Here is a 179,162-nt window from a genome sequence, read left to right on the forward strand (position 1 = left end):
AGCAAAATTGAATCAGCAGGTTTTGCTCCGCTTATGACCGATACTCCCGTCGAAAAACTGACTGAACCTGAAGCCGCTTCAGAACTGGAACGGCTGGCGCGTGAAATTGCGCATCATGATGAGCTCTATCATGCCAATGACCGGCCAGAGATTTCGGATGCCGAGTATGATGCGCTGAAGCGGCGTAACGATGCGATTGAAGCGCGCTTCCCGCATCTGGTGCGGACAGACAGCCCGTCCTTGCGTGTTGGCACAGCACCTGTTTCCAAATTTGCGCAGGTTGTTCATGCACGCCCTATGCTTTCGCTCGGCAATGCGTTTTCAGACGATGACGTCCGCGATTTCGTGGGCAGTGTCTATCGCTTCCTGGGGCAGTTACCGGATAATTCCATCGCATTTACCGCTGAACCGAAGATCGACGGGCTTTCCATGTCGATCCGTTACGAGAATGGAATTCTGGTCAGCGGTGCGACGCGCGGTGACGGCACGACCGGTGAGAATGTGACGGCGAATATCCGCACTATTGCCGAAATTCCGAACAGGCTTCCGGCGGGTGCGCCTTCCATCGTGGAAGTGCGCGGCGAGGTCTATATGGCCAAGAGCGATTTCCTCGCGCTCAACGAACAGATGGCCGCTGAAGGCAAGCAGACTTATGTGAACCCGCGCAACACGGCAGCGGGTTCGCTCCGCCAGCTCGACGCCAAGGTGACGGCGAGCCGCAAGCTGAAATTCTTTGCCTATGCCTGGGGTGAGATGTCGGACATGCCTGCCGATACGCAGATGGGCATGGTCGAGATTTTCCGCGAATGGGGTTTCCCGGTTAATCCGCTGACGAAGCGGCTTCACGGTGCAGATGAATTGCTTGCGCATTACCGTGCTATTGGCCTTGAGCGCGCCGAACTCGATTATGACATTGATGGCGTCGTCTATAAGGTTGATCGGCTCGATCTGCAGACGCGGCTCGGTTTCCGCTCGCGCAGCCCGCGATGGGCAATTGCGCACAAGTTTCCGGCAGAACAGGCTACGACGATCTTGCGCGGTATCGACATTCAGGTCGGGCGCACTGGCGCGTTGACGCCGGTGGCGCGACTGGAGCCGATCACTGTCGGCGGCGTGGTCGTGACCAATGCGACGCTGCACAATGAGGATTATATCAAGGGTATCGGCCTCAAGGGAGAGCGTATTCGCGCGGATGAGCATGACATTCGCGTTGGCGATACGGTTATCGTGCAGCGCGCAGGCGATGTGATCCCGCAGATTGTCGATGTCGTATTGGAGAAACGCCCGGCCGATGCCGTGCCGTTCTATTTCCCGCATGAATGCCCGGTCTGTGGCAGCCATGCCGTGCGCGAAGAGGGCGAGGCGGTCTATCGCTGCACCGGCGGTCTGACCTGTGCTGCGCAGGCGGTTGAGCGCATTCGTCATTTCGTATCGCGCAATGCATTCGATATCGAAGGTCTTGGCGAAAAGCAGGTCGAGTTTTTCTTCCATGCCGAAGATGACAGCCTGAAGATCAAATCGCCTGCCGATATCTTCACGCTGCAAAAGCGACAGGCGGATTCGCCTCTCAAGAAACTGGAGAACATTGAAGGTTTCGGCGCGACTTCCGTGAAGAAGCTTTACGATGCGATCAATGATCGGCGTGAAATTGCCCTGCATCGCTTTCTGTTCGGCCTTGGTATCCGTCATGTTGGTGAGGTGAATGCCAAGCGCTTTGCGCGCGCGTATCTGTCTTATACCGCCTTTGAAAAAGCGGCTCTGGAAGCGGTTCCGCCAAAAGAAGGCGACCGCACCGACAAGGGTAACGACGCCTGGCAGGAATTGATTGCGGTTGAGGGCATCGGTTCCATCGTTGCTGAAGCTGTCGTGGATTTTTATGCGGAGCCGCATAACGTGCAAGTGCTGGCCGCTCTTCTGGCCGAAGTGACGCCGCTTGATGAGGAAGCGCGTGTTGCTACCGGTTCGCCGGTCGAAGGCAAGACAGTGGTATTTACCGGCAGTCTGGAACGTATGTCGCGCGATGAGGCAAAGGCCATGGCTGAGCGCTATGGGGCAAAGACTGCTGGATCGGTTTCTAAAAAGACCGATCTTGTGGTGGCCGGACCGGGCGCTGGTTCCAAACTCGCCAAGGCATCCGAGTTGGGCATCGAAGTCATCGATGAAGACGCCTGGTTCACACTGGTCGGAGAAGACTAATGGCCCCGTTCAGCGGTTTTGGTGAAAAAGCGATCCCGTTTCTGAAAGCTCTGGATTTTCATCAGAATCGCGAATGGTTCGTCGAGAACAAGGATCTTTTCGAGCAGCAGCTGAAGGAACCTCTTGGAGATCTTGTCGAGGAATTGACGGGTCGTTTTGAAAAAGCCGGTCTGCCGTTCAAGGGTGATCGGGTGAAATCACAGTTCCGCATCAAACGCGATACGCGATTTTCCAAGGACAAGGCCCCCTATAACCGCCATCTGTCTGCGCTGCTGTCGCAATCGGGTACAAAGTGGGACGAGAGCGGTTGCTTCTATGTCTGCATCGGCCTGCCGGGTGTCCGCGACTGCTACGCCTGTGTGGCTTGGTGGGGGCCAAGAAAAGAACTGCTTCTGGCTATACGCACGGCCATTGCCGAGAAGCCGGAAGAATTCCGCACCATGGTCGCGAAACTCAAGAAAAACGGTTTGAAAATCAGCGATTACGACCGGCTGAAACGCACGCCACGTGGTTTCGAGGCCGTCACTGATGATGATTTGCTGGAAGCAATTCGCAATCGGCATTTCTCGGTGCGGATAGAAATCGACCCTGAAACGATTACCCGCACCGATCTGGCAGATCGTCTTGTCGACTTCACCGAACGGGCCCGCCCGCTTGTGGACTGGATGCACAAAATCGAAAAGACAGTTCCGCAACAATCATGATCGTTCATGAATGCATCTGCCGGATTTATGAGTGATGCGCAAATGCGGCATTCCTGTTTAATAGTATGATTTTTTGGGAAATCTTATTCCAACAGGCCCCAGAATTTCCTAACTACTCTTCATTCGGAGGAGTGAATATTCGTGGATCAGACTTTTCGGCCCGTAAGGGCTTCAGCGCGCGCCGATATTATTGACGGTGTCCGACGCGGACTTCCGCTTGTCGTTGCCGGCGCGCCCTTTGGCCTGCTGTTCGGTGCGCTTGCTGTCGATAACGGATTGTCGCTCGCCGAAGCGGTGTTCATGAGTTCCATCATCTATGCAGGTGCCAGCCAGATGGTCGGGCTCGATCTTTTCGGCCAGAATATCGCGCCGTGGATGATTGTCATGTCGATCTTCGCCGTCAATTTCCGGCACGTGCTTTATTCGGCGAGCACAGGTCGGCGTATCCGTCACTTCAAGCCATGGCAGAAGGCACTGGCCTTTTTCGTACTGGTAGACATCCAGTATGCGGAAGTTGAACAACGAGCGGAAGCCGGTAAGCCGGTCACCTTCGTCTGGTATATGGCCATCGGCCTCACATTCTATCTGACCTGGGTTGTCGAAGCGCTAATCGGTGGGCTGTTCGGCAATCTGATTACAAACCCCTATGCCTTCGGCATCGACTTTCTGCTGCCGATCTATTTTCTCGGCATGGTGATGAGTTTCCGTCATCGACAGAACTGGCAGCCGGTCGTCATCGTCAGTGCGATTTCAGCCGTGGCGGCCTACAAGTTCGTGGGATCTCCGTGGCATGTTTCGCTGGGCGCACTTGGCGGGATTGTTCTTGCGGCGATTATTGCCAGGCCACGCGAAGGGGAGGCGTAAATGTCCATCACAATCTGGATCATTCTTGCGGGCGCGCTCTGCACTTATCTCACCCGTATTGGTGGGCATCTGGTCCTGTCACGCTTCAGTCGTGTGCATTACCGGGTGGAAGCGGCGCTCAACGCCGTGCCTGCAGCCGTTCTGACGGCCATCGTGGCCGCGCCTGCTTCGGATCATGGCTGGCGGGAACTGCTCGTGCTCGCGGTTTGCATCGTGCTTTCGTTGCGGCTCAGCATGATGACCATGTTCTTTGCGGGCGTAGCGCTTTTGATCGCGCTACGCCATTTCACGGTGTGAATGCATTATCAAAGCGGCGCGGTTGCCGCTTCAAGCCATTTGCGTTCAGTGTCCTTGAGGTGGCCTGACAGCTTCTCGCGCACGCTGGCATGGTAGCTGTTCAGCCAGTCGATTTCTTCCTGCGTGAAAAGCGACTTGTCGATCAGGCGCCGGTCGATAGGGCAGAACGTCAGTGTCTCGAAGCCCATCATCGGAATGTCGCCGCCTTCCGGCACTTCCGGTTCAGTGACGATGATGAGATTTTCGATGCGGATGCCGAATGAACCTGGCTTGTAATAGCCCGGTTCATTGGAAAGGATCATGCCCGGCAGTAGTTCCTGTGCGCCCTTTTTCGAAATGCTCTGTGGGCCTTCGTGCACTGACAGGTAGGAGCCGACGCCGTGGCCGGTTCCATGCGCATAGTCGAAACCGTGCTTCCATAGTGCGATACGCGCCAGAACATCGATATCCTGCCCGCGCGTTCCCTTTGGGAAACGGGCCGTCGTGATCGCGATCACACCTTTCAGCACGAGCGTGAATGCCTTGATTGTCTCCGGTGTTACCTTGCCGATGGGGACGGTGCGGGTGATGTCGGTGGTGCCATCACGATATTGCGCGCCGGAATCGACCAGATAAAGCTCGCCATCTTCAAGCGTTCTGTTGGTGTCGGTATTGACGCGATAATGGATGATCGCGCCATTTGGCCCCGCACCAGATATTGTGTCGAAGGATATGTCTTCCAGCGGCATTTGGAAGTCGCGCCCGGCATCGGCACGCGATTCTTCCAGCTTCTGCGCTGCGCTGATTTCATCGATTGTGCCGGGCTTCTGGGCGTCGATCCACGAGAGAAAATTGACCATTGCCACGCCGTCGCGCTCATGGGCAGCGCGTGAGCCGTCAAGTTCGGCTTTGTTCTTGATTGCGCGTGGAATACGGGCAGGGTCTTTGCCTTCGATCACACTGCCGCCTGCGCTGGTGACAACGAGGCGGAGCTGCTCAGCCGCAAGGGTCGGGTCGAGAAGAATAGCTTCTGCCTTGGCCGCGAGAGCACTGAGGTGCCCTTCCAGATCGCTCGGCGCCGAGAGCTTGGCGAGCTGGGTCAGATAGGCGTGCGGTTCGATGGCGAGCTTGCGTTCATCAATGAAAAGCTCCGGTTCGCCCTTTGCAGGGATAATGGCAAAGCTCAGCGGCAGTGGTGTGTTGGACACGTCTTTGCCGCGGATATTGAACACCCATGCAACTGATGACGGATCGGTCAGGACAGTTGCGCTGGCGCCGCTTGCGGCAACTGCGGCCTGCATTTCCTTGATCTTGTCTTCCGCTTCATGGCCGGAGAAGCGGGCAGGCTGGATGGTGACTTCCGCCGTCGGTACTTCAGGCTGATCGCCCCATATGGCATCGATGAGATTGATTTCGACGGGAACCAGTTGCCCGCCCTGAGCCTCCAGTGCTTCACGTAAACTGCGGGCTTCGGAAATGGTATGGAGCCAAGGATCGAAGCCGATATGCAGGCCCTTGCCGTTTTCCGCTAGCCAGGAAGCCGGTGGATTTGTGACAAGGCTTTCATAGGAGAAGACCTTCGGATCGGTCTGAGCGCGGACCTGCAGTTCATAACGTCCATCGACAAAAATATAGGCGCTATTCTTGAGGATGAGCGCGGCACCAGCCGAACCGGTGAAGCCGGTCAGCCAGGCGAGGCGCTGCGCATGGGGCGGAACATATTCGCCCTGGTGTTCATCCGCGCGAGGAACCAGAAAGCCGTCAAGGCCAAGTTCAGCCATTTTCGCGCGCAGCTTCGCGACGCGTGGGCCACCATTGGCCGGATTTGTGGTGACGTCGAAACTCTGAAAAGCCATAGATTTAACTCGCTCAAAACAGGAATACGCCGTGGTTCAAACGGCCTGTTATTTCAGATGAATTGCTACCCAGCCTTCGCGATGCAGCGTCTTTTGGTGGGTGAGTCCCTGTGCCTGATAGGCAGCGAGCACTGCATCGTGTTGACTGTCAAGTATTCCAGAAAGAACGATGGAACCGCCGGATGCCATATGTTCCTTGAGGGAAGGTGCCAGCTCGATAAGCGGATTGGCAAGAATATTGGCGACGATGAGGTCGAATGGCGAATAGGAACGGAAGATCGGGTGGCCGAAGCCTTCCGCCGTTGCCGTAACGATGTGCTCTGCCACGCCGTTCTTGGCGGCATTTTCAGCGGCGACCGTAACGGCGATAGGGTCGATGTCGGTAGCCAGTACCGGAATGGGAGCCAGCTTGGCGATGGCGATGGCAAGAACAGCGCTGCCGGTGCCAAGGTCGAGCGCATTGGTCGGATGTTCGCTGTTGACGGTTTCCTCGATCAGTTCAAGACATCCTGCGGTCGTTCCATGGTGACCAGTGCCGAAGGCAAGACCAGCATCGATTTCGATAGGGATGTCGCCTGCTTCGATCTTGTCGCGGTCGTGCGAGCCATGGACAAAGAAATGTCCGGCTCTGACAGGCTTCAGACCTTCCAGCGAATGTGTGACCCAGTCGATGTCGGGCAGTTCTTCGACGGCGAAAATGTCCGCACCGACCAACGCATCGATCCGCTTGGCGACATCTTCGGCATCGTCCTCGACATAGACCGACACCTCGAAAATCTGCCGGTCTTCATCGATTTCGGTGATAGCGATGGGGAAGCCGTCTTCCTCGAAAGCCTGTTCGAGAACGTTGTAGACGCGCTCGGCTTCCGCCTTATCCGCCGAAAAGAAAAGTCGTGACTGGGCCATGAAGTAATAAAGCTCTCTATCTTTGAGAGTCTGTTCCAAAAGCCGCCCTGTATGGCTGCAATTTGCAATTTTTCTGCGTTCCGGTACTCGAAAATCACCATTTTCGCACATACATGCCGCTTTTTGATTCAGGCTCTGACGCATTTCCGATGGAAATGCTTCGTAGATTCTATTTAGCTCTTTGCAGCGCCTTTGGCCAGATTCTTCAACTTTTCCAGAGCCGTATCCGGGTTTTCCTGATAGGCGATGGTGCTGCGGAAACGACCGCCCTTGTCGAGCAGAAATACCGATGCCGTATGATCCATCGTATATTCGCCATCTTCGCCCGGAACCTTCTTGGCGTAGACGTGGTAGGATTTGACCATATCAGCAATATTCTGTGGTGTACCGGTGATGCCAATGATGCGGTCGGAAACGTTGCCGACATAGGTCTTCATGACTTCCTGCGTGTCGCGTTCCGGATCAACGGTGATGAAATAAGCCTTGATGTCACTGGCTTCCGGCCCAAGCTGCTTCAGCCAGCCATCAAGCTCATAGAGCGTGGTGGGGCAGACGTCCGGGCAATGGGTGAAGCCGAAAAAGATTGCTGCTGGCGCAGCGCGCAAGTCGTTCTCGGTGAAAGGCGTGCCATCCATGGTCACAAGGTTAAGCGGACCGCCGAAGGGTTCTTTAGCCGCTTCCTTGTCTCGGAAAAGATTGAGACCCGCAGCGCCGACGATAACGACGATGAAGGCGATGATGAAGATGGGCAGGAATTTTTTCATGTCCAGTCAGCCTTGAATTTCCGAACGCGCCTTGATGCACTGATCAACAATCTATCTTTTCTTTATGCGTTGCAGAACCGTCGATATAGCCGCATCCTGCATCATGAAGAGCATGGCGGTAATGTACGGCCATTTGCTCAATTTTCAATAATTTCTGAAACTTTTGACTATTTGTCGCGCGGTGGAAATGGCTCTTCGCACAGTTTGGCTCCTGTCTCATTCGCGTGACCAAAGTTGAACAGCTTCTTCGTTCTTTCTTTTTGCAAGGTTGATCGAACTGATATATTTCGGTCATAAAATTGCAATTTCTTGTGAGAGCAATTTTGGAAGTCGATTACGTAATCGCTTGGGTTGACGGGCAGGATCCCGCGCATATGGCTGCCAGAAAAAGGTTCGCGCCAAATTCTGATCGTACGCATTTCGAAGCCGTTACAAACGAACGTTATCTCCGTCATCAAATTCGCCCCGTTCATCAAGCGCATTTTCATCATCACCGATCATTAAAAGCCCCGTTTCCTCGATGCATTCAAGCATGAGGACAAATGTGATGCTTCTTTTATCCAGATCGTGTCCCATGATGACATTTTTAGAGGTCTGCCCGCTGCCCGTCCTTCGTTCAACGCCCGTGCTATCGAAGGCGCGATGTGGCGGATACCGGGTTTGTCGGAACATTTCATCTACTCCAACGACGATTTCTTTGTGAATGCTCCGCTGACAATTTCCGATCTTTATGAGAACGAACGTCCTGTTCTCCATGGTGATTGGGTGCGGCCTGAAAATACCCGCTGGAAGTACAAGCTGCGCCGATTGCTCGGCAAGATATCGCGGTACGAATATACGTTTCCGAAGTTCCGCATGGCGCAATGGAAAGGCGCCGTTGCGGCTGGCATGAAGGATCGCTTCATGTCGATCCACCATCACCCGCACCCGCTGCGGCGCAGCACGTTGGCGACTTTCTTAGCCGAGAAACCCGGCGTTCTGAATAAGCAGGTAAGTTTCCGGTATCGCGATATCGAACAGTTCAATACGGTTGCTCTCTCCAATCATCTGGAGATTTTGCGGCACAAAGCTTCTGTTTGTCCGGCGAGAGAACTGGCTTATCTGGATTTTGTCCAGGAAAAACATTGGGCGGAAGAACTGCAAGCAATCGAGGCCGGTTCAGCGCCCTTCGGCTGCGTGCAGGGTTTTGAGCGTTTCGATCCCGCATTTCGAGCCCAAATTCACCGGACCCTCATTGCGAAGTTTGACGATGTTCTGCCGAATGTTATCAAGGATTATCTTTCCGGCGAGCAAGATAGTTCGCAGGAAGCGGCTTAAGCAGTTCGTTCCAGAGCTGACTGCGCTGCAGGGAAGCTTGAGGTGAATTTGCAATGATGTCGTCAGATGATCTCCGTTTCCAGAACAGCGAACCCCGCATTCATTCGACAGCTCAGCTGAAATCCGTCAAGCTGGGACGGTATGCCGATATTGGCGAGCGTGTGATTCTTCGTGAAGTCACGGTCGGCGATTTCACTTATTTCGAGCGGAACGGCGAGGGAATCTATGCCGAGGTCGGCAAGTTTTGTTCCATTGCTGCGAATGTTCGCATCAATGCTCTCGAACACCCGATGGAGCGGCTCACGACTCATAAAGTCAGTTATCGACCGAATGAGTATTTTCGTTATCTGGGCGTTGATGGCGAGTTTCGGGCAAGGCGTCAGGCGCAGCGCGTGATCATCGGCAACGATGTATGGATCGGCCACGGCGCGGTCATCACACCGGGCGTTCAGATTGGCCACGGTGCCGTGATTGGCGCGAATGCGGTCGTGACGAAGAATGTGCCACCCTATCATGTGGTCGGTGGTGTTCCCGCTCGTTTCATCAGCAAACGCTTCGATAATGCTGTCATAGACCGACTGCTCGAACTCGAATGGTGGAACTGGTCGGTGGAAAAGCTCTATGAAGCGGTTCCAGACATCCAGACGCTCGAAATCGAAGCGTTTCTGGAAAAGTGGAGCGGCTGAATTCCGGCTCTTGCAAAGCCGCAATTGTTCACCCACCTTGGCATCACAACAGTTCTGGAGGCTGGAAGATATGGTCGGACTGAAGCGTTTTGCCGGGTTGTTGCTTGCTCCCATGTTGGTCGTTGCGGCTTCGGCCGCTCCGGCTGAAGAAGTTGGCAAGGTTGGCGTCGACTGGCTTGGAAACGATATCGTCATCGATGCCGTACAGGATCCGAAAGTGCAGGGCGTAACCTGTCATCTGGCGTCGTTTTCGCGCGGCATGATCGACCGGCTGCAGAAAGGCAACTGGTTTGAGGACCCGTCCAATGCGTCCATCTCTTGCGAGCAGACAGGGCCGATCACTATCGCAGATATCGATCTCGGTAAGGGCGGGGAACGGGTGTTCTCCGAGCGTACAAGCTTGATCTGGAAGAAGCTTGTCATCACGCGCATATACGACAAGACAAACAATACGCTGCTTTATCTCGCCCATGCGACACAGGTTCAGGACGGTTCAGCGAAAACGTCGCTTTCAACCGTGCCGCTTTACAAGGGTGATGTTACGTGGACGAAGGGCAAGCCGGAATAATCCGGCTGCCCTGTTTCTCCGTTGGAGATGTGAATTTAGATCGGCTGGACGAAACTATCGAGAACGCGCTTCTGTCCGGCCTTGTCGAAATCGATGGTCAGCTTGTTGCCGTCGATAAGCGAAATCGTTCCGTTGCCGAACTTGATATGGAACACGCGGTCGCCCGCCTTGAAGGCCGATGGCTTATCGGCCACTGACTTGGCCACGAGTTCACCGTCAATCGTGCGTCCCTTCACGGAGCCGCGCCCGGCACCGAAGCCGGAATCGGTCTCGCCATAGCCGATGCGTTCCACTTTGCTGCCCGAACGAGAACCCCAGTTGTTGCGAGTGGCATCGGAACGGTTCTGCTGTGCACGCTGCCAGCCGGGTGTGGAATAGGAGTTCTGGAACGGATCGGCCTTGTCGAAGCGGGATTGTCCATAGCCACCGCCATAACCGCCGTAATTGCCTTCCAGTTCGGCCACTTCCACATGCGCTTCCGGCAGTTCTTCCAGAAAACGAGAAGGAATGGTCGATTGCCACATGCCGTGGATGCGCCGGTTGGAAACGAACCAGATATGCAGGTTTTTCTTGGCGCGGGTCACGCCGACATAGGCGAGGCGGCGCTCTTCCTCAAGGCCGGAACGCCCGCCTTCATCAAGCGCGCGCTGGTGCGGAAACAAGCCTTCTTCCCAGCCAGGAAGAAAGACGGTTTCAAATTCCAGACCTTTGGCCGAATGCAGCGTCATGATGTTGACGGCATCCAGATCCTCGTTCTGTTCGGCGTCCATGACGAGTGCGACATGCTCAAGGAATCCACGCAGGCTCTCATATTCCTCCATGGAACGGATCAGTTCCTTGAGGTTTTCAAGCCGGCCCGGTGCTTCTGCCGATTTGTCGTTCTGCCACATGGCCGTATAGCCGGATTCATCCAGAATGGTTTCGGCCAGCTCCGTATGCGGCGTGTTGTCGATCAGGGACTGCCAGCGCAGGAAGTTTTCGACCACTTCGCGCAGTGCGGAGCGTGGCTTCGGCTTCAATTCCTCGGTTTCAATGAGATCGCAGGCCGCCGAGAACATGGAAATATCGCGTGCGCGGGCATAATCGTGGATTTGGCGGATTGCGGCTTCGCCCAGACCACGCTTAGGCGTGTTGATGATGCGCTCCAGCGCCAGATCGTCGGCCGGTTGCGCGACAACGCGCAGATAAGCCATCGCATCACGGATTTCGAGCCGCTCGTAGAAGCGCGGGCCGCCGATGACGCGGTAGTTGAGACCGAGTGTGACAAAACGGTCTTCGAATTCACGCATCTGGAAAGACGCGCGGACGAGGATCGCCATGTTGTTGAGGAGATGCCCCTGACGCTGGGCCTGCTCAATGGCTTCGCCGACAGCACGGGCTTCCTCTTCCGAGTCCCAGGCCGCATGAACTTTGACCCGTGGATCGTCCGGATTGGGTGCTTCGGTAAACAGCGTTTTACCAAGGCGACCCTCGTTATGTGCGATCAGGTGGGCGGCTGCACCGAGGATATGGGCAGTGGAGCGGTAGTTGCGCTCCAGCTTGATGACGACTGCGCCGGGAAAGTCCTTTTCGAAGCGAAGAATATTGTCCACTTCCGCTCCGCGCCAGCCGTAAATCGACTGATCGTCGTCGCCGACGCAACACAGATTGACTTTATCTCCACTCACGCCGAATTCGCTGCGCTCATCGGTCCTGCGGGAGGCTTCGGATGCCTTGGCGGGCTGTACCGGCGAGCCTCCGGCCTGCGTTGGCGCTGTCGTTCGTGATTTTGGTCGTTGCGCCAGCAGACGCAGCCACAAATATTGTGCCGTATTGGTATCCTGATATTCGTCCACCAGAATGTAGCGGAACTTCGCGTGATATTCGCGCAGGATATCCGGATGATTGCGGAAGATACGGATCGGATGCAGCAGAAGATCGCCGAAATCGCAGGCGTTCAATGTGCGCAGGCGCTCCTGATAGGCCTGATAAAGCTCGCGTCCACGACCATTACCGAATGAGCGCGCATCGCCTTCAGGAATATCGGATGGCCCGAATCCCTTGTTCTTCCAGCCGTCAATCATGTTGGCGAAGGTGCGGGCAGGCCAGCGCTTGTCATCGAGGCCTTCAGCCTGAATGAGTTGCTTGATGAGGCGGATCACATCATCAGTGTCGAGGATGGTGAAATCCGATGTCAGATTTGCAAGTTCCGCATGGCGGCGCAAAAGCTTAACACCGATCGAGTGAAACGTGCCGAGCCACGGCATGCCTTCGACTGCGCCGCCGACCAGATGACCGATACGCTCCTTCATTTCGCGCGCGGCCTTGTTCGTGAAAGTCACGGCGAGAATCTGGCTTGGATAGGCAAGGCCGGTGGTCAGAATATGTGCGATACGCGTCGTCAGAACGCGCGTTTTTCCCGTGCCCGCACCGGCAAGCACCAGAACAGGACCCTCTGTCGTCAGGACAGCCTGACGCTGTTCGGGGTTCAGTCCTTTCAGGTAATCGGGTTCGCCACGCTGCTGGTTGCGTGCTGCCATGGCACGTGCGGCAATGCCACCGGGAGCAGGCGTGCGGCCTGCCGGAGCGTTGTCATCGCCGAAAAACGGCATATCGTCGGGAAAGTCAGACATTTGACCCGAATGTAATGATTCGTGGCTGAAAGACCAGCGAAAGGGTTAAAATATTCGACTACTCTAATTGAGTGACGCGACGATCCGTAAAGTTCAGGCGGTGCGAGGCCAGTGCTTCAACCAGTCCACGCAGTTCCGGTTCACGCTGCAGAAGATCATCGAGCTCCGTCATCTGGTTCATTGCGATCAGCCGCAGAATATCGTCCCGGATGGTCCCATCGGCGCGCCGCGGCAGATGCGCAACCGGCTGGATCAGTTCAACCTTTTGGCCTTTGAGCCTTGCGCGCAGACTTTTCTCATCGGCGTTCAGTGTTTCCACGAAAGCGTAGATGCCGACGCCCTTGGCTGGCAGTGAATAGAGCGCGAGAGCCACATCTGACACACGCGGATCGGATTTGAGTGCGGCCTGAATTGCTGGCCCTTCATTGTCGATGCGATCACCAGTGCCTTCACCATCCGACCAGCTGAAAATGCCGCGGGTGATGAAGTTGTAGACTTTCTTGCCTGTCGCCAGCCAGATGCGCGACGGCAGAGAACGGCGCGCCAGAATGCGCTTTTCGGTCGGCGTCATCAGGTCTTTTGCGAAAGCACGCTTTTGCTTGATGAGATGGCGGAAGTCCTCATAGGCCATCAGGCGATAGAGCGCGCCGCGACGACGATGAACGCTTGCAAGCTGGAAATCGATGACTGCGGCTTCACCTTCGGGCGTCATCAGCCAGTTCTGCGGTTTGGCGAGATCGTTGTGGGTGACACCCAGACGGCGCATATCGCGCAGGATGCGGTGCGCGGTGCGATACCATTTCGGATCGGAAGGCCGCGCAAGATGCAGCGGTGTGCCTTCCGTCCAGGATCGATACAGCCCGTCCTTGTCGACGGCGAGGAGCTGTGGGACACCTTCAATACCGCGTACCGTCTTGAGGCCGCGGATTTCGCGCCGGGCCAATATCCATGCCAGCGGCTTCGACCACCAGGGAGCAGCGCTTACAACGCGACGGATGATACGGGTATCGGGATCGCCTATGAAATAGCCGGCATGGGTTTCCGAGAACACGTCGCGCTTGAATACGGCGGTTTCGACAAATTCCGGTATTTGATCGCCTTTCAGAGGCACATCTATATTGGGATTCTGAACCATAGGGCTCCACTAGTGGATTGCATCCGATCAATCAAGTTTGATGGCGGACAACCCTTATTGCAATCACGTGATCGAAGGCGCACAAGGAACGCACAGATTTCGTGCGGCTCATCGGGGAAATGCAGAAAATGGCACAGGGCGACGACAGCAAGCAGGCGATTGCGCAGATCATCCGGCAGGAACAGGCGCTTATTTTTCCGTCATTTGGCGAGAATGAAGCATTCGCGCTTGGTCATCGTATTCGCGATATCGCCGTGAAGGAAAAGCTCGGCATTGCCACCGAAATTTCCCTGTGGGACCGGCAATTGTTTTATGCGACGACTGCCGGAAGCACAGTGGATAATCAGGAATGGTTGCGCCGCAAGTTCAATGTCGTGCGCCGCTTTCATGCTTCGACCTATCGTCTTGTTCTGGAACAGAATCGCTACGATCGCATGTTTGCTCTCCATAAAGCATTGAATGTCGAAGATTACGCGCTGGCGGGCGGCGGATTTCCGATCCGCGTTGCAGGGGCAGGCGTAATCGGCGCAGTAATCGTATCGGGGCTGCCGCAGCGCGAGGACCACAATCTGGTGATCCGCGCCGTTGCCGAGCATCTTGGACAAGACCCGGTCGCATTGGCGTTGCCTGCCGTTTGACTATGAATTTCGGAGAATGAACGATGTCGCTTGAAAATGTTGTCGCGCTTGCACGCAATGAGGACGGTATTGCCGCAGCAGTGGGTATTCTCAAGCAGCGTTTTGGTGAGCGGGCACAGGCAGGTCAGGCTATCCGCGAACAACACGGTCACACGACGACCTATGTACCGACACAGGCGCCGGACATCGTCATCTTTGCCCAGACCGCACAGGAGGTACAGGATGTAGTCCGCATCTGTGCTGAACATCGCGTTCCGGTTATCGCCTTCGGTGCCGGTTCTTCGCTCGAAGGGCAGGTCAATGCACCTGCAGGTGGTGTATCACTCGATCTCACGCGCATGAACAGGGTGATTGCCGTGCATGCGGAAGATCTGGATTGCGTGGTGGAACCGGGCATTACGCGCCGGGAATTGAATGAATATCTGCGCGATACCGGACTGTTCTTTCCGATCGATCCGGGAGCAAATGCCACGCTGGGCGGTATGGCTTCCACCCGTGCGTCTGGTACGAATGCGGTGCGTTATGGGACTATGCGCGAGAACGTGCTGGCTCTGAAAGTCGTGATGCCGGATGGACGGCTGATCGAGACCTCCAAACGCGTGAAGAAGACGGCTGCGGGCTACGATCTAACAAGGCTGCTTGTCGGAGCCGAGGGAACACTTGGCATCATTACCGAACTGACATTGAAACTGCAGGGGATTCCGCAGGCAATTTCCGGCGGTATCTGTCCTTTCCCGGATGTGGATTCGGCTTGCCGCACGGTGATTGAAACCATCCAGATGGGTATCCCCGTTGCACGTATCGAGCTTGTGAATACGCTTCAGATGCAGGCGTTGATCCTCCACTCCAAACTGCCTTATGAGGCGCAGCCCTATCTGTTTGTCGAGTTCCACGGCACGGAAAGCGGCGTTGCCGAACAGGCGGAATTGTTTGGAGAAATTGCTGCAGGCAATGGTGGGGGCAATTTCCAGTGGACCCACAATGCCGAGGAACGCGACCGGCTATGGCGGGCGCGTCACGACGCCTATCTTGCATCTTTTTTGCTGAGGCCCGGTTGCAAGGGTGTTTCCACCGATGTCTGCGTACCGATTTCGCGTCTGGCCGATTGCATTGGCGAGACGGAAAAAGACCTTGCCGAAACAGGCCTGATAGCACCAATTGTCGGGCATGTGGGGGATGGTAATTTTCACCTTCTCCTGCTTCTCGATACGGATGATACGAGCGAAATGGAGCGTGCCGAAGCTTTCATGGATCGGCTGGCCAAGCGTGCCATTGCCATGGAGGGAACCTGTACCGGCGAGCATGGCATCGGGCAGGGCAAGATGAAGTATCTGGCCATGGAGCTGGGTGAAGCCACGGATTACATGCGGGCCATCAAGAAAGCGCTCGATCCAGACAACATCATGAATCCGGGCAAAATACTGATTTCATGATTCAATTCAGCTGTTTGGGTGGGTTTGCCAAGAGTTTGATTCAGGCAGGCGTGCATATCGATGTGGCTGTGATGCAATTTGCCTTGTTGTCGCCGGATCGATGCCGTTATGTTGCGCAGATAAAGACAGCGTGATTCACTCTTTGTTTCGCGCTAACTTGCAATCTGTTTGACCGGAGCTGGTTCTTGGGCCGCATATTCGTCATCGTCGGCGGGCTTCTCGTGCTGCTGTTGACGGCAGCACTTGTCGTGCCGCCTTTTGTTGACTGGAGCGGCTATCGTGCCGATTTCGAGCGCGAGGCCAGCCGTGTTTTGGGGCGCCCTGTCAAGGTTGCTGGTGACGTCAGCGCACGGCTTTTGCCATTTCCTTCTGTCGCTTTCTCCGATGTGCGTGTTGGATCCGATGCGGCTCATCCAGTGATGACCGTCGATACGTTTTCGATGGATGCCGAACTGATGCCGTTTCTGCGCGGCCAACTTCTGATTTTCGATATGCGCGTGGATCGCCCGCGAGCCACGATTTCCCTGGACAAAAGCGGTAAGGTCGATTGGGCAATCCGCCCGTCGACGCCGCTCGATCCGACGAAAATCAAGCTGGAAAGGCTTTCCGTCAGTAACGGAACAATTATCCTTCGCGAAGAGGCAAGCGGTCGCAGTCATACAGCTACAGGACTCAATGCCGTGATCTCCGCAAACAGTCTTGCAGGTCCGTGGCAGGCAAACGGAAGTCTCGTTCTTCAGGGCGAAAAGCTGGCGATCGACCTTACAAGCGGCGAGGCGAAGCCGGACGGTTCGCTGCGCGTACGCGCTCGCATTTCGCCGGAGGCAATCCCGGCTACTTTCGAGACCGATGGCGATGTGACCGTGACCGAAGGTCGGCTCGACTACGCCGGTGATTTTTCGCTTCGGTCTTCCGATCTGGTCGTCAAGACGACTAAGGATCAGAAAACGCCGACGGAAACGCCTTTTTTCAGTGGTGTACGCGTAACCGGTAAATTCAAGGCGGATCGCAGTCGCTTCGATGCCAGCGAATTCCGGATGGAGCAGGGCCCTGCCGACAATCCTTATGTGGTGAATGGCAAGGCATTTATTGATTATGGCGACAAGCCGCGTTTTGAAGTTAGCGCTGACGGACAACAGCTTTTCTGGGGGCCGAATGAAGCCGGCAGCGAAGAACAATCCGGTTCTGCAATGCCGGTTGCGGATCGTATTGCGATAGCGCGCCGCGTTCTCGAACAATTTCCTATTCCGACCATACCCGGCAATGTGGATTTGCGCCTGCCTGCCGTCATTGCAGGTGGTACAACGATACGCTCAGTCACAGTGAGCGCGGAACCTGACGGAAAGAACTGGAATATTCGTCAGTTCGCTGCCGATCTTCCGGGGCGAACCAAGGTGGAAGCCAAGGGCACGCTCTCGGTTGGCAAGGATTTCGGCTTCAAGGGTGATATGCTTGTTGCGTCGCGTCAGCCGTCCGGTCTCGCAAGCTGGCTGAACGAGACCGTTGACGATTCTGTGCGCAAACTCGAAGGCGCGGGTTTTTCAGGACAGGTCGATCTTCGCGACGGAATGCAGCGGATCAATAATCTCGAAATTGCGTTGGGGAAAACCACACTCAAAGGTTCGTTCGTTCGCGAAGTAAAGGGTCTGGCACAGCCTGCAATTACGCTCGCCCTCAATGGTGGAACGGTGGAAAGCGAAGCGCTGCAAGCTTTTACAGCCTTTTTTTCCAGTGGTGACGGGCTGGATTTTCTCGATGGCCAATCGCTGAACCTGGCATTCAAGGCAGGGCCTGTCCGCTATCAGGACATGGAAGCGGGCAATGTCGATATGGCGCTCCGGCTGCATGACGGGCGCTTCGATTTCGACCGGTTGCTGGTTGGCGATGTAGCAGGCACGACGTTGACCGCAACAGGCACCTATGAACCGTTCTCCAATATGCCTTCCGGCTCGCTCGATGCGACGATCCTGTCTGGAGATCTTTCGCGGTTCCTCTCGCTGATGGCCAATCGCTATCCCCAGCTACCGCTATTTCATGCGCTTTCGTTGCGCGCGGCGAATTTCCCTGGGCTGTTCGAGGATAGCGAAATTAATGTCATCGCCAATGCGGTGGCGCCGTCCGTGCCTGTGGCGAACAAGACGCCTGCTAAAGGCGCGGCATCCAAGGGTAAAAGCGCGCGGCCTGCTGAGGCAAACACCAAAAGCGCTCCCGGTGTCGGTGAGTTTTCGTTCAGTGTTACCGGAAAAACAGGCGGCATGAAGCTGGACCTGTCGGGCACGGCGAGCGGTGGCGAGGGTGAGAGCGAGCCGTTGCAGATGCAATTGAACGGCACTGCTTCATCGGATCAAGGTGAAGTGGTACTTGCATTGATCGGTATGCCCGCCTTGCCCTTGGGGTTGGCTGGTGAACTTACCGCCGACCTGAGCATGCAGGGCGCGCCGAGTGCAGGTATGCGGACGTTACTCAAACTGACGGCGCCTGACGGGACGGCCACAACTGATGGTGTGATTTCGCTGGTCGGAGGGGATATCGCTGCCAGCGGCAAGGCCCAGCTGAGTTCCGCCGATCTGCCACCATTCATCGCAACGGTCGGTTTTGCGCTGCCCGGATTTGGTGAAGGTCTTTCAGCAGACCTTACCAGCGATTTTCAGTTCGCAAAGGGTATCTTGCGGTTTCCCAATCTGACAGGAAAGCTGGATGGAGAAGATGTTTCCGCGCGGCTGGAGGCCAATTTTGCCGATAGCGGCCTGCCGCAGTTGAAGGGTGAGGCAAAGCTCGCGACGCTCGAGGTTGATAGTCTTGCTGCTATCATGCTTGGGCAGGATGCATTTGAGCCGGCAAAGCCCACCACGAAGACAATCTGGCCGCGTGGTGCATTCGCGGTCCGTCCGTCCCTGCCGCTATTGCTGGATATGAAGCTCAACGTGGCGCAAGCTCATATGGAAGGGTTCGGGACCGTTACGGAGTTTTCAACCCGGCTTCTGAAGACCATGGATAGTCTTCAGTTGAACGAATTGACCGGCAACTGGGCAGGTGGATATCTGGTTGGAAACGTTTCTCTGAGCAATAGCGACAAGAATGCACTCCTCTCGACAGAGCTCAAATGGAGTGGCGCAAACCTCAAGGATTTTTACCAGCTAGAGAACGGTTCTGCACCGCTGGGCGGTGTGGTGAAAGCTGCCGTCAATCTGAATGGTAGCGGCGAGAGCGTTGCGGCGCTGGTCGGATCGCTGGCGGGAGCGGCAAGTTTTGACGTGGAGAATTTCACCGTCGACGGTCTGGATGGGGCGGCATTGCCTGCAATGATAGCGGCGGCCGATGCAACGGGCGATCAGTTCTCCGCTTCAGACAAGCTTGCTTCCAAGCAATTTGTCGGCATTGCCGACAAGGCAACCGGGCAGGGCACATTTGCGCCAGGCAACGCGCGGTTTGACTTTACGATCAGCGGCGGTGTCGCGCGTATGGCTGCGGCAAATCTGAGCGATGGAAATGCGGCTCTTCTCAGCGATCTGCAATTCGACCTGTCGACACTGGGAATTGGCGGAAACGGTACTTTGACGTTCCAGAACGGGGATGGCGCCGATACAGGTATTTCTCCGCAGGTGGCCTTTTCTCTCCGCGGAAGTTATAGCGCGCCGGAGGTGTCATTCGACAAGCAGCCGCTCGTTCAGTTTCTGACCCAGCGTGCGCTTGAACGCGAACAGGAACGTGTTGAATCCATGCAGGCGAGTTTGATGGAGAAACAGCGCCTCCGTCGTCAGCTTGGGCTGTTCGAAGCAGAAGAAGTGGAACGTGATCGTTCGCAGCGTGAGGACGAGGCGAGACGTCGTGCCGAAGCCAGTGCGCGCGAAGCGGCCCGGAATGCTGCCGAGGAAGCCCAACGGCTTGAGGCAGAGAAGCCGCAAGGCGGGCCGGCGGGTGGATCGAAAGATCCTCTGGCATCGCCGGAAGGTGGTCAATCCCTCAACGAATTCCTGAAAAGTCTGGAAACGACGCCTGTGGTGCCTGTACCTCAGCCTTGAGTTATTCTGGATTTGAGCCAATCCAGAACATGAAGTCTAAGTGCGGAAGACAGATTGATTGATCTGTCACGCTTGCTGTCGATTTCGGCGATCAAAGCTGCCACGGAAAGCTTCCGCTCGGCAGCAATCTCCTCAATCAGTTCGAAAAACGGGTCTTCAAGCGTGTAGCTGGTCGCGTGTCCGCGAATACTGACAGAATGTTTGCGCAACCGCCCGGACAAGTTCACTTTGTCTCGTCCGACTTATCGTTCTTTTCCAGACGGTTCTGATCCAGAAAACGTTCCGCTTTTGTCGTCTCCGTGCGAACGAAAGCTTTTTCGGTCTTCGTACGACCGAATTGAATGCGGTTCTGATCAGCCTGCTTTTCTTTTTCAGCGCGGGCTTTCTGCTTCTTGAACTGTCTGAGATTGACGATATCGCTCATGGAACCACGTGGAAATGTTGAAGATTCCTGAAAAATTACCGCGTTTCGGCCCGGTCTCGCAAGCTCGTAATAGGCTGGCTCTACTTCTGTGGGTCTTTGGGGTTGGTGAACCACCAGACGGCCAAGGACGCTAGAATCAGAAGTATAAGCCCAACTGTCATCTGCAGAAGAGGAAAGTTGGGCTCGTCCTTTGCTACGAAGAAAGCCGCGACAATGCCGCTTACCCACAATACTGCCTGAGCAATTGCACGAATCATCGAACTCAATCCTGAACTGGTTGCCGTCAGAACAGAGTATAAAGCGCCTGTTTGCTTTTCACCATTGATCACGATCAACCGTGAAACGGAACTGTCCAATCAAACAAACGGACGAAACCAACCGGAGTTCTGGCCCATTATTCACATGAGGATGGTGTGTGCGGAATTACTTTTTCCGAAAAGCATCCAGTGAAACAACATCGGCAGAAGGTTTGGCTTCCTTGTCGGTGCCATCATCTGCATTGTTGTCTTTGGCCGTAGCGGCTTCTTTTTCGGCTGCAGTCTTGCGCGACTTCGATTTGGGCTTTTCTGCCTTCTCGACCGGTGCTTCCGTGGGGAGGATTTCGATAGGGGCTACATTGCCGCCTTCGTCATTGTCGCTTTCAGGCTGTGCGATCGCGACATCGAATTCGAGTTCGAAATTGACCGAAGGGTCGTAGAAACCACGGACGGCAGAAAAAGGTACAGTCAGCTTTTCAGGAATATCACCGAAAGACAGGCCAACTTCGAACAGTTGATCCGTAACGAGCATGTCCCAGAACTGATGCTGTAAAACGATTGTCATCTGTTCGGGATATTTTTCCTTCAGGCGCGAGGAAATTCGCACACCGGGCGCTCCAGTCAGGAACGTGATGAAGAAATGATGGTTGCCTGGCAAGCCAGCCTTGGCCACTTCCGCAAGAACCTTGCGAATGACGCCGCGTAGGGCTTCCTGAGCGAGAATATCGTAACGGATTAGGTCCTGTACCATGGTTTGCTTATCCCACGGATTCGGAGGTCGATGTCAAGTTCGTTCTCGCCGGAACGGATGATATATGATCTGAAAAAGCAATAGGGCGACGCCTGTGGCGGAAAGATGTGCAATTTTTGAACGCAATAGGGTGCGCTTGCCTCTATCGACTTCCGAAGGCCATCAGGAACGTGCGTACTCCGTTGATCGCGCTCTTTTCGATGATTGCATCGTCCACACCCTGACCGGTTAGCATATGGTAGTGCGTGTCGGCATTGATGAGTGCCATGAAATGGCGTGCGGCAAGGTCCGGATCGTCGACGCGCAGATGACCATCCATGGCGAGGCGCGCCAGACGGGCTGCTATGGCCGGAATGGCTTGTGCCGGGCCTTTGGTGCTGCAAATATTGGCTGCAAGCGGCAGGTTGGTCTCATTGGCCTGCATTACCTTGCGCAGAAACGCACCGGACGAATCGTATATGCAATTCCGGCTCATGCGGATCGAGAAAGCCACCAGATCGCGCTCCAGATTTTCGCCAGTCTGGGGGAAAGTGGCCAGAACTGCGAACAGGCTCGCGTTCATACGTGCAAGCGCATCCTCGACGACGGCAGCAAGCAAAGCTTCCTTATCGCGATAGTGGTTATAGATGGTTTGACGTGACACGCCCGCTTCGTTGGCAATGAGGTCTATGCTCGCGCCTTGAAATCCGTCGCGATTGAAAACACGCGCAGCAGAGCACAAAATGAAGTCGCGCTTCATGCACTGTCCGGGCTTTATCACCGCGGAATTCAGGCCCTTTTCGGATGCAGCACGCTTCTCGGGCAGGGCGGCCATGTCGATAATGTCAGTAGGCTTCATAACTCCAACATAAGATAGCTTGACGTTTTGGACAATGGTGTCTAATTTGACATCAGTGTCAAATCTGTTTTGACCATGCGTATAGAATGCCTTTCGCTACAGAGTTTTCAAGTGTCGGCCGTAATGGAAAACAGGTCGATATCGTCAAGATGGAACGAAAACCGGTAGCGAATACAAATATTTATCTGTCCTGTACCGGTTTTGCGAGCCCGACGGCGCCATCCTCCCAAGCAAAACCGGAGATCCGAAATCGGTGCGGGAACCTCACGAAACATTGATGAAAGCGCGTCCCCCATGGCTTCCAGTCTTGTGCGCAATGCCATTGTTCTTGGCCTTCTTTCCGCCATTGGCCCATTTGCGATCGATATGTATCTGCCAGCCCTGCCCACCATTGCCGCCGATTTGCACGCGGAAACTGGTGCGGTGCAGATGAGCCTTCTGGCCTTTTTCATTGCTCTCGCGGTTGCGCAGCTTTTCTGCGGGCCGCTGTCCGATATGGTCGGGCGTAAACTTCCGCTCTATGGCGGTCTGGTCTTGTTCGGTATCGGCAGCATTGGCTCCGCCGTCGCGACCGATATAGATGTGCTCGTGCTTTTCCGCTTCGTTCAGGGGCTGGGTGCAGCAGCTGGTATGGTGATCCCGCGCGCCGTCGTGCGAGACCTTCACACAGGTATCGAGGCAGCGCGTCTGATGTCGCTTCTGATGCTGGTTTTCTCCATTTCGCCGATTCTGGCGCCGCTGACCGGTTCCGTCATCATCAACTTCTTTGGCTGGCGTGGTGTTTTCTGGGCGGTTCTGGTCGCTGCCGTTATTGGTATCATTCTGGTGGCCACTGCACAGAAAGAGACGCGGACGGTAGAGGCCCGGCTTGAAAGCAATCTGGGCAGCGCCTTGCGCGGCTACGGTCGTCTGCTTAAGGATCGCTATTTCCTCGGACTGGTCTTTGTTGGCGGCTTTGGCATCGCGTCCTTTTTCGTCTATCTCGCCAACTCGTCCTTCGTGCTTATCGACCATTACGGCCTGACGCCGACGCAATATGCCATCGCGTTTTCGGCCAATGCAGTATCGTTCTTTGGCGTTTCGCAGTTGAACGGCTGGTTGGGGGCACGCTTCGGGCTTCGCCGTGTCATGCGATTCGCCGTTTCCGGATTTGCAGCGGCAATGCTCGCCATGTTCGCCGCCGCACTCATGGGGCATCAGTCGCTCTGGTTGATCGCAGGCTTCCTGTTCGTTGGCTATGGTTTCCTTGGCCTTGTCATCCCGACAACGGCGGTGCTGGCTCTGGAAGACCACGGCGAGATTGCAGGAACTGCTTCTGCGCTGATGGGTACGCTGCATTTCGTGATTGGTGGCGTTGCCATTGGTGTGACAGGCTCGTTCTTTGACGGGACGGCTGTGCCGATGGTCGGCGGAATTGCCGGTTGTGCGCTCACGGCCTTCGTGCTGACGCAGATCGTTCTTTCGCGCAAGGCAAGTGAACTTGATACGGAAGCCGCCGCTGCATAAGTAATGTGAAAGGGAAAGTGGAGGCTTCTGTTGCCAGGTGCCTCCGAACCCCGCCTTAAGGGGCTAACCCTAAGGACTTTAGAGTGGGTTTCCCGCACCGCCATTAGGCAGCGAGAGCATAACCCTGAGCTTTGTTGTCATTTGCAACTACTCAATTGACCCGATAACGGTGGTATCATGCCGAGTAAAAGAGCGATCTTTACACCCTTGTCGATCCTGTTTCGCCCCCGCCACAATACAAACCGATAGGCAGATTTGTACTCTGGTGGAGGCGCCGGGTACCGCCCCCGGGTCCAATGGGTTTATTACACCGTCCGTTTATCACCATAGTCAGCTTGCGCCGACACGCCGTATATAAGCGCGGTTGATCATGATTGGAAGAGGGTGCGTAGTTTTTAACGGGTTTTGCCAATAGGCTCCCGACAACCAGCCCTTGTGTTCATTTTTCATTGACAGCCTGCATTTGCTGGTCAATCCTCGCAACATATCGGGGTCGGCAAGTAAATTCTTATATAGCCGGATTCCGTGGCTGAAACGGGGTGCTGATACCCCATTCGAAGGAGAGTGGATATATGAGTGAATATCTCGCGGATGTCCGTCGCTACGATGCCGGTGCCGATGAAGCTGTAGTCGACAAGATCGTCAAGCATCTGGGTATTGCGCTGCGCAATCGCGATTCCTCGCTCGTTTCGGCAACGGACCCGGAAGAATTGAAGCGCGTCCGCACCAATTGGGTTGCCAAGAAACTCGGCGTTGATGATGAAGCCAAGGGTGACGAAGTCGTCGCGCATGTTGCGGAAGTCATGAAGGGTGATCGCAACAAGAATCGCGTTACCTTCTATTATCTGGTCGCCAAGCAGCTCGGAAAACTCGGCGGCCTTTGATCCACAGCGATCTGGTGAATCCGAAGCCCCGGTGCCTTACACCGGGGTTTTCTTTATAGTGGCTTAAACGAATCGGATTCTGGATCATCCCCCATGCGCACCTATCTCGATCTTCTTCAACATGTGCTGGATAACGGCATCGACCGTGGTGACCGCACGGGTACAGGTACGCGATCGGTTTTCGGATATCAGATGCGCTTCAATCTCGAAGAGGGGTTTCCGGTTCTCACGACCAAGAAGCTGCATCTTCGCTCGATCATCCATGAGCTGCTCTGGTTTCTGAAAGGTGATACGAACATCGCCTATCTGAAGGAGAATGGTGTCTCGATCTGGGATGAATGGGCAGACGAGAATGGCGACTTGGGCCCGGTTTATGGTTATCAGTGGCGCTCATGGCCAGCGCCGGATGGCCGCCATATCGATCAGATTGCGAATCTTCTCAAGATGCTGCATGGAAATCCCAATTCGCGGCGCCTGATTGTATCGGCATGGAACCCGGCGCTGGTCGATGAAATGGCTTTGCCGCCATGCCACTGTCTTTTCCAGTTCTATGTCGCCGATGGAAAACTCTCCTGCCAACTCTATCAACGCTCTGCGGACATATTCCTGGGCGTGCCGTTCAATATCGCTTCCTATGCATTGTTGACGATGATGATCGCGCAGGTTGCCGGTCTGAAACCGGGAGAGTTCATCCATACGCTCGGGGATGCGCATATTTATGCCAATCATTTCGATCAGGCGCGCCTGCAGCTTACCCGGACACCAAAGAAATTGCCGACAATGTGGATTAATCCGGACGTGAAGGACCTCTTTGCCTTCCGTTTCGAAGACTTCCAGCTTGAGGGCTATGAGGCCGATCCGACGATCAAAGCGCCGATTGCTGTCTGAGGCATTCCATGTCCGTACAAGAACCGATTGTTTCGATCATTGTTGCTGCCGCCGAAAACGGCGTCATTGGGCGCGACAATGATATGCCGTGGCGGCTCTCAACCGATCTCAAACGCTTCAAGGCCCTGACGCTCGGCAAGCCGGTTATCATGGGGCGGCGGACATGGGAATCTATTGGGCGCCCCTTGCCGGGACGGCCCAATATTGTCGTGACGAGGGACAACGGATTTCAGGCTGAAGGTGCAAGTGCTACCGGTTCTCTCGAAGAGGCAATTGCGCTCGGACAAAAACTGGCCGCTGACCTGGGTGTCGGAGAGGTTTGCGTCATAGGCGGCGGGGAAATTTATGCGCAAACTTTGCCTCTCGCGGACCGTATTCACCTGACCCGCGTGCTGGCCGAGATCGATGGAGATACGCATTTTCCAGAAATCGATCTCCAAATCTGGCGCGTCGTTTCGCAGGAGGATGTGCCCGCTGGTGACAAGGATAGTCACCCAACGCGCTATTTTGTGTACGAAAAACGTGCTGTGTAAAGCATAGTTCACGAATTTTGTCGTCTTCGCGTTGAAAGCGGACCTCCCGATGCCTATAAAACGGAAACATTAGTTGATGACGGGAGTGGGCAGCTCGCTTTCCCGTCGCCTGGACGAGAGGTGAGGATGCCCTGGAGTAATCAGAATGGTGGCGGCGGCCCATGGGGTGGCGGCGGCGATAATAACAATAACAACAATAATGGCGGTCCTTGGGGACAAGGGCCAAAGGCCCCACGTGGCGGCGGCCAGAACACACCACCTGATCTCGAAGATATTCTGCGCAAAGGACAAGATCGTCTGAAGCAGGTCTTCCCCGGTGGTGGTGGCAACGGCGGCAGCAATCGCGGCGTTCTTTTCCTTATTGGCGCGGCAGTTGTCGGCTTCTGGCTCTTCCAGTCCGTCTATACCGTGCAGCCGGACGAACTTGCCGTCGAATTGCGCTTCGGCAAGCCGAAGGAAGAAGTGTCCGAACCGGGACTGCATTTCCATTGGTGGCCGATTGAAACCTATGAAAAGGCGCAGATCGTCGAAAAGCAGATCAATATCGGTGGGCAGGGCAACCGAAGTGCGACGCAGGGCCTGATGCTGACGGGCGACCAGAACATCGTCAACGTTCAGTTCTCGGTTTTGTATCGCGTTTCCGATCCGCAGGCCTATCTGTTTAACGTCGATAATCCGGATGCGATGGTGCAGCAGGTTTCTGAAAGCGCGATCCGTGAAATCGTTGGCCGTCGACCGGCTCAGGACGTTTTCCGCGACAACCGTTCGGCAATCGCATCCAGTGTTCGCGATATTGTTCAGCAGACGCTCGATACCTACAAAACGGGTATCCAGATCAATGCCGTTTCCATCGAAGATGCAGCACCGCCGCGTGAAGTGGCTGATGCCTTCGATGAAGTGCAGCGTGCCGAACAGGATGAAGACCGTTTCGTGGAAGAATCGAACCAGTATTCGAACCAGAAGCTCGGTCAGGCTCGTGGTGAAGCAGCCCAGCTTCGCGAAGAAGCAGCCGCTTACAAGAACCGTGTCGTTCAGGACGCGGAAGGTGAGGCGCAGCGTTTCAGCTCCGTTCTGGGTGAATACCAGAAGGCGCCGGAAGTGACGCGTAACCGTCTGTTCCTCGAAACCATGGAACAGGTGCTGAAGAGCACCAAGAAAGTCATTGTCGAACCTGGAAAGGATGTCGTGCCTTATCTGCCGCTGAACGAACTCATGCGCCAGCAGCCACGCCCAGGCGTGAATGCGACCACGACGACCCCGAGCGGAGGTAACCAGTAATGGCTCAGAACAGGCTCCCAATCATTGGCGGCATTATCGCCGTCATCGCTTTCCTGATCTACTCCGCCACGTTCATCGTATCCGAGCGTCAGCAGGCTATCGTGCTTCGCTTCGGTCAGATCGTTGATGTGAAGACTGAACCGGGCATCTACTTCAAACTACCTTTTGGCTTCCTTGATGCAGATACTGTGCAGTTGATCGATGATCGCCTGCTGCGCTTCGATCTGGACGATATCCGCGTTCAGGTTTCGGGCGGCAAGTTCTATGACGTCGACGCGTTCCTCGTTTATCGCATTACCGATGCGCGCAAGTTCCGTGAAACCGTTTCGGGCAGCACGCTGCTTGCCGAGCAGCGTCTTCGTACTCGTCTTGATGCTGCATTGCGTAGCGTTTACGGCCAGCGCGGATTTGAAGCGGCACTTTCGGAAGAGCGTGGCGACATGATGCGCGAAGTGCGTGACCAGCTTCGTCCCGATGCGACGTCGCTTGGCTTGACCATCGCCGATGTGCGTATCCGTCGTACCGATCTGACGGCTGAAGTCTCACAGCAGACCTATGACCGCATGAAGGCAGAGCGTCTTGCAGAAGCAGAGCGTCTGCGTGCCCGTGGCCGTGAAGCTGCCCAGCGCATCCGTGCTGTCGCGGATCGTCAGGTCGTCGAAACGATTGCTGAAGCACGCAAGGAATCGGAAATCCTTCGTGGTGAAGGCGATGCGCAGCGCAGCGAGATCTTCGCAGGCTCTGCAGGCAAGGATCCTGGTTTCTTCGCCTTCTACCGCTCGATGTCTGCTTATCGTGAAGCCCTTGAGACCCCGGATACAACGCTGGTTCTCTCGCCGGACTCGGAGTTCTTCAAGTTCTTCCGCGATGCTGGCGGCAAGCTGGCAACGCCTGCCCAGTAACAACCGGGTCAAACGCTCATGAGCGATTTTCTAGCCGCCGTAGGTCTTCTCTTCGTTCTCGAAGGGCTGCTCTACGGCGGCTTTCCTTCCTTGGCGAAGAAGCTTGCTCGTGAAGCGAGTGAGACGCCGGAGAACATGTTGCGCATTGCCGGGATTGCAGCGCTCGCAATCGGCGTCGGCATTGTTTGGCTTGTCAGGGGATAAGCCGCTTTCCTTCTGTTATTTATTGTCTGTAGTCTATGCGGGGCCGTAAACAGGCCGTATTTTGCAGCGATCAAGCCTTAGTACATCTATCGCTAATCAAACGACTGCAAGCAGACAGGAACGGAGCAGGGCTTCATGGTAATTGCACCAAAGGCGGGATTTGCTCGCACCCTTTTCGCAACCGTGGCATTGGGGGCGATGACCGTCGCTGGCACTCTTTCGGTAGGAACACCTCCGGCAATCGCGGCTCAGGGGCCGGCTTCTGTTGCCGATCTGGCCGAAGGGCTGCTAGATGCAGTGGTGAACATCTCGACCTCACAGACCGTCAAGGAAGATGGCGAAGGTGACGGTGCGGTTCCGATGCCGCAGGTGCCGGAAGGCTCTCCGTTCCAGGAATATTTCAAGGACTTCTTCGGTGACAAGGGCGGCGCGCAGGGCGATGAATCACGCAAGGTCCAGTCGCTGGGTTCCGGCTTCGTCATCGATGCCGAAAAGGGCTTCATCGTAACGAACAATCACGTTATCGCCGATGCGGATGAGATCGAAGTCAATTTCAATGATGGGTCCAAGCTGAAAGCGGAACTGGTCGGAAAGGACATCAAGACCGATCTGGCGATCCTCAAGGTGGATCCGTCCAAGCACAAGCTGAAGGCCGTCGAGTTCGGTAATTCGGAAAAGGCGCGTATCGGCGACTGGGTCCTCGCAATTGGCAACCCGTTCGGTCTCGGTGGAACGGTGACTGCGGGCATTATTTCGGCCCGCAAGCGAGATATCAATTCCGGTCCCTATGATGACTTCATCCAGACTGATGCGGCCATCAACCGTGGCAATTCCGGTGGGCCGCTGTTCGATATGGATGGCAAGGTGATCGGTATCAACACTGCAATCATCTCGCCCTCGGGCGGCTCTATCGGTATCGGCTTTGCCATCCCTGCGGAAATGGCTGTGGGTGTTATCGACCAGCTCAAGGAGTTCGGTGAAGTTCGCCGTGGCTGGCTTGGTGTGCGTATCCAGCCTGTTACCGAGGATATCGCTCAGAGCCTTGGACTGAAGGAAGCCAAGGGCGCGCTGATTGCCGGGTTGATCGAAAATTCCGGCGTCGACAACAAGGCCATTGAAGCCGGAGATGTCGTGATCCGCTACGAAGGCAAGCCGGTCGATACCGCCCGCGATCTGCCGCGACTGGTTGCAGAAACCCCGGTTGGCAAGGAAGTCGAGATTGTCGTCGTTCGTCAGGGTGAGGAAAAGACGGTGAAGGTCAAGCTCGGACGTCTGGTCGAGGATGACAAGAGCACCGAAGCTGCGACGGAAGATCAGGCTCCGCTACCCGAGGGCGAGGGCGGTGATGAAGGTGTGGAAACGCCGGATACGTCAAAAAAAGAACAGAAGAGTGACGCTACCCCGAGCGTTCTTGGAATGAAGCTCAGCGAGCTGAATGACGATGTTCGCGGAGAATTTGGCATTGCCGAAGATGTAGAAGGTGTTGCTGTTCTTTACGTCTCTCCTGGTTCAGCTGCTGGAGAGAAGCGTATCGAAACCGGCGATGTTATCGTCGATATCGGGCAGGTGAACGTGAAGACGCCAGAAGACGTGAAGAAGCGCATTGATGCGCTGCGCCGCGAAGGACGCAAGAATGCACTTATGATGCTGGCTTCTCGTTCGGGGGAACTGCGTTTCGTGACTGTCCGGATCAATTGATCCTCAATTGAATGTACTGCTGAAGCGGCATTGCAGGGAAATCTGCAATGCCGTTTTGTTTTGCGGTTTGAATCACTTGGCGCCAGAACCGTAGAAAGAGATTCGAGCACTCCCTTATTTGTCGTTCGAAATGGCAGAGCCTTCTGTTTCATTCGCCTCCGGTATGCTATGGACCGGCGCCATTCGGAGTAGGGTGAGTTGGAAACAGTCGATATTGTGGTCATAGGCGCTGGCGCGGCAGGCATGATGTGTGCCATCGAGGCGGCCAAACGCGGGCGTTCCGTGCTGGTCGTGGATCACGCAAAGGCAGCCGGTGAGAAAATCCGCATATCGGGCGGTGGTCGCTGCAATTTCACCAATCTTCATGCAAGTCCGAAAAATTATCTCTCGCAGAACCCGCATTTTTGTATCTCTGCTATGAGCCGCTACACGCAGCGCGACTTCATTGCGCTCGTGGAACGTCATCGGATCGCCTATCACGAGAAGACACTCGGGCAGCTCTTCTGTGATGGCTCGGCGTTGCAGATAATTGAAATGTTGCTGGGGGAAATGAAGCGCCATGGTGCGCGACTAAAGCTTGGTTGCAGTGTCAGTTCGGTCGAAAAATCCGCACATGGTTTTACGCTTCAGCTAACGGATGGACCTGTTAGCTGTCGATCACTTGTCGTGGCCTGTGGCGGGAAATCTATCCCGAAGATGGGAGCTACAAGCTTCGGCTACGATATCGCGACACAATTTGGATTGCGGATTGTCGAAACACGACCGGCACTGGTGCCATTGACGTTTGAACCCAACACACTCGAGCGGCTGAAACCGCTGGCCGGTGTTGCCGTCGATGCCGTTGTCTCCTGCGGCAAAACGAAATTTGTCGAAGCGATGCTTTTTACACATCGCGGTATCAGTGGCCCTTCGATCCTGCAGATTTCTTCCTACTGGCGTGAAGGAGATGAAATCCGCATTGCGATGCTACCGGAGACGGACATTTTCGAAGCCCTGCGTGAGCAGCGCAAACAGAACGGCAAGCAGGCATTGCAGACCGCACTGGCGCTTTATCTTCCGAGGAAACTTGCGCAAACCATAGCCGAGGAAATTGGTGCGACCGGTCATCTGGCGGATATGTCGGACAAGATGTTTCTCCGTGTCGAGGCCGCGATAAACGACTGGCGCATCAAGCCCGCCGGTTCGGAAGGCTATCGTACGGCGGAGGTTACGCTTGGAGGGGTCGATACGCGCGATCTCGACTCCAAGACCATGGAAGCCAAATCCGTTTCCGGCCTGTTTTTCATCGGCGAAGTCGTCGATGTTACCGGCTGGCTCGGCGGCTATAATTTCCAGTGGGCATGGTCTTCGGGCTGGGTAGCCGGTCAGGCTGCTTGAATGCGGTAGACCGAATGAAGCTTCAAATGCGGAGTTTCATCCGGCACGCGGGGATGGTCGAAATCGCTCGACGGATCGCGGATCATGCCGATGCGGCGCATGACGGCTGTAGACCGCTCATTATTATGGACGGCGAAGGAAACCACTTCGGTGAGGCCAAGGGTGCCGAAAGCATATTCGATCAGCGCTTTGCCCGCTTCGGTCACATAGCCTTTGCCCCAAAAAGGCGTGGCCAGCCGCCAGCCGATTTCAACGGTGCCATCCGGTAAATAAGGTTCAAGGTCAGTGCGGGCGAGACCGGCGAAACCGATGCACTGACCTTCTTCTTTTTCTTCCAGCGCATAGAAACCGAGACCCGTTTCAGAAATCATCTTCCGGAGGTGGTCGAACAGTTCATCCGATTGCGAGCGATTTCTGCGAAAGGGAAAGAAACGCATGACTTCTTCATCGGAATTGATGACATGGAACAGGTCGCGGTCGCGATCTTCCCAGTTCCGGATGATGAGGCGTGGCGTTTCTAGCATGATCATTGAACGAAGTCCGTCTTTCGATAGCCCTGAATATAGAGGAGAGCGGTCAGGTCGCCATGGTCAACCCGCATTCTGGCCTGCGCAGCTACGGTCGGCTTTGCGTGGAGTGCGACGCCGGTGCCTGCAAGCTGGATCATGCCGAGATCGTTCGCTCCATCACCCACCGCAATTGCGTCATCCGGTGTGAGGCCAAGACGATCGGCAATTTCCACGAGTTTCTCGACCTTGGCTTCCCGGCCCAGAATTGGTTCTGTGACAAGGCCGGTCAGATGCAAGCCATCGTCGATCAGCCTGTTCGCACGTTCTTCGTTGAAGCCGATCATTTCGGCGATACGCTGGGTGAATGAGGTGAAGCCACCAGACACAAGCGCCGTGTAAGCGCCATGTTTACGCATGGTGCGCACGAGTTCCGGCCCGCCGGGCATCAGTGTAATGCGGGTTGAAATGACCTTGTCGATTACGTTGAGCGGCAGACCTTTCAACAAGGCGACCCGCTCGCGCAAGGCTGGTTCGAAAGCGATCTCGCCGTTCATGGCGCGCGCGGTGATTGCAGCCACATGCTCGCGCAGCCCGGCTTCCTCTGCCAGTTCATCGATGCACTCTTGCTGGATCATCGTGGAATCCATGTCGGCAATCAGAATTTTCTTGCGTCGGTGCTCCTGTTCCTGCACCACCACGTCGACCGGCGCGCCCTCAAGCGAATGGCGCAGCAGGGTTTCGGCTTCTTCGCTGCTGATCCCCGATGGAAGCGCAATGTCGCAGGCAATGTTGTCGGCCAGCCAATAGAGTCCAGTTGCATTCACTGCCGCTGAGGCTTTAATCCCAAGCGCTGATGCAAGCGAGGCCTTGGCCGGATTGGCAATCAAAGTGGCGACGAGAGAAACCTGTTGGGACATGGAGAGCAATTCCGACGATGAATGAGGGTGCGATCACGAATGCAATCCTGATAGCTGGCCCGACGGCCAGCGGCAAGTCGGCACTTGCCATTCGCATGGCTCATGAGACCGGCGGTTTCATCGTGAACACTGATTCCATGCAGGTTTACGATGTTCTTGACCTTCTGACTGCGCGGCCGAACAAAGCGGATCTCGCTGCGGCAGAACATCATCTCTATGGACATGTCGCGCCATCGACGTCCTATTCGACCGGACGATGGCTGGATGATGTAGCTGCCCTGCTAACGCAACCTGCCATGAAGCACAGGACCCCGATCTTTGTTGGCGGGACGGGGCTTTATTTCAGAGCGCTTCTCGGTGGACTGTCGCAGATGCCAGAGGTGCCGGGTGATGTTCGCGCCTATTGGCGAGGACGTATGGAGACGGACGGTCCGGAACTTCTTCACCGGCTTCTGAGCGAACGTGACCCGGATATGGCCGCAACCCTTCGACCCTTCGACGGCCAGCGCATCGTTCGGGCGATGGAGGTTTTTGAGGGCACCGGAAAGTCGCTTCTTGCGTGGCAACAGACGAAAGGGCAGGCACTGGTAGACGATGATAGCGCCCGCAAGATCGTCTTGCTGCCGGACCGGACATGGCTTTCAGAACGTATTGACCGGCGGTTTGCCCTGATGTGGGACAATGGTGCGATTGACGAAGTGAAGGCATTGCTGGTGCTTGATCTCGACCCGGCATTGCCGGCAATGAAGGCCATCGGTGTGCGTGAAATCACGGCATTTTTGCAAGGCTCGATGTCGCGGGAAGAAGCCATTGAACGTTCGGTTATCGCCACCCGGCAATATGCAAAGCGTCAGTCGACCTGGTTTCGAAATCAGCTTGATGATCGCTGGTGCACGCACGCAAATTCCGATGATGCCTTCGCTCAATTAACGACAACGAAATAACTCGCTGGCACTCTCTGAAACAGGAGAGGTGGGCGCGGGCTATGCGGTTTCATAAATCGGAACGGGCATTTTTTATTCTGATTGTTTTGATGTTCGGTATCGGGCTGTTGCTTTATCAAGCTCGTGTCGACATCGGACAATTGCAGACATTGCCTCTTGATGCAAACGCCTATGAGCTGGTTTCGAGACTCGACCAACTGAACCACGTCACAATCTGGGTGCTGATTGCGACAATCGCTTGCGGGTTGTTCCTGATCTATCCCCAAATTCGCACCGATGCGCTGGACCACGGCAAACTGCAGGTCATCACGCAGGATCTTTCCGAACGGTCGCAGACCCTCGAACATGCCGCGCTGACGGACAGCCTGACCGGTATGCAGAACCGGCGCTATTTCGACGAGGCGCTAAAGGAATATCTGGTCCAGTTCGACCGTATACAGCGGCCTGTCGGACTGATGATTATCGATCTCGATCACTTTAAGGCCGTGAACGATACCTACGGACATGACATTGGCGATGTCGTGCTGCAGGAGGTGGCGCGGTGTCTCAAGGACTATACACGGTATCATGATGTTGTCGCCCGGCTTGGTGGCGAGGAGTTCGCAGTCCTTGCGCCGAACATGAACGCGGAATTGATGATCAAGCTTGCTAATCGTATTCGCAAGGCCATATCGACGCTCGAAATCGATCTTGGCGATGAAAAGCTTGGCGTTACCGTCAGTATCGGTCTTGCGATATGGGATCGGCGCGAGACCTCGAAAGATCTCTATCGTCGCGCTGACAAGATGCTCTATGCCGCGAAGAATATGGGCCGTAACCGCGTCTGCGCCTAGCTTCAGGCTGATAGGATTTTCGGATTCGCTACACTATCTAGCGCTCGCGATCCTTGCGAAAGCTGCGCACCAGTTCGCCCATCTTCTCAATACTCTGTTTTGTGTCGAGACTGAGTGATGTTTGTGGCCTCGGCGAAGAAGATGAGCGATGGTAAGCTTCGTCGGTAGGCGCTTGATCACGGCGACTGGTGGAGACTGGGCTGCCCCACAGATTATCCTCGTCTCCGAGTTGGTCCACCGGTTCCGTCTGTGAACTGTTCTCAAAAGCACGTAATTTTTCAACGATACGGTCGAGGGATATCTTTTCGTCGTTGCGCCAGCTGGAAAGAGCGCTCTCGCTTCTGCTGCGTCCGGGAAGCTGATGAGGTGGGATGGTTTCGAATGTGAGACGCATCGGTGTTGAGAAGGCTTCGCCGAAGGCTATCGCTTCGCGGTTGGCGATGGATGACAGGAAGCCTGCCATGCTCTGTGCGCCGCCGCGAATGGCACCTTTGATGATTTCCTGATCACGTTCATTACCGAGCCGCATCGCAAAAATCGAATTGCACTGTGAGAGGATCGTTGGATCAAGCTCGCCGGGGCGCTGGCTTATAACTCCGAGATAGGAACCGTATTTTCGACCTTCTTTGGCAATTCGGGATATTGCCTGCCTTGTCGGCCAGAACCCGGCGTCGCGGTCGGTTGGAATATAGCGGTGGGCTTCCTCGCAGATTACCAGTGTCTGTAGGCTGCCCTCACTTGAAAGGGCGATATCGAATGCCAGTCTGCACAAGACGGAAGCAACAGCGTTGACAACCTCGGATGGTAAGCCTGCAAGCTGGAATGTGCAGATGGGTTTTCCGTTCAGCGGGATGCGAAAAATCCGGCCAATGGCCTGTCGCATTGTTTCCGAGCCGCCAGTTACAGCGAACATGAAACGGAAGCGGGGATCGGCAGAGATCGATTCAAGCCGAGCTTTGAGGCTGCGCAGATAGGGACGTTCCGCCTTGCTGTCGAGGAGACCCATACGCTCATCGATGAGGGCTATCAGGTCAAGCAGACGGTAGGCGATGGGAGTGTCGGCGCTGACGCTCTGGCGGTCGGCAAGCTGCCGTCGCAATGTTTTCGCGGCTGACAGTTCTGTGCCCTGCATTTTTTCGCGGGCTAGCTGAACCAGATCACGCAATATATCGAGTTCCATCGGGTCCGGCGCGCGCCCGCGAAAGATCACATCTGCAAATTCATCCAGCCGCAGCATCCAGAATGGCAGTTCGATATTCGTCTGATCGACCGCCACGGCCAGATCGGGAAATGCGCTCGCGAACTCATTGTGTGGATCAAGAATGAGCACACGCAGATTGGGCTTTTCGGCGACGATCCGGCGTAGCAGCAGGATGACTGCGCTCGATTTGCCGACGCCCGTTGTGCCGACGATAGCGAAATGTCGGGAGATAAGATCATCGACCGATATGTAAGTCGGAACGGTTGCGTCCTGCGTGAGTGTACCGATTGAAACGCTGCTGTGACCTGTTTGCGCATAAATGGCGGCAAGGTCGGTGGCGCGGATACGGTGAGCAATAGCGCCGGGATGGGGAAACTGCGAAATACCGCCGTTGAAAGTGGTCTGCCCGGTCGGTTGCACGCGAACTTCACCCAGAAACTCGACATGGACATGGAGCGTGTTGTCACCGCCGCGTATCCAGACATCACCGGGAACAAGCACGTTGCGGATGAGTCCCACGACGCGATTGTCGCCTGCCTGAATGGATATAAGCTGGCCTACGGCCCAATAATCGTCAGATGCTGCCGAAGAGGGGCCTGATAGCGCTGAGACGATGGCACTCTCGCCATCGCATTGGATGACATAGCCTTCCGTGCGATTGCGCTGCACATATTCGCTCTGTTCGCGCGCGTTGGAACTGTCCCCGATTTCGCTCATGCTGCCCACTCCGCCCCAACTTTCAACAGGAGGTTTCGCGTCAGGATAAGAATCTTCCGTTGAAATAAAGTTATCGTTTGGGGCGGGTGAGCCTAAGAAAATATCGCGGGCGATGTATTTATGCGTTGACGACGCCAAATCCGGCTATTAGTGTCCGCCACCATGAACACGATTATTATTCTTGTGGTACGGGCGCGCATGGGCAGGATGGTGTAACCATCCGGCGAAAGCTCCCATGTGCGAAAGACAGGCTCCCTCGGGGGCCTTTTTTATTATCCAAATCAGAAATGAAATGCAGACGACGGGAAGAGAACAATGACTGCAGGTAAACGTGAGGCGGACGCAAACGCCGCAGAAACGCAGGAAGCAAGCAATCCACGCGAAATGACCGGCGCAGAAATGGTCATTCAGGCTTTGATCGATCAGGGTGTGGAGAGCATCTTCGGTTATCCCGGCGGCGCTGTGCTTCCGATCTATGACGAACTGTTCCAGCAGGACAAGGTTCAGCACGTTCTGGTCCGACACGAGCAGGGCGCAGGACACGCTGCGGAAGGCTATGCGCGTTCGACCGGCAAAGTCGGTGTGATGCTTGTTACCTCCGGTCCGGGTGCGACCAATGCAGTTACGCCGCTGCAGGATGCCCTGATGGATTCCATTCCGCTGGTTTGCATTTCCGGTCAGGTTCCGACAACGCTGATCGGCTCCGATGCGTTTCAGGAATGCGATACGATTGGTATCACGCGCCCCTGCACCAAGCACAACTGGCTGGTGAAGGACGTCAACGATCTGGCGCGCATCCTGCACGAAGCCTTTCATGTCGCTTCCACCGGTCGTCCCGGTCCCGTTGTGGTCGACATTCCGAAGGATATCCAGTTCGCCAAGGGTATTTACACGCCACCGGAAACCGCGCCGCGCACCAGCTACCGTCCGGTTCTCGACGGCAAGGCGCAGGCAATTTCGGACGCCGTTCGTCTGCTCGTCAATGCAAAGAAGCCCGTCATCTATTCTGGCGGCGGTGTGATTAATTCCGGCCCGGCAGCTTCCCGTCTGCTGCGCGAGCTGGTTGAGATCAGCAATTTCCCGATCACATCCACGCTGATGGGGCTGGGCGCCTATCCGGCCTCCCGCAAGAACTGGCTCGGCATGCTCGGTATGCATGGCACTTACGAAGCCAACATGACCATGCATGACTGCGATGTCATGCTGTGCGTCGGTGCCCGTTTCGATGACCGTATTACCGGACGTCTGAACGCATTTTCTCCGAACTCGAAGAAAATTCATATCGATATCGACCCATCCTCCATCAACAAAAGCGTTCGCGTTGATGTTCCGATCATCGGCGATGTTGCGCATGTTCTGGAAGATATTGTTCGGCAGTTCCGTGCCTCTGACAAGAAGCCGGAAAAGCAGGCAATCGGTGCCTGGTGGGAACAGATCGATCGCTGGCGTGCCCGCAATTCGCTCGCCTATGCGCCGAACAAGGACGTCATCATGCCGCAGTATGCAATTCAGCGGCTTTATGAACTGACCAAGGATCGGAAGACTTACATCACCACGGAAGTTGGTCAGCACCAGATGTGGGCTGCGCAATTCTATGGCTTCGAGGAACCGAACCGCTGGCTGACCTCTGGTGGCCTCGGCACCATGGGTTACGGACTGCCGGCAGCGCTCGGAGTACAGATCGCACACCCTGATGCACTGGTTATCGATATCGCGGGCGATGCCTCGATCCAGATGTGCATTCAGGAAATGTCGGCTGCCATCCAGCACAATGCGCCAATCAAGATATTCATCCTGAATAACCAGTATATGGGCATGGTGCGCCAGTGGCAGCAGCTCCTGCATGGCAATCGCCTGTCGCACTCATATACCGAGGCGATGCCGGATTTCGTGAAGCTGGCTGAAGCCTATGGCGCACATGGTATCCGTTGTGACAAGCCGGGCAACCTCGATGCCGCCATTCAGGAAATGATCGACATCGACAAGCCGGTTATTTTCGATTGCCGCGTGGCAAATCTCGCCAACTGCTTCCCAATGATCCCATCGGGTAAGGCGCATAACGAAATGTTGTTGCCGGATGAAGCAACGGATGAAGCTGTCGCCAACGCCATCGATGCCAAGGGCCGCGCGCTCGTCTGATCCGGAGGAAAGAAATCATGAATGCACAGAACCTAGCTTCCGGATCGGCCTATTTCATTGCAGCCGAAACGCAAACGCCGGAAACGCATACGCTTGCGGTACTCGTCGACAATGAGCCGGGTGTCCTTGCCCGTGTGATCGGTCTTTTCTCCGGACGTGGCTACAATATTGAAAGCCTGACGGTTTCGGAAACCGAGCATGAAAAGCACCTGTCGCGCATTACGATCGTGACGCGCGGCACGCCGCACGTGCTTGACCAGATCCGCCACCAGCTGGCCCGGATTGTTCCGGTTCACCGCGTCGTAGATCTCAGCCATCGCGCCTCTGAGCTGGGCCACGACCGTCCGGTTGAACGTGAACTGGCACTGGTGAAGGTTGCCGGCAAAGGTGAGGCGAGGGCGGAAACGCTTCGTCTTGCCGACGCGTTCAAGGCCAAGGTGGTTGATGCGACGACGGATCACTTCATCCTGGAGATCACCGGGAAGACTGCCAAGATTGATCAGTTCATCTCGATCATGAAGCCACTCGGACTGGTTGAGACCTGCCGTACGGGTGTTGCAGCTATGAACCGTGGCCCGGAAGGCATGTAAAAGCTTTCAACTGAAATCGATACAATATGTTTGAAAACCGGCACAATGTTTCGATTGTGCCGGTTTTTTATTGAGCTAATTTGTCCCCATAAATTGGGGCCGTCCTATGTCTGTTGAAATTTTTCTGGCGCTTCTTGTCTTCGCCTTCGTGTCGTCCGTTACGCCGGGGCCAAATAATCTCATGCTTCTGGCATCAGGCGTAAATTTTGGTTTCCGTCGAACGATCCCACATATGCTGGGAATCGGTGTGGGCTTCTTCGTGTTGCTGCTTGCGATCGGCTTCGGGCTCGGCGCTTTGATCGAAACGGTGCCGTCATTCTATGCCGCGCTGAAATTCGCTGGTGGCGCCTATATGCTTTACCTTGCCTGGAAGATTGCTATGTCGCGTTCCATCGGAGAGGCAAAGCATCGAGATAAAGCTGAGCCAATGACTTTCTTGCAGGCAGCGGCATTCCAATGGGTCAATCCGAAAGCCTGGGTAATGGCGATCACGGGAATTGCCACCTATGCCAATCACGACAACTATTATGTCGCCGTGCTCCTGGTCAGCTCCGCCTTCGCGATTGTGAATTTGCCGAGCGTTTCGGTCTGGGCAGGGTTTGGCACATTGCTGCGCAACTGGCTTTCCGATCCTGTTCGATTGAAATGGTTCAACCTTATCATGGCCCTGCTGCTCGTTCTGAGCCTATGGCCGATGCTGAAATAGAGAATGAAGAGGCGAATGATGAACCAGCTTCCAACTTATGATGATGTTATTTCGGCCGCAAAGCAGATCGAAGGATACGCGCACCATACGCCGGTGTTCACGTCGTCAACTATCGACCGCGAAACCGGCGCTCAGTTCTTTTTCAAATGCGAGAACTTCCAGCGCATCGGTGCCTTCAAATTTCGTGGTGCTTTCAATGCTCTGTCGCGGTTTACGGATGAGCAAAAAGCGCGAGGTGTGTTGGCTTTTTCGTCCGGTAATCACGCGCAGGCGATCGCGCTTGCGGCAAAACTGCTCGGTATTGGCGCGACCATCATCATGCCTGAGGATGCGCCGCGCGCGAAACTTGATGCAACGCGAGGCTATGGCGCGAAGGTTGTTACCTATAACCGCTATGAAGAAGACCGCGATGTGCTTTCGAAGCGCCTGGCCGAAGAGGGTGGGCTGACCCTCATTCCGCCATTCAATCATCCTGATATAATTGCGGGGCAGGGAACTGCGGCAAAGGAATTGATTGAGGAAACCGGTCCCCTTGATGCCCTGTTTGTCTGTCTTGGCGGTGGTGGCCTGTTGGCCGGTTCAGCGCTAGCGGCAAAAGCCTTGTCGCCGGAATGCGACGTCTACGGTGTCGAGCCGATGGCCGGAAATGATGGCCAGCAGTCGCTCCGCTCCGGCAAGATTGTGCACATCGACGTGCCGAAGACCTTGGCGGACGGCGCCCAGACGCAAGCTCTTGGCGACATGACCTTTGCCATAATCCGCGAAACTGTTCGTGATATTCTGGCCGTTAGCGACGATGAACTGGTTGACGGCATGAAATTCTTCGCCAGCCGGATGAAAATGGTGGTCGAACCGACAGGCTGTCTCGCTTTTGCTGGCGCACGACAGATGGCGTCGAAGCTGCAAGGTAAGCGTGTAGGGGTGATCGTCAGTGGTGGCAATGTCGATCTCGACAGACTTGCAGCACTGGTGAGCAAAACCGTTTGATCACGGTTTGATCTTGTTTTCGGGCGGCGAATCCTGTCTGAAAGGATCATGCAGTTTTCACCGGAACAGGATCAGGCGCTGAAGGCCGTCGGGCAGTGGCTCAAAGACGGCCGCAGCCCTATTTTCAGGTTGTTCGGCTATGCGGGTACGGGCAAGACGACGCTCGCCCGCTATTTTGCCGAGCATGTGGATGGCGATGTGCAGTTTGCGGCCTTTACCGGCAAGGCGGCACAGGTGCTGCGCTCGAAAGGCGCTAGCAACGCACGCACGCTTCATTCGCTGATCTATCGCCCACGTGGCGAAGAAGCGATTGAGGACGAAACGACTGGCAAGACTTCCATCGCGCCGACCTTCTCGCTTAACCGGCAGAGCCCTGTCGCCAAAGCCGCGATGATCGTCGTGGACGAATGTTCCATGGTCGATGAGGCGCTGGGGCGGGATTTGATGAGTTTCGGCACGCCCATCCTCGTTCTTGGCGATCCGGGGCAGTTGCCGCCGATTTCCGGCGGCGGCTTTTTCACGGAACACGAACCGGATTATCTTCTGACCGAGATTCATCGTCAGGCGCAGGACAATCCTATCATCCGTATGGCGCTTGATGTGCGGGAAGGGCGTGAACTTCCTTATGGTGACCATGGCGCTGCAAAGGTTATCGGAAAAGGCGACGTCAATCAGGAGATGGTGTTAGCCGCCGATCAGGTGCTCGTCGGTACCAACCGGACGCGCCGCCGCTATAACCAGCGCCTTCGGGAGCTAAAAGGCTTTACTGCTGATTACCCGCAGGCTGGCGACAAACTGGTTTGCCTACGCAACGATCCTGCCAAGGGACTTCTCAACGGATCGCTCTGGAAGGTGATGACATCGTCCAAGGAAACGGTGAAGCCCGGTATCAATCTGCTGGTTACACCTGAGGATGATGATCGCGGTGTGGCGAAGATCAAGCTGCTGAAGGCGCAGTTCGAAGACCCCGACAGTGAAATTCCGTGGCAGACCAAAAAACGCTACGACGATTTCGATTACGGTTATGCTTTAACTGTGCACAAGGCACAGGGCTCCCAATGGGATGAAGTCGTACTCTTCGATGAAAGTTTTGCGTTTCGCGATACGCGTGAGCGGTGGCTTTATACGGCGATCACGCGGGCTGCCGAACGTTTGACCATTGTAAAATAATTATTCGTCTGTCGGTCGGGCGCTCAGCCATTCCCAGGCCTCGTTTTCTTCGTCTGCTTCGAAAGCGCGAAGCTCTATGGACAGGAAAGGCTGCATGAGAGTTATGCTGGCTTGTATCCACAAGGGGCCACCGACGATTGCATAATGTCGGAGCTTTTTCAGGGATTTGGAGCGCATGGACAACATGCTTTCCGAGAAAGCGGCCGTCCAGTCGAAACCTTCATATCCGGTGAGACGGATCAGGAGGTCAATTTCTTCATGCGTTTCGTAAGCTGCGTCGAGAAGCCCGTAGAGGTTCTCCAATGACGCATCGTCGAGATGTCCTTCAATTGCAAAAGCAAAAACGTCTTCCCGGTTTGTTGGAATGCGGCGAATGACGGGTATGTCCTCATTTCGCATCATAGACCTCCATCATTGATCAGATTTAAACGTCGAAGCGGGGGCAAAGGTTGCGGACAGTCTCCAAATTGATGCGAACTGGAAAAACTATGCAAACCCAGTTTGTTGCAGGCAGATTTCATGGTTGGGGATTGCGGCTGCGGTGCGACGGCAAAGCACTCACATTTTTTCGTGGCAGGCGTTATAAAGCGGAATATCTATCCGGGAGTCGCCAATGCCTGCGAAATTATCGGTCAATCTCAACGCTGTTGCGATGCTGCGAAATCGGCGTGATTTGCCTTGGCCAAGCGTTACCGGTCTGGGCCGCGCTGCGCTTGCAGCAGGCGCTGCGGGATTGACAGTGCATCCGCGTCCCGATCAGCGTCACATCCGGTTTTCCGATCTGGGTGATATACGCGCTTTGATCGATGACGAGTTTCCGCAGGCGGAGTTCAATATCGAAGGTTTTCCAAGCGAAGCATTTCTCGATCTGGTGGAGAAACATCAGCCTGAGCAGGTGACGCTCGTTCCTGATGATCCAACACAGGCGACTTCGGATCATGGATGGGATTTCGTGTCGAAATCTGACTTTCTGGCTCCTATCGTGGCCCGTTTGAAAGCAGGCGGAATGCGGGTGTCATTGTTCGCCGACCCCGATCCGCTTGGATACGAACGCGCAGCTGCTATCGGTGTGGACCGTGTGGAGCTCTATACCGGCCCTTATGGTGCGACCTATGATGACCCGGCAGCCGCAATACGTGAACTGGATCGACTGGAGAAGGCTGCAAATGCCGCTACGGCGCTAGGCCTCGATATCAATGCGGGGCATGATCTTACAGTAGACAACCTGCCGGCGCTGGTAAAACGTATCCCTCAGTTGAGTGAAGTTTCCATTGGACATGGATTGACCGCCGATGCACTCATGTATGGAATGCCGGTAACTGTAAGCCGTTATATAGCGGCATTGGCATAAGATGTTAGTCAATGCGCTTGGTGCATGGCTCGGGTTGAAGCTTTGCAAAAAGCGCATTTGCATTCGGGTGAGACAAGCTTTAGGCGTCCGCCACTATTCAGATGCGTTGGGGGGACGCAGGATCGTATGAGGGAAGCATTGAAGCAGTTTTCCGACGTCTGCTTTCTGCGCCGAGGCAGTTCTATTGCGGTTGCATTCGGACGAATTGCTACGTTCAATCGATACCACGCTTATGAATAAAGCTGATTTGGGCAACGGTGCGGCGGCGATGCGGCAATTCGCAACTTTTTGCGAATACACTCATTATCTGAAATCGATCTCCAGTAACTCCAGCCAGAATCTTTTCAGGAAGTTGCGAGGTGCCTGCATATGAGCGGCGAGCTAAATGGCAATGACACGCCCACACAGGCCGCTATGCCTGCCGTTGGTGTTCCTGAAAGCGTCGCTTTTGCTGAAGATGCCGAACAGCACAATGAGAGCATGAAAACGCTGGTGCTTGGGGCGCTGGGCGTTGTCTACGGTGACATCGGCACCAGCCCCATCTATGCTTTTCGTGAAGCCCTTCATGCGGCGGCGAGCGATGGCATTCTCGCCCGCAGTGACATTCTGGGCGTTGTTTCTCTGATCTTCTGGGCCCTGACGCTGGTTGTGACCATCAAGTATGTGCTGTTTGTTCTGCGTGCTGATAACAACGGTGAAGGTGGCATTCTTTCGCTGATGGCTCTTGTCAGAGGTGCGTTGAAAGGCCGGCCTGACCTTATCTTGGGGGTAGGCATCTGCGGTGCGGCGCTGTTCTTCGGCGACGCGGTCATCACGCCCGCAATCTCCGTTCTATCGGCGATGGAAGGCCTTGAGATTGTCGCTCCTGATCTTACTCCGTTCGTCGTTCCCATAACTGTCGTCATTCTTGTGACGCTGTTTTCGGTGCAGAAACTCGGCACTGGCAAGGTGGCCATCGTCTTCGGGCCGATTATGGCATTGTGGTTTTTGGCGCTGGGTGCGTCGGGTCTCTGGCATATTTTCGATGATCCTACGGTGATGGTGGCGCTGAATCCCTATTATGCTGTACGCTTTCTGATGATCAGCCCGGGCATTGCCTTTATCACGGTTGGTGCCGTGTTCCTCGCAATGACCGGTGCCGAGGCTCTTTACGCCGATCTCGGTCATTTTGGACGCAAGCCAATCGTTCGCGCATGGCTTTGGATCGTGTTCCCATGCCTTCTGCTCAACTATTTTGGACAGGCAGCCTTCATCCTTTCACATGGCGAAGCCGCTGCATTGCCATTCTTCCAGATGATGCCGAGCTTCGCGCTGTTGCCCATGGTCCTGCTGGCAACTGCAGCGACTGTTATCGCTAGCCAGGCAGTTATTACGGGCGCTTATTCGGTGGCACGTCAGGCCGTTCAGCTCAACATTCTGCCGCGCCTTGAAATCCAGCACACCTCGGAAAAGCTGCACGGCCAGATTTATATTCCGCGCGTCAACCTGCTTCTGGGGCTGGCGGTGGTTATTCTGGTGCTCGGGTTCGAGAAGTCCAGCAATCTGGCCGCTGCATATGGCATTGCAGTTACCGGCAACATGCTGGTCACGACGGTCCTTCTCTATATCGTGATGACACGCATCTGGAATTGGCGCGTGAGCCGCGCCCTGCCGATTATTGTTGGCTTCCTGATCATCGATATTATGTTCTTCGGTGCAAATATCATCAAAGTCCATGAGGGTGGTTGGGCTTCGATTGGTATTGCCGCGATACTTGTTCTCATCATGTGGACCTGGGTGCGCGGAACGCGGCATCTCTTTAACAAGACCCGCAAGGCCGAAGTTCCACTGGATTTGATCGTCCAACAAATGACCAAACGTCCGCCGACCATCGTGCCGGGCACGGCTGTGTTTCTGACAGGCGACCCTAAAAGCGCTCCCACTGCGCTCATGCACAGCTTGAAGCACTATAAGGTTTTGCACGAGAATAACGTCATACTGACGGTTGTGACGGCATCGAAGCCATGGGTTTCAAGTGCCGACCGCGCGCGTGTATCCCAATATAACGAGCGCTTCATGCAGGTGACGCTTACCTTCGGCTATATGCAGCAACCGAATATTCCACGAGCGCTTGGTATCTGTCGAAAGCTTGGCTGGAAATTCGATATCATGACGACGTCGTTCTTCCTGTCGCGCCGCTCGCTCAAGGCATCGGCCCATTCTGGCTTGCCGCTATGGCAGGACAAGCTGTTTATCCTGCTTGCCCGAACGGCATCGGACGCGACCGAATATTTCCAGATTCCCACCGGTCGTGTGGTGGAAATTGGAACGCAGGTGAATCTGTAACTCATCTGAATTGATAGTTTTAAAGAGCGCTTTTCCGGTTTCGGGGAGGCGCTTTTTTGCATTTGTTGTCAATGAAAATTAATCCCGCTTTAAGCGACCGTAATTTTTGAAAACATGCTTGACCGCTGAAGAAACAGTAATTATGAATTGGGAACCGTACCGTACGGTACAAGGTGGAGGAAAAGACCCGTGACTGATACCAGCGACGAAATGCAGGCTCAAAAGCAGCAGGCTCTTTCGCCGCGTCAGAACGATGTTCTGGAGCAGGCGTTGCGCCTTCTAGTGGAAGGCGGGGACCGCGCTTTGACGACGGCAAGTATTGCTCGTGCCGCCAACTGCTCGAAAGAAAGCCTCTACAAATGGTTTGGCGATCGCGACGGTCTGTTGACGGCGATGGTTCGCTGGCAGGCATCGAAAGTTCGCGTCGTGCCGCTGACCCGTGAAAAGCTGGATGCGGAATCTCTTTTCTCGAGCCTGGAACATTTCGCGCGCGACTGGCTGCTGGTGCTGTCGGGAAAAACCTCCATTGCCCTGAACCGGCTGGCGGTCAGCCATGCGGCGTCCGGCAAGTCCACATTAGGTGATATCGTTCTGGCCAACGGCCCTGTGGCCATGGCCAAGCGCCTCAAGCCCATTCTCCATATGGGGCAGGAGGCACGTTTGCTGGCCTTCGACGATATCGATGAGGCATTTCGCACGTTTTTCGGGCTTGTCGTCCGGGACATGCAAATACGGTTGCTGCTTGGCGACCATCTGGAACTGACTGACGACGTGGTCATCCGGGACGCCCGGCGCGCCACCAAGCAGTTTTTCGCCCTCTATGGGGCCTAATCACATCGGTGGACGCAAGGAAGCCGAAGAACAATCTGAACGAAGGGAATAAGGAAATGCGCGTTTACTACGATCGGGATGCAGACGTTAACCTGATCAAGTCGAAGAAGGTGGTTATCGTCGGTTATGGCAGCCAGGGCCGCGCCCATGCGCTGAACCTCAAAGACTCCGGTGCCGCTAACGTGCGTGTGGCCCTTCGTGAAGGCTCTGCGACCGCGAAGAAGGCACAGGCTGACGGCTTCGAGGTGATGAATGTTGCTGACGCCGCCAAGTGGGCCGATCTCATGATGATGGCAACGCCTGACGAATTACAGGCTGACATCTACAAGGAACACATTCACGACAATCTCCGTGATGGCGCGGCAATCGCTTTCGCTCATGGTCTCAACGTGCATTTTGGCCTCATCGAGCCGAAGAAGTCGGTTGACGTCGTCATGATCGCACCGAAGGGTCCAGGCCATACGGTGCGCGGCGAATACCAGAAGGGCGGCGGCGTTCCTTGCCTCATCGCCATTCATCAGGATGCCTCGGGCAATGCTCATGATCTGGCTCTCTCCTACGCTTCGGGCGTTGGCGGCGGTCGTTCAGGCGTCATCGAAACCACCTTCAAGGAAGAGTGCGAAACCGATCTGTTCGGCGAGCAGGCTGTTCTTTGCGGCGGCGTGGTTGAACTGATCCGCACCGGTTTTGAAGTTCTGGTCGAAGCTGGCTATGCGCCGGAAATGGCTTACTTCGAGTGCTTGCACGAAATGAAGCTGATCGTGGACCTGATCTACGAAGGCGGTATCGCCAACATGAACTACTCGATCTCGAACACTGCAGAGTGGGGCGAATACGTCACTGGTCCGCGCATCATCACTGCTGAAACCAAGGAAGAAATGAAGCGCGTTCTGAAGGACATTCAGACTGGCAAGTTCACTTCCGATTGGATGCAGGAATATCGCGCAGGTGCTGCTCGCTTCAAGGGCATCCGTCGCAACAACGATAGCCACCAGATCGAAGAAGTCGGCGAAAAGCTCCGCGGCATGATGCCATGGATCGCAGCGAACAAGCTTGTCGACAAGGCTCGCAACTAAAATCGGCGGGGTTCAGGTTCTGGCTGTCTGCAAATGACATGGGCGCCAGAACCAGAATGCCATCTGGTTTTCGGCCTCGATGAAGTTCGAAAAGAGGGGGCGCTTCTTGCGCCCCCTTCGTAGTTGGCACTCTATGGCCGGGTTGATCGTCAGCGCATGGCGAACGAAAAGAACCCAAATTCTGTGCCAGATTTTTCGTTTCGTGCACTTTGAGGCCCAAAACAATTCCGAATATCTTTATTCCATAGAAGCATGGGAAAAGCTGTTCTCGCTTGCCGAAAAGTGCGCTAGAGCTTCACAACCAATAGCCAAGTTTTGAGGAGACTTAGCTATTACAAGTTCCGTAAAATGTACGGATAGTCTAATTGAGGAGATTTCCCGTGTTGGACTGGGAAAATGTATTTGCAACGCGCTCGAAACGTATGCGCGCATCGGAAATCCGCGAACTGCTGAAGCTTCTGGAACGCCCAGATATTATTTCGTTTGCGGGCGGAATTCCTGATCCGGCTCTTTTCCCGCACGAAGAATTCCAGGCAGCCTATAAGGACATTCTTACGGGTCCAGAAGCCAACGCAGCGCTGCAATATTCCGTTTCGGAAGGCTACAAGCCGCTGCGCACCTGGTTGGTCGGAGAACTTGCCAAGATTGGCATTCCCTGCACGGAAGACAATGTGTTCATCACATCGGGTTCGCAGCAGGCTCTCGATTATCTGGGCAAGCTGTTTTTGTCGCCCGCCGACACAGCACTGGTGACCGCACCGACCTATCTTGGCGCGCTGCAGGCTTTCAACGCTTACGAGCCCAATTACGATATGCTGGCGATCAACGGCAATCGCACGCCGGAATCCTATGCAGAGGCTGCCAAGAAAGCCGGCGGTCAGGTCAAGTTCGCTTATCTGTCTGCCGATTTCAGTAACCCGACAGGGGAAACCGTCGATCTTGCCGGTCGTGAGAAACTGCTCGCACAGGCTGATGAGCTCGACATTCCGGTGATCGAAGATGCGGCCTATCAGTATCTTCGCTACAATGGCGATGCGATTTCGCCAATTCTGGCGTTGGACATTGCCCGCAACAGCGGTGACATCGAGAAAACCCGCACCATCTATTGCGGTTCGTTCTCCAAGACGCTGGCTCCGGGTTTGCGTGTCGGCTATGTGGTTGCGTCGAAGCCAGTCATTCGTAAGCTTGTTCTCATGAAGCAGGCTGCGGACCTTCATTCGTCCACGATCAACCAGATCGCTATTCAGCGTGTTGCGAGCAGCGGCTTTGGTACTCAGGTCGCGAAGCTGCACAAGGTTTATAAGCACCGTCGCGACAAGATGCTCGAAGCGCTGGCGAAATATATGCCTGAAACCACAAGCTGGACGAAGCCTGAAGGCGGTATGTTCATCTGGGTCACGCTGCCGGAAGGTATGGATGGCGCAGCGCTACTTGCTGCATCCATTGATAGCGAGAAAGTGGCGTTTGTTCCGGGGCGAGCATTTTTTGCCGATGGCAGCGGTACCAACACGCTGCGCCTCAGCTATTCATGCGCCAACGATGAGATGATCGATGAAGGCATCAAGCGCCTTGGCCGTTTGATACGTGCTCATACGAAATCCGCTGCCGCCTAGGTTGGTGGAAATAAAAAGCCGGGTTCAGACCCGGCTTTTTTCTTACTGGAATGGCGAATTGCAGCCTGTTCTGGGACCCGCCAACGGCTGGAATGTATTGTCGGATGTCCGATAGCTGCGATAGCGGTTTGAACACCACTGGATATGATTGCTGCTAGGTCGCGCGCCCGCAGTCGGTGGCTGCATCGTGCGTCGATATTGCAAAGCATCGCCGTTCTTGTAGTTCAATACGCCATGTTCGGTGATATAAGTCCCACTTTCCCGGCAAAGCGTTGAACCGTAGCAGTTGCGAGCGCTCGGATCTGTGCGATTGGCACCTGCCTGACCGCCGATAATCAACGGTCCGCTCGGTTTCAGGGACGGAAGATATTGGCTGTTACGCAGTTCGACGGCTGAACCCGCACTTGCAATGCCTGCAACGAATAGTCCTGTCAGTATCGTCAGGCGCACAATTTTTCGCATCGTTTCAGCTCGCTTTAATCAACGTTCTCCCGATATATGGGTATACTTTATATCCAAGTCACCGCTTCGACAGAAATTTAATGGTTTCGGAAATCATCCTCTTGCCAATCGCCCAGCAAGCAGAGAGATTGCGAAGACATGTTTACCATAGCTACTTTCAATGTCGAAAATCTGATGCGCCGGTTTGATTTTTCCGGCTTTCGCAATGAATTGCACCAGGATCGCACCCTGCAATTGTTCGAAATCAACGATGAGGCGCAGTATCGCCTTCTTGAGCAGGCGCGTGCTGTGGCGCACGCAGACGACACACGCCAGATGACGGCTCTGGCGATTGCCGAAACGCGGGCCGATATCCTCTGCCTGCAAGAGGTGGATAATCTGGCAGCGTTGAATGCGTTTGAATATGGCTATCTTTTCAAGATGATAGGACATGGCTTCCGGCATAAGTATCTTATAGATGGCAATGACAGCCGTGGCATTGATGTGGCCGTCATGATGCGCGATACGACTCGGGACGGGCAGCCCATCGAAGTCGACGAAGTCACCAGCTATGCCTATGTAACCTATAATGATTTTGGCCTCTACGAGCCCGTACTTGGGGAACTTGGGCTGGAACCCCATGACCGAATCTTCAAGCGGGATTGCCTGAATGTGGATATCCGCATTGCCGGGAAGCCCATATCGCTCTTCGTTACGCATCTGAAATCGATGACGGGCGCGCGCAACGGATTTGACGGACGGACGGCATCTCTGCCGGTGCGACGCGCAGAGGCGCGCGCCATGCGCCGTATCATCGAGGATAAGTTCGGACCATCCAATGTTGCAGATCGCCGCTGGCTGATTTGTGGTGATTTCAATGATTATCGTGAGCGGATCATTATCGGGGGCGATGAATGGAACGGCTATCAGTTCACGCCAATGGTTGAAGAAGAAAGTGCGTTGGACGTGCTCTTAGCCGATGGGTTTGCGGTCAATCTGGTTGAACGTCGTCCCGTTATGGACCGCTGGACGCTTTACCATACGCGCGGGCCGCAGGAGCGTCATCTTTGCCAGCTTGATTACATCATGGCATCGCCTTCATTTGCGAAGAAGAATGAGAAGGCGGTTCCGAATATCATTCGGCGTGGCCAGCCTTGGCGCACGATTTTTCCACCTGATCAGCAGATCGAGCGTTATCCTAGAACAGGTTGGGATCGCCCGAAAGCAAGCGATCATTGTCCGGTTGCAGTGACATTGAACATGGTTTGAGCGATGAAGCAGGTTCGGGAAAATACTGTCCACATTATTGACAGTGCCGATGTCCGGGTGCTGCCCGGTCCTTTATCATATACGGTGGATAACCACGAAGCGATTGCTTCGAACTGGACACGTGAGCGGGCGGCCAACCCCACTTTGTTCGATGGCGAATTCTATCTGGCACCACACGCAGAACTGATTGGCGGCGTGTTTCAGGCTGGCTTCAAGCGCACCAGTTTTGCAACGCTGATGCACTGGCGGCATGACGTATCGCAGGAACGTCCGTGGCACATTTTCGGTGTCGGTGTGATTGTCTCGAGCGAAGGACATTTGATCGCCGGGCGTATGAGCACACAAAATGCCGGGGCGGGAAGGGTCTATTTTCCGGCAGGCTCGGTGGATGATAATGACATTGTCGATGGAGCTGTCGATTATGACGCCAATCGGCAACGGGAGGTTCGCGAGGAAACGGGTCTTGATCTTCTTGACGCGCGTGCGGAGCGACAGATCAATCTTGTGACAGGAAACCGTAGCATCGCGCTTTTCCGCCGTTATTATTTCGATGCGCCGTCAACCGATCTGGTATCACGGATTGAACGATATCTTTCTGCGGAGGAAGAACCGGAACTATCAGAGATCATACCAGTGAAGGCAGCTCGAACGATGGGAGACGCAACACCGTCCTATGTGCGAGCATTTGCCGACTGGCATTTCAACAATCTCTAAAGCTTGGCCAGACTTGCAGATGACAGCGGCGCGAAATTGGCTATGCTCGCAGACAATGCGAAGCATGAGACATTGGAGTGAAACCGACCTCACAGTCGGTTTTGTGTGTAGGTCGAGGGGAGAATAAGGGATGAATGACGCCGCCGTTTCCGGCAGATTCTATGAGGTTTTCGACGTTTTCGCCGACAAGGCTCTGGCTGGAAATCCGCTGGCTGTCGTCCATGATAGCGAAGGTTTGACCGATGCGCGTATGCAGGCCATCGCACGCGAGTTCAATCTTTCGGAAACGGTTTTCATTTTTCCCCCGAACAATCCCGCACATGAAGCGGCAGTGCGTATCTTCACGCCTGATTATGAGCTTCCCTTTGCCGGGCACCCGACAGTGGGGGCTGCCGTGTCGCTGGCTCGCCGTCGTAAAACGGGTGATGAGACCGACAGGCTCGTGGCTCTGGAAGAGAAGGTCGGTATTGTTCGCTGCGGCGTGATATTGGGAGAGAATAGCGCCTTCGCCGAGTTCGATCTGCCCCGCCTGCCAGAGCGAGTTGATGTCAAGGTCGAGAAAGAAGAGGCTGCTGCTGCGATCGGTCTCGGTACACATGAGATCGGATTTGAGAACCATGTGCCTGGCGTCTGGAGCGCGGGTACACCTTATCTGCTCGTGCCGGTTCACAATCTGATTGCCGCAGCAAAAGTGTCCATTGACCCGGTCTATGTGAACGAAAGCCTCCCACACGTCGATGGCCGACCTTTGCCGATTTACGTCTATTGCCGCGAAACGATTTTGTTCGACAGCAATTTCCATGCGCGCATGTTTGTAACGGGGGCGAATGTCTATGAAGATCCGGCTACGGGCTCGGCTGCAGCCGCCTTTGCAGGCATGATTCAGACGAACGACAAACCTGTTGACGGCAGTTCGCAGTGGTGGATCGAGCAGGGAATGGAGATGGGGCGACCTTCGCGGATCCGTCTCGAACTGGACGTTGCCAAGCAGCAGCTCACAGGAGCGAGGATTGGAGGCACGGCGGTCAAGATCGCGGAAGGGCGTTTGTTCGTCTGATAAATTAACTCTGCTTGTGTTTTGATTGCAGTCAAAGCTGTAGGCCCGCCCTATGTTAGTTTGTTGGCAGATAAACAAACAGCGGAGGCGTGCCATGATGATCAGGGAAATGTCGGAATACGATATCCGGGACATGATACAGCATACCCATCTCGGGCGGCTGGCTTATGTTCTCGACGATCGTCCGTTTATCGTACCGCTTAGTTTCCGGTTCAGTGGCGGCTCGCTCTATTCTTTTACCACCGATGGGCAGAAGACCGAGGCCCTGCGCAAGAATGATGCAGTTTGTATTCTTTTCGATCATATCGAATCCCGGACAAACTGGCGCACCGTTGTGCTGAACGGTCATTATCGGGAAATCGATCGTGATGACGAAAAAAATGCGATCGTCGCGCTTATGGCTTCGGAACCGACCTGGTGGGAACCGGCATACATAAAGACGGTCGCGAAGGACGGACACGAACGCAAACTTGAACCGATCTTCTTCCGTATCGATATCGAAAGCGCGACGGGTCACCAGACTGGCTGAAAAGGAAGAAGGCCCGATAGTTTCGGGCCCTTTCGATGTGGCTTTATTTTACCACTAGAACCGGTGTGTTGCTGCGTGTCAGGACTTCGTAGGTTTGACTGCCAAGAAGCATACCTTTCAGTCCGCGACGACCATGGGAAGCCATGACGATAAGATCGTTGCGCAGTTCTTTAGAAGTTTCGATGATTGATGTCGCCGGATGTGGCGCAACCACATGCAGCGTGTGAACTTCGACTTCCGTTTCAGCCGCCAGTTCGCGCGCACGAGCGAGGGATTTATCGGCATACTCGTTCCATTCTTGTTCGAAGCGCTCGATGAAGGCAGGGCTATCAGTCCAGCCGCCAGGAAGCCCCGAAACGGAATAGGGAGCGGTGACAGTCAGCACCGTCGCCTTCGCGCCGACTGTTCGTGCCAGTTTAAATGCGTGGACGAGCCCGCGCTCTGCAAATTCTGACCCATCGGTGGTTACGAGAATATTCTTGTACATGCTGCCCTCGCTGTTGCTTTTCCATCTTTAAGCTACAGCATCGGGCCAAAAATCGGGATCGATTTTTTGGAAAGCACGATGCGTAATTTCAGTAAATTAGAGTGACCTTTGTGCGTCCAAATGGACGTACGGCGCTCTGATGCGTTAAAGAACCATTTCAAACCCTTGCCTGACGAGTTGTTTAGACGGAACGATTTCATGCCCCTCGACTGCGACGCATTTCATGCCAGCTGGATAGCGACAGTTCTCAATCTCGATTGGCCGTCACGCAGTTCGTCCCGTATCGAGGACGATGCTGAACGCATAAAGCGTCAGAAAGAAGAGCTGCTCAGACTTTTCGATGAAGCATCCGAGCATGGTATCAATGCTGTCATCTTTCAGGTTTCGCCGACTGCCGATGCATTTTATCAGTCATCCTATTTGCCGTGGTCGTCCTATCTGACTGGAACTCTCGGTAAAGATCCCGGCTTTGATCCGCTGAAATTTGCAATTCAGGAAGCGCATAAGCGCGGCATAGAACTGCATGCATGGCTTAATCCCTACCGTGTTTCGATGGATACGAAGCCGTCTACCCGCAAGGAATTGCGGAATTCGTCAAACGAGTCGCCAGTCAGTGTTTTCAAGTTCCACCCCGACTGGGTCGGTGTTTCAGCCGACCGTTATGTCCTTGATCCTGGCATTCCGGCTGTCCGTGAATGGGTGACGAATGTGACGGCAGAGGTCGTCCAGAAATACGATGTCGATGGGATTCAGTTCGATGATTATTTCTACTACGAAACCGCATCGTCGAAACTCGACGACGACAAATCATATGCACGGTTTGGCACACGCTTTTCGAGCAAATACGAATGGCGACGTTACAATACCCATACATTGGTGCGGGAGATTTCAGACAAGATAAAAGCCATCAAACCAAATGTCCGTTTCGGCATCAGCCCGAGTGGCGTTTGGCGCAACGCTGCGGACGATCCCCGCGGTTCTGCAACCCGCGCCGGGAAAACGAACTATGACGGAGATTTTGCCGACACCCGGCGTTGGGTGAAAGAAGGCATGATCGACTATATCGCGCCGCAGATTTACTGGTCCTTTGGCCGCAAGGATGTGTCTTACGGGACGATTGCGAAATGGTGGGCCGATACCGTTCGCGGCACGAAGACCGATCTTTATGTTGGTTTGGCACTCTATCGGGCCGGTTCTGGAACCACACTTGAACCCAGTTGGCAGGCGGGCGAGGGCGTGACCGAAATCAAGCGCCAGCTAGAATTCAATGAATCTTTGCCAGAGGTGAAAGGGAGCATTCTCTTTCGTCAGGGTTTCCTCTCCGACCCGAAGCTGAAAGGTGTGTCGAACTATCTGAAAAAGACGTGGGGCAAGTGCAGGCCCCGGAAAAACTAACGGCAAAAAACGACGACGATTTGCGGAATTGTTGTTTGTTTGATTGAAATCAAAGAGCTTCGTTTGAGCGGGTGCTAACCAACAATCGTTGCCGGTTTCCACCAGAGTCGGTGACCCGGGGTGCCGAGGCCCTACTCGAATGGCACCCCGGCTAAATCAATCTGTCGAGCGCATGAGCGCGATCTTTCTGTAACGTCGTCTATCGACAGCCAGCGGGTGCTGTCGGCGTTACTCCCCTCTGTTTCATAAAATCAGCACCCGCGTCTCTAGCAACATTGTTCTGTATTTTAGCAGTTCTTGATCCTAATCAAGGCGGGCAACCTTTATTCCGATTAGAGCAGGTCTAACCGGGAGTTTGCGATTCTGGATCGCTTCCCCCAATTCACCGGTTGCTAAATGAAAAGGTAGTTCCATATCATTCCCGAGAAGGTTCTGGCAGATGCCGGAGGCGGGGCGGTGGGGACAATCAAAACCCTTGCAGGCGGCGACTGCTTGCCGGTGCTTCGTTTGAAGACGGCGTTGTGACGACGATGGCAATGAGGGTGTTTCATTATGGCTTTCAACCGTAAGCAATGGATATTGGCTGGAGCGATTATCGTCCTTGCCGCAGGCGGGTACTATGCTTGGAAAACGCTGAATGGCGATGGGTTGCCGGACGGTATTGCCAAGGGCAATGGACGCATCGAGGCGGTTGAAATCGATATTTCGACGAAGAGCCCGGGACGCATTCGCGAAATCCTCGCAGATGAAGGGGATTTCGTTCAGGTAAATGATATTCTTGCACGTATGGATACAGATCAGCTGGAAAGCCAGCGCAAGCAAGCTGAGGCGCAATTGCGCCGTGCTGAGATCGGTATCGAGACAGCGCGCAGTCTTGTCACGCAGCGCGAAGCCGAACACACGGCTGCAGAAGCGACGGTGGCACAGCGCGAAGCGCAACTGGATGCCGCCCAGCGCCGTCTGGCCCGCTCCCAGCAATTGACGCAATCGCGCACGGTTTCCCAGCAAGTCCTGGACGATGACCGTGCAACTGCGCAGGGTGCGGAGGCGGCTGTCGGTGCAGCCAAGGCGCAACTTGCGGCCACTGAGGCCGCCATTGGGGCTGCCAAGGCACAGGTCGTGGATGCCGAAGCATCGGTTGAAGCCGCCAAGGCGGCAATCGCGAGCATTGAGGCCGATATCAACGACGCCACTTTGAGAGCACCGAAGCCGGGACGTGTTCAATACCGCGTTGCCCAACCGGGTGAAGTGCTTTCCGCAGGTGGGAGGGTACTCAATCTTGTAGACGTCAGCGACGTTTACATGACTTTCTTCCTGCCGACGGGGCAAGCCGGGCGGGTGGCCATGGGGGCCGACGCCCGGATTGTTCTCGATGCCGCGCCGCAATATGTCATTCCTGCAAAGATCAGCTTTGTGGCCGATGTGGCCCAATTTACGCCGAAGACCGTAGAAACGGAGGAAGAGCGCCAGAAGCTGATGTTCCGTGTGAAGGCTAAAATCCCGCAAGAACTGCTTCAAAAATATATCCAGCAGGTGAAAACCGGATTGCCGGGCATGGCTTATGTCAAGCTCGATCCTAATGCTGAGTGGCCGAAGAATCTTGCGGAAACTGTGAAATGAACGATGTTCCTGTTAAAGCTGGCGCCAATGACGACAGCTTTGTCGTCCGGGCGCAAGGCGTAGGGCTGTCCTATGGGAAGACGCGTGCTCTGCGCGACGTCAACGTTGATATTCCCGTCGGCTGCATGGTCGGTCTGATCGGACCTGACGGGGTCGGGAAATCAAGCCTGTTATCGTTGGTCGCCGGAGCGCGAACGATGCAACAGGGACGCATCGAGGTTCTCGGCGGTGATATTTCGGACAAGCGTCATCTCCAGTCTGCCTACCCCCGTATCGCCTATATGCCGCAGGGGCTTGGGAAGAACCTCTATCCCACGCTTTCGGTGTTCGAGAATATCGACTTTTTCGGACGGCTGTTCGGGCATAATCGAAAAGAGCGCGAGCGTCGTATTGCCGATCTTCTGGCGCGCACGGGTATGTCGGCTTTCGCGGATCGTCCGGCTGGCAAACTATCGGGCGGCATGAAGCAGAAGACCAGCCTCTGCTGCTCCCTCATCCATGATCCCGATCTACTCATACTCGATGAGCCGACGACCGGTGTCGACCCTCTATCCCGACGCCAGTTCTGGGAGCTGATTGACGATATCCGCAAGGATCGTCCCGGAATGAGCGTCATTGTCGCGACCGCCTATATGGAAGAAGCCGAGCGTTTCGACTGGCTGGTCGCGATGAATGATGGACAGATTCTGGCGACAGGTACACCGCGGGAATTGCTGCAGCGCACCAACACTCCAAATCTCGATGCGGCCTTCATTGCGCTCCTGCCGGAGGAATTGCGGAAAGGCCATCAGGACATAGAAATTCCGCACCGCGACTTCGGTGCGGATGCTGAAATCGCGATTGAGGCAGCACACGTCACCGTTCGTTTTGGCAGCTTCACTGCGGTGAATAATGTAAGTTTTCGAATTCCGCGCGGTGAAATCTTTGGTTTTCTGGGTTCCAACGGTTGCGGCAAGACCACGACCATGAAGGTTCTGACCGGGCTGTTGCCTGCCAGCGACGGAACGGCGCGACTGTTCGGACGAGAGGTCGATCCCAAAGATATCGATATACGCCGCCATGTCGGATATATGTCGCAAGCGTTTTCGCTTTATTCGGAGTTGACTGTTCGTCAGAATTTGGAACTCCACGCCAAATTGTTTGATATGGCGCCGGATCTGACCGAACGCCGTATCAAGGAATTGACCGAACGCTTTGATCTCATTGAGGTTATGGATTCCTTACCCGATGGCTTGCCGCTCGGTATCCGCCAGCGCCTGTCACTGGCTGTGGCCTTGATCCACTCACCTGATATTCTCATTCTCGATGAGCCTACATCGGGTGTGGATCCGGTCGCTCGTGATGCTTTCTGGCAAATCCTCGCCGATCTATCGCGCAAGGATAATGTGACGATTTTCGTCTCTACCCATTTCATGAACGAAGCGGAGCTTTGCGACCGGATTTCGCTGATGCATGCGGGCAAGGTGCTGATCAGCGATACGCCGAAGGCGATTACCAAGAGTCGCAATGCTGAAACTCTGGAGGAAGCCTTCGTCGCATATCTGCAGGACGCTATTGGCGAGACAGAACAGCCAGCGCCATTGCCGGTAGCCAATTCAGATCAAATGGGAGAGGTAGGCGAAACACACCCAAAGAAGGCTCCAGGCTGGTTGCCAGACCTGCGGCGAATGCTGGCATACACACGACGTGAGGCTTTGGAACTGAAGCGTGATCCGATCCGCGCAACGCTGGCTATTCTAGGTAGCGTTATCCTGATGTTCGTTATTGGCTACGGTATTAATCTGGATGTCGAGGATCTGAAGTTTGCCGTGCTTGATCGTGACGATACGACGATCAGCCGCGATTACACGCAGCAGATTGCAGGCTCGCGATATTTTTCTGAACAGGTTCCCATAACCGATTATGACGATCTGGACCGGCGAATGCGCGATGGAAAGATCAGTCTGGCTATCGAGATACCGCCGAATTTCGGCGCAAATGTCATGCGCGGCCGCCCGGTGGAAGTTGCTGCCTGGATTGACGGAGCGATGCCCACTCGTGCCGAGACGATCAAAGGCTATGTTCAAGGCATGCACGCCAACTGGCTAACGCAAAAAGCCCGCGAGCTCTATGGCAACGCGGCGAATGTTGGCAGTTTCAATCTGGAGATACGCTATCGTTATAACCCGGACGTACAAAGCCTCGTAGCTATGGTGCCGGCAGTGATTCCGCTACTGCTTCTCATGATCCCTTCGATGCTGGCAGTGTTGAGCGTGGTTCGGGAAAAGGAACTGGGGTCGATCATCAATTTTTACGTGACGCCGGTGACGAAATTCGAGTTTTTGTTCGGCAAGCAGTTGCCCTATATCGGGCTGGCATTTTTGAATTTCCTGATGCTGACAGCGTTTGCGGTGTTTATTTTCCGGGTGCCGTTCACAGGGAGTTTTCCGACTTATGCGCTGGCGGCGCTGCTCTATGTCACAATTGCGACCGGCATGGGGTTGGTGCTGTCCACCTTCATGAACAGCCAGATTGCAGCGATCTTCGGAACGGCACTTCTGACACTCATTCCGGCTGTGCAATATTCCGGTATCATTGACCCCGTATCGTCGCTGCAAGGTGCGGGCGCGTTCATCGGTAAAATCTATCCCGCGACTTATTTTGTGACCATTTCTCGCGGGGTTTTCTCCAAGGCACTGGGTTTTGCCGATCTGGCAGGTTCGTTTTTGCCGTTGTTGATCGCGGTGCCGGTTCTCATGGCGCTCGCTATCGTTCTTCTCAAGAAACAGGCAAGCTAAGATGCGGATATCTAACATATTCCAGCTTGGCGTGAAGGAACTGCGTGGTTTGGCTCGCGATCCGATGCTGCTGATCCTGATTGTCTATGCCTTTACGCTTGCGATCTATACGGCATCGAAGGCAATGCCCGAAAACCTCAACAATGCGGCGATAGCGATTGTCGACGAAGATCAGTCGCCGGTTTCGAGCCGGATCACGACGGCATTTTATCCGCCATATTTCGTGCCTCCGAAGCTGATTTCATCCTATGAAATGGATGCCCGGATGGATGAGGGGCTTGATACTTTCGCTCTGAATATACCGCCGAATTTCCAGCGTGATCTTCTGGCGGGTCGTTCGCCGACAATTCAGCTCAATGTCGATGCAACCCGAATGAGCCAGGCCTTTACCGGTGGCGGCTATGTGCAGTCGATTGTGTCGAGTGAGGTGGGCGAGTTTCTAAATCGCTATCGCGGTGGCGCACAAACGCCGGTTGAACTCAATCTCAGAGCGAGATTCAATCAGGATTTGAACAAGGGCTGGTTCGGCGCGATCAACAATGTGATTTCATCGGTTACGATGTTATCGATCATCCTGACGGGCGCGGCGCTCATTCGGGAACGCGAACATGGAACCATAGAACATCTATTGGTTATGCCCGTGACGCCGGTTGAAATCATGGTCAGCAAGATTTGGTCCATGGGGCTGGTCGTGCTGGTTGCCTCGGCATTTGCATTGGTTTTCGTGGTGCAGGGGCTGCTTGCCGTTCCGATCTATGGGTCGGTATCGCTGTTTCTCGTTGGTGCGGCGCTCCAGCTTTTTGCGACGACCAGCCTTGGCATCTTTCTGGCAACTGCGGCTGGTTCGATGCCGCAGTTCGGAATGCTGCTCATGCTGGTGCTTCTGCCTTTGCAGGTGCTTTCGGGAGGGACAACACCTCGCGAAAGCATGCCTGAAATTATCCAGACAATCATGCTGGCAGCACCGAATACGCATTTCGTCATATTGGCGCAATCGATCCTGTTTCGCGGAGCAGGGCTCGGTGTCGTCTGGCCGCAATTTCTGGCGCTGATCGTCATCGGCTCTGTGCTGTTCTATTTCGCGCTCCAGCGTTTCCGTGCGTTCCTGCGATAGAAAATTCTTTGAAATCGGGAGGTTGAATCCATTCCTTGCGAATGTGATTCAGTTTTCTGTGCCGGATTGTGCTTCAGCGGAGTTGCGAATCCTTAACCATGTTGCTATCGCAATTCTCAGGAAACGGTTCCGCTGTTCAGGCGGATGAAAAGGGAACACGGTGAAGCCATTCTGGTTGATGCCGGGACTGCCCCCGCAACTGTAACCGGAGAGCTATCCTCCACAGCCGTGTGAGCGGTAAAAGCCACTGAAAGCATTAGGTGCGATCGGGAAGGCGGAGGGGAAGCGAAGACCCGGAAGTCAGGAGACCTGCCGTATCCGGTCACCCATGCATGGATACGGGGTGTGTCCAGGCGCGGCTGTCCGTGGCGGTGACATTGTTGAAATGTTGCCGTCGGGAAGAAGGGCCTTCAGTGCCACGATCACTTCAACCTGCGGTGCGAGGAAAAGCCGGTATCGTTCTTCGGTTCGGCGGGTTGAGGGAAAAATGCATCTTTTGAAATCATCTGTTTTATTGGTATCGGCCAGCGTTCTTGCGCTGCCGTCCACGACGCTTGCTCAAAGTCTGCCGAATGGTGCTGACAGTGTCGTCCTCGATACAATCGTGGTTACGCCATTGCGCCGCGCGTCTTCGCTGCAGCGCTCGACCTCATCTGTAACGGTTATCGATTCAGCGGATATCGAACGGTCGGCTGCTCCCGATCTCCAATCGTTGCTGAAGTCCTATAGCGGTATCTCCATAAAGACGAACGGCGGGCAGGGCTCGTCGTCGGACATTTACATGCGTGGCATGTCTTCCAAGCAGACGGTTGTTCTCATCAATGGTGCGCGCACGGCGTCGGCGACAACCGGAGCAACTGCGCTTGCGAACATTCCTCTGAGTTCCATCGACCGTGTTGAAATTGCCAAGGGCTCTCATTCTGCGCAATACGGTGCCGATGCCATGGGCGGGGTGATCAATATCATCACCAAGCAAGGCGGAGCCTGCGGTGAGCGCTCGTGGTGCGGCAGTCTTTCTACCGGTGTCAGCCATCCATGGGGTGGATATGCTTCCGGGACCATACAGGGAAGAAGCAATGACGGTGTCGACTATGCCTTTGGTGCGGCCATAACCGGCACGCAAGGATATGACTTCACCACACCGGATGCCTATGGCCATGAACCAGACCGCGATGGATTCTTGCAGGGCTCGTTCAACTTTGCCCTGTCGAAGGATTTCGACTGGGGTAAAATCTATGCAGACGGTCTCCTAAGCCGAGGGCGCAATCAGTATGATGCCAAGGCACCGTCACCAAACCAGGCTGATAGTACCGCATTTACGGGCAAGATCGGAACACGCATCGATCATACGGCGGATTGGTCATCCACGCTGGAATTCAGCACCGGTATCGACAACAGCCGTAACTTCCGGAAAGACGTGAGCGGTTCGGACCGGTTTGAAACCAAGCGTTATGGCGTTTTTGCCTCGACCGAGAAGAGTTTCGACACCGGCACGGTCAACCACACCGTGACCGCTGGTGTGGAAGCCTATCGCGAGGAGATCAACACCACCGTTGCTTATGATGAAACCAGCCGCGATCTGGCTGCAGTATTTGGTCAGTATTCGCTGGAGTATGAGGCGCTGCGCTTCGATGGCGGGCTGCGTTATGACCATAATGGGCAGTTCGGCGATGTCGTGACCTACAATCTCGGTACGAGTTATGAAGTTCTGCCGGACCTTGTTTTGCGATCATCCTATGCCACGGGTTTTCGGGCGCCGACTTTCAACGAGCTTTATTATCCGGGCTTCGCCAATCCTGATTTGCAGCCGGAAAAGTCCCGATCATATGAAATCGGCTTGAACTGGCAGGCCACGGCTTCGACAAGCCTTGATATGGCTTTCTACCAGACATGGTTGCGCGAGGCGATTATGAGCACTGCGCCAACCTATCTGCCGTACAATGTCGCAAGTGCAAGGGTTACAGGCTTCGAAGCTACGCTGGCGCATCGTTTTGATGATCGCTGGGGCGTCAAAGGTTCTATCGACCTGAAGCAGCCAATCGATGACGATACGGATAAGGATCTTCCTTATCGCGAACGTTTCAAGGCTGCGGCTGAGGTCAATTTCACGCCGATTGAAAAGCTCGATCTGACTGCAAGAGTGATCTATGGCGGTTCGCGCTACGCTGATGCTGCGAACAGCAAGAAACTCGGAGACTATGTGACTGCTGATTTCGTGGCACTTTATTCCATCGACAAGCAATCGCAGTTGAAGTTCTCGGTCGAGAATATCTTTGACAAGGACTATCAGACCAGCTCTGGCTATATTGCGCCGGGGCGCACCATCAATGTCGGATTGACCCGGAATTTCTGAGGCTGAACAGAGAATGAAAAGGGCGTCCGCAAATTGGATAACCAGCTTCTGCCTCGCGGCGGGGCTGGCCCTATTCGTTCGAAATTCAGCGAACGCGGGGGACATTCCCCATCACGTCGTTTCCATCAACGTATGCACCGATCAGCTGGCATTGTTGCTGGCCAATGAGGGCCAGTTGCGATCGGTTTCTTACTTGTCGCAGGACCCGGAACTATCCGTCATGGCTGTGAAAGCCTGGGAGCTTCCGGTCAACCATGCGCAGGCAGAAGAAGTCTTTCTGATGAAACCTGATCTCGTGCTGGCGGGCACATTCTCGTCGAGAGCAACGGTTGGGCTGTTGCGCAGACTGGGTATCCGTGTGGAAGAGTTCGCTCCTGCCCGCACGTTCGGCGATATAGAAGATCATCTGCGTCGCATGGGTGAGGTGCTCGGAAGACAAACGGAAGCCGGCCGGGAAATCGACAAAATGAAAACTGCTCTGGCGGCAATCCAACCTCCGACCCGTCGCAAGACAGTCGCGCTTTATTATGCCAACAGTTACACATCCGGTCGGGGAACGCTGGTCGATGAGGCTGTGCGTCTTGCCGGACTTGATAATCTGGCCGACAAGGCAGGCGTCAGCGGTTCTGCTCCGCTGCCGCTGGAAAAACTGGTGCTTGAGAAGCCGGATATTCTGGTGCGCAGTTCAAGAGATCGTGCGCCTGCGCTGGCTTTCGAGAATTTCGAACATCCGGCGTTGCGAGTGCTTGAAAAACAGGCGAGGGCGGTGACGATAGCGGATAATCTGACGGTTTGCGGTGGGCCATTCAGCGTCGAAGCTGTGGCAGAACTTGCGGAGGCGGCGCGTGACTGAACGGAACCGCTTCTATCTTCTGCTCGTCGGACTGGCCATGCTTGTGGCTTTGCTTTTCATCGTTTCGTTGCTGACGGGGCCTGCTGCGATCAGTATGACCGACAGCCTCAGGGCGCTTTTCGGCGATGACAGCGAGATGATCGTACTGGTCATGCGCGAAATCCGCTTGCCTCGGGCACTGCTTGCGCTCCTTATCGGGGCTTCGCTTGGATTATCAGGCGCTGCCTTGCAGGGTTACCTGCGCAATCCGCTTGCGGAACCCGGCCTGCTGGGTGTGAGTGCATCCGCGTCATTCGGCGCTGTTATTGCTATTTATAGCGGTCTCTCGCTTCTGTTTCCGCTGGCTTTGCCGCTCCTCGCGCTTGCAGGTTCCTTTGTATCGGTGTTTCTCGTCAAGCTTCTGGCGGGGCGCAATGCTGGCGCGCTCGCCATCATTCTGGCCGGTGTCGCGGTGACCAGTCTCGCCGGTGCATTGACGGCGCTGGCGCTCAACCTGTCACCTAACCCCTTTGCTGCAATGGAGATCGTCTTCTGGATGCTCGGTTCACTGGCCGACAGATCGATGACGCATGTGGCTCTCGCCGCACCATTCATCCTTGTTGGCTGGGCGATGCTTCTGGCACTCGGGCGATCACTCGACAGTCTGACACTGGGGGCTGATGCTGCGGCAACGATGGGCGTCAATCTGGCTCGTGTGCAGCTTTTTGCCGTGCTGGGCACAGCGGCCTGCGTGGGTGCTTCCACCGCTGTTGCCGGTGCAATCGGTTTTGTGGGGTTGGTGGTTCCTCATCTTCTGCGACCGCTTGTCGGTGCACGTCCGTCACGATTGCTGGTTGCCAGCGGTTTCGGCGGGGCTGCCCTATTGTTGGCTGCTGATGTGTTGGTGCGCATCGTCATGCCGGGACGTGAACTGAAACTGGGCGTCCTGACGGCAATCATTGGCGCACCATTCTTTCTGTGGCTTGTGTTCAAGTATCGGAGGCAACTCGTATGACATCGCTTTCGATAACGAATCTTTCCGTTACGCTTGGCGGGAAGGCAGTACTCAGCGACGCAAGTTTCGATATGCATGGTGGTGAATTCATCGGACTGATCGGACCTAACGGTGCTGGCAAGACGACATTGTTGCGCGCCATTTTGGGACTTGTGAGGTCCAGCGGGGAAATTTCGCTCGACACAGGCGATGTGCGCCACATGAGCGCTTCGACAAAAGCACAGAACCTCGCTTATCTGCCGCAGGAGCGTGATGTCGCGTGGCCGGTATCCGTGGAGATGCTTGTTTCTTTGGGACGCTCCGCCTTGAAGCCGGTTTTTGCGAGCATGAGCGCACAGGATAAAATGCTCATCGAGACCGCAATGCAGCGTATGGATGTTACCCGATTTCGGGAAAGGTCGGCGATCGAGCTTTCCGGCGGAGAACGGGCACGCGCGCTGATTGCGCGCGTTCTGGCGCAGGATACGCCCGTAATACTCGCCGATGAGCCGGTGGCTGGGCTCGACCCTTCTCATCAGCTTGGATTGATGGAAAGTTTTGCCGAACTTGCAAAAGAGGGGAGGACGGTTGTCGCCTCATTGCATGAGTTGAGCCTTGCGGCACAGCATTGCACACGCCTTATTCTGCTCGACAAGGGACATATCGTTGCGGATGGGGAACCAACGAAAGTTCTCACGCCGCAACTGCTGCACGACGTCTATGGTATTCGAGCGAAAATCATGACGGTGGATGGCGAGTTCATCGTCCATCCGACCTCACGTATTGGCTAGACATTTTTCCACCTATGCTCGCGGGAAGAAGCGTAGATGGTTTCTACAGCCTTCTGGACCTCGTAACCCTCGCGGAAGTCGGCGTGATTGGTCTTCTGCCCCGCAATGGCCAACAGGAAGTCGCGGACTTCGATCGTCTTGAGATCGTTGAAGCCGATCTGGTGGCCGCCCGCCACGCAAAATGCGCCATAGGGTTCGTGTTCGGGGCCAGCAAAGATCTTGCGGAAGCCTTGTTGTCCTTTTTTGTCGGAAAAGAGAAACAGGTCGAGCTCATTGAAGCGTTCCTGCGAAAAGAACAGGGAGCCTTTCGATCCAGAAATTTCGAAGTCGTGCTGCATCTTGCGACCGCAGGCGATCCAGCTCGCTTCGATTGTGCCCGTCGCCCCGCTTTCAAAACGGACAAAAGCGCGGCAGATATCGTCTACTTTCACGGGTTTCATCTGCGAAAGGTTGAAACTATCTGGACGCTCGTTGATGATGGTGACGGCGTCTCCCATGACCGTCGTTATCGGCCCAACGAGATAGCGTGCGGCGGCAATGATGTGACTGCCAATATCGGCTAACGCTCCTCCACCGCCTGCCGGATCGAGACGCCAGGTCCATGGAATGCGCGCATCGGCCATGAAGTCTTCCGCATGAATACCGCGAAAGTTGCGAATTTCGCCCAGTTCACCGCTGTCGATGATTTCCTTGGCCAGTTTTATCATCGGGTTTTTCAGATAGTTGAACCCAACGGCTGTCTGAATACCTTTCCGTTCTGCGGCGAGCGTCATTTCGAGGCATTCGGCAGCGGTGGGCGCAAGCGGCTTTTCGCAATAGACATGTTTGCCCGCTTCAATGGCGGCGAGCGCCATCTCCTTGTGAAACCGGTTTGGCGTCGTGATGTCGATGAGATTGATATTCCGGTTGGTGATCAATTCCCGCCAATCTCTAGTGGCATTTGCAAATCCCAGTTGTTTTGCGGCTTTTGACGCCGTTTCAGAATTCACATCGGCCAATGTGTGAAGCTGCACATCGATAGGTAGGTCGAAAACGCGATTGACGTTAGCGAGCGCAAGGGCGTGCGTCTTGCCCATGAAGCCGGACCCGATCAAACCCGCCACCACAACCTCAGCTCTATCAGCCATTGTCATTCCTCCAGAAACGATGGTCGAAGCGTTTGGCGCTGCGCAACTCCTTTGGGAAATAAGCATATTGTCGGCAGCTTATGCGATTGACATGAGCTATCAGAAATGGAATTATAATTCTACGAGAATTTGTTATGAATGTTTCATTCTATTGAAAAGATCCACGATCTGCATGTATTCACGGGTAAAACGCTTGGAGGAGCGCCGGAATACAGCAGGCGGAAGGTAAAGCGTTAACGCAAACCGGCGGGGAGTGCCGGACAAGGGAGGAGTGAACATGCAATCTCTATTGAAATCGGCAGTGGCCGGGGTGGCGTTGCTGGCTGCGTCTTTCGCAGCCCACGCGGCCGATATTAATATCGTTGTCGTCAGTCACGGTCAGGCATCGGATCCGTTCTGGTCTGTCGTCAAGAACGGCGTCGCCGAAGCGGCAAAGGATACGGGCGCGAAGGTCGATTATCGTGCACCGGAAACCTTTGACATGGTGCAGATGGCCCAGCTTATCGATGCGGCGATCAATCAGAAGCCGCAGGGTATTGTGGTTTCCATTCCAGATGCGGATGCGCTTGGACCATCGATCCAGCGTGCTGTAGCAGCCGGTATTCCCGTCATTTCCATGAATTCCGGTTCCGATGCCTCGAAGAAGCTCGGCGCTCTGCTGCATGTCGGTCAGGATGAGTTCGATGCCGGCAAGGTAGCAGGCGAAGCATTGAAGAATGCTGGCGGCAAAAAGGGCATTTGCGTCAACCAGGAAGTGGGTAACGTCTCGCTCGATCAGCGCTGCGCAGGCTTCAAGGAGGGCTTTGGTGATGTAACGGTTCTGCCGACATCGACCGATCCTGCTGAAAACGAAGCCAAGGTTCGCGCTGCTCTGGCATCTGATGCTGCCGTCGACACAATCCTGACGCTCAATGCGACACTGGCAGGTGAACCGGCCGTGAAAGCCGCCGCCGAAAGCGGTCGCAGCGGAATCCACGTTGCGACGTTCGACATGTCGGCTGGCTTCCTGGAAGCTGTTGAAAAGGGACAGGCGGACTTCGCCATCGACCAGCAGCAGTTCCTGCAAGGCTACCTTCCGGTCTCGTTCCTCGCGCTTAATGCGAAGTACGGTTTGATGCCGGGCGGCAATGTTCCATCGGGCCCGAACCTGATCACCAAAGACAAGGCCAAGCAGGTCGTGGAACTTTCGGCCAAGGGCATCCGGTAAGCATCGTTTCGACCATCTGATATCGAACCCGCCCATGAAAATGGGCGGGAACGGGTCTCTGTGCCCAGAATGCATCAGGAGAAGATCATGAGTGAGCCACTTCCCCATGAAAAGGCCAACACAGCGGCGCTATCGAAGGATGAGCGGCTTCAGTCGGCGAGCCCAATGCAACGGCTCCTGAGCCGACCGGAATTAGGAGCGGTATCCGGCCTAATCCTAATTACGGTCTTTTTCGTTTCAGTTGCCAATCCGGCGATGTTTACTGCTGCCGGCATCATGAACTTCATGGCTCCTGCTTCGCAGCTCGGCATTCTGGCAGTCGCCGCAGCGCTTCTTATGATCGGTGGTGAATTCGACCTGTCTATCGGCTCGATGGTAGCTTTTGCAGGCCTGATCTTTGCCGCTGCTCTGGTCGTCTGGCAGGTGCCGCTCGGTGTCGCCATCATCGTCACGCTGCTGTTCGCCGCTTTCGTGGGGATGGTGAATGCGCAGATTGTTATCCGGACTGGATTGCCATCATTTATTGTGACGCTCGCATTCCTGTTCATTTTGCGTGGTCTGTCGCTGGTCGGGCTGAAATGGGCAACAGGTGGCGCCACGCAGCTGCGTGGCGTGAAGGAAGCTGTAGCGGGCAGTTATCTGGCAGGGCTGTTTTCCGGCGATGCTTTTCAGGGACTTTTCGCCTGGATGGCTGAAAACGATCTGATTGACAAATTTCCCAATGGTGAGCCTTCGGTAAAAGGCGTGCCGGTCGAGGTTCTGTGGTTCATCGCCATCGCACTTATTGCAACCTATGTGCTGGTACGCACACGCTTTGGCAACTGGATTTTCGCGGCCGGCGGTGATGCTCTGGCTGCACGCAATTCCGGTGTTCCTGTCCGTCGCGTCAAGACAACGCTATTCATGTGCACGGCAATGGCTGCGGCATTGGTGGCTATTCTTACCGTTCTGGATGCCGGTTCAACTGATGCGCGCCGTGGTTTCCAGAAGGAGTTCGAGGCGATTATCGCTGCGGTCATTGGTGGCTGTCTGCTGACCGGCGGTTATGGTTCTGCAATTGGTGCGTTCTTCGGCGCGATCATCTTCGGCATGGTTCTGATCGGGCTGACCTATACCCAGATCGATCAGGACTGGTATCTGGTCTTCCTGGGAGGAATGCTTCTGATCGCGGTGCTCTTCAACAATTTCATTCGCAAGCGTGCGACCGGCGAGCGCTGAGAGGGAGATTTGCCATGACGACACCCATCATCGAAGTTCGCAATCTCGTTAAACATTTCGGCCCCGTCATAGCGTTGAACGGTGTCTCGCTGAGTGTCGAGCCGGGGCAGGTCCATTGCCTGCTTGGCGACAATGGTGCCGGTAAATCAACCCTGATCAAGACGCTTTCTGGCGTGCACAAGCCGACCAGCGGCGACTTTCTGGTCGAAGGAAAGCCCGTCACCTTCAACAGTCCGCGCGATGCGCTCGATCATGGGATTGCGACAGTTTATCAGGATCTTGCGATGATCCCGCTAATGTCGGTGATGCGGAATTTCTTTCTGGGACGGGAACCGACCAAGGGCATCGGCCCGATACGCTGGTTCGATACGCAGCAGGCGGAAGAAGTTACGCGTGAGGAGATGCGCAAGATCGGGATCGATGTCCGTGATCCGCAGCAGGCTGTCGGAACGCTTTCTGGCGGTGAACGGCAGTGTGTGGCGATTGCCCGCGCCGTCTATTTCGGCGCGAAAGTGCTGATTCTCGATGAACCCACCTCCGCGCTGGGGGTCCGGCAAACGGCGATGGTTCTCAAATACATCAATCTGGTGCGCTCACGCGGGCTGGGTGTGATCTTCATTACGCACAATGTCCGTCATGCTCATGCGGTCGGTGACAAATTCACAGTTCTTAATCGCGGGATAACGCTTGGAACGCGAACGAAGAACGATGTGGACATGGACGAATTGCAAAGCCTCATGGCAGGTGGGCAGGAACTCGCCGACCTGACTGCTGAACTGGGCGGTCGGGTTTGACCGGGATTTTCGGAGCGTAGAATGAACGGACAATTCAACGGCAAAGTTGCAGTCATTACCGGAAGCACGCAAGGGCTTGGCGCAGCAACTGCGAAACTGTTTGCAGAGAGAGGTGCCAAAGGTCTCGTTATATGCGGGCGTTCGGTTGAAAAAGGGCGAACGCAAGTCGATCAGTTGGCAAATCTCGGAGCCAAAGCGGTCTTCGTGCAGGCTGATCTTGAGAAGGTGGAAGACTGCCGCAAGATCGTTTCGGAAGCCGACCGTGTTTTTGGAAGGCTTGACGTTCTCGTAAACGCTGCCGGTTTGACGGATCGGGGCACCATTCTGGATACGAGCCCGGAACTGTTCGACCGCTTGTTTGCGGTGAATACACGAGCGCCATTCTTCCTCATTCAAGAAGCGATAGAGCTGTTCCGGCGCGACAAGATCGAGGGAACGATTGTCAATATTTCTTCGATGTCGTCCATGGGCGGCCAGCCTTTCATTGCAGCCTATTGCGCTTCCAAGGGGGCGCTGGACACACTGACCCGCAACGTAGCCTATTCGGTTTTGCGCAATCGTATTCGCATCAATAGCCTGAATATTGGCTGGATGGCATCAGACGGCGAAGACCGTATCCAACGCGAGTTTCACAATGCGCCGGAGAGCTGGCTGGATGAAGCGGCCAAGAGCCAGCCTTTCGGAAGGCTGATTGAACCAGTCGAAGTTGCCCGCGCGATAGCATTTCTGGCTTCGGAAGAATCCGGCTTGATGACTGGCGCTATCGTGAATTTCGATCAATCCATTTGGGGCGCTTACGGTTCATCTCCGCATCCCGATCAGCCGCTTTGAGCGTTTGATAGTATCTGTGTGTTTGAATGAACGGGATAGTAACCGGTTCAATAGCTGAAATGGCGCGGAAGGTATTTCGTTGAAATTACCAATGATTTTTGTGTTGCCTTGTTCGAGTATTGCTTGAGAAAGCCTAAAAATATTGTGAGGAACTTTTACGATCCTGCTTGCGCTTGCAATTTCAGGTAGTTAGAGCATCTGTCTGCCTGACCGATTCAGGCTGTGTGTTTTAAGCAGTTGTTTCAGCCGTATTTACGCGATGTCGAAACCTCCCTTTCGTCAGCGAATTCGTTCTGGCAATGGCTTGCACAGACACCGTTTTAATTTGCGCTGAAAGGACCAGCATCGTGGAGCAGGCAAAGAACGGAACCCGTAAGGGTGGGCGCAAGGCGCTGTGGGCGGCCGTTGCGGTAATCGCTATCGCTGCCGCCGGTTTGACCGGATACAAAATCACACTTGAGAAGACGATCACGTCGCAGCTTGAAAAGCGTGGCGGCAAAGCATCTTCCGTCGAAGCCGACTTTCTCGGACGTATTCATCTGCGCGACGTGACGTTGCCGTTGAAGGATGGCTCCAACGTTCGTATCGCTTCGGTTGACGGTCGCCCCAAGTTTCTGTTCCTGACCGGCATGTTGAATGCGTCGGGCATTGATACGGAGATCGGAAACTACAAGATTTCCATTCCAAGCGTGGCAATCGAAGACGCTAATTTCGATACAGCCATGCTGAAGGATACTTTCGGCAATAGTGGTCTGACGCTGCCGGAACGCGTTGGTCGTTTCTCGGCAAAGCGCCTGACTGCGCAGGAAATCAAGGTAGTCCAGACAGTCGCGAATAACGAACAGAACATCGTCTATAAAGACGTTGCGCTGGAAGATATCAACCTCGGTAAGGTTGCTCGTTATACGGCGGGCGGCACGATTTTCGACTTCACGATCCAAGTGCCGGGTGAAGACGGTGAAAAAGTCACGGACAAGATGACAGGCACCATGGGTGCCGCAGAGGGCAAAGACATTGATGGTGTCTTCCTCGCCCGCCTGTATACCGAAAAGGCAGGCGCGGACGATAAGGAAGCAAAGCCGGTCTATGGCCCGTTTTCGGCGAAGAACATCGTCATGAAGACGAAGGATGCGAACTTCAGCTACGATGAGATTCGCAGCAACGGTTTCACGGCTCGTATGCCCGCCGTACCGTTCACCGAAACCTTGGAGAAGCTCCAGTCTCTCGAAAATGCGGACGAACTTTCACAGGAAGAGACGCGCGAGCTTATTCTTCAGTTGAGTTCCCTGTTCGACACGATCGGTAAGGGCGATGTCGAAATGCTCGGCATGAAGATCGAGCCAACTGATGCATCGAAAGGCAAGGGCGGTATCGAACGCGTCGCAGTTGCTTTCGACAATCAGAAGATGGATGCGACCATCAAAGGCTTGGCCTTCTCCGAAGGTCAGGACTACATGAAGATGGAGGAAGCTTCCTTGAAGGGCTTCTCCTGGGCGACTTCAGTCGAAGCCTTGAAGAAGTTTGCGGCGCTGAATGAGGACGAAGTTGAAAACTTCCCTTTCACGACCATGCTTCCGGAATTCGGCACGCTTCGGGTAGTGGGGATCGACGCCGATCTGCCATACGAAAAGTCTGAAGATGTGGACGCAGGCGAGGAAAATGCGGATGAGGGAGAGCAGGCTGCAACCGAAGAATCGTCGGTTCCTTCGCCGCCTGAACGCATTCAGTTTGCCATGAAGAGCTATGAAGTCGCTCTCAACAAGCCTTACAACGGTATTCCGACCGATGTGCGCGTCGCTTACGAAGACATGTCGATCAAAGTGCCGACACAGGCTGATGACGAGTTCTACCAGCAGCTTCGGAAGCTTGGTTATGATAGTCTCACCATGTCTTCAAACTTCGAAGCAAGCTGGGATGAGGCAAACCAGGATCTGATCATCAAGGACATTTCGATCAGCGGTAAGGATATGGGTTCCGTATCCATGTCTGGTTTGATGGGCGGCCTGACGAAGGAATTCTTCTCTGGCGATAAGGTGATGATGCAGGTCGCTCTGCTCGGGCTCAAGGCCAAGCAGGTAAACCTGAAGGTTGAGGAAAAAGGCATTATCGCCAACGCGATCAAAATTTATGCCGAAGAAAAAGATATGTCGGAAGACGAAGTACGCGGCACGATGTCTCTGATGGCTGCAGCCGCTCTGCAAGAGCTGGCAGCGGAGCAGCCACAGTTGCAGGATGTTGCGACGGCGTTTTCGACGTTCTTGGCTAAGCCGAATATTTTCGAGCTGACCGTCAAGTCGAAAGCCGAAAAAGGCATTGGCGCTCTCGAAATGGTAGCTGCATCGCAGGATCCGACCTTGCTGCTCGACAAGGTCGATATCGAAGCCAAGGCGGAATGATCGACTATTCCGCGGATCTGAGTGAAACGCCAGCCTTTGGCCGGCGTTTCTGTAATCAGAGCTTCACCAAAACATTACACAAGGGTCATGCCCTTGATATATAAGGGTCCTAGTAAGCCTCGGAAATAACGAGGCCAACATGACCAGAAAAAATGTCCTGCTTATCGTCGTTGATCAATGGCGAGCAGATTTTATCCCCCACCTGATGCGGGCGGAGGGTCGCGACCCCTTCCTCAAAACTCCCAATCTTGATCGCCTTTGCCGGGAAGGCTTGACCTTCCGCAACCACGTCACAACCTGTGTGCCATGTGGACCAGCAAGGACAAGCTTGCTTACTGGCCTTTACCTGATGAACCATCGGGCAGTGCAGAACACTGTTCCGCTTGATCAGCGCCATTTGAACCTCGGCAAAGCCCTCCGCGCCATCGGCTATGATCCTGCGCTCATTGGTTACACGACGACAACACCTGATCCGCGCTCGACGTCCCCCAGAGATCCGCGTTTTACGGTTCTTGGCGATATCATGGACGGGTTTCGCTCAGTGGGCGCATTCGAACCCAATATGGACGGATATTTCGGCTGGGTGGCGCAGAATGGTTTTGAACTGCCGGAGAACCGTGAAGACATCTGGCTGCCAGAAGGTGAGCACTCCGTTCCCGGTGCTACCGACAAGCCATCGCGTATCCCGAAGGAATTCTCGGATTCTACATTCTTCACCGAACGCGCGCTGACATATCTGAAGGGCAGGGACGGCAAGCCCTTCTTCCTGCATCTCGGTTACTACCGCCCGCACCCGCCATTCGTCGCCTCCGCGCCTTATCATGCGATGTACAAGGCCGAAGATATGCCTGCGCCGGTTCGCGCGGAAAGTCCGGATGCCGAAGCGGCGCAGCATCCGCTTATGAAGCACTATATAGATCATATCAGGCGTGGTTCGTTTTTCCATGGGGCGGAAGGCTCCGGCGCAACGCTGGACGAAGGCGAGATTCGCCAGATGCGCGCCACCTATTGCGGCCTGATTACGGAAATCGACGATTGTCTGGGGCGGGTCTTCGCTTACCTTGATGAAACTGGTCAGTGGGACGACACACTAATCATCTTCACCAGCGACCATGGTGAGCAACTCGGCGATCATCATCTGCTCGGCAAGATCGGCTACAACGACGAAAGTTTCCGTATTCCTTTGGTTATAAAGGATGCGGGGGAGAACCGGCACGCTGGCCAGATCGAAGATGGGTTTTCCGAAAGCATCGATGTCATGCCCACCATCCTCGAATGGCTCGGCGGGGAAACGCCGCGCGCTTGCGACGGCCGTTCGCTGCTGCCGTTTCTGGGTGAGGGAAAACCCGCCGACTGGCGCACAGAATTGCATTACGAATTCGACTTCCGCGACGTCTTCTACGATCAGCCGCAGAATTCGGTGCAGCTCTCCCAGGATGATTGCAGCCTCTGTGTGATCGAGGACGAAAACTACAAGTACGTGCATTTTGCGGCCCTGCCGCCGCTGTTCTTCGATTTGAAGGCGGACCCGCACGAATTCAACAATCTGGCTCAAGACCCCGCTTATGCGGCCCTTGTTCGCGACTACGCCCAGAAGGCTTTGTCGTGGCGGCTGTCTCATGCCGACCGGACACTGACCCATTACAGATCCGGCCCGCAAGGGCTGACAACGCGCAACCATTGATCTCAGGAGCAACCAAATGATCAATCTGACCCGACGCGGGATGCTTGGCCTTTCAGCCGGTGCCGCCGGTTCGCTCGTCCTGCCGCGATTTGCAATCGCACAGGCTGACAATCGCCCATCTATCACCATTGCTGTGCAGAAGGTGGCAAACAGCAACACGCTCGACGTTCTTCGCGAACAGTCGAATGTCGGCGAACGCGTTTTCTTTTCCAGTATCTGGGAGGCGTTGATCGACCGCGACTGGCTGGGCGGTCTTTCGGCTGTGCCTGGTCTTGCGACCGAATGGACCCGCATCAATGACAAGACGGTCGAGCTAAAGCTCCGTCAGGGGGTGAAGTTCCACAATGGCGATGAGATGACCGCCGAAGACGTTGCCTTCACTTTTGGCAAGGAGCGCATGTTTGGCGACACGCAACCAGCCGAAGGCAAGACGATTTACGTCACGGAGAAAAATCCGCTCGGTCGTGAAAGCAAGGAATTGCCGCTTGAAGTGCCAGCGACGGCCCGTCGTTCCTGGCCAGCCTTGCTGGGTGTCGAAATTGTCGACAAATACACGGTGCGCTTCAAGAACGGTACGCCAGACGTCACCATGGAAGGCCGTATCTCCCGTTACGGCAGCCAGATTATGAGTCGTCGTGGCTGGGAAGAGTCGCCTAGCTATCTCGACTGGGCGCGCAAGCCGGTTACCACCGGGCCCTACAAGGTTGTCGAGTTCAAGCCGGACAACATGTTGGTGCTCGAAGCTCACGACGAATATTGGGGTGGACGCCCACCGCTGAAGCAGATCCGTTTCATCGAGGTGCCGGAAGTTGCCTCCCGCATCAATGGTCTGCTCTCGGGCGAATATCAGTTTGCCTGCGATATTCCACCGGATCAGATCGAAGGTATCGAAAAGAATGACGCTTTCGAGGTTCAGGGCGGTACGATCCTCAACCACCGTCTAACTGTATTCGACAAGTTCCATCCGCAACTGGAAAATCCGTTGGTGCGTCGCGCATTTACCCATGCGATTGATCGTCAGGCGATCGTGGATTCGTTGTGGGCCGGTCGTACGGTCGTTCCGGCTGGTCTCCAGTGGGACTACTATGGCGATATGTTCGTTCAGGGCTGGAATATTCCGGAATATAACCCGGATCTCGCCAAGCAGCTTCTGAAAGAGGCCGGTTACAAGGGCGATGCCATCCCTTACCGCCTGCTCAACAACTACTACACCAACCAGACCCCAACCGCGCAAATCCTTGTGGAAATGTGGAATCAGGTGGGGCTGAACGTCGAAATTCAGATGCAGGAAAACTGGCAGCAGGTTCTGGAGAAGAGCCCTGGGCGTGCCGTGCGCGACTGGTCCAACTCCGCACCGTTCAACGATCCGGTTTCGTCTATCGTCAGCCAGCATGGTCCGAATGGTCAGCAGCAACAGGTTGGTGAATGGACGAATGAGGAGGCGAACAAGCTTTCCGTCATTATGGAAACGAGCACGGATCACGCCAAGCGCAAGGAAGCATTCAAGCGGATGCTGGAAATCTGCGAACGTGAAGATCCAGCCTACACCGTCCTTCACCAGAACGCGACTTTCACCGCCAAGCCGAAGTCATTGAAGTGGAAGGCGGCGCCCGCTTTCGCGATGGACTTCCGCAAAAACAACTGGGCTTGATCCATTTGTAGAGGCGAGCCCGGTTCAATCGGGCTCGCTTTTCCTTTGGGGTTTCAAACCCCGCGACTGTGAATGAACCAGAAGGATTGCATGATGCCGCTGGTCGAAATTTCCAATCTCAAAGTGGCCTTTGATGGCGTGCCGGTTCTGCATGGTATCGACCTTTCGATTGAGCGAGGCGAAGCTGTCGGATTAGTCGGGGAGTCCGGCTGCGGCAAGTCTGTCACCTGGCTGGCAGCGCTCGGTCTCTTGCCGAAAAAGGCGTCGATCTCCGGTAGTGTTCTCCTTGAAGGAACAGAATTGCTGACCGCATCGCGCAGCATGCTCGAAGGTGTTCGGGGTGGCCGTATTGCGATGATCTTTCAGGATCCGTCGAGTTCCCTAAATCCGGTTATTCGGGTCGGGCGCCAGATTGAGGAGGCCGTGCGGCTTCATCGCAATTTGAGAGGACCTGCAGCCCGATCAGAAGTTTTGCGATTGATGGAACTGGTGGGAATACCCGATGCGCGTCGCCGCATCGATAATTATCCGCACGAATTTTCCGGTGGCCAGAACCAGCGTTTGATGATTGCCATGGCGCTGGCGGGCAATCCTGATATCCTTATCGCGGATGAGCCCACGACAGCACTTGATGCTACGATTCAGGCTCAAATTCTTGATCTATTGGCTGCATTGCGTGCGGAAACCGGCATGGCTGTGGTCTTTATCAGCCATGATCTTGGTGCAGTGTCGCAAATTTGCGAACGTGTTTCCGTCATGTATGCCGGGCGTATCGTTGAACAGGCCCGGACCGAAGCACTCTTTGCTGCTCCGCGCCATCCTTATACACACGGCCTGTTCGATTCCATTCCGAACCTTGATGGCGGGCGCAATCGTCTGATCCCCATTGAGGGCACAGTTCCTGAGCCGGGCAAGCTTCCGCAAGGTTGCGCATTTTCGCCACGCTGCTTGAGCGCGAATGATCTCTGCGCGCGAAGCCTCCCCAGACTCGGTGTTCCGCAGGACGATGCCGGTGAGGGGCGCATGGTCTCGTGCTTTCATCCCTATCCGGCGACCTCGCATTTGCTGCCATCCATGAGTGGCCATGTTTCAGTCCCGGCGAGCACAAGGGCAATAGCACAATGACAGCTGCTCTCATCGAAGCTCGCGACCTTGTCAAAACCTACACGTCGCGCAAAGGTCCGTTCGCAAAACCGGTCGCGGTGCACGCGGTCGACGGGCTTTCCATATCGGTCGCTCCGGCAACAACACTGGGCATTGTTGGCGAGTCCGGTTCGGGTAAATCCACGACCGGGCGGCTGCTTCTCGGTCTGGAAGATCCCAGCGAGGGAGAGGTGACGTTTGAAGGTTCAGCCCTACCTCGCCAGAAAACGGCAAGCTGGCGCGCTTTGCGGGCGCGTATGCAGCTTGTCTATCAGGACCCTCTGGCAGCTCTCGACCGACGGTTGCCGATTGGCCGTCAGATTACCGAGCCACTGGAGATTCACGGAATTGGAACCGCTGCTGAGCAGAAAGCGCGTGTTGCAGAGCTGATGCGAGCGGTCGGCCTTCGTCCCGATCAGGCTTCGCGCTATCCGCATGAGCTTTCAGGCGGGCAGCGCCAGCGTGTCGTCATTGCACGCGCCATCGCATGCAAGCCGCAACTCATTGTTTGCGACGAACCTGTATCGGCGCTGGATGTTTCCATTCAGGCGCAGGTTGTGAATCTTTTGCGCGATTTGCAGGAACGCGAAGGCATCGCCATGGTTTTCATCAGCCATGATCTGAAGGTGGTACGCAATATTTCGGATCGTGTTGCGGTCATGTATCTGGGCCGGATCGTCGAAGAGGCGTCCTCGGACGAGATTTTTGCCAAACCGCTTCACCCCTACACGCAGGCGCTGGTGTCCAGTGTCCCTGTCGCTGGAACTCCTCTCAGTGATCGCATCATCCTGCAGGGAGAGCCGCCGAACCCTGCCGCGCGACCTAATGGCTGTGCGTTTCACCCCCGCTGCCGTTTCGCGGCTCCGCGCTGCAGCAGCGAGACACCTGAACTTCTCGACATGCCAGCGGGACGCAAAGTGGCCTGTCATTTTGCAGGAAGCCTGCAGACGGACAATATTGATGCTTAGATTTCTGATGGTTCGCGGGGTTCGCGCATTTGTGACCATTCTTCTTGTGGTGACATTCGCTTTCGTCGTTTTGCGTATGTCCGGTGATCCGGCCCAGATCATCATGGGACCGGACGCGCCACCGGAAGCGATAGCTGCCTTCCGGAAGAACTGGGGGCTCGATGATCCGCTCTGGCAGCAATATTTGCGCTATTTCGGCGCTATTGCGCGCGGCGATCTTGGGATATCGATGCGCGATGGCCAATCTGCAATCGCACTGGTGACCGAGCGCATTCCCGCGACGCTTCAACTTACGATACCGGCATTGTTGATCAAACTTGGGCTTGGCATTCCGGCCGGAATTTATGCTGCGTTGCATCGCAACAGCTTCATTGACCGGGCTGTCATGGCTACTGCCGTCATCGGCTTCACTTTACCGAGTTTTGTACTTGGCTTGTTGCTCGTGCTGGTGTTCTCGGTTTCGTTGGGCTGGTTGCCCTCGGGCGGGCAGGACAGCTGGATGCATGCCATTCTACCCATAATCACCATGGGGCTCGGCGGCGCGGCCATTCTGGCGCGGTTCTCCCGCAGCGCAATGATCGAGATTCTGGGGCAGCCCTATATTCGCACGGCGAGTGCCAAAGGTGTGTCCTGGCGAAATGTTGTCTGGCGTCATGCACTGCCTAACGCGGCCATTCCGATTGTCACTATCGTCGGATTTATGGTCGGATCGCTGATTGCAGGTGCGGTGGTGGTTGAATCGCTCTTTTCCTGGCCAGGCGTGGGCAGATTGCTCGTGGTTTCGGTAGCCAATCGCGATCTTGCTATCGTGCAATGCATATTGCTTCTCGTGGCCGCGACGATGGTGATCTCCAATTTCATTGTTGATCTTCTCTATGGTTATCTCGATCCGCGTCTGCGTCAGGCGCAGGGCAAGGCGTGAGGCTGAACCGATGACGGATATGACCGCCAATACTGCCACTGTTTCCACGCAACCGAAAAAGAGCCGTAAAAGCATTCCGCTGATGGTTATCATCGGCTTTATCTGGATCGCCGCAATGATCCTGATTGCGCTGACTGCGGACTGGATAAAACCCTACAACATCACAGCCTTTGACCTGAAAAACCGCCTCGCACTGCCGGGGAACGCACAGCATTGGCTGGGTACCGATGAGCTGGGACGTGACGTGCTTTCACGCCTTATCGAATCCATTCGCATTTCGCTGCTCATCGCGTTTGGTGCGACGATCATTTCAGCGGTGTTCGGGACGACACTCGGTTTTCTCGCAGCTTATTTTCGAGGCGCGGTGGAGCAGGTTGTGGTCATGCTGGCTGATTTTCAGGCGGCGTTGCCATTCCTGATTTTGTCTCTTGCCGTACTGGCGTTCTTCGGAAGCTCGCTTCTGTTGCTGACCTGCCTGATGGGCTTCTACGGCTGGGAGCGTTATGCCCGTATCGCGCGTGGGCTGGCTGTCTCAGCGAATGCACAAGGTTATGCAGCAGCGGTTACCCAGCTCGGCGCTACGCCGTCGCGGGTGTATCTCAAACACATCCTCCCGAACATTGCTTCAACGCTAATCGTCTCGATGACGCTGACATTCCCGGAGATTATTCTCCTTGAAAGCAGCCTCTCGTTTCTGGGCCTCGGTGTGCAGCCGCCGATGACCAGCCTTGGTAATATGGTTGGTTATGGTCGCGAATATCTCACTCGCGCACCGTGGATCATGCTCGCGCCGTCATTTGTGATCATGTTCACGACGCTGTCGATCAGCTTTGTGGGTGATTGGCTACGCGACAAGCTGGATCCGACCACGAGATAAGACCGGTCAACTTCCAACACTTGGACCTTGCGATTCTGAAAGCGAGTTGTTTAGTGTGAGGCGACAGAATTTTTATAGGAACTCACGTCTTATGTTGAAGAACATCAATCCATTGCTGACCGGCTCGTTGCTCGAGGTTCTTGCCGATATGGGGCACGGAGACGATCTCGTGATTGTTGATGCCAATTATCCGGCGCAGTCCTCTGGTGTCCACGTGCTGGACTTTCCGGGGATCACTGCAACGGATATGGCCGAGGCTGTGTTGTCGCTGTTGCCTTTGGATGATTTTGTCGACAAGCCAGCCGCTGTCATGCAGGCGCCCAATGAAACGCCGGCGATTTTCAAGGAATTTGAATCAGTCATAGAAAAGGCTGAGGGTCGAAAGATTTCCGTCGATCCAGTTGAAAGATTTGCTTTTTATCACCGCGCTCGCGATGCTTTTGCGATCATTCGTACCGGTGAGAAGCGGCTTTATGGCAATATCATTTTCAAGAAGGGCGTCATCCGCTCTTGAACGGTGAAATTGACATCGCGTATGAAAAACCCGGGCATTGAGCCCGGGTTTTTTTATTTCAGCTTTATTCCTGTGGCTTTTCTGCCTGATCCTTCATCGGGCCTTTGTGCTCACCACCTTTGTGGTTGCCCATGTGATGTGAACCTTTGTGGTGAGAGCCTCTGGCTTGGTGATGCATCTTCGCGGCGCGCATTTCGCTGCGATCGATTTTGCCATCCTCATTTCGATCCAGTGCAGCGAATTCCTTCTTACGCTGGTTCTCCACTTCCGCAAGCGTAACCTTGCCGTCGCCATTGACGTCGAGGCGACGCTCCATGCGGTCAGCTGCCCGGCTCACGATGCGCTTGAGTGCCAGTGCTTCGATTTCGGCGCGAGAAAGTACGCCGTCGCCATCGGTATCGGCGGCCTTGAGGTCATCCATGCGTGAGAATTTCTCAAGATCGACGGGGCCGCGCTTGCCCTTCATGTCCTTGTTTGAGGCAACGGTCGTCTCTGCTGCCGGTTTATCAGTATTTGCACTGCTATTTTCTTGTGCCAGTGCGGGTACAGCAAGCAAAGATGTTGCAATTACAGCGATAAATGCGGTCTTCGATTTCATGGCTATTTGGCTCCATTACTCTTTACAGGGGCGCCGCTAAAAGGCGTGCGAGTAATGTCTGTCTTTTTAGATGAACCGCATATGAATATGCCAATTAATTATCGGTAATGTATTGGGGAGTGTATGAGCGAACCAGAGCTGAAGCATTCTCCAAAGCGAAAAATTATCCGCAGGCACTGAGACACATATTCGTTCGGGCAAGAAGAATTTTTCTGATCCATCAGGATCAGTTATCAGCGGAAGCGTTTGTTTTCAGAAGAAAAAGTGGTGGGTGATGTAGGGATCGAACCTACGACCCGCTGATTAAGAGTCAGCTGCTCTACCAACTGAGCTAATCACCCACTCGCTTTGCCGAGGCAGCGGCCCCGGTGAAGTGAGCGGTTCTATAACGGCCTCTTTTCCACCTGTCCAGCCTCCAACTGCAAAATTTCTGAAAAAAATAACAGCTTGCGTAAAAAGCCCGGAAATGCGGGCCTTCCGAAAATCCATATCTGCGCGTTACCGGTGTCTTTTTCAGGGTGTGTGCATTCTGGTTGTGTTTTCTGGTCGCTCTTTTGAGAATCAAAAATGAGAGATTCTTGATTTGATTCATTTTTTCACGTTTTCGGCGTTGTAAGCGGAACCCTGCGGCTCCATATTCGCCGATGCTGGACTAATACGTGCGGCGGGGAGGTTTCGTTCGGGGAGTAGAGTCACGCTGCAAATGTCGCAGCCATGTCATCAATTATTGATGCTTGTCTGAGAAACTACGGCATATAAAAGACTTGATCGGTTGGTAGTGGTTCTGACGTCACGGACACCGGCGCCGCCCCTAAAATTTGTCAGAGCAAGGCGCTTTATGCACCGGGTTGCCCTTGCCGAAGAAAACAGAAACGGCTCATATCGTTTCAAAATCCGGTTCGCGACATTTGAGGACGGAATGGAAAGTATAATAGGCGATCTCGGACAGTTTATTTCCGATCATCGGGCATGGGCTGGGCCTATCGTGGGCGTTATCGCCTTCGGCGAATCTCTCGCCATTATAGGAATGTTCATTCCAGCTACGCCGATCATGATCGCTATTGGCGGCCTCGTGGGTGCCGGAATCATCGAACCCATTCCCGTTATAATCGGTGCGATTATCGGCGCAGTGATTGGCGATATCATCTCCTATTTCCTGGGCTGGTGGCTGGGCCGCAATATTATTCATAAGTGGCCGCTCAACAAACACCGCAGCGGTGTGGCGCGTGCGCGCCTTCTCTTCCGTCGCTATGGTTTTTCTGCAGTGTTCCTTGGTCGTTTCTTCGGCCCTGTGCGCTGTACCGTGCCGATGGTTGCCGGTATGATGTCTATGGATCAGACGCGCTTCCAAACAGCCAATGTCCTCTCCGCGCTTGTATGGGCTCCGCTGATGTTCCTTCCGGGCTGGCTGGCAGGTCGTGGAGCAGGCGTTTTCGCCAGAATGGATGGCGATCACATGTTCTGGTTCGTGATCGGAATCACTATCGTCACCATCATTGCGACGGTTATCGGTGTGCGCTTTTTCAAAGCTCGTCCACGTCGGGAGCGTAAGCGCCGCGTTCAGGTCTCTCCCGCCGAATAATCGACCTCTTGTGCTACAGGCTTCGGTCTGCATAATAACAGACCATATGTTCCATGTGGCAACCGGTGTGGCTGAGGATTTAGGCCTCGCGACACCTCATATAAGGTTCATCGCGCTTTATGCCCGACGACAGTTCTGACGATTCGTCTTCTCGAAGTCCGAATTCCCCGGAGGGGTATTCGGGCTTCCAGCGCATTGAACAATTCCCGATAGCCTTCGCCCGGAAGAGACTGGACTGCACAAATGCAGCCCGGTCACAAAGCTGTTGCGACGAATTTCTCAACTTCCATTTCTGCTGATCTTTAAAGGAGCCGACATATCATGGACTGGTCCATGGACTGGATTGCCGACCCCAATGCCTGGATAGGTTTGGTGACATTGGTGGTGCTCGAGATCGTTCTCGGTATCGACAATCTCGTCTTTATTGCCATTCTGGCCGACAAACTGCCCCCGCACCAACGTAATCGCGCGCGACTTATCGGCCTTACTCTGGCTCTTTTGATGCGTTTGGTGCTGCTGGCGTCGATTTCCTGGATCGTCACCCTCCGTGAGCCATTGGTTTCGCTGATGGGGATGTCGTTCTCGGGCCGAGACATCATCATGCTAATTGGTGGTCTGTTTCTCCTCGCCAAGGGCACGATGGAGCTACATGAGCGGCTGGAGGGTGATCATGGGCCTAAGAGTTCCAAGGTCGTGCATGCTGTGTTCTGGCAGGTGATCGTTCAGATTGTCGTGCTTGATGCCGTGTTCTCGCTGGATAGTGTCATCACGGCTGTGGGCATGGTTCAGCATCTGCCGGTCATGATGATTGCTGTCATTATCGCCATCGGCGTAATGATGCTTGCTTCCAAGCCGCTGATGGATTTTGTCAACAAACACCCCACCGTTGTCATCCTGTGTCTTGGCTTCCTGATGATGATCGGTTTCAGTCTGGTCGTGGAAGGTTTCGGCTTCCATATTCCAAAGGGATATCTTTATGCGGCGATCGGCTTCTCGGTGTTGATCGAAGCGGCCAACCAGATGTCGCGACACAATCGCGAAAAGCTGGTCACGACCAACGATCTGCGAGAGCGCACTGCGGGTGCCGTCCTGCGTCTACTCGGTGGCAGTCGCGGCGAAAACCCGCTTTCCGACACGGTTGACGTGATTGCTCAGCAGACAGCGGCCAGTGATGTCTTCCTGCCGGAAGAAAAGGAGATGATCCGCGGCGTTCTTGATCTGGCTGATCGACCTGTGCGTTCTATCATGTCGCCGCGCAACGAGATCGAGTGGCTTGACCTCGATGAAGACGAAGCGGAACTTGATGCGGCCATTCGTGAGCTGTCACATTCTCGCGTCATCGTTGCGCGCCGTCAGGTGGACGAGTTCATCGGCGTGGCGTTGGTCCGGGACCTTTTGCTCGATATTGGTGACAAGAAGCCTGTCGACTGGGACAAGATCGTAAAACAGCCGCTTGTGGTGCATGAAAATGCAAACGTGCTGCGCGTTATGGAGCAGTTGCGTAATTCACCTGTCCAGATCGCAGTCGTCGTCGATGAGCATGGCTCTTTCGAAGGTGTCGTGACGCCGACCGACGTTCTGGAAGCCATTGCTGGTGAGTTCCCGGATGAAGACGAAGAGGCGGCTGTCGCGCAGTCGGACGGGCAGGGTGGTTATCTTGTAGACGGCTTTACCGATATTCGCCGGTTAAGCGGCCTTCTGGAACGCGACCTTCTGGATGACGGTGACCGTTATACTACCCTTGCCGGCTATGTTCTCTGGCATCTCGGACACCTGCCTTTGGGTGGAGAAAGTTTCGTTGCCGATGGCCTGGAGTTCAAGATCGAGTCGATGAATGGTCGTCATATCGGCAAGGTACGCATTGTCCCCTCATCCGACTATGAGGTTTAACAGGAATGAATTTGCGGGTTGTTTGGTCTGGCTCGCAAATTATTTCACGCAGTTAACTCCGATAAAATAAGTAGGTTATTGACAAAAACCGAGAAGCCTTCAAAATTAACCTATCGTTCATTGTTGCGGCGAAAACGCGATGATATTTGAGCGTAAGGCAATGAGGAGGCCAGGCATGAAGCGAACCGTTCAACAGCTCGCTACGAAAATGAAGAATACGGTTTTGCGTGTTCCGGCCCTTCTGGAGCGGCCTTGGAGCGAGATGAAGTTGAATGCGGAAGAGATTGCAGCCCGCCGCCGTAGTCGGCTGGAGCGTGGCGAGCATAATTTTCTCTGGTGCTGGCAGCATCGCGGTTTCTGGTAAGTCCAGAGTCTAAGAAAGTTTTGAAGGCAGGAGAGGGAGGTCTCCTGCCTTTTTGCATTTCATTTTATGGTTTCGCTCCTGATGAGAATTATTTTCTCATGCCAGCATGTGGTTTGGGCGCAGGTTCCATGAATGACTCTGAAAGTAGTTTATATATTTAAATCAATGATTTAGATTGATTTTGTCTCTTCTCTCGTTAGATTTGTTTTCTGAAAACAATCCAGTTTAGAGCGCTTTTTGCAAACAGCGTGGTGGGGATGGGTCTAATGAGAAAAATTATTCTATATGCGGCGGTAGCCCTCGGTCTCGGCTCTGCGCCGGTTCAGGCACAGGAGCCGAAGGAAATACTCAATGTTTCCTATGACATTGCGCGGGAACTCTACGAACAGGTCAATAAAGCCTTCATCGCTGACTGGAAGACCAAGACCGGCGAGGATCTAACCGTCAATCAATCCCATGCTGGCTCCTCCAAGCAGGCGCGTTCGATTCTGGAAGGGCTTGAGGCGGATGTGGTGACCTTCAATCAGGTGACCGACGTTCAGGTCCTCCATGACAAGGGTAATCTGATTCCGGCGGACTGGCAGAAGCGGCTTCCGAACAACTCCTCGCCTTACTATTCGCTCCCTGCATTCCTCGTTCGTGAGGGCAATCCGAAGAACATCAAGAATTGGGACGATCTGGCGCGTGACGACGTGAAGGTGATCTTCCCGAACCCGAAGACTTCAGGCAATGCGCGCTATACCTATCTTGCTGCGACGGCCTATGCGAACGAGGCGTTCAAGGGTGATCAGGCGAAGGTACACGAGTTCATCGGGAAGATTTTCAAGAATGTTCCCGTCTTCGATACAGGCGGACGTGGAGCAACGACGACTTTTGCCGAACGTGGCATTGGCGATGTGCTGGTGACGTTTGAAGCTGAAACACGCGGGACTGAGAAAGTTCTCGGACCGGACAAGTATGATGTCGTTGTCCCAGAAGTCAGCCTGCTGGCGGAGTTTCCCGTTACGGTCGTCGACAAGGTGGTAGACAAGCGTGGATCGCGCAAGATAGCGGAAGCCTATCTGAACTATCTCTATTCGCCGGAAGGTCAGGAAATTCTGGCTCAGAACTTCAACCGTGTGCACGACAAGGATGTCATTGCAAAGCACAAGGACATCTATCCTGATGTGCGTCTCGTGACGGTTGAAGATGCTTTCGGTGGCTGGGAGAAGGTGCAGAAGGAACATTTCGCCGAAGGCGGAGTGCTCGATCAGCTCTTCACTGGCAAGTAAACAGAGCCAACTGGCGATCCCTAACGGGATCGCCTTGCTTTTTGGAAAAATCCAGTGGCGCTTCTAAGCATGAAACGTAATTCTGTGCTGCCGGGGTTTGGACTGACCCTCGGCTGCACTTTGCTTTATCTGGCTGTTATCGTGGCCTTGCCACTGCTGGCCATGATTCTGAAAACGGCAAGTCTTGGCTGGAGTGACTTCTGGAGAATTGTGACTTCAGATCGGGCGCTAGCGACCTATAAGATCACCTTGAGCGCAGCCGCAGTGGCCACCGTTTTTAACGGCTTGTTCGGTCTTCTGCTGGCTTGGGTACTGACGCGATATGAATTTCCCGGCAAACGTCTGATCGATGCCGCCGTCGATCTTCCTTTCGCGCTGCCGACTGCCATAGCCGGTCTGGCATTGGTGACGCTATTTGCCCAAAATGGCTGGTTCGGACGGTTCCTTGAACCGATCGGGATAAAGGTTGCTTATGCGCCGCTCGGCATCATGATCGCGATGTTTTTCACCAGCATCCCGTTCGTTATCCGCACGGTTCAGCCGGTGCTTGAAGATATGAGTGCTGATGTGGAAGAAGCTGCCCGCAGCCTTGGGGCCAGCTCCTGGCAGACATTCTCACACATTATCTGGCCGACCATCTTTCCAGCTTTCCTTGCAGGCTCGTCGCTGTCCTTTGCCCGCAGCCTAGGTGAGTTTGGTTCGATTGTCTTCATCTCTGGCAATCTCCCCTTTGAAACCGAAGTGACGTCGTTGCTCGTTTTCATCCGACTCGACGAGTATGACTATCCCGCAGCCGCTGCACTTGCATTCGTGATGCTCGTTACGGCTTTCGTGATGCTTCTTGTGACCAATCTCATTCAAGCAAGGCAGCTTCGTTATGCAGAACGCTAGCGCAAGCCTGCAGGCACGAAATTCCGGATCGGTGCGCAATCTGTTGATCTGGCTGGCGGCTGGCTTGTCGGTGGTCTGCATTGGAGCGCCTCTGGCCATTATCTTCTCCTACGCATTCAGCAAGGGCGCCGATGTCTTCTTCGGTGAAATATTGAAGCCTGATACGTTGCATGCGGTCTGGCTGACCATTCTCACAGCAATCGTCGTGGTGCCGATCAACATGGCCTTCGGTGTCTGTGTCGCATGGCTTGTGACCAAGTTCCGTTTTCCAGGACGGCGGTTGCTGATCACTTTCGTTGAGATACCGTTTTCGGTCTCGCCCATCGTGGCCGGTGTGACCTACCTCTTCCTGTATGGATCGCAAGGTTTGCTGGGGCCATTGCTGGAAACTTATGACATCAAGGTGATGTTTACGGTTCCGGCGATCTTCCTTGTCAGTCTCTTCGTCACTTCACCTTTCGTGGCGCGTGAACTGATTCCGCTGATGGAAGTGCAGGGGAGCGATGAAGAAGAAGCGGCTCTGACGCTTGGCGCCAATGCCTGGCAAACCTTCTTCTATGTCACCTTGCCCAATATCAAATGGGCTTTGCTCTATGGTGCGGTGCTTTGCAATGCGCGCGTGATGGGAGAGTTTGGGGCAACGTCGGTCGTTTCGGGTGCAATCCGAGGCAAGACCAATACGCTGCCGCTTCAGGTGGAACTACTGTTCAATGACTATAATGTCGCTGGTGCATTCGCTGCGGCTTCGACGCTCGCTTTGATCGCTCTTCTGACACTTGTCTTGAAGGTTCTGCTTGAACGCAGGCAAGGTGCTTAAATACAAAAGAGCTGGAGCGGTTCCATTTTGACTGGAACCGCTCTCACGGTCACGCTGCTTGGGAAAGCGTGTTGGCTACCGGTTCTCTGTGAAGAGAGGATGCAAGGATAATCCCTTCCGGCCAGCGACTGAAACCACTTGCTACGTTGATATGGCCGGCCTGGCCGAGATCGACAAATCCCGATCCCCAAACGTGCGAAAGGGCTTCAACTTTGGCAAAGCTCATATATTCATCGTTGCGGCTTGCCACGACGATGGAAGGGAAGCCCAGCTCATGGCGCGGCAGCGGGGCAAAGCTCTGGAAACGGCTATCCTTGCGGGCCATAGTTTCCGCGTCGGCAGGTGCAACGAGAAGGGCGCCCGCCACATGTGCTGCTGACGGTCGGCTGGCCAGATGTGCGACCAGTGCGCAGCCGAGACTATGGGCGACCAGAACGGCGCCCGGATTTTCGGCGAGTTTGGCTTCGAGTGCGTGCATCCAGTCGGATAGCACCGGATAGTGCCAGTCGTCCTGTTCGACGAGCAATGCTGACGGATCGTCATGCAACCATTGGCGCTGCCAGTGGCCTGCTTCCGATCCCTTGTAGCCGGGGATGATCAATGTCGCAGGCATGCGTTTTTCCTCTTGGATAAAGCCTTGGGAGGGCGTTCAATTTCGCAATTTGTTCTGCTTGCGAAACTGGTTCCAAGATAGGCGGCCATGACCGCCATTTTAAGGAAAACAAATTCAAATTATGGCGGGTTTTGTGAAAAATATGCTCCGTCGTTGTCTGCTTCTATTTTCTCTGTTTATCGTTCCAGCGCAGGAGAAACTGGGATTTCTCGAAGACCAGCACGACCACAAGCGACATCGCGAACGGGATAAGCAGGTAGAGCAGACGGAAGACGATCAGCGCAGCCAGAACGTCGGCCTGATTCATATCCGGCAAGCCAGTCAGGAAAACGAGTTCCAGAACACCAAGGCCGCCCGGAGCGTGCGATATCAGAGCTGCAGAGAATGAGACCAGGAAGATGCCAAGAATAATGAGGAAACCGGGATTGCCGGCCTCTGGCAAGGCAAAATAAATGATACCAGCGGCACCGATCAGCTCCAGCGGTGCGACGATGAGCTGCTGCACTACAACCGACAGCCGCGGATATTCCAGACGGAAACTGCCGATCTGAAGCGGACGCAGGCGCAGCCAGCTACCGAAGACATAAAGCAGTACGAATGCCAGCATCAAAAGCGCAATGACGATGGAGACGGTTGGTGTCAGTTCCTCGTTGAAGCGCATGAGAATATGCGGCTCCAGCAGGAGAACGACGCTGGAAGTAATGACAACACCAAGAATGAATGTGAATGAACAGAAAGCGATGAGGACGGCGATCTCGCTGCCGGGCATGCCTTGAGAGGAATAGGCCCTGTAGCGCACCACGGCACCGGAGACGACTGAAGCGCCAATATTGTGCGACAGCGCGTAGGTGGTGAAGGAGCAAAGCGCGATAAACAGCCAGGAAATCTTGCGTCTGAGGTGCAGCAGCGCGATGCGATCATAACCAGCAAGCGAACTGTAGGCCAGAAGTGCTGAAGCCGCCGCGAGCGCCCAATGATGGGCGCGGATGGCGTAAAGACTGTCCAGAACATCATCGAGCGAAATGCTGCGAAGTTCGCGATAGAGAAGCCAAGCCGAAATACCGACTGCGCAAATGCCCACGACCGGCCAGATGTAATCCTTTGCTTTCATCAACCGGTCACCATGCCTTCATGCTTCATATCATCCCCTTTTTTGCCCATGATATCGGTCGACCCATCTCCCGATATTATCCCTAATGCGTCGGCCTGAAATTCGCTTTCCTCTGAAACGGTTTCGGTATTTTTCCTCTTGATCTCAGTTCCGATTGCCTTTGCCATGGCTGCTGCGATTTCTTTTTCTCCCAGAATGACGAAATCTGCGCCAAGATCATGCAAATATTGTGCTTCTGCCTTTGAACAGGCCCGCACGACGATGCTGATTTCCGGATTGGCGGCTCTGGCCAATGCCGTCACCCGCCCAGCCTCGAAAGCGTTGGGTATTGCAATAACCAGGTTTCGAGCCGTTACCGGATTGGCCGCCTTCAGTATATCTGAATCCGAGGCGTTCCCTGTAATAACCTGGATGCCTTTATCCTTGAGCGAGGCGCTGACTTTCGACGAATCCTCAATGACGAGAAAAGGCGTCTCTGCCTGCAATCCTGCTGCGATCCTTTCGCCGATCTGGCCGTAACCAACGATAATCGTGTGTGCGGTCAGCAAAGTCTGCGGCAATGGCTCGGGCTCAGAAATATTGAGTTCGGCACTGGTGTTATCACCGGCTGACGTTTCGCCTTTGCTTCGCTTTTCGATCCATGGTCGCATCCGTTCCGCGACAATGAACATGACCGGGTTGAGGAAAATCGAGAGGATTGCGCCTGCGAGAATGAGGTCGCGTCCGGCTGGCGGGAGGAGATTTAGGCTGACGCCCAATCCCGCAAGAATGAAGGAGAACTCACCAATCTGCGCAAGGCTCGCCGAAATGGTGAGCGCTGTGCTGACAGGGCGACGGAAGGCGCGCACGATGAAGAATGCTGCGACCGATTTACCGATCAGAATGATGGCGAGCGTTCCGAGCAGGGGCAGCGGATCGCGAAGAAGACTCATCGGGTCGAACAACATGCCGACAGAGATGAAGAACAGCACCGCGAAAGCGTCGCGCAAGGGGAGGGACTCCTCCGCGGCTCGATGGCTGAGTTCGGATTCGCTCATCACCATGCCGGCGAAGAATGCGCCCAATGCGAAGGAAACGCCAAACAGATGGGCTGCGCCGAAAGCGACGCCCAGCGCAATCGCGAGCACACCAAGACGAAACAGTTCGCGAGAGCCGGTCTGAGCCACGACGTTCAGAAGCCACGGTATGACCTTACGCCCGACTATGAGCATCAGGGCGACAAACAGAACAACCTTGGCAATGGTGAGAAGGATGATGCCGCCAATGCCGAGGCCAAGCCATGAAACGATAGGATCACTCGCTGCTGAGCCTTCTGCACGGCCGGTTACACTGGCGACTGCCGGAAGCAACACCAGTGCCATGACCATGGCAAGGTCTTCGACGATCAGCCAGCCTACTGCGATGCGTCCACGTTCGGTGTCGATCAGGCGGCGCTCTTGCATGGCGCGCAACAGGACGACGGTACTGGCGGTCGAAAGTGCGAGGCCAAAAACCAGACCTGCCTGTACATCCCAACCAAGGGCGAGCCCAAGGCCCGTGCCGAGGGCTGCGGCTGCTGCAATCTGCGCGAGCGCGCCGGGTACTGCTATGGCTTTGACGGAAAGAAGATCTTTGAGGGAAAAGTGCAGGCCGACGCCGAACATCAGCAGGATGACGCCAATTTCGGCTAGCTGCAGAATCAGATCCTGATCAGCGACGAATCCGGGCGTGTGCGGGCCAGCAATGACACCGGCCAGAAGATAGCCGACGAGGGGGGAGATTTTCAGGCGGGTGGCTATCGCACCGAAGATGAAGGCCAGGCATAACCCGATGACGATTGTCGCTATCAAAGGCGTGTCATGGGGCATCAGGTGCCTTCCCCCTCTGGTTTTTCAATTATGTAAGTGGGAGCCGGGCAAAGCTTGAGCCTTGCCCGGCAAGCGGGTTATTTCTGCGCTGCGGCGCTGTCTTCAATTGCCTGATGGGCTTCCTTGCGGTGCTGCCACCAGTTGCCGAGCAGAAGCAGGATCGGAGCGGCGATGAAGATCGACGACGATGTAGCGATAAAGATACCGAACAGCATCGGCACGGCAAAATTATGAACCGCGCTACCGCCCCAGATTGCCATCGGGAGCATACACAGGAACGTCGTCATCGATGTGTAAACACAGCGGACGAGCACCTGATTGATACTCATATCGACAATCTCGCGTAGCGGCTTTGATTTATAAAGACGCATGTTTTCACGCATGCGGTCATAAACCACGACCTTATCGTTTACCGAGTAACCGATAGCGGTCAGAAGCGCTGCAATGGCTGTCAGGTTAAAATCGAGCTGGAACAGCGCGAAGAAGCCGACCATCTTCGTGGTGTCGAGGATAAGCGTGATGATTGCGCCCATCGCAAAGAACCACTCGAAGCGCCACCAGAGATAGATGAGCATGCCGAGTGCCGACAGGATGACGGCGATGAAGCCTGAACGGGCCAGTTCACCGGAGACTTTCGGGCCAACGACTTCTGTCCGCTCGATTTTCACACCAGGATCAAGCTCGGTCACGGCTTCGCGCATCTTGTTGACAGCAACGGTCTGCGCTTCCTCGCCACCTTCCTGACGCTGGACGCGGATCAGGACATCATTCGGGCTACCGGCTGACTGAAGCGCTACTTCGCCAAGACCCAGTGCGCCTAGCTTGGCGCGAAGTTGCGCCAGATCGGCTGGCTGTGACGTGACGATTTCCGCCTGAATGCCGCCCTTGAAGTCAATGCCGTAATTCAGTCCCGGTTTGAAGAACAGACCAATGGACAGAATAGACAGCACAATCGAGACGCCAATGCCGATGAAGCGCGCATTCATGAAGCTGATATTCGTCTTTTCGGGGACGAATTTCAGGAACGGCTCGATGACGAGCACCTTCAGCTTACGCTTGCGAACGTACCACGCCATGACCATGCGTACCAACGTCACATCAGTGAACATGGAGATCGCGATACCGAGCATCATGGTGATCGCAAAGCCGCGAACCGGGCCTGTGCCGAAGGTGAACAACAGCAAGGTCGAGATCAGGGATGTAACATTCGCATCCACAATGGTGGAGAAGGCGCTATGGAAGCCCTTGTCCAGCGCGGCCATGGCCCCGAGGCCGCGTCGCGTTTCTTCGCGGATACGTTCATTGATGAGAATATTGGCGTCAACCGCGATACCAATACCGAGAATGATACCGGCGATACCGGGCAATGTCAGCGTTGCGCCAATGAGGCTCAAGGCAGAGAAGGTGAGCAAGGTGTGGAGCAACAGCGCCACGTTGGCAATCGTGCCCCAGACGCCATAAAGGAGCTGGATGAAGACCGCGACGAGTACGAAGCCCACGATACCTGTAATCAGACCCATCTTGATGGCATCGCCGCCAAGATCGGGACCGACTGTGCGTTCTTCGATAACGGTCAGCGGAGCGGGCAGGGCGCCAGCGCGCAGGAGTGCCGAAAGAACAACTGTGTCCTGAACCGTAAAGCTGCCGGAAATCTGGCCCGAGCCGCCGGTGATCGGTTCACGGATGACCGGGGCGCTTAGCACCTTGCCATCGAGCACGATTGCGAACGGACGATTGACGTTTTTCGTCGTAATGTCCGCGAACTGGCGTGCACCGAGGCTATCGAAACGGAAAGACACGATCGGCTCGTTGGTGCGCTGGTCGAAACCTGCACGCGCATCGGTGAGACGCTCGCCGGAAAGGGCGATCTGATCCTCGATCGGATACTTGATGTTCGGATCCTTGGAATCCGGCATGATGGTCACGCCCGGAGGCGGCGCGTCGTTCGGATTGGCATCGGCGACCATATGGAAGCTCATTTTCGCCGTGCTTCCGAGAAGCTGGCGAAGCTGCGCCGGGTCTTGAAGACCGGGAAGCTGAACGACGATACGGTCCGAGCCTACGCGCTGGATGGACGGTTCTGCAACGCCGACCTGGTCGACGCGCTGACGGATGATTTCAAGGCTCTGCTGAAGAGCGGCATCAAGACGATAGTTGAAACCTGCCTCGGTGAGGGTCAGGCGTACCTGATTGTCGTTCGAGGCAACATCTATGTCGTTGATCGCCGTGCCGAAACCGCTGGTATTGACCTGCGAAATCAAGGTGCGAAGTGCAGTTTCCGCCTTGGAACGCTGGTCCGCATCAGGGATGGTCACAACGACCGCATCGCCGACAGCACGGATCGACTGCGGCTGGATGCGTTCGGCACGCAGCTTGCTGCGGGCATCGTCAAGCAGAGAGCGCAAACGGTCTTTCTTCAGGCTCGCTGCATCGACTTCGAGCACGAGATACGAGCCGCCGCGCAAGTCGAGGCCGAGTGTAACCTGACGCTTTGGGAACCAGGACGGCATCGCCTCAAGTTGCTTTTGGGTGAAAAAGTTGGGCAAGGCAATGATAACGCCGATCGCAACGATCAGGCTATAAAGCACAACCACCCATTTGGAAGTACGCATGGATTAAGGTTCCGGTTGGTACGCCCCAATTGCCACTCATCAAGCAGCGGTGCGGGCATCGTTTGTAATGGTGTCAGGATTGGTTAAAGCCAATCTTCGAGGATGGCATATTATGCGCTTTTAGGAGGCGCACGGGCAGAGCCAAAATATCTCTGCAAAACTGCGAGGCGCTGGGAATTCAGCGCCGCTTTGGCTGCTGCCGACTTTGGAAGAGCAAAAGCCACTGCCGCCACGGGCAGCGCTGCTCCGGTGCCATCAAGGTAAACAGCTTTGATCTTGGCTGCGATCGCTTCGATCAAGATCGCCCGCATGGGCTGCGGCGAGGGGGTGGATTGCTGGCGAACAGGGGTTGTCGGAGTGCCTTCGACCTGTCTTGCCACGATGCCGCCGGAGTGACCACGGGCAACATCTTCGTCCGGCGTTGAAAAATCCACGGCAAACAGAAAAGCCGTAAACGACAGAACGCACGTAACGAACAGCATGAAACCATGCCGCTTGTGCTGTTCCGTGTTTTTCATGCCCTTCATCAAATCGCCAAGACTTTCTTTAGAGTCTATCCGTGGAGTTGAGCCAGCTTTTCACACTCATTGCGAATCCTCATTAATCATTTGTGTTCGCACGAACAAGGAAATACTGGCATCAAGGCTCGTCTTATACGTTATGGGTCCGCTTCCTGCGCACCGTGAAATCTTGTAGACGGCCTACGCCTTGCATCCGTTTTAGGGCGCTTTATGTTGAAACCATGTCTTGTTTAACGGCAGAATTGAATTGGCATATTCATCGACGTTTCGTGTTCTTGCATTTTCTCTTCTGATCGGCGTTCTGTCGCCGGGTGGCATTGCGCCTGCCTTTGCGCAGGATAACAAGCCCTCGACTCCGCCGGCGGCACAAACCGCGCCCGCTGCCGCTCCGCAAAACGACTCAGCCCAGCAAGCGCCCGCTGCCACCGATCAGCAACAGGCACCAGCGCCTGTTTCCAGCGTTGTTCAGCAACAAAAGCCTGTCATCAACGATCTGAAGCAACAGACGAAACGGATCAGTGATCAGCTTCCCAAGGCCACTTCGAATGATGAAACGCTGGCCAATCTCAAGCTCCAGCTGGACTCTCTTTCAAAGAAGCTTCTGGATGCTGGCGTTTCATTCCGTCCGCGTCTGACTGAAATCAATACGCGGCTGGAACAGCTTGGCCCCGCACCCTCTGGCGATCAGCCGCCAGAACCGGCAATCGTCAGCGAAGAACGCGCGCGACTGACCGCCGAAAAGGCCGAGATCAATGCCATTGTCGGTGAGACGGAGGACACATCGCTTTCCGTCAATCAGATGTCCGCAAAGATCGGCGACATGCGCCGAGACCTTTTTGCACGCACACTTTCACAACGCGTGAATCTCGATACGACGCTGGGTACAGAGGTTGCTTCGGCTGCCAGTAACCAGATGGTTTCACTCTGGCGCATCGTTCAGTCGTGGTGGCGTTTTGTAAGTACGTTCAAGCTCAAGTCATTTCTCGCTGCCGCGTTTTTTGCGTTTGCGGCGGCGCTGGTCATCCAGCTGGGTGCAAGGCGCGTCCTCGGAACGCTCTATCAACGCGATCCAACGATCGAATCGCCCTCCTATCTAAGTCGCCTCTCAGTGGCTTTCTGGTCTACAGTTATACCGTCCGCAGCCGTGGGCGTTTTTCTGGCGACGACTTACTTTTTAATGAACTATTTCAACGTTTTGAGAACAGATATTGCCGCTCTGATTCAGTCGCTTTTTCTCGTTCTTGGGCTCGTTTTCTTCATTCATAGACTGGCGTCTGCCTGTATCAGCTCGGATATGCCGCAGTGGCGACTGGTTCCGGTCGCACCACGTCCAGGACGCGTGCTGGGGTTTCTGATAACTGCCACGGCGCTGACAAGCGGGCTTGATTCTTTCTTCGGAAAGGTCAACCAGATTTTGTCATCGCCTCTGTCGCTGACGATGGCGAAAAGCCTGCTTGCCACGGTGATGGTCGGCGTTCTGATTCTGGCGATTGCGTTTCTGAAACCGGTTGAGCGCGAAAAGGATGGCGCTGTCCGCTCATGGCCGCGCGCATTCAGAACATTCCTGATCATATTGGGGCTTTTACCCATTCTGACCGCGCTGTTTGGCTATATCGGCATGGCGCGCTTCATATCGCAGCAGATCGTGGTGACGGGCGCATTTCTGGTTACGATGTATATGGGCTTCCTGACTGGGCGTGCAATTTCCGAAGAGCAGGCTTTCGCATCCAGCCAGATTGGCAAGGCAATGCGAGAGCGTTTTCATTTCGACGACGCAACCCTTGATCAGCTTGGCCTTGTGGCGGGCATATTGATCAATCTCGTCGTTGCCTTGATCGGCATTCCGCTCGTTTTGATGCAGCTCGGCTTCCAGTGGGCCGAACTTAAAAGCACCTTCTATCAGTTGATGACCGGCTTCCAGATCGGCAATATTTCGATCTCGCTCATGGGACTATTGACCGGCGTGCTGCTGTTCGTGATCGGCTATCTTCTGACGCGCTGGTTCCAGAACTGGCTCGACAACAGCGTTATGGCGCGCGGGCGGGTCGATTCTGGTGTACGTAATTCAATCCGCACAGTCATAGGCTATGTTGGCCTTTGTCTTGCCGCTCTGGTCGGTGTATCGGCAGCCGGGTTCAATATGTCGAACCTGGCCCTTATCGCCGGTGGTTTGTCTCTCGGTATCGGTTTTGGTCTCCAGAATATCGTCCAGAATTTTGTTTCTGGTCTCATTCTGCTCGCCGAACGTCCGTTCAAGGTCGGCGACTGGGTAGAAGCCGGCACGGTCAGCGGTATCGTCAAGAAGATCAGCGTGCGCGCGACGGAAGTGGAAACTTTCCAGAAGCAATCGATCATCGTGCCGAATTCGACGCTTATCAACGGTAACGTCGGCAACTGGACGCATCGCAACAAGCTCGGGCGCATCGATATCAATGTGCAGGCCTCTTATACGGAGGAGCCACGCCGGGTCCACGCGCTGCTTCTCGAAATTGTTCGTGGCCATCCGTCGATCTTGAAGAACCCTGAGCCGTTTGTTTCGTTTCAGAACATGAACGATTCACTGATGATTTTTGATATCTACGCTTATGTGGCCGATATCACAGCGACGGGTGGTATCAAGAATGAGTTGCGATTCCAGATTGTCGAGCGCTTCCATGAGGAAGGATTACATCTGTCGTCTACTAGGACTGATCTGGTGCTCAGTGTGCCTGAAATCGAAAAACTTTCCGATTTGATGCAGAAGGAGAAAGAGCCGTCATCATCAGCCAAGAAGAAAAAGGCCGTGGCAGAGAAGCCGGAAGTCGACGAGGATGCCGACGACCGGGCTTGATGAACGTTTCGTTCAGTTGCAGTTCAGTTTTGTCCGCCTATAAAGGGGATGACAGGGGCAATAGGGCTCTTGCGACATCGGACATATCGCGGCGGGAGCGATGGAAAGGTCGGGACGGTATGAACAGAAATCAGGCCAACAGCTTGGGGAAGCTTGTTCTTGGTGCAGCAATCGGTTTTGCAGTTTCAACTGGCAGCGCCTATGCCGCGCAGATTTCCAATAATGATAGCGGCCCTCAGACGATTGTCGTTACGGAAGGCGCTTCCAAGCGCGAAATGATTGTCGCGCCCGGTGAAACTGTTGAATTTTGCGCCTCGGGCTGCTTCGTAACGTTCCCGAACGGGGACCGCGAAGCGTTGACCGGCGATGAAACGATCACGATCAGTGGTGGCAAGGCCACGTTGAAATAGTTTTCCCATTGCGGAATGTGAAAAGCCGAGGTGTTGCCTCGGCTTTTTTGTATGGAAAGTGTCTCGGTCAGCTGCGAGGCTTGAGGTTTTCCGGATCGTAGAGAGGCTTGTAACCTATCGAAAGCACTTCAACCGGATAAGTCTCACCGAAATATTCCACATTCAACTTGCGACCTTCCTGACAATAGGCCCATGGCAGGTAAGCAAGCGCGATGTTTTTGCCAATGGCTGGACCATAGGCGACTGAGGTCGTGAAAGACCGGCGGCCAAGTTCGTCGATGAGTGTTTCTCCGGTATCCAAATCCTGTACTGGCATGATGCCGACAGGATACCTGGCCACACCTTTCGAATCGACATTGTCGGTTATGGCCAGCGTGCAGAGCATGGCAGGCTGATGCTCGCGGGCGCGATATTCCACATGCTTTGCCTTGCCGCGGAAATCCGCCTCCTTGACCTTCGGGCGAGCAAGATCGGCTTCGAGAAGGTTATACTCGGTCAGCAGATCGGCATTCTGCAGGCGTAAGCTCTTTTCCATGCGACGCGTGTTGGCATAGGTCTCGACGCCTACCGCAATCACGCCGGTGGAGCGAAGCGCATCCCAGACGGCAAGGCCGTCTTCGTAACGCATATGCAATTCCCAACCCTGTTCACCGACATAGGAAATGCGGAACGCGGTAACATCCTTGCCCGCAATCCGGATTGGCTTGATGGCAGCGAAGGGGAAGTTTTCCGCATCCAGACCTTCAGGGCTCTCAACGACCTTCTTCAGGTTCTCGCGCGCATTCGGACCCCAGATGCCGATGGTGACGTATTTTTCCGTCACATCGGTGATCGTAACGTCAAAGCCCTTATCTTCGGCCACGCGGCGCATATAGTGGAAGTCGCGAGGCCCGGCATCGGCGCCATTGATCATACGGATGCGGTCTGCCATGCGGATTGCCGTGAAGTCGGCCCGCACCATGCCTTCGTCGTCGAGGAAGTGGGTATAGATGCCCTTGCCGATATTGGTGTCGCCGCCGATTTTAGCTGCACAGAGCCACTCCATCAGCTCGACATGGTCGGGGCCTTCAATGTCGTACATGGCGAAGTGCGAGAGATTGATGATACCGCAATTTTCGGTCAGTTCGAGGTGTTCGGCATTGGAGACGCGCCAGAAGTGGCGGTTATCCCATTCGTTTTCGCGCACCGGTACGCGATCACCATATTTTTCGAGAAGGTGTTCATTGGCGGCATAGCCGTGCGCGCGTTCCCAGCCGCCAAGCTCCATGAAATGGCCACCGAGTTCGACTTCGCGTTCATAGAATGGCGAGCGGCGGATATTGCGGCCCTTGGAGAAGGGTTCACGCGGATGAACCGCCGGATTGTACACCTTCATCGCCGTTTCCGTGCAGCGATCCCAGATGAACTGCTCGGTCATCTGATGCGGGTAGAAACGGGAATAGTCGACGGCGTGATGATCAATGGACGTGCGACCGTCGGTCATCCAGTCGGCAATGAGCTTACCCATGCCGGGACCGTCCTTGACCCAGATGGCAACTGCATACCATAGGCCGCGCACCTTCTGGCTTTCGCCCATGGATGGGCCGCCATCAGTCGTGACCTGCAGGAAGCCGTTGAAGGAGTGGCTTTCATTATAGCCAAGCTCGCCCAGAATGGGCGTCAGCTCAATGGCGCGCTCGAGCGGTTCGAGAATCTGGTCCATCTCAAGATCGCGTTGTGATGGCGAGAGACGTGCTTCATGCTTTTCCAGAAGGTCACGCGGATGGCACAAGCGCGGGTTCTTTTCTTCGTAATAACCCCATTCGATCTGGCCGCCTTCGGCAGTTTTCGGATCGCCGGTGTCGCGCATATAGGCGGAGTTACCCTGATCGCGCATGAGCGGCCAGCCGATTTCCTTGCCGGTGCCTTCAAACTCGTTATAGGGACCGAAGAATGTCAGCGGATGGTCAATTGGCATGACTGGCAGGTCTTCACCAACCATTTCGGCAATCAGACGTCCCCAAAGGCCAGCGCAGATGATGACATACTCAGCTTCGATGGTGCCGCGATGCGTGACGACACCCTTGATGCGTCCGTTTTCGACGATTAGCGACTGGGCCGGTGTGTTGGCGAAGCTTTGTAGCTTGCCTGCAGCTTCAGCCTGATCAATCAGCTTGCCGGCGACGGTCTGCGAGCGCGGAATGACCAGACCGGCATCGGGGTCCCACAGGCCGCCTTGAACAAGGCTTTCCTCGATGAGCGGGAATTTTTCCTTGATCTCTGACGGTTCCATCAGGCGAGCACGAGTGCCGAAAGCTTTACCCGATGCGACCTTGCGCTTGATTTCGTCCATGCGGGCATCGTCACCGACGCGCGCTACCTCGATGCCACCGACACGGGCGTAATGCCCCATCTTTTCATAGAAATCGATGGAGTAGAGCGTTGTCCAGCACGACAGGAAGTCATGGCTGGTCGCATAGCAGAAGTCCGATGCATGGGCAGTAGAGCCGATGTCGGTCGGGATACCCGATTTGTCGATGCCGACGATATCGTCCCAGCCGCGCTCGATCAGATGGTGTGCCACCGAGGCGCCGACGATACCGCCAAGCCCGACGATCACAACTTTTGCCTTCTTAGGAAACTCTGCCATTTTATGCGTCCCTAGAGCATTTCCAGCAAAAGTGCGTAGCGGTTTTGCGTCGGATAATGCGTGAAAAAGATGGATAGAGCGGTTCCAACGACTCCGTATTACCTGAAACCGCTCTCGTTGGTATTTGACAAAACCATAGTCGTTGCCCGGTCGCGACATTTGCCTTTATACGACATATTCGCAGCGTCAGACGACTGCATCGCAGCTTCTGGAAATCCCGGAAGGTTGAGCATCGGCTGTCCTGTTCGCGACATATCCAACAATCCTGCATCCACAGATGGTTCGATCTGTAGAACTGATTCCGGAAAAGCCTGTATGGTTTTGATTTTATTCTGAAAGCTGACAGTAGTGGAGCTGCTCCATTCAAGATGCAGCTCTATCTTTCTTTAGTGTCGTGCTTAAGCGGCGATGAGCATTTTGCGCTCTGCCCGTTCCTGTTGTGGCGAGCGTCCGTATAATTCCCGATAGCATTTGGAGAAATGCGACGCCGAAACAAAGCCACAGGCGACTGCGACCTCGACCACAGGCATGGACGACTGCAACAATAGATGCCGTGCGCGATCGAGTCGAATTTCCAGATAATAACGTGCCGGAGACCGGCCCATCTCCTGTCGGAAAAGACGCTCCACCTGACGCCGCGAAAGACCAATCGTGTGGGCTACATTGATCAATGCCTGCGGCTCTGAAAGATTGGCTTCCATCATCTCGATGATGGTCAATACCTTGGAGTTCTGAATGCCGAGACGGGCCCGCAGCGGTAGGCGCTGGCGGTCCTGTGGGCTGCGGACACGGTCGGTCAGTGCCTGTTCACAGATCTTGTTGACCAGATTGGCGTCGAAATCATCTCCAATCAGCTTCAGCATCATATCGAGAGAGGCGGTTCCGCCCGCGCAGGTGTAAAGGTTGCCATCGACCTCGAACAGATCGGCATAGACCTCGGCCTTGGGAAAGGCTTCCGAGAAACCAGGGAGATTTTCCCAGTGAATGGCACAGCGTTTGCCAGATAGAAGCCCGGCCGCGGCCAGTATATGGGCGCCGGTGCAAAGTCCACCGACTGCCACGCCGCGATTATATTCCTCACGCAGCCATGCAAAGACCGACTTGTTTCTGAATTCTTCCACGTAGACGCCGGAGCAGACGAATACCATCGAGGGGCGCTGCTCGCGCTGCAGGAAACGTCGCTCGTCTTCCAACGATGCATTGACGGCGCATTCCACACCGTTGGATGCGGTCACCGGTTTTCCATCAACCGATGTCAGTCGCCATCTATAGGCGTCATAACCCAGCATCCGATTTGCAATGCGCAATGGCTCAATGGCCGTTGCGAATGCAATCATCGAAAAGTTTGGAACCAGGAAAAAGACAATAGACCGCTTAACCGATGAAGCTTGGATCATGCCCGATCGTTCCCATTTTCGAAAGGCTCTGGCTGCGGTTCCCGACGCAGTTGAAGCCTTGTGTCTCCGTCACGACTCCGGGTCTTTTGGGCCCGGTTTTCTCCGGTCGCTTTCAGACCGGCAACCTTGCTGCGTTGGCCCGGTTTCACAGGGGGAGGGCGATGGCGCAAACAAGATAGTGTTCTATTGAGACACAGAACGGGTAGGTTGCAAAGTGCGGCTAAATGCCTGCCGCGAAAAGGTATTTTAATGTCGGGAAATTGAGGGCGGATCGCATGATCGCCCTCAATTGGCTTTACTGTCCACGCTTGAACTCTGCTGTGTTTTTGGCGATGCCCGGCAGACGATCATCCACGTTTGGCCAGCCGATATCGTGCAGTATGTGTTCAGGTAGCGATTCCAGCACACGACGGCTGCGCTTCACCCGACGTTCGTACGACCAGGCTTCGATCCGTTTTTGCACTTCGGAGTAAAATGCCAGAAACCATGACTGTGCGTTCGCAACGGATGACGTTGATGTAAAGCGCAAGACTGATGCCCGGCCGTTGGGAGCGGATTGGCATTGAACGGTCATTTTCTCTCTCCTCATTCAGGAAGTTCGGTTGATACGCTCGCTGCAGCTCTGCTTGTTCGTGTCCTCAATGTGCATTCTGCTTGACGTTCAATCAAACGAAATATAGAAAGGCTTAAGATCAGAAAATTTGAACAAAGAGCGGAAAAACGGAGTCCGTCATGACAGCGCCCGTTCAACATCCCCTTCCGATGCTCGATATCGATGTGCTGCGCACATTTGTGGCAATTGCCGATACGGGAAGTTTCTCCTCTGCTGCGAACGCGGTGTTCCGCACGCCCTCTGCCGTTTCGATGCAGATCAAGAAGTTAGAGGAGCAGATTGGTGTTGCAGTTTTCGATCGGGACGCACGCTCGGTTACGCTGACCAGCGATGGCGAGATTCTGCTCGGATATGCGCGTCGTCTTCTGGCTCTCAATCGAGAGGCAGTCTCGAAATTTGTTGCGCCCACAGTGACCGGAGTGGTTCGGCTTGGGTCACCGGATGATATCGGCGAATGCGTATTGCCGCTTGTCTTGAAGCGTTTTGCCGAAAGCCATCCGGGCGTAACAGTGGATGTCGTGATCGACCAGAGTAGCAATCTGCGCAAGCGGCTCGATGAGCGGCGGCTCGATGTTACGCTGATCAACATGTCCCATACGATACTAAACAAAGGCGATGTGGAAGTTCTGCTGGATGAGGAACTCGTCTGGGCGGGTGCCAAGTGTGGTACGGCTTATCGTCGGGAGCCTCTGCCTCTTTCGATTTGGGAAGAAGGATGTGCCTGGCGCGGCAATGCGCTTGAGGCGCTTGAGACTAGCGGCCGTCCTTACCGCATTGCCTATATGAGCTCGCATTCGACAGGACAGCGGGCTGCGATCATGGCTGATCTTGCCATTGCACCATTTGGTAAAACGCTATTGAGCGATGGAATTGTCGCTCTGGGGCCGGAACATGGTTTGCCCGCTCTGGGACGTTATCAGCTGGGTATAATTGTGAAGCCGGAAGCCGGGCCGCACATTCAGGTCGTTGCTGACCATCTGCGGAATGTTTTCGAAGGTTATCGCCGTTCCGGCCGGTTTGAGACTTTTCGTTCCAGCTGATGACAGATCACAGTTTATTGGGATGGGAACTAATGCATTCTCTTGCCAGCGAAAAACGCTGCGCTAGATTTCTTTTGTGACAGCCGAGTGAATCGGCTTCACCGCCAGATGCCGGGCAGGGGCTTCGTATGTGGCGGGAGGCATAACTGGTTTGAATAGACTTGGAACTCTATGCCCTACCCCTGAAGGGGGAGGATTGCACATCCCATTGGAGAGACTGTCATGAAGCTGACCCGACTTGTCCCAGTTGCTATCGTTCTCTGCGCATTCACGCTTGCGTCCTGTGCAAATACTGTTCGCGGCGTTGGCCGCGACGTAAAAGGCACAGCTCATGCGGTTCAGGAAACAGTAGAATAAGAGAATAAATGGCCCGGGTTTCCCGGGCCTTTCCTTTATGGGACCAGAAAATAGCTGACGATTATGTGCTTGTCTGGTCGGGTTTTATATTCGATCTCGGTGGTAGAGATACCGTCATGAGGTATTGTGATGTTCGCATTTTGCAACAAAGCAGCAATGCGTTCATTCGGTTCAGCTCCACCGAACCACATAACGAGTACAGGTGATGTCAGAAGAGCTCTGGCATCAGGCGTTTCGGGATGAACCACGCGCAACGACGAATCAAATAGTCTGAAATTGCCCGGTATCTGTGCATTGTCCGTCAGGATCGTCTTGAACGGGCCTTTCGCCTGCACTTCCTCGTAGAAATGACGATAATCGAGCTGACCGTAAGGCGGAGAGCTTGAGCCATAGGTCAGGTAATAGCTTAGCACCGGTGGGACGATAAGAGCTACGACAGCGCTCACGACAGCGAAGTCGATCAAGGCCCGGTTTCCGGTCCTGTAACGAGCAAAAAGGCTCGCCATCAGTGCCGGAGTGAGGAACAGAACGGGCTGCAGCCAGCGATCTTTCACGTTGTTTGCGCCGGTGGCGATAACGCCAACGAGAACAATAACCAGTCCGACTAGGATCAAGAGCCGCAGGAATTTCTCGCCGGTGGTCAGCGGAACGGAGGGGGCGGTTTTCTTCTGCCAGTGAATGAGTGCGATGATACCCGCGATTGCCAGGGCAAGGATCGAGAACAGAAAGGCTGCTTCAATCAAGCTTTCAACGCCCATCAGCCGGTCGAAGAAGACATTGCCGGAAGCGCCGATTTCAAACTTACTCGCGCGCGCCATGACGCTGGATTTGTGTGCGAACATCCAGAGCGCAGTTGGTCCGAAGCAGATGGCGAATGCCAGAATCGTAACGAAACTCAGCTTGGAGAGCAGTATCCGGCGGTATTCGGGAATGAGAAGTCCTGTCATGATCAGCATGATCAGGAAGAATGAGGCATTGAATTTGCCGAGGATAGCTGCAGCCATCGCGATGCCTAATACGGCGGCAGAGACGACACTGCGCCTGCGCATATGCCAGGCAAAGGCCAGGAAGGCCCAGCCACAACCGGCGGTGCCTGCAACTGAATGGGTCAGGGCACGTTGTGATTCCCAGCCGATTTGCGGGATGAGAAACAGACCAAGCATACCGGCTGACGCGACGATTCGCGAAAAACCGAGCAGTCTCATAGCGCCGTAAACGCTTAGGAACAGGCTTGCAAGAATGCTGAATTTCACGATCTGGAGTGTGAGCATCGATGTGCCCAGCACCGATGCAACCAGATTGGTAATCCAGGTATAGAGAGGGGGTTGTGATCCGCCATACCCCCAGTCCAGGTAACCGATATTGGCCAGCTGCTCGGCGTCATCAAGGCCTGCGCCGTTGGAAACAACGGTGACAAGAATGGTTTGGAACGCGAAATAGCACAGCACAAAAATTACAGCCAAAGGCAGGCCGACAAGTTTCTTATCGGCAGTGGAAACAGCGGTGGCTGGTCGTTGTGCAGTCAAATTCATTGCCCTGAATAAAAATCACCTGTGTAGCAGGCTTCATTGGAAGCGCTCTGCATTTCACAGGATTATGTCCGGATTTCAATCGAACAGCTCTAAATGTTTTGTAACAAAGGCGTGTAATTGTGCATTCCCTTGTGATCAAGGGCAACGGGCCAGTTTCAGGCAACTATTTGTAGGCTGAAATGGCAAAAACCGCGCTGCCAGAGGTGCACGGTTTTGCCAATTACGCATGGCATCTCCGCCGAACAATACACTGGCGGGATATACTGAGCTCCGGTACGCAGTACCAGATCCGGAGCGTTGAGCCGGGTGAACCCGTCTCGTGCTCCTTTCTAGCCCAACATCGTTACCGTACGGTTATCAGAGACTTAAGCAAATCTAAACAATGCGATTTTTTTGCGTGGGCAATTGTTTACTTTGCTCCTGATTTGGAGCGCAGGTAATTGATGATGCCTGAGAAGTCTTCCGCGCCATGGCCTTCACCATCAAAAAGACTGTAAAGTTCCTGTGCATGTGCACCGAGCGGTGTTTCAGCGCCAGCGCTTTGCGCGGCTTCCTGCGAGAGCTTGAGGTCTTTCAGCATCAAAGCTGCCGCAAAACCGGGTTTATAGTCGCGGTTTGCAGGTGATGTTGGAACCGGTCCCGGAACCGGACAGTAGGTTGTCAGTGACCAGCATTGCCCCGATGATGTTGACGCCACATCGAAGAGCGCTTGGTGGGACAGGCCCAGTTTCTCAGCCAGAACAAAGGCCTCGCTGACACCGATCATCGATATGCCGAGGATCATGTTGTTGCAGATTTTCGCCGCTTGTCCTGCGCCGTCACCGCCGCAATGCACGATCTTTCCAGCCATTGGCTGCAGGATCGGCTCTCCGCGTGTGAATGCGTCGTCGCTGCCGCCAGCCATGAAAGTCAATGTCCCTGCGGAAGCGCCACCGGTGCCACCGGAAACAGGCGCATCAATGGAAAGATGTCCGTGGCTTGCGGCCAGCTCATGTGCCTTGCGTGCTGAATCTACATCGATTGTCGAGCAGTCGATGAAAAGTGAGTCTTTTCGAGCATTTGGTGCAATGTCCTTATAGACGGAGAGAACGTGCTTTCCGGCGGGCAGCATGGTGATCACCACGTCAACGTCGGCAACCGCATCCTGCGCGCTCGAGGCTATCGAGAGACCATTGGCCTTTGCCTCATCGAGATGTTGCGGCAGGAGGTCGAAGCCGCGAACGGTGTGACCGGCTTTCACGAGGTTGGCGGCCATCGGGCCACCCATATTGCCAAGGCCGATAAATGCTATTGTGGCCATAAAAAATTCCTCCCTTGGCGGTTACTAATTCAGAACTAGCGTCCGATCATCTGGCGTGCGATGATCACACGCATGATCTCGTTCGTACCTTCGAGGATCTGGTGTACGCGCAGATCGCGGACAAGCTTTTCGATCCCGTATTCATGCAGATAGCCGTAGCCGCCGAAGAGCTGCAGCGCTTCGTTCGCCACATTGAAACCCGTGTCAGTGACAAAGCGCTTGGCCATTGCCGACCATTTGCCCGCATCGTGGGTTTTGCGATCAAGCTTGCTGGCAGCGGAGTAAAGAAGAAGGCGTGACGCGGAGAGTTCCGTCTCCATGTCCGCCAGGCGGAATTGCAACGCTTGAAAACGGTCAATTGTCTGACCGAAGGCTTTGCGCTGGCTGCAATATTCCAGTGACTTGTTGAGCGCCGATTGTGCACCGCCGAGCGAACAGGCAGCAATATTGAGCCGACCGCCGTCAAGCCCGGCCATCGCTATGCGAAAACCCGTTCCTTCTTCACCGAGAAGGTTTTCAGCCGGGACGCGACAATTGTCGAAAATGACGGTTCTTGTCGGTTGCGCGTTCCAGCCCATCTTGAATTCATTTGCGCCAAACGAAAGGCCGGGTGCATCTTTTGGCACAACGATGGTGGAAATCCCCTTGGGGCCGTCCTCGCCGGTACGCACCATCGTCACATAGACATCCGTGGCGCCTGCACCGGAAATGAACTGCTTGGAACCATTGAGGATATAATGATCGCCATCGCGTGTAGCGCGTGTTCTGAGCGCCGCCGCATCCGAACCCGATCCGGGCTCGGTCAGGCAGTAGCTGGCAAGCCATTCCATTGACGTGAGCTTTGGCAGAAAGCGCAGGCGCTGTTCGTCATTGCCGAAAGTGTCGATCATCCATGCGGCCATGTTGTGGATGGAGACGAAAGCCGAGAATGAAGGGCATGCAGTTGCCAGTGCTTCAAAAATGAGCACTGCGTCGAGCCGCTTTAGCGCCGAGCCGTCCACATCTTCACGCACATAAATGCCGCCCATGCCGAGCGGTCCGGTCTCTTGCAATACGTCGACGGGGAAATGCTTGTCGCGGTCCCATTGCAATGCATGCGGGGCAACGCGATCACTGGCGAAGGCTCGCGCCATATCCTGAATGGCAAGCTGATCTTCGTTCAGTTCGTACTGGTTCTGGTCGGCAGCATCCATGGTTTCCTCCCTGTAGCACCGCACCTTTTCACCGGACTAGATCATAACCGTGTGAGACTGCCAACGCTCCATTGGAATAATGTTGCTCACATTTGTAATAAACTGATGCGCATTTTTGCATAGACGCTCGCCGATTGAGGTCCCGTTGCCTGAAAGTTCAGTTTAAGCTACGCAGCAGTCCATGGCACGCGCAATCATGTTTCAGGGAACGGGTTCGGACGTCGGCAAAAGTGTTCTTGTTGCCGGATTATGCCGGGTTGCGCGCAATCGCGGCCTGAATGTTCGGCCGTTTAAGCCGCAAAACATGTCCAACAATGCGGCGGTCAGCGACGACGGAGGCGAAATTGGTCGGGCGCAGTGGTTGCAGGCGCTGGCTTGCGGTGTGCCGTCGTCTGTCCATATGAATCCGGTACTCCTCAAACCGCAGACTGACATGGGTAGTCAGGTTGTCGTGCAGGGACAAGTGCGAGGCGAGGCGCGCGGGCGCTATTATCAGGAATTGAAGCCACAACTTATGGCGGCTGTCATGGAATCTTTCGCCAAGGTCAGCGAAGGCGCGGACCTTGTGTTGGTGGAAGGGGCAGGGTCACCAGCTGAAATCAATCTCCGGGCCGGTGATATCGCCAATATGGGGTTTGCCACACAGGCCGATGTCCCGGTTGTTCTGGTCGGTGACATAGACAGAGGTGGCGTGATTGCGTCTCTCGTCGGCACGCACACTATTCTGTCCGAACAGGACCGCGCCATGGTTCGCGGATTTCTGATCAACAAGTTCCGGGGCGATATTTCGCTTTTTGATGACGGGCTGGCTGCCATTACCCGGTTTACCGGCTGGCGCTCTTTCGGCGTGGTTCCGTGGCTGAAAGCAGTATCGCGATTGCCAGCCGAAGATTCGGTCGTTCTTGAGCGTGCGGTACGTGGAGACAAGAAGTCGCTTGTGGTTGCTGTGCCGATGTTGCCGCGCATCGCCAACTTCGATGATCTTGATCCGCTAAAGGCTGAACCGGATGTAGAAGTGGTCATGGTGCCGCCTGGTTCGAGCATTCCCGGCGATGCGGGCCTTGTCGTTCTGCCGGGGACAAAGTCCACGATAGCCGATATGCAGGCGGTTCGGGACAATGGCTGGGATCGCCAATTATCTGCCCACGTGAAACGAGGCGGTCATGTGCTTGGTATCTGCGGCGGGTTCCAGATGCTTGGTCGCCACATCAGCGACCCTGCTGGTATCGAGGGGCATGTACGCGACATTGACGGTCTTGGGCTGCTCGATATCGAAACGGTGATGGAACCTGAAAAAGTGGTCCGCAATGTGCAGGCGACCGCGCTTCTCCATAATGTGCCGCTGGAAGGTTATGAAATCCATATCGGACGAACGACCGGACCGGATATGGGGCGGCCTTTCGCCCGAATTGGCGAGCATGACGATGGAGCCATATCGCCAGACGGGCACATAATGGGAACTTACCTCCACGGTATTTTCAATGCAGACGAATTTCGCCGGAGATTTCTGGAGGATCTTGGTGTGCGTAGCAGTTCAGTAAACTATCGCGCCGGCGTTGAGGCTGCATTGGATGAGCTGGCCGAAGGGCTGGACGCATGTCTCGATATCGATGCACTGTTTAATTTGAAATGAGGTCGTCAATCATCGGTCGCAATTGACGACGATGGGGCGAAAGCCTAGTGTCGAAACCATGCAACAGGTTTTTTGCCGGGACGAATCCCGGCAATACCAAAAAGGGAATGCGACGGACGGACCCAATCCGGGCGTCTTTATCGCAGCCGACCCCGCGACTGTAGAGCGGAGAGGGATGAGGCAAGCCGGGCAACCGGTAACCACTGGAGGCTGTAAAGCTTCTGGGAAGGTAGTTTCAATCCCCGCGACCCGTGAGCCAGGAGACCTGCCTGTTGCGTGAGGGCATTGAGCCCGAACCCCATGGGAGGTTTTTCCCTGCTGCCTGCACGGAGGTTGTCATGGCTGCACGTACTCAAAATTCTGTTTCCAGCACACTCGCAATGCCGCTCGCTGCCCGTCTGGGCACGGCTGTGGTTTCACTGCTTCTCGGTGCGTTCCTGATCTACGGCGTAGGGCTTGCCCATTCTGATACGTTGCACGATTCAGCGCACGATACGCGCCATTCCTATGGTTTTCCCTGCCACTGAGCAGTTTAACATCTTTCGGAATTGAAGCTGAGCAAAGCTCGATGGTGGACGGCTATCGGCGCGAAATTGCTATTGAGGGACAGAAATGTTGATCCGTTATTTGTTGGCGACGCTTGCTGCGGGGCTTCTAGCCGGGCTGCTGGTTACTCCCGCCATGTATTTGAAGACAGTGCCTTTGATCCTGCAGGCCGAAACCTATGAAGATGCTGGCGGTGGCCATAGTCACGGCGAGGCGGAAGCCACACCGCATGATCATGGCGCCGCTGCCGAAAGTGACGAGGAAGAAGGGGCTGAACTACCATTTGGGCGGTTGGGCAATACGATCCTTGCCAATCTCGTAGCAGGTGCAGGTTTTGCCTTGCTGCTTGGTGGCGTGGCCTTGCTTCTCGGACGCCGCATTACGGTGCAGAATGGGATTTATTGGGGCGTCGCGGGTTTTTTTGCAGTCGCGTTTCTGCCCGCATTGGGATTGTCACCGGAATTGCCGGCAATGCCTGCGGCTGCTCTGGCTGAACGCCAGCTCTGGTGGCTTGCTACCGTGGTGCTGAGCGGTTCAGGCCTCTATCTCATCGTGTTGCGCCAGGAAATCTGGGCAAAGGCCCTCGGTCTGGTGCTGATCGTGGTGCCGCATCTTTATGGTGCTCCGCATCCCGAAGACATCTCGTCACCGATTCCATCACTGCTTGCTTCGCAATATGCAGTCGCATCGCTGGCGACGAACCTGTTCATGTGGGCCGTGATCGGCCTCGCACTTGGCTGGTTCATCCAGCACTACGCATCGTCCGAGATTGAGGGCTGATGAAAATGGCTTCGCCGGGAAAATCGGTTCTGGTTCTTGGCGGAGCCCGTTCGGGTAAGTCGTCCTATGCCGAGAAAATGGTTGAATCCTCGGGACTTCAGCCACTCTATCTGGCAACAGGGCGTGCCTTCGACAAGGAAATGGAAAACCGCATTGCCATTCATCGCGACCGACGTGGTTCGGAATGGCAGACGGTGGAGGAGCCACTCGATCTCGTCGGTGCACTGACATTGAATGCCGCTGCGGATCGGTTCGTGCTGGTCGATTGTTTGACCCTGTGGCTGACCAATCTGATGATGGCCGAGCGCGATATAGCGACAGAGACGGCAAGTCTTGTCGCCATGCTGCCGAATCTTGCCGGGCCTGTGGTTTTTGTTTCGAACGAAGTTGGACTTGGGATCGTGCCTGAAAATCGCATGGCACGGGAATTTCGCGATCATGCAGGCTTTCTGCATCAGGCAGTGGCCGCGATTGCGGATGAAGTTTATTTCATGGCGGCAGGGTTGCCGCTCAGGATGAAGGGATAAATCGATGCAGGGACAGAAAATTCCCGCAACAGTCATCACGGGTTTTCTCGGATCGGGCAAAACGACGATGATCCGCAACCTGTTGGAAAACGCCAATGGAAAACGCATTGCGTTGATCATCAATGAGTTCGGCGACCTCGGTGTCGATGGCGGTATTCTGAAAGGTTGCGGTATCGAAGCATGCCGTGAAGAAGATGTGATCGAGCTCAACAATGGTTGCATTTGTTGCACCGTTGCCGATGATTTCATCCCGACCATGACCAAGCTTCTGGACCGCGCTGATCGCCCCGATCATATCGTGATCGAGACGTCCGGTCTGGCATTGCCGCAGCCGTTGGTCGCGGCTTTCAACTGGCCAGAAATCAAGACGCAGGTAACAGTCGACGGTGTAGTAACCGTGATCGACGCCGCAGCGGTGGCCGAGGGGCGTTTTGCCGATGACCACGACAAGGTGGATGCGCAGCGCGCAGCGGACGAATCTCTTGACCATGAAAGCCCCTTGGAGGAACTTTTTGAGGATCAGATTCATGCAGCCGATCTGATTGTTCTCAACAAAGCTGACCTGATCGACGCCTCAAGGCTGGATAGTGTGAAAGCCGATGTGGCCGAGCGTTCGCCTCGCCGCGTGAATATGGTTCCTGCGAGCTTTGGCAAGCTTGGAGCTGACGTTCTGCTCGGCCTCGGCGTCGGCACGGAAGACGACATCGCCAACCGCAAATCCCACCATGAAATCCATCATGCAGATGGACATGAGCACGATCATGACGAGTTCGAGAGCTTCGTGGTCGAAGCGGGCTCCGTGGCCGATCCCAAGCTATTCACGGAAAAGCTGAAAGCGGTCATTGCGAAACACGATATTCTTCGTCTGAAGGGCTTTGTCGATGTGCCGGGCAAGCCGATGCGTCTGGTCGTGCAGGCGGTTGGTCCGCGTATTGAGCATTATTTCGACCGTCCATGGGGCAAGGATGAAGCGCGCTCCACGCGACTGGTCGTGATCGGGCTGCATGATATCGATGAAGCAGCCATCGCCAAGGCCGTGAAAGACGCTGTCTGACCGATGCATCTTCTTCTTGCCCAGAAAGGAACAATCAGCGACGGCAATGAAGCCGTCGATCTCGGCCAAACGCCGGGAGAGATATTGTTCCTTTCCGCCGCCGATACCGAACTGGCCAGTCTGGCGCAGGCGCACAGGCTTACGCCGGATTTGCCAAGTTTGCGGCTGGCCAATTTCCTCAGTCTCACCCATCCCATGTCGGTGGACGCATATGTTGAACGCACGGCCCGATGTGCCAGCCTTATCGTGGTGCGCATCATCGGCGGTGAGACTTATTGGCCTTACGGGCTGGAAGCGCTGCATGCTTGCGCACTCAATCACGGTATCAAGATTGCCGTATTGCCGGGAGACGACAAGCCGGATCATGGGCTGGACCGGTTTTCAACGATCTCTGCGCACGAGCGAAATGAACTCTGGCAGTATCTGATCGAGGGCGGGGCTGTGAATGCCGGCGCATTCCTTCACTACTGCGCTGCGCTGATTGCGGGTTCCGAGAAGCCTGAAAGTGCTGCACCTCTGCTCAAGGCTGGTCTGTGGTGGCCGGGAGAGCATGTCTCCTCGCTGGATAGTATTCGCACGCACTGGAGCGATGCAAAAGCACCTCTCGCTGGCATTATTTTCTATCGGGCGCTGGTGCAAAGCGGACAGACGCAGCCTGTCGATGCACTGATTGCTGCTTTGCAGGCAAAAGGCCTCAATCCGCTTCCGATATTCGTTTCGAGCCTCAAGGATCGATTGTCTGCGGCAGTCGTCGACGGTCTGTTTGAGGATTGTCCGCCGGATATCGTTTTGAATGCCACGGGGTTTGCAATTTCTTCGCCGGGCGCCGAGCGCAAGCCGACTGTCCTCGACAAGCGCGGCAATATGGTGTTGCAGGTGATTTTCTCCGGCACACCGAAGGCAGTTTGGGAAACGTCACAGCAGGGCTTATTGGCGCGCGATCTGGCGATGAATGTCGCTTTGCCCGAAGTGGACGGGCGTGTACTTTCGCGTGCCGTGTCCTTCAAGTCGGCAAAACAGTTTGATTCGGCAGTGGAAGCGAATATCGTGACGCACGAGCCGCATGAAAACCGCGTGGGTTTTGTGGCGCAGCTCGCTGCAAACTGGGCGCGGTTGAAGCGGAAATCGCCCGATGAAAGACGTGTTGCGCTTATCCTTGCGAATTATCCGAACCGCGACGGGCGGCTCGGAAACGGGGTAGGGCTCGATACGCCAGCCGGAACGGTTGAAGTACTGCACGCTATGGCGAAGGGCGGCTATCCCGTCGCTGACCTGCCCGTGGACGGTGATGCATTGATGCGTGCGTTGACGGCAGGCCCGACCAATGCTGCACGTGACGGACGTGAGATTCGCGAAACGATTTCACTGAATCAATACAAGGCTTTCTTCAAAAGACTTCCCATTGCGATTCAGAAAGAAATCGAAGAGCGTTGGGGGGCGCCGGAAGATGACCCTTATTTTGCACAGGAGCTTGTCGCTTTCGCATTGCCGTTGATGCGGCTGGGCGAAACTTTTGTCGGTATCCAGCCCGCACGGGGCTACAATATCGACCCGAAAGAGACTTATCACTCGCCTGATCTGGTGCCGCCGCACGGCTATATTGCCTTCTACGCTTTTCTGCGCGAGGTCGCCGGCATCGATGCCATTGTGCATATGGGCAAACATGGAAATCTGGAATGGCTGCCAGGGAAGGCGCTTGCGCTGTCCGAAAACTGCTACCCCGAGGCCGTGTTCGGTCCTACACCGCATATCTATCCTTTCATCGTGAATGATCCGGGCGAAGGCACGCAGGCCAAGCGTCGCGCCAGCGCGGTTATTATCGACCACCTGACGCCGCCGCTGACGCGCGCTGAAAGTTATGGGCCGCTGAAAGACCTTGAAGCGCTGGTGGACGAATATTACGAGGCCTCCGGTGTCGATCCGCGCCGCCTGCTCAGACTGAAAGGACAGATACTCGATCTCGTGCGCGACATCGGGCTTGATCGCGATGCGGGCATTCACGACCATGACGATGAGGACATGGCGTTGCAAAAGCTCGACGCCTATCTCTGTGATCTCAAGGAAATGCAGATACGCGACGGTCTGCATATTTTCGGGCTGGCGCCTGAAGGCAGGTTGCTAACCGATCTTCTGGTTGCACTGGCGCGTGTGCCGCGTGGCGTGCCGGTTTCGCTCGGTGGTGCGTCGGGCGATCAAAGTCTCCAGCGTGCAATCGCTGCGGATTGCGGGCTTGGCGAAACATACGATCCGCTGGACTGCAATATGGCAGAGGCGTGGACAGGTGCCAAACCGGAACTCCTGCTGGCTGCGAGCCCTGCAACATGGCGCATTACGGGCGATACGGTGGAGCGTATCGAACTGCTGGCAGCCAGCTTTGTTGCAGGCGCGATAGAGTGCCCCGCAGACTGGCCGCAGACGCAGGCGGTTCTCCAATCCATCGAGGGGCATCTGCGCCCCATGGTGGTTTCCTGTGGGCCTTCGGAAATAGATGGATTTCTTGCCGCACTTGGCGGGCGGTTTGTGGCGCCGGGACCATCCGGCGCGCCGACACGCGGCCGTCCCGATGTGCTGCCAACCGGTCGCAATTTCTTCTCTACTGATAGTCGCGCCGTTCCCACTCCGGCAGCATGGGAACTGGGACGCAAATCGGCGGAGCTCCTGATTACCCGTTATACGCAGGATCACGGTGAATGGCCGACATCGTTCGGCCTGACCGCTTGGGGCACGTCGAATATGCGCACCGGCGGTGATGACATTGCGCAGGCTCTGGCGCTGATCGGTGTCAAGCCGGTCTGGGATATGGCGTCACGCCGGGTAACCGGATACGAAATTGTTCCGATTGCAAAGCTTGGCCGTCCACGTGTCGATGTGACATTGCGCATTTCCGGCTTTTTCCGCGACGCGTTTCCAGAACAGATTGCATTGTTCGACAAGGCCGTGCGTGCAGTAGGCGCTCTTGATGAGGATGCCGAAGACAATCCAATCGCAGCACGCATGCGGATTGAGCAAGCGCGCCTCGTTGCAGAAGGGGCAGACGAAAAGACTGCGGAGCGGCGTGCGGGCTATCGTGTCTTCGGGGCCAAACCCGGCGCTTATGGAGCAGGCCTGCAGGCCTTGATCGACGAGAACGGCTGGGCGGGACGCAACGATCTGGCGGAAGCCTGGCTTGTCTGGGGCGGTTACGCCTATGGCGCAGGCGAGGAAGGGCAGGCTGAGCGCGGCCTTCTCGAAGAACAGCTGCGTTCGGTTCGGGCTGTTGTGCAAAATCAGGACAATCGTGAGCACGACCTTCTCGATAGCGACGATTACTACCAGTTCGAAGGTGGGATGGCTGCGACCGTTGAAAGTTTGAGTGGCGCAATGCCCGCAGTTTATCATAACGACCATTCCCGCCCGGAAAAGCCGGTGATCCGTGCGCTGGAAGAAGAACTTTCGCGCGTCGTACGCGGTCGCGCAGCCAACCCCAAATGGATCGCAGGCGTCATGCGCCACGGCTATAAGGGGGCGGCAGAGATTGCGGCAACTGTCGACTATCTGTTCGCCTTCGCGGCGACCACCGGCAAGGTTGGGAACCATCATTTCGAGGCGGTCTATCAGGCTTATATCGCCGACAAGTCGGTGCATGATTTCATGGCCGAGAAAAACCCGGCAGCACTTGCCGAGACGGCAGCGAAACTCAACGATGCTATCTTGCGCGGCTTCTGGGCGCCTCGCTCCAACTCTGCGCGGTTCGAGCTGGAAACATTGAGTTCAAATCTTCAAAAATTGAATCCGGAAAGGGCGGTAAATGGCTGAGAAATCGGAAAAACTTCTTTCGATGACGGAAGAGGAACTGAATGCACGCCATGCGGACAAGATGCGCAAGAAGAAAGCTGCCCGCGACAAGATTCAGGCGACAAAGACTGAAGAAAAAGGGCTGGTGATCGTCCATACCGGTAAAGGCAAGGGCAAGTCGACGGCCGGTTTTGGGATGGTTTTCCGTGCGCTGGGTCACGGAATGAAAATCGGCGTCGTGCAGTTCGTCAAAGGCTCGTGGGACACGGGTGAGCGCTGGGTGCTCGAAAAGTTCCCCGAACAGGTGACTATTTCAGCGCTAGGCGAAGGCTTTACCTGGGAGACTCAGGACCGGACGCGAGATATCGCCATGGCGCGTGGGGCATGGGAACAAGCCAAAGCCATGATATTGGATGAAAGTTACGATATGGTGCTCTGTGATGAGCTGAATATTGTGCTTCGCTACGATTATCTGCCGGTCGAGGAAGTGATCGAGGTTCTCGAAGCCAAGCCGGAGATGAAGCATGTCATCATTACCGGTCGCAATGCCAAGGATGAGCTGATTGAAGCGGCCGACCTCGTGACGGAGATGGAAATGATAAAGCATCCGTTCCGCTCTGGTGTGAAGGCACAGAAGGGTATTGAGTTTTGATGATTGCTAGCTGGCAATTCTGGGCACTGATGTCGGCGGTGTTTGCCGCATTGACCGCCATCTTCGCCAAGGTTGGTATTCAGGGCATCAATTCTGATTTCGCCACGCTCGTGCGCACACTGGTCATCATTGGCGCGTTGTGCCTGTTCCTGACCGTTACCGGCCAATGGCATAAACCCGGCGAGATTTCCGGAAAGTCGTGGCTGTTTCTGGTGCTTTCAGGTCTGGCGACCGGTGCTTCGTGGCTTGCCTATTTCCGGGCCTTGCAGATCGGGGATGCATCGCGCGTCGCGCCGATTGATAAATTGTCGGTTGTGCTGGTGGCACTGTTCGGTGCGGCATTCCTTGGCGAGCGCATGTCCACCCTCAACTGGTTCGGCATTCTGCTTATCGGCTGCGGTGTAGTGCTGGTAGCGCTTCGGATTTAAAAGCCAACCCACTGGCGCAGCGGATTGGTTCCGTCCATCAAAAGGCGAACTGCCAGCGCCAGGCTGACAACGATCAAAAGCGGTTTGATAATGCGTGAGCCGACCTTCATGGCGAGGCTTGCGCCAATCTGTGCGCCGATAAACTGGGCGACGCCCATACAGATACCGATCTTCCAGTTGATGACGCCGACAGCGGCAAAGGTTGCAAAGCCGCCGACATTGGACGCACAGTTGAGAAGCTTCGTGTGTGCGGTGGCTTTCAGCACACCGAAACCGGCCAGCGCCACGAAAGCGAGCATGAAGAACGAGCCGGTCCCGGGACCGAAAAGGCCATCATAAAAACCGATCAGCGGAACGAGTGTTACGCCGAAAAGAAACGGGCCGATACGTCGCGCACGATCAACATCGCCAAGGCTCGGCTTGATGGCAAAGTACAGTGCAATCGCGATGAGGAGGATTGGCAGCGCTGCACGCATGATGTCGACCGGCAGAACCGTTGCGAGCAAAGCGCCGAACACTGACCCGATGAGCGATGCAAGTGCTTCAGGCCACTGTTCCTTGATGTTTACATGCCCTTTGCGCGCATAGGCGATGGTTGCCGATGACGAGCCGAACAAGCCTTGCAGCTTGTTCGTGCCAAGTGCTTCAACGGGTGGAATTCCGGCCAGTAGCAAGGCGGGGATTGTAATCATTCCGCCACCACCGGCGATGGAATCGATGATCCCGGCGATGAATGCCGCAGCCGTCAGGAGCAGGGTAAGCGTATCGAAAAATTCAAGCATCGGGGAAGCCCAAGGGAGAGGTGGGCGCAACATAGAGCAGCTGCTTTCCTAACGCTAGTCGGACAAGGATAATCTCCGAAGAAAGCCAGTGCGTTGAGCGAGATTGTTTTCCGGTGCATCCGGCGCTATTCATTATATTCAGGCTGAAAGTTTTGAGGGGTTCCATGAGCGAGAGCATCTTTGAGCGGATTACCGCTTTTCTCAGCAAGAAGAGCGCCGTGCAGCGCGTGGCCGATGATCCGGCGCTCGCTTCTGAACTGCTTTTGCTGTTGCATGTGGTGTTTGCCGATGGCGACCAGCATCCTGCTGAAATAGCGGCGTTCAAGGAAATTGCCGAAAGGAATTTCGGCATTCCGCCGGAAGAGCTTCCGGAAGTGGCCGAGTATCTTAAGGATTTCGCCTACGAGACGACGACCAAGCAAGCAGCTAACATGCTGGCCGAGATGGCACCGGATCGCCGTTTGGCGCTGCTTAGTGACCTCGTAAAGATTGCCTGTTCCGATCACCGGCTTGACCGTTCCGAGGCAACGATGATCCAGCGCATTGCCGATACACTCGGCGTCAAGCCGGAAGAGCTGCACAAAGCACGCCAGTCGTCTCCCTGTGGGTTCTAGAAACTACAGCACAGTCCTCGGCATGGGCGGTTCGTCCGGCGTGACATTCGACGAGCTTTTGGCTTTGGCCGATCAGGTGTTGTCACAAGGCTGCTGTTCGCGGCCTGACGCTATCGCAACTTTGAGTACCAAGTGTGGCGAGCTCGCATGGAACGAGCTTGCAGCGCACTATGAATGTGCGCTTTGTTTCTTCGATGCCGAGCGGCTGGAAAAGGAAACTCCGCGTCTCGAAAACCCATCGGAGACTGTTCTGGAGGCAGTTGGATGTCGTGGTGTCGCTGAAGCGGCTGCGCTTGCTGCCACCGGTCCGAATGGCTTTCTTGTGGTCGAAAAAACCGTATCAGGCCGGGCAACTGCCGCATTGGCTGTCGCCCGGTCCCGACTTCGGATTATGCGGTAACAGTCTTACGTCGCTGAATAATGTAGGCCACGAGCGTAGCGATCGAAAGCAGAGTTGCGGTCGCTGTGATGACGGCAACATAAGCACTCTCAAAAGCCGCCGATGCCAGCGCCGTCAGAGTTTGTGCATCTGCTGGCGGTAGGGATTGAGCTGCCAGAAGCGCTTCGTCCAGACTATCGCGCACGATTGCGGGGATACCTGCGCCTTCAGGGATCACAAGGCTTGCCGTGTAGAATACGGACAGAATGCTTCCGAAAACCGTGACACCGAGAGCGTTGCCGAGTTCAAAGGAAACTTCTTCAACGGAAGCTGCCATGCCTGCCTTTTCAACCGGTGCATTGGTCATGATCGCCGACGATGCACCTGTCATGGCAGCTCCCACGCCGAAGCCGAGAATCGCAAGCCCGACCAGATAGAACGAGGCCGAAGTCTTGTAAGTCAGAATGTAGACAATAACGCCAAGTGCTGTGATCCCCAGCGACGACCACAGAAGCTTGCCGGTACCAAGGCGCGGCAGCATGATGCCAGCGAGCGGCCCTGCAACGAAAGCGGCCAGAGGAATAGGCAAGATTGATAATCCGGCATGCAAGGGTGACATGCCTTCGATCAGCTGCATGCGCTGGCTGAAGACGAGTTCCATCCCCGTCATTGAACCGGAAGCCACCAGAGCTGCGAAAACACCCATCGAAAACAGCTTGTTGTTGAACAGAGAGAAGTCGATCAGCGGTGCTTCGCTTGCGAGCTGCCTGCGCACGAAGATGAATGATGCGACCAACCCGATTGCCAGCGCGGCTGCAAATACGGTCATGGATGCATCGCGCTTTGCGAGTTCCTTCACGGCATAGGTGAGTGCAATCAATCCAACCATAATCTGGATCGAACCGATCAAATCCCATTTGCGCCTGGAGCCGAGCGGACGATTTTCAAGTGTGAAGACGGAGAGTGACAGCGCAACCAGTACGACGGGTACGTTGATAAGGAAGACCGATCCCCACCAGAAATATTCCAGCAGAACGCCGCCTGCCACAGGGCCGATGGCGGCACCGCCTGATGCAATAGCCGCCCAGATGCCGATTGCAAGCGAGCGCTCCTTGTCATCGGTGAACGTCAACCGAATGATGGAGAGCGTTGCGGGCATCATCATGGCTGCGCCGCAAGCGAGAAATGCGCGAGCGGCAATAAGGAATTCCGGGTTTGGCGAGTAGGCCGCGCAGAATGAGGCAAGCCCGAAGACTGCGAGTCCAGACATGAACATGCGCTTGTGGCCGACCTTGTCGCCAAGCGTGCCTAGGCCGGGCAGGAGTCCTGCAACGACGAGCGGATAGATGTTCATGATCCAGAGCTTTTCGGAAGCGCTGGCCGCGAGATCGTGGGTGAGGCGGGGTAGCGCCGTATAAAGCACCGTCATGTCCACGACGATCAGAAACAATGCGCTGGAAACAATGGTCAGAACCAGCCAGCGATTTTTCGGCAACATTGGATAGCACCTTTTCAATACGCTTGTATTCAAACTTGCGAGGAGGGCTCACTTAATATAAATCCGTCTGTATGGAAAGTGAAAATTTGCACAGAATAGGCAGGCCGCGCTCAATCGACCGTGACCATGTGCTCGATATGGCTGAAAAGCTCGTCGCCGAAGGTGGGCTGGCGGCCCTCACCATGGATGCCGTCGCACAGGCTTCTGGTGTGACCAAAGGGGGCGTTCAGTATTGCTTCGGCAATAAGGACGGGCTTTTGAAAGCGATGATCGGGCGGTGGGGCGATCGTTTCGACGCACAGGTCGACAAGAAAAAGCAAGGCCGCATGGACGCGCTTTCTCATATCGCCGCCCATATTCGCGTGACCCGCGAAAGCGATGCCGAAGACGACTCGCGCTTTGCGGCCATGATGACCAGTCTCATTCCCAACACCGAACATCTGGATGAAACCCGTCTCTGGTATCGCAAGCAATGGGATGGGCTTGACGTCTCCACACCGGAAGGGCGCAGGACTCGGCTGGCCTTCATAGCCAATGAAGGTGCATTCCTGTTGCGCAGCTTCAATTTCTTCGAACTGACGGATGAGGAATGGCAGTCGATCTTCAACGATATCGAAGAGCTTTTGCCGGAAACGGATTGACTTTCGACATCACGGAAAGTCATGTCCGCAGTTCAGGAAGGGGAAATCGTGACTGTTCATTTCATTGGAGCCGGCCCCGGCGCGGCGGACCTTATCACCGTGCGCGGTCTGCGCCTCATCGAGCAATGTCCTGTCTGCGTCTATGCGGGCTCGCTGGTGCCGAAGGAGGTTGTTGCCGGAGCACCGAAGGATGTGCGTCTGGTCGACAGTTCATCGCTAACGCTGGACGAGATTATCGCTGAGATGGAAGCAGCACATGTGCAAGGCCTCGACGTTGCGCGAGTGCATTCGGGCGACCCGTCGATTTATGGCGCTATGGCCGAACAGATGCGTCGGCTGGACAGTCTAGGCATTCCATATGATGTGACGCCGGGGGTGCCAGCTTTTGCAGCCGCTGCCGCTGCCATGAAGCAGGAACTGACCATTCCCGAGGTCAATCAGACAATCATCCTGACCCGTACCTCGATGAAATCGTCTGCTATGCCTGAAGGCGAAGACCTTACCACACTCGGGCGGTCGGGTGCGACGCTGGTGATCCATCTTTCCATCCGGAACCTCAACAAAATCGAGGCCGAGCTGACACCTCTTTACGGTGCCGATTGCCCGGTGGTTATCGCCTATCGCGTTGGATGGCCTGATGAACAAATTCTACGCGGTACGCTGTCAGACATAGCGGAGAAGGTAGCTGCATTCGGGTTGAAACGTACGGCAATGATTTTTGTCGGGCGCGGACTGGACCCTAAAAGCTTTCGCGATTCAGCGCTTTACCATGAAGCACACAGCCACGCGGCGCGTTCAAAAACCTAGTGCTTTGCGGGCGAATATGATTGCATCTTCTGGTGAAGTGACAACGTTTCTGGCCGCAACCGGTGGACGGGAAATCATCATGACCGGAAGTCCCAGTGCACGGGCAGCCTCGATTTTTGCATAGGAAATGGTGCCGCCCGAGTTGCGGCTGACGATCAGCCCGATCCTGCGGCCTTCCAGAAAACGCTTCTCCGCAGCGTAATCGCCGGGTCTCGCCAGAACGATTTCGCAATCCTGTGGTAGTGCCACATCCGGTGGATCGATCATGCGGATGACGAAATGAACATCAGCGCGCTCCGCGAAAGGCGCGATGTGCTGGCGACCGAGCGCCAGAAATACACGCTCACCGGATGGGATAGCATTTACTGCTTCGGCTTCATCGGAAATATTGATCCAGCGGTCGCCCGGCTTTTCCTCCCAGGCGGGGCGCTCCAGCCTCACCAATGGTATACCGCGCTTGCCTGCCGCCTGAACCGTATTTTGCGAGATGCGTGCTGCATAGGGATGGGTCGCATCAATGATGAGGTCTATCCGTTCTTCGTCGAGATAGGCAGCAAGACCATCAACACCTCCGAAGCCACCGCTTCGAACCGTTCCGGTCAGTTTGGCTGGATTGCTGGTACGCCCGGCAAGCGAGGTAATGGCATTGACGGGCAGCCCTGCGAAGGCCGTTGCAAGTGTCGCAGCCTCGGTCGTTCCGCCGAGAATGAGTATCTTGGGGTCAGACGCGCGCAAGGATATTCCCACTGCGATCAGTTACGATAATCTCGACCGCGACCGGCGCGCCGCGAAGGGTTTCGAGCGCGGTTTCCTTCGCCTTGAGCGCAATTGGCGTGGCCATGTCGAGGCCGATTGATTGAGTCAGTTCAAGCACTTCCAGCGCAGTGTTCGCAAAGAGAATCTGATCCTTCATGCTTTCCGGCGCGCCAGCCTTTTCGGCGATGGTCCAAAGGAAACTCTTGTCCACTTGCGACCGTGAAGAATGGAGGTCGAGCGCACCCTGCGCAAGCTTCGTCAGCTTGGCGAAACCGCCTGCGATCGTAAGTTTGTCGATAGGATGCTCGCGCAGATATTTGAGCACACCGCCAGCGAAGTCGCCCATGTCGAGAATGGCAAAATCGGGCAGATCATAGAGCGCCTGCGCAGCATCCTCGGACGTCGAACCTGTCGCGCCGAGGACATGTTTCTGCCCGGCTGCGCGTGCGACGTCGATGCCGCGATGGATCGAATGTATCCAGGCTGAACAGGAAAACGGGTGGACCACACCAGTGGTGCCGAGAATGGAAATACCGCCGATAATACCGAGACGCGGGTTCCATGTCTTTTTGGCAATCTCTTCGCCGCCGGGCACCGATATCGTAATGACGATATCCGCGGGCAGGCCGTATTCGGCGCAAATCTGCTCGCAGATTTCGGTCATCATACGACGCGGGACCGGATTGATGGCGGCTTCACCCGGAGGAATCTGCAAGCCGAGCCGCGTAACTGTGCCAACGCCTTCACCTGCACGAAAGACGACGCCGGTTCCGGGTGGGGCCGGGAATACGGTCGAGATGATCGTGGCACCATGGGTCACGTCGGGATCGTCGCCGGCATCCTTGATGATGCCTGCCATCGCATAGCCATCGCCCAGCCCTTCATAGGCGAGCTGGAAATAGGGTACTTCCCCCTTGGGCAGAATTATACCGACGGGATCAGGAAATTCACCGGTAATAAGCGCCGTCAATGCGGCCTTGGTGGCAGCGGTTGCGCAGGCGCCCGTGGTCCAGCCGCGGCGGAGCTCGGCTTTTTCCTGACTTTTATTCGTTGGAGCGGTTTCGTCATTCATGGACGCCTTATAATGTATCTGATAGCTGTGCCGCCAGATAGAATAGTGGTTGATGAAAATGAACAAGGCTGAAGAAACGGCTGCATGTGTCATTGCGAGGAGCAAAGTGACCTTGCCTGCGATGGAACCCGGCCATGTCTGGCTCGTTGGGGCCGGGCCGGGCGATCCCGGTCTTTTGACGCTTCACGCTGTCAACGCCTTACAGCAGGCAGATGTCATCGTTTACGACGCGCTGGTGGATGATGCCTGCCTGTCTCTCAAGAATGCGGATGCCGCTCTGGAATATGCAGGCAAGCGCGGCGGCAAGCCTTCGCCAAAACAGCGTGATATATCCCTGCGGCTTGTTGAACTTGCAAAATCGGGAAAGAAGGTGCTGCGCCTGAAAGGCGGTGATCCGTTCGTATTCGGACGGGGAGCAGAAGAGGCGCTGACCTTGGTGGAGCATGGCGTTCCGTTTCGCATCGTTCCCGGAGTGACTGCCGGAATTGGCGGCCTCGCCTATGCGGGTATTGCCGCTACCCATCGCGATATCAATCAATCGGTGACCTTTCTGACCGGTCACGATGCCAGCGGCTCGATGCCTGACGGGATCAACTGGACTGGGATCGCCAAGTCTGCGCCGGTTATCGTCATGTATATGGCGATGAAACATATAGACCTTATCGCCAGGCGGCTGATCGAGGCTGGGCGTTCGCCGGATGAGCCTGTCGCCTTCGTGTGCAATGCAAGCCTCCCCAAGCAGACCGTGCTTGAAACGACATTGGCGCGGGCTGCAAAAGATGTTGAAGCGGCGGGGCTGAACCCGCCTGCCATTGTGGTCGTAGGTGAAGTGGTTCGTCTGCGCGCCGGGCTGGATTGGATGGGTGCGTTGAACGGTAAAATCCTGTCCAGCGATCCGCTTGCCAGACGAAATCAAAATGAGGGAGTGAGAAGCGCATGAAGGGGTTCATGATAGCAGCGCCGGCTTCCGGGTCTGGCAAGACAACGGTAACGCTGGGTTTGCTGCGCGCCCTGAAACGGCGGGGAGAAGCGCTTGCGCCGGTCAAGGCCGGTCCCGACTATATCGACCCCGCCTACCACAAGGCTGCAAGCGGGGTGGATTGCTTCAATCTGGACCCTTGGGCGATGCGCCCTGAACTTATCAGTGCACTGTCCTCCCGCATGACGGAAAGTGGTGCCAAGCTATTGGTTGCCGAGGGCATGATGGGGCTCTTTGACGGAGCGATGGACGGCAAGGGTTCATCTGCCGCTCTTGCCCGGCTTCTCGATCTGCCGGTGGTGCTGGTGGTGGATTGTGCCCGGCAATCACATTCCATTGCCGCTCTTGTCTGGGGTTTCAGCCAGTTTCGCAAGGATGTGCTGATTGCGGGAATCATCCTCAATCGCGTTGGTAGCTCCCGGCATGAGGCTATGTTGCGTGGCGCATTGGAGCCGCTCCGTATTCCGGTTCTTGGTGCATTGCCCCGCGATACTGCTCTTTCCTTACCGGAAAGGCACCTGGGGCTGGTGCAGGCGGGCGAGCACTCCGATCTTGAGAGCTTTCTCGAACACGCTGCAGATGCGATGGAAACGCATATCGATCTGGACGCGCTGCAGACGATCTGGTCGCGACCGAAGCGCTTCGATGCGATGGCCAATGTCCCGCGCCTGAAGCCGCTGGGCAACCACATTGCCGTTGCCCGCGATGACGCATTTGCCTTTGCCTATGCGCATTTGTTTGAAGGCTGGCGCAGGCGAGGGGTGGAGATTTCATTCTTCTCACCGCTCGGCGATGAGTCTCCGAGACAGGATGCCGATGCAATCTATCTGCCGGGCGGCTATCCTGAATTGCATGCAGGGCGTTTGGCGCAGGCAGGACGTTTTCAGGCGGGCATACGCGAAGCTGCAGCCCGTGGGGTAACAGTTTACGGCGAATGTGGCGGCTACATGGTTCTCGGCGAAAGCTTGCGGGATGCAGAGGGTGTCACACACCCGATGCTGGATCTTCTGCCGCTCGAAACGAGCTTTGCAAAAAGAAAGCTGCATCTCGGCTACCGCATGCTGGAACCGCTTGCAGGTGCGCCTTGGACCGAGACATTGAAGGCGCATGAGTTTCACTATGCCAGTATCGTGCGTGAAGGAAAGGCTGATCGTCTTTTCCGTGTGCGTGATGCTGTCGGCGACGATGTTGGCGAGGCAGGCCTGAGAGTCGGCTCCGTTTCAGGCTCGTTCATGCATGTCATCGATTTTTGCGGAGAGAAAGCTTGAGTGCAGAAATCGAGCATGGCGGCGCGCTCGACAAGGCCGTCGCGCGTTTTGGTGGCAGGCCGCAAGACTGGCTCGACCTTTCGACGGGCATCAATCCAGAGCATTTTCCGCTTCCCGAACTGACACCTGAAATCTGGAACCGTCTGCCTGATGAAGGATTGTTACAGGAAACGTTGCGACTGGCCCGCAGCTATTATCGGCTGAACGAGAAAGCACCGATCGTTGCAGCGCCGGGCACGCAGGCTTTGATCCAGCTCGTTCCAACGCTGATCGCGCCGTCGACGGTAGCCATCCTCGGGCCGACCTATCAGGAACACGCTGCCTCGTTCGCCGCTTCCGGCTGGAAGGTTGTGCAATGTGTGACGCTTGATGAAATTCCGAGTGAGGCAACAGCGGCAGTCATCGTTAATCCGAACAATCCAGACGGTCGCGTGATTTCGAAAGAGGCTCTCCTGCAACTTGCACAGAAACTCGGTGCTCGCGGGGGCTTTCTGGTTGTTGATGAGGCGTTCACCGACGCGCATGAGGCCGTCAGCATTGCGGCAAATGCAGAAGATGCACCGATGATCGTGCTGAAATCCTTCGGCAAGTTTTTCGGGCTTGCTGGCGTTCGTCTGGGCTTTGCAATTACAGGCGGTCGTTTTGTTGAAGCGTTGGAGCGGCGGCTTGGACCATGGGCGGTTTCTGGCCCAGCACTGGCAATCGCCAATCATGCTTTCAGCGATGCCGGAACGCTTGCGGATTATCGCACACGTATTGATCTGCGGCGGGCGGAATTGTCGGCTGTTCTGGACAAAAGCGGTCTGAGGGAAATTGGCGGCACGGCGTTGTTTTCTCTCGTCGAACACGTGGGTGCAATCGGGATTTACACCAGATTGTGCGAGAGACATATTCTGATCCGGAAGTTCGATTACGCCCCGCGCTGGTTGCGCATTGGTTTGCCTTTGGATGATGTGGCGCTTGCGCGGTTCGAAAAGGCGTTGAAATTTTGATTCAGTTTTTCTGGTCAAGCTCATGGAAATAAAGCTGATTATTCTTTCGCTGGCGCTTCTTCTGGATCGCTTTGTCGGCGACCCGCCGCAGCTATGGCAGAAGGTGCCGCACCCCGTCGTCCTGTTCGGGAAAGCAATTTCGTGGGGCGAAAAGCGCTGGAACAATCGCAATCTCTCTGCCTCGGTGCTTCGCCGAAACGGCATGTGGCTGACGGTCGGGCTGGTGATGGCCTGTGTGGTTCTGGGGCTCATCCTTGAACTCTCGTTACCCTTCGCCGGGACTGCCGGTGCAGTTGCCGAAATCCTGATCGTGACGGTGCTGCTTGCACAGAAAAGCCTTGCCGATCATGTGCAGGCGGTCGCACTGGCATTGCGTGAGGAAGGGATCGAAGGCGGTCGTCGGGCTGTGTCGATGATCGTCGGGCGCAATCCCGAACATCTCGATGAAGGCGGTGTCAGTCGTGCAGCGATAGAAAGCCTCGCGGAAAACGCTTCAGATGGTATCGTTGCACCTGCGTTCTGGTTTCTGGTCGGTGGGCTACCCGGTTTGTTCGCCTACAAGCTGATCAATACCGCTGATTCCATGATCGGCCATCTGAATGATCGCTATCGTGACTTTGGTCGTTTTGCCGCAAAGCTGGACGATGTCGCTAATTATATCCCAGCCAGACTGACCGGACTGCTCGCCTCCCTTGCCACCGCGATCACGAAAGACAGGCTTTCAGGGAAAGAAGCGTTTTCCGCCATGCGCCGTGATGCACGTCTGCATCGCTCGCCCAATGCTGGCTGGCCGGAATCGGCTTTTGCAGGCGGGCTGGGGCTGGCGCTTGCCGGTCCGCGCCAATATGGGGCGGAGAAAGTCGAAGGGCCGATGCTGAATGCATCCGGCAAGCGCGACGCCAACGCTGATGATATCGATGCCGCGCTTCATCTTTTCTGGTCGACGATGAGCCTGATGACCGGACTGGTGATTGCTGCGAGCCTGATTGGGCTACTTGTCGGCTAGCACGAACCGCTTGCCATCGAACCGCTGCAGGCGGTTCGGGTTGTCGGTTCGGACACCATTGCCATCGAACTTGATCGAGCCGAGAACGGTTTCAAAGGAATTATTGCGGAGTGTGTCGATAATCGGCAGCTTCTGCTCGTCGGCACGCTTGATCACATCCGCAGGGATTTCCGCACTGGCATAACCAATGATTGCATAGGCGTCTGCAAGTTTCCCGGCCTGACGCAATGCATCGATTGCTGGCTTTGCCGTCGAGAGTTCCTGCGGACGGAGCGGGGCAATCATCAACGTGCCTTGACTTAAGGGCTGTGTGCCGGGTGCTGCGTCAAGAAGGCTGCCGCCAGCAATCGTCAGGGAATAGTTGAGCGCGGCAGCGCTTGCGCCTATAGCGGCGATATCGTCGCGCTCACCGCCGACATAAACATGGGTAGCGCCTGCGCGCCGCAACCGGGCGACCAGAGCATTCTGGTTATCGAGACCCGGTCGGTAGGTGTCTGTGAAAACCGGCTGTAGTTGCTGCTCTTTAAGGCTGGCTAAAACGCGTGCAGCTCGTTCACGTCCTTCGATGGTGCCATCATCGATGATTGCAAAAGATTGCGCGCGCCAAAGGCTGCCAAGGAAGCTCCCGGTTGCCTGCGTTTCCTTGTCTAGACCGGTTGCGAGACGGAATACCGCCATCGGCGCGGGCGCACGTCTTTCAGTTAGCGTGGCTTCGCTGACGCCTGATGTCACAACAGGTATGTTGCTGGCTGCGAGAACCGGAAGTGCTGCTTCAAGCGCTTCCGGGCACAGAAAGCCGGTGACGACCCGGACGTTTTCCTTGACGAAGCGTTCTGCGGCTTCCTTGCCGCCTTCAGCATCGCAGCGATCATCGAAAATAACGAGTTCTGCGCCTTTTGCAGTGGCGGCTACACGAGCGCCTTCCGCCAGCTGATTGCCCAATGGAGCGAACGTTCCGGACAGCGGTGCTGCGAGCCCGACGCGCATATCCTCCGCCTGTGCCAGTACTGAACTGGTCAGCAGTGTAAGGATGATACTTGTCAGTACTGCGGTCGGACGTTTCCCAAGCTCGATCACGTGATCCGTCTTCATTAAACAATTCGTGGCATTTTCAACGAAAAGTGGGTAGCTGTTTCCTGGCCTTTGTGCAATGCCCGTTATGTGGGGCCCTTATTTGGGCTCGTTATGCGGGCTTGTTACCAGGGTAGCTGGCTTCAGATAACATGCCATAGGGCGAGACGGATTCTGTTGGACGTGCAAACGATTAAGAACATCATTTCAAGTGCAGCTTCGGTGGAATCCAAGTCCTATCGGGATGCCATGAGTCATTACGCCGGCGCAGTACAGATCGTCACGACTGCCGGTAGTGCGGGAAGGCGTGGTCTGACGCTGACGGCGGCCTGTTCGGTTTCGGATAATCCGCCGACGATCCTGATTTGCCTGCAAAAGATTCATGAAGAAAACCGGCTGTTCATCGAAAACGGCGTGTTCGCCGTCAACACGCTCGCGGGGGCGCACCAACAGCTCGCAGACGCTTTTTCGGGCCGTATCGGCCTGACCCAGGATGAGCGGTTCGAACTGGCGCGCTGGGATGTTCAGGTGACCGGAGCACCCATATTGCAGGGTGCACTTGCTGCTTTCGATTGCCGGGTGGTCAGCGTGCAGGATCACTCCACGCATCACGTCCTTTTCGGGGAAGTCGTGGGCCTGCGGTCCAAATCCGAGGACGAGGCGCTGGTCTATCTCAACAGGCGCTATCATACGCTGGAGCTGTAATCCGATGAGCCATAGAATGTTGAAGTATGGAATAGGTGGCCTGTTTGGGGCATTGTTTCTGTTTTCGACTGTGATGGCATCGGGGGCAGCGTCTTTGCCGCCATACAAGGATGATTATTTCGCCTATCCCGGCATTCTCAGCAGCGCTGACAATGGTGATTACAAGGTTATCGATTACAACGAGATGCGCGATATCAACGGGCGCGATGCGGTGCCTGAAAAGCGCGTGAAAGATGTCTATGTCTCGCTGAAGGCGCGCGCTTACCAGAAGGACGTTACCTTTCAGACTGCTGCCGGGCCGGTGAAGGCCATGACAGCAGGCAAGCGCGAAGGCGCGTCCTTTATCGTCATCTACCTGCATGGTAGGGGCGGTAATCGCCTGCAAGGTATGAATGATTTTACCTTTGGCGGCAATTTCAACCGTGTGAAGAATCTCGCGGCACTGAATGGCGGTCTCTATATCTCGCCGGATTTCAAGGATTTTGCCGATGCGGGTGAGGCGCAGATTGCCGGATTGATCGAAGCAGCCAAGGCATCATCACCGAGCGCTCCGTTGATCCTGTCCTGCGGCTCGCAAGGCGGAACACTATGCTGGCGCATAGCGGCTAATGAAAAGGCGGGGAACCAGCTCGCAGGCCTTATTCTGCTCGGCTCGCTTTGGGATGACGGATTTTTCAAGTCACCCGCATTCAAGAAACGTGTGCCGATCTTCTTCGGACATGGCAGCCGTGATCCGGTTTTTGCAATCGACAAGCAGGAAGCCTTCTATCGCGAGATACGCAAGCGCGCGCCGGGTTATCCGGTCCAGTTCCGGCGTTTCGAAAGTGGTAATCACGGCACGCCGATCCGCATGTCCGACTGGCGCGAGATGCTGAACTGGATTCTAGCAAAACAGTGATGCCAGACTGTGGATGCGAATCGAAATTCTGGCAATGTGACCTTCCTGCCACTCGACAATCGAGCAAAACCGAATAGTTATCGAACTTAAAATTTTACCTACTCAGCAGATCCTATGAGGTAGATCATGTACGGACGCGCCCGCACCGGAGCCCGTTTTCTAGCCATTGCCATGTTGGCCCCGCTTGCCGCTGCCTGCACGACGACTGTACCAACCACGACGGCGACGCCGGGCAAGACCGATGCCCCGATCAGCGCGCCGACGATTTCGATGCCTCGCTTCACGCCGACAGCTTATGTCGATCCGGCGCTCGCGCAGCCTTGCATCACTGCCGCTGCCAACAAGTATTTCCTACCGGAACACGCTATCTCTGCCATCAACTCCCGTCCGGGTGCAGCAGGCGGCACCGATGTCGATCTCAAGGTCGATCTGCGTACCGCTGTTTGCCAGCTGACCGCCAAGGGCGGTGTGCGCGCTGTTATCGATACGTCGCCGAAGAGCGCCGATCAGGTTGCAGCTGAAGCGGCAGCAGCCAAGGCCGATGCAGCCGCCGCTGCCCAGCCGAAAAAGGCTAAGGCGAAGAAGAACTGATTCAACAATCAGGGATAACACATGAAAAAGGCAGGGTTTTCCCTGCCTTTTTTGTTTGTCATTTCTCTGGCTTTTCACCGTACCAGCGCGGTGTATAAACCCACTCCCTGCCATCAGATTTCGCAAAAACTTGCGTGTGGGACGAGCCGACAATCACAACGGTTCGCATATCGACATCATCTGGTGTCAGTGCGCCGAGTGTGGTTGTCCGTGTAGTCTCAGCCGGTCTGCCTATGTCGCGCCCAAGGACAACAGGCGTTTCGGGAGACCGATATTGCCGCAGGATTTCAAGCGCGCGACCAAGCTGATGCGGACGTGCCTTGGAGATGGGATTGTAGAACGCCATGGCGAGATCGGCTTCGGCGGCAAGCGCAAGGCGCTTCTCGATAATTTCCCAGGGTTTCAGATTGTCCGACAGTGAAATGATGCAGAAGTCGTGTCCGAGCGGCGCTCCGATCCGCGATGCGGCGGCCATTGCAGCGGAAATGCCGGGCTGGATGACGAGCTCCACGCCGTGCCATGCCGCATTTTCCGTTTCGTGAAGCGCCTCCACGACTGCCGCAGCCATGGCGAAGACACCGGGATCTCCCGAAGAAACCATGGCGACATGTCGCCCGGAAGCAGCGAGTTCGAATGCATGACGCGCCCGCTGCATTTCTTCCCGATTATCAGTCATATGAACGATCTGATCGGCGCGGAAAGGACGAAGGTTTTCTTCCGCCATCCGCACATAGGTCTCATAGCCGAGAATGTCTTCGGCCTGTTCCAGTTCGTGCTGAACGGCAGGCGTCATTAGCTCTCGTGATCCGGGCCCAAGGCCGATAACGACCAGCTTGCCACGTTTTCGACCGACAAACAGGACATCTGCCGGGGTGGCAGCCACGGCAATGGCAAGCCCCAAGCTCTCCATCAGTTGAACCGGCTGTTCCACCGAATGAAGAACGAGTTCACGAACATCGGTTGCATTCGCCACATAGCGCAGCGGAACACCAATTTTCGCCGCAGCCTCTTGGAGCCGCGGCGAAGTGCAGTCTTTTTCGTGGGCGAGAAGCAATGCCAGCGACGCTGGGGCAATGCCTGCATTGGCGAGAGCATCTTCAATATCGTTCTGAATGTTCTCGCTGACCCTATCGATGCCAATCGCCACACTGCGAGGGTGATAAATCAGCTCGTCTGGCTGGGGCGTGCGGATGTGGGGCGTTATGCTGATCGTCAGCGCACCGTCATTGGCGAAAGGCAGTTTGGAATCTACAAGCCAGCGTGATTTTCCGTCAAGCTGCACCTTCTGTCCCGCAAGCAGGTTCGACGTGAAATTTTTCGCGTCTTCAGGATTGGCAAGGGTCAGTTCGGCAGGCGGGTGCAGCAGATTGATTCCGAACCGCAGTTCGCCGGACGTGGTTATGGCAGGCGCAACCTCAAGTGCTGCCGCAATCTGCTGAGCCATGTCATTGACACCGGAGAGACCACCCAGAAGCGGCACAACTGCGCTTCCATCTTCGGCCACGGCAAGAACCGGCGGTTCGACGCGCTTGTTCTGCAGCAAGGGTGCCAGCGCCCGGATGACGATACCGGCTGCGCAAAGCGCGATGATGGGGCGGCCCTCCTCATAAAGCGACCTGACCGCATCGCCGAAATGCACGAAGGTTTCATCCAGCGACGCAACACGGTTCTGGAGGCCGCGCATTTCGGCGCGTTCCAGCACCGATGCGATCCGCCGCGCGGCAGGAACCGCCGCTTCTCCAAGAACCAGAATTGCGGGAATCACGCGCCGTTCCATTTTTGCCCTGGAACGAGAATGATTGAAAAATAAGGACAGTCGTTACCGTCGACTTCGGCAAGCGGCACAATGCGCTGATTGGCCATGGTGGCGCGCTCGACATAGAGCGCACGGTCCATGAGACCGAGCTCGCCCAGCACAGCGCGAACCTTATCGAGGTTTTTGCCAAGCTTCATGATAGCCGCCGCGCCTGTATCCGCGAGCCGCTGCTTCAGTTCTTCTGCGCTCATGACGCCGGAGAGGACGGACAATGTCTGATTGCGATAGACCAGTGGCGCACCCAGCACAGCCGAAGCGCCAAGAACGGAGCAGACGCCGGGCACGACTTCCGTTTCATACTGGTCCGCAAGCCGGTCGTGAATATACATGAACGAGCCATAGAAAAATGGATCACCTTCCGCGATCACGGCCACATCCTGACCGTTATCGAGGTGGCTCGCTATGGTGCTCGTTATCTCGCCGTAGAAATCGCTGACGATCTGTTCGTAATCCATATGCGCGGGAAGCTTTTCCGTCGTCACTGGATAGATCAACGGCACCAGAACCTGTTCCGCTGAAAGATATTCCTCGACTATTGTAAGGGCATTGCCCTTCTTCCCCTTGGCTGCGTGATAAGCCACAACCGGTGCGCTTTTGAGGAGACGCAGGGCTTTAAGCGTTATCAGTTCGGGATCGCCGGGACCAACGCCCAGGCCAAACAGTCTGCCTTTTACCGTCATTATTCGCGCTCCGACGCGAGCGCATTGACTGCCGCTGCCGTCATGGCGCTGCCACCACGTCTTCCGCGTACAATCACATAAGGTACACCGCGGCTGTTTGTGGCGAGTTCGTCTTTGGATTCTGCCGCGCCGACAAAGCCAACCGGCATGCCGATGATGAGCGCAGGTTTTGGCGCGCCAGCATCCAGCAATTCGAACAGGCGGAAGAGGGCGGTCGGTGCATTGCCGATTGCAACAATGCTGTTGCCGAGATGCGGGAGCCAGAGGTCGAGCGCTGCAGCTGAGCGGGTATTGCCGATCTTCGTTGCAAGCTCGGGAACCGATGGGTCGTTCAGCGTGCAGATGACTTCATTATTGGCAGGCAGACGAGAGCGTGTAATACCCTCTGCCACCATGCGTGCATCACAGAGAATGGGCGCACCGGCGAGCAGAGCATCGCGTCCGGCTTTGCCAGCGCCTTGCGAGAAAGCGAGGTCATTGACCACATCCACCATGCCGCAGGCATGAATGACACGGACTGCAAGCTTTTCCAGATCGGCTGGTATCCGGCTTAGATCGGCCTCGGCGCGAATGATGGCGAAGGACCGGTCGTAAATGGCCTGTCCATCGCGAATATAGTCTGTCATGGTGACCGCTCTAATCAGTGTCGGGCGTTCAGAAGGCACGCCGCTTCGTCAATGGTGATATCAGTCGCCAATAGCCGTCCAAAGCGCGATGGTCCAGCCCCGTCTTGCGGAAACGTCTCTTGCGCGTAAAGATCGTAGCGACCTGTCGAGCGCGCCAGAAGCGTGTGCGGCAAAGGTGCAAGTGCTGCGCATGACTTGGCGCATCCCGTGATATGCACGGATGATTTTCCCGGCGCCAGATATGTTGCTAGCCTTTTACCGTCTGTCTGTGTGTCGGCGAGTGCGGAGACGCAGCCATTTGATCCCGAACAGGCACGAAGCCGCGCCTGTGGGGATTCGGCTGTTGTCTCAAGGTCAAGCGAACGGAGCCTTTCGGTCAAGTCGATAGTCTGGGTTTCGCCTACATAAGGCAGGATAACGCCTTGCCACGGCGTAAGGCGCAGTTCACGCCTTCCGCTGTCGGAGAGGTCTGCCAGACCTGCTAGTTGCTGCGGTGTCAGCCGTCCCAGGAGCGGCATGGCGCCAACATAAAATGAACCGCCAGACTGCTGGTTGTTGCCGAGATGCGAAAATGGCATCGGTGCCTTGCGCTTCCAGCCGATTGCGGGATGAATCGGGAACGACAATTCCCGGTTCAGACCTGCCACAAACTTGGATGCTGGGATGGCTTCAAACAGATGTTTCATCCGCGCAAAACTGCCATGGCGTAAAAAACGATGCAGCATCGCTTCGATGAAGGGCAGGGCATGTTGTGCGTCTACAGCCCCCAGCGCTTCCCTGTCGGGAGACGAAGCAAGGCCAAAAGCAAAGGTTTCGCCGTCTATCGCCGAAAGCCAGATGTCACCCGGATGAGAAATCATCGCGCAGTTTTCGCCACCGTCGATTTGCAGCGAGAATTTCGGCGACAGGGCATAAAAAGCCTCATTCGCCTGCAGCGTGTCCAGCACAGACGATGCCAGTCCGGTGACGTCGCATATCTGGCCCCGGTCAATGCCAGCCGTGGGGCTGACCAACACGTTGCGAATATCATCCGCGCCGGGATTGTCGGCGCCAAGGCCAGCCTCGTGAAGTGCCGCGATAACATCGTCCCAATGTCTAGGCGCAATACCGCGCAACTGGATATTGGAGCGAATCGACAGCTCTATCGCGCCTGCATCGAAACGTTCGGCTATTGCTGCAATTGAACGCGCCTGATCGGCAGAAAGGCGACCGAGCCTCAGTTTGATACGGGCAATAGCCCCATCCCTGGCCATAACCATACGCGAAAGACCGGGGCAGGCGTTGCGCCTGTCGGGTTGGGCTTGCCGCGACTGAGTGATTTGCTGGCTCGACATTTCAGCCTTATACGCCTTGCCGCTTGCACTTGCTACTGCCCCGCCATACGAACAGGGAAAAGGAGCATCGCGCATGGCAGGCTGGCTGACAGTGATCGGGATCGGTGAAGATGGACTGGATGGGCTTGGGAAAACCGCGCTCGCAGCGCTCAACTCTGCTGCGGTCATTTTTGGCGGCAAGCGCCATCTGGGCTTTCTGAGTGGCAATATCAAAGCCGAGCGCGTGGCCTGGCCATATCCATTCGACGAAGCTTTCGCGATGATTGAGGCGTATCGCGGCCAGCCGGTGGTTGTGCTGGCAAGCGGCGATCCAATGTTTTTTGGTGTGGGAGCGACTTTGTCCCGGCATTTCTCGCCGGAGGAAATGCTTGTTCTTGCCTATCCGTCCTCTCTTTCACTCGCCGCTGCGCGCATGGGCTGGCCTCTTCAGGATGTGCGGTCTGTTAGCGTGCACGGTCGCCCGTTCGAATTGCTGTTTCCGCATATCTTGCCGGGCGAGAAATTTCTTGTGCTCAGCAACGACGGTTCGACGCCAGCCAAAGCCGCGGCAATGCTCACGGATAAAGGTTTTGGCCAAAGCCTGATGACGGTGCTTGAACATATTGGCGGGCCAAAGGAAGGCCGGGTTCAGGGTTCCGCCGAAAACTGGTCCCATGAGCGATGCGCCGATCTCAATGTACTGGCGATTGAATGTGTCGCTGCGCCGGATGCGCGCGTGTTTTCTCCCGTCGCGGGTCTGCCCGATGAAGCGTTTGAGAATGACGGACAACTGACCAAGCGCGACGTTCGTGCTGTCACTCTATCGCGATTGCAGCCATTGCCGCGTCAATTGCTTTGGGATGTCGGCGCCGGTTGCGGATCGATCGGCATTGAATGGATGCGTGTTCATCCTTCATGTCGCACGATTGCCATAGAAGCGGACGAACAGCGGCAGGGGATGATCGAGCGAAATCGCGCGGCATTGGGTGTCCCCGGATTGCAGTTGGTCAAGGGCGGGGCGCCCTGTGCACTGGAAGGGCTGGAAGCGCCGGATGCGATCTTCATCGGCGGCGGTGTAACGGATGACGGCGTTCTGGAAGCCTGCTGGAACGCGCTGAAACCGGGTGGCAGGCTTGTCGCGAATGCAGTGACCTTGCAAAGCGAGATGCTGCTTTTCAACTGGCGTGAGAAATTCGGCGGAGAATTGACGCGTCTTGGCGTTGCACAAGCGGGTGCACTTGGCTCTTTCGATGTCTGGCGACAGGCACTGCCCGTCACAATTTATTGCGGGTTCAAATCGAAATGATGACTTGAATAGTCATGTTATATTCGGGTAAGGCTGGGGAAATTGTTTCCCAAAGGAGGACGGGGCATGTCCGAACTCAACGCCAATACCCGCTTTGCGCTCACAAATGCCGGTCATGTGGTCAATCAGCTCCTCGATCATTTTGTCGAGCATGCCGACGTGCATCGGCAGGGCAGCACGGCCAAGCTGGTGCTGAGCTTCGGTCAGGCTGATGTGCAATGGGATGATGAAACGGTTAGCGTCGACGTCAAAAGCGAGGACGAAACCGGTCTTGCCTATATGAAATATTCCATCGCAGAGCATGTGTTGGAATTTCTCGACAAGGGCAGCGCCAAACCGAAAATCATCTGGGAAGGTGATGGGGCCGCCGGGTTGCCGCTGCCTTACTTCCGCGAGATGCAGGTCGTTGCAGTATCGAACGTAACGCCGCATATGCGTCGTATTCGTCTGAAGGGCGACAACCTGTTCCGCTTCTCGCAGTTGGGTCTTCATATCCGCCTGCTGTTTCCGCCGGAAGGTCTTGCTAAACCGCAATGGCCCACAACCGGCGAAGATGGCCGTCCTGTCTGGCCGGATGGCGAAGCCAAGCTTGCCACACGTGTCTATACGATCCGCAACATCGATAGCGTAGCCGGCTGGGTGGATATCGATATGGTCGTCCATGGCGATGATTGCGACGCGCCGGGTTCCGGCTGGGCTGTCAGCGCCAAGCCGGGCGATATTGTCGGGATGACGGGGCCGGGCGGTGGCGATGCGGGCGATGCGAAGTGGTATCTGCTTGCGGGTGACGAAACCGCGCTACCTGCCATCGGGCGCATTCTGGAGCGTCTGCCGGAAGGGACCAAGGCGGTCGTGCGCGTCGAGATCGGCAGTGCTTCAGAACAGCAGGAACTTGTCTCGCGAGCTGATGTCGATCTGCAGTGGCTGAACCGCGATGGCGCGGAAGCCGGAACGACGACATTGCTGCAGGATGCGGTGCGCGTGGTCGAACTACCGGAAGACGAGGAAGACATTTACGTCTGGGCCGGTTGCGAGTTCAACGCATTCCGGTCGATCCGCACCTATATGCGCAAGGAACGTAATGTTGCGAAGGATCGCCAGCTTATTGTCGCCTATTGGCGGCGCGGGCAGGATGGCGACACACCGCGCAAGGCATCCGACGATTGATGCAATGAAAAAGGGGACCGGCAGGTCCCCTTTGTTTTTTCGCATGTCTTTATCCCCCAAACCGATTGCCACTTTTGGGAGACAAGTTTTTGCTTTACCTGCGGAAGCCTTCACTCGCCTGCATCAGGTTCTTCGTATAGTCGGCATGGATATTGCCGCTGACAAGATCGTCTGCCTGCAGCTGTTCCACGACCTCTCCATTACGCATGACAGCAAGCCGGTCGCACATATGGGTCACAACGCCAAGGTCGTGGCTGACCATGACGAAGGTCAGGTTACGGTCACGCCGAACCTGCTCCAGCAGATTCAGCACTTCCGCCTGAACCGATGCATCGAGCGCCGAGGTCGGCTCATCGAGCAGCAATATGCTGGGTTCAACGATCAGGGCGCGGGCAATGGCAATACGCTGACGCTGGCCGCCTGAAAGCTGGTGCGGATAGCGAAAGCGGAAGCCGGAACCGAGGCCGACTTCATCGAGCGCCTTCACGATGCGCTGTTCAGTGTCGCCGACGCCGTGGATGGCAAGCGGTTCCAGCAACAGCCGGTCCACCGTTTGCCGGGGATGCAGCGAGCCATAAGGGTCCTGAAACACCATCTGGACATTGCGATAGAATGCCTTGTCGCGCGGCGTCTTCAGCAATTGCCCATCTATGCGGATTTCGCCGTCTTCAACGGGTGCCAGTCCTGCAACGGCACGTAGCAGGGTCGACTTGCCGGAACCGGATTCACCCACGAGGCCGTAGGATTCGCCGCGCGCTACGTCGATGCTCACCGATTTCAGCGCATGGAAATGGTCGAAATAGACGTCGATATTGTCGACGCTCAGTGCAGATGCCGTGCTCATAGTTTCCCCTGTCATAGCTTCCAAGCCTCCTCGCGCTGCAAGGTTGGCAGGGGATGGCGATCGGCTCCGATTTTCGGCATGCAGTTCAGCAATCCTTGCGTATAGGGATGTTTCGCATTGGCGAGGTCCTTCGCCGCAATTTCCTCCACGATCTTGCCCGCATACATGACGATAACGCGGTCGCAGAATGAAGAAACGAGGCGCAGGTCGTGGCTGACGAAGATCAGCCCCATGCCGCGTTCGGCAACCAGCTTGTCCAGAATGCCGAGCACTTCAAGCTGAACCGTCACGTCGAGGGCCGAAGTTGGTTCGTCGGCGATCAGCATTTCCGGCTCGGCGACCAGCATCATGGCGATCATGACGCGCTGGCCCATACCGCCCGAAACTTCGTGCGGATAAAGGCTCATGACGCGTTCAGCATCGCGAATCTGCACGGCTTCGAGCATGGCGATTGAGCGCTTGCGGATTTCATCGCTGCTGAATTTACCATGGGCCTTCAGCGTTTCGGCGATCTGCTTGCCGATGGTCATGACAGGGTTTAGCGAATATTTTGGGTCCTGCAGCACCATGGCTATGCGGCCGCCGCGCAAGGCGCGACGTTCGCGTGCCGACGCGTTTAGAAGGTCGATGCCATCGAACTCAAGTTTTCTGGCGGTGATCTTCGCATGGAGCGGGGTAAGCCCCATGATGGCGCGGCCGGTCTGGGATTTGCCAGAACCGGATTCGCCAACAATACCGAGACGCTCGCGGCCAAGCTCGAAGCTGACACCGCGCACGGCCTCGATTGCGCCTGTGCGCGTCGGGAAGGTGACGCGTAGGTCTTCAACAGTCAGAAGAGGCTTCATTGGTTGTTACCCCGCGGATCGAGCGCATCGCGCAGGCCATCGCCCAGAAGATTGAAGCCAAGGCTGACGATCAGGATCGCGATACCCGGCATGGCGGCAACCCACCACTGGTCGAGAATGAAGCGGCGACCGGAGGCGATCATCGCGCCCCATTCAGGCAATGGCGGCTGAGCGCCGAGGCCGAGGAAGCCGAGGCCCGCTGCCGTCAGGATGATGCCTGCCATGTCGAGCGTCACACGCACGATCAGCGAAGATGTGCAGAGTGGCATGATGTGGCGCACGACGATACGGATCGGCGAAGCGCCCATCAGGCGAACGGCGGAGATATAGTCCGAGTTGCGCACAGTGAGCGTTTCCGCACGCGCAATACGCGCATAGGGTGGCCATGAGGTGATCGCGATGGCGATGATAGCATTTTCGATGCCGGGTCCGAGAGCAGCAACGAAGGCTAGCGCGAGAATGAGCTTCGGGAAGGCAAGGAAGATATCGGTGATGCGCATCAGTACGGCATCGACCCAGCCACCGGCATAACCGGCGACAGTGCCGACCAGAAGGCCGATAGGCGCGGCGATGATGGCGACCAGCAACACCACATAGAGGGTGAGGCGGGAGCCATAGATCAGACGCGAAAGAATATCGCGGCCCTGATCGTCGGTGCCGAGCAGATAGCCGGGTGTTCCCGGCGGTAGAAGACGTGCATTGGCGAGATCGCCGACAACCGGCGAATGCGGCGCCAGCACATCGGCCAGCGCGGCAACGACCAGCAGGCCGATGATGATCAGGAGGCCGAGAACCGCCAGCTTGTTGGCGGTGAAACGCCGCCAGACCATATAGGCCCGGCCGAGACGGGCTTGCGTGCGCGACTGTGGCCGCTCGGTAAGCAGCCATTCACGCCATGAGAGGTTGGAAGTATCTGTCATTTGGCTCATCGTACGCGCGTCCTTGGATCGAGAACCCGATAGAGAAGATCGGACACGAGGTTGAGCGCGATAAAGACCGACCCGATAACGATTGTGCCACCGAGAACGGCATTCATATCAGCGTTTTGGAGTGAATTGGTGATGTAGAGTCCGAGACCCGGCCAGGAGAAGATGGTTTCGGTCAGAACTGAACCTTCCAGAAGACCGGCATAGGAAAGCGCAATCACTGTCACGAGCGGGACGGCGGCATTGCGCAGCGCATGGCCCCAGATGATGCGGGTTTCCGAAATACCCTTGGCACGAGCAGCAACGATATATTCCTGTTCCAGCTCATTGAGCATGAAGGAACGGGTCATGCGGCTGATATAGGCTAAGGAGAAATAGCCGAGCAAAGCCGACGGCAGGATAAGGTGGGAGACGATATCCTTGAGAGCTGGCCAGTCGCGCTGGATGATCGCGTCGATCAGGTAGAAACCGGTGATCGGCGTGAACGTGTATTCGAATGTGATGTCGATACGTCCGGGACCCGAGGTCCAGCCGAGCCGCGCATAGAAGATCAGAAGTGCCAGCATACCGAGCCAGAAGATCGGCACCGAATAGCCAACGAGGCCGATCACGCGCACAATCTGGTCGATAAGGCTACCACGCTTCACGGCGGCGAGAACGCCGAGCGGAATGCCGAACAAAGCGCCGATGATGGTGCCGACGGTAGCGAGTTCCATGGTCGCGGGGAAAACGCGGCGAATGTCGGTCATGACCGGATTGGTCGTCAGTACCGAAGTGCCGAAATCGCCCTGTAGCACGCCCTTAACATAAAGATAGAACTGCTGGTAATAGGGCAGGTTGAAGCCCATTTCTTCCCGCACGCGCGCCACGACATGCGCAGGAGCGCGGTCGCCAACGATGGCAAGCACGGGGTCGATCGGCACCACACGGCCGATAAAGAATGTGACGGCCAGAAGGCCCAGATAGGTCGTGACGACGATGACCAGAAAACTGGCTAACGACGCGGCAAGGACCGTTGAACGCTGTGGCGCTCGCCTTACCTTTTTGGTGGTTCCAGTGTTGCTCAATGTTTTGACCGCTTCCGACAATGAGAGCATTTCAGAACAGGTTATGGTCTGAAGCCTCAGTCATCTTTGCTTGAAAAGCCCTAGAACGGTTTCGATGAGCCGTTCCATTTCCTGTTGTGACGCATTCCCCGACGCGAAACAGGTTCGCTGGAAATGCTCTGGAGCGGCTTTCCTTTTTGATTCAGAAAACCGCTCCATCCTTTTGTTTTTAAGCCGGTTCAGCGCTTGGAAGAGTTTGTGCGCTAAAGCGTGGCCGACTATTCCTTGCTAACGGTCGCCAGGAAGTTGGAGTCGAATGTCGGGCCGAGCTTGTAGCCCTTCACGTTGCCGCCAATGCCGGCAACTTCAACCTGCTGGAACAGCATGACGAACGGGCTCTGGTCGAGAGCTTCCTGCTGAAGCTTCTTGTACTGTTCAGCACGCTTGTCGTTATCGCGTTCCAGAAGAGCTGCCTGCGTCTGCTTGGTCAGCTCAGGAATGTCCCAGGCGTTGCGCCATGCAAGCGTTTTGGTCGATGCGTCGTCGCTGTTATCCGGGTTGCTGGTGAAAGCTTCGGCATTGGAATTCGGATCCCAATAGTCCATGCCCCACTGGCCGATATACATGTCGTGGTTACGGGCACGATACTTGGTCAGCGTCTGCTTGCCGTCGCCGGGGATGATTTCGATCTTCACGCCAGCCTGAGCAGCGGTCTGCTGGAAGGATTCGGCAATGCCGGTGACCGGCTGACCGTTACGGACGTCGAACGTGACTGAGAGACCATCCTTCAGGCCTGCCTTGGCGAGCAGTTCCTTCGCCTTGGCGACGTCGAGCTTGTAGGGTGCAGCATCGAGAGAACCAAGAACGCCCTTTGCCTGATAGGTCTGGCGGATTTCACCGATGCCCTTGATGAGGGTCGAACCGATTGCATCATAATCGACCAGATATTTGAACGCTTCGCGAACTTCCGGCTTGGCCAGGTTTTCGTTCTTCTGGTTGAGGCTGATGTAATAGACCGTGCCCTTGGCAGCGCTGGCGGTCGTCAGCTTGTCGTTCTTCAGAACGGCTTCATAGTCGCCCGGTTCCAGATTGCGTGCCACATCGACATCGCCGGATTCAAGCATCAGGCGTTGCGTCGCGCTTTCCTTGACGTGACGATAGAAAACGCGCTTGAGCTTTGCCTTTTCGCCGTAGAAATTGTCGTTGCGTTCCAGAATAACGACTTCATTGGCGCGCCATTCGCGGATCGTGAACGGGCCCGAGCCTGCCGACTTGGTCTTAAGCCATGCGTTGGCATAGTCGGTGTCGTATTTGTAGTCGTCGGTCGGCGTAACCTTCTCGGCGTGTTCTTCGAGGAGCTTCTTGTCGACGACGGCAGTAACGGTCGCGGTCAGGCAGTTCAGCACAAAGCTTGGCGCATATGGCTTGTCGACGGTGAAGACGAAGGTAGTGTCGTCTACGGCTTTCGCCTTTTCGTTGACGTTATCCTTGGTCAGGCCGAACTGGGTCAGGATGAAAGCCGGGCTCTTGTCGAGACGCACAGCGCGTTCGAAAGAATAAGCCACGTCGGCAGACGTTATCGGGTTGCCGGAAGCGAACTTGATGTCCTTCTTCAGCTTGAATGTATAGGTGAGACCATCGTCGGAAACAGTCCAGCTTTCGGCGACGCCAGGTATGACTTTCGACGTGTCGTTGATATCGAGGCGAACGAGCATGTCATAAGCGTTGCCGATGAATTCGGCCGGGCTCAGTTCGAAAGATTCTGCCGGGTCCAGCGTGATCGTGTCATCGATGGCCCATGCCTGAACCAGCGTGTCGGCTGGCGTGGCCGACCAGGCTGGATTTGCGGCCAGTACCGCGGCAAGTGCTGCACCCGCCGCCAGAATACGAAAACGTCCGAAATGCATCATGTTGAGAGTCCCCTTCCTATGATTTTGTTTGGGATTTTGTCTTTGTTTTTTCGCACATTTTATTCCGAAAACCATTTCACACTTTTCGGGATGCGCACCAGATCAGGCCGCTTCGTGCCAAGCCTGTTTCAGAACCCGTACCCAATTGTCCTGGCAAAGTTTTGCTAGCTCTTGTTCACTATAGCCCGCTTTTCGCAGTGCATCGACAAGGTTTTGCGTGCCTGCGGCATCGCCGATTTCGGCTGGAATTGTTGCGCCGTCATAGTCCGAACCGAGCGCTACGCAGTCGATGCCCATGCGTTCAACCATGTAATCCACGTGGCGAACTACATCGGACAGCGGCGTGTTGGCGTCTTCCTTGCCGTCCGCGCGCAGCATTGTCGTGGCGTAGTTCAGTCCGGCAAGACCCTTGCTCTCGCGGATCGCATCAAGCTGACGGTCGGTCAGGTTGCGGGCGACGGGGGTGAGGGCGTGTGCGTTGGAATGGCTGGCGACCAGCGGCTGATCGCTCAGTTTGGCCACATCCCAGAAACCTTTTTCGGTGATATGCGCCAGGTCGATCAGAATGCCCTTGGTGTTGCACGCTTTGACCAGGCGCTTGCCTGCATCGGTCAAGCCAGGGCCGGTATCGGGGCCCATCGGATATGCGAATGGAACACCGTGAGCGAAAACGTTGTTGCGGCTCCAAACCGGTCCGAGTGAACGCAAGCCGGCAGCATAAAAGACCTCAAGAGCAGCCAGATCGGCATCGATGGCTTCGCAGCCTTCCATGTGCAGCACGGCGGCGAATGTGTCGCTGTTCAGCGTTTCATCGAGTTCACGACCGTTGCGGCAGAGCTTCCAGCCCCCGGCAGCTTCCAGCTTCAACGCGATGGCTGCGATTTCGAGAGCTATGTCGAGGGAGGAACTACGTTCCAGCGGCACTGAAAGCGGCGTTTCGTAGTGGCCATTGGCATCCGGCTTGCCCAGTTCGATATGCTCGCCCGAAGGTATGTAGATGGCGCATACTCCACCGGCGAGACCGCCTTTGCGCGAACGGGGCAGATCGATATGGCCGATATCCGTCCCGTCGATAAATTCCTTGATCGGGTCTTGGCCCTTGCGGGCATTTTCCCAAAGCCGCAGAAGGACATCGTTGTGTCCGTCAAAAACGCGCTGCATTCTTTCATTCCTGACTGCATGGTCTGCGACAGCAGAGCCACATATCCAAGTGTTCAGGCGCGAGGAGACAACACGGCAAGGTAAGATAACCTCCCGATATGGTGGTTGAGCTTTTCGCTCTTATTGTTCCCCGCACTTCCACTACCAATTTATAATCGGTTAGTGCCTGTCGGAGTCAAGCCATCGAATGACGTAGTCAGACTGCGAAATGAAGATAAATTTATGCAAAACGAAAGGGCTGCGCTATGAAGCGCAGCCCTTTGTGCAAATGCAGAATTGCTTGATGCTAAAACAGAATGAAGTTTCGCATCGGATCACGAGGCCTAGAACTTGTAGTTCAGACCGGCCTTGATCGAATGGTTCTTCAGATTGTTGCGCTGCTCCACGCCGTTGACGCGGGACTTCACGTCGTTGAAGCGCTGGAAGTCATATTCGGCCTTTACGGAAAGCGGGCCGCTCAGGGCCTGTTCAACGCCAGCGCCAACCAGTGCGCCACCTTCCCAGCCCGGAGCCGAGGTGGTGTTGTCCTTGGCCTTGAAGCGGGTCACGCCGTAACCAGCCGTGCCGTAAACGAGCGTCTTGTCGAAAGCATAGCCGACCTTGCCCTTGGCATTGCCGTTCCATGACTGCTGAAGGCTGCCGCCATTGCCGATGCGATGTTCGGCTTCGGCGAAGTTTCCTTCGAGTTCTCCGCCAAACACGACATTGCCGCTCTGCATGTTTTTGCCCACGACAACGCCGCCAAGAGCACCAGTGCGGTTGGTGAAAGGACCGGGGACCCTGGACGAAGAAGCGCCGACCTGTGCGCCAACATAGTTGCCGGACCAGTCATGCGGGCCTGCGGCGACAGGATCATTATAGGAATAGTCGGTTGCTCCCATCATGTCGGCAGCGAAAGCCGAACCAGCAAAAGCAACGATTGCGGCGCCCAGCGCCACTGCGGTGATAGAACGCTTCAACATTTTTTACTCCGATTTTCCCGTCTGGAAACGCTGGCGGGAAACATGCCTGAATTCATTATACCCATCGAAAGGCCGTGCCTTCGAACTGGCTCTCGTCTCACCTCTGATTGTGTCCAAATTTAAGAAAATTCGAGCGATTTCCATGCAATGCGCAACCATTCTTCGCGCTATGCTTAACAATCGGTAACTGCTGGATGCGGAAATTTTTGTTAGATCAATCCCAGTCCACGGAAGCTGGCATGGCCGTGCTTTCCGACAATGATATGATCATGCACCGTGATGTTGAGTGCTTTGGCAGCGTTGACGAGCTGCTTGGTCATATCGATGTCGGCGCGCGTTGGTGTGGGATCACCGGAAGGATGGTTGTGGACCAGAATAATGGCGGTGGCGGAGAGTTCCAGAGCCCGTTTGACCACTTCGCGCGGATAGACCGGCGTGTGGTCCACCGTGCCCGTCTGCTGGACTTCATCGGCAATCAGTTTGTTCTTCTTGTCGAGAAATAGGATGCGGAACTGCTCGCGGGTCTCGTAAGCCATGGCCGCGGTGCAATATTCGATCACCTTATTCCAAGAGCCAAGTACTTCGCGCTCCATGACGGTGCTGCGCGCACTTCGCTTGGCGACAGCCTCTACAAGCTTGAGTTCATGCGCCACAGTAGGACCGGCGCCGGGAACTTCGGCAATTAGCTTTTCGGGGGCGGCCAGTACTTCGGCAATCGAGCCGAACCGCATCAGCAGAGCTTTGGCGAGCGGTTTGGTGTCGGCGCGGCGAATGGCGCGAAACAACAACATTTCGAGCAGTTCATAGTCCGCCAGCGCATCGGGAGTATCTCGAAAGCGCTGTTTGAGACGATCACGATGCCCGGCATAATGCGGCTTGTCGATCTTCGGCGTCAGTTGAAGTGTATCACTGAACCCGGGCAACTCAGTGTTACCCGGCTCATTCTTGCTCTTTGCCATCCTGTTTAAACCCCCGCAAAAACAGACCAGACAATTATCGAGGCGATATCTCTTCGCCGTTATCTCATGGAAGATGGGCCGAAGACATTGGCCGGAGAGAGTGTAAATATCTCGCAGCCATCCTTCGTAACACCCACCGTATGTTCATACTGTGCCGTCAGCGAACGGTCTCTGGTAACCGCGGTCCAGCCGTCGGCGAGAACCTTCACGTGCGGCTTGCCGAGATTGATCATCGGCTCGATCGTGAAGATCATGCCTTCCTTGATCTCGACACCTTCATTCGGCGTGCCGTAATGGAGGATATTCGGCGCATCATGGAACAGCTGCCCTACGCCGTGACCACAGAAATCGCGCACAACGGAGCAGCGCTCGCCTTCGGCAAAAGTCTGAATTGCGGCGCCGATAGCGCCGGTTTTCACGCCAGGCTTTACGGCGGCAATCCCACGCAGAAGGCTTTCATAGGTGACTTCAAGCAGCCGCTCAGCGGCGCGCTTGATTTCGCCTACCGCATACATGCGGCTTGAATCGCCGTGCCAGCCATCAAGGAGATAAGTCACGTCGATATTGACGATATCACCCTCGCGCAGTGGCTTCTCGTTCGGAATGCCATGGCAGACGACGTGATTGATCGACGTGCAGGTTGATTTCGTGTAGCCGCGATAGTTCAGCGTTGCCGGAAACGCGCCGTGATCCATGCCGAACTCGAACACGAAGCGGTCGATTTCATTGGTGGTCACGCCCGGCTTGACGATATCGTTGAGGGCATCGAGACAGCGTGCCGTCAGGTTGCAGACCGTGCGCATACCCTCGAAAGCCTCGGGGCCATAGAGCCTGATCTGGCCCGTATATTTCATGGGTGCGCTTGTTGCTTCGATATAGGTTACCATCACTCGATCCGTCTTAATCTACTCAATTGGCACCAGCTCACTGGCATCAATGCTTTTGTCCGTTATGTGGCACCGAACGGCCCAAGCCTCAACCCCGTTTGCACGCGCACGTTCAAAAGCGCGTGCGTAAGTGGGGTCAAGATCACCCGAAATGCTGAATCTGCTGCAATCGTTTCGCTGGATAATAAACAGCATCACGCCCCGATGACCAGCGGCAACAACGTCGACGAGTTCATCAAGATGTTTTGCGCCTCGCGCCGTCACCGTATCGGGGAATTCCGCCAATCCGAGCGTGCGAATAAAGTGTACATTCTTGACCTCGACATAAGCTCGCTGGCGCGGGCCGTCATCTAGCAAAAGGTCGATGCGCGAGTTGCGGCCATATTTCTGTTCACGCTTGAGGCTGGCATATCCTGCGAGGCCAGGAATAAGACGCTTGAGGATTGCTTCTTCGGCGATCCTGTTCGGCAAGCCGGTGTTCACGCCGACCAGTGTGTTATCCGCTTCGACGATCTGCAGCGTATGGGCATATTTGCGGTGAGGGGCATCCGAAACACTCAGCCAGACGCGGGAACCTGGAGCGGTCAATCCGAGCATGGAACCGGTATTGGGCACGGAAGCAGTGATGAAGCGCCCATCGTCAAGTGTGACGTCGGCCAGAAATCTTTTGTAGCGGCGTTCCAGCCTGCCGGTAACCAAAGGTGTTTGAAAAATCATGTGCCGATTTAGAGTAGTTCGGCGCGTGCGCGAAAGGCTTTTCTGATTACGTTGCGAAATTAGTCAGTGAACGAGAGCAGTTGGCCTAGAACAGCGCCTTAACGACGTCGGCCCAGCTCATATCCGCACCGAGAACCATTGCAGCTGCAACGAGGCCGGCGCCGAGAAAGGTGAGGGTGGTTCTTGTTTCGCTTGTCATTATTCGTCCCCATCAAATCACTTGTTCGAAGTTGGGAAGAATTTCGCGGGAGAATTTGCCCGGATTGTGATGCGATAATGGCTATTCCGGGCAATTTGCGGGCTTTTTACAGATAGGGTAAACGCCGCCCCGCTTGTGTTACTGTTTTACCCAATTGAAGACGAGTTCCTCGCGGAAAGCGAAGCGGACGACGTGACTTGCCACGACCTCTTCGAGGCGAGCGAGGTTTTCTTCCGAGGTTTCAACCGTTGTGGTCAGTTTTTCCGCATCGGCATCGAGAATCACGAGACGATTCTCGCCGAGATCGATGGTGCCGTGTTCCGGCGTGAATTCGACTGCGAATTTGTGCGCCCAATGTTTGCAGAGCTGCTGAAGGTAGCGGCTGGCATGGGCGGTGGGAACGATTGCTGTTGCTTTCGACATTATGCTGTCCTTTCGAAAAGGTTGCAGCCCGGCGCGTAACAGCATCCTGGCAATTCAGCCAGTAATATTTGCGTCAATTCTAAAGGAAAAGAAAAACCAGCAATGGTACGCCCAAGGGGAATCGAACCCCTGTCTGCGCCGTGAAAGGGCGCTGTCCTAACCGCTAGACGATGGGCGCCTGCTGGTGTGGGGCGCTTATAGTCAGGAAATTTCTGACATGCAAGCCCCTTTTTCACCTGTCTGTGAATAAGTTCAGGCAGCACGAAACGGCGCCAATCAGGCGCTAATGGATTGAATTATAAGGGAAAAAGAAAAACCAGCAATGGTACGCCCAAGGGGAATCGAACCCCTGTCTGCGCCGTGAAAGGGCGCTGTCCTAACCGCTAGACGATGGGCGCCTGCTGGTGTGAGTGGGCTTATATTCAGGAAGGTTCTGACTCGCAAGCCCAAAAAACACTTTTCTGAAAAAAATCGAATGTACTGCAAAAATGGGGAAAACTTCGGCGGGTGGATTCCTTATTTCCTTGAATATAAAGACAAAAGAAAAAGCCGGATCATATGATCCGGCTTCCGTGTATCCTTGGGACGCCTCTTTTTAGCCCTTGCAGCGCCAGTTCCAGTCGCGTTCCGGCCCAACGTCGACGTGAACCGAAGTCGTGTGGCAATAGGTGCCCACGCCGCCACGTCCCGACATGGACCTGGCGAAGCGAGCGACTTCCCACTTGGAAACGCCGTCGATCTGAATATCTGCGGCTGCACAAATCATATGGAGCGATTTGCGGGCACCATTGACCTTGCGGTTATAGGACGGGCTGCGATAGCCCGATGTTACCATTACCGGACGGCGGAAATGTCGCTCCATGGTTTTCAGCATGGATACGAGTTGCGGCTTGAGACAGGCAACATCCACGGTCTGTCTTTGTACTTTCAGGCCATTGGGCGCAAGGCGGGCAAGACCCGGAGCCGAAGCAAGTGTTACGCTCGCAAATTCATCATCTTCGTTCGCGTCAATATCGCTATCGTCATAAAGACTGTTGCGATGCTTGATTTCAACGCCGCCATTGGGGCGCACGCCCGGCAGCGAATAATTGTATTCATGCTTCGCAGATGGCGAAACCGGTTTGGCGACAGCAAGCTTCTTGTTTTCGGTTCTGTCTGAGTGTTTTCCGGCCGATTCGTCCGAGAAAAGTCGGGATATGCTGCCTTGCGAAGCCGTTGGGCGTTGCGGCGAGGCGTAAGCGCTCTTCGTGGAGCCGAACAATGAAGCGACCTGAACGGGCTTTTCAGCTTCGGCAGGTTTTGCCGCTGCGGTTTGCTGTGTTTCTGCAGGCTTTTCGTCCTTTGCCGGTTCCTGCTGCTTTTTCGCGGTTTCAGCTGGAGCGGCTGCCGCAGGCTGTTCTGCGGCTTGCGCAGGTTCAGGTTCAGCGGGCTTGTTGCCACCGAACATGCCGAAAAGCGATGAACTTTTCGGCTGCTGCGGGGCGAGGGCTGCTATCTGTGCCGGCTGTTGTTCCGTGGCAGTTGCAGTCTCGACCGGTTTTGCCTGCTCTTTATTATTGGTGTTTGTCGCTTCAGCCACTGTGGCGGGTTTAGTTTCGCCTGGCTTGGCTTCGGCCTTTTTCTCTTCTGTTGACGGAGTTGCAGCCGTCGCTTCTGCGGCAGCTGTCTGATCGGCGGCACTTTGCAATGTGTCCGCAATCATGGAGCCACCGGTTGCAGAGGTCATCTGGAGCGGCTTACCGTCAAGGCCTGTACCGGTTGACGTGCAGGACGTGACAAGAAGCGCAAGCAAAGCCACGCTGCCTGAAAGAAACCTGCCGGTGGTCCGGTGTGTAGAATGCGCAAATTTCAACAGTCTGCTCCAGCTCGATTTCCCTGACCAGTTTGGCGACCCGAATCCATTCGAGCCTACCTGGTTTCGGGAGATCGGCTCTCCCGTGCGAGGCTGACATCATCCCTGATGGCTATCGTCCCCACAGCTCCCGACTGTTCGTGTCGGGAGAGAAATTCAGAAATATCAGCGTGTTATGATGGTCACTTCAGAGTTATGACTGTCATTTCGCTGTATTGGACAAATCGCCTGATTGGCAATTGGTTACCAATTTTTAAGTTTTTTAATCGCCGAGCGCAACTATTGATGCGCATTTAGAGTTAAAAGACTTCGCGGTCCGTGCGGAATATTCGCCAATAACGAAATATTACTTTATGTAACCATTGGTTACATTCACCGTTCTTATCCGTCGCGCACGATAGTCTGCGAGCTCTGATCCGGCTTCACGGCAAGGCGAATTTCCGATTTACATCACTCACTTGTTGACAGGGTGCCTCGACTTGGTGCTATCCCTTCGCAATTGCTTTATCTTTGTCTGGTGTTGTGGCCAACAGCACCTTATGCGGCATTAACCGGGAACAGAAACATGACCAATCGCACGCGGCAGATCGCCAATCTTTTGCTGGCAGCAACGGCGGCGGCGATGCTCACGGCATGCGCGGGCGGAAAAGAGTTTCAGGGTACGCCGCAGGAAGGTGCTTCGCGCACCGGTGTTTTCCCCACATTCGGCCATATGCCGAAGGCTGCGACCACGCAGATCACCGCAGAAGAAAAGCAGCAGCTTACAACCAAGCTTGATGCCGACCGCACGCGTCTGGCGGCATCCAGAGGCACCGGCGCCGGCTTCACGCCCGCCGAGGCTGCGAGCTTGCGTCAGCAGGCGCAGCAGGAAACGGACGCTACCCTGAAACAGATCGAAAGCGGGGAAGAGTAAATCCTCTTCCTTGGTTTTTGGCGCGCATCTTATCCGAAAACCGTTTCACACTTTTCGGGATGTGCTCTAAAGACGAAATCTGCGTTCTTTGACGCGGCAACACGTCTCGACCCGATTCGAGAACAGGTGTATAGCTCCATTGCGGCGCATACGCGCCATTACGTTCAACCCTCCACTGGAACAGGATCATGTCGGAAGAATTCCATAAAGTCCGTCGTCTGCCCCCTTATGTCTTTGAACAGGTCAATCGTCTGAAGGCATCGGCGCGAGCGGCGGGTGCCGACATCATCGATCTGGGCATGGGCAACCCCGATCTGCCGACCCCGCAGAACATTGTCGACAAGCTGTGTGAGGCCGTGCAGGATCCGCGCGCGCATCGTTATTCCTCATCCAAGGGGATTCCGGGGCTGCGTCGCGCGCAGGCACAATATTATGCGCGCCGCTTCGGTGTGAAGCTCAATCCCGATACGCAGGTCGTTGCCACGCTCGGTTCCAAGGAAGGTTTCGCCAATATGGCGCAGGCCATCACCGCGCCGGGCGATGTGGTTCTGTGCCCGGATCCGACCTATCCGATTCACTCCTTCGGCTTCATCATGTCAGGCGGGGTGATCCGTTCAGTTCAGGCCAAGCCGGATGATACCTTCATTCCGACGCTTGAGCGCGGCGTGAAGCATTCGATCCCGAAGCCGATCGCATTGATCCTGAATTTCCCGTCCAACCCGACGGCCTATGTAGCAACGCTTGATTTCTACAAGGATGTCGTCGCATTTGCCCGCAAGCACGACATCGTCATCCTGTCGGACCTTGCCTATTCGGAAATCTACTTCGATGGCAATCCGCCGCCATCGGTGCTGGAAGTGCCGGGCGCCATGGATGTGGCGGTGGAGTTCACCTCCATGTCGAAGACGTTTTCCATGCCGGGCTGGCGTATGGGGTTTGCGGTTGGCAATGAGCGCCTGATCGCGGCTCTTACCCGCGTGAAGTCCTATCTCGACTATGGTGCGTTCACACCAATCCAGGTTGCCGCGACGGCAGCGCTGAATGGTGACGGTTCGGACATCGCCTATGTGCGAAATGTCTATAAACAGCGCCGCGACGTGCTGGTCGAAAGCTTCGGTCGGGCGGGCTGGGATGTTCCGCCGCCAGCGGCAACCATGTTCGCCTGGGTTCCGATCCCTGAACGCTTCCGTCCACTGGGTTCACTCGAATTTTCCAAGCTTCTGGTCGAGCAGGCCGATGTGGCCGTTGCGCCGGGCATTGGTTTTGGCGAACACGGCGACGATTATGTGCGTATCGCGCTGGTCGAGAACGAACATCGCATTCGTCAGGCAGCGCGCAACATCAAGCGGTTCCTCTCCACCAAGGATGAGAACCTGCAGAATGTGATACCGCTCGAAGGTCGTCGCGGATAATATTTCAAAAGGCTACGGGCAGCATCATGCAGCCCGTGGCATCCCACCCGATAAGCCACTCCATACAGAAGGTCGATATAATGAGTGATGCATTACGGATCGGCGTTGCCGGGCTCGGCACCGTTGGTGCTTCGGTGTTGCGTATCCTGCGTGACAAGTCCGAAATGCTCACGCGCCAGTGCGGCAAGCCTGTAACGGTTACGGCGGTCAGCGCCCGCGACCGCACGCGGGACCGCGGTATCGATCTTTCCGGTATTGCCTGGTTCGACGATCCGGTCGAACTGGCCAAATCTGCCGATATCGACGTTTTCGTCGAGCTGATCGGCGGCGAGGACGGTCCGGCCAAGGCTTCCGTCGAAGCGGCTCTGCGCGCCGGTCGTCATGTCGTGACCGCCAACAAGGCCCTGCTTGCACGCCATGGCGTTGCGCTTGCCAAGATCGCCGAAGACAAGGGCGTTCTGCTCAATTTCGAAGCGGCTGTTGCGGGTGGCATTCCGGTTATCAAGGCGATGCGTGAATCGCTGACCGGCAATACGGTTTCGCGCGTCTATGGCATCATGAACGGCACCTGCAACTATATCCTGACCCGGATGTGGGAAGAGGGTATTTCGTTTGAAGACTGTCTCAAGGACGCGCAGCGCCTCGGTTATGCCGAAGCTGATCCCACGTTCGACATCGAAGGCAATGATACGGCGCACAAGCTGGCGCTCCTGACCAGCCTTGCCTTTGGTACGCAGATCGCTGCCGACGATATCTATCTGGAAGGCATCAGCAATATTTCGCTGGCCGATATTCGCGCTGCCGACGAACTCGGCTATCGCATCAAGCTTCTGGGCGTCGCGCAGAAGACCGATACGGGCATTGAACAGCGCGTGCACCCGACGATGGTGCCGACCTCGTCGGTCATCGCGCAGGTTCATGGCGTCACCAACGCCGTGGCAATCGAAACCGATCTTCTGGGCGAGCTTTTGCTTTCCGGTCCCGGTGCAGGCGGCAATGCGACGGCTTCCGCCGTGATCGGTGATGTTGCGGATATCGCCAAGAGCCGTCCGGGCTTCCAGCATGGTCCGGTGTTCGGCACGCCTGCCAAGGCATTGCAGCCTTACAAGCGCGCCAAGATGCGCAAGCACGCGGGCGGTTACTTCATCCGCCTGACCGTCCTTGACCGTATTGGCGCTTTTGCGGCCATTGCCAAGCGCATGGCTGAAAACGATATTTCGCTGGAATCGATTGTCCAGCGTCCACCAATGGATGGCGCAGCCAACGAAGGCATCAAGACGGTCATCCTCGTCACGCATGAGACGACTGAAGCAGCCGTCAAGAAGGCGCTGGAAGCAATCCTCAAGGACGATCATCTGGTCGATAAACCGCAGATGATCCGCATCGAACGCGCCGGGTGAGAACCGGCGTGACTGCCTCTCTTGCAGGTTGGATTCACCTTTGTTATGAAAGCCGGGTCGGATTTGATCCGGCTTAATTCGTTTCAAGAGACAAAATAGGAAAAGGAGGGCTGTATGATGTATGTGACGCGTCATGATCATCACCGTCAGCACGGCCCCGATTTTGCCCTGCATAAGTAACTTGTGCAGGGCGGAAAAAGACTGAAATCACTGTCTTATTCTGCCTTTTCCTGAAGGCGCGGTCGTTGAACCGCTGCCGGACATTCGCCAGCACATCTATTCGTGTCACGGTTTGGAAACCGGGCATTCGTGCGTGGCAGAATTGGACTGATTGCCATGTCTCTTGTTTCTATCCAGAATCTTTCCCTGACCCTTCATGAACCTCTGTTTGCCAATCTCGATCTCGTTATAGGCGAGGGCGAGCGGCTTGGCATTGTCGCTGCCAACGGGCGCGGCAAGACCAGTCTTCTGCGTCTCCTTGTCGGGGAGGGCGATCCGACACTTGGCACCATCACGCAGTCGCGCGGGTTGAAGATCGGCTATGTCAGCCAGTATGTGCCCGAAAACCTGTTGAACCGCAGTTTCTATGAGGTTGTGCTGGATGGGCTTGACGAAGAAGCGCGCGATTATGAAAGCTGGCGCGCCGATATCGTGCTGGATGACCTCAACGTCACCGAAGAACTGCGGCAGCGCCCCATAGGGCAGTTAAGCGGCGGCTGGCAGCGGCTTGCACTTCTGGCGCGCGCTTGGGTTTCCGAACCTGATGTTCTTCTTCTCGACGAACCGACCAACCATCTGGACCTTGAAAAAGTGCGGTTGCTGGAAGACTGGCTGAATGCGCTGCCGCGTTCGGTTGCGGTGGTCGTCAGCAGTCACGACCGCGCTTTCCTTGATGCGGTTACGAAGCGAACGCTGTTTCTGCGGGCGGAAAAATCACCGGTTTTCGCCTTGCCATATAGTCAGGCGCGTGTTGCGCTTGATGAAATCGACGCGGCCGATGCCCGGCAATTTGAAAAGGACATGAAAACAGTCCAGCAGTTGCGCAAGCAGGCGGCGAAGCTCAACAATATTGGCATCAATTCGGGTAGTGATCTGCTCGTGATCAAGACCAAGCAGTTGAAAGCGCGGGCCGACAAGATCGAGGAAAGCGCCAAGGCGGGGCATGTGGAACGCTCTGCCGGCAAGATCATACTGAGCAGTCGAGGCAGCCACGCCAAGGCACTGGTTGTTCTCGATCAGGTCGAAATTGCCACGCCCGATAGGCGGCGTCTCTTCAAGACAGGACAGCTTTGGATCAATCCCGGCGACCGTATTGTTCTGCTGGGGGCCAATGGCATGGGCAAGACTCGGTTGCTGACGCTCGTGCGCGAGGCCATCCTTGCGCCGGATCAGGCACAAGCCGGTATCAAGGCAACGCCGTCACTGGTGCTTGGATATAGCGATCAGGCCCTGTCGGAACTTCGCTCGAACTGGACGCCATTCGAGACGATTGCAAGAAGGTTCGATATTGGCGACCAGCGGACGCGATCCTTGCTGGCCGGGGCGGGCATGACGCTTGAAATGCAAGCCAAACCGCTGGAACGTTTGTCCGGCGGGCAGAAGGCGCGACTTGCCATGCTGGTTCTGCGACTGACCAATCCGAACTTTTATATTCTTGATGAACCAACCAATCATCTCGATATCGAAGGTCAGGAAGCGCTGGAGGTGGAACTGCTGCGCAACGAGGCGGCGAGCCTGATCGTCTCGCATGACCGTAGTTTTGTTCGCAATGTCGGCAACCGTTTCTGGATGATCGAAAGAAAAAAGCTGGTCGAAGTGGAAACTCCGGAGTTTTTCTTTGATGGAATCGGAAGCTGATTGCCCGCAACATCTTTTGGTTGTTTAACAATTTCTGCAACTTCTGGTCGGGTGTGAGCGTTCACATCCGGCCCGGACATGAAACGAAGCGTGTATAGCTTAAATCGATTAAGAGTTTGAGCGTACATTGTTTTTAGCTCTCTCGCCCTTGCAGGGGGCGGGGGACTTTGACAAAAGGTTTGCACAGTGTCGCTATAAGAGGCGGCAATCGCGGGCTTCATGTGCCGCGTCCACGCAATTCGAATTCAGGACTTTGTTCAAATGGCCAAGACCGCAGAGCAGCACCCGCATGGATTAGCCCAGGGACTGGATCGCATTCTCACACTCGAACTGGTCCGCGTGGCCGAGCGTGCAGCGGTCGCCGCGGCGAGGCTGCGTGGCCGTGGCGACGAAATGGCTGCTGATCAGGCCGCCGTCGATGCCATGCGTCAGGAATTGAACCGTCTTCCGATCGCCGGAACGGTTGTTATCGGTGAAGGCGAGCGTGACGAAGCGCCGATGCTCTATATCGGCGAAGAAGTTGGCACCAAGCAGGGACCGGACGTCGATATCGCGCTTGATCCGCTGGAAGGCACCACGATTTGCGCCAAGAATCTGCCGAACTCGCTTGCTGTCATCGCGATCGCCGAGAAGGGCAATCTGCTTTATGCGCCTGATGTCTACATGGAAAAGATCGCCGTTGGTCCGGGCTACTCGAAGGGCGTCGTGGACCTTGATGCCAGCCCGACGGACAACATCATGTCCGTCGCCAAGGCGAAGGGCGTGAAGCCGAATGAAATCACCGCCTGCATCATGGATCGCCCGCGCCATGCCCGTTTGATCGAGGAAGTGCGGGCGACCGGCGCTGCCATCCGCCTCATCGGCGACGGTGACGTGGCCGGTGTGATGCATACGACCAACCCGGACGAAACCGGTATCGACATCTATATCGGTATTGGCGGCGCGCCTGAAGGCGTTCTGGCTGCGGCAGCACTGCGCTGCATTGGTGGCCAGATGCAGGGCCGCCTTCAGCTCAATACCGATGAAAAGATCGCTCGTGCCGCGAAGATGGGCATTGCGGACCCCAAGAAGGTCTATTCTCTGGAAGAAATGGCCAAGGGCGACGTGCTTTTTGCCGCTACCGGCGTGACGGATGGCAACATGCTCTCCGGTGTGAAGTTTGCCCGCGACTATATCCAGACGCACACTATCGTCATGCGTTCAAGCTCGCAGACGGTGCGTGAAATCAAGGCAAGGCATCAGGATCTGTCCAAGTTCTAGGGGATTGCGCGAGAACGGTTCAGCCTAAATCTTGGCAGGATTGAGCGTAGAATAGTCAAAGGCGGCATTGCAAAAATGCCGCCTTTGTCATGTTCTCGTTATCTCAGGTTTTGGGCATAGACTGCAATGCTTTCAGAACCAGCTTTGTGATATCCGCGTGGATGTCCGCACGCGGACGGCGGGCATCGTCACTGCAAATGGGGTCTACCTCACTCGCAGATTTGAGCCGGTCTGCAGCGCCTTTCTTGCATTCGGGCAGAAAGCTGAAATGGGTTGCGCCAGCGACAGTGACATAAGTTCCCTGCGGTGTGATCGATGCCAGCTTATCGGCAACCACTCCCGGAGGGATTGTCTCAACTTCTCCAAGATTGATGAAGCTCATGGGAATTGAAATCGATGCAAGGCTTTGTGCATCGTAAGCTTGCGCGAGGCCGGGGTCGATCATTATGGCTGACGCGATGCGGCGGTCGAGATTGGATTGCTCGAAGCGGCTCTTGTCCACTGAGCGTAGATCGACTTTATCGACTTTTATCTGCTTATCATCTCGGTAGCCGACGCCGCCAGCATACCATGCGCAGTCCCACTTGCCGTAGGTGTCGCAATAACGGGCATAAGCTTCGAGATTGGCTCTTGCCCCCGCAATTTCCATTGCTGCGGCGCCGCCGAGCGAGAAGCCGAGAACGCTAATCTTGTTTTTGTCGATTATTCCGCTCCATGCGGGATCTGTAGTCATCGTATCGATTACTGCTGACAGGTCGCCTGTGCGTTGCCAGATTTTCGGCGTGTCTTGTGGGGTGGAATCACCGCTGGTCGTGCCGGGGTGATTGGGGGCCGCGACGATAATGCCTGCCTTGATTAGTTCGGTTGCAAGCCAGGCCATACCCTGAGCGCGGCCGCCGGAGCCATGCGACATGACAAGCAGTGGGAAGCTACCCTTTTCCGGTGTGGCGTCGATTACAGCCGGAGCGCCTTTGAAAATTATATTGTCCCCGATAAGGGTAGCTTTGCCATCGATTGCGGCTGGGTACCATACACTGACTTCAAGATTGCGGCCCGGTTCAGCGCCGCTGATTTTGATTTCTCGCTGGCCGACATCATGGGCCTGGCTGGGTACGGCGATAAAAAGGGTGAGAAGGGCGCTGACGATATGAAAACGAAACATGGTTATCTCCCGTGGTTGACAGAACACGGAAAACGTCACCTGTTTTCGCGAGAGTTGCGTCCTTAATCATGATTCAGGTCGTTTCTAATCGCGATTTCGGCCATGATCGGTTGTCTGCATATTGATCGTGTGTGCTTTATGATTTTCATTCCTTTGCCATTCGTCTCCACACTTTTGCTTCTGTTACTGCTGGCCGTATTGCTGCACCGTTTCGGTTGGAACGGAGCGAACCGCCCCTTCCTTTTCGTGTTGGGATTGAGTGCCTTGCAATCCCTCATTGTAGGACTGCGCTGGGGTTATGGCGTTACAGAACTCCGCTATGTTTTACCTGTTCTGGCCAGTTGTTTGCCGGGGCTGACGCTCACGAGTTTCAGAAGCCTGATCCATCGGGATGAAGCAGGCGATAGCGTTCTTGGCTGGTTTCACGTATTGCCGCCATTTGGTGTTGCTGCACTTGTATATTTTGCACCGGGTCTGATCGATCTGGCGCTGATTGGACTTTACGTTGGCTATGCATTTGCCCTGTTGTTGCTTGGGCGCTCTGGTCCAGATGCATTGGATGCGGCACGCCTGGATAGTGCGATGGCAGCGCATCGGGCTCTTGTCATTGCTGCTGCATCGCTGTGCCTTTCTGCCTTGTTTGATCTGGTGGTGGTTCTGGATTTCCAATGGCAGAAAGGCGATTCTGCGGCTGCGATCATCGGCAATGGCAATCTATTGGGTCTGTTTCTCATCGGCCTGACAGCGTTGGTGGCAGCCCGCGCGAAAGTCGCGCCGGAACTGGATTTTGAAACAGCACCACCCGAACCAAACGCGGAAGCAGACCGCAATGTTCTGGACAAGATCGAAGCGCTCTTGACTGAGCAAAGACTTTTTCTCGATGAGAACCTGACGCTATCGCGGTTGGCGCGGCGCGCCTGCATTCCGACACGTCAAATATCGGGAGCCATCAATCGGCTGACAGGCAAGAATGTTTCCCGCTTCATCAATGACTATAGAATTGCCGAAGCTTGTCGGCGGCTTCAAAAGTCCGGCACTTCTATAACGGCTGTAATGTTTGAATCCGGATTTCAGACCAAATCGAACTTCAATCGCGAGTTTCGACGGGTGACGTCGCTTAGTCCTGCTGATTGGCGAGATAAAAATCGTCTGTCTTGACCGTTTGCCGCCTTTTGTGTCTTTAGAAACTTATGACGACAGAGCGCTTTTTCCTCGGAATAAAACAATCCGCAACCGGACAGAAATGGGTAGACCGGCTTGGCCTGCGTGAGGCCAATACGGCGCTTGCCATTGCGCAGCATCACGGCATTTCCGATCTGGTTGCACGCGTGCTTGCCGGGCGGGGGGTGTCGGTAGAAAACGCGCCGGAATTTGTCGATCCGACGCTGCGCAATCTCATGCCCGACCCGGCGACGCTCACAGATATGGAAAATGCGGCAAGCCGTATTGCCGATGCCATTCTGCGTCGCGAGACCGTGGCCATTTTTGGCGATTACGATGTCGATGGGGCGTGTTCTTCCGCCTTGATGGCGCGTTTTCTCAAACATTACGGCATTCAGCACTCCATCTATATTCCCGACCGGATTTTTGAAGGTTACGGCCCCAATCCCGATGCCATGCGCGATCTGGTCGCCAAGGGTGCGACCCTTATCGTCACAGTCGATTGTGGCACCAACAGCGCACCGTCGATTACAGCCGCCAAGCAGGCTGGAGCGGATGTCCTCGTGCTCGATCACCATCAGGTCGGCGGCGATCTGCCTGAAGATGCGATGGCTATCGTTAATCCCAACCGGGAAGACGATATTTCGCAGCAGGGGCATCTTTGTGCCGCAGGCGTGGTCTTTCTGACATTGGCACAGGTGACCAAAATCCTGCGTGAGCGCGGCAAGGGATCAGGCCCTGATCTTCTTTCCCTGCTGGATCTGGTGGCGCTGGCAACGGTTTGCGATGTGGTGCCGTTGACCGGCGTGAACCGCGCTTTCGTCGTCAAAGGACTGGTCGTTGCGCGGTCGCAGAGCAATGTCGGCCTTGCGGCTTTGGCGCGCGTTGCCCGCATTGGCGAACCGCTCAATGTCTTTCACCTCGGCTATCTTATCGGGCCGCGCATCAATGCTGGCGGGCGTATCGGCGATGCGGGGCTTGGCGCTCGATTGCTGACGCTGGATGATCCCGCAACGGCGGATCGTATTGCCGTGGAACTTGACCGGCTCAATCAGGAGCGTCAGGCCATGGAAGCTGAGATGCTTATGGAGGCGGAAGCGGAAGCTTCGCTGGAAATATCCGGCGGTGCGGGCGCATCGGTGATCGTGACGGCAAGTGACCGCTGGCATCCCGGTATCGTTGGGTTGCTGGCCTCGCGGCTTAAGGAAAAGGCTCGGCGGCCAGCCTTTGCCATTGCTTTCAACGCCAATGGTGTCGGATCGGGTTCCGGTCGCTCGATCATGGGGCTTGATCTCGGCAAGCTGGTGCGGGGCGCGGTGGAACGCGGGCTGCTCGTCAAGGGTGGTGGCCATGCCATGGCGGCCGGTATCACCATCGAGCGCGCAAATCTCGGCGCGTTGCGGGCTTATCTTGAAGAAGAATCGGCGCATATCGTTTCGCGCTTGCGCGAGAACCAGAGCCTGTCCATCGACGGCGCGCTGGCCGCATCGGGCGCAACAGTGTCGCTCTATGAAGCCTTGCAGAAGGCTGGGCCATACGGTTCTGCGCATCCGCAGCCCATATTGGCGCTGCCGCATCATATATTGGCCGATGTGCGTGGCGTGGGGCGCGATCATGTGCGTGTCGCGTTGCGTGGCGCGGATGGAAAGCGCGTCAATGCCATCGCCTTCCGGGCGGCGGAAGGCGATCTGGGGCGGTTCCTGTTCAACAATATCGGTCAGAGCGTCCATGTGGCAGGCAATCTGTCACTAAATCATTGGAATGGCTCGGTCACGCCTCAGATACAGATTCTGGATGCCGCTTTGCCTGTTTAAAGTCCCGGCTCGTTTGAAGGTTCTGGGTCCATTTGAAATTTCTGGATTTTTTGTCTTCACGCTCTTGTGAGGTGTGGGGGCGAATTCCCATATGAGCACTGATTTAAACATTCAGACATGACTCTAAGTGGGAGAAACCGATGCCGGGTTCCGGAAGCCGCCTGACCAAACTGACAGCTGCAATGGTATTGGGGCTGATTGCCTCTTTTGCTGCGGTCGATTTCGCCGAGGCTCGCCGTGCGGGCGGTGGTGGTTTCGGTAGCCGTGGCGCGCGCACCTATCAGGCGCCAGCGCCGACGCGCACTGCACCTAACAATGCCGCACCGATGGAACGTTCGATGACGCCGAATACCGGCGCGACGCAGACCAACCGTCCGGGCGCAACAGGCACGCAGAATGCTGCGCAGGCACAGCGTTCCGGCGGTATGTTCGGTAACTTCGGTCGCTCCATGCTGGGCGGTCTTCTCGTCGGCGGTCTGATCGGCATGCTGCTCGGCAACGGCCTTGGCGGTCTTGCCGGCATGTTCGGCCTGTTGTTGCAGGTTGCGGTGATCGCGCTCATTGCGATGTTTGTCATGCGTATGTTCGCAAATCGTCGCCAGCCTGCAGCGGCGGGCGCCGGTAACACAGGCGCGCAGCCTTTCGGTGCGGCAAAGACCGCAGCCCCGCAAGCTGGTTCACAGGCCGGTTTTGGTGGTCGTACGCCTTCGGTGAACCCGTTCGAGACCAAGCAGGCAGCCGCTCCTGTTACTCCCGCCGCTCCGGCGGTTGAAGATGAACCGATGGATGTCGGTCAGGAGGATCTGGATCGTTTCGAACAGATGCTTGCTGAAGTCCAGACCGCCTATGGCCGTGAGGATTATGCAGCGCTGCGCAAGCTCGCTACCCCGGAAGCCATGTCCTATCTGGCCGAAGAACTGGGCGAGATCGCTTCCAGCGGCATGCGCAACGAAGTGAAGGACGTCAAGCTTCTGCAGGGCGACGTTTCCGAAGCATGGCGCGAAGGCGATGTCGAATACGCAACCGTTGCAATCCGCTATTCGGCGATCGACGTGATGCTGGATCGCAATACCGGCGCTGTCGTCGAAGGCAATCCGGATGAGCCGGTGGAAAGCGTCGAGCTCTGGACGTTCACTCGCACGGATGGCGGCGAATGGCTTCTCGCAGCCATTCAGGGAACGGAATAATTGTTCAGAATTAAGAAAAAGCCCGGTCGCGAGACCGGGCTTTTTGTTTTTCGCATGTCTTTCTCCCGAAACCGGTTTCCACTTTCGGGAGACATGCTCTGTTACCAGCTACCGATATTTTCGGCTGAACCCCAAGGCTCCTGCGGCGCCAGACGGTCGCCTTTCTGGATCAGTTCGATGGAAATGCCATCGGGCGATTTGATGAAGGCCATGTGCCCGTCACGCGGCGGACGATTGATGGTGACGCCTGCATCCTGCAGCTTCTGGCAAGTAGTGTAGATATCATCGACCATATAGGCGAGATGGCCGAAATTGCGGCCGCCCGTATAGGTCTCCGGATCCCAGTTGAAGGTGAGTTCCAGTTCCGGCGCCCGCTCTGCCTTCGCCCGATCCGTATCGGAGGGCGCAGCGAGAAAAATCAGCGTGAAGCGGCCTTTGTCATTTTCAGTGCGGCGGATTTCTTCGAGGCCGAGTTTGTTTACATAAAAATCGAGAGATTCGTCGATGTCGCGAATTCGGACCATCGTGTGCAGATAGCGCATAGTCTTTTCCTCGGCTGTTGTAATTCAGGACGGCTGACGTTCGGGAAACGCAAGGACATCGAATCCGATGTCGGAGGCCGAACGTCAAGTTATCATGGACAGAGTGACGTTCAAAAATTTTGAGCAGCAGATGTGACCGGAAATGTCCTGAACATGTCATTGCCAAATTGACGACCGGCCATATTTCAGGTGGTGGGTCAGTTTCAAACGCTGCTGTGCCGGGAAAAGTAACCATGAAGTTGTGAAGTCTGTGGTCTTCATGGGGACGGATGCAAGTTTGGGCTTGCCGCCTCCGGTTAAGGAAGTGTTATTCTTTGGACAAGAATCAGGTCGGAATCGCAACGGAAGAACAGAGGAGGGGCGAACGCATGGCGGACAAGTCTGTGTCTAATGACCAGTTTCACAGCCAGCACGCCTCGGAAGAGCTGGGCGATATCATCGAAGTCTCGGGCCATATCAAATGGTTCGACGTAGCCAAGGGCTACGGCTTCATTGTTCCAGACCAGCCGGGCCTTAATGACATTCTTCTCCATGTGACGTCACTGCGTCGCGACGGCTTCCAGACTGCTCTGGAAGGCGCGCGCATCGTTTGTGAAGTTCGCAATGGCGATCGCGGCCTGCAATGTTTCCGCGTCCTGTCGATGGATACGTCTACCGCCGTTCATCCGGCGCAGATGCCGCCGCAGCGCACTCATGTGACTGTTACGCCGTCGAGCGGCCTTGAGCGCGTGATCGTCAAGTGGTTCAATCGCACCAAGGGCTTCGGCTTCCTGACGCGCGGCGAGGGGACGGAAGATATTTTCATCCATATGGAAACGCTGCGTCGTTTCGGCATGATGGAACTGCGCCCCGGTCAGGTCGTTCTTATTCGTTTCGGCGAAGGCGACAAGGGCCTGATGGCGGCTGAAATCCATCCGGATATCGGCACGGCAATTCCAGTTTCGCATTAGAGCATGTCTCCCGAAAGTGGGAACCGGTTTCGGGGTAAAGACATGCTTAAAAACAAATGGATAGAGCGGTTCCAATAGTTCCGCTTTAACCAGAACGGCTCTAGGGCACGACCGTTAAAAGCGCGCCAAATTTCTCAATTCTTGTAACAAGCAGGTGAAGGCCGCTTTGTGCGGCCTGAGCGGTCTTGTCGTCACTCTGTCCCGTTGATAGGTTCCAAGCCTGTTTGTTTACAAGCCAGTTTGTTGATCTGAGTGGGCAGGGTATGGGCCGCATTTTTCTCGCTTTTGCATTTGTTTTCTTCGCATTCGTTGCTCAGGCCGATGAGACACAGCCGATGCGGCTGCCGGTCGACAAGGAACCGCTGACATTCATTACCTCCAATGGCAACAAGGTAAATTTTGCGCTGGAGGTGGCTGAAAGCGACGATGCGCGTGTGCGCGGCCTGATGTGGCGCACGGATTTTCCCAAGGATCGCGCCATGATCTTCGTGTTCGGAGAAATGCGCCGTGTCATGATGTGGATGCAGAATACACCGTCGCCTCTTGATATGATTTTCCTTGATGACAAGGGACGCGTATCGGCCATTCACGAAAATGCGGTGCCATTCTCCGAAAATATCATTTCATCTGAAGTTCCGGCAGCGTATGTCGTGGAGGTTCTGGCCGGTACGGTTAAACGAACCGGCATAAAGATTGGTGACAAAGCGGTCCATCGCGTAATTTGTGGCGAATGCCGGTCGTGACGCTGCTGTACTAAAATCAAGAGGAATAATCAGGTGAGTTCCCTCGATATCGAATATTTCGAACATGACGGTTTGCGTCTGGCATATCGTCAGGACGGAGAAGGCGATCCGATCCTGCTCATTCATGGCTTCGCTTCTTCAAGTCTCGTCAACTGGGTTTCTCCCGGCTGGTTCCGTACGCTGACCGAAGCCGGATATCGCGTTATCGCCATCGATAATCGTGGGCACGGGCTTTCCGCGAAGCCCCATGATGCTGACGATTACACGCCGACAAAAATGGCGGCTGATGCCGCAGCCCTGCTCGATCATCTCGGGATCGAAAAGGCGCATGTCATGGGCTATTCCATGGGCGCACGCATCACCGCATTTCTGGCGATTGAACACGCCGAGCGCGTTCATAGCGCTGTTTTCGGTGGGCTTGGCATCGGTATGGTGACTGGCGCTGGCGACTGGGAGCCTATTGGCGAGGCGCTGCTTGCAGAAGATCCGACCACGATCACGCATCCACGTGGGCAGATGTTTCGGAAATTTGCCGACCAGACCAAGAGTGACCGTATCGCCCTTGCAGCCTGCGTGATTACCTCCAAGGAGCTGGTTCCCGCTGCCGCGATTGCACGCATCATGCAGCCTGTTCTCGTGGCCGTCGGCACGACCGATGATATTGCAGGCAGCGCGCAGGAACTCGCCGATCTTCTGCCAAATGGACAGGCCGTCGATATTCCGGACCGCGACCATATGCTGGCCGTTGGTGACAAGGTCTACAAGCAGGCGGTGTTGAAATTTTTGAAAGAAAACCCACTTTGAACCGAGGTTGATCTTGGACAAAGAATGCGCCAACCGGGCGCGTCAAATTCGGCTGTGTCAAGGCAAAGCATTTTAAGTTATGCTGCGCGCCGAACTCGTATTGCGGCGTGGGGACTGAGCGAAAAGTTCGGCTGTCGTCTCCTCCTCGCGCGGTGCAAAACTGGAGTATGCATATGTCCGTTCGCACATCAGCGAAAGCGACCCCCGGTCTGGGTCAGGTCGATCCCATCTGGCATTCCATTCGTGCCGAAGCGGAGGAAGCGGCCAAGAACGATCCCGTGTTGGGCACGTTCCTCTATGCGACGATCCTCAACCAGCCGAGCCTGGAAGATGCGGTCATGCATCGTATCGCTGAACGTCTCGGGCACGCCGATCTGAGCGCCGATATTCTGCGCCAGACCTTTGACGCGATGCTGGATGCCAATCCGGATTGGTCCCAGATTGTCCGCGTTGATATTCAGGCGGTTTATGATCGCGATCCGGCCTATAGCCGCTTCATGGACCCTATCCTTTATCTGAAGGGTTTCCATGCGATCCAGACCCATCGTCTGGCGCATTGGCTTTACCATGAAGGCCGCAAGGATTTTGCCTATTATCTGCAAAGCCGCTCGTCATCGATCTTCCAGACCGATATTCATCCGGCCGCACGGCTTGGCAGCGGCCTTTTCCTTGATCATGCGACCGGACTTGTGGTCGGCGAAACAGCGTTGATCGAAGACAATGTTTCGATTCTTCACGGTGTCACACTCGGCGGCACGGGCAAATCGAGCGGCGACCGTCATCCGAAAATCCGTCACGGTGTGCTGATCGGTGCTGGCGCGAAAATTCTTGGCAATATCGAAGTCGGTCATTGCTCGAAAATCGCTGCTGGTTCAGTGGTTCTGAAGCCTGTTCCGAACAATGTCACGGTAGCCGGTGTACCGGCCCGGATCATGGGTGATACGGGTTGCGCCGAGCCTTCCCGCGTCATGGACCAGATGCTGGGCGAAGGGATTTAGGCGATACATCGTATCGTTGCAGTTTGAACAAGGCCGCTTGCTGGTTTTTTCCAGTAGGCGGCCTATATTCTGTCTAAAGAGGCTATTGGACGCCAACATCCCTTGAGTCCCCGTTTATCGGGGGTTTACATAGGAAATTGCCGGGTGCAATAAACCGGCTCAATTCAATATCAGGAGAAGCCGGTTGAAACCCGAAGAACTCAAAAAACTGGACGCCTATTTCAAACGGACTTTCAATAATCCCGGCCTGCAGGTGAAGGCGCGTCCGCGCAAGAACGACTCCGCCGAGCTTTACCTCAACGACGAATTCCTAGGCCTGGTCTATAAGGACGAGGATGAAGGCGAACTCTCCTACAATTTCTCGATGGCCATTCTCGACGTCGATCTTTGATCGGTCGCGGTAACCGCGTCGCAAACGACGCTGATGCCGGGCAGGAATGTTCTTTGACGCCCTTTCCTATGGAGAGGGCGTTTTGTTGTCCAGATATGACTCCAGATATGACTAATGAGGATTCATGAAGATCATCGCTGCCACGCTGGCCCTTTCTGTCATGCTGCCATCAGTCGTCCGTGCCCAGGCTATCGAGGATGACGGAACCTGCCCGAAGCTCGCAGAGAACTTCAAAACCATCTATTTCGGATTTCCCGATATCAAGAAGGATTCCATCGAGCGGATCGTGAGCTGGAAAGCCTCTTGCGCGAGCAAGGCGCCCGTCGGCAAGGAAAATGTCGTCGCTTTATGCACCGCCCATATGACCAGCGAAGGCAGCGTTTTCTTCTGGATCAAGGCGGGCGTGGAATCAGAGCTGAGCGGTTATGAGATTTGCGATTATCCCTGAGAACGCCAGATAGTTTTGACCCTTGGTTGTCTTTATGAAATTCGGTTTTTCATTGGCCATGCTTTTGGTGGTCCTGTCCTTAGCGGCGCGCGCAGAAGTCCTCGGCGCTATCGAAACCGAGCAGGACGATGGCTCACGGTCGGTCATTGAGATCCTCGATGAAAACCGCAAAGCATCGGGAAATGCGACGGCGCTTACGCCGCTGCAGCCTATGTTGTGGACCACAACTACTCGCTTCTCGCGGGAAAAGGATGCTGGAAGTTTCTTGGGTCGGCAGAAATACTAAAGCTGGAGATCGTGCTGGCTGCCACGGAGGAGCATCTTTTGAGCGGAGTTCCGCTCATCAAGGTCAAGTTCAGGGAAGGTGGACAAAGAGCTTTCCTGGAGTTGAACGGAGAGTAGAAGCGCTCAGGACTGCCGATGTCGTTCCAGTCCGTCGACTAATAGCATCAAGCCAAAATCGAACAGATTTTCTGCGCCATCTGCATCCAGTATTGCTATGGTTTTGGCAATTTCCGATGTCGCATTGATGCTTACGGCATCGTTCGGCACGCTTTCGTGGATGTCGGCCTGTTGTTCCAGCGCTGAACCGACAACATAATGGCTTATGGCGATTAGCGCGCGTGCTGCTTTTGCGGGTGCAAAGCCTGCCTGAATCAAAAACTCGATCTGGGCATCCGCCTGTCCCGCCTGATTGTTATTCGGGCGGGTTCCGGCGTGAATGTGCGCACCGTCACGATAAGTCAACAATGCCCGCCGGAAACTACGTGCATTTTCAATCAGAAAATGACGCCAGTTCTCCCCAGCGCGGGGTAAGGCGTGGTCGTGATGCTCTGCCAAAATCGTTTCCGCAAGGGCATCCAGCAGCACACGTTTGTTTTTGAAATGCCAGTAGAGAGCAGGTTGTTGCACACCCAGCCGTTCCGCCAGACGACGGGTCGTCAGGCCTTCTTCTCCAACCTCGTTCAATAGTTCCAGTGCCGTTTGTATCACGACATCACGGTGCAGTTTTGCCAATGCGCTCACCAAATCAGTTGTGTCTTGACAATTTATCATTGATAAATTTTAAGTCCAGTTCCTTATCGTTGATAAATTGTGAGGCTGGCATGAAACGCACATTGATGATTGTTCTCGCCGTTACTGCGTTGGACGCGGTGGGAATCGGGCTGGTGATGCCTGTCCTGCCCAGTTTGCTACGGGATGTGGCTCATTCCGACGATGTGGCGGGGCACTATGGCGTGTTGCTGTCTCTTTATGCACTGATGCAGGTGTTCTTTGCCCCAGTTCTGGGGCAAATGTCCGACCGGTTTGGCCGGAAGCCGATCCTGCTTGGCTCGCTCATTGGTGCGATGATCGACTATGCCATCATGTCTGCCGCCCCTCATCTCTGGGTTCTTTATGTCGGGCGCATCCTATCGGGCATGATGGGGGCAACGATGGCGGTTGCAGGGGCTTGCATAGCGGATACGGTGGAAGAGGGCGCACGTACTCGAGCTTTTGGCTGGCTGGGCGCATGTTATGGCGGCGGTATGATTCTTGGACCGGTCATTGGCGGCGCGTTAGGAAGTATATCACCGACAGCTCCATTTGCGGCCGCCGCCGCGGTCAACGGTCTTATGGCCCTATCTGTCTACCTTGTGATGCCGGAGGTACGCCGAACAACCAAACCGGAGCCTCAGGCGAAGGGACTTCATGGCGCTCTTATGCCATCGGGTGTGCAGAAGGGGCTGAAACCGTTGCTATGGGTTTTCTTTCTCCTGCAATTGGTAGGGCAAATACCAGCTGCCTTATGGGTGATATTCACTGAAGATCGTTTCCATTGGGATACGACATATGTCGGCTTGTCACTTGCGGCGTTCGGTTTGCTGCATGCTATGTTTCAATGGCTTGGTACGGGGCGTCTCGTCGCAACAATTGGAGCTGGATATACGATAATCATCGGAATAGCGGCTGATGGGCTGGGCATGGCATCTCTCGCGATCGCGACAGAAGGATGGATGACTGTGCCAATCCTCATCTTGCTGGCATTTGGCGGGATAGCGATGCCAGCTCTGCAATCCGTCCTGTCGGATAAGACCAGTCAAGACAAGCAAGGCGCGCTTCAGGGGATGCTGGGAAGTCTTACAAATATCAGTGCCGTCGCAGGGCCGGCAATCTTTACAGCCCTTTATATGAGAACTGCAGCCAGCTGGAACGGATGGGTGTGGTTGTTTGGGCCTGCAATCTATCTGGCAGCCGCTCCATCGCTCATTTTTGTTCGGTGTCAGTCGGCGGGCTTGCCGTCAAGAAGATGAGCGTTGGCAAAATTGACGACCGCATTGTCCAGTGACTTCCATTCGCCAAGCATGGAGCGGGGGAAGCGATAAAGTATCTGCAAGTCGCGGCCGAACTGGACATCGCGCTCGCATGAATTGAAGCTTTCCGCACCGCTATCCGCAAGACATCGTGCAACGAATTCCGGCTTGCCGCTGCTCGGATCGGACAAGACGAGTTCCTCGCCCTTGTAACCGCTGCTTTCCAGAAAACGGTGTACCGTCAGGTTTCCGGGGGCGGTTTCCCCGTTCGGGTCTATCAACTCGGCATAGATGGGCAGATAGCGCCCGCTCATGTCGCGGGACATGGTTCGCTGTTCGATAGACATGAAAATGAGATGCCGCTTCGAAGTGAGAAGGTTGAAGATGGCGCGGTCGCGTTCCGTATAGCCGGTAAGCCCCGGCCAGCGGGCATAAAGATCGAGACGCCCCGTTACCCCGTCACGTCGCTGGTTCGAAAAGCGGATCATATTGGCTGGAATCGACAGGACATTGTTGCCAATGATGATTTCATAAGCGTGCGTGCTGTCGGAGTGTCCGCCGCGCGCAAGCAGCGGACCAAGCAGACGCCCGCCAACATTTACGGCAACCGAAAGCAGAATCAGGACGATAACCGCCAACAGCAGCCAGCCGAAGTGGCGGCTTCCCATTTTCGAGGCGGTGTAATCTGGTGCTGTTTCCATCTGGGTGTCATGGTGATGATATTGCAAAAGAATATCGGTCTTTTATGGTTAACAGAGCGTGAAGTCGTGCTTGTATGACTGCTTGAAACGGCTTAGCGATTCAATATCGAGTTTGCTGATGGAGGAAGAACATGCCGATCTATGCATATAACGGGCACAAGCCGCTATTCGCGGACCGCAGCAGCAACTGGATCGCGCCTGATGCGACCCTGATCGGCAAGATCGTTGTGGGTGAGAATGCCGGGTTCTGGTTCGGTGCCGTATTGCGCGGCGATAATGAGCCGATCACCATTGGCGATGACACCAATGTTCAGGAAAACACCATCATGCATACCGATATCGGCTTTCCGCTCACAGTCGGTGCAGGGTGCACCATCGGGCATCGGGCCATACTTCATGGCTGCACCGTTGGCGACAACACATTGATCGGCATGGGAGCCATCGTTCTCAATGGCGCGAAGATCGGAAAGAATTGTCTGATCGGGGCAGGGGCGCTTGTGACAGAGGGCAAGGAAATACCGGACAATTCGCTGGTCGTCGGTTCTCCTGCGCGAATCCTCCGGGAACTGGACGATGCTGCGGTCGAGAAACTCAGACTTTCCGCGGAGCATTACGTCGAGAAGGGCCGGTCTTTCATGCGTGGGCTGGAGCCGGCCTGAAAAGAAAAAGGACGGGGCCAGAGGGAGACTGACGACCCGTCCTTGTTTGTTTTGTCTTTTGGTTAGTTCTTGATGCTGCCGACCAAGAGTTCGCGGTCGCTCTTGATCGAGACCCAGCTACCGGTGTTCGTGGTCGACTGGCGCTTGAGATAGGTATAGTCGGTCTTGTTCCAGGCGAGGACGCGGGTATCGAGATTGTCGAGAATGAAGTCACCGCGGTCGGTGCGAACGGTCAGAACCGCATGACCTTCACCGTTTGGCTGGCGAACCACTGTGAAAAGCAGCGTATTTGCCGGGATGCCGAGCGCCATCAATTCACGACGCTTCAAAAGCATGTAGTCGTCGCAGTCGCCGACTGTTGTCGGATATTCCCAGTATTCCTCGCGACCCCAGGCTTCCATATCGGTCATCGGCGCAATCTTTTCGTTGACACTCGCATTGACCGCGATGATCTGTTTCCAGATTTCCGGTGTCAGCTTCAGCATATTGCTGTTGCGGCTGGTGATGTTGCATTCGGACTTGTAGCGATCGCAGAATTCGTAGTGGCCAATCGGCTGCGAAGTGCGTTCGTCGGTCGTCATCCACGGTGAATTGGAGGCGGGGCTTGCTGCCTCTGCCAGTCCGATTCCAAGCAGCATCAGGATGGCTGCGATGATTGTTTGTTCTGTCATTCTTTTGTCTCCCTGTTGGAGACCAAGATGACTTAGACAATTTGAAGGCACGCAAATTTGCGCGCGAAAATGCGAGTCAAATTCGATTAAAAGTGCAAATAACGCTGAAACTTTTTGTCAACGAACGGACAAATTCAGGGCAAAATGGGCTGTTCTTGCGGCTTTTTCGTGATTGCGGGCATTTCGCGGTTTGCCATTCCGTAACCTTGACACGCGTTCATCTTTTGGGCGGATCTTTCAGCCGAAAAGATTGTCCAGTGTTGTGCTGGTCTGGATGGTGGCGAATTCGATTGCAAAACCGCCCTGGAAATGACGGACGACAGTTCCCCGGATCGGTCCAAGCATGACGCCGCTCTTGATCGCGGGCTTGAACTCGCTTTCGATTGCCGCACCGGAAAGCGAAAGGTCCGCAATGCGGCACAGTCTTTGGGCGCCATCGGCAAAAGTAATGTTCTGCTGGGTCTTGCGCGGCACGACACGTTCGTGACGGCGATCTTCGGGCAGGGCAAGTTCGTGCTTGTTGGCAAGCCAGGTCAACTGTGCGGAAAGCTTGTCTTTCTTCTGTTCGGAGGTCGACAGGAGAATGTGGAAACCTTCGGATGTAACCTCGTTGGCAATTCCTTCAATCCGTCCCACGTGATCGATATAGGCGATGATCCGTTCGCCGTTACGCGGCGTTGCAATGCCGCTCATGAGCGCAGTTCCCGGCGACATGCGCTTGATGATGCAGGGAAATTCGCTGCGATTTTCCAGCATGTAGCGACCGTTGAGATCGACATTCACGGCGTTGAAATTTTCCTGCCGCACATTGCTTGCAGGAGATGCCGCAGCAAATCTATTCATCAAAGCCGATCCATCTCGAAATTGGGTACTCTTATTATCCGTCACAATACAGCAGCCGTTGATAAAGAGAAATCGCGATTTCAACCCTACGTCAGGCTTTGCCGCCCTTGATGACGCGCAATTTCGGAGCGGCGTGCTCCTGTGGCTGCGTCAGGCGAACATTCGTCCACTCCCGGCCTGTTCGGGGTGCATTCACCGTGATGGCAGCCGATTTTCGGATGTCATCCGCAAGAATCAGATCGGGCGCCACCGGGTCGATGGAATTCAAATGCCCGAGGACGATTGGATCGGCTCCGACCCACGCGACGGAATCAAGCACGGCGATGCTGCCAAGCAGGCTGATCTGCCCGTTTGGCGCCTCCAGTGGGGCGAGAAACATTTCCAGCCCGAGGCTTCGCCCGGACATGCTGATTCCCACATGCGAAACGAGGGCAGGGACTTCCAGGCTACTTACATTTTCCGACAGTTCGCCAAGGGCTGCCCGGTCCCGCTCGGACCAGAGCGAGAGAAACCGTGTGTTCTTCAGTTCGCGACCGAAAAGGGTGCAGATGCGTGTTCCCGCCAGACGAAACGACAGGTCGCCGTCTTTTTCAGCCTCAAGGAAGAAGAGGTCGGACAGATGGCGCCCGAGCTTGCGCGGCTCGATCTGTTCGCGCATCGGCGCGCGAAAGAAACCGCTTTCAGTGCGGGCCAAACGCTGCCATTCGGTGAAAATCGCGATCGTACTGCGGTGTTTCATCATGCGCCGTTGATTTGTCCGTTGCACGCGGAGGCTGGCTCCGCTGTTGAACGCATTAAAATAGTATTAACGGCGAGGATGCCAGTTTAACCCTTTCTTCATCCACCGGGCTCGTTCGTTAAGGTTAATAATAAGTAATGGTTGCACGGCACTGAAAGACGCGCTTTGATAGGACATCAGACGAAGCCTTTGACTTGGTTGGCGTTTTTCTGAGCTCCAGATTTAATTTCGCGAAAGATTTCTGTTCGCGTGAAGGCCGACCGGGAACGTCCGTCGGCCTTTATTTTTAACAAATTCTGCCCTATCAACATGCATCGACCAGACGCAAAAGGCTCCTTCGATCCAATTGCGGTGCTTCGCATAAAATAGAAAGCAGCAGTTCATGAGCGTTCCCCAGCCGGAAATGAACGGCAGTAACCGCCGGTCGGGCGGTAGTGAGCCGATGTTCAATATTCCGGGCGTTGTTCTCGCTCTGATTGGCCTCTGCGCCGCAGTCTATATTTACCAGAATTACCTCATCAGCGAGCAGCAGAACTATGAATTCATGCTGAACTTCGCGCTCATTCCGGCGCGGTTCTCGCTGGCGGACGGGTTCACCGATCCCGCCGCACTTTTTACGCTCATCAGCTATTCCTTCATGCATGGCGGCTTCGCCCATATTGCCGTCAACATGATTTGGCTTGCGGCTTTCGGTTCCCCGTTGGCCGGGCGCATCGGTACCGGACGAATGATCGTTTTCTGGATATTCACTTCGGTGATTGCCGGGTTGACCCATTATGCGATCTATCCGGACAGTGTTTCGCCACTGGTGGGCGCATCGGGCGCGATTTCGGGAATGATGGGTGCAGCGGCGCGTTACGGTTTTCGTCGCATCGGCCATGGACGCAGATCGGAATTCGCAGGCCCCGTTCTTCCGGTGGGGCTGACCCTGACGCTGAAGCCCGTCCTGACTTTTGTGGGTGTCTGGTTCCTGATCAACATCATTACCGGTCTTTATTCGACTGGCGGGGCGGACCTTTCCAGCATTGCCTGGGAAGCGCATATAGGCGGCTTCATTGCCGGCTTCTTCGGTATTTCACTGATGGACCGCCCACGCAGCTATGATGCCGTGCTGAGGCGATAGGTTCTGCACTCTTTTGGCTTTGACAAAGCCTTCTCCCCATTTGATGCCACTTGCTAATCGGACGGTCGAAGCGCACCATCATGGAACGTGGTGGGAGGAGCTGCGTTCTGCTTCATATGGCGTTTGAACGCCAGAAGCAGCGAGTGCTAAATCTTGGAGGGACTTTGGCATGACCGTAAGATCGATTCTCGAGACAAAGGGCAGGGATGTAGTGGTTATCGCACCTGCCGATACACTATCCCACGCTGTCGCCATGTTGAACAAACACAAGATCGGCGCTCTGGTGGTGTGCGACGAGGCCGGTCGAATTAAGGGAATCCTGTCAGAGCGCGATGTGGTGCGTGCTGTCGCCGCTCAAGAAACCAAGGCCATGAGCATGCCGGTCACCGAGGTCATGACGGCAAAAGTGCAGGTTTGTCGCGAACATCACACGATCAATCAGGTGATGGAAATCATGACACGAAGCCGATTCCGCCATATGCCGGTGGAAGAACATGGCAAGCTCGTGGGAATCATCTCGATTGGTGACGTTGTGAAGCGGCGCATCGAAGATGTTGAGCGCGAGGCGGAAGATATTCGCACCTATATCGCCACTGCCTGAGAGCATTTCCAGCGACAGTGCGAAGCGGTTTCGCGTAGGATAATGCGTACAAACAAAGAGATAGAGCGGTTCCACGCTTCTGTTTGAGCTGGAACCGCTCCGGGTCATCGCGATTCTATATCTCCCGGCAGAAAACCGGCCGGGAGGCATTTCATTGAAGAGTCATACTCGAATCAACGCGCGCAGATATCGCTCAGCAGCGTAAAGCGAGATTGCTGCCGCATTCGATACGTTGAGCGACTTGATTTCGCCCGGCATGTCGAGGCGGGCAAGCGCGGTGACTGTTTCGCGCGTCTTTTGACGCAGGCCTTTGCCTTCTGCACCCAGTACCAGGGCGATTCGTCCGCCGGACAAGGTGGCTTCCATTTCCTGTGGCCCTTCCGAATCAAGACCGATGGTCTGGAACCCGAGGCTGTGCAGTTCTTCAATCGCTTCGGCCAGATTGCGCACTTCGATATGAGAGATCATTTCGAGTGCACCGGAGGCGGCCTTCGCCAGAACGCCGGTTTCCTGCGGGCTGTGACGGCTTGTCGTAATCAGCGCGCCAGCTCCGAAGGCGACGGCTGAACGCATGATAGCGCCGACATTGTGCGGATCGGTAACCTGATCGAGAACGAGAAGCAGCGGGCTGTCCTTAAGTTCGGACAGTTTACGGGCGCGCAGCGGCTCAGCTTCTATCATGACGCCCTGATGGACGGCCTCGGAACCGGTTTCCTTGTCGATATCGCGCGGATCAACGATTTCGACAGGGAAGGGGAGAGATTCAGCCTCTCCGATCTCAAGTCGAGCGAATCCGTTTCGCGTCGCGCGCATGCGCAATATCTTGCGTTCCGAGTTTTCCACGGCGGCGCGGACTGTATGCAGGCCATAAAGCCGTACGGTTCCCTCAGTCACGGCACCTGCCGAAATGGAAGGACGCTGCGATTTGCGCGGTGATTTGCCTTCGGTCACGGCCTTCTGGTCGCGATGCTGGCGGCGCAGGCGCGCATAATGAGAATCTTTTGGGGTGCGGGGCGAGTTTTGATCGGTCATGGCGTGCTTATAACTCTTTAGGTGAGCGGAAGATAGCGACTTCACCTGTGATTGCTATCAGGCTGTTCTGATTGCAAAATAATCTCTGATGGCTGGAAAATCCTGAGAAATGCGGGCGTTTGAGCCTATGGAACAGGAGCGTGGAAGAGGATCTTTCCACGACGTTGTGGACGGACATGCATTCTTTTCGCTTTTACCCTGTTGACAGGGGATAAGCTTATCGTCATAAGGCCCCTCGCGGATCGACGGCTGGCCCAACAGTCAGCCAGAACCCCGCGGAAATGCCTAGTCGCTCGACTCTGCTGATAGTGTTATCTGGAGGGATGCCCGAGTGGTTAAAGGGGACGGACTGTAAATCCGTTGGCTATGCCTACGTTGGTTCAAATCCAACTCCCTCCACCACTGTCGGATCAGAGTTAAGAGTGCGCGGGTATAGCTCAATGGTAGAGCAGCAGCCTTCCAAGCTGAATACGCGGGTTCGATTCCCGCTACCCGCTCCAAATTTTTCAGAGCGGTTTGGCGTGTAAGGAATCATCGACGGGCGGTTCGCCGTTCCGTTTTGGCATAAATGCTGGCCCGAAAGCCAAAAGGCTTTTGTGCTGGCGCTTGAGCGGTTCTAGAACAAAGAGAACAACGGCGATGGCAAAGAGCAAATTCGAACGTACGAAGCCCCACGTTAACATCGGCACGATTGGTCACGTTGACCATGGCAAGACGTCGCTGACTGCAGCGATCACGAAGTTTTTCGGCGAGTTCAAGGCGTATGACCAGATCGACGCCGCTCCTGAAGAGCGCGCCCGCGGCATCACGATCTCGACGGCACACGTCGAGTACGAAACGCCGAACCGTCACTATGCACACGTCGACTGCCCAGGTCACGCTGACTATGTGAAGAACATGATCACCGGTGCTGCCCAGATGGACGGCGCAATTCTGGTTGTTTCGGCCGCTGACGGCCCGATGCCGCAGACCCGTGAGCACATCCTGCTCGCTCGTCAGGTTGGCGTTCCGGCAATCGTCGTGTTCCTGAACAAGTGCGACCAGGTTGACGATGCAGAACTGCTCGAACTGGTTGAACTGGAAGTACGCGAACTTCTGTCGAAGTACGACTTCCCGGGCGACGAAGTTCCGATCATCAAGGGCTCGGCTCTTGCTGCTCTGGAAGATTCTTCGAAGGAACTGGGCGAAGACGCCGTTCGTTCGCTGATGGCCGCTGTTGACGACTACATTCCGACCCCGGAACGTCCGATCGACCAGCCGTTCCTGATGCCGATCGAAGACGTGTTCTCGATCTCGGGCCGTGGTACGGTTGTGACGGGTCGCGTTGAGCGCGGTATAGTCAAGGTTGGTGAAGAAGTTGAAATCGTCGGCATCAAGGCGACGGCGAAGACGACGGTTACCGGCGTTGAAATGTTCCGCAAGCTGCTCGATCAGGGCCAGGCTGGCGACAACATCGGCGCTCTGATCCGTGGTGTTGGCCGTGAAGACGTTGAACGCGGCCAGGTTCTCTGCAAGCCGGGTTCTGTGAAGCCGCACACCAAGTTCAAGGCAGAAGCCTACATTCTGACCAAGGACGAAGGTGGCCGTCATACGCCGTTCTTCACGAACTACCGTCCGCAGTTCTACTTCCGCACGACGGACGTGACCGGTGTTGTCACGCTGCCGGAAGGCACGGAAATGGTTATGCCTGGCGACAACGTCGCTATGGACGTCACCCTGATCGTGCCGATCGCCATGGAAGAGAAGCTCCGCTTCGCTATCCGTGAAGGCGGCCGCACCGTCGGTGCAGGCATCGTCTCCTCGATCATCGAGTAAT

Annotated in this window: 164 protein-coding genes, 5 tRNA genes, 1 other RNA gene and 2 riboswitches; of the genes, 108 read left to right on the forward strand and 62 right to left on the reverse strand. The window is 55.5% G+C overall.

Annotated elements, in window-relative coordinates; translation table 11 throughout:
* Positions 1–33 precede the first annotated feature (33 nt).
* The 4 genes from ligA to AAE521_RS11965 all read left to right on the forward strand — a co-directional run bounded on the left by ligA (position 34) and on the right by AAE521_RS11965 (position 4,061).
* The gene (gene ligA, locus AAE521_RS11950) at positions 34–2,196 is read left to right on the forward strand and encodes an NAD-dependent DNA ligase LigA (protein WP_342061407.1); all 2,163 of its coding nucleotides are present in this window, start codon (positions 34–36) and stop codon (positions 2,194–2,196) included.
* Entirely contained in the window at positions 2,196–2,900 is a 705-nt protein-coding gene (locus AAE521_RS11955; RefSeq protein WP_342061408.1) for a DUF2461 domain-containing protein, read from the forward strand. The genes ligA and AAE521_RS11955 overlap by 1 nt, the downstream gene beginning before the upstream one ends.
* Positions 2,901–3,041: 141 nt before the next feature.
* Positions 3,042–3,764 (forward strand): AzlC family ABC transporter permease, encoded by a 723-nt coding sequence (locus tag AAE521_RS11960; protein ID WP_342061409.1) that lies wholly within the window; start codon positions 3,042–3,044, stop codon positions 3,762–3,764.
* Positions 3,765–4,061: an AzlD family protein gene (locus AAE521_RS11965; protein WP_342061410.1), complete on the forward strand. Its 297-nt coding sequence runs from the start codon at positions 3,765–3,767 to the stop codon at positions 4,059–4,061.
* A gap of 8 nt (positions 4,062–4,069) precedes the next feature.
* Here the strand turns inward: AAE521_RS11965 and AAE521_RS11970 are convergent, their stop codons facing one another.
* The 4 genes from AAE521_RS11970 to AAE521_RS11990 form a co-directional block, all read right to left on the reverse strand.
* Positions 4,070–5,896: an aminopeptidase P family protein gene (locus AAE521_RS11970; protein ID WP_342061411.1), complete on the reverse strand. Its 1,827-nt coding sequence runs from the start codon at positions 5,894–5,896 to the stop codon at positions 4,070–4,072.
* 48 nt (positions 5,897–5,944) lie between these two features.
* The gene (locus tag AAE521_RS11975; RefSeq protein ID WP_071630033.1) at positions 5,945–6,802 is read right to left on the reverse strand and encodes a 50S ribosomal protein L11 methyltransferase; all 858 of its coding nucleotides are present in this window, start codon (positions 6,800–6,802) and stop codon (positions 5,945–5,947) included.
* Between the two features lie 173 nt (positions 6,803–6,975).
* A complete protein-coding gene (locus AAE521_RS11980; protein WP_010659745.1) occupies positions 6,976–7,566 on the reverse strand; it encodes an SCO family protein in 591 nt (196 codons plus the stop codon).
* A 429-nt stretch (positions 7,567–7,995) separates the two neighbouring features.
* Complete coding sequence (locus AAE521_RS11990) at positions 7,996–8,238, reverse strand: hypothetical protein (RefSeq protein ID WP_235817401.1); 243 nt, start codon at positions 8,236–8,238, stop codon at positions 7,996–7,998.
* On the opposite strand from AAE521_RS11990, the gene AAE521_RS11995 reads away from it, so the two are divergent.
* The 3 genes from AAE521_RS11995 (at position 8,134) to AAE521_RS12005 (ending at position 10,137) form a co-directional block, all read left to right on the forward strand.
* Complete coding sequence (locus tag AAE521_RS11995) at positions 8,134–8,883, forward strand: hypothetical protein (RefSeq protein ID WP_235817395.1); 750 nt, start codon at positions 8,134–8,136, stop codon at positions 8,881–8,883. The genes AAE521_RS11990 and AAE521_RS11995 overlap by 105 nt on opposite strands.
* Positions 8,884–8,936: 53 nt before the next feature.
* Positions 8,937–9,569 (forward strand): DapH/DapD/GlmU-related protein, encoded by a 633-nt coding sequence (locus AAE521_RS12000; protein WP_342061412.1) that lies wholly within the window; start codon positions 8,937–8,939, stop codon positions 9,567–9,569.
* 70 nt (positions 9,570–9,639) lie between these two features.
* Entirely contained in the window at positions 9,640–10,137 is a 498-nt protein-coding gene (locus AAE521_RS12005) for a CreA family protein (protein WP_071630036.1), read from the forward strand.
* A 35-nt stretch (positions 10,138–10,172) separates the two neighbouring features.
* On the opposite strand, the gene AAE521_RS12010 is transcribed toward AAE521_RS12005, so the two are convergent.
* Both AAE521_RS12010 and AAE521_RS12015 read right to left on the reverse strand, forming a co-directional pair.
* Positions 10,173–12,749 carry an ATP-dependent helicase gene (locus AAE521_RS12010; RefSeq protein ID WP_071630037.1) on the reverse strand — a complete coding sequence of 859 codons (2,577 nt, stop codon included), beginning with the start codon at positions 12,747–12,749 and terminating at the stop codon, positions 10,173–10,175.
* Between the two features lie 58 nt (positions 12,750–12,807).
* A complete protein-coding gene (locus tag AAE521_RS12015) occupies positions 12,808–13,884 on the reverse strand; it encodes a serine/threonine protein kinase (protein WP_071630038.1) in 1,077 nt (358 codons plus the stop codon).
* A gap of 128 nt (positions 13,885–14,012) precedes the next feature.
* On the opposite strand from AAE521_RS12015, the gene AAE521_RS12020 reads away from it, so the two are divergent.
* The 3 genes from AAE521_RS12020 to AAE521_RS12030 all read left to right on the forward strand — a co-directional run bounded on the left by AAE521_RS12020 (position 14,013) and on the right by AAE521_RS12030 (position 19,977).
* Positions 14,013–14,522, forward strand: a complete 510-nt coding sequence (locus AAE521_RS12020; RefSeq protein WP_342061413.1) for a heme-degrading domain-containing protein — start codon at positions 14,013–14,015, stop codon at positions 14,520–14,522.
* 23 nt (positions 14,523–14,545) lie between these two features.
* Entirely contained in the window at positions 14,546–15,955 is a 1,410-nt protein-coding gene (locus AAE521_RS12025) for an FAD-binding oxidoreductase (protein ID WP_071630040.1), read from the forward strand.
* Between the two features lie 185 nt (positions 15,956–16,140).
* A complete protein-coding gene (locus tag AAE521_RS12030; RefSeq protein ID WP_342061414.1) occupies positions 16,141–19,977 on the forward strand; it encodes an AsmA family protein in 3,837 nt (1,278 codons plus the stop codon).
* Here the strand turns inward: AAE521_RS12030 and AAE521_RS12035 are convergent.
* From AAE521_RS12035 to AAE521_RS12050, 4 genes are all read right to left on the reverse strand, one after another.
* Positions 19,968–20,204 carry a ribbon-helix-helix domain-containing protein gene (locus tag AAE521_RS12035; protein WP_071630042.1) on the reverse strand — a complete coding sequence of 79 codons (237 nt, stop codon included), beginning with the start codon at positions 20,202–20,204 and terminating at the stop codon, positions 19,968–19,970. The two genes, AAE521_RS12030 and AAE521_RS12035, sit on opposite strands and share 10 nt — an antisense overlap.
* Positions 20,201–20,401 (reverse strand): DUF4169 family protein, encoded by a 201-nt coding sequence (locus tag AAE521_RS12040; RefSeq protein WP_071630043.1) that lies wholly within the window; start codon positions 20,399–20,401, stop codon positions 20,201–20,203. Before AAE521_RS12040 ends, AAE521_RS12035 begins: the two co-directional genes overlap by 4 nt.
* 423 nt (positions 20,402–20,824) lie before the next feature.
* Positions 20,825–21,409: an SspB family protein gene (locus AAE521_RS12045; protein WP_342061415.1), complete on the reverse strand. Its 585-nt coding sequence runs from the start codon at positions 21,407–21,409 to the stop codon at positions 20,825–20,827.
* 142 nt (positions 21,410–21,551) lie between these two features.
* Entirely contained in the window at positions 21,552–22,247 is a 696-nt protein-coding gene (locus tag AAE521_RS12050) for a TetR/AcrR family transcriptional regulator (RefSeq protein ID WP_342061416.1), read from the reverse strand.
* 294 nt (positions 22,248–22,541) lie between these two features.
* Between AAE521_RS12050 and AAE521_RS12055 the strand changes: the two genes are divergently transcribed.
* Entirely contained in the window at positions 22,542–23,753 is a 1,212-nt protein-coding gene (locus AAE521_RS12055) for a multidrug effflux MFS transporter (RefSeq protein ID WP_342061417.1), read from the forward strand.
* Positions 23,754–23,769: 16 nt separating this feature from the next.
* Here the strand turns inward: AAE521_RS12055 and ssrA are convergent.
* Positions 23,770–24,137: a transfer-messenger RNA gene (ssrA, locus tag AAE521_RS12060) on the reverse strand.
* Positions 24,138–24,325: 188 nt separating this feature from the next.
* Here ssrA and AAE521_RS12065 point away from each other — a divergent pair.
* The 8 genes from AAE521_RS12065 (at position 24,326) to AAE521_RS12100 (ending at position 31,517) form a co-directional block, all read left to right on the forward strand.
* On the forward strand, positions 24,326–24,637 hold the full coding sequence (locus AAE521_RS12065) for a DUF2853 family protein (protein ID WP_010659760.1): 312 nt from the start codon (positions 24,326–24,328) through the stop codon (positions 24,635–24,637).
* A 93-nt stretch (positions 24,638–24,730) separates the two neighbouring features.
* Positions 24,731–25,525, forward strand: a complete 795-nt coding sequence (locus AAE521_RS12070) for a thymidylate synthase (protein WP_071630047.1) — start codon at positions 24,731–24,733, stop codon at positions 25,523–25,525.
* An 8-nt stretch (positions 25,526–25,533) separates the two neighbouring features.
* Positions 25,534–26,058, forward strand: coding sequence for a dihydrofolate reductase (locus AAE521_RS12075; RefSeq protein WP_342061418.1), 525 nt, complete (start codon positions 25,534–25,536; stop codon positions 26,056–26,058).
* Positions 26,059–26,184: 126 nt separating this feature from the next.
* On the forward strand, positions 26,185–27,336 hold the full coding sequence (gene hflK, locus AAE521_RS12080; RefSeq protein ID WP_342061419.1) for an FtsH protease activity modulator HflK: 1,152 nt from the start codon (positions 26,185–26,187) through the stop codon (positions 27,334–27,336).
* Positions 27,336–28,238, forward strand: a complete 903-nt coding sequence (gene hflC, locus AAE521_RS12085) for a protease modulator HflC (protein ID WP_010659764.1) — start codon at positions 27,336–27,338, stop codon at positions 28,236–28,238. The genes hflK and hflC overlap by 1 nt, the downstream gene beginning before the upstream one ends.
* An 18-nt stretch (positions 28,239–28,256) precedes the next feature.
* Positions 28,257–28,442 carry a DUF2065 domain-containing protein gene (locus AAE521_RS12090; protein WP_006467185.1) on the forward strand — a complete coding sequence of 62 codons (186 nt, stop codon included), beginning with the start codon at positions 28,257–28,259 and terminating at the stop codon, positions 28,440–28,442.
* A gap of 135 nt (positions 28,443–28,577) precedes the next feature.
* Entirely contained in the window at positions 28,578–30,140 is a 1,563-nt protein-coding gene (locus AAE521_RS12095) for a Do family serine endopeptidase (protein ID WP_342061420.1), read from the forward strand.
* A gap of 198 nt (positions 30,141–30,338) precedes the next feature.
* Complete coding sequence (locus AAE521_RS12100) at positions 30,339–31,517, forward strand: BaiN/RdsA family NAD(P)/FAD-dependent oxidoreductase (RefSeq protein ID WP_342061421.1); 1,179 nt, start codon at positions 30,339–30,341, stop codon at positions 31,515–31,517.
* Here the strand turns inward: AAE521_RS12100 and AAE521_RS12105 are convergent.
* Positions 31,505–32,047, reverse strand: a complete 543-nt coding sequence (locus AAE521_RS12105) for a GNAT family N-acetyltransferase (protein ID WP_342061422.1) — start codon at positions 32,045–32,047, stop codon at positions 31,505–31,507. The genes AAE521_RS12100 and AAE521_RS12105 overlap by 13 nt on opposite strands.
* Positions 32,044–32,943 carry a phosphoserine phosphatase SerB gene (gene serB / locus AAE521_RS12110; protein ID WP_342061423.1) on the reverse strand — a complete coding sequence of 300 codons (900 nt, stop codon included), beginning with the start codon at positions 32,941–32,943 and terminating at the stop codon, positions 32,044–32,046. The genes AAE521_RS12105 and serB overlap by 4 nt, the downstream gene beginning before the upstream one ends.
* A 17-nt stretch (positions 32,944–32,960) precedes the next feature.
* On the opposite strand from serB, the gene miaA reads away from it, so the two are divergent.
* Together miaA and AAE521_RS12120 are read left to right on the forward strand one after the other, a co-directional pair.
* Positions 32,961–33,887, forward strand: a complete 927-nt coding sequence (gene miaA, locus AAE521_RS12115) for a tRNA (adenosine(37)-N6)-dimethylallyltransferase MiaA (protein ID WP_342061424.1) — start codon at positions 32,961–32,963, stop codon at positions 33,885–33,887.
* Between the two features lie 41 nt (positions 33,888–33,928).
* Positions 33,929–34,720 (forward strand): GGDEF domain-containing protein, encoded by a 792-nt coding sequence (locus AAE521_RS12120; protein ID WP_342061425.1) that lies wholly within the window; start codon positions 33,929–33,931, stop codon positions 34,718–34,720.
* A gap of 37 nt (positions 34,721–34,757) precedes the next feature.
* Here the strand turns inward: AAE521_RS12120 and AAE521_RS12125 are convergent, their stop codons facing one another.
* A complete protein-coding gene (locus AAE521_RS12125) occupies positions 34,758–36,638 on the reverse strand; it encodes an ATP-binding protein (RefSeq protein WP_342061426.1) in 1,881 nt (626 codons plus the stop codon).
* Between the two features lie 315 nt (positions 36,639–36,953).
* Here AAE521_RS12125 and AAE521_RS12130 point away from each other — a divergent pair, with 315 nt between their 5' ends.
* The 5 genes from AAE521_RS12130 (at position 36,954) to AAE521_RS12150 (ending at position 42,230) form a co-directional block, all read left to right on the forward strand.
* Positions 36,954–38,777 (forward strand): acetolactate synthase 3 large subunit, encoded by a 1,824-nt coding sequence (locus AAE521_RS12130; protein WP_342061427.1) that lies wholly within the window; start codon positions 36,954–36,956, stop codon positions 38,775–38,777.
* A gap of 17 nt (positions 38,778–38,794) precedes the next feature.
* Positions 38,795–39,367 (forward strand): acetolactate synthase small subunit, encoded by a 573-nt coding sequence (gene ilvN / locus AAE521_RS12135; RefSeq protein WP_010659773.1) that lies wholly within the window; start codon positions 38,795–38,797, stop codon positions 39,365–39,367.
* A gap of 106 nt (positions 39,368–39,473) precedes the next feature.
* Positions 39,474–40,073, forward strand: coding sequence for a LysE family translocator (locus tag AAE521_RS12140; protein WP_010659774.1), 600 nt, complete (start codon positions 39,474–39,476; stop codon positions 40,071–40,073).
* Positions 40,074–40,091: 18 nt separating this feature from the next.
* A complete protein-coding gene (locus AAE521_RS12145) occupies positions 40,092–41,060 on the forward strand; it encodes a threo-3-hydroxy-L-aspartate ammonia-lyase (RefSeq protein WP_342061428.1) in 969 nt (322 codons plus the stop codon).
* Between the two features lie 48 nt (positions 41,061–41,108).
* Positions 41,109–42,230 (forward strand): ATP-dependent DNA helicase, encoded by a 1,122-nt coding sequence (locus tag AAE521_RS12150; protein ID WP_010659776.1) that lies wholly within the window; start codon positions 41,109–41,111, stop codon positions 42,228–42,230.
* On the opposite strand, the gene AAE521_RS12155 is transcribed toward AAE521_RS12150, so the two are convergent.
* Positions 42,231–42,629: a SpoIIAA family protein gene (locus tag AAE521_RS12155; protein ID WP_012091800.1), complete on the reverse strand. Its 399-nt coding sequence runs from the start codon at positions 42,627–42,629 to the stop codon at positions 42,231–42,233. It abuts the gene before it with no gap.
* A gap of 214 nt (positions 42,630–42,843) precedes the next feature.
* On the opposite strand from AAE521_RS12155, the gene AAE521_RS12160 reads away from it, so the two are divergent.
* From AAE521_RS12160 to AAE521_RS12180, 5 genes are all read left to right on the forward strand, one after another.
* Entirely contained in the window at positions 42,844–43,581 is a 738-nt protein-coding gene (locus AAE521_RS12160; protein WP_071630057.1) for a pyridoxine 5'-phosphate synthase, read from the forward strand.
* A 369-nt stretch (positions 43,582–43,950) separates the two neighbouring features.
* Complete coding sequence (locus tag AAE521_RS12165) at positions 43,951–45,906, forward strand: potassium transporter Kup (RefSeq protein WP_010659779.1); 1,956 nt, start codon at positions 43,951–43,953, stop codon at positions 45,904–45,906.
* 189 nt (positions 45,907–46,095) lie between these two features.
* Positions 46,096–46,737, forward strand: a complete 642-nt coding sequence (locus AAE521_RS12170; RefSeq protein ID WP_010659780.1) for a TetR/AcrR family transcriptional regulator — start codon at positions 46,096–46,098, stop codon at positions 46,735–46,737.
* A 56-nt stretch (positions 46,738–46,793) separates the two neighbouring features.
* Entirely contained in the window at positions 46,794–47,813 is a 1,020-nt protein-coding gene (ilvC, locus tag AAE521_RS12175) for a ketol-acid reductoisomerase (RefSeq protein WP_010659781.1), read from the forward strand.
* Positions 47,814–48,193: 380 nt separating this feature from the next.
* Positions 48,194–49,426 (forward strand): aminotransferase-like domain-containing protein, encoded by a 1,233-nt coding sequence (locus tag AAE521_RS12180; RefSeq protein ID WP_342061429.1) that lies wholly within the window; start codon positions 48,194–48,196, stop codon positions 49,424–49,426.
* Positions 49,427–49,468: 42 nt separating this feature from the next.
* On the opposite strand, the gene AAE521_RS12185 is transcribed toward AAE521_RS12180, so the two are convergent.
* Positions 49,469–49,888, reverse strand: coding sequence for a BA14K family protein (locus AAE521_RS12185; protein ID WP_342061430.1), 420 nt, complete (start codon positions 49,886–49,888; stop codon positions 49,469–49,471).
* A 138-nt stretch (positions 49,889–50,026) separates the two neighbouring features.
* Between AAE521_RS12185 and AAE521_RS12190 the strand changes: the two genes are divergently transcribed.
* The 4 genes from AAE521_RS12190 to AAE521_RS12205 all read left to right on the forward strand — a co-directional run bounded on the left by AAE521_RS12190 (position 50,027) and on the right by AAE521_RS12205 (position 53,436).
* Entirely contained in the window at positions 50,027–51,136 is a 1,110-nt protein-coding gene (locus tag AAE521_RS12190) for an endonuclease/exonuclease/phosphatase family protein (protein WP_010659784.1), read from the forward strand.
* Between the two features lie 3 nt (positions 51,137–51,139).
* Entirely contained in the window at positions 51,140–51,850 is a 711-nt protein-coding gene (locus AAE521_RS12195) for an NUDIX hydrolase (protein WP_125300123.1), read from the forward strand.
* A gap of 130 nt (positions 51,851–51,980) precedes the next feature.
* Entirely contained in the window at positions 51,981–52,907 is a 927-nt protein-coding gene (locus tag AAE521_RS12200) for a PhzF family phenazine biosynthesis protein (protein ID WP_342061431.1), read from the forward strand.
* Between the two features lie 94 nt (positions 52,908–53,001).
* The gene (locus tag AAE521_RS12205; protein ID WP_029928986.1) at positions 53,002–53,436 is read left to right on the forward strand and encodes a pyridoxamine 5'-phosphate oxidase family protein; all 435 of its coding nucleotides are present in this window, start codon (positions 53,002–53,004) and stop codon (positions 53,434–53,436) included.
* Between the two features lie 43 nt (positions 53,437–53,479).
* Here AAE521_RS12205 and AAE521_RS12210 read toward each other — a convergent pair whose 3' ends face one another.
* Complete coding sequence (locus tag AAE521_RS12210) at positions 53,480–53,923, reverse strand: universal stress protein (RefSeq protein WP_010659788.1); 444 nt, start codon at positions 53,921–53,923, stop codon at positions 53,480–53,482.
* 198 nt (positions 53,924–54,121) lie between these two features.
* Here AAE521_RS12210 and AAE521_RS12215 point away from each other — a divergent pair, with 198 nt between their 5' ends.
* The 8 genes from AAE521_RS12215 to AAE521_RS12250 all read left to right on the forward strand — a co-directional run bounded on the left by AAE521_RS12215 (position 54,122) and on the right by AAE521_RS12250 (position 65,799).
* Positions 54,122–55,318 (forward strand): glycoside hydrolase family 10-like protein, encoded by a 1,197-nt coding sequence (locus AAE521_RS12215; RefSeq protein WP_342061432.1) that lies wholly within the window; start codon positions 54,122–54,124, stop codon positions 55,316–55,318.
* Positions 55,319–55,870: 552 nt separating this feature from the next.
* Positions 55,871–56,938: an HlyD family secretion protein gene (locus AAE521_RS12220; RefSeq protein ID WP_029928981.1), complete on the forward strand. Its 1,068-nt coding sequence runs from the start codon at positions 55,871–55,873 to the stop codon at positions 56,936–56,938.
* Positions 56,935–59,715 (forward strand): ribosome-associated ATPase/putative transporter RbbA, encoded by a 2,781-nt coding sequence (rbbA, locus tag AAE521_RS12225; protein ID WP_342061433.1) that lies wholly within the window; start codon positions 56,935–56,937, stop codon positions 59,713–59,715. The genes AAE521_RS12220 and rbbA overlap by 4 nt, the downstream gene beginning before the upstream one ends.
* A gap of 1 nt (position 59,716) precedes the next feature.
* A complete protein-coding gene (locus AAE521_RS12230; protein ID WP_342061434.1) occupies positions 59,717–60,829 on the forward strand; it encodes an ABC transporter permease in 1,113 nt (370 codons plus the stop codon).
* A gap of 107 nt (positions 60,830–60,936) precedes the next feature.
* Positions 60,937–61,160: riboswitch (cobalamin riboswitch) on the forward strand.
* A 156-nt stretch (positions 61,161–61,316) separates the two neighbouring features.
* Positions 61,317–63,182: a TonB-dependent receptor domain-containing protein gene (locus AAE521_RS12235; RefSeq protein WP_342061435.1), complete on the forward strand. Its 1,866-nt coding sequence runs from the start codon at positions 61,317–61,319 to the stop codon at positions 63,180–63,182.
* A 13-nt stretch (positions 63,183–63,195) separates the two neighbouring features.
* On the forward strand, positions 63,196–64,035 hold the full coding sequence (locus AAE521_RS12240; RefSeq protein WP_342061436.1) for an ABC transporter substrate-binding protein: 840 nt from the start codon (positions 63,196–63,198) through the stop codon (positions 64,033–64,035).
* Positions 64,028–65,029, forward strand: coding sequence for a FecCD family ABC transporter permease (locus AAE521_RS12245; RefSeq protein ID WP_342061437.1), 1,002 nt, complete (start codon positions 64,028–64,030; stop codon positions 65,027–65,029). Before AAE521_RS12240 ends, AAE521_RS12245 begins: the two co-directional genes overlap by 8 nt.
* Complete coding sequence (locus tag AAE521_RS12250; RefSeq protein ID WP_342061438.1) at positions 65,026–65,799, forward strand: ABC transporter ATP-binding protein; 774 nt, start codon at positions 65,026–65,028, stop codon at positions 65,797–65,799. Before AAE521_RS12245 ends, AAE521_RS12250 begins: the two co-directional genes overlap by 4 nt.
* Here AAE521_RS12250 and AAE521_RS12255 read toward each other — a convergent pair.
* The gene (locus tag AAE521_RS12255) at positions 65,796–66,926 is read right to left on the reverse strand and encodes a Gfo/Idh/MocA family protein (RefSeq protein ID WP_342061439.1); all 1,131 of its coding nucleotides are present in this window, start codon (positions 66,924–66,926) and stop codon (positions 65,796–65,798) included. The two genes, AAE521_RS12250 and AAE521_RS12255, sit on opposite strands and share 4 nt — an antisense overlap.
* Positions 66,927–67,203: 277 nt before the next feature.
* On the opposite strand from AAE521_RS12255, the gene AAE521_RS12260 reads away from it, so the two are divergent.
* From AAE521_RS12260 to AAE521_RS12315, 12 genes are all read left to right on the forward strand, one after another.
* The gene (locus AAE521_RS12260) at positions 67,204–68,133 is read left to right on the forward strand and encodes a sugar ABC transporter substrate-binding protein (protein ID WP_012091817.1); all 930 of its coding nucleotides are present in this window, start codon (positions 67,204–67,206) and stop codon (positions 68,131–68,133) included.
* Positions 68,134–68,220: 87 nt separating this feature from the next.
* Complete coding sequence (locus tag AAE521_RS12265) at positions 68,221–69,351, forward strand: ABC transporter permease (RefSeq protein WP_010659799.1); 1,131 nt, start codon at positions 68,221–68,223, stop codon at positions 69,349–69,351.
* Positions 69,352–69,365: 14 nt separating this feature from the next.
* On the forward strand, positions 69,366–70,145 hold the full coding sequence (locus AAE521_RS12270) for an ATP-binding cassette domain-containing protein (RefSeq protein ID WP_010659800.1): 780 nt from the start codon (positions 69,366–69,368) through the stop codon (positions 70,143–70,145).
* Positions 70,146–70,166: 21 nt separating this feature from the next.
* Complete coding sequence (locus tag AAE521_RS12275; RefSeq protein ID WP_342061440.1) at positions 70,167–70,976, forward strand: SDR family oxidoreductase; 810 nt, start codon at positions 70,167–70,169, stop codon at positions 70,974–70,976.
* 347 nt (positions 70,977–71,323) lie between these two features.
* Complete coding sequence (locus tag AAE521_RS12280) at positions 71,324–73,372, forward strand: hypothetical protein (protein ID WP_342061441.1); 2,049 nt, start codon at positions 71,324–71,326, stop codon at positions 73,370–73,372.
* A 139-nt stretch (positions 73,373–73,511) separates the two neighbouring features.
* The gene (gene pehA, locus AAE521_RS12285) at positions 73,512–75,056 is read left to right on the forward strand and encodes a phosphoric/sulfuric ester hydrolase PehA (protein ID WP_342061442.1); all 1,545 of its coding nucleotides are present in this window, start codon (positions 73,512–73,514) and stop codon (positions 75,054–75,056) included.
* A 16-nt stretch (positions 75,057–75,072) separates the two neighbouring features.
* Positions 75,073–76,707, forward strand: coding sequence for an ABC transporter substrate-binding protein (locus AAE521_RS12290; RefSeq protein ID WP_342061443.1), 1,635 nt, complete (start codon positions 75,073–75,075; stop codon positions 76,705–76,707).
* A 90-nt stretch (positions 76,708–76,797) separates the two neighbouring features.
* Positions 76,798–77,832: an ABC transporter ATP-binding protein gene (locus tag AAE521_RS12295; protein WP_342061475.1), complete on the forward strand. Its 1,035-nt coding sequence runs from the start codon at positions 76,798–76,800 to the stop codon at positions 77,830–77,832.
* A complete protein-coding gene (locus AAE521_RS12300) occupies positions 77,829–78,818 on the forward strand; it encodes an ABC transporter ATP-binding protein (RefSeq protein WP_342061444.1) in 990 nt (329 codons plus the stop codon). Before AAE521_RS12295 ends, AAE521_RS12300 begins: the two co-directional genes overlap by 4 nt.
* On the forward strand, positions 78,811–79,740 hold the full coding sequence (locus tag AAE521_RS12305; RefSeq protein ID WP_012091824.1) for an ABC transporter permease: 930 nt from the start codon (positions 78,811–78,813) through the stop codon (positions 79,738–79,740). Before AAE521_RS12300 ends, AAE521_RS12305 begins: the two co-directional genes overlap by 8 nt.
* Before the next feature lie 10 nt (positions 79,741–79,750).
* Complete coding sequence (locus tag AAE521_RS12310) at positions 79,751–80,617, forward strand: ABC transporter permease (protein WP_010659809.1); 867 nt, start codon at positions 79,751–79,753, stop codon at positions 80,615–80,617.
* A gap of 91 nt (positions 80,618–80,708) precedes the next feature.
* Complete coding sequence (locus AAE521_RS12315) at positions 80,709–81,131, forward strand: RbsD/FucU family protein (protein ID WP_010659810.1); 423 nt, start codon at positions 80,709–80,711, stop codon at positions 81,129–81,131.
* Between the two features lie 64 nt (positions 81,132–81,195).
* On the opposite strand, the gene AAE521_RS12320 is transcribed toward AAE521_RS12315, so the two are convergent.
* Both AAE521_RS12320 and AAE521_RS12325 read right to left on the reverse strand, forming a co-directional pair.
* A complete protein-coding gene (locus tag AAE521_RS12320) occupies positions 81,196–81,729 on the reverse strand; it encodes an EF-hand domain-containing protein (RefSeq protein ID WP_071630077.1) in 534 nt (177 codons plus the stop codon).
* Between the two features lie 265 nt (positions 81,730–81,994).
* A tRNA-Lys gene (locus AAE521_RS12325) sits at positions 81,995–82,070 on the reverse strand.
* A gap of 578 nt (positions 82,071–82,648) precedes the next feature.
* Between AAE521_RS12325 and AAE521_RS12330 the strand changes: the two genes are divergently transcribed.
* From AAE521_RS12330 to cysW, 6 genes are all read left to right on the forward strand, one after another.
* On the forward strand, positions 82,649–83,311 hold the full coding sequence (locus AAE521_RS12330; protein ID WP_010659812.1) for a DedA family protein: 663 nt from the start codon (positions 82,649–82,651) through the stop codon (positions 83,309–83,311).
* A 321-nt stretch (positions 83,312–83,632) separates the two neighbouring features.
* Complete coding sequence (locus AAE521_RS12335; RefSeq protein ID WP_071630078.1) at positions 83,633–85,201, forward strand: TerC family protein; 1,569 nt, start codon at positions 83,633–83,635, stop codon at positions 85,199–85,201.
* 175 nt (positions 85,202–85,376) lie between these two features.
* Positions 85,377–85,565 carry a hypothetical protein gene (locus AAE521_RS12340; protein WP_071630079.1) on the forward strand — a complete coding sequence of 63 codons (189 nt, stop codon included), beginning with the start codon at positions 85,377–85,379 and terminating at the stop codon, positions 85,563–85,565.
* A 266-nt stretch (positions 85,566–85,831) separates the two neighbouring features.
* On the forward strand, positions 85,832–86,836 hold the full coding sequence (locus tag AAE521_RS12345) for a sulfate ABC transporter substrate-binding protein (RefSeq protein WP_071630080.1): 1,005 nt from the start codon (positions 85,832–85,834) through the stop codon (positions 86,834–86,836).
* Positions 86,837–86,905: 69 nt separating this feature from the next.
* Entirely contained in the window at positions 86,906–87,727 is an 822-nt protein-coding gene (gene cysT / locus AAE521_RS12350) for a sulfate ABC transporter permease subunit CysT (protein WP_071630081.1), read from the forward strand.
* Positions 87,714–88,544, forward strand: a complete 831-nt coding sequence (gene cysW / locus AAE521_RS12355) for a sulfate ABC transporter permease subunit CysW (protein ID WP_071630082.1) — start codon at positions 87,714–87,716, stop codon at positions 88,542–88,544. Before cysT ends, cysW begins: the two co-directional genes overlap by 14 nt.
* 49 nt (positions 88,545–88,593) lie before the next feature.
* On the opposite strand, the gene AAE521_RS12360 is transcribed toward cysW, so the two are convergent.
* From AAE521_RS12360 to AAE521_RS12380, 5 genes are all read right to left on the reverse strand, one after another.
* A complete protein-coding gene (locus AAE521_RS12360; RefSeq protein WP_071630083.1) occupies positions 88,594–89,157 on the reverse strand; it encodes an alpha/beta hydrolase in 564 nt (187 codons plus the stop codon).
* A gap of 163 nt (positions 89,158–89,320) precedes the next feature.
* Complete coding sequence (locus AAE521_RS12365; protein ID WP_012091840.1) at positions 89,321–90,268, reverse strand: lysylphosphatidylglycerol synthase domain-containing protein; 948 nt, start codon at positions 90,266–90,268, stop codon at positions 89,321–89,323.
* Positions 90,268–92,115 (reverse strand): YbaL family putative K(+) efflux transporter, encoded by a 1,848-nt coding sequence (gene ybaL, locus AAE521_RS12370; protein ID WP_071630084.1) that lies wholly within the window; start codon positions 92,113–92,115, stop codon positions 90,268–90,270. Before ybaL ends, AAE521_RS12365 begins: the two co-directional genes overlap by 1 nt.
* A 77-nt stretch (positions 92,116–92,192) precedes the next feature.
* On the reverse strand, positions 92,193–94,727 hold the full coding sequence (gene secD / locus AAE521_RS12375) for a protein translocase subunit SecD (protein WP_012091842.1): 2,535 nt from the start codon (positions 94,725–94,727) through the stop codon (positions 92,193–92,195).
* A gap of 110 nt (positions 94,728–94,837) precedes the next feature.
* Positions 94,838–95,254: a hypothetical protein gene (locus AAE521_RS12380; RefSeq protein ID WP_342061445.1), complete on the reverse strand. Its 417-nt coding sequence runs from the start codon at positions 95,252–95,254 to the stop codon at positions 94,838–94,840.
* Positions 95,255–95,495: 241 nt separating this feature from the next.
* On the opposite strand from AAE521_RS12380, the gene AAE521_RS12385 reads away from it, so the two are divergent.
* Together AAE521_RS12385 and AAE521_RS12390 are read left to right on the forward strand one after the other, a co-directional pair.
* Complete coding sequence (locus AAE521_RS12385) at positions 95,496–98,078, forward strand: mechanosensitive ion channel family protein (protein ID WP_143132671.1); 2,583 nt, start codon at positions 95,496–95,498, stop codon at positions 98,076–98,078.
* A gap of 119 nt (positions 98,079–98,197) precedes the next feature.
* Entirely contained in the window at positions 98,198–98,488 is a 291-nt protein-coding gene (locus AAE521_RS12390) for a hypothetical protein (protein WP_012091845.1), read from the forward strand.
* 67 nt (positions 98,489–98,555) lie between these two features.
* Here the strand turns inward: AAE521_RS12390 and AAE521_RS12395 are convergent, their stop codons facing one another.
* From AAE521_RS12395 to AAE521_RS12405, 3 genes are all read right to left on the reverse strand, one after another.
* Complete coding sequence (locus AAE521_RS12395; RefSeq protein ID WP_071630088.1) at positions 98,556–101,117, reverse strand: GcvT family protein; 2,562 nt, start codon at positions 101,115–101,117, stop codon at positions 98,556–98,558.
* 398 nt (positions 101,118–101,515) lie between these two features.
* A complete protein-coding gene (locus AAE521_RS12400; RefSeq protein ID WP_012091847.1) occupies positions 101,516–102,514 on the reverse strand; it encodes a GlxA family transcriptional regulator in 999 nt (332 codons plus the stop codon).
* 295 nt (positions 102,515–102,809) lie between these two features.
* On the reverse strand, positions 102,810–103,088 hold the full coding sequence (locus tag AAE521_RS12405; RefSeq protein ID WP_071630089.1) for a DUF1127 domain-containing protein: 279 nt from the start codon (positions 103,086–103,088) through the stop codon (positions 102,810–102,812).
* Between the two features lie 158 nt (positions 103,089–103,246).
* Between AAE521_RS12405 and AAE521_RS12410 the strand changes: the two genes are divergently transcribed.
* A complete protein-coding gene (locus AAE521_RS12410) occupies positions 103,247–104,167 on the forward strand; it encodes a LysR family transcriptional regulator (RefSeq protein ID WP_012091849.1) in 921 nt (306 codons plus the stop codon).
* A gap of 222 nt (positions 104,168–104,389) precedes the next feature.
* Positions 104,390–104,524 (forward strand): entericidin A/B family lipoprotein, encoded by a 135-nt coding sequence (locus AAE521_RS12415; RefSeq protein ID WP_012091850.1) that lies wholly within the window; start codon positions 104,390–104,392, stop codon positions 104,522–104,524.
* 35 nt (positions 104,525–104,559) lie between these two features.
* On the opposite strand, the gene AAE521_RS12420 is transcribed toward AAE521_RS12415, so the two are convergent.
* The 3 genes from AAE521_RS12420 to AAE521_RS12430 all read right to left on the reverse strand — a co-directional run bounded on the left by AAE521_RS12420 (position 104,560) and on the right by AAE521_RS12430 (position 108,549).
* Entirely contained in the window at positions 104,560–106,056 is a 1,497-nt protein-coding gene (locus AAE521_RS12420; RefSeq protein ID WP_071630090.1) for an ArnT family glycosyltransferase, read from the reverse strand.
* Between the two features lie 409 nt (positions 106,057–106,465).
* Positions 106,466–107,356 carry a 3-hydroxyisobutyrate dehydrogenase gene (gene mmsB / locus AAE521_RS12425; protein WP_010659832.1) on the reverse strand — a complete coding sequence of 297 codons (891 nt, stop codon included), beginning with the start codon at positions 107,354–107,356 and terminating at the stop codon, positions 106,466–106,468.
* A gap of 35 nt (positions 107,357–107,391) precedes the next feature.
* A complete protein-coding gene (locus AAE521_RS12430; protein ID WP_342061446.1) occupies positions 107,392–108,549 on the reverse strand; it encodes an isobutyryl-CoA dehydrogenase in 1,158 nt (385 codons plus the stop codon).
* A 181-nt stretch (positions 108,550–108,730) separates the two neighbouring features.
* On the opposite strand from AAE521_RS12430, the gene AAE521_RS12435 reads away from it, so the two are divergent.
* The 8 genes from AAE521_RS12435 to AAE521_RS12470 all read left to right on the forward strand — a co-directional run bounded on the left by AAE521_RS12435 (position 108,731) and on the right by AAE521_RS12470 (position 117,943).
* A complete protein-coding gene (locus tag AAE521_RS12435; protein WP_071630091.1) occupies positions 108,731–110,182 on the forward strand; it encodes a cobyric acid synthase in 1,452 nt (483 codons plus the stop codon).
* 48 nt (positions 110,183–110,230) lie between these two features.
* A riboswitch (cobalamin riboswitch) is annotated at positions 110,231–110,469 on the forward strand.
* Positions 110,470–110,520: 51 nt separating this feature from the next.
* Positions 110,521–110,709 (forward strand): CbtB domain-containing protein, encoded by a 189-nt coding sequence (locus AAE521_RS12440; protein WP_006467114.1) that lies wholly within the window; start codon positions 110,521–110,523, stop codon positions 110,707–110,709.
* 85 nt (positions 110,710–110,794) lie between these two features.
* Entirely contained in the window at positions 110,795–111,508 is a 714-nt protein-coding gene (locus AAE521_RS12445; protein WP_342061447.1) for a CbtA family protein, read from the forward strand.
* A gap of 5 nt (positions 111,509–111,513) precedes the next feature.
* The gene (cobU, locus tag AAE521_RS12450; RefSeq protein WP_071630216.1) at positions 111,514–112,035 is read left to right on the forward strand and encodes a bifunctional adenosylcobinamide kinase/adenosylcobinamide-phosphate guanylyltransferase; all 522 of its coding nucleotides are present in this window, start codon (positions 111,514–111,516) and stop codon (positions 112,033–112,035) included.
* A 4-nt stretch (positions 112,036–112,039) separates the two neighbouring features.
* Positions 112,040–113,089: a cobalamin biosynthesis protein CobW gene (gene cobW, locus AAE521_RS12455; RefSeq protein ID WP_010659837.1), complete on the forward strand. Its 1,050-nt coding sequence runs from the start codon at positions 112,040–112,042 to the stop codon at positions 113,087–113,089.
* A gap of 3 nt (positions 113,090–113,092) precedes the next feature.
* A complete protein-coding gene (cobN, locus tag AAE521_RS12460; protein WP_342061448.1) occupies positions 113,093–116,884 on the forward strand; it encodes a cobaltochelatase subunit CobN in 3,792 nt (1,263 codons plus the stop codon).
* Entirely contained in the window at positions 116,877–117,515 is a 639-nt protein-coding gene (gene cobO, locus AAE521_RS12465) for a cob(I)yrinic acid a,c-diamide adenosyltransferase (protein ID WP_010659839.1), read from the forward strand. Before cobN ends, cobO begins: the two co-directional genes overlap by 8 nt.
* Entirely contained in the window at positions 117,515–117,943 is a 429-nt protein-coding gene (locus AAE521_RS12470) for an EamA family transporter (RefSeq protein WP_071630094.1), read from the forward strand. The genes cobO and AAE521_RS12470 overlap by 1 nt, the downstream gene beginning before the upstream one ends.
* Here the strand turns inward: AAE521_RS12470 and AAE521_RS12475 are convergent.
* Positions 117,940–118,725, reverse strand: a complete 786-nt coding sequence (locus AAE521_RS12475; protein ID WP_071630217.1) for a TSUP family transporter — start codon at positions 118,723–118,725, stop codon at positions 117,940–117,942. The two genes, AAE521_RS12470 and AAE521_RS12475, sit on opposite strands and share 4 nt — an antisense overlap.
* 164 nt (positions 118,726–118,889) lie before the next feature.
* On the opposite strand from AAE521_RS12475, the gene AAE521_RS12480 reads away from it, so the two are divergent.
* A complete protein-coding gene (locus tag AAE521_RS12480) occupies positions 118,890–119,339 on the forward strand; it encodes a tellurite resistance TerB family protein (RefSeq protein ID WP_010659842.1) in 450 nt (149 codons plus the stop codon).
* Between the two features lie 22 nt (positions 119,340–119,361).
* Entirely contained in the window at positions 119,362–119,739 is a 378-nt protein-coding gene (locus AAE521_RS12485; protein ID WP_071630095.1) for a cobalamin biosynthesis protein, read from the forward strand.
* Here the strand turns inward: AAE521_RS12485 and AAE521_RS12490 are convergent.
* Positions 119,729–121,216, reverse strand: coding sequence for an MFS transporter (locus tag AAE521_RS12490; protein WP_071630096.1), 1,488 nt, complete (start codon positions 121,214–121,216; stop codon positions 119,729–119,731). The two genes, AAE521_RS12485 and AAE521_RS12490, sit on opposite strands and share 11 nt — an antisense overlap.
* 86 nt (positions 121,217–121,302) lie before the next feature.
* Here AAE521_RS12490 and AAE521_RS12495 point away from each other — a divergent pair, with 86 nt between their 5' ends.
* Together AAE521_RS12495 and cobM are read left to right on the forward strand one after the other, a co-directional pair.
* Positions 121,303–121,857, forward strand: coding sequence for a TetR/AcrR family transcriptional regulator (locus AAE521_RS12495; RefSeq protein WP_235817396.1), 555 nt, complete (start codon positions 121,303–121,305; stop codon positions 121,855–121,857).
* Between the two features lie 48 nt (positions 121,858–121,905).
* A complete protein-coding gene (gene cobM / locus AAE521_RS12500; protein WP_342061476.1) occupies positions 121,906–122,664 on the forward strand; it encodes a precorrin-4 C(11)-methyltransferase in 759 nt (252 codons plus the stop codon).
* Here cobM and AAE521_RS12505 read toward each other — a convergent pair.
* Both AAE521_RS12505 and AAE521_RS12510 read right to left on the reverse strand, forming a co-directional pair.
* Positions 122,653–123,399, reverse strand: a complete 747-nt coding sequence (locus tag AAE521_RS12505) for a cobalt-precorrin-6A reductase (RefSeq protein WP_071630097.1) — start codon at positions 123,397–123,399, stop codon at positions 122,653–122,655. The two genes, cobM and AAE521_RS12505, sit on opposite strands and share 12 nt — an antisense overlap.
* On the reverse strand, positions 123,386–124,492 hold the full coding sequence (locus tag AAE521_RS12510) for a cobalt-precorrin-5B (C(1))-methyltransferase (RefSeq protein ID WP_342061449.1): 1,107 nt from the start codon (positions 124,490–124,492) through the stop codon (positions 123,386–123,388). The genes AAE521_RS12505 and AAE521_RS12510 overlap by 14 nt, the downstream gene beginning before the upstream one ends.
* Before the next feature lie 58 nt (positions 124,493–124,550).
* Between AAE521_RS12510 and cobA the strand changes: the two genes are divergently transcribed.
* Genes cobA through cbiB form a run of 4 tightly spaced genes read left to right on the forward strand, consistent with a single transcriptional unit; the run spans position 124,551 to position 128,737 of the window.
* A complete protein-coding gene (gene cobA, locus AAE521_RS12515) occupies positions 124,551–125,432 on the forward strand; it encodes a uroporphyrinogen-III C-methyltransferase (protein WP_342061450.1) in 882 nt (293 codons plus the stop codon).
* Positions 125,429–126,739, forward strand: coding sequence for a cobyrinic acid a,c-diamide synthase CobB (locus AAE521_RS12520; RefSeq protein ID WP_071630099.1), 1,311 nt, complete (start codon positions 125,429–125,431; stop codon positions 126,737–126,739). Before cobA ends, AAE521_RS12520 begins: the two co-directional genes overlap by 4 nt.
* Entirely contained in the window at positions 126,736–127,731 is a 996-nt protein-coding gene (gene cobD / locus AAE521_RS12525) for a threonine-phosphate decarboxylase CobD (protein ID WP_071630100.1), read from the forward strand. The genes AAE521_RS12520 and cobD overlap by 4 nt, the downstream gene beginning before the upstream one ends.
* A 22-nt stretch (positions 127,732–127,753) precedes the next feature.
* A complete protein-coding gene (gene cbiB / locus AAE521_RS12530; RefSeq protein ID WP_342061451.1) occupies positions 127,754–128,737 on the forward strand; it encodes an adenosylcobinamide-phosphate synthase CbiB in 984 nt (327 codons plus the stop codon).
* Here cbiB and AAE521_RS12535 read toward each other — a convergent pair.
* Positions 128,723–129,814 (reverse strand): branched-chain amino acid ABC transporter substrate-binding protein, encoded by a 1,092-nt coding sequence (locus tag AAE521_RS12535; protein ID WP_342061477.1) that lies wholly within the window; start codon positions 129,812–129,814, stop codon positions 128,723–128,725. The genes cbiB and AAE521_RS12535 overlap by 15 nt on opposite strands.
* Before the next feature lie 177 nt (positions 129,815–129,991).
* On the opposite strand from AAE521_RS12535, the gene AAE521_RS12540 reads away from it, so the two are divergent.
* The 3 genes from AAE521_RS12540 to AAE521_RS12550 all read left to right on the forward strand — a co-directional run bounded on the left by AAE521_RS12540 (position 129,992) and on the right by AAE521_RS12550 (position 132,002).
* On the forward strand, positions 129,992–130,513 hold the full coding sequence (locus tag AAE521_RS12540; protein WP_342061452.1) for a flavin reductase: 522 nt from the start codon (positions 129,992–129,994) through the stop codon (positions 130,511–130,513).
* A gap of 4 nt (positions 130,514–130,517) precedes the next feature.
* Positions 130,518–131,411, forward strand: coding sequence for an alpha/beta hydrolase (locus tag AAE521_RS12545; RefSeq protein WP_371264570.1), 894 nt, complete (start codon positions 130,518–130,520; stop codon positions 131,409–131,411).
* 126 nt (positions 131,412–131,537) lie between these two features.
* Positions 131,538–132,002, forward strand: a complete 465-nt coding sequence (locus AAE521_RS12550) for a hypothetical protein (RefSeq protein WP_010659856.1) — start codon at positions 131,538–131,540, stop codon at positions 132,000–132,002.
* 58 nt (positions 132,003–132,060) lie between these two features.
* On the opposite strand, the gene cobJ is transcribed toward AAE521_RS12550, so the two are convergent.
* From cobJ to cobG, 4 genes are read right to left on the reverse strand one after another with little or no spacing between them, the layout of a single operon-like run.
* The gene (gene cobJ, locus AAE521_RS12555) at positions 132,061–133,779 is read right to left on the reverse strand and encodes a precorrin-3B C(17)-methyltransferase (protein WP_342061453.1); all 1,719 of its coding nucleotides are present in this window, start codon (positions 133,777–133,779) and stop codon (positions 132,061–132,063) included.
* On the reverse strand, positions 133,764–134,498 hold the full coding sequence (locus AAE521_RS12560) for a precorrin-2 C(20)-methyltransferase (protein WP_071630103.1): 735 nt from the start codon (positions 134,496–134,498) through the stop codon (positions 133,764–133,766). The genes cobJ and AAE521_RS12560 overlap by 16 nt, the downstream gene beginning before the upstream one ends.
* A complete protein-coding gene (locus AAE521_RS12565) occupies positions 134,498–135,124 on the reverse strand; it encodes a precorrin-8X methylmutase (protein WP_043063115.1) in 627 nt (208 codons plus the stop codon). The genes AAE521_RS12560 and AAE521_RS12565 overlap by 1 nt, the downstream gene beginning before the upstream one ends.
* A 14-nt stretch (positions 135,125–135,138) precedes the next feature.
* Positions 135,139–136,458 carry a precorrin-3B synthase gene (gene cobG, locus AAE521_RS12570; protein ID WP_342061478.1) on the reverse strand — a complete coding sequence of 440 codons (1,320 nt, stop codon included), beginning with the start codon at positions 136,456–136,458 and terminating at the stop codon, positions 135,139–135,141.
* A 73-nt stretch (positions 136,459–136,531) separates the two neighbouring features.
* On the opposite strand from cobG, the gene cbiE reads away from it, so the two are divergent.
* Positions 136,532–137,743 carry a precorrin-6y C5,15-methyltransferase (decarboxylating) subunit CbiE gene (cbiE, locus tag AAE521_RS12575; protein ID WP_342061454.1) on the forward strand — a complete coding sequence of 404 codons (1,212 nt, stop codon included), beginning with the start codon at positions 136,532–136,534 and terminating at the stop codon, positions 137,741–137,743.
* Between the two features lie 66 nt (positions 137,744–137,809).
* A complete protein-coding gene (locus tag AAE521_RS12580) occupies positions 137,810–138,910 on the forward strand; it encodes a siderophore-interacting protein (RefSeq protein WP_071630106.1) in 1,101 nt (366 codons plus the stop codon).
* 94 nt (positions 138,911–139,004) lie between these two features.
* On the opposite strand, the gene AAE521_RS12585 is transcribed toward AAE521_RS12580, so the two are convergent.
* From AAE521_RS12585 to AAE521_RS12650, 14 genes are all read right to left on the reverse strand, one after another.
* Positions 139,005–139,754 (reverse strand): ABC transporter ATP-binding protein, encoded by a 750-nt coding sequence (locus AAE521_RS12585; RefSeq protein WP_029928879.1) that lies wholly within the window; start codon positions 139,752–139,754, stop codon positions 139,005–139,007.
* 11 nt (positions 139,755–139,765) lie between these two features.
* Positions 139,766–140,599 carry an ABC transporter ATP-binding protein gene (locus AAE521_RS12590; RefSeq protein WP_010659864.1) on the reverse strand — a complete coding sequence of 278 codons (834 nt, stop codon included), beginning with the start codon at positions 140,597–140,599 and terminating at the stop codon, positions 139,766–139,768.
* A complete protein-coding gene (locus AAE521_RS12595; RefSeq protein ID WP_061346124.1) occupies positions 140,596–141,528 on the reverse strand; it encodes an ABC transporter permease in 933 nt (310 codons plus the stop codon). The genes AAE521_RS12590 and AAE521_RS12595 overlap by 4 nt, the downstream gene beginning before the upstream one ends.
* Entirely contained in the window at positions 141,525–142,622 is a 1,098-nt protein-coding gene (locus AAE521_RS12600) for an ABC transporter permease (RefSeq protein ID WP_374865153.1), read from the reverse strand. The genes AAE521_RS12595 and AAE521_RS12600 overlap by 4 nt, the downstream gene beginning before the upstream one ends.
* 227 nt (positions 142,623–142,849) lie before the next feature.
* Positions 142,850–144,481: an ABC transporter substrate-binding protein gene (locus AAE521_RS12605; RefSeq protein ID WP_342061456.1), complete on the reverse strand. Its 1,632-nt coding sequence runs from the start codon at positions 144,479–144,481 to the stop codon at positions 142,850–142,852.
* Positions 144,482–144,583: 102 nt separating this feature from the next.
* Positions 144,584–145,642 (reverse strand): dipeptidase, encoded by a 1,059-nt coding sequence (locus AAE521_RS12610; protein ID WP_342061457.1) that lies wholly within the window; start codon positions 145,640–145,642, stop codon positions 144,584–144,586.
* A gap of 323 nt (positions 145,643–145,965) precedes the next feature.
* A complete protein-coding gene (locus AAE521_RS12615; protein ID WP_012091886.1) occupies positions 145,966–146,604 on the reverse strand; it encodes an outer membrane protein in 639 nt (212 codons plus the stop codon).
* A gap of 209 nt (positions 146,605–146,813) precedes the next feature.
* Positions 146,814–147,563 (reverse strand): RadC family protein, encoded by a 750-nt coding sequence (gene radC / locus AAE521_RS12620; RefSeq protein WP_342061458.1) that lies wholly within the window; start codon positions 147,561–147,563, stop codon positions 146,814–146,816.
* Positions 147,564–147,622: 59 nt separating this feature from the next.
* A complete protein-coding gene (gene map / locus AAE521_RS12625) occupies positions 147,623–148,450 on the reverse strand; it encodes a type I methionyl aminopeptidase (protein ID WP_010659871.1) in 828 nt (275 codons plus the stop codon).
* Positions 148,451–148,468: 18 nt separating this feature from the next.
* Positions 148,469–149,167, reverse strand: a complete 699-nt coding sequence (sfsA, locus tag AAE521_RS12630) for a DNA/RNA nuclease SfsA (RefSeq protein ID WP_342061459.1) — start codon at positions 149,165–149,167, stop codon at positions 148,469–148,471.
* 337 nt (positions 149,168–149,504) lie between these two features.
* The gene (locus AAE521_RS12635) at positions 149,505–149,789 is read right to left on the reverse strand and encodes a DUF2218 domain-containing protein (RefSeq protein WP_010659874.1); all 285 of its coding nucleotides are present in this window, start codon (positions 149,787–149,789) and stop codon (positions 149,505–149,507) included.
* 103 nt (positions 149,790–149,892) lie between these two features.
* Positions 149,893–149,967: transfer RNA gene (locus tag AAE521_RS12640), tRNA-Glu, on the reverse strand.
* Between the two features lie 145 nt (positions 149,968–150,112).
* Positions 150,113–150,187, reverse strand: a tRNA-Glu gene (locus AAE521_RS12645).
* Between the two features lie 197 nt (positions 150,188–150,384).
* Positions 150,385–151,641, reverse strand: a complete 1,257-nt coding sequence (locus AAE521_RS12650) for a YcbK family protein (protein ID WP_071630112.1) — start codon at positions 151,639–151,641, stop codon at positions 150,385–150,387.
* Positions 151,642–152,206: 565 nt separating this feature from the next.
* Between AAE521_RS12650 and AAE521_RS12655 the strand changes: the two genes are divergently transcribed.
* The 5 genes from AAE521_RS12655 (at position 152,207) to glpX (ending at position 158,483) form a co-directional block, all read left to right on the forward strand.
* The gene (locus AAE521_RS12655) at positions 152,207–152,554 is read left to right on the forward strand and encodes a hypothetical protein (RefSeq protein ID WP_010659876.1); all 348 of its coding nucleotides are present in this window, start codon (positions 152,207–152,209) and stop codon (positions 152,552–152,554) included.
* Between the two features lie 188 nt (positions 152,555–152,742).
* Positions 152,743–153,966 carry an LL-diaminopimelate aminotransferase gene (locus AAE521_RS12660; RefSeq protein WP_010659877.1) on the forward strand — a complete coding sequence of 408 codons (1,224 nt, stop codon included), beginning with the start codon at positions 152,743–152,745 and terminating at the stop codon, positions 153,964–153,966.
* Between the two features lie 80 nt (positions 153,967–154,046).
* Positions 154,047–155,366, forward strand: coding sequence for a homoserine dehydrogenase (locus AAE521_RS12665; protein WP_010659878.1), 1,320 nt, complete (start codon positions 154,047–154,049; stop codon positions 155,364–155,366).
* A 336-nt stretch (positions 155,367–155,702) separates the two neighbouring features.
* Positions 155,703–157,223 carry an ABC-F family ATP-binding cassette domain-containing protein gene (locus AAE521_RS12670; protein ID WP_342061479.1) on the forward strand — a complete coding sequence of 507 codons (1,521 nt, stop codon included), beginning with the start codon at positions 155,703–155,705 and terminating at the stop codon, positions 157,221–157,223.
* A gap of 261 nt (positions 157,224–157,484) precedes the next feature.
* Positions 157,485–158,483: a class II fructose-bisphosphatase gene (glpX, locus tag AAE521_RS12675; protein ID WP_342061460.1), complete on the forward strand. Its 999-nt coding sequence runs from the start codon at positions 157,485–157,487 to the stop codon at positions 158,481–158,483.
* Between the two features lie 103 nt (positions 158,484–158,586).
* Here the strand turns inward: glpX and AAE521_RS12680 are convergent, their stop codons facing one another.
* Positions 158,587–159,645, reverse strand: a complete 1,059-nt coding sequence (locus AAE521_RS12680; RefSeq protein ID WP_342061461.1) for an alpha/beta hydrolase family protein — start codon at positions 159,643–159,645, stop codon at positions 158,587–158,589.
* Between the two features lie 138 nt (positions 159,646–159,783).
* Here AAE521_RS12680 and AAE521_RS12685 point away from each other — a divergent pair, with 138 nt between their 5' ends.
* The 3 genes from AAE521_RS12685 (at position 159,784) to AAE521_RS12695 (ending at position 163,807) form a co-directional block, all read left to right on the forward strand.
* The gene (locus AAE521_RS12685) at positions 159,784–160,803 is read left to right on the forward strand and encodes a helix-turn-helix domain-containing protein (RefSeq protein ID WP_342061462.1); all 1,020 of its coding nucleotides are present in this window, start codon (positions 159,784–159,786) and stop codon (positions 160,801–160,803) included.
* Between the two features lie 32 nt (positions 160,804–160,835).
* Complete coding sequence (gene recJ, locus AAE521_RS12690) at positions 160,836–162,620, forward strand: single-stranded-DNA-specific exonuclease RecJ (protein ID WP_342061463.1); 1,785 nt, start codon at positions 160,836–160,838, stop codon at positions 162,618–162,620.
* Positions 162,621–162,760: 140 nt separating this feature from the next.
* The gene (locus AAE521_RS12695; RefSeq protein ID WP_036585264.1) at positions 162,761–163,807 is read left to right on the forward strand and encodes a Tim44 domain-containing protein; all 1,047 of its coding nucleotides are present in this window, start codon (positions 162,761–162,763) and stop codon (positions 163,805–163,807) included.
* Between the two features lie 101 nt (positions 163,808–163,908).
* Here the strand turns inward: AAE521_RS12695 and AAE521_RS12700 are convergent, their stop codons facing one another.
* The gene (locus AAE521_RS12700; RefSeq protein WP_342061464.1) at positions 163,909–164,349 is read right to left on the reverse strand and encodes a VOC family protein; all 441 of its coding nucleotides are present in this window, start codon (positions 164,347–164,349) and stop codon (positions 163,909–163,911) included.
* Between the two features lie 368 nt (positions 164,350–164,717).
* Between AAE521_RS12700 and AAE521_RS12705 the strand changes: the two genes are divergently transcribed.
* From AAE521_RS12705 to AAE521_RS12735, 7 genes are all read left to right on the forward strand, one after another.
* Positions 164,718–165,299, forward strand: coding sequence for a cold-shock protein (locus AAE521_RS12705; protein WP_010659886.1), 582 nt, complete (start codon positions 164,718–164,720; stop codon positions 165,297–165,299).
* A gap of 263 nt (positions 165,300–165,562) precedes the next feature.
* Positions 165,563–166,042, forward strand: a complete 480-nt coding sequence (locus AAE521_RS12710) for a DUF192 domain-containing protein (protein WP_071630116.1) — start codon at positions 165,563–165,565, stop codon at positions 166,040–166,042.
* Positions 166,043–166,075: 33 nt separating this feature from the next.
* Positions 166,076–166,846 carry an alpha/beta fold hydrolase gene (locus tag AAE521_RS12715; RefSeq protein WP_342061465.1) on the forward strand — a complete coding sequence of 257 codons (771 nt, stop codon included), beginning with the start codon at positions 166,076–166,078 and terminating at the stop codon, positions 166,844–166,846.
* A 173-nt stretch (positions 166,847–167,019) separates the two neighbouring features.
* The gene (gene cysE / locus AAE521_RS12720) at positions 167,020–167,844 is read left to right on the forward strand and encodes a serine O-acetyltransferase (protein ID WP_071630118.1); all 825 of its coding nucleotides are present in this window, start codon (positions 167,020–167,022) and stop codon (positions 167,842–167,844) included.
* A 184-nt stretch (positions 167,845–168,028) separates the two neighbouring features.
* Positions 168,029–168,235 carry a DUF3126 family protein gene (locus AAE521_RS12725; protein ID WP_010659890.1) on the forward strand — a complete coding sequence of 69 codons (207 nt, stop codon included), beginning with the start codon at positions 168,029–168,031 and terminating at the stop codon, positions 168,233–168,235.
* Between the two features lie 124 nt (positions 168,236–168,359).
* Positions 168,360–168,683, forward strand: coding sequence for a hypothetical protein (locus AAE521_RS12730; protein ID WP_342061466.1), 324 nt, complete (start codon positions 168,360–168,362; stop codon positions 168,681–168,683).
* 34 nt (positions 168,684–168,717) lie between these two features.
* Entirely contained in the window at positions 168,718–168,969 is a 252-nt protein-coding gene (locus AAE521_RS12735; RefSeq protein ID WP_342061467.1) for a hypothetical protein, read from the forward strand.
* 122 nt (positions 168,970–169,091) lie between these two features.
* Here the strand turns inward: AAE521_RS12735 and tetR are convergent, their stop codons facing one another.
* A complete protein-coding gene (gene tetR, locus AAE521_RS12740; RefSeq protein ID WP_342061468.1) occupies positions 169,092–169,709 on the reverse strand; it encodes a tetracycline resistance transcriptional repressor TetR in 618 nt (205 codons plus the stop codon).
* 80 nt (positions 169,710–169,789) lie between these two features.
* Between tetR and tet the strand changes: the two genes are divergently transcribed.
* Positions 169,790–170,977, forward strand: coding sequence for a Tet(A)/Tet(B)/Tet(C) family tetracycline efflux MFS transporter (gene tet / locus AAE521_RS12745; protein ID WP_342061469.1), 1,188 nt, complete (start codon positions 169,790–169,792; stop codon positions 170,975–170,977).
* Here the strand turns inward: tet and AAE521_RS12750 are convergent.
* Positions 170,947–171,678: a hypothetical protein gene (locus tag AAE521_RS12750; protein WP_342061470.1), complete on the reverse strand. Its 732-nt coding sequence runs from the start codon at positions 171,676–171,678 to the stop codon at positions 170,947–170,949. The genes tet and AAE521_RS12750 overlap by 31 nt on opposite strands.
* Positions 171,679–171,809: 131 nt before the next feature.
* Between AAE521_RS12750 and AAE521_RS12755 the strand changes: the two genes are divergently transcribed.
* Positions 171,810–172,337, forward strand: a complete 528-nt coding sequence (locus AAE521_RS12755) for a gamma carbonic anhydrase family protein (protein ID WP_342061471.1) — start codon at positions 171,810–171,812, stop codon at positions 172,335–172,337.
* Positions 172,338–172,399: 62 nt separating this feature from the next.
* Here AAE521_RS12755 and AAE521_RS12760 read toward each other — a convergent pair whose 3' ends face one another.
* The 3 genes from AAE521_RS12760 to AAE521_RS12770 all read right to left on the reverse strand — a co-directional run bounded on the left by AAE521_RS12760 (position 172,400) and on the right by AAE521_RS12770 (position 174,590).
* Complete coding sequence (locus AAE521_RS12760) at positions 172,400–173,008, reverse strand: transglutaminase-like cysteine peptidase (protein ID WP_342061472.1); 609 nt, start codon at positions 173,006–173,008, stop codon at positions 172,400–172,402.
* Positions 173,009–173,245: 237 nt separating this feature from the next.
* On the reverse strand, positions 173,246–173,851 hold the full coding sequence (locus AAE521_RS12765; RefSeq protein WP_342061473.1) for a PilZ domain-containing protein: 606 nt from the start codon (positions 173,849–173,851) through the stop codon (positions 173,246–173,248).
* Between the two features lie 91 nt (positions 173,852–173,942).
* Positions 173,943–174,590 carry a PAS domain-containing protein gene (locus tag AAE521_RS12770; protein ID WP_342061480.1) on the reverse strand — a complete coding sequence of 216 codons (648 nt, stop codon included), beginning with the start codon at positions 174,588–174,590 and terminating at the stop codon, positions 173,943–173,945.
* A 382-nt stretch (positions 174,591–174,972) separates the two neighbouring features.
* Between AAE521_RS12770 and AAE521_RS12775 the strand changes: the two genes are divergently transcribed.
* Positions 174,973–175,713, forward strand: a complete 741-nt coding sequence (locus AAE521_RS12775; RefSeq protein WP_029928849.1) for a rhomboid family intramembrane serine protease — start codon at positions 174,973–174,975, stop codon at positions 175,711–175,713.
* Positions 175,714–175,882: 169 nt separating this feature from the next.
* A complete protein-coding gene (locus tag AAE521_RS12780; protein WP_012091904.1) occupies positions 175,883–176,314 on the forward strand; it encodes a CBS domain-containing protein in 432 nt (143 codons plus the stop codon).
* 162 nt (positions 176,315–176,476) lie between these two features.
* Here AAE521_RS12780 and rlmB read toward each other — a convergent pair whose 3' ends face one another.
* On the reverse strand, positions 176,477–177,346 hold the full coding sequence (gene rlmB, locus AAE521_RS12785) for a 23S rRNA (guanosine(2251)-2'-O)-methyltransferase RlmB (RefSeq protein WP_342061474.1): 870 nt from the start codon (positions 177,344–177,346) through the stop codon (positions 176,477–176,479).
* A gap of 317 nt (positions 177,347–177,663) precedes the next feature.
* Between rlmB and AAE521_RS12790 the strand changes: the two genes are divergently transcribed.
* The 3 genes from AAE521_RS12790 to tuf all read left to right on the forward strand — a co-directional run bounded on the left by AAE521_RS12790 (position 177,664) and on the right by tuf (position 179,161).
* Positions 177,664–177,748, forward strand: a tRNA-Tyr gene (locus AAE521_RS12790).
* 24 nt (positions 177,749–177,772) lie between these two features.
* Positions 177,773–177,846 (forward strand) — tRNA-Gly (locus tag AAE521_RS12795).
* Positions 177,847–177,985: 139 nt separating this feature from the next.
* The gene (tuf, locus tag AAE521_RS12800; protein ID WP_012091906.1) at positions 177,986–179,161 is read left to right on the forward strand and encodes an elongation factor Tu; all 1,176 of its coding nucleotides are present in this window, start codon (positions 177,986–177,988) and stop codon (positions 179,159–179,161) included.
* The last annotated feature ends 1 nt before the right edge of the window (position 179,162 follow it).

It is taken from the genome of Brucella cytisi (assembly GCF_038433355.1).
Taxonomy (GTDB): Bacteria; Pseudomonadota; Alphaproteobacteria; order Rhizobiales; family Rhizobiaceae; genus Brucella; species Brucella cytisi.

Excerpts from the sequence above, each read along its gene's own strand:
- AAE521_RS12565 (WP_043063115.1), bottom strand. The coding sequence starts at position 135,124 with ATGACAGACTATATTCGCGATGGACAGGCCATTTACGACCGGTCCTTC.
- radC (WP_342061458.1), bottom strand. The coding sequence starts at position 147,563 with ATGGCAAAGAGCAAGAATGAGCCGGGTAACACTGAGTTGCCCGGGTTC.
- hflK (WP_342061419.1), top strand. The coding sequence starts at position 26,185 with ATGCCCTGGAGTAATCAGAATGGTGGCGGCGGCCCATGGGGTGGCGGC.
- AAE521_RS12550 (WP_010659856.1), top strand. The coding sequence starts at position 131,538 with ATGTACGGACGCGCCCGCACCGGAGCCCGTTTTCTAGCCATTGCCATG.
- AAE521_RS11965 (WP_342061410.1), top strand. The coding sequence starts at position 3,765 with ATGTCCATCACAATCTGGATCATTCTTGCGGGCGCGCTCTGCACTTAT.
- AAE521_RS12205 (WP_029928986.1), top strand. The coding sequence starts at position 53,002 with ATGATGATCAGGGAAATGTCGGAATACGATATCCGGGACATGATACAG.
- ligA (WP_342061407.1), top strand. The coding sequence starts at position 34 with ATGACCGATACTCCCGTCGAAAAACTGACTGAACCTGAAGCCGCTTCA.
- cobO (WP_010659839.1), top strand. The coding sequence starts at position 116,877 with ATGGCTGAGAAATCGGAAAAACTTCTTTCGATGACGGAAGAGGAACTG.
- AAE521_RS12305 (WP_012091824.1), top strand. The coding sequence starts at position 78,811 with ATGCTTAGATTTCTGATGGTTCGCGGGGTTCGCGCATTTGTGACCATT.
- AAE521_RS11955 (WP_342061408.1), top strand. The coding sequence starts at position 2,196 with ATGGCCCCGTTCAGCGGTTTTGGTGAAAAAGCGATCCCGTTTCTGAAA.
- AAE521_RS12695 (WP_036585264.1), top strand. The coding sequence starts at position 162,761 with ATGCCGGGTTCCGGAAGCCGCCTGACCAAACTGACAGCTGCAATGGTA.
- AAE521_RS12700 (WP_342061464.1), bottom strand. The coding sequence starts at position 164,349 with ATGCGCTATCTGCACACGATGGTCCGAATTCGCGACATCGACGAATCT.
- AAE521_RS12765 (WP_342061473.1), bottom strand. The coding sequence starts at position 173,851 with ATGAATAGATTTGCTGCGGCATCTCCTGCAAGCAATGTGCGGCAGGAA.
- glpX (WP_342061460.1), top strand. The coding sequence starts at position 157,485 with ATGGCCAAGACCGCAGAGCAGCACCCGCATGGATTAGCCCAGGGACTG.
- AAE521_RS12560 (WP_071630103.1), bottom strand. The coding sequence starts at position 134,498 with ATGACGGTAAAAGGCAGACTGTTTGGCCTGGGCGTTGGTCCCGGCGAT.
- AAE521_RS12140 (WP_010659774.1), top strand. The coding sequence starts at position 39,474 with ATGTCTGTTGAAATTTTTCTGGCGCTTCTTGTCTTCGCCTTCGTGTCG.
- cysW (WP_071630082.1), top strand. The coding sequence starts at position 87,714 with ATGCAGAACGCTAGCGCAAGCCTGCAGGCACGAAATTCCGGATCGGTG.
- hflC (WP_010659764.1), top strand. The coding sequence starts at position 27,336 with ATGGCTCAGAACAGGCTCCCAATCATTGGCGGCATTATCGCCGTCATC.
- AAE521_RS12050 (WP_342061416.1), bottom strand. The coding sequence starts at position 22,247 with ATGAAGCCTACTGACATTATCGACATGGCCGCCCTGCCCGAGAAGCGT.
- ilvN (WP_010659773.1), top strand. The coding sequence starts at position 38,795 with ATGAATGCACAGAACCTAGCTTCCGGATCGGCCTATTTCATTGCAGCC.
- AAE521_RS12400 (WP_012091847.1), bottom strand. The coding sequence starts at position 102,514 with ATGATCCAAGCTTCATCGGTTAAGCGGTCTATTGTCTTTTTCCTGGTT.
- pehA (WP_342061442.1), top strand. The coding sequence starts at position 73,512 with ATGACCAGAAAAAATGTCCTGCTTATCGTCGTTGATCAATGGCGAGCA.
- AAE521_RS12430 (WP_342061446.1), bottom strand. The coding sequence starts at position 108,549 with ATGGATGCTGCCGACCAGAACCAGTACGAACTGAACGAAGATCAGCTT.
- AAE521_RS12045 (WP_342061415.1), bottom strand. The coding sequence starts at position 21,409 with ATGGTACAGGACCTAATCCGTTACGATATTCTCGCTCAGGAAGCCCTA.
- cobG (WP_342061478.1), bottom strand. The coding sequence starts at position 136,458 with ATGTCGAGCCAGCAAATCACTCAGTCGCGGCAAGCCCAACCCGACAGG.
- cobJ (WP_342061453.1), bottom strand. The coding sequence starts at position 133,779 with ATGGAACGGCGCGTGATTCCCGCAATTCTGGTTCTTGGAGAAGCGGCG.
- AAE521_RS12760 (WP_342061472.1), bottom strand. The coding sequence starts at position 173,008 with ATGACAGAACAAACAATCATCGCAGCCATCCTGATGCTGCTTGGAATC.
- AAE521_RS11975 (WP_071630033.1), bottom strand. The coding sequence starts at position 6,802 with ATGGCCCAGTCACGACTTTTCTTTTCGGCGGATAAGGCGGAAGCCGAG.
- AAE521_RS12210 (WP_010659788.1), bottom strand. The coding sequence starts at position 53,923 with ATGTACAAGAATATTCTCGTAACCACCGATGGGTCAGAATTTGCAGAG.
- AAE521_RS12380 (WP_342061445.1), bottom strand. The coding sequence starts at position 95,254 with ATGAAGGGCATGAAAAACACGGAACAGCACAAGCGGCATGGTTTCATG.
- rbbA (WP_342061433.1), top strand. The coding sequence starts at position 56,935 with ATGAACGATGTTCCTGTTAAAGCTGGCGCCAATGACGACAGCTTTGTC.
- AAE521_RS12360 (WP_071630083.1), bottom strand. The coding sequence starts at position 89,157 with ATGCCTGCGACATTGATCATCCCCGGCTACAAGGGATCGGAAGCAGGC.
- AAE521_RS12395 (WP_071630088.1), bottom strand. The coding sequence starts at position 101,117 with ATGGCAGAGTTTCCTAAGAAGGCAAAAGTTGTGATCGTCGGGCTTGGC.
- AAE521_RS12775 (WP_029928849.1), top strand. The coding sequence starts at position 174,973 with ATGAGCGTTCCCCAGCCGGAAATGAACGGCAGTAACCGCCGGTCGGGC.
- mmsB (WP_010659832.1), bottom strand. The coding sequence starts at position 107,356 with ATGGCCACAATAGCATTTATCGGCCTTGGCAATATGGGTGGCCCGATG.
- AAE521_RS11990 (WP_235817401.1), bottom strand. The coding sequence starts at position 8,238 with ATGTTCCGACAAACCCGGTATCCGCCACATCGCGCCTTCGATAGCACG.
- AAE521_RS12020 (WP_342061413.1), top strand. The coding sequence starts at position 14,013 with ATGGCACAGGGCGACGACAGCAAGCAGGCGATTGCGCAGATCATCCGG.
- AAE521_RS12600 (WP_374865153.1), bottom strand. The coding sequence starts at position 142,622 with ATGCTCTCATTGTCGGAAGCGGTCAAAACATTGAGCAACACTGGAACC.
- cysT (WP_071630081.1), top strand. The coding sequence starts at position 86,906 with ATGAAACGTAATTCTGTGCTGCCGGGGTTTGGACTGACCCTCGGCTGC.
- AAE521_RS12685 (WP_342061462.1), top strand. The coding sequence starts at position 159,784 with ATGATTTTCATTCCTTTGCCATTCGTCTCCACACTTTTGCTTCTGTTA.
- AAE521_RS12710 (WP_071630116.1), top strand. The coding sequence starts at position 165,563 with ATGGGCCGCATTTTTCTCGCTTTTGCATTTGTTTTCTTCGCATTCGTT.
- ilvC (WP_010659781.1), top strand. The coding sequence starts at position 46,794 with ATGCGCGTTTACTACGATCGGGATGCAGACGTTAACCTGATCAAGTCG.
- AAE521_RS12470 (WP_071630094.1), top strand. The coding sequence starts at position 117,515 with ATGATTGCTAGCTGGCAATTCTGGGCACTGATGTCGGCGGTGTTTGCC.
- AAE521_RS12655 (WP_010659876.1), top strand. The coding sequence starts at position 152,207 with ATGACCAATCGCACGCGGCAGATCGCCAATCTTTTGCTGGCAGCAACG.
- AAE521_RS12010 (WP_071630037.1), bottom strand. The coding sequence starts at position 12,749 with ATGTCTGACTTTCCCGACGATATGCCGTTTTTCGGCGATGACAACGCT.
- AAE521_RS12015 (WP_071630038.1), bottom strand. The coding sequence starts at position 13,884 with ATGGTTCAGAATCCCAATATAGATGTGCCTCTGAAAGGCGATCAAATA.
- ybaL (WP_071630084.1), bottom strand. The coding sequence starts at position 92,115 with ATGCCCCATGACACGCCTTTGATAGCGACAATCGTCATCGGGTTATGC.
- AAE521_RS12605 (WP_342061456.1), bottom strand. The coding sequence starts at position 144,481 with ATGATGCATTTCGGACGTTTTCGTATTCTGGCGGCGGGTGCAGCACTT.
- AAE521_RS12090 (WP_006467185.1), top strand. The coding sequence starts at position 28,257 with ATGAGCGATTTTCTAGCCGCCGTAGGTCTTCTCTTCGTTCTCGAAGGG.
- tuf (WP_012091906.1), top strand. The coding sequence starts at position 177,986 with ATGGCAAAGAGCAAATTCGAACGTACGAAGCCCCACGTTAACATCGGC.
- AAE521_RS12265 (WP_010659799.1), top strand. The coding sequence starts at position 68,221 with ATGAGTGAGCCACTTCCCCATGAAAAGGCCAACACAGCGGCGCTATCG.
- AAE521_RS12590 (WP_010659864.1), bottom strand. The coding sequence starts at position 140,599 with ATGAAGCCTCTTCTGACTGTTGAAGACCTACGCGTCACCTTCCCGACG.
- AAE521_RS12635 (WP_010659874.1), bottom strand. The coding sequence starts at position 149,789 with ATGTCGAAAGCAACAGCAATCGTTCCCACCGCCCATGCCAGCCGCTAC.
- AAE521_RS12125 (WP_342061426.1), bottom strand. The coding sequence starts at position 36,638 with ATGAGCGAAATCGGGGACAGTTCCAACGCGCGCGAACAGAGCGAATAT.
- AAE521_RS12300 (WP_342061444.1), top strand. The coding sequence starts at position 77,829 with ATGACAGCTGCTCTCATCGAAGCTCGCGACCTTGTCAAAACCTACACG.
- AAE521_RS12275 (WP_342061440.1), top strand. The coding sequence starts at position 70,167 with ATGAACGGACAATTCAACGGCAAAGTTGCAGTCATTACCGGAAGCACG.
- AAE521_RS12055 (WP_342061417.1), top strand. The coding sequence starts at position 22,542 with ATGGCTTCCAGTCTTGTGCGCAATGCCATTGTTCTTGGCCTTCTTTCC.
- AAE521_RS12440 (WP_006467114.1), top strand. The coding sequence starts at position 110,521 with ATGGCTGCACGTACTCAAAATTCTGTTTCCAGCACACTCGCAATGCCG.
- AAE521_RS11970 (WP_342061411.1), bottom strand. The coding sequence starts at position 5,896 with ATGGCTTTTCAGAGTTTCGACGTCACCACAAATCCGGCCAATGGTGGC.
- AAE521_RS12340 (WP_071630079.1), top strand. The coding sequence starts at position 85,377 with ATGAAGCGAACCGTTCAACAGCTCGCTACGAAAATGAAGAATACGGTT.
- cobN (WP_342061448.1), top strand. The coding sequence starts at position 113,093 with ATGCATCTTCTTCTTGCCCAGAAAGGAACAATCAGCGACGGCAATGAA.
- AAE521_RS12405 (WP_071630089.1), bottom strand. The coding sequence starts at position 103,088 with ATGACCGTTCAATGCCAATCCGCTCCCAACGGCCGGGCATCAGTCTTG.
- AAE521_RS12475 (WP_071630217.1), bottom strand. The coding sequence starts at position 118,725 with ATGCTTGAATTTTTCGATACGCTTACCCTGCTCCTGACGGCTGCGGCA.
- secD (WP_012091842.1), bottom strand. The coding sequence starts at position 94,727 with ATGCGTACTTCCAAATGGGTGGTTGTGCTTTATAGCCTGATCGTTGCG.
- AAE521_RS12310 (WP_010659809.1), top strand. The coding sequence starts at position 79,751 with ATGACGGATATGACCGCCAATACTGCCACTGTTTCCACGCAACCGAAA.
- AAE521_RS12680 (WP_342061461.1), bottom strand. The coding sequence starts at position 159,645 with ATGTTTCGTTTTCATATCGTCAGCGCCCTTCTCACCCTTTTTATCGCC.
- AAE521_RS12660 (WP_010659877.1), top strand. The coding sequence starts at position 152,743 with ATGTCGGAAGAATTCCATAAAGTCCGTCGTCTGCCCCCTTATGTCTTT.
- AAE521_RS12235 (WP_342061435.1), top strand. The coding sequence starts at position 61,317 with ATGCATCTTTTGAAATCATCTGTTTTATTGGTATCGGCCAGCGTTCTT.
- cobW (WP_010659837.1), top strand. The coding sequence starts at position 112,040 with ATGCAGGGACAGAAAATTCCCGCAACAGTCATCACGGGTTTTCTCGGA.
- AAE521_RS12435 (WP_071630091.1), top strand. The coding sequence starts at position 108,731 with ATGGCACGCGCAATCATGTTTCAGGGAACGGGTTCGGACGTCGGCAAA.
- AAE521_RS12485 (WP_071630095.1), top strand. The coding sequence starts at position 119,362 with ATGGGCGGTTCGTCCGGCGTGACATTCGACGAGCTTTTGGCTTTGGCC.
- sfsA (WP_342061459.1), bottom strand. The coding sequence starts at position 149,167 with ATGATTTTTCAAACACCTTTGGTTACCGGCAGGCTGGAACGCCGCTAC.
- AAE521_RS12005 (WP_071630036.1), top strand. The coding sequence starts at position 9,640 with ATGGTCGGACTGAAGCGTTTTGCCGGGTTGTTGCTTGCTCCCATGTTG.
- AAE521_RS12595 (WP_061346124.1), bottom strand. The coding sequence starts at position 141,528 with ATGAGCCAAATGACAGATACTTCCAACCTCTCATGGCGTGAATGGCTG.
- AAE521_RS12145 (WP_342061428.1), top strand. The coding sequence starts at position 40,092 with ATGAACCAGCTTCCAACTTATGATGATGTTATTTCGGCCGCAAAGCAG.
- AAE521_RS12200 (WP_342061431.1), top strand. The coding sequence starts at position 51,981 with ATGAATGACGCCGCCGTTTCCGGCAGATTCTATGAGGTTTTCGACGTT.
- AAE521_RS12750 (WP_342061470.1), bottom strand. The coding sequence starts at position 171,678 with ATGGAAACAGCACCAGATTACACCGCCTCGAAAATGGGAAGCCGCCAC.
- AAE521_RS12240 (WP_342061436.1), top strand. The coding sequence starts at position 63,196 with ATGAAAAGGGCGTCCGCAAATTGGATAACCAGCTTCTGCCTCGCGGCG.
- AAE521_RS12320 (WP_071630077.1), bottom strand. The coding sequence starts at position 81,729 with ATGAAATCGAAGACCGCATTTATCGCTGTAATTGCAACATCTTTGCTT.
- AAE521_RS12000 (WP_342061412.1), top strand. The coding sequence starts at position 8,937 with ATGATGTCGTCAGATGATCTCCGTTTCCAGAACAGCGAACCCCGCATT.
- AAE521_RS12665 (WP_010659878.1), top strand. The coding sequence starts at position 154,047 with ATGAGTGATGCATTACGGATCGGCGTTGCCGGGCTCGGCACCGTTGGT.
- AAE521_RS12335 (WP_071630078.1), top strand. The coding sequence starts at position 83,633 with ATGGACTGGTCCATGGACTGGATTGCCGACCCCAATGCCTGGATAGGT.
- AAE521_RS12070 (WP_071630047.1), top strand. The coding sequence starts at position 24,731 with ATGCGCACCTATCTCGATCTTCTTCAACATGTGCTGGATAACGGCATC.
- AAE521_RS12780 (WP_012091904.1), top strand. The coding sequence starts at position 175,883 with ATGACCGTAAGATCGATTCTCGAGACAAAGGGCAGGGATGTAGTGGTT.
- AAE521_RS12255 (WP_342061439.1), bottom strand. The coding sequence starts at position 66,926 with ATGGCTGATAGAGCTGAGGTTGTGGTGGCGGGTTTGATCGGGTCCGGC.
- cobU (WP_071630216.1), top strand. The coding sequence starts at position 111,514 with ATGGCTTCGCCGGGAAAATCGGTTCTGGTTCTTGGCGGAGCCCGTTCG.
- rlmB (WP_342061474.1), bottom strand. The coding sequence starts at position 177,346 with ATGACCGATCAAAACTCGCCCCGCACCCCAAAAGATTCTCATTATGCG.
- AAE521_RS12025 (WP_071630040.1), top strand. The coding sequence starts at position 14,546 with ATGTCGCTTGAAAATGTTGTCGCGCTTGCACGCAATGAGGACGGTATT.
- AAE521_RS12155 (WP_012091800.1), bottom strand. The coding sequence starts at position 42,629 with ATGCGAAATGAGGACATACCCGTCATTCGCCGCATTCCAACAAACCGG.
- serB (WP_342061423.1), bottom strand. The coding sequence starts at position 32,943 with ATGTCCCAACAGGTTTCTCTCGTCGCCACTTTGATTGCCAATCCGGCC.
- AAE521_RS12610 (WP_342061457.1), bottom strand. The coding sequence starts at position 145,642 with ATGCAGCGCGTTTTTGACGGACACAACGATGTCCTTCTGCGGCTTTGG.
- AAE521_RS12480 (WP_010659842.1), top strand. The coding sequence starts at position 118,890 with ATGAGCGAGAGCATCTTTGAGCGGATTACCGCTTTTCTCAGCAAGAAG.
- cobA (WP_342061450.1), top strand. The coding sequence starts at position 124,551 with ATGAACAAGGCTGAAGAAACGGCTGCATGTGTCATTGCGAGGAGCAAA.
- AAE521_RS12290 (WP_342061443.1), top strand. The coding sequence starts at position 75,073 with ATGATCAATCTGACCCGACGCGGGATGCTTGGCCTTTCAGCCGGTGCC.
- tet (WP_342061469.1), top strand. The coding sequence starts at position 169,790 with ATGAAACGCACATTGATGATTGTTCTCGCCGTTACTGCGTTGGACGCG.
- cysE (WP_071630118.1), top strand. The coding sequence starts at position 167,020 with ATGTCCGTTCGCACATCAGCGAAAGCGACCCCCGGTCTGGGTCAGGTC.
- AAE521_RS12185 (WP_342061430.1), bottom strand. The coding sequence starts at position 49,888 with ATGCGAAAAATTGTGCGCCTGACGATACTGACAGGACTATTCGTTGCA.
- AAE521_RS12270 (WP_010659800.1), top strand. The coding sequence starts at position 69,366 with ATGACGACACCCATCATCGAAGTTCGCAATCTCGTTAAACATTTCGGC.
- AAE521_RS12165 (WP_010659779.1), top strand. The coding sequence starts at position 43,951 with ATGAGCGGCGAGCTAAATGGCAATGACACGCCCACACAGGCCGCTATG.
- AAE521_RS12420 (WP_071630090.1), bottom strand. The coding sequence starts at position 106,056 with ATGAATTTGACTGCACAACGACCAGCCACCGCTGTTTCCACTGCCGAT.
- AAE521_RS12095 (WP_342061420.1), top strand. The coding sequence starts at position 28,578 with ATGGTAATTGCACCAAAGGCGGGATTTGCTCGCACCCTTTTCGCAACC.
- AAE521_RS12195 (WP_125300123.1), top strand. The coding sequence starts at position 51,140 with ATGAAGCAGGTTCGGGAAAATACTGTCCACATTATTGACAGTGCCGAT.
- AAE521_RS12295 (WP_342061475.1), top strand. The coding sequence starts at position 76,798 with ATGATGCCGCTGGTCGAAATTTCCAATCTCAAAGTGGCCTTTGATGGC.
- AAE521_RS12520 (WP_071630099.1), top strand. The coding sequence starts at position 125,429 with ATGAAGGGGTTCATGATAGCAGCGCCGGCTTCCGGGTCTGGCAAGACA.
- AAE521_RS12160 (WP_071630057.1), top strand. The coding sequence starts at position 42,844 with ATGCCTGCGAAATTATCGGTCAATCTCAACGCTGTTGCGATGCTGCGA.
- AAE521_RS12220 (WP_029928981.1), top strand. The coding sequence starts at position 55,871 with ATGGCTTTCAACCGTAAGCAATGGATATTGGCTGGAGCGATTATCGTC.
- AAE521_RS12490 (WP_071630096.1), bottom strand. The coding sequence starts at position 121,216 with ATGTTGCCGAAAAATCGCTGGCTGGTTCTGACCATTGTTTCCAGCGCA.
- cbiB (WP_342061451.1), top strand. The coding sequence starts at position 127,754 with ATGGAAATAAAGCTGATTATTCTTTCGCTGGCGCTTCTTCTGGATCGC.
- AAE521_RS12365 (WP_012091840.1), bottom strand. The coding sequence starts at position 90,268 with ATGAAAGCAAAGGATTACATCTGGCCGGTCGTGGGCATTTGCGCAGTC.
- AAE521_RS12130 (WP_342061427.1), top strand. The coding sequence starts at position 36,954 with ATGACTGCAGGTAAACGTGAGGCGGACGCAAACGCCGCAGAAACGCAG.
- AAE521_RS12075 (WP_342061418.1), top strand. The coding sequence starts at position 25,534 with ATGTCCGTACAAGAACCGATTGTTTCGATCATTGTTGCTGCCGCCGAA.
- AAE521_RS12105 (WP_342061422.1), bottom strand. The coding sequence starts at position 32,047 with ATGATCATGCTAGAAACGCCACGCCTCATCATCCGGAACTGGGAAGAT.
- AAE521_RS12735 (WP_342061467.1), top strand. The coding sequence starts at position 168,718 with ATGAAATTCGGTTTTTCATTGGCCATGCTTTTGGTGGTCCTGTCCTTA.
- AAE521_RS12580 (WP_071630106.1), top strand. The coding sequence starts at position 137,810 with ATGTCCGAACTCAACGCCAATACCCGCTTTGCGCTCACAAATGCCGGT.
- AAE521_RS12615 (WP_012091886.1), bottom strand. The coding sequence starts at position 146,604 with ATGTTGAAGCGTTCTATCACCGCAGTGGCGCTGGGCGCCGCAATCGTT.
- AAE521_RS12445 (WP_342061447.1), top strand. The coding sequence starts at position 110,795 with ATGTTGATCCGTTATTTGTTGGCGACGCTTGCTGCGGGGCTTCTAGCC.
- AAE521_RS12040 (WP_071630043.1), bottom strand. The coding sequence starts at position 20,401 with ATGAGCGATATCGTCAATCTCAGACAGTTCAAGAAGCAGAAAGCCCGC.
- AAE521_RS12150 (WP_010659776.1), top strand. The coding sequence starts at position 41,109 with ATGCAGTTTTCACCGGAACAGGATCAGGCGCTGAAGGCCGTCGGGCAG.
- AAE521_RS12585 (WP_029928879.1), bottom strand. The coding sequence starts at position 139,754 with ATGAGCACGGCATCTGCACTGAGCGTCGACAATATCGACGTCTATTTC.
- AAE521_RS12390 (WP_012091845.1), top strand. The coding sequence starts at position 98,198 with ATGAACAGAAATCAGGCCAACAGCTTGGGGAAGCTTGTTCTTGGTGCA.
- map (WP_010659871.1), bottom strand. The coding sequence starts at position 148,450 with ATGGTAACCTATATCGAAGCAACAAGCGCACCCATGAAATATACGGGC.
- AAE521_RS12250 (WP_342061438.1), top strand. The coding sequence starts at position 65,026 with ATGACATCGCTTTCGATAACGAATCTTTCCGTTACGCTTGGCGGGAAG.
- AAE521_RS12410 (WP_012091849.1), top strand. The coding sequence starts at position 103,247 with ATGACAGCGCCCGTTCAACATCCCCTTCCGATGCTCGATATCGATGTG.
- recJ (WP_342061463.1), top strand. The coding sequence starts at position 160,836 with ATGACGACAGAGCGCTTTTTCCTCGGAATAAAACAATCCGCAACCGGA.
- AAE521_RS12345 (WP_071630080.1), top strand. The coding sequence starts at position 85,832 with ATGAGAAAAATTATTCTATATGCGGCGGTAGCCCTCGGTCTCGGCTCT.
- AAE521_RS12510 (WP_342061449.1), bottom strand. The coding sequence starts at position 124,492 with ATGAATGACGAAACCGCTCCAACGAATAAAAGTCAGGAAAAAGCCGAG.
- miaA (WP_342061424.1), top strand. The coding sequence starts at position 32,961 with ATGAATGAGGGTGCGATCACGAATGCAATCCTGATAGCTGGCCCGACG.
- AAE521_RS12730 (WP_342061466.1), top strand. The coding sequence starts at position 168,360 with ATGAAGATCATCGCTGCCACGCTGGCCCTTTCTGTCATGCTGCCATCA.
- AAE521_RS12330 (WP_010659812.1), top strand. The coding sequence starts at position 82,649 with ATGGAAAGTATAATAGGCGATCTCGGACAGTTTATTTCCGATCATCGG.
- AAE521_RS12415 (WP_012091850.1), top strand. The coding sequence starts at position 104,390 with ATGAAGCTGACCCGACTTGTCCCAGTTGCTATCGTTCTCTGCGCATTC.
- AAE521_RS12705 (WP_010659886.1), top strand. The coding sequence starts at position 164,718 with ATGGCGGACAAGTCTGTGTCTAATGACCAGTTTCACAGCCAGCACGCC.
- AAE521_RS12260 (WP_012091817.1), top strand. The coding sequence starts at position 67,204 with ATGCAATCTCTATTGAAATCGGCAGTGGCCGGGGTGGCGTTGCTGGCT.
- AAE521_RS12315 (WP_010659810.1), top strand. The coding sequence starts at position 80,709 with ATGTTGAAGAACATCAATCCATTGCTGACCGGCTCGTTGCTCGAGGTT.
- AAE521_RS12190 (WP_010659784.1), top strand. The coding sequence starts at position 50,027 with ATGTTTACCATAGCTACTTTCAATGTCGAAAATCTGATGCGCCGGTTT.
- cbiE (WP_342061454.1), top strand. The coding sequence starts at position 136,532 with ATGGCAGGCTGGCTGACAGTGATCGGGATCGGTGAAGATGGACTGGAT.
- AAE521_RS12755 (WP_342061471.1), top strand. The coding sequence starts at position 171,810 with ATGCCGATCTATGCATATAACGGGCACAAGCCGCTATTCGCGGACCGC.
- AAE521_RS12545 (WP_371264570.1), top strand. The coding sequence starts at position 130,518 with ATGAGCCATAGAATGTTGAAGTATGGAATAGGTGGCCTGTTTGGGGCA.
- AAE521_RS12670 (WP_342061479.1), top strand. The coding sequence starts at position 155,703 with ATGTCTCTTGTTTCTATCCAGAATCTTTCCCTGACCCTTCATGAACCT.
- AAE521_RS12770 (WP_342061480.1), bottom strand. The coding sequence starts at position 174,590 with ATGAAACACCGCAGTACGATCGCGATTTTCACCGAATGGCAGCGTTTG.
- AAE521_RS12065 (WP_010659760.1), top strand. The coding sequence starts at position 24,326 with ATGAGTGAATATCTCGCGGATGTCCGTCGCTACGATGCCGGTGCCGAT.
- AAE521_RS12230 (WP_342061434.1), top strand. The coding sequence starts at position 59,717 with ATGCGGATATCTAACATATTCCAGCTTGGCGTGAAGGAACTGCGTGGT.
- AAE521_RS11980 (WP_010659745.1), bottom strand. The coding sequence starts at position 7,566 with ATGAAAAAATTCCTGCCCATCTTCATCATCGCCTTCATCGTCGTTATC.
- AAE521_RS12120 (WP_342061425.1), top strand. The coding sequence starts at position 33,929 with ATGCGGTTTCATAAATCGGAACGGGCATTTTTTATTCTGATTGTTTTG.
- AAE521_RS12215 (WP_342061432.1), top strand. The coding sequence starts at position 54,122 with ATGCCCCTCGACTGCGACGCATTTCATGCCAGCTGGATAGCGACAGTT.